The 192,310-nt window shown below is 68.7% G+C and carries 177 protein-coding genes, 1 tRNA gene and 1 pseudogene (1 of these 179 running past the window's edge); 82 read left to right on the top strand and 97 right to left on the bottom strand.

What is annotated here, in order from left to right; translation table 11 throughout:
• Positions 1-216 precede the first annotated feature (216 nt).
• Complete coding sequence (locus ACG0Z3_RS03570; protein WP_394395343.1) at positions 217-1,953, top strand: hypothetical protein; 1,737 nt, start codon at positions 217-219, stop codon at positions 1,951-1,953.
• Here ACG0Z3_RS03570 and ACG0Z3_RS03565 read toward each other — a convergent pair.
• Positions 1,950-2,777: a DNA ligase gene (locus ACG0Z3_RS03565; RefSeq protein WP_394395339.1), complete on the bottom strand. Its 828-nt coding sequence runs from the start codon at positions 2,775-2,777 to the stop codon at positions 1,950-1,952. The two genes, ACG0Z3_RS03570 and ACG0Z3_RS03565, sit on opposite strands and share 4 nt — an antisense overlap.
• Before the next feature lie 73 nt (positions 2,778-2,850).
• Complete coding sequence (gene murB / locus ACG0Z3_RS03560) at positions 2,851-3,936, bottom strand: UDP-N-acetylmuramate dehydrogenase (RefSeq protein ID WP_394395337.1); 1,086 nt, start codon at positions 3,934-3,936, stop codon at positions 2,851-2,853.
• 38 nt (positions 3,937-3,974) lie between these two features.
• Between murB and ACG0Z3_RS03555 the strand changes: the two genes are divergently transcribed.
• The 12 genes from ACG0Z3_RS03555 (at position 3,975) to ACG0Z3_RS03500 (ending at position 19,191) form a co-directional block, all read left to right on the top strand.
• On the top strand, positions 3,975-4,463 hold the full coding sequence (locus ACG0Z3_RS03555; RefSeq protein ID WP_394395335.1) for a YajQ family cyclic di-GMP-binding protein: 489 nt from the start codon (positions 3,975-3,977) through the stop codon (positions 4,461-4,463).
• Between the two features lie 10 nt (positions 4,464-4,473).
• Positions 4,474-5,118, top strand: coding sequence for a retropepsin-like aspartic protease family protein (locus ACG0Z3_RS03550; protein ID WP_394395333.1), 645 nt, complete (start codon positions 4,474-4,476; stop codon positions 5,116-5,118).
• 65 nt (positions 5,119-5,183) lie between these two features.
• Positions 5,184-7,988, top strand: a complete 2,805-nt coding sequence (gene prsT, locus ACG0Z3_RS03545; RefSeq protein WP_394395331.1) for an XrtA/PEP-CTERM system TPR-repeat protein PrsT — start codon at positions 5,184-5,186, stop codon at positions 7,986-7,988.
• Between the two features lie 174 nt (positions 7,989-8,162).
• Positions 8,163-9,086, top strand: coding sequence for a PEP-CTERM sorting domain-containing protein (locus ACG0Z3_RS03540; RefSeq protein WP_394395329.1), 924 nt, complete (start codon positions 8,163-8,165; stop codon positions 9,084-9,086).
• Between the two features lie 168 nt (positions 9,087-9,254).
• Complete coding sequence (locus tag ACG0Z3_RS03535) at positions 9,255-10,466, top strand: acyl-CoA dehydrogenase family protein (RefSeq protein WP_394395327.1); 1,212 nt, start codon at positions 9,255-9,257, stop codon at positions 10,464-10,466.
• A gap of 15 nt (positions 10,467-10,481) precedes the next feature.
• Complete coding sequence (locus ACG0Z3_RS03530; protein ID WP_394395326.1) at positions 10,482-11,591, top strand: acyl-CoA dehydrogenase family protein; 1,110 nt, start codon at positions 10,482-10,484, stop codon at positions 11,589-11,591.
• Positions 11,592-11,630: 39 nt separating this feature from the next.
• Positions 11,631-12,380 carry a pseudouridine synthase gene (locus tag ACG0Z3_RS03525; RefSeq protein WP_394395325.1) on the top strand — a complete coding sequence of 250 codons (750 nt, stop codon included), beginning with the start codon at positions 11,631-11,633 and terminating at the stop codon, positions 12,378-12,380.
• A 5-nt stretch (positions 12,381-12,385) separates the two neighbouring features.
• Complete coding sequence (locus ACG0Z3_RS03520) at positions 12,386-13,402, top strand: bifunctional riboflavin kinase/FAD synthetase (protein WP_394395323.1); 1,017 nt, start codon at positions 12,386-12,388, stop codon at positions 13,400-13,402.
• Positions 13,403-13,476: 74 nt separating this feature from the next.
• Complete coding sequence (ileS, locus tag ACG0Z3_RS03515; RefSeq protein WP_394395321.1) at positions 13,477-16,317, top strand: isoleucine--tRNA ligase; 2,841 nt, start codon at positions 13,477-13,479, stop codon at positions 16,315-16,317.
• Between the two features lies 1 nt (position 16,318).
• On the top strand, positions 16,319-16,804 hold the full coding sequence (gene lspA / locus ACG0Z3_RS03510; protein WP_394395318.1) for a signal peptidase II: 486 nt from the start codon (positions 16,319-16,321) through the stop codon (positions 16,802-16,804).
• Complete coding sequence (locus ACG0Z3_RS03505) at positions 16,788-17,609, top strand: DUF2189 domain-containing protein (protein WP_394395315.1); 822 nt, start codon at positions 16,788-16,790, stop codon at positions 17,607-17,609. The genes lspA and ACG0Z3_RS03505 overlap by 17 nt, the downstream gene beginning before the upstream one ends.
• A gap of 70 nt (positions 17,610-17,679) precedes the next feature.
• A complete protein-coding gene (locus ACG0Z3_RS03500; RefSeq protein WP_394395313.1) occupies positions 17,680-19,191 on the top strand; it encodes a hybrid sensor histidine kinase/response regulator in 1,512 nt (503 codons plus the stop codon).
• Positions 19,192-19,196: 5 nt separating this feature from the next.
• Here ACG0Z3_RS03500 and ACG0Z3_RS03495 read toward each other — a convergent pair whose 3' ends face one another.
• Positions 19,197-20,186: a quinone oxidoreductase family protein gene (locus ACG0Z3_RS03495; protein ID WP_394395311.1), complete on the bottom strand. Its 990-nt coding sequence runs from the start codon at positions 20,184-20,186 to the stop codon at positions 19,197-19,199.
• A 63-nt stretch (positions 20,187-20,249) separates the two neighbouring features.
• On the opposite strand from ACG0Z3_RS03495, the gene ACG0Z3_RS03490 reads away from it, so the two are divergent.
• From ACG0Z3_RS03490 to ACG0Z3_RS03470, 5 genes are all read left to right on the top strand, one after another.
• Positions 20,250-21,152, top strand: coding sequence for a DMT family transporter (locus ACG0Z3_RS03490; protein ID WP_394395308.1), 903 nt, complete (start codon positions 20,250-20,252; stop codon positions 21,150-21,152).
• Positions 21,152-21,742 (top strand): pseudouridine synthase, encoded by a 591-nt coding sequence (locus ACG0Z3_RS03485; protein WP_394395306.1) that lies wholly within the window; start codon positions 21,152-21,154, stop codon positions 21,740-21,742. The genes ACG0Z3_RS03490 and ACG0Z3_RS03485 overlap by 1 nt, the downstream gene beginning before the upstream one ends.
• The gene (locus ACG0Z3_RS03480) at positions 21,743-22,447 is read left to right on the top strand and encodes an SDR family NAD(P)-dependent oxidoreductase (protein ID WP_394395304.1); all 705 of its coding nucleotides are present in this window, start codon (positions 21,743-21,745) and stop codon (positions 22,445-22,447) included.
• Positions 22,448-22,504: 57 nt separating this feature from the next.
• Complete coding sequence (locus ACG0Z3_RS03475) at positions 22,505-23,404, top strand: Tim44 domain-containing protein (protein WP_394395302.1); 900 nt, start codon at positions 22,505-22,507, stop codon at positions 23,402-23,404.
• 85 nt (positions 23,405-23,489) lie between these two features.
• A complete protein-coding gene (locus tag ACG0Z3_RS03470; RefSeq protein WP_394395299.1) occupies positions 23,490-25,508 on the top strand; it encodes a S9 family peptidase in 2,019 nt (672 codons plus the stop codon).
• On the opposite strand, the gene ACG0Z3_RS03465 is transcribed toward ACG0Z3_RS03470, so the two are convergent.
• From ACG0Z3_RS03465 to rpsP, 9 genes are all read right to left on the bottom strand, one after another.
• Positions 25,480-26,013 carry a histidine phosphatase family protein gene (locus ACG0Z3_RS03465; protein ID WP_394395296.1) on the bottom strand — a complete coding sequence of 178 codons (534 nt, stop codon included), beginning with the start codon at positions 26,011-26,013 and terminating at the stop codon, positions 25,480-25,482. The two genes, ACG0Z3_RS03470 and ACG0Z3_RS03465, sit on opposite strands and share 29 nt — an antisense overlap.
• Complete coding sequence (cobS, locus tag ACG0Z3_RS03460) at positions 26,013-26,774, bottom strand: adenosylcobinamide-GDP ribazoletransferase (protein WP_394395295.1); 762 nt, start codon at positions 26,772-26,774, stop codon at positions 26,013-26,015. The genes ACG0Z3_RS03465 and cobS overlap by 1 nt, the downstream gene beginning before the upstream one ends.
• Before the next feature lie 2 nt (positions 26,775-26,776).
• The gene (gene cobT / locus ACG0Z3_RS03455) at positions 26,777-27,802 is read right to left on the bottom strand and encodes a nicotinate-nucleotide--dimethylbenzimidazole phosphoribosyltransferase (RefSeq protein WP_394395293.1); all 1,026 of its coding nucleotides are present in this window, start codon (positions 27,800-27,802) and stop codon (positions 26,777-26,779) included.
• Positions 27,803-27,861: 59 nt separating this feature from the next.
• Entirely contained in the window at positions 27,862-28,851 is a 990-nt protein-coding gene (locus ACG0Z3_RS03450) for a CobD/CbiB family protein (protein ID WP_394395291.1), read from the bottom strand.
• 32 nt (positions 28,852-28,883) lie between these two features.
• On the bottom strand, positions 28,884-29,567 hold the full coding sequence (locus ACG0Z3_RS03445) for a CoA pyrophosphatase (RefSeq protein WP_394395289.1): 684 nt from the start codon (positions 29,565-29,567) through the stop codon (positions 28,884-28,886).
• Positions 29,568-29,634: 67 nt separating this feature from the next.
• On the bottom strand, positions 29,635-29,988 hold the full coding sequence (gene rplS, locus ACG0Z3_RS03440; protein WP_133604921.1) for a 50S ribosomal protein L19: 354 nt from the start codon (positions 29,986-29,988) through the stop codon (positions 29,635-29,637).
• 127 nt (positions 29,989-30,115) lie between these two features.
• Positions 30,116-30,856 carry a tRNA (guanosine(37)-N1)-methyltransferase TrmD gene (gene trmD / locus ACG0Z3_RS03435; RefSeq protein WP_394395286.1) on the bottom strand — a complete coding sequence of 247 codons (741 nt, stop codon included), beginning with the start codon at positions 30,854-30,856 and terminating at the stop codon, positions 30,116-30,118.
• Positions 30,857-30,860: 4 nt separating this feature from the next.
• On the bottom strand, positions 30,861-31,460 hold the full coding sequence (gene rimM / locus ACG0Z3_RS03430) for a ribosome maturation factor RimM (RefSeq protein WP_394395284.1): 600 nt from the start codon (positions 31,458-31,460) through the stop codon (positions 30,861-30,863).
• A 6-nt stretch (positions 31,461-31,466) separates the two neighbouring features.
• Positions 31,467-31,727 carry a 30S ribosomal protein S16 gene (rpsP, locus tag ACG0Z3_RS03425; protein WP_394395282.1) on the bottom strand — a complete coding sequence of 87 codons (261 nt, stop codon included), beginning with the start codon at positions 31,725-31,727 and terminating at the stop codon, positions 31,467-31,469.
• Between the two features lie 181 nt (positions 31,728-31,908).
• Between rpsP and ACG0Z3_RS03420 the strand changes: the two genes are divergently transcribed.
• Positions 31,909-32,454: a GNAT family N-acetyltransferase gene (locus tag ACG0Z3_RS03420; protein ID WP_394395281.1), complete on the top strand. Its 546-nt coding sequence runs from the start codon at positions 31,909-31,911 to the stop codon at positions 32,452-32,454.
• Positions 32,451-32,879: an NINE protein gene (locus tag ACG0Z3_RS03415; protein WP_394395279.1), complete on the top strand. Its 429-nt coding sequence runs from the start codon at positions 32,451-32,453 to the stop codon at positions 32,877-32,879. Before ACG0Z3_RS03420 ends, ACG0Z3_RS03415 begins: the two co-directional genes overlap by 4 nt.
• Here ACG0Z3_RS03415 and ACG0Z3_RS03410 read toward each other — a convergent pair.
• Genes ACG0Z3_RS03410 through murJ form a run of 9 tightly spaced genes read right to left on the bottom strand, consistent with a single transcriptional unit; the run spans position 32,873 to position 40,817 of the window.
• Entirely contained in the window at positions 32,873-33,883 is a 1,011-nt protein-coding gene (locus ACG0Z3_RS03410; protein WP_394395277.1) for an inorganic phosphate transporter, read from the bottom strand. The genes ACG0Z3_RS03415 and ACG0Z3_RS03410 overlap by 7 nt on opposite strands.
• 12 nt (positions 33,884-33,895) lie before the next feature.
• Positions 33,896-34,543 carry a DUF47 domain-containing protein gene (locus ACG0Z3_RS03405; protein WP_394395275.1) on the bottom strand — a complete coding sequence of 216 codons (648 nt, stop codon included), beginning with the start codon at positions 34,541-34,543 and terminating at the stop codon, positions 33,896-33,898.
• A gap of 59 nt (positions 34,544-34,602) precedes the next feature.
• Positions 34,603-34,959, bottom strand: a complete 357-nt coding sequence (locus ACG0Z3_RS03400; protein ID WP_394395273.1) for a DMT family protein — start codon at positions 34,957-34,959, stop codon at positions 34,603-34,605.
• A 16-nt stretch (positions 34,960-34,975) separates the two neighbouring features.
• Positions 34,976-35,452 carry a 2-amino-4-hydroxy-6-hydroxymethyldihydropteridine diphosphokinase gene (gene folK, locus ACG0Z3_RS03395; RefSeq protein WP_394395272.1) on the bottom strand — a complete coding sequence of 159 codons (477 nt, stop codon included), beginning with the start codon at positions 35,450-35,452 and terminating at the stop codon, positions 34,976-34,978.
• Entirely contained in the window at positions 35,449-37,020 is a 1,572-nt protein-coding gene (gene pcnB / locus ACG0Z3_RS03390; protein WP_394395269.1) for a polynucleotide adenylyltransferase PcnB, read from the bottom strand. Before pcnB ends, folK begins: the two co-directional genes overlap by 4 nt.
• Positions 37,017-37,685 carry a histidinol-phosphatase gene (locus ACG0Z3_RS03385; protein ID WP_394395267.1) on the bottom strand — a complete coding sequence of 223 codons (669 nt, stop codon included), beginning with the start codon at positions 37,683-37,685 and terminating at the stop codon, positions 37,017-37,019. The genes pcnB and ACG0Z3_RS03385 overlap by 4 nt, the downstream gene beginning before the upstream one ends.
• Positions 37,682-38,368, bottom strand: coding sequence for a DnaA regulatory inactivator Hda (gene hda / locus ACG0Z3_RS03380; RefSeq protein ID WP_394395264.1), 687 nt, complete (start codon positions 38,366-38,368; stop codon positions 37,682-37,684). The genes ACG0Z3_RS03385 and hda overlap by 4 nt, the downstream gene beginning before the upstream one ends.
• Before the next feature lie 29 nt (positions 38,369-38,397).
• Positions 38,398-39,252, bottom strand: coding sequence for a SirB1 family protein (locus ACG0Z3_RS03375; protein ID WP_394395262.1), 855 nt, complete (start codon positions 39,250-39,252; stop codon positions 38,398-38,400).
• 2 nt (positions 39,253-39,254) lie between these two features.
• The gene (gene murJ / locus ACG0Z3_RS03370; RefSeq protein WP_394395259.1) at positions 39,255-40,817 is read right to left on the bottom strand and encodes a murein biosynthesis integral membrane protein MurJ; all 1,563 of its coding nucleotides are present in this window, start codon (positions 40,815-40,817) and stop codon (positions 39,255-39,257) included.
• A gap of 120 nt (positions 40,818-40,937) precedes the next feature.
• Here murJ and rpsT point away from each other — a divergent pair, with 120 nt between their 5' ends.
• Entirely contained in the window at positions 40,938-41,234 is a 297-nt protein-coding gene (gene rpsT / locus ACG0Z3_RS03365) for a 30S ribosomal protein S20 (RefSeq protein ID WP_268152380.1), read from the top strand.
• Between the two features lie 241 nt (positions 41,235-41,475).
• On the opposite strand, the gene ACG0Z3_RS03360 is transcribed toward rpsT, so the two are convergent.
• On the bottom strand, positions 41,476-42,258 hold the full coding sequence (locus ACG0Z3_RS03360) for an alpha/beta fold hydrolase (protein ID WP_394395256.1): 783 nt from the start codon (positions 42,256-42,258) through the stop codon (positions 41,476-41,478).
• Positions 42,259-42,423: 165 nt separating this feature from the next.
• The gene (locus ACG0Z3_RS03355) at positions 42,424-42,753 is read right to left on the bottom strand and encodes a DUF3579 domain-containing protein (RefSeq protein ID WP_268166119.1); all 330 of its coding nucleotides are present in this window, start codon (positions 42,751-42,753) and stop codon (positions 42,424-42,426) included.
• Positions 42,754-42,906: 153 nt separating this feature from the next.
• On the opposite strand from ACG0Z3_RS03355, the gene ACG0Z3_RS03350 reads away from it, so the two are divergent.
• From ACG0Z3_RS03350 to ACG0Z3_RS03335, 4 genes are all read left to right on the top strand, one after another.
• Positions 42,907-44,112 (top strand): aspartate aminotransferase family protein, encoded by a 1,206-nt coding sequence (locus ACG0Z3_RS03350; protein WP_394395254.1) that lies wholly within the window; start codon positions 42,907-42,909, stop codon positions 44,110-44,112.
• Entirely contained in the window at positions 44,109-45,071 is a 963-nt protein-coding gene (argF, locus tag ACG0Z3_RS03345; protein ID WP_394395252.1) for an ornithine carbamoyltransferase, read from the top strand. The genes ACG0Z3_RS03350 and argF overlap by 4 nt, the downstream gene beginning before the upstream one ends.
• Before the next feature lie 148 nt (positions 45,072-45,219).
• On the top strand, positions 45,220-45,996 hold the full coding sequence (locus tag ACG0Z3_RS03340; protein WP_394395250.1) for a metallophosphoesterase family protein: 777 nt from the start codon (positions 45,220-45,222) through the stop codon (positions 45,994-45,996).
• Entirely contained in the window at positions 45,993-47,450 is a 1,458-nt protein-coding gene (locus ACG0Z3_RS03335; RefSeq protein ID WP_394395248.1) for a protein kinase domain-containing protein, read from the top strand. Before ACG0Z3_RS03340 ends, ACG0Z3_RS03335 begins: the two co-directional genes overlap by 4 nt.
• Positions 47,451-47,472: 22 nt before the next feature.
• Here ACG0Z3_RS03335 and ACG0Z3_RS03330 read toward each other — a convergent pair whose 3' ends face one another.
• Positions 47,473-48,153, bottom strand: a complete 681-nt coding sequence (locus ACG0Z3_RS03330) for a cupredoxin domain-containing protein (RefSeq protein WP_394395246.1) — start codon at positions 48,151-48,153, stop codon at positions 47,473-47,475.
• Between the two features lie 56 nt (positions 48,154-48,209).
• Between ACG0Z3_RS03330 and ACG0Z3_RS03325 the strand changes: the two genes are divergently transcribed.
• Complete coding sequence (locus ACG0Z3_RS03325; protein ID WP_394395245.1) at positions 48,210-48,536, top strand: YkgJ family cysteine cluster protein; 327 nt, start codon at positions 48,210-48,212, stop codon at positions 48,534-48,536.
• 9 nt (positions 48,537-48,545) lie between these two features.
• Here ACG0Z3_RS03325 and ACG0Z3_RS03320 read toward each other — a convergent pair whose 3' ends face one another.
• The gene (locus ACG0Z3_RS03320) at positions 48,546-49,766 is read right to left on the bottom strand and encodes a tetratricopeptide repeat protein (protein WP_394395244.1); all 1,221 of its coding nucleotides are present in this window, start codon (positions 49,764-49,766) and stop codon (positions 48,546-48,548) included.
• Positions 49,767-49,855: 89 nt separating this feature from the next.
• Positions 49,856-53,383 carry an alpha-1,6-glucosidase domain-containing protein gene (locus tag ACG0Z3_RS03315; protein WP_394395242.1) on the bottom strand — a complete coding sequence of 1,176 codons (3,528 nt, stop codon included), beginning with the start codon at positions 53,381-53,383 and terminating at the stop codon, positions 49,856-49,858.
• Between the two features lie 217 nt (positions 53,384-53,600).
• Here ACG0Z3_RS03315 and ACG0Z3_RS03310 point away from each other — a divergent pair, with 217 nt between their 5' ends.
• Positions 53,601-57,176: an alpha-1,6-glucosidase domain-containing protein gene (locus ACG0Z3_RS03310; protein WP_394395241.1), complete on the top strand. Its 3,576-nt coding sequence runs from the start codon at positions 53,601-53,603 to the stop codon at positions 57,174-57,176.
• Between the two features lie 11 nt (positions 57,177-57,187).
• On the top strand, positions 57,188-57,742 hold the full coding sequence (locus tag ACG0Z3_RS03305) for a PEP-CTERM sorting domain-containing protein (protein WP_394395240.1): 555 nt from the start codon (positions 57,188-57,190) through the stop codon (positions 57,740-57,742).
• Positions 57,743-57,755: 13 nt separating this feature from the next.
• On the opposite strand, the gene truD is transcribed toward ACG0Z3_RS03305, so the two are convergent.
• A complete protein-coding gene (truD, locus tag ACG0Z3_RS03300; RefSeq protein WP_394395239.1) occupies positions 57,756-58,781 on the bottom strand; it encodes a tRNA pseudouridine(13) synthase TruD in 1,026 nt (341 codons plus the stop codon).
• A gap of 143 nt (positions 58,782-58,924) precedes the next feature.
• Here truD and modB point away from each other — a divergent pair, with 143 nt between their 5' ends.
• The 6 genes from modB (at position 58,925) to ACG0Z3_RS03270 (ending at position 63,449) form a co-directional block, all read left to right on the top strand.
• A complete protein-coding gene (gene modB / locus ACG0Z3_RS03295) occupies positions 58,925-59,611 on the top strand; it encodes a molybdate ABC transporter permease subunit (RefSeq protein ID WP_394395238.1) in 687 nt (228 codons plus the stop codon).
• Positions 59,611-60,345 carry a molybdate ABC transporter substrate-binding protein gene (modA, locus tag ACG0Z3_RS03290; RefSeq protein WP_394395237.1) on the top strand — a complete coding sequence of 245 codons (735 nt, stop codon included), beginning with the start codon at positions 59,611-59,613 and terminating at the stop codon, positions 60,343-60,345. The genes modB and modA overlap by 1 nt, the downstream gene beginning before the upstream one ends.
• Positions 60,342-61,052, top strand: a complete 711-nt coding sequence (locus ACG0Z3_RS03285; RefSeq protein ID WP_394395236.1) for an ABC transporter ATP-binding protein — start codon at positions 60,342-60,344, stop codon at positions 61,050-61,052. The genes modA and ACG0Z3_RS03285 overlap by 4 nt, the downstream gene beginning before the upstream one ends.
• On the top strand, positions 61,049-61,846 hold the full coding sequence (locus tag ACG0Z3_RS03280) for a TOBE domain-containing protein (protein ID WP_394395234.1): 798 nt from the start codon (positions 61,049-61,051) through the stop codon (positions 61,844-61,846). Before ACG0Z3_RS03285 ends, ACG0Z3_RS03280 begins: the two co-directional genes overlap by 4 nt.
• A gap of 103 nt (positions 61,847-61,949) precedes the next feature.
• Positions 61,950-62,399 carry a GNAT family N-acetyltransferase gene (locus ACG0Z3_RS03275; RefSeq protein WP_394395233.1) on the top strand — a complete coding sequence of 150 codons (450 nt, stop codon included), beginning with the start codon at positions 61,950-61,952 and terminating at the stop codon, positions 62,397-62,399.
• A gap of 60 nt (positions 62,400-62,459) precedes the next feature.
• Complete coding sequence (locus ACG0Z3_RS03270) at positions 62,460-63,449, top strand: LLM class flavin-dependent oxidoreductase (RefSeq protein WP_394395232.1); 990 nt, start codon at positions 62,460-62,462, stop codon at positions 63,447-63,449.
• 15 nt (positions 63,450-63,464) lie between these two features.
• On the opposite strand, the gene ACG0Z3_RS03265 is transcribed toward ACG0Z3_RS03270, so the two are convergent.
• The 7 genes from ACG0Z3_RS03265 to cyoA all read right to left on the bottom strand — a co-directional run bounded on the left by ACG0Z3_RS03265 (position 63,465) and on the right by cyoA (position 70,338).
• Complete coding sequence (locus tag ACG0Z3_RS03265) at positions 63,465-64,028, bottom strand: response regulator transcription factor (protein WP_394395231.1); 564 nt, start codon at positions 64,026-64,028, stop codon at positions 63,465-63,467.
• Positions 64,012-65,352 (bottom strand): ATP-binding protein, encoded by a 1,341-nt coding sequence (locus ACG0Z3_RS03260; RefSeq protein ID WP_394395230.1) that lies wholly within the window; start codon positions 65,350-65,352, stop codon positions 64,012-64,014. Before ACG0Z3_RS03260 ends, ACG0Z3_RS03265 begins: the two co-directional genes overlap by 17 nt.
• Positions 65,349-66,062 (bottom strand): SURF1 family protein, encoded by a 714-nt coding sequence (locus tag ACG0Z3_RS03255; protein ID WP_394395228.1) that lies wholly within the window; start codon positions 66,060-66,062, stop codon positions 65,349-65,351. The genes ACG0Z3_RS03260 and ACG0Z3_RS03255 overlap by 4 nt, the downstream gene beginning before the upstream one ends.
• Before the next feature lie 168 nt (positions 66,063-66,230).
• Positions 66,231-66,614 (bottom strand): cytochrome o ubiquinol oxidase subunit IV, encoded by a 384-nt coding sequence (cyoD, locus tag ACG0Z3_RS03250; protein ID WP_394395226.1) that lies wholly within the window; start codon positions 66,612-66,614, stop codon positions 66,231-66,233.
• Positions 66,614-67,234: a cytochrome o ubiquinol oxidase subunit III gene (gene cyoC / locus ACG0Z3_RS03245; RefSeq protein ID WP_394395224.1), complete on the bottom strand. Its 621-nt coding sequence runs from the start codon at positions 67,232-67,234 to the stop codon at positions 66,614-66,616. The genes cyoD and cyoC overlap by 1 nt, the downstream gene beginning before the upstream one ends.
• Before the next feature lie 16 nt (positions 67,235-67,250).
• On the bottom strand, positions 67,251-69,254 hold the full coding sequence (gene cyoB / locus ACG0Z3_RS03240; protein ID WP_394395222.1) for a cytochrome o ubiquinol oxidase subunit I: 2,004 nt from the start codon (positions 69,252-69,254) through the stop codon (positions 67,251-67,253).
• Positions 69,255-69,258: 4 nt separating this feature from the next.
• Positions 69,259-70,338 carry a ubiquinol oxidase subunit II gene (cyoA, locus tag ACG0Z3_RS03235; RefSeq protein WP_394395220.1) on the bottom strand — a complete coding sequence of 360 codons (1,080 nt, stop codon included), beginning with the start codon at positions 70,336-70,338 and terminating at the stop codon, positions 69,259-69,261.
• Positions 70,339-70,452: 114 nt separating this feature from the next.
• Here cyoA and ACG0Z3_RS03230 point away from each other — a divergent pair, with 114 nt between their 5' ends.
• Positions 70,453-71,784: an MFS transporter gene (locus tag ACG0Z3_RS03230; RefSeq protein WP_394395218.1), complete on the top strand. Its 1,332-nt coding sequence runs from the start codon at positions 70,453-70,455 to the stop codon at positions 71,782-71,784.
• 70 nt (positions 71,785-71,854) lie between these two features.
• Positions 71,855-72,544 carry a glutathione S-transferase family protein gene (locus tag ACG0Z3_RS03225; protein ID WP_394395215.1) on the top strand — a complete coding sequence of 230 codons (690 nt, stop codon included), beginning with the start codon at positions 71,855-71,857 and terminating at the stop codon, positions 72,542-72,544.
• Here ACG0Z3_RS03225 and purL read toward each other — a convergent pair.
• From purL to rhaS, 5 genes are all read right to left on the bottom strand, one after another.
• Positions 72,541-76,518, bottom strand: a complete 3,978-nt coding sequence (gene purL, locus ACG0Z3_RS03220; protein WP_394395212.1) for a phosphoribosylformylglycinamidine synthase — start codon at positions 76,516-76,518, stop codon at positions 72,541-72,543. The genes ACG0Z3_RS03225 and purL overlap by 4 nt on opposite strands.
• A 167-nt stretch (positions 76,519-76,685) precedes the next feature.
• Positions 76,686-77,636, bottom strand: coding sequence for an ABC transporter permease (locus tag ACG0Z3_RS03215; RefSeq protein ID WP_394395210.1), 951 nt, complete (start codon positions 77,634-77,636; stop codon positions 76,686-76,688).
• Entirely contained in the window at positions 77,633-78,601 is a 969-nt protein-coding gene (locus ACG0Z3_RS03210; RefSeq protein WP_394395207.1) for an ABC transporter permease, read from the bottom strand. The genes ACG0Z3_RS03215 and ACG0Z3_RS03210 overlap by 4 nt, the downstream gene beginning before the upstream one ends.
• Positions 78,595-80,136: a sugar ABC transporter ATP-binding protein gene (locus ACG0Z3_RS03205; RefSeq protein ID WP_394395206.1), complete on the bottom strand. Its 1,542-nt coding sequence runs from the start codon at positions 80,134-80,136 to the stop codon at positions 78,595-78,597. The genes ACG0Z3_RS03210 and ACG0Z3_RS03205 overlap by 7 nt, the downstream gene beginning before the upstream one ends.
• Before the next feature lie 129 nt (positions 80,137-80,265).
• Positions 80,266-81,255, bottom strand: a complete 990-nt coding sequence (gene rhaS / locus ACG0Z3_RS03200) for a rhamnose ABC transporter substrate-binding protein (protein ID WP_394395204.1) — start codon at positions 81,253-81,255, stop codon at positions 80,266-80,268.
• Positions 81,256-81,457: 202 nt separating this feature from the next.
• On the opposite strand from rhaS, the gene ACG0Z3_RS03195 reads away from it, so the two are divergent.
• Genes ACG0Z3_RS03195 through ACG0Z3_RS03185 form a run of 3 tightly spaced genes read left to right on the top strand, consistent with a single transcriptional unit; the run spans position 81,458 to position 85,648 of the window.
• On the top strand, positions 81,458-81,961 hold the full coding sequence (locus ACG0Z3_RS03195) for a gluconokinase (protein ID WP_394395203.1): 504 nt from the start codon (positions 81,458-81,460) through the stop codon (positions 81,959-81,961).
• Positions 81,958-83,313 carry an MFS transporter gene (locus ACG0Z3_RS03190; protein ID WP_394395201.1) on the top strand — a complete coding sequence of 452 codons (1,356 nt, stop codon included), beginning with the start codon at positions 81,958-81,960 and terminating at the stop codon, positions 83,311-83,313. Before ACG0Z3_RS03195 ends, ACG0Z3_RS03190 begins: the two co-directional genes overlap by 4 nt.
• A 4-nt stretch (positions 83,314-83,317) precedes the next feature.
• Positions 83,318-85,648: a GH36-type glycosyl hydrolase domain-containing protein gene (locus ACG0Z3_RS03185; protein ID WP_394395200.1), complete on the top strand. Its 2,331-nt coding sequence runs from the start codon at positions 83,318-83,320 to the stop codon at positions 85,646-85,648.
• Here ACG0Z3_RS03185 and gntR read toward each other — a convergent pair.
• The 10 genes from gntR to ACG0Z3_RS03135 all read right to left on the bottom strand — a co-directional run bounded on the left by gntR (position 85,640) and on the right by ACG0Z3_RS03135 (position 94,731).
• The gene (gene gntR / locus ACG0Z3_RS03180; RefSeq protein ID WP_394395198.1) at positions 85,640-86,656 is read right to left on the bottom strand and encodes an HTH-type transcriptional regulator GntR; all 1,017 of its coding nucleotides are present in this window, start codon (positions 86,654-86,656) and stop codon (positions 85,640-85,642) included. The genes ACG0Z3_RS03185 and gntR overlap by 9 nt on opposite strands.
• A gap of 19 nt (positions 86,657-86,675) precedes the next feature.
• Positions 86,676-87,986 (bottom strand): TRZ/ATZ family hydrolase, encoded by a 1,311-nt coding sequence (locus tag ACG0Z3_RS03175; RefSeq protein WP_394395197.1) that lies wholly within the window; start codon positions 87,984-87,986, stop codon positions 86,676-86,678.
• Positions 87,987-88,007: 21 nt separating this feature from the next.
• A complete protein-coding gene (locus tag ACG0Z3_RS03170; protein WP_394395194.1) occupies positions 88,008-88,925 on the bottom strand; it encodes a ribokinase in 918 nt (305 codons plus the stop codon).
• Positions 88,926-88,987: 62 nt separating this feature from the next.
• On the bottom strand, positions 88,988-90,298 hold the full coding sequence (gltA, locus tag ACG0Z3_RS03165) for a citrate synthase (RefSeq protein ID WP_394395192.1): 1,311 nt from the start codon (positions 90,296-90,298) through the stop codon (positions 88,988-88,990).
• 37 nt (positions 90,299-90,335) lie between these two features.
• Positions 90,336-90,605, bottom strand: a complete 270-nt coding sequence (locus tag ACG0Z3_RS03160) for an FAD assembly factor SdhE (RefSeq protein ID WP_394395373.1) — start codon at positions 90,603-90,605, stop codon at positions 90,336-90,338.
• Positions 90,606-90,610: 5 nt separating this feature from the next.
• Positions 90,611-91,312: a succinate dehydrogenase iron-sulfur subunit gene (locus ACG0Z3_RS03155; protein WP_394395191.1), complete on the bottom strand. Its 702-nt coding sequence runs from the start codon at positions 91,310-91,312 to the stop codon at positions 90,611-90,613.
• Positions 91,313-91,340: 28 nt separating this feature from the next.
• On the bottom strand, positions 91,341-93,110 hold the full coding sequence (gene sdhA, locus ACG0Z3_RS03150) for a succinate dehydrogenase flavoprotein subunit (RefSeq protein WP_394395189.1): 1,770 nt from the start codon (positions 93,108-93,110) through the stop codon (positions 91,341-91,343).
• Entirely contained in the window at positions 93,110-93,469 is a 360-nt protein-coding gene (gene sdhD, locus ACG0Z3_RS03145) for a succinate dehydrogenase, hydrophobic membrane anchor protein (RefSeq protein ID WP_394395187.1), read from the bottom strand. The genes sdhA and sdhD overlap by 1 nt, the downstream gene beginning before the upstream one ends.
• A 23-nt stretch (positions 93,470-93,492) precedes the next feature.
• A complete protein-coding gene (sdhC, locus tag ACG0Z3_RS03140) occupies positions 93,493-93,921 on the bottom strand; it encodes a succinate dehydrogenase, cytochrome b556 subunit (protein WP_394395185.1) in 429 nt (142 codons plus the stop codon).
• Positions 93,922-94,014: 93 nt separating this feature from the next.
• Positions 94,015-94,731 (bottom strand): GntR family transcriptional regulator, encoded by a 717-nt coding sequence (locus tag ACG0Z3_RS03135; RefSeq protein WP_394395184.1) that lies wholly within the window; start codon positions 94,729-94,731, stop codon positions 94,015-94,017.
• A gap of 108 nt (positions 94,732-94,839) precedes the next feature.
• On the opposite strand from ACG0Z3_RS03135, the gene ACG0Z3_RS03130 reads away from it, so the two are divergent.
• The 6 genes from ACG0Z3_RS03130 (at position 94,840) to acnB (ending at position 101,005) form a co-directional block, all read left to right on the top strand.
• A complete protein-coding gene (locus ACG0Z3_RS03130) occupies positions 94,840-95,826 on the top strand; it encodes a malate dehydrogenase (RefSeq protein ID WP_394395183.1) in 987 nt (328 codons plus the stop codon).
• A 71-nt stretch (positions 95,827-95,897) separates the two neighbouring features.
• Positions 95,898-96,899, top strand: a complete 1,002-nt coding sequence (locus tag ACG0Z3_RS03125; RefSeq protein WP_394395181.1) for an HpcH/HpaI aldolase/citrate lyase family protein — start codon at positions 95,898-95,900, stop codon at positions 96,897-96,899.
• Positions 96,900-97,016: 117 nt separating this feature from the next.
• A complete protein-coding gene (locus ACG0Z3_RS03120) occupies positions 97,017-97,604 on the top strand; it encodes a hypothetical protein (RefSeq protein WP_394395180.1) in 588 nt (195 codons plus the stop codon).
• Positions 97,605-97,712: 108 nt separating this feature from the next.
• On the top strand, positions 97,713-97,976 hold the full coding sequence (locus ACG0Z3_RS03115) for an AbrB/MazE/SpoVT family DNA-binding domain-containing protein (protein ID WP_394395177.1): 264 nt from the start codon (positions 97,713-97,715) through the stop codon (positions 97,974-97,976).
• Positions 97,973-98,383: a type II toxin-antitoxin system VapC family toxin gene (locus ACG0Z3_RS03110; protein ID WP_394395176.1), complete on the top strand. Its 411-nt coding sequence runs from the start codon at positions 97,973-97,975 to the stop codon at positions 98,381-98,383. The genes ACG0Z3_RS03115 and ACG0Z3_RS03110 overlap by 4 nt, the downstream gene beginning before the upstream one ends.
• A 24-nt stretch (positions 98,384-98,407) precedes the next feature.
• The gene (gene acnB / locus ACG0Z3_RS03105; RefSeq protein ID WP_394395175.1) at positions 98,408-101,005 is read left to right on the top strand and encodes a bifunctional aconitate hydratase 2/2-methylisocitrate dehydratase; all 2,598 of its coding nucleotides are present in this window, start codon (positions 98,408-98,410) and stop codon (positions 101,003-101,005) included.
• Positions 101,006-101,134: 129 nt separating this feature from the next.
• On the opposite strand, the gene ACG0Z3_RS03100 is transcribed toward acnB, so the two are convergent.
• From ACG0Z3_RS03100 to ACG0Z3_RS03085, 4 genes are all read right to left on the bottom strand, one after another.
• Positions 101,135-101,407, bottom strand: coding sequence for a flagellar basal body rod protein (locus tag ACG0Z3_RS03100; protein ID WP_394395173.1), 273 nt, complete (start codon positions 101,405-101,407; stop codon positions 101,135-101,137).
• 114 nt (positions 101,408-101,521) lie between these two features.
• A complete protein-coding gene (locus ACG0Z3_RS03095; RefSeq protein ID WP_394395172.1) occupies positions 101,522-102,454 on the bottom strand; it encodes a GGDEF domain-containing protein in 933 nt (310 codons plus the stop codon).
• 770 nt (positions 102,455-103,224) lie between these two features.
• The gene (gene sbcB / locus ACG0Z3_RS03090) at positions 103,225-104,661 is read right to left on the bottom strand and encodes an exodeoxyribonuclease I (RefSeq protein WP_394395171.1); all 1,437 of its coding nucleotides are present in this window, start codon (positions 104,659-104,661) and stop codon (positions 103,225-103,227) included.
• Between the two features lie 44 nt (positions 104,662-104,705).
• Complete coding sequence (locus ACG0Z3_RS03085; RefSeq protein WP_394395169.1) at positions 104,706-105,839, bottom strand: beta-ketoacyl-ACP synthase III; 1,134 nt, start codon at positions 105,837-105,839, stop codon at positions 104,706-104,708.
• A gap of 82 nt (positions 105,840-105,921) precedes the next feature.
• Here ACG0Z3_RS03085 and ACG0Z3_RS03080 point away from each other — a divergent pair, with 82 nt between their 5' ends.
• Both ACG0Z3_RS03080 and ACG0Z3_RS03075 read left to right on the top strand, forming a co-directional pair.
• On the top strand, positions 105,922-107,229 hold the full coding sequence (locus ACG0Z3_RS03080) for a DUF3422 family protein (RefSeq protein WP_394395168.1): 1,308 nt from the start codon (positions 105,922-105,924) through the stop codon (positions 107,227-107,229).
• Positions 107,230-107,380: 151 nt separating this feature from the next.
• Positions 107,381-108,358, top strand: a complete 978-nt coding sequence (locus ACG0Z3_RS03075) for a GMP reductase (RefSeq protein WP_394395167.1) — start codon at positions 107,381-107,383, stop codon at positions 108,356-108,358.
• 98 nt (positions 108,359-108,456) lie between these two features.
• On the opposite strand, the gene ACG0Z3_RS03070 is transcribed toward ACG0Z3_RS03075, so the two are convergent.
• The 4 genes from ACG0Z3_RS03070 to ACG0Z3_RS03055 are packed head-to-tail and all read right to left on the bottom strand — an operon-like array spanning position 108,457 to position 110,975.
• Positions 108,457-109,533 (bottom strand): ATP-binding protein, encoded by a 1,077-nt coding sequence (locus ACG0Z3_RS03070; RefSeq protein WP_394395165.1) that lies wholly within the window; start codon positions 109,531-109,533, stop codon positions 108,457-108,459.
• The gene (locus ACG0Z3_RS03065) at positions 109,530-110,261 is read right to left on the bottom strand and encodes a response regulator transcription factor (protein WP_394395163.1); all 732 of its coding nucleotides are present in this window, start codon (positions 110,259-110,261) and stop codon (positions 109,530-109,532) included. Before ACG0Z3_RS03065 ends, ACG0Z3_RS03070 begins: the two co-directional genes overlap by 4 nt.
• On the bottom strand, positions 110,239-110,562 hold the full coding sequence (locus ACG0Z3_RS03060) for a 4Fe-4S dicluster domain-containing protein (RefSeq protein WP_394395161.1): 324 nt from the start codon (positions 110,560-110,562) through the stop codon (positions 110,239-110,241). Before ACG0Z3_RS03060 ends, ACG0Z3_RS03065 begins: the two co-directional genes overlap by 23 nt.
• Entirely contained in the window at positions 110,559-110,975 is a 417-nt protein-coding gene (locus ACG0Z3_RS03055; protein WP_394395159.1) for a hypothetical protein, read from the bottom strand. Before ACG0Z3_RS03055 ends, ACG0Z3_RS03060 begins: the two co-directional genes overlap by 4 nt.
• 178 nt (positions 110,976-111,153) lie before the next feature.
• Between ACG0Z3_RS03055 and ACG0Z3_RS03050 the strand changes: the two genes are divergently transcribed.
• The gene (locus tag ACG0Z3_RS03050; RefSeq protein ID WP_394395157.1) at positions 111,154-113,967 is read left to right on the top strand and encodes a valine--tRNA ligase; all 2,814 of its coding nucleotides are present in this window, start codon (positions 111,154-111,156) and stop codon (positions 113,965-113,967) included.
• On the opposite strand, the gene ACG0Z3_RS03045 is transcribed toward ACG0Z3_RS03050, so the two are convergent.
• On the bottom strand, positions 113,964-114,917 hold the full coding sequence (locus tag ACG0Z3_RS03045) for an NAD(P)-dependent oxidoreductase (RefSeq protein ID WP_394395155.1): 954 nt from the start codon (positions 114,915-114,917) through the stop codon (positions 113,964-113,966). The two genes, ACG0Z3_RS03050 and ACG0Z3_RS03045, sit on opposite strands and share 4 nt — an antisense overlap.
• 85 nt (positions 114,918-115,002) lie before the next feature.
• Between ACG0Z3_RS03045 and galU the strand changes: the two genes are divergently transcribed.
• Positions 115,003-115,896: a UTP--glucose-1-phosphate uridylyltransferase GalU gene (galU, locus tag ACG0Z3_RS03040; protein ID WP_394395152.1), complete on the top strand. Its 894-nt coding sequence runs from the start codon at positions 115,003-115,005 to the stop codon at positions 115,894-115,896.
• A gap of 30 nt (positions 115,897-115,926) precedes the next feature.
• On the opposite strand, the gene ACG0Z3_RS03035 is transcribed toward galU, so the two are convergent.
• The 3 genes from ACG0Z3_RS03035 to cysM are packed head-to-tail and all read right to left on the bottom strand — an operon-like array spanning position 115,927 to position 117,592.
• Positions 115,927-116,154, bottom strand: a complete 228-nt coding sequence (locus ACG0Z3_RS03035) for a sulfurtransferase TusA family protein (RefSeq protein WP_394395151.1) — start codon at positions 116,152-116,154, stop codon at positions 115,927-115,929.
• A 5-nt stretch (positions 116,155-116,159) separates the two neighbouring features.
• Positions 116,160-116,699, bottom strand: a complete 540-nt coding sequence (locus ACG0Z3_RS03030) for an NUDIX domain-containing protein (RefSeq protein WP_394395149.1) — start codon at positions 116,697-116,699, stop codon at positions 116,160-116,162.
• Complete coding sequence (cysM, locus tag ACG0Z3_RS03025) at positions 116,696-117,592, bottom strand: cysteine synthase CysM (protein ID WP_394395147.1); 897 nt, start codon at positions 117,590-117,592, stop codon at positions 116,696-116,698. The genes ACG0Z3_RS03030 and cysM overlap by 4 nt, the downstream gene beginning before the upstream one ends.
• Positions 117,593-117,680: 88 nt before the next feature.
• Between cysM and ACG0Z3_RS03020 the strand changes: the two genes are divergently transcribed.
• Both ACG0Z3_RS03020 and ACG0Z3_RS03015 read left to right on the top strand, forming a co-directional pair.
• Positions 117,681-117,765 (top strand) — tRNA-Leu (locus tag ACG0Z3_RS03020).
• 90 nt (positions 117,766-117,855) lie between these two features.
• Complete coding sequence (locus tag ACG0Z3_RS03015; protein WP_394395146.1) at positions 117,856-118,434, top strand: rhomboid family intramembrane serine protease; 579 nt, start codon at positions 117,856-117,858, stop codon at positions 118,432-118,434.
• Here ACG0Z3_RS03015 and ACG0Z3_RS03010 read toward each other — a convergent pair.
• A complete protein-coding gene (locus ACG0Z3_RS03010; RefSeq protein WP_394395144.1) occupies positions 118,431-119,291 on the bottom strand; it encodes an SDR family oxidoreductase in 861 nt (286 codons plus the stop codon). The two genes, ACG0Z3_RS03015 and ACG0Z3_RS03010, sit on opposite strands and share 4 nt — an antisense overlap.
• A gap of 74 nt (positions 119,292-119,365) precedes the next feature.
• On the opposite strand from ACG0Z3_RS03010, the gene ACG0Z3_RS03005 reads away from it, so the two are divergent.
• From ACG0Z3_RS03005 to ACG0Z3_RS02990, 4 genes are all read left to right on the top strand, one after another.
• Entirely contained in the window at positions 119,366-120,394 is a 1,029-nt protein-coding gene (locus ACG0Z3_RS03005) for a CDP-6-deoxy-delta-3,4-glucoseen reductase (RefSeq protein WP_394395143.1), read from the top strand.
• A 79-nt stretch (positions 120,395-120,473) separates the two neighbouring features.
• Entirely contained in the window at positions 120,474-121,202 is a 729-nt protein-coding gene (locus ACG0Z3_RS03000) for a 2OG-Fe dioxygenase family protein (RefSeq protein WP_394395142.1), read from the top strand.
• A gap of 91 nt (positions 121,203-121,293) precedes the next feature.
• Positions 121,294-122,478, top strand: a complete 1,185-nt coding sequence (locus ACG0Z3_RS02995; protein ID WP_394395140.1) for a glycoside hydrolase family 88/105 protein — start codon at positions 121,294-121,296, stop codon at positions 122,476-122,478.
• Positions 122,479-122,629: 151 nt separating this feature from the next.
• Entirely contained in the window at positions 122,630-123,685 is a 1,056-nt protein-coding gene (locus ACG0Z3_RS02990) for a Leu/Phe/Val dehydrogenase (protein WP_394395138.1), read from the top strand.
• A gap of 49 nt (positions 123,686-123,734) precedes the next feature.
• Here the strand turns inward: ACG0Z3_RS02990 and ACG0Z3_RS02985 are convergent, their stop codons facing one another.
• The 4 genes from ACG0Z3_RS02985 to ACG0Z3_RS02970 are packed head-to-tail and all read right to left on the bottom strand — an operon-like array spanning position 123,735 to position 127,286.
• On the bottom strand, positions 123,735-124,457 hold the full coding sequence (locus ACG0Z3_RS02985; RefSeq protein WP_394395137.1) for an ABC transporter ATP-binding protein: 723 nt from the start codon (positions 124,455-124,457) through the stop codon (positions 123,735-123,737).
• Between the two features lie 8 nt (positions 124,458-124,465).
• Positions 124,466-125,251, bottom strand: coding sequence for an ABC transporter ATP-binding protein (locus ACG0Z3_RS02980; RefSeq protein ID WP_394395135.1), 786 nt, complete (start codon positions 125,249-125,251; stop codon positions 124,466-124,468).
• Positions 125,252-125,268: 17 nt separating this feature from the next.
• Positions 125,269-126,351: a branched-chain amino acid ABC transporter permease gene (locus ACG0Z3_RS02975; RefSeq protein ID WP_394395133.1), complete on the bottom strand. Its 1,083-nt coding sequence runs from the start codon at positions 126,349-126,351 to the stop codon at positions 125,269-125,271.
• 11 nt (positions 126,352-126,362) lie between these two features.
• Entirely contained in the window at positions 126,363-127,286 is a 924-nt protein-coding gene (locus ACG0Z3_RS02970; RefSeq protein WP_394395131.1) for a branched-chain amino acid ABC transporter permease, read from the bottom strand.
• A gap of 289 nt (positions 127,287-127,575) precedes the next feature.
• On the opposite strand from ACG0Z3_RS02970, the gene ACG0Z3_RS02965 reads away from it, so the two are divergent.
• Positions 127,576-129,405, top strand: coding sequence for a sensor histidine kinase (locus ACG0Z3_RS02965; RefSeq protein ID WP_394395128.1), 1,830 nt, complete (start codon positions 127,576-127,578; stop codon positions 129,403-129,405).
• Positions 129,398-130,738: a sigma-54-dependent transcriptional regulator gene (locus ACG0Z3_RS02960; RefSeq protein WP_394395127.1), complete on the top strand. Its 1,341-nt coding sequence runs from the start codon at positions 129,398-129,400 to the stop codon at positions 130,736-130,738. The genes ACG0Z3_RS02965 and ACG0Z3_RS02960 overlap by 8 nt, the downstream gene beginning before the upstream one ends.
• A gap of 211 nt (positions 130,739-130,949) precedes the next feature.
• Here ACG0Z3_RS02960 and ACG0Z3_RS02955 read toward each other — a convergent pair whose 3' ends face one another.
• The 5 genes from ACG0Z3_RS02955 to ACG0Z3_RS02935 all read right to left on the bottom strand — a co-directional run bounded on the left by ACG0Z3_RS02955 (position 130,950) and on the right by ACG0Z3_RS02935 (position 136,915).
• A complete protein-coding gene (locus ACG0Z3_RS02955; protein ID WP_394395125.1) occupies positions 130,950-131,876 on the bottom strand; it encodes an amino acid ABC transporter substrate-binding protein in 927 nt (308 codons plus the stop codon).
• Positions 131,873-133,150: a replication-associated recombination protein A gene (locus ACG0Z3_RS02950; protein WP_394395370.1), complete on the bottom strand. Its 1,278-nt coding sequence runs from the start codon at positions 133,148-133,150 to the stop codon at positions 131,873-131,875. The genes ACG0Z3_RS02955 and ACG0Z3_RS02950 overlap by 4 nt, the downstream gene beginning before the upstream one ends.
• Before the next feature lie 84 nt (positions 133,151-133,234).
• Positions 133,235-133,840: an outer membrane lipoprotein periplasmic chaperone LolA gene (lolA, locus tag ACG0Z3_RS02945; protein ID WP_394395123.1), complete on the bottom strand. Its 606-nt coding sequence runs from the start codon at positions 133,838-133,840 to the stop codon at positions 133,235-133,237.
• Entirely contained in the window at positions 133,837-136,230 is a 2,394-nt protein-coding gene (locus tag ACG0Z3_RS02940) for a DNA translocase FtsK (RefSeq protein ID WP_394395121.1), read from the bottom strand. The genes lolA and ACG0Z3_RS02940 overlap by 4 nt, the downstream gene beginning before the upstream one ends.
• A gap of 16 nt (positions 136,231-136,246) precedes the next feature.
• Positions 136,247-136,915, bottom strand: coding sequence for a Crp/Fnr family transcriptional regulator (locus ACG0Z3_RS02935; protein WP_268166209.1), 669 nt, complete (start codon positions 136,913-136,915; stop codon positions 136,247-136,249).
• 161 nt (positions 136,916-137,076) lie between these two features.
• On the opposite strand from ACG0Z3_RS02935, the gene trxB reads away from it, so the two are divergent.
• The 3 genes from trxB to rpmG all read left to right on the top strand — a co-directional run bounded on the left by trxB (position 137,077) and on the right by rpmG (position 138,841).
• Positions 137,077-138,036: a thioredoxin-disulfide reductase gene (gene trxB, locus ACG0Z3_RS02930; RefSeq protein WP_394395118.1), complete on the top strand. Its 960-nt coding sequence runs from the start codon at positions 137,077-137,079 to the stop codon at positions 138,034-138,036.
• Positions 138,037-138,399: 363 nt separating this feature from the next.
• On the top strand, positions 138,400-138,633 hold the full coding sequence (rpmB, locus tag ACG0Z3_RS02925; protein ID WP_268153841.1) for a 50S ribosomal protein L28: 234 nt from the start codon (positions 138,400-138,402) through the stop codon (positions 138,631-138,633).
• A gap of 37 nt (positions 138,634-138,670) precedes the next feature.
• The gene (rpmG, locus tag ACG0Z3_RS02920) at positions 138,671-138,841 is read left to right on the top strand and encodes a 50S ribosomal protein L33 (RefSeq protein ID WP_025564431.1); all 171 of its coding nucleotides are present in this window, start codon (positions 138,671-138,673) and stop codon (positions 138,839-138,841) included.
• A gap of 91 nt (positions 138,842-138,932) precedes the next feature.
• On the opposite strand, the gene ACG0Z3_RS02915 is transcribed toward rpmG, so the two are convergent.
• From ACG0Z3_RS02915 to purN, 4 genes are all read right to left on the bottom strand, one after another.
• The gene (locus ACG0Z3_RS02915; RefSeq protein ID WP_394395117.1) at positions 138,933-139,424 is read right to left on the bottom strand and encodes a DUF3016 domain-containing protein; all 492 of its coding nucleotides are present in this window, start codon (positions 139,422-139,424) and stop codon (positions 138,933-138,935) included.
• A gap of 100 nt (positions 139,425-139,524) precedes the next feature.
• Entirely contained in the window at positions 139,525-140,736 is a 1,212-nt protein-coding gene (locus ACG0Z3_RS02910) for a DesA family fatty acid desaturase (RefSeq protein WP_394395115.1), read from the bottom strand.
• Between the two features lie 130 nt (positions 140,737-140,866).
• Positions 140,867-142,129 carry an RsmB/NOP family class I SAM-dependent RNA methyltransferase gene (locus tag ACG0Z3_RS02905; protein ID WP_394395113.1) on the bottom strand — a complete coding sequence of 421 codons (1,263 nt, stop codon included), beginning with the start codon at positions 142,127-142,129 and terminating at the stop codon, positions 140,867-140,869.
• A 27-nt stretch (positions 142,130-142,156) separates the two neighbouring features.
• Entirely contained in the window at positions 142,157-142,789 is a 633-nt protein-coding gene (purN, locus tag ACG0Z3_RS02900) for a phosphoribosylglycinamide formyltransferase (RefSeq protein WP_394395112.1), read from the bottom strand.
• 86 nt (positions 142,790-142,875) lie between these two features.
• Here purN and trpS point away from each other — a divergent pair, with 86 nt between their 5' ends.
• Genes trpS through ACG0Z3_RS02885 form a run of 3 tightly spaced genes read left to right on the top strand, consistent with a single transcriptional unit; the run spans position 142,876 to position 145,636 of the window.
• Complete coding sequence (gene trpS, locus ACG0Z3_RS02895; protein ID WP_419964726.1) at positions 142,876-143,862, top strand: tryptophan--tRNA ligase; 987 nt, start codon at positions 142,876-142,878, stop codon at positions 143,860-143,862.
• Complete coding sequence (locus ACG0Z3_RS02890; RefSeq protein WP_394395109.1) at positions 143,859-144,269, top strand: DUF3717 domain-containing protein; 411 nt, start codon at positions 143,859-143,861, stop codon at positions 144,267-144,269. The genes trpS and ACG0Z3_RS02890 overlap by 4 nt, the downstream gene beginning before the upstream one ends.
• Before the next feature lie 23 nt (positions 144,270-144,292).
• A complete protein-coding gene (locus ACG0Z3_RS02885; RefSeq protein ID WP_394395105.1) occupies positions 144,293-145,636 on the top strand; it encodes an MATE family efflux transporter in 1,344 nt (447 codons plus the stop codon).
• Between the two features lie 54 nt (positions 145,637-145,690).
• On the opposite strand, the gene ACG0Z3_RS02880 is transcribed toward ACG0Z3_RS02885, so the two are convergent.
• From ACG0Z3_RS02880 to ettA, 4 genes are all read right to left on the bottom strand, one after another.
• Positions 145,691-147,070 carry a sensor histidine kinase gene (locus ACG0Z3_RS02880; RefSeq protein WP_394395104.1) on the bottom strand — a complete coding sequence of 460 codons (1,380 nt, stop codon included), beginning with the start codon at positions 147,068-147,070 and terminating at the stop codon, positions 145,691-145,693.
• A gap of 2 nt (positions 147,071-147,072) precedes the next feature.
• Positions 147,073-147,789: a response regulator gene (locus tag ACG0Z3_RS02875; protein WP_394395103.1), complete on the bottom strand. Its 717-nt coding sequence runs from the start codon at positions 147,787-147,789 to the stop codon at positions 147,073-147,075.
• A 92-nt stretch (positions 147,790-147,881) separates the two neighbouring features.
• Positions 147,882-148,382, bottom strand: a complete 501-nt coding sequence (locus tag ACG0Z3_RS02870) for a Spy/CpxP family protein refolding chaperone (RefSeq protein WP_394395102.1) — start codon at positions 148,380-148,382, stop codon at positions 147,882-147,884.
• 127 nt (positions 148,383-148,509) lie between these two features.
• Positions 148,510-150,174 (bottom strand): energy-dependent translational throttle protein EttA, encoded by a 1,665-nt coding sequence (gene ettA / locus ACG0Z3_RS02865; protein WP_394395100.1) that lies wholly within the window; start codon positions 150,172-150,174, stop codon positions 148,510-148,512.
• A gap of 157 nt (positions 150,175-150,331) precedes the next feature.
• Between ettA and ACG0Z3_RS02860 the strand changes: the two genes are divergently transcribed.
• The 4 genes from ACG0Z3_RS02860 to ACG0Z3_RS02845 all read left to right on the top strand — a co-directional run bounded on the left by ACG0Z3_RS02860 (position 150,332) and on the right by ACG0Z3_RS02845 (position 159,171).
• Positions 150,332-151,891, top strand: coding sequence for an ABC transporter substrate-binding protein (locus ACG0Z3_RS02860; RefSeq protein ID WP_394395098.1), 1,560 nt, complete (start codon positions 150,332-150,334; stop codon positions 151,889-151,891).
• Between the two features lie 194 nt (positions 151,892-152,085).
• Positions 152,086-153,582, top strand: coding sequence for a DEAD/DEAH box helicase (locus ACG0Z3_RS02855; RefSeq protein ID WP_394395097.1), 1,497 nt, complete (start codon positions 152,086-152,088; stop codon positions 153,580-153,582).
• 143 nt (positions 153,583-153,725) lie between these two features.
• Positions 153,726-157,949 (top strand): SNF2-related protein, encoded by a 4,224-nt coding sequence (locus tag ACG0Z3_RS02850; RefSeq protein WP_394395096.1) that lies wholly within the window; start codon positions 153,726-153,728, stop codon positions 157,947-157,949.
• A gap of 25 nt (positions 157,950-157,974) precedes the next feature.
• Positions 157,975-159,171: a hypothetical protein gene (locus ACG0Z3_RS02845; protein WP_394395095.1), complete on the top strand. Its 1,197-nt coding sequence runs from the start codon at positions 157,975-157,977 to the stop codon at positions 159,169-159,171.
• Between the two features lie 18 nt (positions 159,172-159,189).
• Here ACG0Z3_RS02845 and ACG0Z3_RS02840 read toward each other — a convergent pair whose 3' ends face one another.
• The gene (locus tag ACG0Z3_RS02840) at positions 159,190-159,744 is read right to left on the bottom strand and encodes a hypothetical protein (RefSeq protein ID WP_394395094.1); all 555 of its coding nucleotides are present in this window, start codon (positions 159,742-159,744) and stop codon (positions 159,190-159,192) included.
• A gap of 79 nt (positions 159,745-159,823) precedes the next feature.
• Between ACG0Z3_RS02840 and ACG0Z3_RS02835 the strand changes: the two genes are divergently transcribed.
• The 5 genes and pseudogenes from ACG0Z3_RS02835 to ACG0Z3_RS02815 all read left to right on the top strand — a co-directional run bounded on the left by ACG0Z3_RS02835 (position 159,824) and on the right by ACG0Z3_RS02815 (position 167,614).
• On the top strand, positions 159,824-161,116 hold the full coding sequence (locus ACG0Z3_RS02835) for an MBL fold metallo-hydrolase RNA specificity domain-containing protein (RefSeq protein WP_394395093.1): 1,293 nt from the start codon (positions 159,824-159,826) through the stop codon (positions 161,114-161,116).
• The gene (locus tag ACG0Z3_RS02830; RefSeq protein ID WP_394395092.1) at positions 161,116-162,399 is read left to right on the top strand and encodes an MgtC/SapB family protein; all 1,284 of its coding nucleotides are present in this window, start codon (positions 161,116-161,118) and stop codon (positions 162,397-162,399) included. The genes ACG0Z3_RS02835 and ACG0Z3_RS02830 overlap by 1 nt, the downstream gene beginning before the upstream one ends.
• Positions 162,396-164,285, top strand: a complete 1,890-nt coding sequence (gene mnmC / locus ACG0Z3_RS02825) for a bifunctional tRNA (5-methylaminomethyl-2-thiouridine)(34)-methyltransferase MnmC2/FAD-dependent 5-carboxymethylaminomethyl-2-thiouridine(34) oxidoreductase MnmC1 (RefSeq protein ID WP_394395089.1) — start codon at positions 162,396-162,398, stop codon at positions 164,283-164,285. Before ACG0Z3_RS02830 ends, mnmC begins: the two co-directional genes overlap by 4 nt.
• A gap of 332 nt (positions 164,286-164,617) precedes the next feature.
• Positions 164,618-165,736 (top strand): annotated as a pseudogene (locus ACG0Z3_RS02820) (methyl-accepting chemotaxis protein); the annotation flags it as partial.
• A gap of 114 nt (positions 165,737-165,850) precedes the next feature.
• Entirely contained in the window at positions 165,851-167,614 is a 1,764-nt protein-coding gene (locus ACG0Z3_RS02815; RefSeq protein WP_394395084.1) for a methyl-accepting chemotaxis protein, read from the top strand.
• Between the two features lie 13 nt (positions 167,615-167,627).
• On the opposite strand, the gene ACG0Z3_RS02810 is transcribed toward ACG0Z3_RS02815, so the two are convergent.
• The 7 genes from ACG0Z3_RS02810 to ACG0Z3_RS02780 form a co-directional block, all read right to left on the bottom strand.
• Complete coding sequence (locus tag ACG0Z3_RS02810; protein ID WP_394395082.1) at positions 167,628-168,218, bottom strand: hypothetical protein; 591 nt, start codon at positions 168,216-168,218, stop codon at positions 167,628-167,630.
• A 17-nt stretch (positions 168,219-168,235) separates the two neighbouring features.
• Positions 168,236-168,895: a ribose-5-phosphate isomerase RpiA gene (rpiA, locus tag ACG0Z3_RS02805; RefSeq protein ID WP_394395081.1), complete on the bottom strand. Its 660-nt coding sequence runs from the start codon at positions 168,893-168,895 to the stop codon at positions 168,236-168,238.
• A gap of 51 nt (positions 168,896-168,946) precedes the next feature.
• Positions 168,947-170,704, bottom strand: a complete 1,758-nt coding sequence (locus ACG0Z3_RS02800; RefSeq protein ID WP_394395078.1) for a glycoside hydrolase family 16 protein — start codon at positions 170,702-170,704, stop codon at positions 168,947-168,949.
• Positions 170,705-170,709: 5 nt separating this feature from the next.
• A complete protein-coding gene (locus ACG0Z3_RS02795; RefSeq protein WP_394395076.1) occupies positions 170,710-171,354 on the bottom strand; it encodes a PEP-CTERM sorting domain-containing protein in 645 nt (214 codons plus the stop codon).
• Between the two features lie 17 nt (positions 171,355-171,371).
• A complete protein-coding gene (locus ACG0Z3_RS02790; RefSeq protein WP_394395075.1) occupies positions 171,372-172,034 on the bottom strand; it encodes a PEP-CTERM sorting domain-containing protein in 663 nt (220 codons plus the stop codon).
• A gap of 229 nt (positions 172,035-172,263) precedes the next feature.
• Entirely contained in the window at positions 172,264-172,695 is a 432-nt protein-coding gene (locus tag ACG0Z3_RS02785) for a DUF2141 domain-containing protein (protein ID WP_394395072.1), read from the bottom strand.
• Between the two features lie 108 nt (positions 172,696-172,803).
• Positions 172,804-173,940, bottom strand: a complete 1,137-nt coding sequence (locus ACG0Z3_RS02780; RefSeq protein ID WP_394395071.1) for a 3-deoxy-7-phosphoheptulonate synthase — start codon at positions 173,938-173,940, stop codon at positions 172,804-172,806.
• An 87-nt stretch (positions 173,941-174,027) separates the two neighbouring features.
• Between ACG0Z3_RS02780 and ACG0Z3_RS02775 the strand changes: the two genes are divergently transcribed.
• Both ACG0Z3_RS02775 and ACG0Z3_RS02770 read left to right on the top strand, forming a co-directional pair.
• Complete coding sequence (locus ACG0Z3_RS02775; RefSeq protein ID WP_394395069.1) at positions 174,028-175,068, top strand: quinone-dependent dihydroorotate dehydrogenase; 1,041 nt, start codon at positions 174,028-174,030, stop codon at positions 175,066-175,068.
• A gap of 7 nt (positions 175,069-175,075) precedes the next feature.
• A complete protein-coding gene (locus tag ACG0Z3_RS02770; protein ID WP_394395067.1) occupies positions 175,076-175,564 on the top strand; it encodes an outer membrane protein assembly factor BamE in 489 nt (162 codons plus the stop codon).
• An 88-nt stretch (positions 175,565-175,652) separates the two neighbouring features.
• Here the strand turns inward: ACG0Z3_RS02770 and ACG0Z3_RS02765 are convergent, their stop codons facing one another.
• From ACG0Z3_RS02765 to ACG0Z3_RS02745, 5 genes are all read right to left on the bottom strand, one after another.
• Positions 175,653-176,126, bottom strand: coding sequence for an FxDxF family PEP-CTERM protein (locus ACG0Z3_RS02765; protein ID WP_394395066.1), 474 nt, complete (start codon positions 176,124-176,126; stop codon positions 175,653-175,655).
• A gap of 220 nt (positions 176,127-176,346) precedes the next feature.
• Complete coding sequence (gene parC, locus ACG0Z3_RS02760) at positions 176,347-178,704, bottom strand: DNA topoisomerase IV subunit A (RefSeq protein WP_394395065.1); 2,358 nt, start codon at positions 178,702-178,704, stop codon at positions 176,347-176,349.
• The gene (locus tag ACG0Z3_RS02755; RefSeq protein WP_394395063.1) at positions 178,701-179,357 is read right to left on the bottom strand and encodes a lytic transglycosylase domain-containing protein; all 657 of its coding nucleotides are present in this window, start codon (positions 179,355-179,357) and stop codon (positions 178,701-178,703) included. Before ACG0Z3_RS02755 ends, parC begins: the two co-directional genes overlap by 4 nt.
• Complete coding sequence (locus ACG0Z3_RS02750) at positions 179,354-179,959, bottom strand: GNAT family N-acetyltransferase (protein WP_394395062.1); 606 nt, start codon at positions 179,957-179,959, stop codon at positions 179,354-179,356. The genes ACG0Z3_RS02755 and ACG0Z3_RS02750 overlap by 4 nt, the downstream gene beginning before the upstream one ends.
• Positions 179,960-179,980: 21 nt before the next feature.
• The gene (locus tag ACG0Z3_RS02745; RefSeq protein ID WP_394395061.1) at positions 179,981-181,975 is read right to left on the bottom strand and encodes a DNA topoisomerase IV subunit B; all 1,995 of its coding nucleotides are present in this window, start codon (positions 181,973-181,975) and stop codon (positions 179,981-179,983) included.
• A 77-nt stretch (positions 181,976-182,052) separates the two neighbouring features.
• On the opposite strand from ACG0Z3_RS02745, the gene ACG0Z3_RS02740 reads away from it, so the two are divergent.
• From ACG0Z3_RS02740 to ACG0Z3_RS02710, 7 genes are all read left to right on the top strand, one after another.
• Positions 182,053-183,465, top strand: coding sequence for an amidohydrolase family protein (locus tag ACG0Z3_RS02740; protein ID WP_394395059.1), 1,413 nt, complete (start codon positions 182,053-182,055; stop codon positions 183,463-183,465).
• 14 nt (positions 183,466-183,479) lie between these two features.
• Positions 183,480-184,697, top strand: a complete 1,218-nt coding sequence (locus tag ACG0Z3_RS02735; protein WP_394395057.1) for an MFS transporter — start codon at positions 183,480-183,482, stop codon at positions 184,695-184,697.
• A complete protein-coding gene (locus ACG0Z3_RS02730) occupies positions 184,694-184,819 on the top strand; it encodes a hypothetical protein (RefSeq protein WP_394395056.1) in 126 nt (41 codons plus the stop codon). The genes ACG0Z3_RS02735 and ACG0Z3_RS02730 overlap by 4 nt, the downstream gene beginning before the upstream one ends.
• On the top strand, positions 184,816-185,316 hold the full coding sequence (locus ACG0Z3_RS02725) for a class I SAM-dependent methyltransferase (protein ID WP_394395054.1): 501 nt from the start codon (positions 184,816-184,818) through the stop codon (positions 185,314-185,316). The genes ACG0Z3_RS02730 and ACG0Z3_RS02725 overlap by 4 nt, the downstream gene beginning before the upstream one ends.
• A 31-nt stretch (positions 185,317-185,347) precedes the next feature.
• Positions 185,348-186,229: a 4-hydroxy-tetrahydrodipicolinate synthase gene (dapA, locus tag ACG0Z3_RS02720; RefSeq protein WP_394395051.1), complete on the top strand. Its 882-nt coding sequence runs from the start codon at positions 185,348-185,350 to the stop codon at positions 186,227-186,229.
• 66 nt (positions 186,230-186,295) lie between these two features.
• Positions 186,296-187,471, top strand: a complete 1,176-nt coding sequence (gene bamC / locus ACG0Z3_RS02715; RefSeq protein WP_394395049.1) for an outer membrane protein assembly factor BamC — start codon at positions 186,296-186,298, stop codon at positions 187,469-187,471.
• A 24-nt stretch (positions 187,472-187,495) separates the two neighbouring features.
• A complete protein-coding gene (locus tag ACG0Z3_RS02710) occupies positions 187,496-188,275 on the top strand; it encodes an MBL fold metallo-hydrolase (protein WP_394395047.1) in 780 nt (259 codons plus the stop codon).
• 123 nt (positions 188,276-188,398) lie between these two features.
• Here ACG0Z3_RS02710 and ACG0Z3_RS02705 read toward each other — a convergent pair whose 3' ends face one another.
• The 3 genes from ACG0Z3_RS02705 to ACG0Z3_RS02695 all read right to left on the bottom strand — a co-directional run bounded on the left by ACG0Z3_RS02705 (position 188,399) and on the right by ACG0Z3_RS02695 (position 190,372).
• Complete coding sequence (locus ACG0Z3_RS02705; protein ID WP_394395044.1) at positions 188,399-188,605, bottom strand: hypothetical protein; 207 nt, start codon at positions 188,603-188,605, stop codon at positions 188,399-188,401.
• Positions 188,606-188,765: 160 nt separating this feature from the next.
• A complete protein-coding gene (locus ACG0Z3_RS02700) occupies positions 188,766-189,260 on the bottom strand; it encodes a hypothetical protein (protein WP_394395042.1) in 495 nt (164 codons plus the stop codon).
• Positions 189,257-190,372, bottom strand: coding sequence for a JmjC domain-containing protein (locus ACG0Z3_RS02695; RefSeq protein ID WP_394395039.1), 1,116 nt, complete (start codon positions 190,370-190,372; stop codon positions 189,257-189,259). Before ACG0Z3_RS02695 ends, ACG0Z3_RS02700 begins: the two co-directional genes overlap by 4 nt.
• Before the next feature lie 41 nt (positions 190,373-190,413).
• Between ACG0Z3_RS02695 and ACG0Z3_RS02690 the strand changes: the two genes are divergently transcribed.
• A complete protein-coding gene (locus tag ACG0Z3_RS02690) occupies positions 190,414-190,932 on the top strand; it encodes an FKBP-type peptidyl-prolyl cis-trans isomerase (protein ID WP_394395037.1) in 519 nt (172 codons plus the stop codon).
• 54 nt (positions 190,933-190,986) lie between these two features.
• Here ACG0Z3_RS02690 and dut read toward each other — a convergent pair whose 3' ends face one another.
• Together dut and coaBC are read right to left on the bottom strand one after the other, a co-directional pair.
• The gene (gene dut / locus ACG0Z3_RS02685) at positions 190,987-191,436 is read right to left on the bottom strand and encodes a dUTP diphosphatase (protein ID WP_394395034.1); all 450 of its coding nucleotides are present in this window, start codon (positions 191,434-191,436) and stop codon (positions 190,987-190,989) included.
• Positions 191,436-192,310: the 3' portion of a bifunctional phosphopantothenoylcysteine decarboxylase/phosphopantothenate--cysteine ligase CoaBC gene (coaBC, locus tag ACG0Z3_RS02680; RefSeq protein WP_394395032.1), read on the bottom strand. 328 nt of this gene lie beyond the right edge of the window; the window shows 875 of its 1,203 coding nt (coding positions 329-1,203); its start codon lies beyond the right edge, outside the window; its stop codon occupies positions 191,436-191,438. The genes dut and coaBC overlap by 1 nt, the downstream gene beginning before the upstream one ends.

The following is a 192,310-nucleotide window of genomic DNA, read 5'->3' as shown; positions in this document are numbered from 1 at the left end:
CTGGCGCACAACCTGATGCGCATGGTCAAGATCGCGCCGCAGTTGATCGGTGTGGGCGCAGGTGCGTCCGCAATGACCCAGGCGGCTGCATAAGAGGCTCGAAGTGAGAAATCGTCCTGAATCCCCCCTCAACTGCGCGCCGAACAGTCGCTGGCAGCGATCAAATGCTTCTCAGGCTCTGAGGCCACAAGGCTCCGGCAGTCCTCAGCTTTGAGGGTGCCAGGGGCCATCGACCGCATCCTGCGGCGCAATCCGCACCACACTCTCTCTGTCGGCCCCGATGTCGGTCACCGCAGGGAGAGTTTCATGTCCAGTCCTCACGCCCCTTCGCTTTTCGGCCTCGCTCAACATGTCGTCCTGCTGACAGTTGCCCTCAGCCTGTCGGCCTGCGGCACCGTCGGGCCCGAGGCTTCGATGCGGTCCAAGGACAGGGTTACCACGTTCGGCGCCAATCCACAGTTCGACAACGAGCGCTACGAGATGGTGGATCTGGTCACGCTGCTGGACCCCGAGGGCAGGAGATTCAAGGCTCCCTACTCGAAGGAGCAGCCAACCGAGCTGTTCTCCGCATCGGCTTTTGACAGCACGAACTCCGTCGACGACGCGAAAGCAGATGCACAAGCAAACACGCAAGCAGACATCACGTCCCGTCGCGCGCTTGCGCTCGCCGAACACGCCTTCTACAGCTACGACGGCAGCACCTTTGCCGACCGCCGCAACCGCGTGCAGGACAGGCTCATCGGCGCCTCCAACCAACGGTGCAGCGCGTACAAGGTCTACCTGAACCGTTTCGATGCCTACCAGCAGACCGGCTTCGGCTGGGCCACCACCATCCTGGGCGGTGCGGCGGCCATCGTCGGCGGACTCAAGGACGCCCGCATCCTTGGCGGCCTCGCCGGCGTCAGCAGCGGCATGCAGGCCGAGATCTCGCAGGGCTTCCTCGGCAATCTGGCCAGCTATGTCATCGTGCCGGGCATAGAGCTGCGCCGCAGGGCCATCCACGAGGAAATGATGGCACGCCGCGCCAGCGAAACCGAGTACACACTGCAGGCAGCGCTGGCAGACGCCGCCCGTTACCACGGCGCCTGCACGCTGTCCGTCGGCCTGGAGCAGGCCAAGGAAGCCATCCAGACGGTCGAGAACCCCGGCATGCGCATGGTGGCCGTGACGCTGAACAACGTCATGCAGGCGCGAGCCATGCAACAGACCATCGCAAAGGCGGAGGCCGGCAAGGCCACGCCCGACGATTACGTCATCCGCAGCTTCCGAGTCGAGGGTGTGCCCATCGCGGCAGCCACGGGTCAGGCCGGCGTGCGCGCCAAGGCGGGCTTCGGCATCGTGCCGAAAATCGCCCCCGACGAGCACATCGACCAGGTCACCGGCACCGCCAAGGCCGCGCTGGAGGCGGTGCGCGCCCAGCGTGACGTGCTGGACGCGCTGATAAGCGGCTTGCAGCAGGAGATCGATACGCCCAGCAAGCCGGCGCTGACCGGCAAGCTCACGGCCCTCGTCAAGGAACTGGCCGGCAGCAAGACCGCGTTCAAGGAGACACTCGATGCTCTGCAGAAGAGCGCCACGGCGAACAGCACTGCCACCAGTGCGGCACTGGCCTGCACGAAGAAGCTACAGGACCGCCTCAACCTCGCCGACACCAGCCAGCGGAACACGGCCCTAGCGGACCTTGCCGTGGCGACCGTGATGGTCGGGACAGGCTACAAGCCCTGGCTCGAAGACAGGGGCAAGGCGCTGGAGATCTGGCGCCAGCCGGTCAAAGCGGCGCTCGCTGCAAACCAATTCGACGCACTCCAGGGCCTCGATGCCGCCACCATCGACCCGACCAAGCTGGCCAAAGCCGTCAAGGATGCGGTCACGCCTGGCGCCAAGCTATTGGATAGTCTGCCGGCGCTGGACTTCGCAGCCCGAAAGCTCGACTGCGCCGCTACCGGCGGCTAGAACTCGTCCGCCACCCGCACAAAGCTCGCGAAGCGCGGCTTCCCTGTTGGCGTCACATCCCGATAGCGATAAGTGACCGTCGTGCCGATGGCGGGCGGGTCACGCCGCTGGGCATCGCTAAAGCCGGTGCCCAGCTTGAAGCGCACGCCTTCGGGCGTCTGAAGCTCCAGCGCACCGAGCTGGCCGGCAAACCGCCCCTTGCCAGATTCATGGCCGACGACGACGGCTTCGGCGTCCGCCAGCGGCTTGAGCTTCAGCAGCAGGTCGCTGCGGCCCGACGCCACGGGCGCGTCGGCACGGTGCAGCATCAAGCCTTCACCGCCTGCATCAACCACCTGCTTCAGCTTCGCCCGCAGCTCGGCATTCGACGTGAAACGCTGCTGCTCGACCGGCACGACGATGTCGCTCGCCAATGTCTTGAGCTTGTCGGCCCGCTGCTCGAACGTGCCCTCGCCCGCCGGCAGCTCGAACACGTGAAATCGAATGAGGCGCCATTCTGCGTCCACCGGCTCGGCTCGCCGTACCGCGCCTGACAGCACATCGAAGCGGCGCCGCCCCATCCACAGCTCGCCGTCCAGCGGCGTCTTCGGCAGCGCGGCCAGGAACCAGGCCGGCACGGCCACCACGCGGCCGCTGCGAAAGCGCAGCATCGTGCCGTCCCACAGCGCGCGGACGCCGTCCAGCTTCTCGCTGACCAGGTAGGGTCTCGGGTCAATGCTCGTCGGTGCGCTCTTCGCCAGCAGCGGCTCCATTGCCAGCACCGGCGCGGCCCAAGTTCCCAGCCAGGCCATGCACACGCGCCGGCTCAACATCGTGCTGCTCATCGCCATCCTCCCGCAGGAACTGGAGGCGGCATGATCAACCCGGCCTGCCGCTCGCGGGCGGCAGGATTCACCTTCAGACGACGACCGGCTCCGGTTCCAGCCGGATGCCGAAGCGCCCGTAGACGCTCTCCTGGATGGCCCGCGCCAGCGTGACGACCTCGGCACCCCGCGCGTCCGCCTTGTTGACCAGCACCAGCGCCTGCTTGTCGTAGACCGCTGCGCCGCCCACCGTCTTTCCCTTCCAGCCGCAGGCGTCGATCATCCAGCCCGCCGCCAGCTTCACGCTGCCGTCGGGCATCGGGTAGTGCACGATGCCGGGATCGCGGCCGATGATGTCCTTGCACTGCTCGGCGGTGACGACCGGGTTCTTGAAGAAGCTGCCGGCATTGCCGATGACCGCCGGGTCCGGCAGCTTGGCGCGGCGCACGGCGACGATCCAGTCGTAGATCTGCCGTGGCGTGGGCGCGCTGATGCCCGTCTCGGCCATCTTGCGCTCGATCTCCAGGTAGCCCAGCACGGGCTGCCACGGCTTGGGCAGCCGGAAGCGCACGTGCGTGATGACGCTCTTGCCCGCCAGGCCGCCGAAGTCGCTGTGCTTGAACACGCTGTCCCGGTAGCCGAAGCGGCACACGTCCGCCGGTAGCAGCGCCGGCCGGCCGGTGATGAGGTCCATCACCTCCACGGCCTCCAGCCGGTCCTTCACCTCGATGCCGTAGGCGCCGACGTTCTGCACCGGCGCCGCACCGACCGTACCGGGGATCAGCGCCATGTTCTCCAGGCCGGAATAGCCGTGGTCCAGCGTCCAGGTGACGAGGTCGTGCCAGACGACGCCCGCGCCGGCCTCGACGATCCACGCGTCGTCGCGCTCCTCCAGCAGGCGGATGCCGGGGATCTCAACCTTCAGCACGACGGCATCCACGTCCCTGGTCAGCACCAGGTTGCTGCCGCCGCCCAGCACGAACTTGGGCGCCCGGCCCAGCTCGGGGTGATCGACGACGCGGCGCACATCGGCAGCCTCGCGGATGCGCACGAGGCGCTTGGCCACGGCCGGCAGCCCGAAGGTGTTGTAGGGCTTGAGATTGACGTCGGTTTCGACCTGAAGCGCAGGCAGCACGGCGTGCGGCACTCCGTTCGAGGGGGTCTGTGGGGGCGTGGACATGGGAAAATTTTCGCCGATTCCATTCACCGTTCCTGCAAATGCCCAGCTTCGACACCGTTCTCGAACCCGACCACGTCAAGATCCGCAATGGCGTGGACAACGCCATCAAGGAAATCGGCACCCGTTTCGACTTCAAGGGCACAGGCGCCAAGGTCGAACTGAAGGACAAGGAAATCCATTCGACGGGCGACAGCGAGTTCCAGCTGGAGCAGATCGAGGCCGTGCTCTACGCCAAGCTGACCAAGCAGGACGTCGTCATCAGCTTCCTGGACAAGCAGGAAAAGATCGAGAAGCTCGGCGGTGACAAGGTCCGCCAGGTCTACAAGATCAAGGAAGGCATCGAGGCCACGCTGGCCAAGAAGATCGTGGGCTCGCTGAAAGAGAGCAAGCTCAAGGTGCAGGCCAGTATCCAGGGCGACGCCGTGCGCGTGACTGGCAAGAACCGCGACGACCTGCAGGTGGCCATCGCCCACCTGAAGAAGAGCTTCAGCGACACGCCGCTGACCTACAACAACTTCCGCGACTGAGCCTGGCCAAATGCGCGCCTGCTGGCCGGCTATCCTGACCTTGTGCGCCGCGCTGGCCCTGCCCGCCCAGGCGGCACCCAAGGTCCAGCTCAACGGCATGCTGGGCGCGCGTGCCGCGCTGCTGCTCATCGACGGTGAGCCACGCACGTTGCAAGTGGGCGCCTCGGCGCTTGGCGTGACGCTGATCGCGCTGGAGGACGGTCGCGCGGTGGTGGAGCTCGAAGGCCGGCGCCAGACGCTGGCGCTGGGGGCCGCACCGGCACGCGTCGTGCGCGCCGCGTCGGCGCCACGGCAGATCGTCATGCCCGCCGGCCATGGCGGCCACTACACGACGGCCGGCACCATCAACGGCCACCTCACCCAGTTCCTGCTGGACACCGGCGCCACCAGCGTGGCCATCAGCCAGGTCGAGGCCGACCGGATGGGGCTGCGCTACCAGCAGGGCCGGCGCATCGTCACGCACACCGCCAACGGCGCCGTGCCGGCCTATGCGCTGGAGCTGTCCAGCGTGCGCATCGCCGACGTGGAAGTCCGCAACGTCGCAGCCATCGTCATCCCCAGCCAGATGCCCTACGTGCTGCTGGGCAACAGCTTTCTGGATCGCTTCCAGATGCGGCGTGAGAACGATGTCATGACGCTGGAGCTTCGCTACTGACGCGACGCCCGCACGCACGACGGGCTTCTGCAAGAATCCGGCGCCCTCCGCCGCCTACCCGCCCGATGACCGCTCCGCTTGCACCTGTCTCCCGCCTGCTGACCGCCTTGCTGATTGCTGCCGCGCCGCTGGCACAGGCACAGGACGCGGCCAAGGCCTCGCGCTTCTACGAAGACGCGCTGCAGCGTTACGAAAAGCGCGACATCGCCGGCACCATCGTGCAGTTGCGAAATGCGCTGCAGGCCGACAAGAACCAGCTGCCCGTGCACGTGCTGCTGGGCAAGGCCCTGCTCGCCGACAGCCAGCCCTCGGCCGCCGAGTTCCAGTTCAGCGAAGCCCTGCGGCTGGGCGTCAACCGCGCCGAGATCGCCGTGCCGCTGGCCATGGCGCTCAACGCCCAGGGCAAGCAACCGCAGATGCTGACCGACACCCGGCTGCAGCCTGCAGGCCTGCCCACCGGCATCCAGCAGGACCTGCTCATCGAGCGGGCGCTTGCGCAGTCCGACACCGGGGACACCAAGGCCGCGCTGGCCAGCGTGCAGCAGGCCCGGGCGCTGGACGCCACCAACCTCAACAGCTGGCTGGCCGAGGTGCCGCTGCGCGTGCGCAACCGCCAATTCGCTGAAGCCAACGCCGCCGCCGACCAGGCGCTGAAGCTCGCCCCCGACAACGCCGAGGCGCTGTACCAGAAGGCCTCCATCTTCCATGCCAACGGACAGATCGCCCAGGCGCTGGCCGGCTACGAGCGCGCCATCAAGGCGCAGCCCAAACACGCCGAGTCCCGGCTGGCCCGCACCGGGCTGCTCATCGACGTCAACCGCGATGCCGACGCGCTGGTGGAGCTCAACGAACTGCTGGCCCTCAAGCCCAACGACCCGCGTGGCACCTACTTGCGCGCGGTGCTGGCCGACCGTGCCGGCGACGCCGCCACGACGCGCGCCTCGCAGAAGAAGATCACCGAACTGCTGGACCCCGTGCCCATCGAGTTCATCCGCTACCGCACGCAATGGCTGATGCTCAACGGCCTGGCCCACTACAACCTCGGTGAGCTGGAAAAGGCCAAGCCCTACCTGGAGCTCGCGGCACGCCAGCAGCCCGGCAGCCCGCTGTACAAGCTGCTTGCGCAGATCGCGTTGACCGAGGGCAACGCCAACCAGGCCATCGAACTGCTGGACGGCTACGTCAAGCTGCGCCCCAGCGACGGCCAGGCCCTGCTGATGCTGGCCAACAGCCACATGCGCCAGGGCCGCCACGCCCGCGCCGTGCAGCTGATGCAGGACGCCCTCAAGGCCAAGGACTCCGCCGACTACCGCACGGCGCTGGGCCTGTCGCTGCTGCAGACCGGCCAGGCCAGCATGGCCGAGGAGCAACTCGCCCAAGCCTACAAGAGCGACCCCAAACAAACTTTCGCCGGCCTCGCGCTGGTGACCGTGCACCTGCGCAACCAACAGTTCCCCAAGGCGCTGGCCGTGGCGGACACCCTGGCCCGCGCCAACCCCAACAACGCCACCGTCACCATGGTGCAGGCCTATGCCAAGACGCAGGCCCGCGACTACACGGGCGGCCGCGCCGGCTACGAGAAGGCCCTCAAGCTGGATGCGAACCAGCTGGAGGCCAAGCTGGGCTTGGCCCGCATCGATGCCGTCACGGGCAACTACGACGCTGCCGAGAAGCGGCTGCGCGCAGCACTCAAGGAAGACGAACGCAACGTCAACCTGCTCTTCGAGCTGGCGCTGGTCAGCGAACTGCGGGGCAAGAACGAGGAGGCGCTGAAATGGCTGGACAGCGCCGTCTCGGCCAGCGGCGCCCGCGAGACGCGCGCCAACTTTGCGCTGGTGGCCTGGCACCTGCGCAAGGGCCAGGCACCACGCGCAATGGAGGCGGCCAAGGTGCTGCTGGCCAAGCTGCCGGAGGACATCGAGGCGCTGCAGGCCTACGCCGCAGCCCAACTCGCCAACGGTGATGCGGCCGGTGCGCGCAGTACCCTGGTCAATGCCTCGCGCCGCGCCGCGTTTGACACCCCACGGCTGATCGAAGTCGCGCGCCAGCAGGCTCAGGCCCAGGACTTCAAGGCCGCAGCCTACACGCTGGACAAGGCGCTCACTGGCACGCCCAACGACCCAGCCGCCGTCGCCATGCTGTCCAGCGTGGAGCTGGCGCAGGGCAACGTGGCGGGTGCCGAGCAGCGGGCGCGGCAGGTCATCGAGGCCAACCCCAAGTCGGCCCTGGGCTACAACCTGCTGGCCGAGGCGGCGCAGCGCAAGGGCCAGGGTGCGGCGGCGCTCGACGCACTGCGCAAGGCGCACGAGCTGGACAAGTCCGCCACCTCGCTGACCCGCCTCATGCGCGCCCAGGCGACACAGGGCGGCAAGCCGGCCAGTGACCTGGCTGACGCCTGGCTGCGCAAGAACCCGAACGACATTGCCGTGCGCAACACGCTGGCCGAGCAGTTGGTGCAGGCCGGTGACCTGCCCGGCGCGCGCCGCCAGTACGACGCCATCCTCAAGGCCGCACCGACGAACGCTGTGGCGCTGAACAACCTGGCCAATGTGCTGATCGAGCTCAAGGACCCCGGCGCCGTCGACATGGCCGAGCGCGCGCTGAAGAGCGACCCACGCAACGCCACACTGCTGGACACCGCCGGCTGGGCCAGCCACCGCACCGGCAAGGCCGAGCGCGCGCTGCAACTGCTGCGCGACGCCCGACTGCGCGCCCCGGACAACCCCGACATCCGCTACCACCTCGCCGCCGTGCTCGCCCAGGCCGGCCGCAAGGGCGAAGCGCGCGAGGAGCTGGATGCCGCTTTGCGCGGTGGCGCGACTTTTGGCACGCTCAACGAGGCGAAACAGCTGCGTGCGACCCTCAACTGAGGGGGCCGAGCCGGTCTTCAATCCTGTCGACCCTTCTTACAATTCGCTCCAAAGCTAGGGGGTAGCTTCTTGCAAGTCATTGAGTCAAAACAGTTTTTATTTTTGGCACGACGATTGCTTGAAACCCCGCGAACTCCCGACGTCACAAGCGTCTGAAACCAGAAAGATCACCCGATGACATTCCTGAATCTCCGCCTGAGTCTGCTGGCCCTCGGCACGGTTGCGGCCCTGGTTTCGACGAGCGCGCACGCCGCCTGGACGTTCGAGTCGAACACCACGTCTGGCGTGAAGAACTACGAGAAGTGCTCGCTGGGGACTGCCTACGCGTGCGACAACAAAGTCGGCACCACCACCACTTCCAGCACTGCCACCAACGAGTCTGGCGCACTGATCGACAGCACCACGGTGTCGCTGAGCGGATTCGCGGCCACCAACAGCACCACGACGGGTCTCGTGCAAGGGAACTGGACAACCTCGACGCTAGCGCACCAGGGCCAGACCATGGGTTGGGGCCTGACCTCCGACGGCAACACCGCTCCCAACCACGCCGTGGACAACGCCGGCAAGACCGAGAGCATTCTGTTGTCGTTCAGCGCTTCCACCGTGCTGTCCAGCATTGGCATTGGCTACACGAGTGATGGCACCAACTCCGGCGTTTCCGTCGACCTGTCGGTCTTCCGCTGGACGGGTGCGAGCGCTCCGACCTTGAACGGCGCCGCTGCCGCGTCGATGAGCGGCTGGGAGCTTGTGGGCAACTACGGCAGCGTGACGCCCGACACGTCGCTGGCCTACAGCAACGTCGTCAACACTGGCAACAAGACCTCCAGCTGGTGGTTGATCAGCGCCTACAACAGCGGCTTCACGAGCGCAGCCAGCTACACGACCGGCGCCAGCACGCTGAACAACGGTGACGACTACTTCAAGCTGTTTGCCGTGAATGGCACGACCTGCACGAAGACCGTGAGCGCCAATGGCACCTGCGGCGGCACCTCGGGCTCCAACACCGTGCCCGAACCCGCTTCGCTGGCCCTGACCAGCGTCGCCCTGCTGGGCGTGGCCGGCCTGCGTCGCCGCAGCAAGGCCAAGCTGGCGGCCTGATCCCGCAGACATCGCGCGCTGCGCGGCCACCTCAAAGGCGCTCCTCGGAGCGCCTTTTTGTTTGTCTGCACGCGACTTGTCCACTGTCCCTGGCCGGACAGCGCCGATGCGAACGACCGTGCTAAAACGCGCGACATTCCTATCACGACACGGCGAGGCGACAAGCACATGGACCTCAACTTCACCGACGCGGAACTGGCGTTCCGCGCCGAGGTGCGCGACTGGGTGCGCGCCCACCTGCCCGCAGACATCGCGCACAAGGTGCGCCATGACCTGCGGCTGAACAAGGACGACCTGCAGCGCTGGGCCAAGATCCTCGGTGCCAAGGGCTGGCATGGCTGGGCCTGGCCCACGCAGTTTGGCGGCCCGGGCTGGAACGCCATCCAGCGTCACCTGTTCGAAGAGGAATGCGCGCTGGCCGGCGCGCCGCGCATCGTGCCGTTCGGGCCGGTGATGGTGGCGCCCGTCATCATGGCCTTCGGCACGCCGGAACAGCAGCAGCGCTTCCTGCCCGGCATCATGAGTGGCGAGGTGTGGTGGAGCCAGGGCTACAGCGAACCGGGCTCCGGCTCTGACCTCGCCTCCTTGAAGTGCCGTGCCGAGCTGAAACGTGGCGTTAGGGGCAACAAGTACATCGTCAACGGTCAAAAGACCTGGACGACGCTCGGCCAGTACGGCGACTGGATCTTCTGCCTGGTGCGCACGTCGTCCGACGGCAAGCCCCAGACCGGCATCAGCTTCCTGCTGATCGACATGAAGGCGCCCGGCGTGACGGTCAAGCCCATCATCATGCTGGACGGCGAGCACGAGGTGAACGAGGTCTGGTTCGACAACGTCGAGGTGCCGGCAGAGAACCTCATCGGCGAGGAGAACAAGGGCTGGACCTACGCCAAGCACCTGCTCTCCCACGAGCGCACCAACATTGCCGACGTGAACCGCGCCAAGCGTGAGCTGGAGCGCCTCAAGCGCATTGCCGCCGCCGAGGGCCTGATGGACGACGCACGCTTTCGCGACCAGATCGCGCTGTGCGAAGTGGACGTCGTTGCCCTGGAGATGATGGTGCTGCGCGTGCTGTCCGGTGAACGCACGGGCAAGCAGCCGCTGGATGTCGCTGGCCTGCTGAAGATCCGCGGCAGCGAACTGCAGCAGCGCTACACCGAGCTGATGATGCTGGCCGGCGGCCCGCTGGCCCTGCCCCACATCCTTGATGCCATGGAAGCCGGCTGGCAGGGGGACCAATGGCTGGGTGGCGCCTGGCTGGGTGGCGCATCGCACGCCATTCCCGTGACCGGCACTTACCTGAACGTGCGCAAGACCACCATCTACGGTGGCTCGAACGAAGTGCAGCGCAACATCGTCGCGCAGACCGTGCTCGGCTGACCCGGAGACAAACAAATGGATTTCGATTTCAGCGAAGACCAGCAGGCCCTGCGCGACGCCGTGGCCCGCTTCGTGGAAAAGGACTACGGCTTCGAGCGCCGCACGCAGATCGCCCGCGCCGGCGGCTTCGACCGCAGCGCCTGGGAGGGCCTGGCGAGCCTGGGTCTGACCGCACTGGCCGTGCCCGAGGCCCATGGCGGGCTGGGCTTTGGCGCCGTCGAGGCCATGGTGGTGATGGAAGAGCTGGGCCGCGGCTTGGTGCTCGAGCCCATCGCCCAGGGCGCGCTGATCGCGCCGGCGCTGCTGAGTCACGCCCCCGCTGCCCTGCAGGAGGCCTGGCTGCCGCGCATCGCCGGCGGTGAGGCACTTGTGGTGCTGGCGCATCAGGAGGCCAAGTCACGCTACCGCCTCGACCGCGTGGACACCCGCGCCGTCGATGGCCGACTTACCGGCGTCAAGAGCCTGGTGCCTGCGGGCGACGTGGCCGATGCCTTCATCGTGCCCGCCCGCTTGGAGGACGGCATCGCGCTGTACCTCGTGGAGCGCTCGGCACCCGGCGTGAACACGCGCGCCTACTCTCTCTACGACGGCTCCCGGGCTGCCGAGGTGCACCTGGACAACACGCCCGCCCAGCTCATCGTTGGGGCCGACCAGGGCCTGACGCTGCTGGAGCTGGCGGCAGACATCGGCATCGCCGCGCAGGCTGCCGAGGCCGTGGGCGTGATGGAGACCTACCTCGCCATGACGGTGGACTACCTGAACACCCGCAAGCAGTTCGACGTGGCCATCAGCAGCTTCCAGGCGCTGAGGCACCGCACAGCCGACGTGAAGATGCAGTTGGAGCTGGCCCGCTCCATGAGCTACTACGCCACGCTGCGGCTGGGAGATGCACCAGCCGTGCGCCGCCGGGCGCTGTCACAGGCCAAGGTGCAGCTGGGGCAGTCCATGCGCTTCGTGGGCCAGCAGTGCACGCAGCTGCACGGCGGCATCGGCGTCACCGACGAGTACGCTGGCAGCCACTACTTCAAGCGCCTGACCGTCATGGAGATGCAGTGGGGTGACACGCTGCATCACCTCGGCGAGGTCAGCGCGCGCATGCAGGACACGGCCGGCGTATTCGCCTGAGGTGCGGCGAGCAGCGGGCCAGGCCCGACAATCCGGGCCATGTCCAAACCCCAGCGCCTCGACCAGATCCTGTTTTCACAAGGCTTCGGCACCCGCCGGCTGTGTGCCGGCCTCATCCACCACGGTGAGGTCAAGGTGGGCGGGGAGGTCGTGGATGACCCCTGGGCCGAGTTCGACACCGCCGGGCTGAGCTTCGAGATCGCCGGTCAGGTCTGGCCCTTTTTCGACAAAGCCCTCATCCTGCTGAACAAGCCTGCCGGCTACGAGTGCTCGCAGAAGCCCAAGCACCACCCCAGCGTCATGAGCCTGCTGCCCGCGCCGCTGCGCGAGCGCGGCGTGCAGCCCATCGGCCGGCTGGACGAAGACACCACCGGCCTGCTGCTGCTGACCGACGACGGCACGCTGATCCACAAGCTCACGTCGCCCAAGCACCATGTGCCCAAGGTCTACGAAGCACGCTGCAAACACCCGCTGACGCCAGCGATGGTCGAACAGTTGCTGGCCGGCGTCGAGCTGAAGGAGCCCGAAGACAAGCTGCGCCCGCCGGCCAAATTCCAGCGCCCGCCGGAGATGACGAAGGCCGACGGCGCCGAGATCGTCGACGAGACGCTGCTGCGCCTGACGCTGCTGGAGGGCAAGTACCACCAGGTCAAACGCATGGTGGCGGCCGTGGGCAACCGCGTGGAGGCGCTGCACCGGCCCCGGTTCGGGGCGCTGACGCTGCCGGCCGACCTCAAGCCCGGTGAATGGCGCTGGGTGAACAGCCCGGCCGAGGTCTGGGGACAATAAGCCCGATGCGAGTTTTTAGAGGCTTCCACCATCCCGGCATCGCGCCCGCATGCGCGCTGACCATCGGCAACTTCGACGGCGTGCACCGCGGCCACCAGGCCATGCTGGCGCTGCTGCAGTCCGAGGCGCGGCACCGCGGCCTGCCGACCTGCGTGATGACCTTCGAGCCGCATCCGCGCGACTTCTTCGCCGCCAAGCTGGGCAAGCCCGAGCTGGCGCCCGCTCGCATTGCCACGCTGCGCGACAAGCTGGCTGAGCTGGAGCGCTGCGGCATCGACCAGGTCGTCATCCTGCCGTTCGACGAGGGACTGTCGTCGCTGCCGCCGCAGGAGTTCATCCGCCAGGTGCTGCTGGACGGCCTGGGCGCGCGCTATGTGCTGGTTGGCGATGACTTCCGCTTCGGCGCCAAACGCCAGGGCGACTACGCCTCGCTGGACGCCGCCGGCCAAGCCCACGGTTTCGACGTGGCCCGCATGATGAGCTACGAGGTGCGCGGCCTTCGGGTCAGCAGCTCGGCCGTGCGCGAGGCGCTCGCGGCCGGCAACATGGCCCGCGCCGCGTCGCTGCTGGGGCGGCCGTATGCGATCTCCGGCCACATCACGCATGGCCGCAAGCTGGGCCGGCAGTTGGGCGAATCAGCGCCCGGCGCAGCCGATGGCTTTCGCACGCTGAACCTGCGCTTCTCGCACGACAAACCGGCCGCGCACGGCATCTTTGCCGTGCTCGTGCACGGCCTGACGCAGGAGCCGCTGCCGGGCGTCGCCAGCCTGGGCAACCGCCCCACGGTGGAGAACGCCGGCCGCGTGCTGCTGGAGGTCCATTGCCTGGAGTGGCCCCTGGGTGCTGAGGGGGGCTACGGTAAACTCGCCCGCGTGGAACTGCTGCACAAACTTCGCGACGAAGCCAAGTACGACGGGCTGGATGCGCTCACGGCTGCTATTCGCCACGATACCGACGCAGCGTGCGCCTTCCTGGCCACCCACGCCGCCCAGCGTCGCCAGACCACGCGCGACCGAATTTGAAGCGGCGCCCAGCCGCTCTTCGCCGTCGCCCTCCCCGCCTTTGAACTGCCAGGCCCGCCGCCTGGCCGCACGCCATGACCACCCCGGACGCACCCGACTACCGCTCTACGCTCAACCTGCCCGACACGCCTTTCCCGATGCGCGGCGACCTGCCCAAGCGCGAGCCGGGCTGGGTGAAGGCCTGGGACGAGCAAGGCCTGTACAAGCGCCTGCGCGACGCCAGCTGCGGCCGCCCGAAGTTCGTGCTGCATGACGGCCCGCCGTATGCCAACGGCCAGATCCACATCGGCCACGCGGCCAACAAGATCCTGAAGGACATGATCGTCAAGGCGCGCCAGTTGGCGGGCTTCGATGCGGCCTACATCCCCGGCTGGGACTGCCACGGCCTGCCCATCGAGAACCAGATCGAGAAGACCTTTGGCCGCGGCTTGCCGCGCGACGAGGTGCAGGCCAAGAGCCGCGCCTACGCCACCGAGCAGATCGACGGCCAGCGCGCCGACTTCAAACGTCTGGGCGTGCTGGGCGAGTGGAGCAACCCTTACAAGACGATGAACTTCGCCAACGAGGCCGGCGAGATCCGCGTGCTGAAGCGGCTGTTCGAGCGCGGTTTCGTCTACCGCGGTCTGAAGCCCGTCTACTGGTGCTTCGACTGCGGCTCGTCGCTGGCCGAGTTCGAGATCGAGTACGCGGACAAGCAGTCGCCCGCGGTCGACGTGGCGTTTCTCTGCGCCGAGCCCGAGAAGCTGGCTGCGGCCTTCGGCGTGGCACCGCTCGGCAAGGAAGCGTTCACCGTCATCTGGACGACGACGCCCTGGACCATCCCAGCCAACCAGGCGCTCAACCTGAACCCCGAGCTGCCCTACGCGCTGGTGGACACGCCAAAGGGCTTCTTCGTCGTCGCCGAGGCGCTGGTGGAGAAGTGCCTGGCGCGCTGGCAGCTGGAAGGCAGCGTCGTCGCTACGGTCCCCGGTCGCAAGCTCGAACTGCTGAAGTTCAAGCACCCGCTCGCCAATGTGCACCCGGGCTATGACCGCGAAAGCCCGGTCTACCTGGCCGACTACGCGACGGCCGACGATGGCACCGGCGTCGTCCACTCCGCGCCCGCCTATGGCCTGGATGACTTCCAGAGCTGTGTCGCCCACGGCCTGGCCTTCGACGACATCCTGAACCCCGTGCAGGGCAACGGCACCTACGCCGCCGACCTGCCGCTGTTCGGCGGCCAGCACATCTGGAAGGCCAACGCCGTCGTCGCGCAGACGCTGCTGGACAACGGCCGCCTGATGGCCCAGTCCAAGCTGACCCACAGCTACCCGCACTGCTGGCGCCATAAGACGCCCGTCATCTACCGCGCCGCGGCGCAGTGGTTCGTGCGCATGGACGACGGCGACGGTCTGTTCACGACCGACAAGGCGCCGGACAGCCTGCGCAAGACGGCGCTGGCCGCCATCGAGGCGACGAGCTTCTACCCCGAGAACGGCCGCGCCCGCCTGCACGACATGATCGCCGGCCGGCCCGACTGGTGCATCTCGCGCCAGCGCAGCTGGGGCGTGCCGCTGCCCATCTTCCTGCACAAGGACACCGGCGAGGCGCACCCGAACACGCTGGCGTTCATCGAGCGCGCCGCGCAGTTGGTGGAGGCCAACGGCATCGAGGCCTGGTCCAAACTGGACGCCGCCGAGTGGCTGGGCGCGCAAGCCGAGCACTACACCAAGGGCAACGACATCCTGGACGTCTGGTTCGACTCCGGCTCCACCTTCGAGCATGTGCTCAAGGGCAGCCACAAGGGCGCCGCACACGACAGCGGCCCCGAGGCCGACCTCTACCTCGAAGGCCACGACCAGCACCGCGGCTGGTTCCATTCGTCGCTGCTGATCGCCTGCGCGCTGTACGGCCGCGCACCGTACAAGGGCCTGCTGACGCACGGTTTCGTCGTCGACGGCCAGGGCCGCAAGATGAGCAAGTCGCAAGGCAACGTCGTCGCGCCGCAGGCCGTGTCGGACAAGTTCGGCGCCGAGATCCTGCGCCTGTGGACGGCCGCGACCGACTACTCTGGCGACCTGGGACTGGACGAGAAGATCCTCGCCCGCGTCGTCGACAGCTACCGCCGCATCCGCAACACGCTGCGCTTCCTGCTCGCCAATGTCAGCGATTTTGACCCGGCGACGGACGCGGTCGCGCCGGCCGAACTCCTGGAAGTGGACCGCTACGCCCTGGCACGTGCAGCCAAGTTGCAGGCGGACATCCTGGCCCACTTCGAACGATACGAGTTCCATCCCGTCGTCGCCAAGCTGCAGGTCTACTGCTCCGAGGACCTGGGCGCGTTCTACCTGGACGTGCTGAAGGACCGCCTCTACACGACGGCGCCCAAGAGCCTGGCGCGTCGCTCGGCGCAGACGGCGCTTTGGCAGATCACGAACGCGATGCTGCGCTGGATGGCGCCGTTCCTGAGCTTCACGGCCGAGGAAGCCTGGGCGGTCTTCGAGAGCAAGACATCGGGCGACAGCATCTTCACCGAGACCTACTGGAATTTCGGCGACACGGACGCGTCGCTGCTGGCCAAGTGGGATCGCATCCACGCGATCCGCGACGAGGTCAACAAGGCCATCGAGGCGGTGCGCACGACGGGCGCGGTCGGCGCGTCGCTGCAGGCCGAGCTGACACTGCACGTCAATGCCGAAGACGCCGTGCTGCTCGGCAGCCTGGGCGAGGACCTGCGCTTCGTGTTCATCACGTCAGCCGTGACGCTGGTGCCGGCCGCTGAGTTCAGCGTGCTCGTCACGCCCAGCGCCCACGCCAAGTGCGAGCGCTGCTGGCACTACCGCGCCGAGGTCGGCAGCATCGCCGCCCACCCGACGCTGTGCGGCCGCTGCGACAGCAACCTGCACGGCGCGGGCGAAACCCGCACGGTGGCCTGACATGGCTGGCAAGTCCTCGACGGGCCTGGCCCAGTGGCTGCTGATCGCCGCGCTCATCATCCTGGCTGACCAGTTCACCAAGATCCTCGTCATCGGCAGCTTCCAGCTGGGTGACGTGCGCCCGGTGACCGGCTTCTTCAACCTCGTGCGCGCCCACAACTACGGCGCCGCTTTCAGCTTCCTGCACGGTGCCTCGGGCTGGCAGCGCTGGTTCTTCCTGGGTCTGGGGGTGGTGGCCGCCGTCTTCATCACCTGGATGCTGCGCAAGCACGGCCAGCAGAAGCTCTTTGCCTGGGCGCTGACGCTCATCCTCGGCGGCGCCATCGGCAACGTCATCGACCGCGCCGTGCACGGCTACGTGGTCGACTTCATCCAGGTTCACGCAGGCGGCTGGTATTTCCCCGCCTTCAACGTCGCAGACAGTGCGATCACCATCGGCGCCATCCTGTTGATCCTGGATGAACTGCGCCGTGTCCGACGTACCTGAGCCCGCCCCGTCCAGCAACCCCACCTACGTTCCCTATGTGCCCGAGCCGCCCCGCGAGCTCGGGGTGCCGCTGCGGCGGCTGCCGCTGTTGGCGCCGCTGCAGTGGCTGCGGCTGGGATGGGCTGACCTGTGGCGCGCACCGGCCATCGCGGTCTTCTTCGGCGGCTGCTTCGCGCTGATGGGGCTGGCAGTGCTCATGGTGTTCCGCCATGCGCCCATCTACACGCTGGCGCTGTGTGCCGGCTTCCTGTTGCTAGGGCCGCTGCTGTGCCTGGGGCTGTACCAGGTGAGCCTGCGGCTGGAACGCGGCGAGACGCCGAGCATCGATGATGCCCTCGGCGCCTGGTTCGCCAACGTCAGGCAGATCGCCATCTTCGGCTTCGTGCTGCTGATCCTGGAGATGCTGTGGGGCCGCGCCGCGCTGGTGGTGTTTGCGGTCAGCTTCAACGGCATGCCCGACTTCGCCGGCGCCATCGGTAAGCTGCTGAGCGCCGAGCACCTCGGCTTCGTGGCGGCCTATCTCGCGGTCGGTGGCGTGTTCGCGGGCCTGATTTTCGCGATCAGCGTGATCGCCATGCCCATGCTGCTGGACCGCGACACCGACGCCGTGAGCGCCGGGCTCGCCAGCCTCAAGCTGTGCCTGACGCAGCCGCTGGTCATGTTGTTCTGGGGCGCCCTGCTCACGGCGCTGGTGGTGCTGGCGATGCTGCCGGGGTTCGCCGGCCTGGTGATCGTCGGGCCGTGGCTGGGCCACGCAAGCTGGCACGCCTACCGTGCGGCCCTGGCGCCACCCACGGACGCCTGACGCGCACTCGTTCACGCGCCGGGCCTCTCACACGAGGTGACAATTTCGGGCCTCTCGCTCCCTGTTACTGATGCTTCTCGATTTCGCCAGCCTCAGCCACTACGACTGGCTCGACGTTCCCCTGTGGGTCTTCGACCCCGACCAGCAGCGCAACCTCTGGGCCAATGCCGCCGCGCTGCGCTTTTGGCATGCGGACAGCGCCGAGGAGTTCCTGTCCCGTGACTTCGCCGAGCATGGCGACGAGGTGCAGGCGCGCCTGGCCGTCACGGCAGCCGATCACACCCAGGGTCGCATCGTGCGCGAACTCTGGACGCTCTACCCGCGCGGTGAGCCCACGACGGTGATGCTGGTGTCGCGCGGCATGCGCACGCCCGACCGACGCCAGGTCATGCTGTTCGCGGCCGACTCGCTGGGCGGCGGTGCTGATGCCAGCCTGCTGCGCGGCGTGGAAGCGCTGCAGCACACCTCGGTGCGCATCGCCATGTTCGGCCTACTGCAGGGCGAGCTGCTGATGCGCAACCCGGCTGCCGCGCTGACCTTCGGCGACACGCCCCCGCCGGCTGGCGGCAGCGAGTTCACACGGCTGTTCGCGCATGCGCACGACGCCGCCAGCATCCTGTCCCGCGTGCAGCGCGGCGAGGCCTGCCGCCAAGATGCCGAGTTGCAGACCCTCGCCGGCCCGCGCTGGCATGCGCTGGACGCACGCCCCATGCGCGACCCCGTCACTGGCGACACCGTCATGCTGCTGAACGCCCGCGACATCGCCGACCTCAAGGCCAGCCAGGCCGCGCTGGTGGCGGCCCGTGAGGCCGCCGAGGCTGCCAGCCAGGCAAAGAGCAGCTTCCTGGCCAACATGAGCCACGAGATCCGCACGCCCATGAACGGCGTGCTGGGCCTGACTGAGCTGGTGCTGCAGGCCGGCGATCTGACCGACCGCCAGCGCCGCTTCATCACGATGGCGCACGACTCCGCCAAGGGCCTGATGACCATCATCAACGACCTGCTGGACGTGGCGAAGATCGAAGCCGGCCGCACCGTCATCGACGAACACCCCTTCCAGCTGCACGACTGCCTGGCCGAATCGCTGCAGCCCCTGCTGCTGCAGGCCCACGCCAAGGGCATACGGCTGCAGGCCGCCGTGCAGCCCAGCGTGCCGCCGCGATTGGCCGGCGACGCGCTGCGCCTGCGCCAGGTGCTGATCAACCTGGTGGGCAACGCGCTGAAGTTCACGGAGCGCGGTGAAGTCCGCGTCGAGATCACCCACGTGCAGCCACGGCCGGGCGACACCACCGACCAGGTGCGCCTGCGCATCGCCGTAACCGACACCGGCATCGGCCTGACACGGGACCAGATCAGGCAGATCTTCGACCCCTTCACGCAAGCCGATGGCAGCATCACTCGCCGCTACGGCGGCACGGGCCTGGGCCTGACCATCGTGCAGCGGCTGGTTGGCCTCATGGGCGGCGAAGTGCAGGTGCAAAGCGAGCCGGGGCTGGGCTCCAGTTTCAGCTTCGAGATCGCGCTGGCCCGCGTCGCCGAGCCCACGGTGGACCAACCGCTGCCGGAGCAGGCCGCGGCCTGACGCCCTCAGGGCAGCAGCACGGCGCTGCCCAGCAATTGGCGCGCCTCCAAGTCACGGTGCGCCTGGGCCGCGTCGCCCAGCGCATAGCGCCCGGCGATGCGCACCTTGACTTGGCCGCTGCGCACGATGTCGAACAGCTCATCCCCCATGGCCTGCGCGCTTTCGCGCGTGGACAGGTGCGTGAACAGCGTCGGGCGCGTCACGTAGACCGAGCCCTTCGCCGCCAGCGTGCCGATGTTGATGGGAGGCACCGGGCCGGACGCGCCGCCGAAGCTGGCCAGCAACCCAAACGGCGCCAAGCTGTCCAGTGAGCCGGCCCAGGTGTCGGCGCCCACTGAGTCGTAAACCACCTTCACGCCGCGCCCGCCGGTAATGTCGCGCACCTGGGCCGCGAAGTCGGGCTGGCTGCGGTAGTTGATCGCGTGCGTCGCGCCATGCTCCAGTGCCAGCGCGCATTTCTCGTCGCTGCCGGCCGTGCCGATGAGTTGCAGACCCAGCGCGCGGGCCCACTGGCAGGCGATCAGGCCCACACCGCCTGCAGCCGCGTGAAAGAGCACGAAGTCGCCCGCCTGCAGCCCGCCCTGCGGCAACGTCTTGCGCAGCAGGTACTGCACCGTCAAGCCCTTGAGCATCATCGCGGCGGCGGTGTCGAAGGCGATGTCGTTGGGCAGCTTCAACACGGCCTTGGCTGGCATCACGCGCGCCGTCGCATAGGCGCCGGGCGGCTGGCTCGCGTAGGCGGCGCGGTCGCCCACCTGGAGGTGCGTCACGCCCTCGCCCACCGCCTCCACGACGCCCGCGCCCTCCATGCCCAACCGCGCAGGCAGCGGCAGCGGGTAGGTGCCGTTGCGGTGGTAGACGTCGATGTAGTTCAGCCCGCAAGCGACGTGGCGGATGCGGATCTCGCCCGGCCCGGGCGCACCGACCTCCACCTCCACAAGCTTCAGTTGCTCCGGCCCTCCGGGCTGCTCAATGAACACGGCTTTTTCACTCATGCGACGTCTCCTGTTGGCGAGGTCGGCTATCGTGCCAGCCCTTTGCACGCCGTGCCTTCGCCGATGACGCTGACCCCACGCCTTGCCCTGCTGCTGACGCTGCCGCCGCTGCTGTGGGCCGGCAACGCCGTGGTGGGCCGGCTGGTGCGCGACGACATCCCGCCGATGACGCTGAACGCGCTGCGCTGGGGGCTGGCTCTGCTGCTGCTGGCGCCGCTGGCCTGGCCGCTGCTGCGCCGCCCCGGCGAGGCCCTGAAACGCTGGCGCAGCCTGGCCTGGCTGGGCCTGCTGGGCATGGGTTGCTACAACGCGCTGCAATACCTGGCGCTGCACACCTCGTCGCCGCTGAACGTGACGCTCATCACCGCCAGCCTGCCGGTGTGGATGCTGGGCGTGGGCGCCGTGTTCTATGGCGTGCGGCCCACGCCGCGGCAACTGGCCGGCGCGGGGCTGTCGCTGCTTGGCGTGGCGCTCGTCATCGCCCGCGGCGAACCCGCCGCGCTGCTGGCCGTGCACTTCGTGCCGGGCGACCTGCTGATGCTGGTGGCCATCTTCAGCTGGGCCGTCTACTCATGGATGCTGGCCCGCCCCTCAGCGGGCCTGCGGCCGGGCGAGCGGCCCTCCTGGAACTGGGCCGAGTCGCTGATGGCGCAGCTGATGTTCGGCGTCGTGTTCTCTGCTGTCTCGGCCGGTGTGGAGCAGGCGGTGGCGCCTGCGGCCATCCACTGGAGCCCGACGCTTATCGCCGTGCTGGCCTACGTGGCCGTCGGCCCGTCGCTGATCGCCTACCGCTGCTGGGGCCTGGGCGTGGCCGAGGCAGGCCCCGCGCTGGCGGGCTTCTTCGTCAACCTGACGCCGCTGTTCGCCGCCGTCATCTCGGCCGCCGCGCTGGGGCAGTGGCCGGCCTGGTACCACGGCGTGGCGTTCCTGCTGATCGCCGCCGGCATCGTGGTCTCCTCGCGTTGATGCGCATCGTCCATGTCGACGACCGCCTGGTCGTCATCGACAAGCCCGCCGGCCTGCTCAGCGTGCCTGGTCGCACTGAGCCCGATTGCGCCAGCGCCCGCGTGCAGGCGCTCTACCCCGACGCGCTCATCGTGCACCGGCTGGATCAGGCCACGTCCGGCCTGCTGCTGTTCGCCCGCGGCACGCAGGCGCAGCGCGAGCTGAGCGCGGACTTCGCCCAGCGGCGCGCGGACAAGGTGTATGTCGCCATCGTTGCTGGCCAGCTTGACGGCGACGGCCTCATCGACCTGCCGCTGGCCGCAGACTGGCCCAACCGGCCACGCCAGCAGGTGGACCATGCGAGCGGCAAGCCGTCGCAGACGCGCTGGCGCGCGCTGGGCCACGACGCCTGCACGACGCGCGTACGGCTCGAACCCCTGACCGGCCGCAGCCACCAACTGCGCGTTCACATGGCCACGCTGGGCCACGCCATCCTGGGCGATGCGCTGTACGCCGCGCCCGACATCGCCGTTGCTGCGCCGCGACTGCTGCTGCATGCCAGCGAGCTGCGCATCGCCGGCCACCACTTCCTCTGCCCTCCGGAGTTCTGAATGCACCTCTACATCGTCACCGGAAGCTCGCGCGGTCTCGGCGCAGCGCTCGTGAACGCGCTGGCCGGGCGCGAGGCCACCGTCATCGGCATCGCCCGCCAGTGCACGACCGATCTGCCTGCTGAACAGTGGTCGCTGGATCTCGCCGACCCGCTGCCCGCGGCCCGGCGCCTGCAGGACTGGCTGGCAGCGCACACCGGCTGGGCCAGCGCCACGCTGATCAACAACGCGGCGCTGCTTAGCCCGCCCGGGCCGCTGGCCGCCACCGACCTGGACGAGCTGTGCGCCGCGCTACGCGTCGGCCTGGAGGCGCCGACGCTGCTGTGCCGCGCCTTCCTGGCCGGCACGGTCGGCGTGCCGCAACGACGCATCCTGAACATCTCATCCGGCCTGGGCAGGCGCGCCATGGCCGGCAGCGCGAGCTACTGCGCCGTCAAGGCCGGGCTGGACCACCTCAGCCGCGCACTGGCACTGGAGGAACCGGACGTCGGCGTCGTGTCACTGGCGCCGGGCGTCATCGACACCGACATGCAGGTGCAGCTACGCGGCGCCGACCCGGCCCGCTTCCCCGAGCAGCCACGCTTCCAGGGCCTGAAGGATGGCGGCCAACTGCAGACGGCTGCCGACACGGCCGCCGCTATCGTTCGCTTTCTCGTGCGGCCAGACTTCGGAAAAACTGTCGTATCCGACATCCGGGAAGCTTGAAAATCCGCACCTGCGCGCGCACCTTTTGTGCGTCCACATCACCTCTGGAGACCTGCCTTGAACCGCATCCTTGCCGTCAGCCTTGCCGCCGTGCTGACCGTTGCCCTGCCCGTCCAGGACGCTGAGGCCAAGCGCCTGAGCGGCGGCGGCATGAAGCGCAGCGTGCCCACGCAGACCACCCCCAACACGCCGCCGGCCCAGCAACCCGCCGCACCGCAGCAGGCCGCGCCGGCCAAGCAGGCGGCAGCCACGCCAGCCACACCTGCGGCTGCGCCCAAGCGCTCGTGGATGGGCCCGCTGGCCGGCCTGGCCGCCGGCCTGGGCCTGGCCGCGCTGGCCAGCCATTTCGGGTTCGGTGACGAGCTCGCCAGCCTGATGACCATGCTGTTGCTGGGCCTCGTGGCCGCCGTCGTCATCGGCTTCCTGGTTCGCCGTTTCGCCAAGCCCAAGGCGCAACTGGCAGGCGCTGGCGCCGGTGCCGGCATGCCGGGCGCGAACTTCCGCATGCAGCCCGAGATGCCTGCGCAGCCGCAGCCATCGGCCTGGCAGCCGCAAAGCGCCGCACAGGTGGGCGCAGCCAGCGCGAGCGCCGTGCCGGCCGACTTCGACGCTACTGGCTTCGAGAAGATCGCCAAGCAGGTGTTCATCCGCCTGCAGGCCGCCAACGATGCCGGTGACCAGGCCGACCTGCGCCGCTTCACCACGCCGCAGATGTACGCGAGCATCCAGCAGGAGCTGCTGGAGCGTGCCGGCCGCACGCAGCGCACGGACGTGATGCAGCTGGATGCCAGCGTCGTGGACGTCGCGACCGAGAATGGCCAGCAGATCGTGTCGGTGCGCTTCTGGGGCCTGATCCGCGAAGAGAGCGAGCAGGCGGCCGGCAACTTCGACGAGATCTGGCACTTGGTGCAGTCCGGCGAGGGCTGGCTGATCGCCGGCATCCAGCAGACGGAATGACGAAGCGCACAGCGGGTTAGTCACTAGCCCGCACCCCGCGAGAATGGGCGCCCCGAGCGCCCATTGCTCATTGCAAGCCTCTGCCATGACCCACCTCCGACTCCACCTGTGCGTGCTGGCCACCGCCCTGCTCGCCGCCTGCGCGTCCACCCCGACGCCTGCGCCCACGGCCGTCGTCACGCCGAACGCCAACCTCGTGGCGCAAGGCATCCCGCCCGTGCCCCAGAGCCTGGCCGACGCGGTCGGCCGCTACAACGACTTCCGCGGCCATGCCTTCGTCGACTGGCATCCCCAGCGCCTCGAGATGTTGGTGGCCCACCGCAAGGCGGGCGCCAACACGGCGCAGCTGTTCCGCCTCAACGGCCCCATGGCCACACCGCAGCAGCTGACCGACAGCGCCGAGCCGGTCACGCAGGCCACGTACGAGCCGCGCACCGGTGAGTACATCGTGTTCGAGCGCGCCAGCGGCGGCAACGAGGTGGGCCAGCTGTACCGCCTGAGCCTGACGCAGCCAGGCGCCCAGCCGCAACTGCTGACCAACCCCGACGAGCGCCACGCGATGAACGGCTGGCTGCGGCACAGCGGCCAACTCATCCATTCGTCCGTGCCCATCGACCGCACGGCCCAGGGCGGCACGCGCAGCAAGATCACCACCACCCTGTGGCTGCTGGACCCGCTGAAGCCCGAGGGCCGGCGCAAGCTGGCCGAGCTGGACGGCGGCGGCTGGTCCGCCAGCCGGCCGTCGCCGGATGAGCGCAGTGTGCTGGTGTCGCGCTATCTGTCGGCCAACGAGTCGCAGATCTGGCTGCTGGACATCGCCTCCGGCGCGCTGCGGCAGCTGCTGCCGGCCGTGGGCAGCCAGGAATCCAAGGCCACGTACGCGCCGGTAGGCTGGTCGGCCGACGGGGCCGCTCTGTGGATCGCCAGCGACCGCGCCGGCGAGTTCCGCGAGCTGATGAAGCTGGACATGGCGGGCGCCGCGCCGGGCCGCATCACCCGCGTCAGCGGCCACATTCCCTGGGATCTCAACGGCGTCAGCCTGACCGCCGACCGCAGCAAGCTGGCCGCACAGTTCAACGTGGACGGCCGCGACGAGCTGCGCTTCTTTGACGCCGCCACTGGCAAGGAGAGCGCCGCGCCCGCGACGCTGCCGGCCGGCAATATCGGCACGGCGTCCTACCACCGTGCACGCGCCGACCTGGCCTTCTCGGTCAGCAACGCCCAGGGGCCGGGCCAGATCTACTCGCTGGACGCTGAAGGCCGTGTGCAGCAGTGGACGAAGGCGTACGCGCCGGCCGGCGTGGACACGTCGACGTTCACCGAGCAGAAGATCGTGCGCTGGAAGAGCTTCGACGGCACGACCATCTCCGGCCTGCTGACGCCGCCGCCAAAGAAGTTCACAGGCAAGCGCCCGGTGCTGATCTCCATCCACGGCGGTCCCGAGTCGCAGGCGCAGATGGGCTTCATCGGCCGCAACGCCTACTTCACGCAGGAACTGGGCATTGCGCTGATCCAGCCCAATGTGCGCGGTTCCACCGGCTACGGCAAGAGCTTCCTGGCGATGGACAACGGCTTCAAACGCGAGGACTCGGTGAAGGACATCGGCGCGCTGCTGGACTGGATTGCCACGCAGCCGGACCTGGACGCATCGCGCGTGCTCGTCACCGGTGGCAGCTACGGCGGCTACATGACGCTGGCCGTGTCGACGAACTACGCCGACCGCATCGCTGGTGCGATCGACGTGGTGGGCATCTCGCACTTCGTGACCTTTCTGAACAACACGGAGAGCTACCGCCGCGACCTGCGCCGCGTCGAGTACGGCGACGAGCGCGACCCGGCGATGCGGGCCCACCTGGAGAAGATCTCGCCGCTGACCAACGCGGCCAGGATCAAAAAGCCGCTGTTCGTCATCCAGGGCAAGAACGACCCGCGCGTGCCCTACACCGAGGCCGAGCAGATCGTCGCCAAGGTGCGCGAAGGCGGCACGCCGGTTTGGTACCTGCGCGCGGAGAACGAAGGCCATGGTTTCCAGAAGAAGGAGAACCAGGACTTCCAGTTCTATGCCACGGTGCTGTTCATGCAGCAGACGGTGCTGAAGAAGTAGGCCGGCTGTAGCCGGGCGGTGGCGGCCAGCTCGACGGTGTCGGCGTCGCCCCGCCCCGCCAGTACCTGGCGGTGATCCAGCCACCATGGCCCACGGCCAGCGCGCAGCGTGGAGACCAGGCGGCCGTGCGGGCCAGCAGCGCCGTCAGCGACTCACCGCCGTCGAAATCGAAGCCGCAGAAGTCGTTCATCCAGCGGTCGAACTCGCCAGCTGCGAAGGCGTGCCAGGGCTGGCCGTCCCAGAGGCCGAAGTCCAACTCGGCCAGCGCGGAATCGACGTGCCAGACAAAGCCCCAGCGCTTCAGCCAGTGCCCCACATCGGCCGCACGGGCCAGCGGCGATGTGACGACCTCGCGCGGCAGCGCGTGCCGACGCGCATGAGCGCGGATGCGGTGCGCCAGCCGCTTGGCCTTGCGCGGGTCCACCGGCAGGTCGGTGCGCCGGCCGATGCAGCGCCCCTCGGCGCCGCGCGGCCGGGGGTGGCGCCAGATCGTGAAGGCCAGCATCAGAGCGAGGCCGTGAAGGCCAGCAGCACCGCCATCTCGGCCAGCTGCTCGGTTGCGCCCAAGCCGTCGCCGGTGTAGCCGCCCAGGCGGCGCTTGAGCCACTGGTGCATCAGCGCCGCCACGACGGCCGCAGCTGCCCCGGCCAGCAGCAGCCGTGACGCCGGCACGCCGGCCGCCGTCAGCCCGGCCAGCAACAGGCCGCACCAGGCCAGCGCGATGGCCACGCTGCGCGGCGCGACAGCCAGCGCGAGTGGCTTCGCCTTGGCATGGTCGGCGTCGCCGCCGTACGGCAGGCTGGCCATCACGCCCACCGCCGCCATGCGCGCCAGCGCGTGGCTGGCCAGCAGCGCGGCCACGGCGCCCAGCAGCGGCCGTGTCGCGAGCACCGCCAGCAGCGCGGCGCGCAGCAGCAGGCTCAGGCCCAACGCCAGCGCACCGTAGCTGCCGATGCGTGAGTCCTTCATGATGGCCAGTGCCTTGTCGCGGCTGACGACGCCGCCCAGCGCGTCCAAGGTGTCGGCCAGGCCGTCCTCGTGGAAGCCACCCGTCAGCGCGACGGTGGCTGCCAACGCCAGCACCGCGGCCACCCAGGCCGGCCAGAGCTGCGCAGCGCCCGCCAGCACGGCCGCACCGACCGCGCCCACCATCATGCCCACCAGCGGGAAATGCCGCACACAGTCGTTCAGCCAGGCCGGCTCGAAGCGATGCAGCCGCACCGGAAGCCGCGTCAGGAACTGCAGCGCAACGAGGAACAGCCGCACGCTCAGTCCTTGTTGCTGACGCCGGCACTGTCGAAGCTGGCCATGTCGGCCAGCAGCGCACAGGCCGCCGTCAGCAGCGGCCAGGCCAGCGCAGCGCCGCTGCCCTCGCCCAGGCGCAGGTCCAGATCCAGCAGAGCCTGCACGCCCAGTTGCTGCAGCCAGCGCGCATGCGGGCCTTCTGCCGAGCGGTGCGCGAACACACAGGCCGGGAGCACCCCGGGGCACAGCGCCTCGGCCACGGCCACAGCGGCCGTCGTGATGAAGCCGTCTACCAGGACGACGCGGCGCTGCGCGGCGGCGGCGATGACGCTGCCGGCCATCGTGACGATCTCGAACCCGCCCAGCGCCGCCGCGATCTCCAGCGGCGCCTGTGCACTCGCGTTGACGGTCAGAGCCTGCTGCAGCACCGCCCGCTTGCGCACCAGGCCAGCATCGTCCAAGCCCGTGCCCCGGCCCACGCAATCGGCCAGCGGCAGGCCGGTCAGCCGTTGCATCAGCAGGCTGGCCGACGAGGTGTTCCCGATGCCCATCTCGCCCAGCAGCAGTGCGTTGCCCGGCAGGCGCTCGACGAGGGCCAGGCCGTTGCGCAAGGCCTGCTGGGCCTGCGCGATAGACATGGCCGGGCCGGCACTGGCGTCGGCCGTACCGGCGGCGATACGCAGGTCCAGCGCGCCGTCGGCCCGCGGGGCGTCGACACCGCAGTCGGCGATCGTCAACGTCAGCCCCTGCTGACGCGCCAGCACCGACACGGCGGCACCACCGGCCAACATGTTGGCCACCATCTGCGGCGTGACCTCGCGCGGATAGGCCGACACATCGCGGCGCGACAGGCCGTGGTCGGCTGCGTAGACCACCAGCTGCGGCGTACGCAGCTGCGGTCGCTCAACACCCTGGATCAGCGCCAGCTGCAGGGCCAGCGACTCGATGCGGCCCAGCGCCCCCAGCGGCTTGGTCTTGTGGTCGATGGTGTGCTGCACGTGGGCAGACAGCCCGGCGTCTGCCAGCGCGGGCAGTTCAGGAAGGATCATGAGAGGCCTGCAATGAGATGTCGCGACGGCCGGCGCCGCGATGGGGGCGACGACGCGCCTCAACCGACGAGATTGGCCAGCGTCAACAAAGCCAGCAACAGCATCCACAGCACAACGGACCGCCACACCAGGCCGACCACGCTCTGCAGGTGGGCGAGCTGCGGCGGCATGCCGGCCGTGGAACCGGCGGCGCCGGTGGCCGAGGGCTCCGAGCCGGCATCGAAGGTGCGGCTGCGGTCCGGCGTGATGCCGGGTGCCGCCGCACCGCCCAGTTGCAAGCCCACGGCGCCCGCGGCGGACGCGAGGATGATGCCTTCGTTGGCATGCATCCACAGGCTGGCATCACGCCGCCACGCGTTCACCGCCTCCTCGAAGTTGCCCACGATGGCGAAGCCCGCTGCAGTCAGCCGCGCAGGCACGTGGTCGATGACCATGAAGGCCTGGCGCGACAGCGCCAGCAGGCGCGGGTTGGCGGGTGCGTCCAGCGTGCGGCTCTTGAAGGCCCAGTAGCGGCTGGCGAACTCCGCCATGCGGTAGATCAGCGCCCCTGCCGGCCCCAGGCCCAGCGTGGAAAAGACGATGAACCAGAAGAACACCCCGAACACGTGGCGATGAGCGGCCAGCAGCGAGTGCTCGATGACGTGGCGGATCAGCTCCGTGCGCGGCAGCTCGCTGGCATCCAGGTGGCGCCAGTCGGCAAGCAGTTGGCGGGCGGTCAGGTCGTCGCCACGCTCCAGCGCATCGCGGATGTCGGTGAAGTAGTGGCTGAACTGGCGGAAGCCCAGCGTCAGGTAGAGCACCAGCACGTTCAGCGCCAGCGCGAGCAGCAGGCTGAAGTGGCGCAGGCCCCAATACATCAGCGTCAGCAACAGGCCTGGCACCAGCACCGTGATGGTCCAGACGATCACGGCATGGTGTTCGCCACCCGCGTCGAAATTGCGGCCCGTCCAGCGCACCCAGCCGATGACGGACTGATGCACGCGGTTGCCATGCCTCAGGGGCTTGAGTTGCTCACAGAGCAGGGCCAACAGCACCGCGAAGAAATTCATGGGCCGGGATGATAGTGGCGCCGAGGGGCTCCTCAGGCCGTTGCGAGCAGTCGGTAGAGGTTGCGCAACATCGCGGCCGTCGCGCCCCAGATGAAGTACTCGCGCTCCGGGCCCTGCCAGGGCATGGACAGGAAGCGCCGCTCCACGCCGCCGAAATCGAAGCGGTGATGGCGATGGTGGGCCGGGTTCATCAGAAAGGCCAGCGGCACCTCGAAGGCCTCGGCCACCTCGAAGTCGTCCAGCGCCAGCGTGAAGCCGGGTTCGACCAGCGCCACGACGGGCGTGACCTGAAAGGCCGTCACCGTCGAGTACACCGGCAACTGGCCGATGACGCGGATGCGCTCGCGCGACAGACCGATCTCCTCCTCGGTCTCGCGCAACGCCGTGGCGATGGGGCCGTCGTCCTCGGGCTCGACGCGGCCGCCGGGGAAGCTGATCTGGCCGGCGTGGTCACGCAGGTGGTCGGTGCGGCGGGTCAGCAGCAGTGTGAGGCCCTCGTCGCGCTGCACCAGCGGCACCAGCACGGCCGCGCCAGCCGGCTCACGGTCGGCAAAGCGGCCGCCGTCGCCGGCGAACTCGGGCGTCCACGACACCTGCGCTGCCAGGCGGGCGCGCAGGGCGTCGGCGGTGAGCGCGTCAGGCGGCAAGACCGGCAGATGACTGTCGATGCTCGTGACCGGCACGAGCTGCGGCTGGGTGATGGTGGGTCGGGTCATGCAGCGGAAAAACAAAAGCCGCCGAGAGCGTAGCTCCAGGCGGCTTTGGCGGTGAGGAACCGGCGGATTAGGCCAGCTTTTCCTTGATACGCGCCGACTTGCCCGAACGCTGGCGGAGGTAGTACAGCTTGGCGCGGCGGACGTCACCGCGGCGCTTGACTTCGATCGACGCGATCAGCGGGCTGTACAGCTGGAACGTACGCTCCACGCCTTCGCCGCTGGAGATCTTGCGAACGATGAAGCTGCTGTTCAGGCCGCGGTTGCGCTTGGCAATCACGACGCCTTCGTAAGCCTGCACGCGCTTGCGGGTGCCTTCAACGACGTTCACGCTGACGATCACGGTGTCGCCGGGGGCGAAGGCCGGGATGGTCTTGTTCAGGCGAGCAATTTCTTCTTGCTCGAGGGTTTGGATCAGGTTCATCTGTACTCCTGGGATCTTGGCGGACCGCTATTTATCGGGATGTTTGCAGCACCGGCTTTCACCTGCACCACTCGACCCGCCAGAGGATCGGACAGCCTGCTAGTGTAGCGCGGCTTGCGGGTTTTGCCTAGAGCTTGGCCAGGAAGGCCTCGTCGGCCTTGCTGAGCCGACCGGCCGCACGAGCTGCGACGATCAGTTCGGGCCGCCGCGCCGCCGTCAGCGCCAGCGAGCGCTCGCGGCGCCAGCGCCGGATGTCGGCGTGGTGGCCGGACATCAGCACCGCCGGCACCTCGCGGCCGTCGGCCAGCACCTCGGGGCGGCTGTAGTGCGGGCAGTCCAGCAGGCCGTCGGAGAAGCTGTCCTGCTGGTGCGACTGCGCATCGCCCAGCACGCCGTCCTGCAGCCGCGCGACAGCATCCAGCAGCGCCAGCGCGGGCAGCTCGCCGCCGGACAGCACGAAGTCGCCCAGACTCAGTTCCAGCGTCACGTGGCGGTCCAGCACGCGCTGGTCGATGCCTTCGTAGCGCCCGCACAGCAGGATGGCGCCAGGGCCGGCGGCCAGCTCCTGCACGAGCGGTTGGTCGATGCGCCGGCCGGTGGGCGTGAAGTGGATGACAGCTGGCGCCGCCTCACCTCGGTCGGCCGTGGCGGCGGCCAATGCACGCTCCAGCGGCTCCACCAGCATGACCATGCCGGGGCCACCGCCATAAGGGCGGTCATCAACACGGCGGTAGTTGTCGTCGGCGAAGTCGCGCAGCGGCCAGAAGCGCACGTCGACCTGGCGGCTCTCGAAGGCCCGCCGCGTGACGCCATGCGTCAGGTGCGGCGCGAATAGCTCCGGAAAGATCGTCAGGACATCGAAGCGCATGAACTCAGAAATCCAGACCCCAGTCGACCGTGATGCGCTTGGCCTCCAGGCTCACGTCATCGATGAAGGCACCGACGAACGGGATCAGGCGCTCCTGGTCCGGCTTGGCCGGCTCTTCCACGCCGGGCGGGAGGATGCGCAGCACGGCATGCGGGCCGGTGTCGATGAGACCGATGACGCGGCCCAAAGCCTGCGACTCGCGATTGACGACGTCCAGCCCGATCAGGTCGATCCAGTAGTACTCGCCGTCCGGCGTACGCGGAAAGTCGCTGCGGGGAATGTAGATCTCATGGCCGCGCAGCGCCTCTGCGGCGTTGCGATCGTCCACGCTCTCCGCGGTCGCGACGATGCCCTCCCCCTGCTCGCGCACCGCGCGCACGGCCAGCTGCAGCTGCGCAGGCTTGGGGCCGGTTGACTTGAGGTACCAGCGCTTGGCGCTGAACAGCGCGTCGGCGTCGGTCGAGTAGGCCTGCACCTTCAGACCGCCCTTGATGCCCCAGGCATCCAGGATGCGGCCCACCGGCACGAGGTCGTCGGGCCAGGAGGCCGCAGAAGCAAAAAACGGCGCCGAGGCGCCGTCTTGCTGAGGCTTGTTGCCTGCCACGCCTGCTTAGGCGGCAGCGACGGCCGCCTTCTTGGCGTCGTCAACCAGGCGAGCCACGGTGGGCGACAGCTGGGCGCCGACACCGATCCAGTAGCTGACGCGGTCCTGCGCCACGCGCAGCTTTTCAGCGGCGCCAGCGGCGATGGGGTTGTAGAAGCCGACGCGCTCGATGAAGCGGCCGTCACGGCGCTGGGCGCTGTTGGCGACGACGATGTTGTAGAAGGGGCGCTTCTTGGAACCGCCGCGAGCCAGACGAATGACAACCATGATGTTTCCTAAAAATTGGGCGACTACCGCACGAGGAGACACTCAGGGCGAGCAAGTCGAAAAAGGCAGAAAACCCCTGCCAGGGGAGGCTCCGTAGATACGCCGCAATCCGTTTGATCGAGCTGCGACCGTCGCCAAAACCGCGCATTATAAACTCGATTGCATTCGTTCCCAAGCAGCCATGCCACAAGTCTCCTTCACCTCGCCCCTGACCCTGCGTCCCAGCACCGACGTCGACCTGCCCGCCATCCAGGCCATCTATGCCCAAGCCGTGCTGGAAGGCACCGGCACCTTCGAGACCGAGGTGCCGGCTGTCGAGGAGATGGGCCGGCGCCGCGCCGAGGTGCTGAGCCGCCAATTGCCCTGGCTGGTGGCCGAGCGCGATGGCGAGATCCTCGGCTACGCCTACGCCAACTACTTCCGCCCTCGCCTGGCCTATCGCTTCTGTGTCGAGGACTCCATCTACCTCGCCCCGGGCGCCCAGGGCCAGGGCGTGGGGCGGCTGCTGCTGGCGGAACTGATCGCCCGCTGCGAGGCTGCGGGCGCACGCCAGATGCTGGCCGTCATCGGCGATGCGGCCAATGCCGGCTCCATCGGCGTGCACACGGCCCTGGGCTTCCAGCACACCGGCGTACTGAAGAGCGCCGGCTGGAAGTTCGGCCGCTGGCTGGACGTCGTGCTGATGCAGCGCGCGCTGGGCGTGGGCGACGCCACGGCTGCCGAATGAGCGGCGGCGTCAAGCACAAGGCCGTCGCCACATGGCTGGCGCTGCTGGTGGGCGTGTTCGGCCTGCACCGCTTCTACCTGCACGGCCTGAAGGATCGCTGGGGCTGGCTGTTCCCGCTGCCCACCCTGCTGGGCCTGGCAGGCCTGCAGCGCATGAGCGCCTTCGGCCAGGACGACCGCACGGCCTGGCTGCTGATCCCGCTGCTGGGCGTCAGCCTCGTGGCCGCTCTGCTGGGCGGCATCGTCTACGGCCTCACCCCGGACGAGCGCTGGAACGCACGCTTCAACGAGGGCCAGCCAGCCAGCGCGGGAGGCTGGCCGGCCGTGATCGGCGTCGTGCTGTGCCTGTTCATCGGCGGCACGACACTGATGGCGACCATCGCCTTCAGCGCCCAGCGCTACTTCGAGGCCCAGGTCGATCAGTAGAGGAAGAAGCTGACCCAGTAGCAGATCGCCGCCATCAGCGCGGCGGCAGGGATCGTGAAGATCCATGCCCAGACGATGCTGCCAGCAACTCCCCAGCGCACGGACGACGCGCGCTGCACGGAGCCCACGCCAACGATGGCGCCAGTGATGGTGTGCGTGGTGGAGACCGGCACGCCCATGGCCGTGGCCAGGAACAAGGTGATCGCACCGCCGGTCTCGGCGCAGAAGCCGCCGACCGGCTTCAGCTTGGTGATGCGCTGGCCCATGGTCTTGACGATGCGCCAGCCGCCGAACATGGTGCCCATGCCGATGGCGATGTAGCAGGCCCAGATCACCCAGGCCGGCGGCGACTTGTCGCCCACCGCCACCATGCCGGCCGCGATCAGCAGCATCCAGATCAGGCCGATGGTCTTCTGCGCATCGTTGCCGCCGTGGCCCAGGCTGTACAGCCCGGCCGACACCAGCTGCAGGCGGCGAAACCAGGCGTCGATGCGCAGCGGTGACTTGCCCCGGCACACCCACGCAACAACGACCATCAGCAACGAGCCCAACAGGAAGCCCAGCGTCGGCGACACGATGATGAAGGCCACGGTCTTCCAGATGCCCGTGCCCACCAGTGCGTCCGGGCCGGCCTTGGCCACCACGGCGCCGACGATGCCGCCGATCAGCGCATGCGACGAGCTCGACGGGATGCCCCACCACCAGGTGATGGTATTCCAGGCGATGGCCCCGATCAGCGCGCCGAAGACGACATGGTGGTCCACGATGCCCGGCTCGACGATGCCCTTGCCGATGGTGGCCGCCACCTTGAGCTGGAAGAACGCAACGGCGATGACATTGAAGAAGGCGGCAAACAGCACGGCCTGCTGCGGCTTCAGCACGCCGGTGGAGACGACGGTGGCGATGGAGTTGGCCGCGTCGTGGAAGCCGTTCATGAAGTCGAACAGCAGCGCCAGCACGACGAGCAGGGCCACCACCCAGAAGGCGATCTCAGCGGATGCCATGCGAGGCCCCGATCAGGAGTTCTCGAGGACGATGCCCTCGATGAGGTTGGCGACGTCCTCGCAGCGGTCGGAGATGGACTCCAGCTGTTCGTAGATGGCCTTGAGCTTGATGAGCTCACGCACGTCTGGCTCCTCGCGGAACAGGCGCGACATCGCCTCACGCATGACGCGGTCGGCATCGGACTCGAGGCGGTCGATCTCCTCGCAGGTCTTGATGGCCGCCTCGGTCGTGGCGGGCTGGCTCAGGTGCGGCAGCAGTGTGACGGCATGCTGCACACGCTCGCAGCAACGCACCGACAGCGTGGCCAGCTGCAGCACCTGTTCCGGCACGGCCCGCACGTCGTACAGCGACAGCGTTTCCGACGAGTCCTGCAGCAGGTCCAGGATGTCGTCCATCGCATTGATCAGGCCATGGATCTGCTCACGGTCGATAGGCGTGATGAAGGTGCGGTGCAGCAGCCGGTTCACCTCGGCCGTGACGCGGTCAGCCGCATGTTCGGCCTTGTCCACCTCATCCGCGTACTGCTGGCGCAGCGCGGTGTCGGTGTAGTTCTCGATCATCTTCTGGAAGGCGCGCGCTCCCGCAGCGATGAACGCGCCATGCTCGTTGAAGAGTTCAAAAAAATTGCCCTCACGGGGCAGCAACTTGCCAAAGAACATGGCCAACCTCGAATTTTCGGAAGCCGCGCAGTCTAGCGGGCAACGTCATGAAACCGTCATCACGCCGATCGAAAAATGAAGTAGACCGCCCCTAGCAGGCACAGCCCAGCCCACAGAAAGTCCAGCTTCAGCGGCTCGCCCATGTAGTACACACTGAAGGGCACGAACACCGCCAGCGTGATCACTTCCTGCGTGATCTTGAGCTGCGCCAGCGAAAAACCGGCGCCGTGGCCGATGCGGTTGGCGGGTACCTGCAGCAGGTACTCGAACAGCGCAATGCCCCAGCTGATCAGCGCCGCGACGAACCACGGCTTGGTGGCCAGGCCCTTCAGGTGGCCATACCAGGCGAACGTCATGAAAACGTTGGACAGCAGCAGCAGGCCCACGGTCTGCCAGCCGGCAAGGGTCGAGAACATCAGCTGGAACTCCAGGTCAGAGGGACAGCGGCGCCAGCCGCTCGATGCGCTGGGCCTGCCAGCCGTCGCCCATCGCCAGCGTGGCCAGCTCGGGCGCAATCTCCAGCAATGGCCGCAGCACGAAGGCACGCTCGCCCAGCCGTGGATGAGGCAGGGTCAGCCGCGGCGTGTCTAGCACCTGCGCGTCGTAAAGCAGCAAGTCCAGGTCCAGCGTGCGCGGCGCGTTGCGGTAGGGCCTCTCGCGGCCATGGGCCAGCTCGATGGCCTGCAGCGCGTCCAGCAGCGGCAGCGGCGCGAGCTCGGTGTCCAACGCCGCAACGGCATTCAGGAAGTCGGGCCCGTGGGCCTCCACCGGCGCGCTGCGCCAGGCGCTGGACAGGGCCACCACCCGGGTGCCAGGCAGCACCGCCAGGCGCCGGGCCGCCTCAGCCAGCGTCTGCGCCAGGTCGGCACCCAGGTTGGCCCCCAGCCCGACGTAGGCGCGCGAGCTCACTCGGCGGCCGCGCCCTCGCCGCCCCCGGCGGGCTTGCGGCGGCGACGGCGGCGCTTCTTGGCGGGCGCATCGGACACCGACTCACCGGCATCCCCGGCATCGGCGTCGTCCGCAGCGTCGGCCGGGTCGGCCGCGTCGGCGGTCTCGGCGCGCGGCGCACGCACGGCGCGCGGTTGGCGTTGCTGCGATGCGCGGGCATCGGCCAGCAATGCCTGGCGGTCGTCATCGCTGCCCAGCGCGAAGTCTTCCCACCAGTCGGCCAGGGCAGGATCGATCTCGCCGGCATCAGCGCGCAGACGCAGGAAGTCAAAGCCGGCCCGGTAGCGCGGCTGCTCGACGAGGCCGAACACGCCCGAGCCGCTGCGGCGTTCGAAACGCGTCTGCATCATCCAGATCTCGCGCATGTCCGCCGCCAGCTTGCCGCGCCCGGAGATGTCTCCGATGCGGGCGTCGAACACGGCGTCAATGGCTTGAGCCAGCGCCGGCACGGGCGGCTCGCCGCCATTGCGAATCTTGGTCCAGCGGTCCAGCACCTCATGCCACAACATGCAGGCCAGCATGAAGCTGGGGCTGACGCCACGACCATCTTGCACGCGCCGGTCGGTGTCCTCGAAGGCCTGGCGGACGAACTTGCCCCGCACACCGTCGGGCAGATCGCCGCCGTCAGTGAGCATGGCATCCAGCACGGCAAACACGCCGCCCGCGCCCTGCCCCACGAGACCGAGCTTCTTGAGCTGCACCAGGCTGGCCAGCGAATGGCCGGTCTGCAGCAGCTTGATCATCTCGTCGAAGAGGCGCGATGCCGGCACGTTGCGCAGCAGGGCGATGGACTGCTTCACCGGCGCCAGCGTCTTGGGCTCCAGCGTGAAGCCCAGCTTGGCCGCAAAACGCACGGCGCGCACGATGCGCACGGGGTCCTCGCGGTAGCGGGCCTCGGGGTCGCCGATCATGCGCAGCAGCTTGGCACGGGCATCGGCCAGGCCGCCGTGGTAGTCCACGACGAGGCGGCGCTGCGGGTCGTAGTACATCGCGTTGACCGTGAAGTCGCGGCGGGCAGCATCTTCGACCTGCGGGCCCCAGACGTTGTCGCGCAGCACGCGGCCACTGGCGTCCACAGCGTGGGACTTGCCCTCGAGCTCGCGCTTGGACGTCTTCTCGTTGCCCTCGACGGCATCGGACTCGGTCGGCAGCGCGCGGAAGGTGGAGACTTCGATGACCTCATGCTCGCGCCCGCGGCCGTACACGACATGGACGATGCGAAAGCGCCGGCCGATGATGAAGGCGCGGCGGAACAGGCCCTTGACTTGCTCGGGCGTCGCATTGGTGGCGACGTCGAAGTCCTTGGGACGCACCCCCAGCAGCAGATCGCGCACGGCACCGCCGACGATGTAGGCCTCGAAGCCGGCATCCGTCAGCATCTTGACGACCTTGACCGCGCGCTCGTCGAGCAGCTCGGGGTCGATGCCATGGACGTCGGACGGGATTTCCACCCGCTTGCCCAGCGGGCTGGTCTTGCCGGCGGCCGCTGCGGGCTTGCCGAGCAGCTTGTCAATGAACTTCTTGATCATGCGAAGAGTTGCAGCTGGGGCCAGCCGCGCTCGCCGGCGATCCGGGCGAGCGTCGCACTGGGATTGGTCGCCACAGGGTGGCTGACACGTTCGAGCAGGGGAAGGTCGTTGGTCGAGTCGCTGTAGAAGGTCACGCGCTCGAAATCACGCCATTGTGCCCCCAGGCCCTGGAGCCAGCTCTGCACGCGCTCGATCTTGCCGTCTCGAAAGCTCGGCACGCCACGGATGGCGCCGGTGTAGCGGCCCTGCTCGTCGCGCTCGAGCTGCACGGCGATCAAGTGCTCGATGCCGAAAGCCCGGGCGAACGGCGCGGTGACAAACTCGTTGGTGGCGGTGACCAGTGCGATCAGATCGCCGGCCGCGCGGTGCTGCTCGACGAGCGCCCGCGCCTCGGGGCGAAGCGCCGGCTCACCGATCTCGGTCATGAAGCGCTCGCGCATCGCCAGCGCCTCTTCCAGGGGCCGATGGCGCCACGCCGACGTGGCGAACTCGACATAGGCCGGCAAGTCCAGCGTGCCGGCGTTGTACTGCGCGAAGAACTCGTCATTGCGCGCTCCCCAGGCCGCGCCGTCCGCCCACCCCACTTCGACCATGAAGGCGCCGAAGGAATGGTCGGAATCCACCGGGATCAGCGTCCCGTCGAGATCGAACAAGGTGAGATTCATAAAATGGGATCAGAGTCGATTTTTTCGTCGGCCAGCATGGCCTTGAGCAGCGGCACGGTCAGCGCGCGCTTGTTGGCCAGCGCGAACTCGTCCAGCCGCTCTAGCAGTGCCATCAAGCCCTTGAGGTTGCGCTCGAAGCGGGTCAGCAGGTAGCCCAGCACCTCGTCGCCGAGCAGCAACCCGCGGCGGTCGGCCTCGCGCCTGAGCACGGCGCGCATCTCGGCCTCGCCGAGCGGCGTCAGCTGGAAGCTGGGCCCCCAGCCGAGGCGGGTGCGCAGGTCTTCGCGCACAGCCAGGTCGACAGCCGGCGCGTCGGCCGTCGCGACGACGGTGTAGCCCTGCCCTGCCGACTGCACGAACAGCGCAAACGCCGCATGCTGCTGGCCGGCATCGAAGCGCTGGCAGTCGTCCAGCAACAGCAGGCTCTCGTGCGCGGGGAGCTCCCAGGGCAGCGGGGTATCAGCGTCATACCAGGCGACGCGCTGGCCCGCAGCCTGCCAGCGCTCGGCCAGCGCCTGCAGCAGGTGCGTCTTGCCGGAGCCGGCAGGCCCCCACAACAACACGGGCGGATCCGCCGGCAGCAGGCCCAGCAGGTAGGCCAGTGCCTCGGCATTGGCGCCGGTCAGGAAATTGTCGAAGCTGTGCGCAGGCGGCGCCAGCAGCGCGAGGGGCAGCTGTCTCATCAACGGTGCAAACTTGAGGGCGCGGATTGTCACTGAACCGGAGGCCGCCGCCCGGCTGCGCCGGCCAGTCGCGCGCGCAGGCTCGCAGCGTCGGGCGCGTTGGGGCAGTGCGCGAGGTAGAAATCCAGATCCTCTGCGGCGGACGCCTGCGCGCCCAGCGCCTCCAGCACCAGGCCGCGGTCACGCCGCTCCACGGCTTCGTCGGGCAGCAGCACGACCAGCCGCTGCTGAATAGCCAGCAGCCGCACCCAGTCCCCCGCCGCGCGATGCACCTCCTTCAGGTTGCGCAGCATGCGCGCAAGGATCTGCCTCGGTGACGCGGCACGCAAAAAGAACTCCAGCGGCACCGCGATGTCCTGCGGCAAGCCGCTGTCCTGGCGGTAGAGAGACAGCCGCTCCTCCAGGCGGGAGGGCGACAAGGTGTCGCCGGTGAAAGGGTCCAGCACCACCTCGCCCAGCCCGATGCGGCACTTGACGAGGAAATGCCCCGGGAAGGCCACGCCCGCCATGCGCAGGCCGGCCTGCTCGCCCAACTCCAGCAGCAGCACGGCCAGCGTGATGGGAATGCCGCGACGCGTCTGCAACACCCGGTGGATGAAGCTGTTGTCGGCGGCGTAGTAGTTGTTCAGGTTGCCGGCAAAGCCGAGCTCGCCGTGAAAGAAGCGCGTCAACTGGCGAAGGCGCTCGGGCGGCGAGGTCTGCGGCGTCAGGCGCTCACGCAGCCGGCGCGCCAGGGCATCCACCTCGGCCAGCACGGCCTGCACGTCCAGGGTCGGGTGCTCATCCTGCGCGAGGCTGACGGCAGCCTCCAGCAGGTTCAGGCTCTTGTCTTCCGCCACCAGCGCGGCGAAATAGTCCAGCGGGGTGGGCGCCGCGAACTTCATCTTCAGCTCGGCCGCCCCAGCGCACGGGGACGCAGACCTACCAACAGCAGCACGGCGAAGTAGACCGCAGCACTGGCAGAAAGGCAGCCCGCCATGACGGCCCCACGCTGGATCTCGCGCGCACCGAGGGCGATCCAGTCCAGCCGCGTCGCCAGTTGCCACTGCAGCAAGCCCATGGCCACACAGCCCAACACTACCCGCAGGCCGAAGCCCGCCCAGCCCGGTTCAGGTCGATAGCCGCCCAACTTCCTCAACCCCCACAACAGCCAGCCCGCATTGACCAGCGCGCCCAGGCCGATGGACAGCGCCAGGCCGGCGACGCCGATCCAGGGCACGAAAACCAAGTTGAAGAGTTGTGTCAGCACCAGCACGGCGATGGCGATCTTGGCCGGCGTGCCGGTGTCCTGCCGCGCATAGAAACCCGGCGCGAGCACCTTGACGGCGATGAGCCCCATCAGGCCGACGCCCCAGCCCATCACCGCCTGCGCAGTGTGGACGACATCCTCCGGACGGAAGGCCTTGCGGTGGTACAGCACGGCGGTCAGCGGTTCGGCGAAGACGATCAGCGCCACGGCGCAAGGCAGCGCCAGCAGCATGACCATGCGCAGCCCCCAGTCCAGCAGCCGGCTGTAGCGCTCACTAGCACCCGAGGCCTGCGCCGCAGACAGCTGCGGCGTCAGAACTGCGGCCAACGCGACGCCCAGCAGGCCGATGGGGAATTCCATTAGGCGGTCCGCATAGTTCAGCCACGAGGTCGCACCCTCGGCCAGGTGGCTGGAAATCTGCGTGTTGATCATCAGCGACAGCTGCGACACGCCCACGCCGAGCAACGCCGGCCCCATGCCACGGATGACGCGGCCCACACCCGGATTGGCGCGAGACTCCCTGAAGCCGGCCAAGCTCAGGCGCATGCGCGGCATCGCATCTGCGGCCCGCAACGCCGGCCACTGCACCAGCAGTTGCAGCACGCCGCCCAGCATGACGCCGAAGGCCATCGCATAGATGCCCGGATAGCCGGCCCGCTCCAATGGCCCGGCCAACGCCCAGCCCGTGGCGATGACACTGAGGTTTAGCAGCACCGGCGTGGCCGCAGGCACGACAAAGCGCCGCCAAGTGTTCAGGATGCCCGCCGACAGCGCCACCATCGACATGCAGGCGATGTAGGGAAACATGAAACGCGTCATGGTGACCGATGCGTCGAAAGCCGGCCCGGGCAATCCCGATCCCAACAGCCAGACCAGCACCGGCGCGGCGACGACGCCCACGACGGATGTGGCCACCAGCGCCCACAACAGCACGGTGGCGACGGCGTCGATCAGGCGGCGGGTGGCCGCCTCCCCCTCGGCCGCCTTGGTGGCCGCCAGCAGCGGCACGAAGGCCTGGGAGAACGCACCCTCGGCAAACAGCCGGCGCAGCAGGTTGGGAATCCGGAAGGCGACGAGGTAGGCATCCATCATCGCCGTGGCGCCAAAAAGGCCGGCCGCCATGGTTTCGCGAGCGAGGCCAGTAATGCGCGACGCCAGGGTCAGCAGGGAGATGGTTGACGCGGCGCGCAGCAGATTCATGGCGCGGGATTATCTGTGTCGCTGCCGCGAGAACTGACGAAACTGCGCGCCGACACTTGGCTTTAACAATGAAACCGCGCTATACTCGCTGTCTTTGCACCAACTGGGTATAGATACAGCATGGCAACCAGCTCCAAAGCCAAGAAGAAGACGGTTCGCCTGGCATCGGGCCGCAAGCGCGCCCGCCAGGACGTCAAGCTCAACGCCGCGAACACCGCGCTGCGTTCCAAATTCCGCACGGTCATCAAGAACGTGCAAAAGGCCGTGACGGCTGGCGACAAGTCCAAGGCCGCCGACCTGTTCAAGACCGCCCAAGCAGTCATCGACTCTGTCGCCGACAAGGGCATCTTCCACAAGAACAAGGCTGCTCGTCACAAGAGCCGCCTGTCCGCCAAGATCAAGGCGCTCGCCGCCTGATAACCAATCCAGCTCTGGTGCAATGCAGAAGGCCCGCGAAAGCGGGCTTTCTGCTTTGAGGCCCGCCCCGCGGGCCTTTTGCATTGGCTGTTGATCTAGCGGGCCGAGCGCCGGGCCACTCCCAAGCCGGCCCTCGGCCGATATGCGAGCGGCACCATGCCATGACCATCGCCGTTGCCCCTCAGGCGACCGCCCCGTCTCGCCACGCTCAGCCAGCGAGACGGGGCGAGAGGTCAACCACCTAGTGCCACTCGCCCGGGCCGACACCCTGGATGCTGCGATCACGCATCCAGTCGGCCACGGCGCGCGCGACCCACAGCGGATCGTCCAGCGGCAGGTCATGCCCCGCCCGGGTGTGCATGCGCAGCGGCGCACCCCAGGCCCGGCTGATTGCCTGCGAACAACGCCAATCCACCAGGCCGTCCGCCTTGCTGCACAACAACAGCATGGGCGCCGCCGGCCGTGTGCGGCTGGCGCGGTAGCGCGTACTGGCCAGCAACTGACGCACCGTATTGCGCACGCCCAGCGGATGCTGGCGCTGCAGCTCCAGCCAACGGTCGATGACCGTCTGCGGCGGCGTCAGACGCGTCGTCAGGCTGAGCACGCGCTCCTCCCGCATGCGCGCGCCGAAGCGACTCAACGACAGCAGCGCCAGCCCCAGGTAATTGAGCGGCCGCGATTTGCGGAACACCTCGCTGAACGGCCGCAAGCTAGGGTTGATCAACACCCCCGCATCCACCTCGGCCGGATAGCGATTGGCCCAGTCGCTCAGCACCGCAGCACCAAGCGACATTCCCAAAAGCGACACCGGCGCCCCGATACCGTGGCGCTGCAACTGAGCACGGCAGGCGTCGACGATGGCCGACACCTGGGTCGGGCTGGGTTGGCGCCGCAACGCGCCCGTGCCCGGCAGGTCCAGCGAGATCACGCGCACATCCTGTCGCAGCGCCTGCAACTCGTGTTGCAGGTGTTCGGGGAAGTCGCCCCAATGGCCACTTTCACGCGACATGCCGCGCAGCAGCACCCAGACGGTCGACGCGGCGGCAGCCCCTGCGCGCGGCAACGCGGCGGGCCCATCGGAGGCAGGGCTGGAAATCATCGGCATGAGGGAATCGGCACGCGGTGAGCTTAGCCCCAGCAACGGCTTGCGTCGCCTGGGGGAGTCGCTAAGCACCCACCGGTCAGGGGGTCAGGCCCCTGGCTTGCCGTCAGGCAGCAGACAGGCATCGGCCACTTGCAGGTTGTTGTCGCGGGCGAAGTTCATGACGAAGTCCCAGGCCATGGGCTCCAGGCGCCGCAGTTCTTCGTTGACGATGACGCACTTCACGCCATTGATGACGGTAGGCACGCAATACGGCGAGTAGCCGATGTGGGCACCGATGCCCATGCGGGCGCCGCCGGGGCGGAAACTGGACATCGCACCGGCCAGGCGCTCGGCCCAGTCGCTCGGGCGGAAGGTACGTCCATCCAGTGTCACACCCTGGATGAATACTTCGCGCGGCGGAGAGGCAACGGTCATGGAAAGTGGTCAGCTTCGCGGGTCAGCAGAGGGCCGCCGCCAAAGAACGCTATTGTGCCTCGGCTCGCGCCCTTCTATTGCGGCGCAGCAAAGGCCGCCGCATCGCGTCCTAGAATCAAAAGCTCAATTTTTCTCGACCCAATCGGAGACCCGATGAACGCTGTGCCCCTTCCGTCTGACGCCCACGTGATGCCGACCTATGGCCGTCTGCCCGTTGCGCTTTCGCACGGCCAGGGCAGCTGGGTCTGGGACACGGCCGGCCGACGATTGCTGGACGGGCTGGCCGGTATCGCCGTCAACACGTTGGGCCACAACCACCCGCGCCTGGTGGCAGCGCTGCAGGACCAGGTCGGCAAGCTGATCCACACCAGCAATTACTACCGCATCCCGCTGCAGGAACAGCTGGCCGACAAACTCGTCGAGCTGTCGGGCCTGGCCAATGTCTTCTTCTGCAACAGCGGGCTGGAGGCCAATGAGGCGGCACTGAAGATCGCCCGCAAGTTCGGCCATGACCGCGGCGTCGAGTCGCCCGAGGTCATCGTCTTCGAGGGCGCCTTCCACGGCCGCTCCATCGCGACGCTGTCGGCCACAGCGAACCCCAAGATCCAGGCCGGCTTCGGGCCGCTGGTGCCGGGTTTCGTGCGAGTGAAGCTGAACGACATCGCTGCCGTCGAGGCCGCCATCGCGGCACACCCCAACGTGACGGCCATCTTCCTGGAAACCATCCAGGGCGAAGGCGGCATCCAGCCCGCCCGCATCGAGTTCCTGCAGGCGCTGCGCCGGGTGTGCGACCGGCACGACCTGCTGCTGATGCTGGACGAGGTGCAGTGTGGCATCGGCCGCACCGGCAAGTGGTTCGCACATCAATGGGCGGACATCAAGCCTGATGTGATGCCGCTGGCCAAGGGCCTGGGCTCGGGCGTACCCATTGGCGCCGTCGTCTGCGGCCCGCGTGCGGCCGACGTGCTGAAGGCAGGCAACCACGGCACCACGTTTGGCGGAAACCCGCTGGCCATGCGTGCCGGCGTCGAGACGCTGAAGGTCATGGCAGAGGACGGCCTGCTGGCCAACGCCGAGGCCGTGGGCGCCACGCTGCGTAAAGGACTGGCCGAGGGCTTGGGCGGCGAGGCCGGCGTCGTCGACATCCGCGGCCAGGGTCTGATGCTGGGCGTCGAGCTGGACCGCCCCTGCGGCGTGCTGTTGACCCGCGCACTGGAAGCCGGTCTGCTCATCAGCGTGACGGCCGACCGTGTCGTGCGCCTGCTGCCGCCGCTGATCCTCACGCACGACGAGGCGCACCAGATCACCGCGATCCTCGTGCCACTGATCAAGGCCTTCCTGGCCGAACCCAAGCCATGAAGCCAGGAGACAGCCTGATGCGCCACTACCTCCAGTTCAAGGACCTGCGGGCCGAGGAATACGCCCACCTGTTCGACCGCGCCGGCATCATCAAGCGCCGCTTCAAAAACTACGAGAAGTACCAGCCGCTGCAGGACCGCACGCTGGCCATGATCTTCGAGAAGGCCAGCACGCGCACGCGCGTCAGCTTCGAGGCGGGCATGTACCAAATGGGTGGCTCGGTCGTGCACCTGACGACCGGCGACAGCCAGCTGGGCCGCGCTGAGCCGGTGGAAGATTCGGCACGCGTCATCAGCCGCATGGTCGACATCGTCATGATCCGCACCTTCGAGCAGAGCAAGATCGAACGCTTCGCGGCGCACTCGCGCGTGCCGGTCATCAACGGGCTGACCAACGAGTACCACCCCTGCCAGATCCTGGCCGACCTGTTCACGTTCATCGAGGCCCGCGGCATGGACCGCCGCGGCAGCATCGACATGGACTGCCTGAAGGGCCGCGTTGTAGCCTGGGTGGGCGACGGCAACAACATGGCCAACACGTGGCTGCAGGCGGCGGAGATCCTCGGCTTCACGGTGCACGTCAGCACACCCAGCGGCTACGAGATCGACCCGGCCGTGGCAGGCATCAAGGATGCCAGCTGCTACAAGGTCTTCAAGGACCCACGCGAGGCCTGCGTCGGCGCCGACCTCGTCACGACTGACGTCTGGACCAGCATGGGCTATGAAGCCGAGAACGAGGCCCGCAAGGCCGCGTTCGCCGACTGGTGCGTGGATCGCGACATGATGGCCCGCGCCAAGCCGGACGCACTGTTCATGCACTGCCTGCCGGCGCACCGCGGTGAGGAGGTCGCAGCCGACGTCATCGACGGGCCCCAGTCGGTCGTCTGGGACGAGGCGGAGAATCGCATGCACGTGCAGAAGGCACTCATGGAGTACCTGCTGCTGGGCCGCATCGGCTGACGCCGCCTGCCCCGCGCAACCCGCCGGCCCCGTGCCGGCTTTTTTGTGCCCATGCAGCAACGCCCTTGCAGCGTCGGCGAGCCAGCCTTCGCGGCTTGCGGGCCACGCGGCAGCTTGCCGTCAGCGCTTCATGGCAAGCTGGCGATCTATGCGCTGGGCTTTCATCACCGACATCCATGCCAACCGGCAGGCCTTCGAGGCCGTGCTGGCTGACGCCAGCGCCCAGGGCGCGACGCATTTCGCGCTGCTGGGCGACTTCGTAGGCTACGGCGCTGACCCGGCCTGGGTGGTCGAGCGGGTGATGGCCCTGGTGGCCGACGGCGCCATCGCCATCCAGGGCAACCACGACGAAGCCGTGGCCCACGGCAGCACGCCCGGCATGCACCCGGACGCCCGCGCCGTCATCGACTGGACGCGCGCGCAGCTCAACGAAGACCAACTTCGCTTCCTCGCCCGGCTGCCGCTGCAGGCGCAGGGCGATCCAGGCCACTGCCTGTTCGTGCACGCCAACGCCTTCCAGCCCGGCGGCTGGGAGTACGTGCAGGGCCGGGCCGAGGCCGTCAAGAGCCTGCACGCCAGCCCGGCGCGCATCCAGGCCTGCGGCCACATGCACGAGCCCATGCTGTACCACCTGTCGGGCACCGGCAAGGCGGGCGACTTCCGCCCGCTGGCCGGCGTGCCCATGCCGCTGCCCGGCCACCGGCAGTGGCTGGTCGTGCCGGGCGCCTGCGGCCAGCCGCGCGACGGCAACCCGGCCGCCTGCTACGCGCTGCTGGACCCGGCCGGCAGCGACCTGGCCGACGCCCGCATCACCTTCCAGCGCGTCGGCTACGACGTGGAGGCGGCCTGCAGCGCGCTGCGCGCCACCGACATGCCCACCGTCCTCGTCGAACGCCTGGCCCGACGGCTGACACTGGGCGAATGAGTACCACCGCACTCCCCTCCTCCCCGGCCTCCCCGCCCGCGCCCTTGGAGGCCGGCCAGGTACTGGACGGCTTCCGGCTCGAAGAGCGCCTGCACCAGGGCGGCATGGCCAACCTGTGGCGCGTGAGCCGCGTCGATGCCGGCACGGACGACGGCCACGAGTTGCTGATGAAGGTGCCGCGAATCAAGGGCGGCGAGGACCCGGCCACCATCGTCGGCTTCGAGGTCGAGCAGATGCTGATGCCGCAACTCAGCGGCCCGCATGTACCTCGCTTCATCGCCCGGGGCGACTGGACGCGCCAAGCCTTCATCGTCATGGAGCGCATTCCCGGCGAGACGCTGCGCCCGCGGCTGGACGACGCGCCGCTGCCGCCCGAGGAGGTGGCCGACATCGGCGCCCGCGTGGCCACGGCACTGGCCGCGCTGCACCGCCAGCATGTGGTGCACCTGGACATCAAGCCCAGCAACATCATGTTCCGGCCCGACGGCACGGCCGTGCTGGTGGACTTCGGTCTGAGCCGCCATGCGCAACTGCCCGACCTGCTGGAGGAGGAGTTCACGCTACCCATGGGCACGGGGCCCTACATGAGCCCGGAGCAGGTGCAGTTCGTGCGCAGCGACCCGCGCAGCGACCTGTTCGCGCTGGGTGTGATGCTCTACCACCTGGCCACCGGCGAGCGCCCTTTCGGCCAGCCCGACTCGGTGCGCGGCCTGCGCCGCCGGCTCTACGTGGAGCCGGTGCCGCCACGCGCCATCCGCCCCGAGCTGCCCCCATGGCTGCAGGAGGTCATCCTGCGCTGCCTGGAAGTGCGCGCCGAGCGCCGCTACCAGAGCGCGGCCCAGTTGGCGCTGGATCTGCGCGAGCCCCGCGGCGTGGTGCTGACGGCGCGCGCCGAGAAGCTGCACACCAGCGGCGTCATGCGCCGGCTCAAGCGCTGGTTCTTCGCGATGGGCTCCGAGCCCGCGCCGGTGGCCCAGCACGGCCAGCAGCTGGCCCGCAGCCCCATCGTCATGGCGGCGGTGGAGCTGGACCGCGGCACCCCCGAGCTGCGTGCCCAGCTTTGCGAGACGGTGCGCCGCATCGTGCAGACCGAGGCCGGCGCGCGGCTGGCCTGCGTGGCCGTCATGAAGATCAACCGCATCGGCATCGACGAACTCACCGACCAGCACGGCCAGAGCCTGCATGTGAAGCAGCTCATCGCGCTCAAGCACTGGGCCCGCCCCATCAGCAAGGCGCTGACCCTGGACGACGGCCGGCTGACCTTCCACGTGCTGGAGGCCCCGGACGTGGCCGAGGCACTGGTGGACTTTGCGCGCCGCAACGGCGTGGACCACATCGTCATGGGCGCGCGCGGCGCGTCGCCGGTGCGCCGCTACCTGGGCAGCGTGTCGGGCTATGTGGTCGCGGAGTCCGACCGCACGGTCACCGTCGTGCGCGAGCCCCGCACAGAGTGAACCAGAGGGCGGCCCGCCAGGCTCACAACCCCGGATAGAGCGGGTCCGGCGCCGGCGCGCTGCGCGCCTTGCGGGACGACGTGATCTGCGTCTGCACCGTCACCGCGTTGCCCGCAGCCGCCACCTGCACCGGCGTCGGCACACCGTCGACAAGCTGGTCGGGGTGCCAGATGCGCACGCGGGCCGGCCCCTCGGGCAGCCCCTGCAGCATGGCGCGGCCGTCCTCACCGGCCAGGCGCGCCCATGGCGTGTCGGCGACGTACACATGGCCGCGCATGGAGCCATGGATGTGGCAGCCCAGCAGGTAGGCGCCGGGCTGCGTGAGTTGCTTGCTGTCCACCGCCGGCGGCTTGCCACGCGCGCGGCCGGCAAGCCGGAACTGCGTGTTGTGCCCTGGGTCCAGGTAGACGCCGCCCGCCCCCATCAGGCCCAGGATGACGTGGTGATCCCAGCTGTCGAGGTTGCTGAAGCTGAGCTTGGCGCCCAAGCCCACCACGGTCACCGCGGGCACGAAGCGCAGCTTCTCCTGCGCGATGCTGGCCTCCAGCACTGGCGCAGGCCGCACGCCCTGCACGCTGCTGTCCACCAGCACGACGGCATCCGCCAGTGGCCGGCCGTTGCGGTCCAGCACGGTGACGGTGAGATCAGCGGCCTGGGCAAGCACCGAGGCCAAGCACAAGGAAGCAAGGAGGATGGCGCGCATGGTGAGACGTTGGAGCAGCAGGCGGCCAGTGTCCCACCGCTGCCTACACTGCCAGCATGAGTAGCAACCCCTGCCTGACCTGCGGCGCCTGCTGCGCCAGCTTCCGCGTGGACTTCGATTGCAGCGAGCTGGAGAGCGAGGGCGGCCGCGTGCCGGACGGGCTGGCTGTGCCGCTGACCGGACGCCTCGTGCGCATGCGCGGCACCGACCACGCGCAGCCGCGCTGCGCGGCGCTGAGCGGCAAGGTGGGCGAGCGCGCCAGCTGCGGCATCCACGAGTGGCGGCCCTCGCCCTGCCGCGAGTTCGGCGAGCGCGCGCCCATGGGCATTGGCGACGATGCCTGCGCCCGCGCCCGTGCGCGGCACGGGCTCGCGCCGATCTAACGGCGCCCGCTACGAGCCGGCGCGCGGCATCAGCGGCTCGCGCCGCCGCTGCTGGGCCAAGTCACGCTGCTCGTTCAACCAGGCCAGCTTGGCTCCGTACAGGTGGCGATCGTGCGTCGTGGCGCTGTGCTCCAGCGCCTTCGCCAGCTCGCCACGTGCGCCGTTGACGTCCCCCAGGCCATAGTGCGCCAGGCCCAACCAGAAGTGGAACTCCGGCACATAGGCCGCGCGCGCCACCTCCTTGCGGAACAGCGAGCGGGCAGCCGCGAACTCGCCGGCCTTCATGGCCACCACGCCCTCGTCGAAGAACTTGTACGGCGGCACGGGCTGCATCTGCGCCAGCTGGGCGGCATGGACCTGCGCCTCCTCGGGCCGGCCCAGGTCGCCCAGCACCAGCACGAGGTTAGACAGCGCCTGCACATTCAGCGGCTCGCGCGCCAGCACCAGGCGCAGCGCCTGCTCGGCCTGGGCATGCAGGCCCTTGCGCCGGTACAGCACGGCCAGCGTGTTGTAGGCTGCCAGCCAGCGGGAGTCGGTCAGGACAGCCGCGCGCGCCCACCAGTAGGCCTCGTCCAGCTGCCCCCGCAGCAGCGCCTCGGCGGCACGGTTGTTCTGGAACATCGCCAGGATGGTGGACTCGTCGACCACGCGCGAGCGGTGCCGGCCCAGCTGCTCCGGCGGCAAGAAGTCGATGGTGAGCAGCTCCGGGTCACCATAGACCGCCACACGGGCCGCCGCCGACAGCGGCCGCCCCAAGCTGATGTTGACGTGGCCGGCCACGAAGAAGATGCCGTTGTTGCGCGTCCAGTTCTCCTCGAGGTGGACGCTGTTGAAGCGGTACGGCAGGTGCAGGTGGCGCGCGAAGGCCGCGGTCATCATCACCAGCGACAGGCAGTTGCCGCGCCGCACGTCGAAGGCCTCGGCGGCGGTGCGGGTGATCTCGCTGTCGTAGTCCAGCTGCAGCCGGCCCTTGGTGTAGAGCGCATCGATGAGCCCGTCGCGCACGCCTTTGGCGCGGATCTGCTGGGCCATCTCGGTCTCGGCGAAGCGCTGCATGGCCGGGCTCAGGCGCAGAGGGTCGCCGGTGTCCAGCGGCGCAACCGGCGGCTTGAACGCCGCGTCGGCGAACACGTCGACGCGGGGCGGCTCGACAGCCTCGGTGGCACAGCCGGCCAGTGCGGCGGCGGCCAGCGCGATGGCCCAGGCAGCGATCAGGGGGCGGACGGACATGGCGGTCTCCTCGCAGGTCCGGGCCTGTCATGTGCAGACCTCTTCACCAGCTTAGTCCCGCGCCGCGCACCTGTCTGCAGTCACCCCGGTCAGGGCAGCACGAACACCACTGCCGATCGCCCCGGCAGCGTGAAGCGGCCGGTGGCACTGTCGAAGCCAGCGCCGATGGCCACACGCTGGTCAGCGGCGCCAGCCGCCTTGTGCACCGGGTGCAGTTGCAGCGCCTGGCCCACCTCGCCGGGCACAGTCAGCGTATGCGTGGCTTTGTCGACGTTGAACAGGTAGACGATGCGCTTGAAGCCTGCGCCCACGTAGCCGTTGCCGTCCAGCGTGGCGGCCAGCACAACCGGGTTCTGGCCCGAGCCGGTGTTCAGGAACTTCAGGCGCTCCTTGATGTCGTCGGCCGTGCGCAGGCGGAACAGCGTGGAGCTGGCGCGGATCTTCAGCACGTCGCGGAAGGCGTCGCGCATCCACGCGATGTCGCCCGGCGCCGGCTTGATGGCCGCGTTGGCAAGGAAGGGCTTGAGCATCGGCCAGTCCGCACTGTTGTCCGCCGCGCGCGGCGCGCCGGTGCCGAAGTAGTTGTCCTGATAGCTCCAGTCCAGCCGGTTAAACCAGTCGCCGCTGTCGTAGCTGTTCTTGTCCAGCGACTTGCTGCGCAGCACGTCAGTGCCGGCGTGGAAGTAGGCCACGCCCTGGCTGAACGCGTTGATCGCGTTGGCCAGCAGCTGCACGCGGGCGCGGTCTTCGCGGCTGGTCGTGGTGGGCAGGCGCAGCGCCAGCACGTCGAACAGCGTCAGGTTGTCGTGGTTCTCGACGTAGTTGACGACCTCGTCCGGCTGGGTGCTCCAGCCGATGCTGTTGCCCAGGCTCTCGGCGGTGACGGTGGCATCCCAGTGCGTCGTGAACGTGTAGCTGCGCAGGCTGCCGGCCAGGCTGGCCTTGAGCTGGTCGCCAAGCCACATCAGGTCGGTCTTGCTGCGCGTGCCGGCGGACGGGTTGGGGTCGTAGAACAGGCCGCTGACGAAGCCCTGGTTGCTGACGAGCGCGCTGCCGCTGTCACAGCAGCCGCCGCCGCGCACGGCATCGCGGATGATGGGATTGAAGCTGCCAATGCCCGAGCCGTTCAGGCTGTAGAGCGTTGCCTGCACGAAGCGGGCGCCGTCGGTCACCTCGCCGAAGTTCCAGCCCTCGCCGATCAGCTGGATGTCGCGACCCAGCACAGTCTTCAGGCGCGACTTCATCGCCTCCATGACGCTGCGCGGCTGGTGGCCCATGATGTCGAAGCGGAAGGAGTCGATCTTGTAGTCGCGCGCCCACTGCAGCACGGAGTCGCTCATGAGTTTGCCCATCATGAGGTGCTCGGTGGCGGTGTTGTCGCAGCAGGTGGAGGTCTCGACCTTGCCGGTCGTATTCAGCCGGTGGTAGTAGCCCGGCACGATGCGGTCCAGCACCGACTTCTCGTTTTGACCCGAGGCCGTGGTGTGGTTGTAGACCACGTCCATGCCCACGCGCAGGCCGGCGTTCTTCAGGCCCAGGACCATCTGGCGGAACTCGACGATGCGCTTGGCGCCGTCGGCCGCGTCGGACGCGTAGCTGCCCTCGGGGGCGTTGTAGTGGTACGGGTCGTAGCCCCAGTTGAAGCAGTCGCTGCCGGCCGTGGTGGACACGACGGCCTGCTGGGTCTCGGCATCGGCGGCGCCGGTCGGCGTGGGCGTGGTGCAGCCGCTCTCCGGTACCGAGGCCAGGTCGAACGTGGGCAGCAGGTGCACGTCGGTCAGGCCCGCGTCGGCCAGCGCCTTCAGATGCTTCATGCCGTTGGATCCTGCCTCCGTGAAGGCCAGGTACTTGCCGCGGTTGGCGGCAGTCACGGTGGCGTCGTTAGCCGAGAAGTCGCGCACGTGCAGCTCGTAAATGGACATGTCGGTCTGCGCGGCCACCTTGGTGGACGCGGCCAGCGCATCCCATCCCGCGGGCTTGAGGTTGGCGGCGCCCAGGTCGGCGATGTAGCTGCGCTTGGAGTCGGTCGTCAGGCTGACGGCATAGGGGTCGGTGACGAAGTTGCGCACCACGCCGGCGCCGCGCACGAACACCTCGACGGCGAAGCGGTAGTACTTGCCGGACAGGTCGCCCGGCTTGCTGACGCTCCACACGCCGGTGGCAGAGTCGAAGGCCAGCGCGTCGACGGTCCTGGCGTCGCCGCTGCCCGTGTCATAGGTGAAGACGGTGACCTTCTGCGCGGTCGGCGCCCACAGCTTGAACGTGGTCTGGCCCCCGGCGATCTTCACGCCCAGCTCGTTGACGTTGGCGGCCGCGGCGTACAGGTCATCCAGCGCGCCGGGGGTCTGGGCGCTGGTGGCGTTCTGCACGTTGCCGGCACTGTCTTCCTGCACCAGCAGCAGCTGCTTCTTGTGCAGTTCGCCGAGCTGGGCGAGGTCGGCATCCTTGACGGCCAGCACGACGCCGGCGCTAATGAACTTGAAGCGCGTGGCCACGGCCGTGGGCACGCTGCCGGTGAAGCGCTCCAGCGTCAGCGCACCGTCCGCGCCGGCGACTTTGCCGTCCTTGGTGGCCGTGATCTGCGCGGTGGCCGAGTGGTAGAGCTTGAAGCTGCCGCTGGCATCCACCTGCGGCCATTGCACGAGCTGCTTGGTCAGCCAGTAGGCACGGGCGTCGGTGGTGGAGACGCTGCGCGTGTCCGGCGCGGCCGGGTAGACCTGCGGGTCGCCCTGCACCAGCCACACCTCGGCGATCTGGTTCCTGATCGCGAACGAACCGAAATCCACGCGGATGTTGTCGACCCGGCCGTCCTTGTTGGCCTCGTTGGGCGACATGCCGTGGACGATGAACTCCAGCGCCTTGTGCGACGCGTCGCCCTTGGGGTTGAGCACAGGCAGGTCGAAGACGACCTCGCCCGCGTTGACCGCCGCGTAGTTGAGCATCTTGCTGAAGGCCGCGGGGTTGGGCCAGTCGCCGATGTTGACGCCAGCGGGCACGCGCGCCGTGTCCAGGCCGCTGCCGCCCCACAGGTGAAGGCCCCAGGCGGCGAAGCCGCCGTCGAAGCGCTTGTAGTGCACGCGCACGGTCGTCACGTCCGGCGCGCCGGTGGTCAGCGGGTTGGCGGTGTAGGTGGCGCCATCGCCCTCGATGCGCCAGATCTCGTTGACGCCGGCCTTGAGCACCCAGCTCTGGTCCGCGCCGCCGTGGTCCTTGGTGTCGCCCTTATGGAAGAGGTAGCCCACCGAACCCGTCTGTGCGGCTAGCGGCACGTGGTAGACCGCGCCGAAGGCGTCGGTGCTGTCGGCGTTGCGGCCGGCGTTCCAGTCCACACCCGCTGCCACGCCCCAGTGGTGCAGCTGCCAGCCGCTGTAGTCGCCGGCGGCGCGGCGGTAGTGGACAGTCAGCGTCGTTGGGGCGCCGCTGGTGGGGGTGCTGGCTGCCGGGCTGGCGGGCTGCACGTTCAGCACTTTCTGGAAGCTGGTCTCGTTGCCGATGTCCAAGCCCGCCGGCGGCGCGGGCGTGGGGCTTGGAGTGGGCGTGGCGCTGCCACCCCCACCGCAGGCCACCAGGGCCAGGGCGGTGAAGAAGGCGCAGAAGCGGTGTTTCAGAACATGCATGCGGGGTCTCCGGGGCTGCGCTCGCCGGCAATGTGCAGTGAGGCGCCGATGTTGTTGGAAAGAAGCAAAACTACATTCATTGCCTCAATCATGGCCATACCAGCCAGACGGCGCGCATTTCCGCACAGAAGAACGACAGAGCACACAGTAGTTCCACCAGCTTTTGTTTGTAGTTTTACTTCATTAGCATTCGCAAACTTCGAAGGAGACAACAAGCATGGAGACTTGGGCGGGTGGTGTCGCGCAACGAGCGCGCAAGCTGGCAGGCGCCTTGGCGCTGGGCCTGATGGGGTTGTTGAGCGCCTGCGGCGGCGGCATGGAGGCGGCGCCACAGGCGCCCACCAGCCGGGCCAGCACGGCGGTCAGCGAGGACGGCGTGGAGCTGCTGGCCGGCGTGCCCGCGCCTGAGACGGCTCGCGCACGGATCGCAGCGGTGGCCACACCGGCCGAGCCTGCCACCTCGCTACGCGTGCACTACCGCCGCGCCGATGGCAACCATGCCGGCTGGCAGCTCCACAGCTGGGGTGCGGCGCAAAGCCCGAACTGGAACGCCGGCTGGAACGCCGCCGGTAGCACCGACTTCGGCGTCTACTACGACGTGCCGCTCGCGGCCGGCACCGGCAACGTCGGCTTCCTGCTGCACCAGGGCGACACCAAGGACAACGGCGGCAACGACCAGAACTACGCGCTGCAGGCCGGTGCCAACGAGATCTGGCGCCTGGAGGGTGACAGCAACAGCTACACCAGCAACCCGCTGCTGCTGCCCGCGCCGGACATCAAGACCGTGCGCGTGCACTACAAGCGCTTCGACGGCAACTACAGCGCCTGGGGCCTGCACCTGTGGAACGGCAGCGGGCTAGACGCCGCGCGCCTGCCCGCCGGCGTCACCATCGACCGCTGGAACCAGCCGGTGGCGCTCAACGCCATGCCTGGCCACGCGGCCGGCGACGGTGAGGTGGTGTTCGACATCCCGGTGCTGAACCCACAGGGCGACGTCAACCGCAAGGGCCTGGAATTCATCATCCACGGCATGCCGGCCAACGAGAACGACAAGGACGGCCGCGACAACAACATCCGCGTCGAGTACACGGCGCTGAACATCCGCGATCAGATCGGCCATATCTGGCTGGTCGAGCGCGACCCGACCGTCTACACCGCCGCGCCCGACCTGCGCAGCGTCTCCAGCACCGACGCACGCGCCGTGTGGCTGAACAAGCGCCTGGTCAAGTGGCCGCGCTTGGCTAGCAACGGCAGCGTGCGCCTGTACCACTCTGCCTCCGGCCAGATCCGCGTGGGCCTGGACGCCCCGGTCAGCGGCGCCGACGGCTTCATCACGCTGGACGCATTCACCGGCAGCGTGCCTGCCGCCGACGCGCTGCGCTTCAAGTTTGTTGCCAGCGGCAGCGTCTTCAGCGTGCGCGACGCCGACATCGCCCGCCTGCCCGCGCTGCACCAGCAGCAACTGGTGCTGGTGCAGGAGAACGCCGCCGGCCTGGTGCAGAACGCCACAACGGCCCAGATCGCCGGCGCGCTGGACGATCTCTACGCCGCCGCTGCCGACGTGCCCGACCTGGGCGCTGTCGTCGCTCGCGGCGCCACCAGCTTCAAGCTCTGGGCGCCCACCGCCCAGGCCGTCTCGCTGGTGCTGACCGCGCCGCTGGGCAACTCGCCGCTGACCCGCACCACCACCGACGCCATGACCCGCGACGCCGCCACCGGCGTGTGGCGCCTGGCCAAGCCTGGCTCGCTGCAGGGCGCCACCTACCGCTACCAGGTGCAGGTGTTCGTGCGCGGCGTGGGCCTGGTGAAGAATCTGGTCACCGACCCCTACTCGCAAGGCCTGACCCTGGGCGGCCAGCAGAGCGTGGTGATGGACCTGAACGCCGGCGTCACCAAGCCGGCCGGCTGGGACCTGGGCGCACCGCCCGCCACCGTCAAGGCGCCGTCGGACCTCAGCATCTACGAGCTGCACGTGCGCGACTTCTCCATCAACGACGCCAGCGTGCCGGCCGCGCAGCGCGGCAAGTACCTCGCGTTCACGCAGCCGCAGTCCAACGGCATGAAGCACCTGAAGGCGCTGGCCGACGCAGGCCTGACCGACGTGCACCTGCTGCCCGTGTTCGACATCGCCAGCGTCAACGAAAAGAGCTGCACCACGCCCGCCCCCAGCGGCGCCGCCGACAGCGACGCCCAGCAGGCCGCCGTGGCCACCACCGCCGGCACCGACTGCTTCAACTGGGGCTACGACCCGCACCACTTCACGACGCCCGACGGCAGCTACGCCAGCAGCGCCGCCGACCCGCTGGCCCGTGTGTTGGAGTTCCGGCGCATGGTGCAGTCGCTGAACGCAGCCGGCCTGCGCGTGGGCATGGACATGGTCTACAACCACACGACCTCGTCCGGACAGAACGCCACCTCGGTGCTCGACAAGGCAGTGCCCGGCTACTACTTCCGCTACAACGCCACCGGCGGCATCGAGCGCTCGACCTGCTGCGAGAACACCGCCTCCGAGAATCTGATGATGGCCAAGCTGATGGTCGACTCGGCCGTCACCTGGGTGCGTGACTACCGCATCAGCTCACTGCGCTTTGACATCATGGGCCACCACCCGCGCGCGGTCATCGAGGCGTTGAAGGCCCGCGTCGAGGCCGCTGCAGGCCGCGCTGTGCAGATCGTCGGCGAGGGCTGGAACTTCGGCGAGGTCGCCAACGGCGCGCGCTTCGTTCAGGCCGAGATGCTGAGCCTGAACGGCTCGGGAATCGGCAGCTTCAACCCGCTGATGCGCGACGCGGTGCGCGGTGGCGGCTGCTGCGACAGCGGCAACGCCATCGTCGCCAACCAGGGCTATGTGAACGGCTTCTTCTACGACGCCAACGGAAGCAACGGCGCGCAAACACGCGGCGAGCTGATGTGGCTGGCCGACCGCATCAAGGCCTCGCTGGCGGGCTCCATTCGCAGTTTCCAGATGCAGACGAGCTGGGATGCCACGCTGCGCCTGGACCAGATCGACGTAGGCGGCATCCCCGCCGGCTGGACGCTGGAGCCGGGCGAGGTCGTCAACTACGTGGAGAACCACGACAACCTGACCCTGTTCGACAACAACGCCTTCCGCCTGCCTACCGGCACCAGCAAGGAAGACCGTGCCCGCGTGCAGATCCTGGCCAACGCGATCAATGCGTTCAGCCAGGGCGTGGCCTACTTCCACGCCGGCACGGACGTGCTGCGCAGCAAGTCGCTGGACAAGAACAGCTACGACAGCGGCGACTGGTTCAACCGGCTGGACTGGAGCTACCAGGACAACAACTTCGGCGTCGGCCTGCCGCCCGCGCGCGACAACGCCGACAACTGGGCGCTGGCCCGCCCACTGCTGGCCAACCCGCTCATCAAGCCGCATGCCAACGACATCGCTTGGACCCGCGACGCCTTCCGCGACCTGCTCAAGATCCGCAACAGCACCACGCTGCTGCGCCTGCGCACGGCCGAGGACATCAAGGCGCGCCTGAGCTTCCTGAATACCGGTTCGGCGCAGGAACCCACGGTGCTGGTGGGCCGGGTCGATGGCGTTGGCTACGCCGGAGCCAACTTCGACGAGCTGGTCTACCTGATCAACGTCGACAAGACCCCCAAGCAGCTGAGCTTCCCCGTGCTGGCCGGCCGCCCGCTGGTGCTGCACCCGGCGCACGGCGCTGACCAGCGCGCCCGCGCCGCCAGCTTCGACCGCGCAACCGGCAGCTTCAGCCTGCCGGCCCGCACCGCCGTCGTCTTCGTCGCGCCCCGCGCGGCGGCCAACTGAGAGATCTCGTCATGAGCAAGACATATCGCCACCTCGCCGCCACGGCCGCAGCCGCCACGCTGGGCCTGGCGGCCCTCACTGCGCAGGCAGCCGATGTCGTCGTCGATGTCGCTGGCACCTCCAGCGTCAACGGCTTCGGCGAGGACGGCAATACCGTGCTGCTGGTGGACGTGGGCGCTCAAAGCCGCCTCACCCGCTTCGACTGGAACGTCGTGCTGGAAGCCTTTGCGCCAAGCAGCCTGTCGGAGCTGCGCGTCAGCTTCGGCAACACCGGCGGCCTGATGCTGGACTGGGCGCCCGCCGCCGACGACACCTTCAGCGGCAGCGGCAGCTACAGCGGCACGCTGGACCTCGCCGGCCTGGATCTAGCCGTCGGCGCCGACGGCCAGCTGCGCATCGAGTTCAGCGAGAGCTTCAAGGACTTCGATCCCGGCGTGGCCGAGGGCCGCTGGGTCAGCGGTCAGCTCAGCTTCGGCGTCAGCCCCGTCCCTGAGCCCGCCAGCGCGGCGCTGCTGCTGGCCGGGCTGGGCCTGGTGGCCGGCGCGCGCCGCCTGCGCTGCGACTGAGCGCGCACCGCACTCACTCAGCGGGCGCCGGCGCAGCCTCCGCGTGCCGCTCGGGCTCGGTGGCGCACAGGATCTCGTCCAGCACCGACGTGGCGTAGTTTCCGGCGGGCAGCGAGAAGCTCAGCACCAGCTCGTCAGGCTGCGGCCAGTCCCAGGCCATGTCGGCCGGGAGGGCCACCAGCGCGCGGCGCTCCTGCTCGAGGCCGGCGTACTCCATGCCGTCGCACAGGCTGGCGTGGCGGGCGGCCACGCCCATCTCCAGCGCCTGCGCCTGCTCGCTCGTCGCCACGCGGCCACGGCCCCACAGCGGCCCGGTGGGCCGGCCCGCCTCGTCCATCACATCGCCCGGCAAGGCTTGGCCCCACAGGCCCTGCTGGATGCGTTGCGCCAGCACCTCGTTGAAGACAAAGGAGCGCACCGCCGACAGGTAGATTCCCTTCTTCTTCGGGTTGCGCACGCGGATCTCGCGCGCCAGCATGGCGCGGCCCTGCTCGACGTTGCCGCCGTCGAAGCCGAAGCGCTGGGCGCCGAAGTAATTGGGCACGCCCTGCGCAGCCACGGCGCGCAAGTTGGACTCCAGCGCATCACGGTCACCGGCCACGTCGCGAAGCACGAGGCGAAAGGCATTACCGCGCAGATCGCCCGGGCGCAGCTTCTTCACATGGCGGCTCTGGGACAGCACCTTGAACTCGGGATGCTGCAGCATGGTCAGGTCGGGCGTCTCGGCCTTGCCCTTGCCATAGGGCAGATAGATGCTGAACCACTGGCGGGTCACGGCGTAGCGGTCCTTGAGGCCGGCATAACCCACGTCGCGCTCGTCCACGCCGGCGGCCGCAGCCAGTTGCTGGGCGACGAAGGCGGTGTTGGCACCGTTCTTCTCCACGTCCAGCCAAAGGTGCTCGCCCTCGCCGGACGGCAGCTGCAGCGGCAGCTCGGTGACGATGAAGTCCTCGTTGTGGCGCTTCAGCGCGGCGCTGGCGCCGCTGACGGGATGGGCGCGGGGCCATAGCGGCAAGGTCGTGTAGTGGGCGTCGGTCATGAGGGAGGCGGGCAGCCGCAACGAAGGCGAGGCAGTCAAAACCGGATTTTCGTCCCGCGCACACGCGGCCAGGCGCGCGTTGCCCGCCCCATCATCATGCAGCCGTCGCCGGATTCGCGATGTAGTCAACTACATTACGCACCATGCCTACCGCGCTCTGGACCGAGTTCGACGCCGCGCCGCTGGCGCTGACGCTGCGCGTGGCCGGCCTGGCCACGGGGCTGGCGCTGGTGCTGGGCGTCGCATTGGGCTGGGTGTTCGCACGCACACGCCTTCCCGGGCGCGGCGTGCTGGAGGCCGTCTGCATGCTGCCGCTGGTGCTGCCGCCCACCGTCCTGGGCTATGGCCTACTGGTGCTGATGGGCCGCCACGGAGCTCTTGGCGGCTGGCTGCGCGAGCACTTCGACTACACGGTCATCTTCCACTGGCATGGCGCCGTCATCGCGTCCACGCTGGTGGCGCTGCCGCTGGTGCTCAAGGGCGCGAGCAGCTCATTCGCGCAGGTGGATCGCCAGCTGGAGGCCGCCGCGCGCACCCTGCGCCAGTCGGGCTGGAGCACCTTCGCGCGCGTGACGCTGCCGCTGGCCTGGCCCGGCATCCTGGCCGGCACGCTGCTGGCATTCGCCCGCGCGATGGGCGAGTTCGGCGCGTCGCTGATGGTGGCCGGCTCCATCCCCGGCCAGACGCAAACCGCCTCCATGGCCATCTACGACGCCGTTCAGGCCGGCCGCGACGACGTCGCGCTGCTCCTGGCGCTGATCGTGTCGGCCGTGTCCGTGGCCATCCTCGTGCTGTCCAACCGCTTCCTGCAACGCGCCCCCTCGCCGTGATGAAACGCCTGATTGCCGCCCTCGCCTGCTCCCTGCCGCTGCTGGCCGCCGCGCAGCAGCTGACCGTCTCCGCCGCCGCGAGCCTGACGGAGGCATTCAAGGAGATCGGCACCCGATTCGAGGCCATGAAGCCGGGCGCGACCGTGCGCTTCAACTTCGCCGCCTCCGGCGTGCTCGTGCAGCAGATCGTGCAGGGCGCACCAGTGGACGTGTTCGCCAGCGCCGACCAGGACAGCATGGACCGCGCCGTGGCGCACCACGCGATCGCGCCCGACACGCGCCGCAACTTCGCCGCCAACGCGCTGGTGCTGGTGACGCCGCCCGGCAGCGCCGTGCAGCGCCTGGCCGACTTGGCAGAACCGGACGTGAAGCGCATCGCCATCGGCAAAGTGGCCTCCGTGCCGGTGGGCCGCTACACGCAGCAGGCGCTGGGCAGCGCGCAGCTCTGGTCGGCGCTGGCACCCAAGCTCGTGTTTGCGGACAACGTGCGCCAGGTGCTGGACTACGTGGCCCGCGGTGAAGTGGAGGCCGGCGTCGTCTACCGCACTGACGCCGGCATCGCCGCGAGCAAGGTGCGCGTGGCGGCCACGGTGACCGGCCACGCGCCCATCAGCTATCCGGTGGCCGCCGTGGCGGACAGCCGGCAGCCCGTGCTTGCGCGGGACTTCATCGGCTTCCTCCACGGCGCCGAGGCGCAGGCCATCCTCGCCAGGTACGGTTTCGCGCGGCCGTGATCGACATCCGCCTCCAGCTCTCGGTCCAGGACGCACGCCGACGCTTCGACCTGAATATCGCCTTCGCGACCGACGCGCCGGTCGTCGCGCTGTACGGGCCGTCGGGCGCGGGCAAGTCGCTGACGCTGCAGGCCATCGCCGGCCTGCAGCCAGTGAGCGCCGGCCATGTGCGGCTGAACGGGCACACGCTGCTGGACACCGCCGCCGGCACCTGCCTGCCTCCCGAGGCGCGTGGCGTGGGCTATCTGTTCCAGCACTACGCCCTATTCCCCCACCTCAGCGTGCGCGACAACATCGCCTTCGGCTTGACCAGCTGGCGCCGCCGCCTGCGCGCCGGCGACGCCGCGCGCGTGGACGCGCTGATCGCGTCCTTCGGCCTCGAAGCGCTGGCGCACAGCCGGCCGTCCACGCTGTCCGGCGGCCAGCAGCAGCGCGTGGCATTGGCGCGGGCGTTGGCCTGCCAGCCGCAGGTGCTACTGCTGGACGAGCCTTTCGCCGCACTGCACACCACGCTGCGCCGCCAGCTGCGCGCCGAACTGCGCGAGCTGCGCCAGCGCCTGGCCATCCCCACCCTGCTCGTCAGCCACGACCCTGAGGACGTGGTGGCCCTGGCCGACGAGGTGCTGCTGATGGACGGTGGCGGCGTGCAGGCCCGGCTGCGCGCCGACGACCCGGGCCTGCGCGCGTCGTTGGAGGCAGCACCGTGAACGGGGGCGACCACCCGCTGCTGCAAGGCGAGCTGCGCCTGGCCGGCCGGCTGGACGGCCGCTTCTTCGATCTGCTGGCCGCACTGGCGCTGACCGGTTCGCTGCACAAGGCCGCCCGCGCCGCCGGCTACAGCTACAAGGGTGCCTGGCTGGTGCTGGACGCCGCCCAGGCCCTGACCCGCACGCCGCTGGCCGACAAGGCCGCCGGCGGCACGGGCGGCGGCGGCACGCGGCTGACCGCCGAGGGCCAGGCCTTGCTCGCTGCCTGGCGCGCGCTGCAGGCCAGGCACACCGCCTTCCTACACGAACAGGCCGCCTGGCTGGCCACCCAACCGGCGCTGGACGCGCTGCTGAAGAGGATGAGCATGAAGACCACCGCCCGTAACCAGTTCCTGGGCCGCATTGCCGACGTGACCCCTGGGCCGACAACGACCACGGTGCGCGTTGCACTGGACGGTGGCCAGGCGGTGACGGCGGCCATGACGACCGAAGCCGCCGCCGAGCTGGACGTGCAACCCGGCCAGCAGGCGCTGGCGCTGGTGAAGAGCAGCGAGGTCGTGCTGGTGACCGACTTCGGCGGCTACCGCCTCTCGGCGCGCAACCAGCTGGCCGGCACCGTGTCGCGCGTGGAGCGCGGTGCGGTGTCATCGCTGATCGGCCTGACGCTGCCCGGCGGAACGGTCGTGACGGCCAGCGTCACCAACGACGCCGTGGACGGCCTGGCGCTCGCGGCGGGCCAGCCAGCGACGGCCGTTTTTAAGGCCTATGCCGTCATGCTGGCCGTGCGCACGTAGGGCGGGTCGCGACCCGCCGTTTCCGAGAGCGGAGCCCCGTACCTCGCGCCCTCAATCCACCGGGACGGTGGGTGACGACCCAACCAAAGTGAAATCAACCCCCATGCCCATCAGCCTTGAAACCGCACGCCAGCCCGAGGTCATCGCGCTGATCGCCGACCTCGATGCCTACCAGGACAGCCTGTACCCCGCCGAGGCGCGCTACGCGCTCGACCTGGACGCGCTGTGCCAGCCCGAGGTGCTGTTTGCCGTGGCCCGAGACGCGCAGGCCGTGGCACGCGGCTGCGCGGCGGTGGTGCTGGGCGCCACGCATGGCGAACTCAAGCGCATGTATGTTCAGCCGGACGCGCGCGGCGCCGGCCTCGCGCGCCAGATCCTGCAAGTGCTAGAAGACGCAGCACGGGCGCGCGGCTGCCCACAGCTGCTGCTGGAGACCGGGCCGTATCAGCCAGAGGCCCTGGCCTTCTACGCGGGCCGGGGGTGCGTGCGGCGCGGCCCGTTCGGCGACTACCCCGAGCACCCGCTGAGCGTGTTCATGGGCAAGCGGCTGTAAGCACAGGCACCCAAGGCCCCACCCCGGCAAGGCCAAGCCGGCCTCACGAAGATGACGCCCATGCCTGCCCTGCCCCCACTGTCCATCCTCGACCTCGCACCCGTCGTGGAGGGTGCCAGCACGCGCGACGCGCTGCTCAACAGCCTGGACCTCGTCAAGCTCGCCGATGAGCTGGGTTACACGCGCTACTGGGTGGCCGAGCATCACAACATGGAAGGCGTGGCCAGTTCGGCCACGGCCGTGCTGATCGGCCAGTTGGCAGCGGCGTCACGGCGCATCCGCGTCGGCGCGGGCGGCATCATGCTGCCCAACCACGCGCCGCTGACCATCGCCGAGCAGTTCGGCACCCTAGCCGAGCTCTTCCCCGGCCGCATCGACCTCGGCCTGGGGCGCGCGCCCGGCACCGACCGGCCCACGATGCGCGCACTGCGCCGCAACCTGGAGAGCAGCGGCGAGGACGGCTTCCCGAACGATGTGCTGGAGCTGCAGGGCTATCTCGCACCGGCCACCCACGAAGCCGCCGTGCACGCCGTACCGGGCCAGGGCACCGAGGTGCCAATCTGGCTGCTGGGCTCCAGCCTGTACAGCGCGCAGCTGGCCGCCTACCTGGGCCTGCCGTTCGCATTCGCGTCGCACTTCGCGCCGGAGATGCTGATGCAGGCGCTGGATATCTACCGCAGCGCGTACCGGCCCAGCGCGCGCCATCCCAAGCCGCATGCGATGGTGGGCCTGAACGTGCTTGTCGCGCCGACCGATGGCGAGGCGCAGCAACTCTTCACGTCCATCCAGCAGCGCTTCCTCGGCATGGTGCGCGGCCGGCGCGGCAAGCTGCCGGCCCCGGTGGCCAGCATGGACGCGCTGTGGTCGCCGGCCGAGCGGCTGCAGGTGGAGCGCATGCTCAGCGAAGCGGTCGTGGGCTCGCCACAGACCGTGCGCGCGGGCCTGGCTGCCACGGCCGAACGCACCGGCGCCGACGAGTTCATCGCGGCCTGCGCCGTGCACGACCACGCCGCGCGGCGGCGCTCCTACGAGCTGCTGGCCGGGCTCTGAGCCCGCGCCCGGCCATCACTTCACGCGCTGCTTCTCCAGCTTGCGTGCCAGCGTGCGGCGGTGCATGCCCAGGCGCCGGGCGGTCTCGCTGATGTTGAAGCCGGTCTCGGCCAGCATCTCGTGGATGCGCTCCCACTCCAGCGTCTTGATGCTGGCGGTCTGGCGCTCGGTGACCTCGACCTCGGCATCGCCCTGGCGGCGCGCGAAAGCGGCCTCGATGTCGTCGGTGTTGGCGGGCTTGGCGAGGTAGTGGCAGGCGCCCAGCTTGATGGCTTCCACGGCGGTGGCGATGCTGGCGTAACCGGTCAGCACGACGATGAGAACCTCCGGGTCCCAGCCATGCAGCGCCTGCACACAGGCCAGGCCCGACGCACCACCCGCGAGCTTGAGGTCAACGACGGCATGGCCCAGCTCCTCGTCGTCGGGCAGGCCATCCAGCAGCAGCCGCATGTCGTCCAGGCCGGTGGCCCGCAGCACGCGCCAGCCGCGGCGCTCGAAGGAGCGGGTCAGCGTGCGGGCGAAGCTATCGTCGTCTTCGACGATGAGCAGCAGGCGGTCTTCTTCAGCGGCTTGCGGCATAGGTCCGTGATTGTTGCGGCAGCAGAGAAGCCAGCGGCAGTGTGAGGGTGACCGCCGCACCGCCTTCGTCACGGTTGCGCGCCTCCAGCCGGCCGCCCAGCGTGCGCGCGACGTTGACGGACAGAAACAGCCCCATGCCACGGCCGGGCTGGCCCTTGCTGCTCTGGTAGGGCTCGCCGAAATGGGCGAGCTGGCCGTCGTCGAAGCCGGGGCCTTCGTCGAGCACGCTCAGGCTGAGCGTGTGCTCGTCGGGGTGAGTGGCGACCAGGGCCAGAGGCCGGCCGGGCGCGGCCTCGGCGGCGTTGTCCAGGAGGTTGCCGATGACCTGGGCCAGAGCGCTGTCGGCAATGATGTCCAGCGCGGGCAGCTCGCGGTCGCACACCAGGCGCAGCTCGGCACCGGGATGGGCCTGGCGCCAGCGCTGGGCGAGCGTATCGATGAACGCGCGCAGCGCGGTGAGTTGCGGGGCCTCGCCGCGCACCTCGCCGGCAGACATCAGGATGCCCGTGACGATGGCCTTGCAACGCAGGATCTGGCGCTGCATCTCCTCGATCTCCTCGCGCAGCTCGGGCTCCGCCGCGAAGGGGGCCATGTGAGCCCAGTCGCCGAGGATGACGCTGAGCGTGGCCAGCGGCGTGCCGAGCTCGTGGGCGGCGCCGCTGGCCAGCAGGCCCATGCGCACGATGTGGGTTTGTTCGGCGGCACGCTGGCGCAGCTCGGCCAGCTCGGCGTCCCGCTGACGCAGGTTGCGGTTGATGCGCACGATGAACACCGCCAGCAGGCCCACGTTGAGCAGGAAGCACAGCAGCAGGCCACCCAGGTAGTTGGGCGACAGGGTGGTGGGCGACGTCGGGTCCAGCAGCAGCGGGCGGTGCCACTGCGTGAGCGCCACGAATCCACACACCGTGCTCAGCACGATGGCCCACAGGTAGGCGGGCCGCAACAGCACCGACGCCACGGCCACCTGCAGCAGGTAGAGGTAGATGAAGGGGTTGTCGCTGCCGCCGGCGAGGTAGAGCTGGCCGGTCAGTACGCCGACGTCCACCAGCAGCGCAACGCACAAGGCCATCTGCGAAACCGGCTGCTCCAGCCGGTTGCGCCACTGGCTGAACAGGTTGAACGCCGTCAGCACGCCCAGCAGGCTAAGCATTTCGATCCAGGGCAGCGTGATGCCCAGCACCTGATGCACGACCAGCACGGTGGCCAGTTGCCCGCCCACGGCCAGCCAGCGCAGCTCGATGAGCTGGCGCAGGTTGGCGCGGCCGGCCCGGCGTTCGGGGGTCACGGCTTCGGCGACGGACGGCAGCGGGCGGACGGTGTTCAAGACGGGAGGCGGCGGCGCTCTTCGCGAACCAGGTAGACCACCGCAGCGGCGGCCATCACGGCGAGCGCCAACCAAGTAGCGGCGTAGACGGCGTGATTGTTGGCGAACCGCACGACAGTCAGGCCCGGGCGCGGCCAGCGCTGAGGTTGGGCGGGGTCGGCCGCCTCGTCAACGAAGAAAGGCGCGACGGTACCGCCCAGGCCCAGCTGCGCGGCGATGCCGGCGACATCGCGCGAGTACCAGCGGCCCTCGGCCGGCGCATTGGCACGCAAGGGGCCGCCGCTGGGCTCGGTCAGGCGCAGCAGGCCAATCAGCTCGACAGGGCCGGCCGGTGCCGCGTCGGGCGCGGGCTGGCGCTGCTGGGGCAACACGAATCCACGGTTGACGAGCACGGCACTGCCGTCGGGCAAGCGCAGCGGCGCCATGACCCAGTGGCCGCCGCCGAGCGCCGTGGTGGCCTGCACCAGCACTGCACCCGGCTCGAACTGACCGCGCAGCCGCAGGCGGCGGTACTCGTCGGCCTTGCCGATGGCCGACCACACGGCCGGGGTCGGTGGGCTGACCGGCTCGGCTTGCAGCCGCTGCTCCACGCGGTCAATCAAGTCCAGCTTCCAGCCCAGCCGCTGCAGCTGCCAGGCCGACAGCGCCGCGAATCCGAAGCCTGCACCGGCCGTGGCGACGATCAGCGCAAGGCGCGCGGCACGGATCATGTCAATCGCCTGCGGCTGGTGGCTGCGGGTGCGTTGCAGGGTTGTCGTGCCCTGGCCGTGTTGCCGCCTGATGGCCCGCTCCATGCTGACACCGAATGACAGCGCCGTGGGCGACGGGAATCGATGCCATCTGTGCGGGTGCTGTCAGTAGGGCGACCTGGGCGACGACTACATGTTGCGCATCGCCGCGGGGTCGGGCGTGGGCATCATGTTGGTGTTCATGTGGTACATGACCCAGACGGAGCCGGCGAACATGATGACCACCAGAGCGACCGTGAACAGCAGCGCGAGCATGGACCAGCCCTGCTCGACCTTGGCGTTCATGTGCAGGAAGTACACCATGTGCACGACCATCTGCACGGCGCCGAAGCCGAGGATGACAAGCGCGGTCGTCTGCGGGCTGGGCAGCACCTTGCCCATGACCAGCCAGAACGGGATGGCGGTCAGCAGGACCGACAGGATGAAGCCGACCGCATAGCCCTTCACGCTGACGTGGAAGTCCTCCTCGCCGTCGACGTGGTCGTCGTGATCGTGGTGGTGATTGGCCGCCATCACATGACTCCCATCAGATAGACAAAGGTGAACACACCGATCCAGACCACGTCCAGGAAGTGCCAGAACATCGACAGGCACATCAGGCGGCGGCGATTCGCGGCGATGAGGCCGTGCTTGTGCACCTGCACCATCAGCACGACCAGCCAGATGCAGCCGAAGGTGACGTGCAGGCCGTGCGTGCCGACCAGCGTGAAGAAGCTGGACAGGAAGGCGCTGCGAGCCGGGCCGGCGCCCTGGTGGATGAGGTGGTAGAACTCGTAGAGCTCGATGGCCAGGAAGCCCAGGCCCAGCACGCCGGTCACCGCCAGCCAGCCCAGCACCTGGGCCTTCTTGCGCGCCTGCATGCCCACCATGGCCATACCGTAGGTGATGGACGAGAACAGCAGCAGCGCGGTGTTGATGGCCACCAGCTGCAGGTCGAACAGGTCGGCACCCGACGGGCCAGCCGCGTAGTTGCGGCCCAGCACGGCGTACACGGCGAACAGCACCGCGAAGATGAGGCAGTCGCTCATCAGGTAGAGCCAGAAGCCCAGCATCGTGCTGTTGGGCGGATGGTGATGGCCGTCGTCGTAGAAGACGACCGGTGCACCGGTCGAGGCGGTCATGCTTGCGCTCATGGGGTTGCTCTGTCGATCAGGCCGCGGCGTCGAGCGCGCGGCTGCGCTGGTCTTCGCAGCGGGTCACGGCATCGGCCTTGATGTAGTAGTCGCGGCTGTAGTTGAAGGTGTGCACGATGGACGCGGCCACAGTGGCCACCAGCAGGCCCAGGGCGATCCAGTACATGTGCCACACCAGGGCGAAGCCCATCGCGGTGGCCAGCATCGCGATGACGAAGCCGGCGCCGGTGTTCTTGGGCATGTGGATGTCCACGAAGCCGCTGCGCGGGCGCTGGGCGCCGCGCTGCTTCATGTCGTGCCAGGCGTCCATCTCGTGCACGACGGGCGTGAACGCGAAGTTGTAGTCCGGCGGCGGCGACGAGGTGGACCACTCCAGCGTGCGGCCCTCCCAAATGTCGCCCGTCACATCGCGCAGTTCCTTGCGGCGCCAGATGCTGACGGCGATCTGCACCAGGAAGGCAGCAATGCCCACGGCAATGATGCCTGCACCGCAAGCCGCGATGACGAACCAGATCTGCAGCGACGGGTCGTCGAAGTGGCTGACGCGACGCGTGATGCCCATCAGGCCCAGCACGTACAGCGGCGTGAACGCGACCCAGAAGCCGATGAACCAGCACCAGAAGCTGACCTTGCCCCAGAAGGCGTCCAGGCGGAAGCCGAAGGCCTTGGGGAACCAGAAGTTGATGCCGGCGAACACGCCGAACACCACGCCGCCGATGATGACGTTGTGGAAGTGCGCGATCAGGAACAGACTGTTGTGCAGCACGAAGTCCGCCGCCGGCACGGCCAGCAGCACGCCGGTCATGCCGCCGATGACGAAGGTGACCATGAAGCCCACGGTCCACAGCATGGGAACCTCGAACTTGATGCGGCCGCGGTACATCGTGAACAGCCAGTTGAAGATCTTCGCCCCCGTCGGGATGGAGATGATCATCGTCGTGATGCCGAAGAAGCTGTTCACGCTGGCCCCCGAGCCCATCGTGAAGAAGTGGTGCAGCCACACGAGGTAGGACAGGATGGTGATGACGACCGTCGCATACACCATGGACGCATAGCCGAACAGCTTCTTGCGGCTGAAGGTGGACACCACCTCCGAGAACACGCCGAAGATCGGCAGGATCAGGATGTAGACCTCAGGGTGGCCCCAGATCCAGATCAGGTTCACGTACAGCATGGCGTTGCCGCCGAGGTCCGTCGTGAAGAAGTTGGTGGCGAGGTAGCGGTCGGCGGTCAGCAGCGCCAGCGTGGCGGCCAGCACCGGGAAGGTCGCGACGATCAGCACGTTGGTGCACAGCGACGTCCACGTGAAGACGGGCATCTTCATCAGCGTCATGCCGGGCGCGCGCATCTTGACGATGGTGGCGATCAGGTTGATGCCCGACAGCGTCGTTCCCACGCCGGCCACCTGCAGTGACCAAAGGTAGTAGTCCACGCCGGGGTCGGGGCTGGCCAGGATGCCCGACAGCGGCGGGAAGGCCAGCCAGCCGGTCTTGGCGAACTCTCCGACGAACAGCGAGATCATCACCAGGATGGCGCCGCCCGCCGTCATCCAGAAGCTGAAGTTGTTCAGGAACGGGAAGGCCACGTCGCGCGCGCCGATCTGCAGCGGCACCAGGTAATTCATGAAGCCCGTCACGAACGGCATCGCGACGAAGAAGATCATGATGACGCCGTGCGCCGTGAAGATCTGGTCATAGTGATGCGGCGGCAGGAAGCCTGCGTTGTCACCAAAGGCCATGGCCTGGTGGGCGCGCATCATGATCGCGTCGGCAAAGCCGCGCAGCAGCATGACCAAGCCCAGCAACATGTACATGATGCCGATCTTCTTGTGGTCGATGCTGGTGATCCAGTCATGCCACAAGGTGCCCCAGAGGCGGTACTTGGTGATCATGGCCAGCACGAACAGGCCGCCCAGCACGACGGCAGCGAAGGTGCCGATCAGGATGGGTTCGTGCAGCGGGAGGGCATGCAGGCCCAGCCGGCCCAGGACCGGGTGGAGCTCTTCGGGGTAGGCAATCATCGGCTTAGTTCTGCGGCGCGAGGGAGGTGGACAGCGCGGTTGTCTCCAGCGCCAGGCCCAACGGATTGACAGGGGTGCACAGCGCGGCCACGACGGTACGCTCACGCTTGACGCCATCCAGCGTCAACCACGGGCTACGCATCGTGCTGGCCATGCCGCCCTTGCCGGCACCGCCGGCGGCGTCGATGGCCATCATCTGGCTGGCGCACATCTTCTTGCCATCCACGCAGCGGTCCAGGATGGCGCTCCACAGGCCCGGCTCCACGCTGGCGTAGCGGCGCACGGCCTCCTTGGCGCTGGGCTGTTCGAGCTTGAGGTAGTCATCGCGGGTCAGCGCGCTGCCGCTGGCCTTGCTGGCCTCGACCCAGCGGGCGAAGTCGGCATCCGACAGGCCGTGGAACTTGAAGCGCATGTCTGAGAAGCCCGCGCCGCTGTAGTGGGCAGACAGGCCGTCATAGGCGCCCGCCTTGTTGATGACAGCGTGCAGCTGTGTCTCCATGCCCGGCATCGTGTAGATCATGCCGGCCAGCGCCGGCACGTAGAAGGTGTTCATCACCGTCGTGGAAGTCAGCCGGAAATGGATAGGCCGATCCACCGGCGCGGCCATCTCGTTGATCGTCGCGATGCCCTGCTCGGGATAGATGAACAGCCACTTCCAGTCAAGCGAGACGGCATACACCTCCAGCGGCTTGACGCCAGGCGCCAGCGGCTTGTCTTCCGAGATGCGGTCCAGCGGGCGGTACGGGTCCAGCTTGTGCGTGGTGATCCAAGTGATTGCCCCCAGCGCGATGATGATCAGCAGCGGCGCGCCCCAGATCACCAGCTCCAGCCGCGTCGAGTGATCCCAGTCGGGCGCATAGGTCGCCTCGGTGTTGGACTGCCGGTAGCGGTAGGCAAAGAACAACGTCAGCGCGATCACCGGGACGATGATCAGCAGCATCAGCAGCGTGGAGGTGACGATGAGCTGCGCCTGCTGTTGCGCGATGTCGCCATGGGGCTTCATCACGATCCAGTCACAACCGCACAAGGCGACGCTGGCCAGAACGGCAAGCGTGCGGGAAAGTAGGGGTTTGGTGGGATACATCCGGGCTTACGCGCGAGGGTTAACGATCTTGCACGTGGGGAACGAATGTACGTTGATTGAGGTAAATCAACGATTGGACATTTTGTCCTAGTCACCGACGGAGACAAGCCCGCCATGGCCACCGCAAGCAGTACCTTCCCCACTCCCAAGTCCGGCCCGCTGGGCACCCGCAGCGATGAAGACCTGGCCCCCGGCGACATCGCCGTGGGCGTCATCATCGGCCGGGCGTCCGAGTACTTCGACTTCTTCGTGTTCGGCATCGCCTCGGTGCTGGTGTTCCCGCAGGTCTTCTTCCCCTTCGTGGACCGGCTGACCGGCACGCTATTCGCGTTCCTGATCTTTGCGCTGGCCTTCGTCGTGCGCCCGCTGGGCACGCTGATCGGCATGGAGATCCAGCGCCGCTTCGGCCGCTCCGCCAAGCTCACCGTTGCACTGCTGCTGCTGGGCAGCTCCACCGTCGCCATGGGCCTGCTGCCCGGCTACGACACGGCAGGCACCACGGCCGTCGCGCTGCTGGCGCTGTGCCGCGTGGGCCAGGGTCTGGCCATGGGTGGCTCCTGGGACGGCCTGCCCTCGCTGCTGGCGCTGAACGCACCGCCGCAGCGTCGCGGCTGGTACGCCATGCTGGGCCAATTGGGCGCGCCGCTGGGCTTCTTCGTCGCCTCGGGCGTGTTCCTGTACGTCTACAGCAGCCTGGACCTGCGCGACTTCCTGTCCTGGGGCTGGCGCTTCCCGTTCTTCGCCGCCTTCGCGATCAACGTGGTGGCCTTGTTCGCGCGCCTGCGCCTGGTCGTCACGCACGAGTACGAAAAGCGCATGGAAGAGCATGAGCTGGACCCGGCCCACCTGCACCAGCTGCTGCCGGCCCAAGGCCACCACATCGTCATCGGTGCCTTCGCCGCGCTGGCCAGCTACGCCCTTTTCCACCTGGTGACCGTGTTCCCGCTGTCCTGGGTGGCCTTGTCCGACCCCGCCGGCATCGACGACTTCATGAAGATGGAGCTGCTGGGCGCCGCCTTTGCGGCCGTCGCCATGCCCATGTCGGGCCTGATCGCCGACAAGGTGGGCCGCCGCAACTTCCTGGGCTCCCTGGCCGTCGCGATCGGCCTGTTCGCCTTCGCGGCGCCGCTGATGCTGGGTGGCGGCAAGCCCGGCCAGGCCGCCTTCCTGCTGATCGGCTTTGTGCTGCTGGGCCTGTCCTACGGCCAGTCGGCCGGCTCGGTGACGTCCAACTTCCTGCCGCACTTCCGCTACACCGGCGCGGCGCTGACGGCCGACATGGCCTGGCTGCTGGGCGCCGCCTTCGCGCCGGTCATCGCGCTGTACCTGTCGTCCCGCTTCGGGCTGGGCTCGCTGACGGTGTACCTGCTGTCGGGCGCCGTCTGCACGCTGCTGGCGCTGCGCGTCAACAAGAAGTTGCAGACCGCCGCCGTCGTGCAGGACTGACCTTCTTCCTGCTGCCGGCAAGGCGGGCTGCGGCCCGCCTTTCTCGTTCTCCCGACACACAAGCCCCGCCATGCCCCTGACGCTGCACTACCACCCGCTGTCCTCTTCCTGCTGGAAGGTGCTGATCGCGCTGTACGAGAACGGCGAGCCCTTCCAGGCGGAGCTCGTCAACCTCGGCGACCCGCCAGCGCGCGCCGCCTACGCCGCGCTGTGGCCCACGGCCAAGATCCCGTTACTGGTGGACGGTGAGCGCGTCGTGCCGGAAACCTCGCTGCAGATCGAGTACCTGGACCGCCACCACCCGGGCCGCATCCGCCTGCTGCCGGAGAGTGTCGACGCCCAGTTCCAGGTGCGGCTGTGGGACCGCCTGTTCGACCTCTACGTGATGGACCCGATGCAGCGCTACATCGCGCAGCTGCTGCGCCCCGAGGCCCAGCGCGACCCGCTCGCGATGCAGGCCAGCGTCGACGGGCTGGGCATGGCCTACGACATGATCGAAAGCCGCCGGGGCGAGCACGCCTGGGCCGCAGGCGACGATTTCAGCCTCGCCGACTGCGCTGCCGCGCCGGCGCTGTTCTACGCCGCCATCGTGCGGCCGTTCTCGCCCGGGCACGTGCGGCTGGCCGCCTACTTCGAGCGGCTGCTGGCCCGGCCCTCGGTCTGGCGCTGCATCGTCGAGGCGCGCCCGGTGTTCCAGTACTACCCGCTGAAGCACGCGCTGCCCGCGCGCTTCCTGAGCGGCAACGGGTCCAGCGCTTAACCCAGCGCCTTGCGCGCGTTCTGGAACATACGCAACCACGGGCTGTGCAGCGCCCGGTCGCCCGAGGTCCAGCTCATCTGCACGTTGCGGAACACACGCTCCGGGTGCGGCATCAGCGCGGTGAAGCGGCCGTCGGCCGTCGTCACCGAGGTCAGACCGCCCGGGCTGCCGTTCGGGTTGAACGGATAGGCCTCGGTGGCCGCGCCGTGGTTGTCGACGAAGCGCATGGCCGCGATGGCCTTGGCGGCATCACCCTGGCGAGCGAAGTTCGCGAAACCCTCGCCATGCGCGACGGCGATGGGCAGCCGGCTGCCGGCCATGCCCTGGAAGAACACGCTCGGTGAGGCCAGCACCTCCACCATGGACAGGCGCGCCTCAAACTGCTCGCTCTGATTGCGCGTGAAGCGCGGCCAGGCGTCCGCGCCCGGGATGATGGGCGCGAGCGCCGCCAGCATCTGACAGCCGTTGCACACGCCCAGCGCCAGCGTGTCGGAGCGCGAGAAGAAGGCGCGGAACTGCTCGGCCAGCACCGGGTTGAACATGATGGAGCGCGCCCAGCCTTCGCCGGCACCCAGCGTGTCGCCGTAGCTGAAGCCGCCACAGGCGACGAAGGCCGCGAAACCGTCAAGCTTGACCGCGCCGGACTGCAGGTCGCTCATGTGCACGTCGAAGCTGTCAAAGCCGCCCAGCGACATCGCATAGGCCATCTCGACATGCGAGTTGACGCCCTGCTCGCGCAGGATGGCGACCTTCGGTCTAGCGCCGGTGGACACGAACGGCGAAGGAATGGATTCAGGCGTAAACGTCAGGTGGACGTGCATGCCCGGGTCGTCGGCACGGCCGGCGGCGGCATGCTCGGCGTCGGCGCCGGCCGGGTTGTCGCGCAGTTGCGCGATGCGCCAGCTCACCTCGTCCCAGGTCTGCTGCAGCACTGTCAAGTCGGCGCCGAAGATCTTCTTCGCGTCGCGCCAGACTTCCATCTGCCGGCTCGCATTCGGCTTGGCCACCACGTGCGAATGCTTGGACAGGCCATGCGCGCGCAGCACCTGCATGACGGCATCGCGGTCAGCGGCACGCACCTGGATCAGCGCGCCCAGTTCCTCGTTGAACAGCGCGCGCAGTGTCAGCTCGTCGCGGCGGCCGCTGACCTGCGCGGCCCAGTTCTTGGAGTCGCCGGTGTCGGCGCGGCTGTCGCTGATGCCGTCGCCTTCGGTGACCAGCATGTCGATGTTCAGGCTCAGGCCGGTCTGGCCGGCGAAGGCCATCTCGCAGGCCGCCGCCCACAGGCCGCCGTCGGAGCGGTCGTGATAGGCCAGCAGCTTGCCCGCGGCACGCAGTTCGTTGACGGCGTCGACCAGCGACACCAGCAACTGCGGGTCGTCCAGGTCCGGCACATCGGCGCCGAATTGGTTCAGCGTCTGCGCCAGGATGGAGCCGGCCATGCGGTGCTGGCCCTGGCCGAGGTCGATCAGGATGGCGCAGGAGTCCTCGCGCTGCCACTCGGGCGTGAGTGTGCCGCGCACGTCGGCGATGCTGGCGAAGGCCGTGACGATCAGCGATACCGGTGCGGTGACCTGCTTGTCGTCCCACTTCGTGCGCATCGACAGCGAATCCTTGCCCACCGGGATGGAGATGCCCAGTGCCGGGCACAGCTCCATGCCGACGGTCTTGACGGTGTCGAACAGCGCGGCGTCCTCACCGGCTTCGCCGCAGGCGGCCATCCAGTTGGCGCTGAGCTTCACTCTCGGCAGCTCGAACGGCGCGGCCAGCAGGTTGGTGATGGCCTCGGCCACGGCCATGCGGCCGGAGGCCGGCGCGTTGACGGCGGCCAGCGGCGTGCGCTCGCCCATGCTCATCGCCTCGCCGGCAAAGCCCTGGAAGTCGGCCAGCGTGACGGCACAGTCCGCCACCGGCACCTGCCAGGGGCCCACCATTTGGTCGCGGTGGTTCAGGCCGCCCACAGTGCGGTCGCCGATGGTGACGAGGAAGCGCTTGTTAGCGACCGTCGGGTGGCGCAGCACGTCGAAGGCTGCCGTCTCCAGCTTCACGCCGGTCAGGTCCAGCGCGCCGCCGTCGCGGGCCACGCGGGTCACGTTGCGGTGGGTCTTGGGCGGCTTACCGAGCAGCACGTCCATCGGCATGTCGATGGGGTGGTCGTCGCCGGCCAGGTCGTCGACGAGCTTGAGTTCACGCTCCTCCGTCGTCACGCCGACGACGGCGAACGGGCAGCGCTCGCGCTCGCAGAAAGCCGTGAACTGCGCCAAGCTCTCCGGCGCAATGGCCAGCACGTAGCGCTCCTGGCTCTCGTTGCACCAGATTTCCTTAGGGGCCAGGCCCGACTCTTCCAGCGGCACCTTGCGCAGGTCGAAGCGCGCCCCGCGGCCGGCATCATTCACCAGCTCGGGGAAGGCGTTGGAGATGCCGCCCGCGCCGACGTCATGGATGGCCAGCACCGGATTGTCGGCGCCCAGGCCCCAGCAGTGATTGATGACTTCCTGGGCGCGACGCTCGATTTCGGGGTTGCCGCGCTGCACGGAGTCGAAGTCCAGATCGGCCGTGTTCGTGCCCGCCGCCATCGACGACGCGGCGCCGCCGCCCATGCCGATGCGCATGCCGGGGCCGCCGAGCTGGATCAGCAGCGTGCCAGCGGGAAACTCGATCTTCTTGGTCAGGTCCGCACGGATGGTGCCCAGGCCGCCGGCGATCATGATGGGCTTGTGATAGCCGCGGCGCACGCCGGCCACCGTCTGCTCGAACACGCGGAAATAGCCCGCCAGGTTCGGGCGGCCGAACTCGTTGTTGAACGCGGCACCGCCCAGCGGGCCGTCGATCATGATCTGCAGCGCGCTGGCGATGTGGGCCGGCTTGCCGACTGGGTTCTGCTCCCAGGGCTCGCTGAGGCCCGGCAGGTGCAGGTTGGACACCGAGAAGCCCGTCAGGCCCGCCTTGGGCTTGGAGCCACGGCCAGTGGCGCCCTCGTCACGGATCTCGCCACCCGCGCCGGTGGACGCGCCCGGGTGGGGCGAGATGGCCGTCGGGTGGTTGTGCGTCTCCACCTTCATCAGCACCTGGGCCTGCTCGGCGCGGGCCACGTAGGCCGCGCCGGCCGTGGGTGCCGGCATCCAACGCTGGATGGCATGGCCTTCCATGATGGCCGCGTTGTCCGAGTAAGCAACCACCGTGTGCTGCGGGTTCAGCTTCTCGGTGTTGCGGATCATGCCGAACAGGGACAGCGGCTGCGCCTCGCCGTCCACCGTGAAACTCGCGTTGAAGATCTTGTGCCGGCAGTGCTCGCTGTTGGCCTGCGCGAACATCATCAGCTCGACGTCGCTGGGGTTGCGGCCCAGCTTCTTGAAGTTGGTTTCCAGGTAATCGATCTCATCGCCCGACAGCGCCAGGCCGAACTCGACGTTGGCCTGCTCCAGCGCGGTGCGGCCGGCGCCCAGCACGTCCACATGGGCCCGCGGCTCGGCGGTGCGTTCGTCGAACAGGTGTTTCGTGTCCTCGCGGCTGAAACAGGCCGACTCGGTCATGCGGTCGTGCAGCAGCGCGGCGCAGGCGTTCAGTTCTTCAGCCGTCAGCGGCTTGGTGCCGCCCAGGCCCAGCAGGCCGCTCTTGGTGGCAATGCGGTACTCGACGACGCGCTCCACACGCTTGAGCACCAGGCCGCAGTTGCGGGCGATGTCGGTCGCCTTGGACGCCCAGGGGCTGACCGTGCCAAAGCGCGGCGTGACGACCACCAGGTCACCGGCGGCGTCGGCCACGGCCGGCTCGCCGTACGTGAGCAACGCGGCGAAGCGCTCGCGCGTGGCGGCGTCCAGTGGCGCCTCCGTCCAGACCCAATGCACCGCCCGCGCGCTGATGCCGGTGATGCGGGCACTGACCTGTTGCAGCGCGGCCAGCAAGGCCTGGGCGCGGAAGTCGGACAAGGCGTTGCCGCCCTCGAAATGGGTCAGTTGCGGGGTCTGGGCCATGGGATCCGGGGAGGCTGGGCGCGGGGGGCCGCGCGGTTCTCTGGAAGGCACGCGCCCTGGGGCAAGCGGCGGCGTGCGAAAGCACGGGATTCTACTGAGAGCAGCTCCCCCGTCGCACGCCGACAGCGTGCGGATGGGCACAAGCCGCGCTTGCCGGGGCGCACATGTCAGCGGCGCGGCCGCAGCCGCGGCAGCAGCATCGCGCCGATCAGTAGCACGCCCACCACCATGGCCATCACGATGCCCGGCACGTTCAGCATGCCCAACGCGAACGTGAACGCGCCCAGCAGCACCGCCGCCAGCATCACGCCCACCATGCTGCCGCGCCCGCCCTGGATGGCCACGCCGCCCAGCAGCGCAATGGTGATCGCGTCCAGCTCCCAGCCGGCCGCCAGGTTGGGCCGGGTGCTGCCGATACGGCCCGTCAGCAGTACGGCCGCCAGCGCGGCAGCGAGACCGGCGAAGACGAACAGCCAGAGGCGGTAGCGGTCCGCCGCGATGCCGCTGAAGCGCGCCGCCACCGGATTCGAGCCGATGGCGTAGACGCGCCGGCCATGAACCGTGCGGTGCATCCAAACCGCCACGCCCACCGCGAACAGCAGCGCGATGGCGAACTCGATGGGGACGAGCAGCCACTCGACGCCGATCAGCTCACCTAGCGTGCCATTGCCCAGCACACTCAGCGCCTCGGGATATCCGGTGATGGCCTGGTCGCCCAGAAGCACCAGCGCCAGGCCGCGGTACAGCGACAGCGTGCCGATAGTCACGACGATGGAAGGCAGGCCGCGCCGCGTGACCAGCCAGCCGTTCAGCGCTCCGCAAGAGGCGCCGGTGGCCAGGGCCGCCAGCACCATCACCGGCAGCGGCGCGCCGGTCTGCATCGCCAGGCCCATGGCCAACGAGGCCAGCGCCATGGTGGCGGCGATGGACAGGTCGATCTCCCCGGCCACGATGAGCAGGGCCATAGCCATCGCGATGATGAGCCGCTCGGACATGTTGACCGTGCTATCGGCCAGCGCGTAGGGCGATACAAAGCCCTCCAGCCCCAGGCCGAAGCCGGCGTACAGCAGCACCAGCAGTGCCGCCAGCACGCGCTCCCAGGCAGTGAAAGCTTTCATGGCTCGTCGCGCTCCAGGATGGGCAGGCTGCGGCGGCCCTGCACGTTGGCGTTGAAGGCCACCGACAGCAGGATGACCGCGCCCGCAATGGCCTGCTGCCAGAACGGCGAGACCTGGATGACGGGCAGCGCCGCGTTGACGACGCCGAGGAACAGCACGCCCAGCATCGCGCCGCCCATGTGACCGATGCCGCCCGCGATGCTGACGCCACCGATCACGCAGGCCGCGATCACCGTCAGCTCATAGCCCGCCGCGAGCTCGGTGAAAGCGATCGCGTAGCGCCCCACCCACAGCAGGCCCGCCAGCCCGGCCAGCGCGCCCGACAGCGCGTAGACCTGCAGCAGCCGGCGCCGTTGCGAGATGCCAACCAGCTGCGCCGCCTCAGGGTGATTGCCCAGCGCAATCACCTCGCGCCCCGCCGGCCGCCAGCGCAGCCAAGCCGCCACGGCCAGCACCACGAGCGTGGCGATGACGATGAGCAGCGGCACACCGGCGAGGTCGGCACGCGGCAGCGCCTTGATGGCCGGGTGGATGTCCTGCTCGGACACCCAAGCCCCGCCCGACGCCACAAACACGGCGCCGCGGTACAGCGACATCGTGCCCAGCGTCACGACGATGGGTGGCAGCCCGGCGTGCGCGATCAGCAGTCCGTTGACAGCGCCCAGCGCGCCGCCCACGACGACGGCCAGCCCCAGCAGCGCCACCACCGGCAGGCCGGGCCAGGCCTGTCCGGCCAGCGCGCAGGCCATCCCGGTCAGCGCCAGGTTGGACGCCACCGACAGGTCCACGCCGCGCGTCAGCAGCACCACCAGCTGGCCGGCCACGAGGAGAGCCAGCAGCGCCGACTCGTTGGCGATGTCCAACGCATTGCGCCCAGTCAGGAACACCGGCGCCCGCCAGCCGACGGCCAGCACCAGCATGGCGATAACAGCCAGCAGCAGACCCTCACGTCGGGCCGTCAGCATGGCTGTGCCTCCTGCACCATGCCCGAGGCCGCGGCTGCGATGGCCTCGGCCGGCGCACCGTGCGCAAACTCGGCCACCTGCCGGCCGCGGCGCATGACGATGACGCGGTCAGCCAGGTGCATGGCCTCCGGCAGTTCCGACGACACCAGGATGACGGCCAGCCCCTGCTGCACCATGTCCTCGATCAGCGCATAGACCGCCTGCTTGGCGCCCACGTCGATGCCCTTGGTTGGCTCGTCCAGGATGACCACCTGCGGCTGCAGGCCCAGCCACTTGGCGATGACCACCTTCTGCTGGTTGCCGCCGGACAGGCTGGCCACTGGCGCATCCTGCGACGCCGCCTTGATGCGCAGACGCTCCATCAGCGCCTGGGCGAAGCCGCGCTCGCGCACGGCCGACAGCCAGGGGCCGTGCGACAGCCTGCCCCGCCATGCATGGCGCGGGCCGGCCAGCGCGGCCAGCGTGAGGTTGGCGCCGACGGGCAGATCCAGCAGAGCGCCCTGCCCGCGGCGGTCTTCCGGCACATAGACCAGGCCGGCCGCGATGGCCTGCGCCGGGTCGTGCAGGTCCAGTGGCCGGCCGGCCAGTTCGACCCGCGCCGTCGCGTCGGGCTGGCGGCCGATCAGGGCCAGCATGGCCTCGCTGCGGCCGGCACCCACCAGCCCGTAGAAGCCCAGCACTTCGCCGCGCCGCACCTCGAAGCCGAGGTCAGCAAACTCGGTCGGGTGGCTCAGGCCCTGCACGCGCAGGGCCACATCACCGGGCGAGCGGCGGCGCGGCGGGTAGATGTCGTCCACCGCGCGGCCAACCATCAACTTCACCAGCTCGGCCTCCTGCGCCGTCGCCATCTCGCCACCGCCCACCGACGCACCGTCACGCAGCACGACGTAGCGGTCGCAGACCGCGAACAGCTCGTCGAACTTGTGGCTAATGAAAAGCACCGCCACGCCCTGAGCCTTGAGCTGGCGCACGAGGCGGCAGATGTCCTGGATCTCGGCGCGCGACAGGGCCGCCGTGGGCTCATCGAAGATGACCACCCGCGCCTGCAGGGACAGCGCCCGGGCGATCTCGATCTGGTGCCTCTGCGCGATGCCAAGCTCGCGCGTGGGCGTGTGCGCGGGGAACTGGGCGCCCGCCGCGCCCAGCCACTGCTGCGCCTCGCACCGCATGCGCGGCCAATCGATGACGCGCAACCCGGCCAGGCGCCGTAGTGGCGGCCGCCCGATGAAGATGTTCTCGGCGGCGGACAGCGCGTCGAACACCACCGTCTCCTGGTGCACCGCCGCGATGCCGGCGGCCTGTGCATCCTGCGTGCGCGCGAAGCGCACGGGGCGGCCGTCCAGCAGGATCTCGCCCGCGTCGGGCGCATGCACACCGGTCAGCGTCTTGACCAGCGTGCTCTTGCCCGCGCCGTTCTCGCCGATCAGCGCCAGCGCCTGGCCAGGCACGAGGTCCAGGTCCACGCCGCGCAGCGCCTGCGTTGGGCCAAAGCGTTTGGTGATGCCTCGCAGTTGGAGCAGGGGTTCAGTCGTCATTCACGCCTTCTTTCGGGCCGAGCGCCGGGCCGCCCCAAGCCGACCCGTCCGGCGATGTGCACGGGGCGCCATGCCGCGTGCATCGCCGCCCCACGGGGGACCGGCCAAGGGACACCTTGGACGAGGGGCTCAGTACACCTTCGAGAACTTCTCGACGTTGCTGGCGTTGAAGGTGTACGGCTCGGCCATGGCGGCTTCGAGGCCGGCGTCCAACGTCGTCTTGCCGATGCGGCCCAGCGACACCGTCTCACCGGCCACGCCCTTGACCGTGCCCTTCACCAGGCCGTTGGCCAGCTGGATAACGGCGTAGCCCAGGTCCACCGGGTTCCAGATCGCGAAGCTCTTGACAGCCCCGCCTCTTACATGGCCCAGCATCTCCGACGGCAGGCCCAGGCCGGTGACGAACACCTGGCCCACGCGCCGCTCGTCCTGCACCGCGCGAGCGGCGGCGGCGATGCCCACCGTCGTCGGCGCCACGATGACCTTGAGGTTTGGGTGGCTCTTCAGCAGGCCCTGCGCCTCGCGGTAGCTCTTGTCGGTCTGGTCGTCGCCGTAGACGACGCTAACCAGCTTGTGCTTGGCGTAGGGTGGCGTGGCCAGCGAGGACTTCAGCGCGGCGATCCACGCGTTCTGGTTGGTAGCTTGCGCGGTGGCGGACAGCACCGCCACCTCGCCGCCGCCAGGCGCCGCCTCCAGCGCCAGCGCCGCCAGCTTGGCGCCGATCAGCGGCGTGCTGGACGGCGCAAGGTGCAGCTGCCGGCCGTCCTGGCGCACCATGGCATCAAAGGACAGCACCTGTATGCCGCGCTGGCGCGCCTTCTTCAGCACCGGCACCAAGGCATCGGGATCGTTTGCCGAGATGGCAATGGCCTTCACGCGCTGGGCGATCAGCGCATTGACGATCTCCACCTGGCCCTCAGCGGTGGGCTTGGCCGGGCCGGCGTAGATGATCTCTAGGCCGCCGAGCTGCTTGGCGGCCTCCTGCGCGCCCTGGCGGGCGGCGTCGAAGAAGCCGTTGCCCAGGCTCTTGACCACCAGCGCGATCTTGTCGGCCGCCATGGCGGGCTGGGCCAGTGACAGCGCCGCGACGGCGGCCAGCGTGATTCGAATGCGTTGCATGGGTCTCCTGCGGATGAGGTCGTGGCGGCCACGCGGCGGGACATGAGCACGGGGCGGGGCGCACGGGCGCGCAGTAGGCCCCAGAAATCGCCGCGTTCAGCCCCACCACGGGCAACTACGGATCACAACACTCATGCCGACGATTAGGATAGCGCTATCCAATTTGCAGATCCCCGGCGTTGCACCTCCTCGTCACCGTTTGATGCCCTCTTCCACGCCTTGTTCTCTCGTCGTCATGGGCGTGGCCGGCAGCGGCAAGTCCACGCTGGCCAATGCCGTCGCCCGCCGCCTGCACCGCGTCTGCCTGGAGGGCGACGACTTCCACGGCGACACCAACCGCCGCAAGATGGCCGAGGGCCACCCCCTCACCGACGACGACCGCGCCAGTTGGCTCGCCCAGCTGTGCGAGCAGTTGCAGCAGCAACCCGCTGCCGTGCTGGCCTGCTCGGCGCTCAAGCGGAGCTACCGGCAGCAGCTGCGCGCCGCCAGCCCGGGCCTGCGCTTCGCCTACCTCGACATCGCACCGGCGCCAGCCCACCAGCGCGTCGACGCCCGCGGCGGCCACTTTTTCTCGGCCCGCCTGATGGCCAGCCAGTTCGACACGCTGGAGCCGCCCATCGACGAGCCCGGCGTGCTCCACCTGGACGCGCTGCGCCCGCTGGACGAGCTGGTGGCACAGGTTGCTGCCTGGGTGCCGCCGCCATGAGCGCCCCGCCACTGCGCCGCCGCGAGATCGCCGCCTATGGCCTGGGCGACATGGGCTTCAACTTTTACTGGACCAACATCTCGACCTTCCTGCTGATCTTCTACACCGACGTGTTCGGCATCACGGCGGCGGCGGCCGCCACCATGCTGTTCGTCGTGAAGATCTTCAACGCCGTCACCGACCCCTTGATCGGCGCCGCCGCCGACCGCACGCGCACGCGCTGGGGCAAGTTCCGGCCCTACCTCCTGTTCCTGCCCGTGCCGCTGGCGGCGGCCGCGGTGCTGACCTACACCACACCAGACCTAGGCCCCACCGGCAAGCTGGCCTGGGCGAGCGTGAGCTACCTGCTCCTGATGACGGTCTACACCGGCGTCAACCTGCCCTACAGCGCACTGTCCGCCGTCATCAGCGGTGACGCGCAGGCTCGTAACGCGATCAACGCGGCGCGCTTTGTGGCCGGCTTCGCGGGCGGCACGCTGGTGACGGCGGCCACGCCGCGCCTGGTCGAACTGCTGGGCGGGGGCGACGCCACGCGGGGCTGGCCGCTGACGATCGCGGTCTGGGGCGTCGCGGCCACCGCCATCCTGGCGCTGACCTTCCACGGCACGCACGAGCGCGTGCAGCCAGTGCAGACCCGGCCGTCCCCCGTGAGGCAGGACCTGGCCGACCTGCGCCGCAACGCGCCCTGGGTGCTGCTGTTTCTGCTGGCGCTGATCATCATGATCAGCATCACGCTGCGCATGACCAGCGCGGCCTACTACTTCAAGTACGTCGTCCACCGACCCGAGCTGCTGGCCAGCTTCGTGCCCGCCTACCTGCTGGCCGCGGCTGCCGGAACGGCGCTGACGCCACTGCTGGCCCGGTTCATCGACAAGCGCCGGCTGATGATCGTGCTGATGCTGCTGTCCTCGGTGCTATCGGCGGCCTTCCTGTTTGTGGACGCGCAGCAGATCTGGCTCATGTATGCGCTGCAGATCGCGCTGGGCCTGACGCTGGGGCCGAAGTCGCCGCTGAACTTCGCGATGCTGGCCGATGCCGTGGACTACAACGAATGGCGCCACGGCCGCCGCGCCACCGCGCTGACCTTTGCCGCCAGCTCGTTCGCCCAGAAGCTGGGCACGGCGGTGGCCGTGGGCGTGATCGGCGTACTGTTCACAGCGCTGGGCTATGTGCCCAACGCGGCCCAGTCCAGCGACTCGCAGGCCGGCATCGTCTGGCTGATGTCCGTCATCCCGGCAGGCTTCACGCTGCTGGCCGCCGGGCTGATGATGTTCTACACCCTGGACGACCCGACGATGGCACGCGTGCAGGCCGACCTCGCCGCCCGCCAGCCCATGGCCAACAAGACCTGACTCCATGATCCGCCACCACGACGACGGCGCCCGCTGCGAGCTGACCAGCCCCACCGCCCTGCCCCTGGCCGGCGGTTTCCTGTGGAACCGCCGCCTGATGATCCAGATGACCTGCCGCGGCTACGCCACCGCGCAGTTCATGCAGCCCGAACCGGCCAAGTACGCACACGCCCCCAACCTGGAGGCCAAGACCTTCATGCAGCCGGAGCAGGCCTACTACGCCCACCACCCCGGCCGCTTTGTCTACGTGAAGGACGAGGACACCGGCACGCTGTTCTCGGCGCCTTACGAGCCAGTGCGCGCGCCGCTGGACAGTTTCAGCTTCACCGCCGCCGCGCATGAGCTGGCCTGGACCGTGGAGCACCTGGGCCTGCGCGTGGAAATGCGCCTGGGCCTACCCACCGACGACGTGGTGGAGCTGTGGGAGCTGCGCGTGACCGACCTGAGCGGCCGCCCGCGCCGCGTCAGCGTCGTGCCCTACTTCCCCATAGGCTACATGTCGTGGATGAACCAGTCGGCCGAATGGCGCGCCGACCTCGGCGCCATCGTCGCAAGCAGCGTTACACCCTACCAGAAGGTTGCCGACCACTTCAAGAACCTGCACCTCAAGGACAAGACCTACTTCCTCTGCGAGCGCACGCCCGACGCCTGGGAGGCCAGCCAGGCCGCGTTCGAGGGCGAAGGCGGCCTGCACGACCCCAGCGCGCTGCGAGCCGACCGGCTGCCCGGCGGCGACGCGCGCTACGAGACGCCCGCCGCCTGCGTGCAGTACCGGCTGTCGCTGGCGCCGTACCAAAGCGAGGTCTATCGCTTCGCCTTCGGCCCCGCGCTGGACGATGCCGAGATCGCGCAGGTGCGCAGCACCTACCTCAGCGAGGCCGACTTCGCCCGCACCCGCGCGGCCTATGCCGACTACATGGCCAGCGGCAGTGGCGGCCTGCGCATCCGCACGCCGGACCCCGCCCTGGACCGCTTCGTGAACCACTGGCTACCGCGCCAGGTTTTCTATCACGGCGACGTCAACCGCCTCAGCACCGACCCGCAGACGCGCAACTACCTGCAGGACAACCTGGGCATGGCCTACATCGCACCGCCCGTTACGCGCGGCGCGCTGTTGCACGCACTGGGCCAGCAGCGCGACAACGGTGCCATGCCCGACGGCATCCTGCTGGTCGAGGGCGCCGAGCTGAAGTACATCAACCAGGTGCCGCACACCGACCACTGCGTGTGGCTGCCGGTCTGCCTGCAGGCCTACCTGGACGAGACGGCCGACTTCGCGCTGCTCGGCGAGGTCGTGAACGGCCAGACCGTCGCCCAGCGCCTGGATGCCGCCATGGCCTGGCTGCAGCAGGACCGCGACGCGCGTGGCCTGAGCTACATCGCCCAGGGTGACTGGTGCGACCCGATGAACATGGTAGGTTACCGGGGCCACGGTGTCTCAGGCTGGCTGACGGTGGCAGCCGCATACGCGATGACCCTGTGGGCCGGCCTGTGCGCCGACGCCGGCCGCACCGACGCGGCTACGCGCTGGCGCGCCGCCGCGCAAGAACTCAACGACGCGGCCAACACCCACCTGTGGGACGGCGACTGGTACGCGCGCGGCATCACCGACGACGACGTGCAGTTCGGCATCGCGGCCGACACGGAGGGCCGGATCTACCTGAACCCGCAGTCCTGGGCGCTGCTCAGCGGCGCAGCGAGCGACACGCAGCGCCAGCGCCTGTTGGCTGCCATCGACGCGCAACTGGAGACGCCGCACGGCGTGGCCATGTTCAACCCGCCCTACTCGCGCATGCGTGACGACGTGGGGCGCGTGACGCAGAAGCACCCCGGCTCGGCCGAGAACGGGGCCGTCTACAACCACGCGGCCGCGTTCTACGTGCACGCGCTGTACGCGGTCGGCGACGCCGATCGCGCCTTCCACGCGCTGCGCCGCATGATCCCGGGTCCCGACGAGGCCGATCTGCGCCAGCGCGGGCAGTTGCCGGTGTTCATCCCCAACTACTACCGCGGCGCCCATGCGCAGTACCCGCGCACTGCCGGCCGCTCCAGTCAGCTGTTCAACACCGGCACGGCGGCCTGGGCCTACCGCAGTGTCATCGAGGGCCTGTGCGGCCTGCGCGGCTGCACCGAGGGCCTGCAGGTGCGGCCGCAGCTGCCCTCGGGCTGGGACCGGCTGGACGCGACGCGCGAGTTCCGTGGCGCCCAGTTCGAGCTGCAGGTGCGCCGCACCGGGCGGACCAGCGTCCGCCTGGACGGCCAGCCGCTGCCCGGCGCCGTCGTGCACGCCATCGAGCCCGGACGCAGCTACCGGCTGGAGGTCGAGTTAGCTTGAGGCCCGCCGCAGCACCTGAAAACCCAGGTCCAGATGCGGCGTGTCCACCGGCTGGCCGCGCATCAACGCCATCAACATCTGTGCGGCACGCTGGCCGATCTGGCGGCGTGGCGTGGCCACGGTCGTCAGCGGCGGCACCATCTGGTCGCTGCCGGGCAGGTCGTTAAAGCCGGCCACGGCCAGCCGCCCAGGCACCCCAATGCCCTGGCGCAGCGCGGCCAGCAGCGCGCCCTGTGCGAGATCATCGTTGCAGAAGAAGACGGCATCGGCATCGGGCACCTCGCGCAGCACGCGGGCCAGCAGCTCGCCCCCCAGCGCCATGGACGAGGGCTGGGCCACCAGCAGCTTGTGCGCATGAGCCGCCAGGCCGGCCTCGGCCAGCGCGGCCTCGTAGCCCTCGCCGCGCTGCAGCGTGCGCGGGTCCAACTGCGCGGCCACGTAGACGATGCGGCGGCGCCCGGCGTCCAGCAGCTGGCGCGTGATGGCCCGCCCGGCCTCGCGCTGCGAGAAGCCGACGCTGTAGCCGCCAACGTCGTCGCCCACCTCCATCAGGCGTACACAAGGCAGGCCGCTGCCCCGGATCAACGCCGCTGCGGCGGGGCTGCGGTCGCTGCCGGTAACGATGAGCCCGGCCGGCCGGTGGGCCAGGAAGCTTCGCAGCTGCGCCTCTTCCTCGACGCCGTCGTAATGCGTGACACCGATCAGCGTCTGGTAGCCCGCCGGCAGAAGCGCGGCCTGCAAGGCATCCAGCAGCTCGACGAACACGGTGTTGCTGAGCTTGGGGATGAGTACGGCCACATGCGAGCTACGTGCCGAGGCGAGCGCCCGGGCAGCCGGGTCGGGCACATAGCCCAGCTCGGTTGCGGCGGCCTGAACACGCGCCACCAGCTCCGCCGCCACCGCACGCTCGCCGCGCAGCGCGCGTGACACGGTGATCGGGCTAACGCCCGCCGCCGCGGCCACATCCGCCAAGGTCACCCGCCCCGTGGCGCGGGTGCGCCGTCCCATCGCGCCCGGCATGCTGTGGTCAGCCCGCCTTCATGCGGCCCACGACATCGCGCACCTCGGCCAGCAGGCCGGGCACGTCGATGGTGGTGGGCTGGCGGTCCTTCAGCACCTGGCGGCCACCCACCCAGACGTTGCTGACATGCTCGCGGCCCGCCACGTAGACCAGTTGCGCAGCGGCGTTGTAGACCGGCTGGCATTCCAGGCTGTCCAGCGACACAGCCACGACGTCGGCCAGCTTTCCCACTTCCAGCGAGCCCAGGTCGTCGGCGCGACCCATCGCCTTGGCGGCACGGATGGTGGCCATCTCCAGCGCCGTACGCGCCGACGCCACCGTCGGATCGCCGGTGATGCCCTTGGCCAGCAACGCGGCCGAGCGGATCTCGCCGAACATGTCCAGGCGGTTGTTGGACGCGGCGCCATCGGTGCCAAGGATGGTGTTGACGCCGGCGGCTTCCAGCGCCTTCAGCGGCATCACGCCCGAAGCCAGCTTCAGATTGGAGTTGGGGTTGTGCACCAGGTGCACGCCCTTCCCGGCCATCAGCTCGATCTCAGCCTCGTTCAGGTGGACCATGTGCACGGCGATCATCCGCTCGCTGAACAGGCCCAGCTTGTCCAGACGCTCGATGGGGCGCACGCCGTGTGCCTTGATGCCGTCGGACACCTCGCCCGCCGTCTCGTGGATGTGACAGTGCATCTGGATGTCCAGCTTCTCGGCCAGGTCGCGCAGCTTGATGAAGGTCTCGTCCGACACCGTGTACGGCGCGTGCGGCGCGCTGGTCCAGTCCAGCAGCTTCTCACCCTTGTACTGTTCGTAGGCCGCCACACCCTTGGCGATGTAGTCGTCCGGCCCCGACGCATAGCCAGTCGGGAAGTCGATGACGTTCATCGACACCGCCGCCCGCACGCCCGAATCAACGGCGGCGCGGGCCATCGCTGTCGGGAAGAAGTACATGTCGTTGATGTAGGTCGTGCCGCTGCGCAGGCCTTCGGCGGCCGCGAGCTTGGAGCCGAGATAAGTCCACGCTTCGCTAACCCACTTCTTCTCCAATGGCCAGATGTGGTTCTGCAGCCAGTCCATCAACGGCACGTCGTCGGCCACGCCACGCAGCAGCGTCATGGCGGAATGCGCGTGAGCGTTGATGAGACCGGGGATGAGGATCTGCTCGGGCAGGTCCACACGCGTGGCCTGCGGGTACTTCGCCAGCAGCTCGGCGTGCGTGCCGATGGCGGCAATACGCTCGCCGTCAATCAGCAGGCCATGGTGTTCCAGCGTGTCTTCGCCGGGCTTCATCGACAGCAGCCAGCGGGGCAGCAGCAAGGTCTGGGACATCTCTTGTTCTCCTTGTGGGATTCAGTTTTTGAGCAGTTGCTCTACTTCGGCTCGATGCGGCATCGCATCCTGCACGCCGGGGCGCGACACGGCAATGGCGGCCGCGGCCTGGGCGAAGGTCAGCGCGTCATCGACCGATTGGCCCTCCGCCAGCGCGGTCACGAGGCTGCCCACCAGGGTGTCGCCAGCGCCGACGGTATCCACCGCCTTCACGATGCGCGCCGGCACGCGGCGCACGCCCTGGGCATCGACCCAGCATAGACCCTCGGCCCCCAGCGACACCAGCACCGCGGCAGGCCCCTTATCGTGCAGCGCCTGCGCCAGCGCCTCGGGCCCGGCCACGCCGCCACCCAGCGTCGTGACCAGCGCCTGCGCTTCCAGCGCATTGACGACCAGCAGATCCACCAGCGGCAGCAGCGTCTCGCAGCCGGGCCGGTAAGGTGCGGCGTTCAGCAGCGTCTTCACGCCGGCCGCACGGGCACGCTCGAACGCGCGGGCCACGCTCTCAAGCGGGAGTTCCTGCTGCGCGATGAGCCAGCGCAGGCCGGCCAGCTCCAGTGCCTCGACCTGTGCCAGCGGCAGCGTGCCGTTGGAGCCGGCAACGGTGACGATCTGGTTCTCGGCATCCTCGGCGCCGACGACGATCAGCGCCACGCCAGGCACCTCGTCGACCGGCTGGGCAATGGCGCGCGTGTCGACGCCTTCCGCCTTCAGCTGCTCCACCATCGCCGCCCCGTTTTCCCGCAGGCCGACCCGCGCCGCCAGCGCGACCTTGCCCCCAAGCCGCGCCACGGCCACCGCCTGATTGGCGCCCTTGCCGCCCAGGCACGAGCCGAAGCGCTGGCCACGCAGCGTCTCGCCCGGCAGCGGCAATCGCGGCGCGTGCACGATGAGGTCGCGGTTGACGCTGCCAAGGACGAGGATCTCGGGAACGGTCATCAAGTCTCCAAATGAAAAACCCCTCGGGGTTGCCGAGGGGTTCGCGTGTGGCGAGAGGCCGATCAGCGCTGGGCGATGGGCTTCACGTCGCGCGGTGCGGCGCCGACGAACAGCTGGCGCGGGCGGCCGATCTTGTACTCGGGGTCGCCGATCATCTCATTGAGCTGGGCGATCCAACCGACCGTGCGGGCCAGCGCGAAGATGGCGGTGAACAGCGGCACGGGGATGCCGATGGCGCGCTGCACGATACCCGAGTAGAAGTCCACGTTCGGGTAGAGCTTGCGGGCGACGAAGTACTCATCTTCCAGCGCGATCTTTTCCAGCTTCATGGCCAGCTCGAACAGTGGGTCGTTCTGCAGGCCCAGCTCGTTCAGGACTTCGTGGCAGGTCTCGCGCATCAGCTTGGCACGCGGGTCGTAGTTCTTGTAGACGCGGTGGCCGAAGCCCATCAGCTTGACGCCGGAGTTCTTGTCTTTGACCTTGCCGATGAAGTCGCCGATGCGGGCCACACCACCGTTCTTCTGGATGTCGCCCAGCATGTTCAGGCACGCCTCGTTGGCACCACCGTGTGCGGGGCCCCACAAGCAGGCCACGCCGGCCGCGATGGCCGCGAACGGGTTGGTGCCCGACGAACCGCACAAACGCACGGTCGACGTCGACGCGTTCTGCTCGTGGTCAGCATGCAGCGTGAAGATGCGGTCCATCGCACGCACCAGCACGTCGTTGGGCTTGTAGTCCTCGCACGGCGTGGCAAACATCATCCGCATGAAGTTGCCGGCGTAGCTCAGGTCGTTCTTCGGGTAGATGTAGGGCTGGCCGATCGTGTACTTGTAGGCCATGGCCACGAGCGTGGGCATCTTGGCGATCAGGCGGATCGCCGCGATCTCGCGGTGCTCGGGATTATTGATGTCGGTGCTGTCGTGATAGAACGCCGACATCGCGCCCACCAGGCCGGTCATGACGGCCATCGGGTGGGCGTCACGGCGGAAGCCGCGCAGGAAGAACTGCATCTGCTCGTTGACCATCGTGTGATGCATCACGCGGTCTTCGAAGCCGGCCTTTTGCTCGGCGTTCGGCAGCTCTCCGTACAGCAGCAGGTAGCAGGTCTCGAGGTAGTCGCAGTTCACCGCGAGCTGCTCGATGGGGTAGCCGCGGTACAGCAGCTCGCCCTTGTCACCGTCGATGTACGTGATCGTGGAGTTGCAGGACGCCGTCGACAGGAAGCCGGGGTCGTAGGTGAACTTGCCGGTCTGGCCGTAGAGCTTGCGGATGTCGATGACATCCGGGCCGATGCTGCCCCTGTAGAGCGGCAGGTCCATCGAGGGGCTGCCGTCGGAGAACGACAGGGTGGCTTTGACGTCGGACGGGGTCATGTTGCAGTCCTTAGGGTTTTGAAAGCAATTCGGTCGGTCAGGTGCGCAGTTCGTTCAGAACCTCGCGCACGGCAGCGGTGTCGATTTCACCACTGGGTTCCTTGCGGCGCAGCAGCAGGTCGAGGAGGTCGTTGTCCGGCAGATCCATCAGCGTGGTGAGGCCTTCGGCCTCGATCACGCTGACCTGCTCGCCCTTGCGGGCGAAGAAGCGATCGATGAAGAGGTCGTTCTCCAGCAGGCCCCGACGGCAGCGCCAGCGCAGCTTGGACAGCGCGCGTTCGTCGATCAGGGCCACCGCTGCGGTCATCTGCATCAGACGGCGCGACGCACCATCAGTTCCTTGATCTTGCCAATGGCCTTCGTGGGGTTCAGGCCCTTGGGGCAGACGTCCACGCAGTTCATGATGGTGTGGCAGCGGAACAGGCGGTACGGATCCTCGAGGTTGTCCAGGCGCTCGTTGGTGGCTTCGTCGCGGCTGTCGGCGATGAAGCGGTAGGCCTGCAGCAGGCCAGCCGGGCCGACGAACTTGTCGGGGTTCCACCAGAAGCTCGGGCAGCTCGTGGAGCAGCTCGCGCACAGGATGCACTCGTACAGGCCGTCCAGCTCCTCGCGCTCGACAGGCGACTGCAGCCGCTCCTTCTCGGGCGGGATGTTGTCGTTGACGAGGTAGGGCTTGATGGAGTGGTACTGCTTGAAGAACTGCGTCATGTCGACGATGAGGTCGCGCACGACGGGCAGGCCCGGCAGCGGCTTGAGCACCACGGTGCCCGGCAGCGTGCGCATGTTCGTCAGGCAGGCCAGGCCGTTCTTGCCGTTGATGTTCATCGCGTCGGAGCCACAGACGCCTTCGCGGCAGGAGCGGCGGAACGACAGCGTCGGGTCCACGGCCTTCAGCTTGACCAGGGCGTCCAGCAGCATGCGTTCGTTCCCGTCGAGTTCGATCTCGAGGGTCTGCATGTAGGGCTTGACGTCCTTGTCGGGGTCGTAGCGGTAGATCTGGAAGGTGCGCTTCATGATGTCTTGATCCTTGCTCGGCGCTGCGTCAGAAGGTGCGAACCTTCGGGGGCACCGATTCAACCGTCAGCGGCTGGAGATTGACCGGCTTGTAGTCCAGGCGGTTGCCTTCGGAGTACCACAGCGTGTGCTTCATCCAGTTCGCGTCGTCGCGGTTCGGGTAGTCGTCGTGCGCGTGGGCGCCACGGCTCTCGGGGCGGGCCGCAGCCGAGATCATCGTGGCCTGGGCGGCTTCGATGAGGTTCTCGACTTCCAGCGCCTCGACACGCTCGGTGTTGAAGACCTTGGACTTGTCCTTCAGGCCGATGCCACCCACGCGGGCGGCAACTTCCTTGATCTTGCGCACACCCTCGTCCATCGATGCCTGCGTGCGGAACACGCCGGCATGCTGCTGCATGGTCGAGCGGATGTCGTTGGCGATGTTCTGTGCGTACTCGCCGTTGGTAGCCGACTCCAGGCGGGCCAGGCGGGCCAAGGTCTTGTCGGCGGCGTCCTTGGGCAGGTCCTTGTGCGACTTCGTCTTCAGGTTGAAGTCGACGATGTGGTTGCCTGCGGCGCGGCCGAACACGATCAGGTCCAGCAGCGAGTTGGTGCCCAGGCGGTTGGCGCCGTGCACCGACACACACGAGCACTCGCCCACGGCGTACAGGCCGTTGATGATGTCGTTGTGCTTGCCGTTCTTCGGGATGACGACCTGGCCGTGCACGTTCGTCGGAATGCCACCCATCTGGTAGTGGATGGTCGGCACGACGGGGATGGGCTCCTTCGTGATGTCGACGTTCGCGAAGTTGTGGCCGATCTCCAGCACCGACGGCAGGCGCTTGGCGATGGTCTCGGCGCCCAGGTGGGTCATATCCAGCAGCACGTAGTCCTTGTTGGGACCGCAGCCGCGACCTTCCTTGATTTCCTGGTCCATCGAGCGGGACACGAAGTCACGCGGCGCCAGGTCCTTCAGCGTCGGCGCGTAGCGCTCCATAAAGCGCTCGCCGTTGGCGTTGCGCAGGATGGCGCCTTCGCCGCGGCAGCCTTCGGTCAGCAGCACGCCCGCGCCGGCCACGCCGGTGGGGTGGAACTGCCAGAACTCCATGTCTTCCAGCGGGATGCCGGCGCGCGCCGCCATGCCCAGGCCGTCACCGGTGTTGATGAAGGCGTTGGTGGAGGCCGCGAAGATGCGGCCCGCACCGCCGGTAGCCAGCAGCACGGTCTTGGCGTGCAGGATGTGGACCTCGCCGGTCTCCATCTCCAACGCGGTCACGCCGACGGCATCGCCTTCGGCGTCGCGGATGATGTCCAGCGCCATCCACTCGACGAAGAACTGCGTGCGGGCCTTGACGTTTTGCTGGTACAGCGTGTGCAGCAGCGCGTGGCCGGTGCGGTCGGCTGCGGCGCAGGCGCGCTGCACAGGCTTCTCGCCATAGTTGGCGGTATGGCCGCCGAACGGGCGCTGGTAGATCGTGCCATCGGCATTGCGGTCGAACGGCATGCCGAAGTGCTCAAGCTCGTAGACGACCTTGGGCGCCTCCCGGCACATGAACTCAATGGCGTCCTGGTCACCCAGCCAGTCCGACCCCTTCACGGTGTCGAAGAAGTGGTAGTGCCAGTTGTCCTCGGACATGTTGCCCAGGGACGCGCCGATGCCGCCTTGCGCGGCGACGGTGTGCGAGCGGGTCGGGAAGACCTTGGACAGCACGGCCACATTGAGGCCGGCGCGAGCCAGCTGCAGCGAGGCGCGCATGCCGGAGCCGCCGGCCCCGACGATGACCACGTCGAACTTGCGGGTCGAAATCTTTGCCGTCATCACAGTCTCCACAGCACCTGGATTGCCCAGCCGGCACAGCCAAGCAGCCACACGATCGAAAACACTTGCAGGCCCAGCCGGATGCCGACGGGCTTCACGTAATCCATCCAGATGTCGCGCACGCCCACCCACACGTGGTAGGTCAGCGCCAGGATGGTGACGAAGGTCAGCACCTTCATCCACTGCGGCGCGAACACGCCGTACCAGTGGTCATAACCCAGTTCGCCGGGTGCCAGGAAGCGGGCCAGCACGGCGACGGTAAACAGAGCCATCAACACGGCCGTGACGCGCTGGGCAAGCCAGTCACGCAGGCCGTAATGCGCGCCCACGACGAGGCGCTTGGAGCCAAAAGTGCTCATTGCGATGTCCTAAGGGGAGGTTGTCAGTACAGGCCGAACAACTTGGCGCCCAGCACGAGCGTCAAACCAATGCTCAGCACCAGCGTGATCACCGCAGAGTTGTGACCCTGGGCCTTGCTCACGCTGTGCGTCGCGTCCATCCACAGGTGGCGGACGCCGGCGATGAAGTGGTGCAGGTAGCCCCACAGCAGCCCGAGCACGACCAGTTTCAGGAACCATGCCGGCAAGCCAGCGACACCGGCGACGAACACGTTGGTGAACGCGTCGTACGAGATCTCGGAGCTCAAGCTCGCGTCCAGCATCCACACCACGAAGGGCAGGAGCAGGAACATGAGCACGCCGCTGACGCGATGCAGGATGGAAACGATGCCCGCCGGAGGGAGGCGGTAACCGACGATCTGCGTGACGTGAATATTTGTGTAAACGGGTCTTGTCTTTGTGCTGTCCGCCATGGTCAAGCCTGCGTAATCGGGGTGAAACCAAACGATTCTAGAGCCAAGCGTCATTCCCCTGAGCGTTGATGCTGCACTGCGCCAATGTCAACTTCAGTTCAGTTCATTGCGGTAGTGATCGGAACTGGTGTAGTAAAGACCGCGACGCAATTCGACCGGTCGATCGCCGTAAGTGAAGGCCAGGCGCTCCACACTCAACAGCGGCTCGCCCGGCGCGACCTGCAACAGCGCGGCAGCCTCAGCCGTCGCCGCCACAGCACGCAGCTTCTCCTCGGCCCGCACCATGTGAACGCCGAAACGGGCCTCGAACAACGCGTACAACGTGCCGGCATGGGCCGTGATCACATCAGCGCTGAGCCCCTCGAAATGCCGCTCGGGGAGCCACATCTCCTCCAGCACGACCGGGCGCCCCCGGCGGTGCAGCATGCGCCTCACCTCGATGACGGGTTCCGACGTCCTGATGTCCAGGGCTCGCGCCACCGCCGCAATCGCGCGCAGGCGCCGGCACCCCAGCAGTTCACGGGTGAAACCGCCCGCATCATCGTCCGCCACCAGGCGCAGGAACCGGAACTGCTGCCGCGGCGCCGAATGCGTGGACACGAAAGTGCCGCTGCCCTGCCGGCGCTCCACGAGATGTTCCGCCGCCAGTTCGTCCAGCGCCCGACGGACCGTCCCCGGGCTGGCGCCGAAGCGCTGCGCGAGCGCCGCCTCGCTGGGCAGCGCATCACCCGGGCGCCACTCGCCGGCCGCGAGGGCGGCAACGATGAGCTGGCGGATCTGCTCGTACAAGGGCGCTGCGGTCTTGGGCATGGCCGCATTGCAGCACAGGGCATGCTCGTACACTTGACGGGTTCAGGGCCCCGCGCGCCGGTCAAGCCCTCGTCAACGCTTTTTCAACTGCCCCTTCGGAGACTTTCCATGAGCAAGAAACCCGTTCGCGTCGCCGTCACCGGCGCAGCCGGCCAGATCGGCTATGCCCTGCTGTTCCGCATCGCCTCCGGCGAAATGCTGGGCAAGGACCAGCCTGTCATCCTGCAACTGTTGGAAATCCCCGACGAGAAGGCTCAGAACGCGCTGAAGGGCGTGATCATGGAATTGGAAGACTGCGCCTTCCCGCTGCTGGCCGGCGTCGAAGCGCACAGCGACCCGATGACCGCCTTCAAGGACACCGACTACGCGCTACTCGTCGGCTCGCGTCCGCGCGGCCCGGGCATGGAGCGTGCCGAACTGCTGGCCGTCAACGGCGCCATCTTCACGACACAGGGCAAGGCACTCAACGCCGTCGCCTCGCGCAACGTCAAGGTGCTGGTCGTCGGCAACCCGGCCAACACAAACGCCTACATCGCAATGAAGTCGGCCCCGGATCTGCCGGCCAAGAACTTCACCGCCATGCTGCGCCTGGACCACAACCGCGCCGCCTCGCAACTGGCCGCCAAGACTGGCAAGGCCGTCGCGTCCATCGAAAAGCTGGCCGTGTGGGGCAACCACTCGCCGACGATGTACGCCGACTACCGCAACGCCACCATCGACGGCGCCTCGGTCAAGGACTTGATCAACGACGAGACCTGGAACCGCGAAACCTTCCTGCCGACCGTCGGCAAGCGCGGCGCGGCCATCATCGCCGCCCGCGGCCTGTCATCGGCCGCCTCGGCCGCCAATGCCGCCATCGACCACATGCGCGACTGGGCCCTGGGCACCAACGGCAAGTGGGTCACGATGGGCATCCCTTCGAACGGCGAGTACGGCATCCCCAAGGAAGTGATGTTCGGCTACCCCGTCACCTGCGAAGGCGGCGAGTACAAGATCGTGCAAGGCATCGAGATCGACGCCTTCTCGCAGGAATGCATCAACAAGACGCTGAAGGAACTGACCGACGAGCAGGACGGCGTCAAGCACCTGCTGTAATCCGGGGTTCTTGCCCCACGCCAGAAGGGCCGGCTTGCCGGCCCTTTTTCTTTGCCACAGCTCGTTTGCCGATGACAACCGCCCCGCACCCTCGCGCCGCCCTGTTCGGCCATGACGCACCGCCCAGCACGCTGCCGGTGGTTGACCACTACTGCGGCGTCGAGTCCCGCATGCGCAAGAGCCTGGCGCTGCAGGCCGAACTCGGCCCGGTGTTCGACATCACGCTTGACGCCGAGGACGGCGCACCCGTCGGCGGCGAGGCCGAGCATGCGCTGCTCATTTGCGAGCTAGCGACCGGCGCCGCCAACCGTTTCGGCCGTGTCGGCGCCCGCGTGCACCCATGGGGCCATGCGGCGTTCGAGGCGGAGGTGGACACACTCATCGCCAAGGCTGGCCATCGCCTGGCCTACCTGATGATTCCCAAGCCACAGGACGCCGACGAACTGGCGTCGGCAGTGACGACCATCGATGCCGCCTGCGACCGGCATGGCCAGCCCCGCCTGCCGCTACACACCCTCATCGAGACCCACGGCGCGCTGCGCGACGTGTTCCGCATCGCAGCCCACCCGCGCATCGAGTCCCTGTCCTTCGGGCTGATGGACTTCGTGTCAGCGCACCGCGGCGCCATCCCGAAATCTGCCATGGAGTTGCCCGGCCAGTTCGAGCATCCGCTGGTGGTGCGCGCCAAGCTCGAGATCAGCGCGGCGGCACATGCCTTCGGCAAGACGCCTTCGCATGGCGTCGTCACCGAGTTCCGCGAAACCGAACGCCTCGCCGCAGCGGCCCGCCGGGCGGCGCAGGAGTTCGGCTACACACGCATGTGGAGCATCCATCCCGATCAGATCCGCACCATCGTCGACGCCTTCGCACCCGCTGCCGATGAGATCGACGAGGCGGCCACCCTGCTGCTGCAGGCCCAGGCAGCGCGCTGGGCGCCCATCTCGTTCGATGGCCGCCTGCATGACCGTGCCAGCTTCCGCTACTTCTGGACCGTGCTCGAACAAGCCGCCCGCACCGGCCGCCCGCTGCCCGATGCGGCCCGGCAAGCCTTCTTCCCTGCAACCATCGGGTGAATCACGCAGCGCCGGGCGCGAGCGCGAGTCGGACAATGCCTACATCTGCTCACCGCACGCTCATCCGTTCCGGCCGATGATGCGCGGCTGAATCTCCACCCCACTTCTCCCCTCCCGATGCTTGCCCTCTCACTCCGCAGCGCGGCCGCCGCCCTCATCCTGGGCGCCGTCCTTCCCGCCCTGGCACAGCCGGCCGCCACCAAGCCCACGCCGTCCAAGCCTGCGGCCGCCAAGCCGGTCAACGCGAAAGCAGCCGCCAAGGCCCCGGCCAAGAAGACCCCTCCCCCACCGCCCGAGCCCGTGCTGACGGATGCCGACGACGTGCAGCTCGCCGCGGCCGAGCGCACCCATCTGGGCGACTACGCCTGCGAGTTCAAGGAGTCGGTCCACATCCAGAAGCACCCCAAGGTGGCGGGCTACGTGGACGTCGTCTGGAAGAAGAACACCTTCACGATGAAGCCGGTGCTGTCCTCCACCGGCGCGCTGCGCCTGGAAGACGTGACCGGCCGTACGCTGATGATCCAGATCGCCAACAAGTCCATGCTGCTGGACACCAAGATCGGCCAGCGCCTGCTGGACGAATGCGTGCACCCTGAACAGGAACGACTGATGGCCGCCGCCAAGGCGGCACGCATGCAGGACCCCGAAGCTGAAGCCGCCGCCGCGCGCAACAGCCTGGGCATCACGCCCGCCGCCGGCAAGTGAGCCGCGCACCCTGCGCTTGAAACGGCGCGCCGGGTATGTAGAATGAATACATACTTTTCAATGCATACCTGAGCGACGCGTAAGGGCCGCTCAGCTGCTGGAGGCGCCATGGAAGCCACCGTTGCCGAGCGCGGGCAGATCACCCTGCCCAAGGCCGTCCGAGATGCCCTGGGCCTGACCAAGGGCACGACCCTGAAAGTCGAGCTCGACGGCGGCCGCATCATCCTGCGCAAGAACGTCGATGACGCGCTAGCCAAGCTGCGCGGGCGCTTCAAGCTGGCCGAGGGCTTCACCAGCACCGACGACGCGCTGCGCGCACTGCGCGGCCGTGCCCCCGGCGACCCCTACCCCACCCCGAGCGGCGAAGAATGATCGCCGTCGACTCCTCGGTGCTGGTGGATGTGCTGACGGGCGACGCCCGTTACGGCGACACCTCGGCCGAAGCCCTGGCACTGGCCCTGAGTCAGGGCGAGGTGGTGCTGTGCGACGCCGTCGCCGCCGAGGTGCAGACCCTGCTGGACACCCGCGAGACCGTGATGGACTCGCTGAAGGAGTTTGGCCTGCGCTTCGACCCCATCCAGGAAGCCGCCGCCGTGCGCGCCGGCCACATGCAACGCCGCTACCGAGACCGGGCTGGCGCGCGCCAGCGCGTCGTTGCAGACTTCCTCATCGGCGCGCATGCGCTGCTGCAATGCCAGGCCCTCATTACCCGCGATGACGGCTTCTTTCGAGACTATTTCAAAGGCCTGAGGCTGATCGTGCCCCAGGCTGCTCGCTGACCTGCCCCCCCACGGAGAACCACCATGCTGTCCGCCTATCGTCAACACACCGCCGAGCGCGCCGCCCTCGGCATCCCGCCCCTCGCCCTGGACGCCAAGCAGGTGGCCGAGCTGATCGAGCTGATCAAGAACCCGCCGGCCGGTGAGGACGCATTCCTGCTGGACCTGCTGACGCACCGCGTGCCCCCGGGCGTGGACGACGCCGCCAAGGTCAAGGCCAGCTTCCTGGCTGCTGTGGCGCACGGCGACGTGAAGGTCGGCCTGATCTCCAAGGCCAAGGCCACCGAACTGCTGGGCACCATGGTGGGCGGCTACAACGTGCATCCGCTGATCGAGCTGCTGGACGACGCCGAAGTCGCCGGCGTCGCCGCCGAGGGCCTGAAGAAGACCCTGCTGATGTTCGACTACTTCAACGACGTCGCCACCAAGGCCAAGGCCGGCAATGCCAAGGCCAAGGAAGTGATGCAGTCGTGGGCTGACGCCGAGTGGTTCACGAGCCGCCCCGAAGTCGAGAAGAAGATCACCGTCACCGTCTTCAAGGTGCCCGGCGAGACCAACACCGACGACCTGTCGCCCGCACCCGACGCGTGGAGCCGCCCGGACATCCCGCTGCACTACCTGGCCATGCTGAAGAACACGCGCCCCGACGCGGCCTTCAAGCCCGAGGAAGACGGCAAGCGCGGCCCAATGCAGTTCATCGAGGACCTCAAGAAGAAGGGCCACCTCGTGGCCTACGTCGGCGACGTGGTCGGCACCGGCTCCTCGCGCAAGTCCGCCACCAACTCCGTCATCTGGGCCACGGGCCAGGACATCCCCTTCGTGCCGAACAAGCGCTTCGGCGGCGTCACGCTCGGCGGCAAGATCGCGCCGATCTTCTTCAACACGCAAGAAGACTCCGGCTCGCTGCCGATCGAAGTCGACGTGTCCAAGCTGGAAATGGGCGACGTCATCGACGTGCTGCCCTACGACGGCAAGCTGGTGAAGAACGGCGAGACCGTCGCCGAGTTCAAGCTCAAGAGCGACGTGCTGTTCGACGAAGTGCGCGCCGGCGGCCGCATCAACCTCATCATCGGCCGCTCGCTGACCGCCAAGGCGCGCGAGTTCCTGGGCCTGCCCGCCTCCACGCTGTTCCGCCTGCCGCAAGCGCCGGCTGAAACCAAGGCCGGCTTCACGCTGGCGCAGAAGATGGTCGGCCGCGCCGTCGGCCTGCCGGAAGGCCAGGGCGTGCGCCCGGGCACCTACTGCGAACCCAAGATGACCACGGTCGGCTCGCAGGACACGACCGGCCCGATGACCCGCGACGAGCTGAAGGACCTGGCCTGCCTGGGCTTCTCGGCCGACCTGGTCATGCAATCGTTCTGCCACACGGCCGCCTACCCCAAGCCCGTGGACGTGAAGACCCACCGCGAGCTGCCGGCCTTCATCAGCAACCGCGGCGGCGTGGCCCTGCGCCCGGGTGACGGCGTCATCCACAGCTGGCTGAACCGCCTGCTGCTGCCCGACACCGTCGGCACCGGCGGCGACTCGCACACCCGCTTCCCGATCGGCATCTCGTTCCCGGCCGGCTCCGGCCTGGTCGCCTTCGGCGCCGCCACGGGCGTCATGCCGCTGGACATGCCCGAATCGGTGCTCGTCCGCTTCAAGGGCGAGATGCAGCCGGGCGTGACGCTGCGCGACCTCGTGCACGCCATCCCGCTGTACGCCATCAAGGCCGGCCTGCTGACCGTCGCCAAGGCCGGCAAGAAGAACGCCTTCTCGGGCCGCATCCTGGAAATCGAAGGCCTGCCGGACCTGAAGGTCGAGCAAGCCTTCGAGCTGTCCGACGCGTCCGCCGAGCGCTCCGCCGCCGGCTGCACGATCAAGCTGAACCCCGAGCCGATCAAGGAATACCTCACCAGCAACATCGTGTTGATGAAGAACATGATCGCCGACGGTTATGCCGACGCGAAGACGCTGGAGCGCCGCATCGAGAAGGTCGAAGCCTGGCTGGCCAACCCCGAACTGCTGGAAGCCGACAAGGACGCCGAGTACGCCCACGTCATCGAGATCGACCTGGCCGACATCAAGGAACCCATCGTCTGCTGCCCGAACGACCCGGACGACGCCAAGTTTCTGTCCGAAGTCGCCGGCACCAAGATCGACGAAGCCTTCATCGGCTCGTGCATGACCAACATCGGTCACTTCCGCGCTGCGGCCAAGCTGCTGGGTGGCCAGCGCGACATCCCGGTCAAGCTGTGGGTCGCACCGCCGACCAAGATGGACCAGAGCGAGCTGATCAAGGAAGGCCACTACGCCGCCTTCGGCACCGCCGGTGCCCGCACGGAAATGCCGGGCTGCAGCCTGTGCATGGGCAACCAGGCCCAGGTGCGTGAAGGCGCCACCGTCATCTCCACGTCGACCCGCAACTTCCCGAACCGCCTGGGCAAGAACACCAACGTGTTCCTGGGCTCGGCGGAGCTGGCCGCCATCGCGTCCCGCCTGGGCCGCCTGCCGACCAAGGAGGAATACCTGAAGGAGATGGGCGTCATCGACGCTGACAAGGCCAGCGTCTACCGCTACATGAACTTCGACCAGATCGAGGAATACGCGGAAGCCGCCAAGGCCACGGCGCCGACCTGCTGACGCTGAGCCAGCCTCGCTGGCCCCAAGCCCGCCGCGCGCAAGCCGGCGGGCTTTTTTCATACCGGCGTCGCGGTGAGGGCAAAGAAAAAGCGGCCAGAGGCCGCTTGCTCGTCAAGATGGCGGGGTTCGTCAGGCCTTGATGTCCAGCAAGGCACCAGTGGTGTTGAGCTGCGTCTGCAGCACCTTCAGGTTGGCGACGAAGGCGTAGGCCGCCGACTGCTGCTCCACGACCTCGTTGGCCGGGTTGATCTCGCGTTCGGGCGCCTTGTCCACGTTGGTGGGCTCGACGCCCGGCCGCGACTGGTTGCTGCTCGCCAGGTTGGCGATGTTGGCCGCCGACGCACGCAGCCGCTCATTGGCGGAGGAGATGCCGGACAAGGCAGTGGACAGCGGGACGTTCATGGCGATCAAGTCTTGGTGCGCTTGTGCCGTACATCGGCAGCGCTGACGCGAACTTTAGAACAGATGGCGAAAAAGCTGTCGTTTTCGCCCTTTGTTCGACTGGGCCGCGTGAATTCAGCCCGCCAGTTCCTCGAAACCGCCGGCCGACACGAAGACACGCACGCTGTCGCCGCCGGCCGCCTTGGCTTCGGTGCAGGCCAGCGAGGCGGCGCCCAGCACGGCATCCACCGTGCCCAGCGTGGCATGGATCTGCACAACGCCCAGCGACGCCTTCACACGGGTGCGATGCAGGCCCCAGTGCAGCCGGTACGAGGCCACGGCCGCGCGAATCTTCTCCGCGATGATCTGGGCGTAGTGCTGGTCGCAGTCAGGCAACAGGATGGCGAAGTGATCTTCCTCCAGTCGCGCCACCAGGTCGGACGCCCGCACCTTGCCGGTCAGCATCTGGCCCAGGCCGTAGAGGAAATGGTCGCCCACCTCGGCGCTCATGCCGTTCAGCACCTGGGCGAAGTGATCCACATCCAGCCACAGCACCGACACCGGCTCGTTGCGGCGGCTGCCGACATGCTCGGACAGCCGGCGCTCGAACTCGCGGCGGTTGGCGAGTTCGGTGACGGTGTCGTGCTTGGCCGTCCAGGTGGGCTGCAGGCGCTGGGCGCGCGCCAGGCTCACGTCCTCGACGATCCACAGCGCCTCGCCCGACGGTGCCTGCCAGTTCAGCGGAGACGCCTGCAGGCGGCCCCAGAAGCGGTGGCCGTCACGCTTCACATACTCGATCTCCTCGTCCAGCGGCTGGCCGGACGCGAAGGCTGCCGCAGCCCGCTCGTGCACGCCGGTATGCGCCAACTCGGTGGTGTGCACGGTACGCGTACCCTGGCCGGCGAGGTCACTGTCATCCCCGAACCCGAACAGGTGGTTGAACTCGTCGCTGACGACCTCGAAGCGCTGGCCCGACACGAAGGCCACTGCAGTGGGCGCCCTCCCGAGCAGCGCACGCAGGCGGGCGGCGGTGGAATCCTCGACGGGGGCTGGGGCGGCGCTGCTCATGGGGTCTCCAAAAGGAATCTTCTAGGCCCGACTATGGCAGGACTGCCGGATTTCGACCATGACGCACATCACGCCGCCAGAGTCTGCCGCTTCGCCGTATCACGGCGCCACGACGCCGGGTGAGCCCGTGTTGGCGCCCCCCCCCCTGCTGGCTTGCCTTGGCGGTAGACCCGGGCACGGCAGCTCAGTGAAACTCCTCAAGGCCGGCGCGACGCCCCTCCGCTGGCATCGCCGACCGGCGAGAAACCGGTGCTGGAGCCGGGCCACACCATCGACAACGGCACGCTGGTGATGCGCGACGGCGTTACCGACCGAGGGGCAGCGCTGGACCAACCTGCACTGCAGCGCCCTGGCTGGACGCGATGAACCGCGACCGCCACAGCTACTTCGGTGGCGACGCCTGGCATGTGGAAACCACGGACGGGTATTGACATGAAGTCACCCCTTGCCTTGCCTTGCCTTGCCGCGCTGACCATCACCTGGGCCTCGCTCACCGTTCACGCGATGCCGAACACGCAGCAGCAGCACGAGCCCCGGCTGCTGCGCCATGCGACGCTGCATCCGTTGAGCGGCCCCGCCATCCCTGACGGCAGCCTGCTCATTGAGGGCGGCTGCATCCGCACATCGGCGGCGTCGACGCCTGGCGCGTGGCCGACACGCTGCGCGAGCGGCAGGTGCGGTGGTCATCATGGCAGGCCTGCTGCTGCGCCTGCCCATGCGCCGCGACGACCCGCCGGACGCGGTCTTAAGCCTGCCGGGCCGGTCCCGCGCTAGGGCGCGATCTGCTCAGCGTAGTCGTACAGCGCACCAAGGATGGCCTGGCTGCGCTCGTCCTCGGCCGTCTCGCCGAGCTGGTCGATGCGCTCCATGAAGGCCGCCAGCGTCTGCGCGCCGCCCTGGCCCTCATGCAGCCTCGCCGCGCAGTGGGCCTGCCAGCGCTCGGCCTCCTCGGTCGACAGGCTGGCCGGAAAGTTGCGAGCCCGCCAGCGGAAGACGAGCTCGTCCAGCCGAGCATCCTGGAATGCCAGCTTGCCCTGGGCGGCGCGTTCGGCCAGCTGCTCCGGCGGCGTCGAGCGCACGCGGTTCAGCGCACGTCGGTCCTCGTTGCCGATGAAGCCGCCGTACAGATCTTCGTCAACATCCGCCGCTTCGAAGGGCTCGCGCTGGTACACGTCGGCCCACAGGCCATCCAGCAGCCGGCCCTGCTCGGCCAGCAGTTGCGCGTTAGCCAGCTGTGCCGGCACATCCAGGCCCCAGCGCTCGGCCATCGCCGGGCTCAGCGTCTTCAGGTTGCCGATGACGATGGGGCTCTTGTTCACGTGGATGGTCTTGATAGGCAGGCGCGTGACGCCTTCGGGCAGAGCGTCCTGCTTGGTGAACAGGCGCGTGCGGATGGCTTCGGCCCCCAGCGTCAGCAACTCAGCGGGCGACTGCACGCAGTCCCACACGATGAGCTCGTTCTTGTTGGTCGGGTGCGGCGCCAGCGGCCACACCAGCGCGATGCAGCCGCGGTCCGGGCCGTACATGCCGGACACATGAAGGAAGGGCTTGCCCACGCCGATCTCGTCCCACACGGCCTGCTTGCTGCGCAGCTTCACGCAGAAGTCCCACAGCTTGGGCTGGGCCTGGCGAAGCTTGCGCGCCAGCGCCACGGTGGCGCGCACGTCGGACAGCGCATCGTGTGCGGCCTCGTGGGCCACGCCGTTGGCCACCGTCAGGTGCTCCAGCTTGAAGCTGGGTCGGCCGTCCTCATGCTGGGGCCACTCCATGCCGTCGGGCCGCAACGCGTAGGCGCAGCGCACGACGTCCAGCAGGTCCCAGCGGCCGCAGCCGTTCTGCCATTCGCGGGCATAGGGGTCGATGAGGTTGCGCCAGAACAGGTGGCGCGTCACCTCGTCGTCGAAGCGGATGGAGTTGTAGCCCACGCCCACCGTGCCCGGGAGCGCCAGCACCGTCTCGATGGCGGCGGCGAACTCATGCTCCGGCACGCCGCGCTCCAGGCAGTGCTGGGGCAGGATGCCGGTCAGCAGGCAGGACTCGGGGTCGGGCAGCGCATCCGGGGCAGGCTGGCAATACAGCATCAGCGGCTCGCCGACCTCGTTGAGTTCGGCGTCCGTGCGCAGGCCCGCGAACTGGGCCGGGCGGTCACGTCGCGGCACCCGGCCAAAGGTTTCGTAGTCGTGCCAGAAGAAGGTCAGGTCGCTCATGCCGGCACGATAGCGCAGCCCGGCCCGCACCCCGCCGCCGCAGATCAGCGCCTCTTCACGACGACGCTGCCGATGGAGTAGCCGGCGCCGAAGGAGCAGATCACGCCGACATCACCGGTCTGCAGCTCGGCGCGGTGGTGATGGAAGGCGATGATGGAGCCGGCCGACGCGGTGTTGGCGTATTCGTCCAGGATCAGCGGCGCGATCTCGCTGCCGGCATCAGCGCCCACCAGCTTCTTGATGACCAGCTGGTTCATTCCCTGGTTGGCCTGGTGCAGCCAGTAGCGACGCACCTGGGACGGGGCCAATTCCAACTTGCCCAGGTGGGTCTCGATGTGGGCGGCCGCCATGGGCACCACTTCCTTGAAGACCTTGCGACCCTCTTGGTAGAAGGTGAGGTCACGCGCGTCGGGGTCGCGGTCCTCAGCGCGGTTCATGAAGCCGAAGTTGTTGCGAATGTTGCTGCTGAACTGCGTGGCCAATTGGGTTCCGAGGATCTCCCACTGATCCGGACCGGTGGCGGTGTCGGCCCGCTCGACGATGAGCGCGGTGCAGACGTCGCCGAAGATGAAGTGGCAGTCACGGTCGCGCCATTCCAGGTGGGCCGAAGTGATCTCGGGGCTCACCACCAGCACGCATTTGGCGGAGCCGGTGCGCACGGCGTTGAAGGCCTGCTCCAGCGCGAAGGTGGCCGACGAGCAAGCCACGTTCATGTCGAAACCGTAGCCGCCCGCGCCCAGCGCCTGCTGGATCTCGACGGCCATGGCCGGGTAAGCGCGCTGCATGTTGGCGCTCGAACACAGCACGGCGTCGATGTCGGCACCGGCCTTGCCCGCCTGGGTCAGGGCTTGCTTCGCTGCGTCGACGGCGATCTCGGCCATCAGCGAGATCTCGCCGACGCCGCGCGGCGCGAAGCGGGGGTACATGCGGGCCGGGTCCAGCACGCCGTCCTTCTCGATGACGTAGCGCTGCTTGATGCCCGAGGCCTTCTCGATGAATTCGACGCTGGAGTGCGTCATGGCCGGCCGCGTGCCGGCCGCGATGGCGTCGGCGTGCAGCGCGTTCTGGCGGTCGGCGTAGGCATTGAAGGCCTCGACCAGCTCGGCATTGGTGATGACGTGCGGCGGGCGGTACAGGCCGGTGCCGGAGATGACGACCGGCGGGAATGATGCTTGCATGAGGAGGACGCCCTGCTGATGTACGAAGCCTGAAATTTTATCGAGCCAAAGTGGGGCGTTCTCTACGCACTAGCCTGGGGCCATGAACGAAGACCGCCTGCTTCCTCCCGACGACGCGCTGCGCCTGATGCTGCACAACGAAGTCCACGCCCGGCCACCGGCGCGCATCCGGCTGCCGGCCGTCATCGTCCATGTCGCCGTGCTCAACGCCGGCATCAGCCGTGCCGACGAGCATGCCCACCTGTGCCGCCTGCCCGGTCAGCAGACCCTGCCGGAGGAGGCGCTGGCCGCCAACTTCCTGCGCCTACGCTGCGGCGACTTCTCGCTGAAGTGGGAGCGCCACGCGGAGTTCACGCGCTACGCCGTCGTTCAGCCCCTGCCGGCCGACGCCGAGCCCGGCGCGCAGACCCTAGACGCCCTGCCCCTTCGCGTGGCGCCCGAGTGGCTGGCTCGCATCCCGGGCCGCACCTTCGCGGCCATCAAGCTGGTGATGATCGAGCGGGCGCTGACCTTCGCGCCCAGCGCACTGGCCGAGGCGCAGGCCTGGTTCGGTGCGCACGCGGTCGTCGCATCCACCATGGGCGGGCATTCGCTAGTGGTGACCGACTTCCAGCTGCGCGGCACCGGCTTCGAGCACCTCGTGGTGCTGGCCGAGCCCGGCACGCCCGAGACGCGGGCCGGCCGCATCTGCCAGCGCCTTCTGGAGCTGGAGACCTACCGGCTGATGGCGCTGCGCGGCCTGCCGGCAGCCAAGTCACTGGGCGGCACTCTGGCCGAGGTGGAGGCCACGCTGGCCGCCATCACCGCGCGGCTGCAGGCGCACGGCGCGTCCGAGGCCGAACTGCTGGACGACCTAATCTCCACTGCCGCGCGCGTGGAACACGCGACCGCCGAGCACCAATACCGCTTCAGCGCCACACAGGCCTACCACGCCATCGTCGAGACGCGCCTGGCCGAGCTGCACGAGGGCAAGGTGGCGGGCACGCAGACGCTGGGCGAGTTCATGCAGCGCCGGCTGTCACCCGCCATCGCCACGGTCAGCGCCACGGCGCAACGGCTGGCCAACCTGTCGCAGCGCATCTCGCGGGCGAGCGCGCTGCTGCGCACGCGGGTGGACATCGCGACCGAGGCGCAGAACCAGCAGCTGCTGGCCCAGCTGGGCGATGGCCAGCGCACCCAGCTGCGCATGCAGGCCACGGTGGAGGGGCTCTCGCTCGCGGCCATCACCTACTACGTCGTCAGCCTGCTGCTGTACTTCTTCAAGGCACTGAAGGCTGAGGGCTGGCTCACGGTGGCGCCGGAGCTGGCGGCGGGCGCGGCTATCCCGGTCGTGCTGGCGGGCGTCTGGTGGACAACGCGGCGCATCCACCGCCGCTTCTTCAGCCACTGAGACTGCGTAGAATCAATCACCGGGCCCAAATTTTGGCGTCCGGTTTTTTATTGCCCGCGTCTGCCCGGGCGATGGCCGGATTTGCCAGGTCAAGCTGCTCGCAGCCCAGGTCGTGCACTGCCTCAACGCACGCCGCTTTGCGATCTTGAACATGGAAATCTTCGACTACGACAACATCCTGCTGCTGCCTCGCAAGTGCCGCGTGGACAGCCGTGCCGACTGCGACACCTCGGTGCAGTTCGGCCCGCACCGCTTCAAGCTGCCGGTCGTGCCGGCCAACATGAAGACGGTGGTGGACGAGTCCATCACGGAGCTGCTGGCCCGCAGCGGCCACTTCTACGTGATGCACCGCTTTGACCTGGACAGCCTGGCCTACGCACGCGACATGCGCGGCAAGGGTCTGATCGTGTCCCTGAGCGTGGGCGTGAAGCCGGCCGACTATGCGCTGGTGGACCAGCTTGCCGCTGAAGGCGTGGGCGCCGACTACCTGACCATCGACATCGCCCACGGCCATGCCGAGAGCGTGCAGCGCATGATTGCCCACATCAAGCAGCGCCTGCCCGACACCTTCGTCATCGCCGGCAACGTCGGCACGCCGGAGGGCGTCATCGACCTGGAGAACTGGGGTGCCGACGCCACCAAGGTCGGCGTGGGCCCGGGCAAGGTCTGCATCACGCGGCTGAAGACCGGCTTCGGCACGGGCGGCTGGCAGCTGTCGGCGCTGAAGTGGTGCGCCCGCGTCGCCACCAAGCCCATCGTTGCCGATGGCGGCATCCGCCATCACGGTGACATCGCCAAGAGCGTACGTTTCGGCGCCAGCATGGTGATGGTCGGCTCGCTGTTCGCCGGCCACGAGGAGTCCCCGGGCCAGACGGTCGAGGTCGACGGCAAGCGGTACAAGGAGTACTACGGCTCGGCCAGCGACTTCAACAAGGGCGAGTACCGGCATGTGGAAGGCAAGCGCATCCTGGAGCCGGTCAAGGGCCGCTTCACCGACACGCTGCGCGAGATGCAGGAAGACCTGCAGAGCTCTATCTCCTATGCCGGCGGCACGCAGTTAGCCGACCTGAAAAAGGTGAACTACGTGATCCTGGGCGGGGAAAATGCGGGAGAACATTTGTTCATGTGACCCGCAGGGGCACCGAGCGCGTAGCGCGATGCCCGCGTTTCGACGCAGCCAAAACGCGGGCGAACATTTGTTCATGTGACCGCCGCAGGCGCGCACCATCAGCGCAACGTCAAGGACACCTCGAAACCGGGCTCGACGTTGCGCAACTCCAGCCGGCTGCCATGGGCCTCGGCCACCAGCCGGCATAGGCATAGCCCCAGCCCCACGCCGCCGCCATGGCGGGTGCGGGCCTCGTCCGGCCGATAGAAGGGCTGGCCCAGCTGCGTCAGCGACTCCGGCGGCACGCCCGGCCCGAAATCACGCACCGTCAGGCGCACGCCGTCGCCCGCGCGGGCCAGCGTCAGCTGCACCTCGCCCTGCGCGGCATCATTGTGGCGCAGCGCGTTCTGCACGAGGTTGCGCAGGCACAGCTGCACGCGCAGACTGTCCAGCTTCAGCCGCGGCAGGCCAGCCTCGATGTGCAGGGCCACGCTCGGCTGGGCCTGCTCGCGCGCCAGCGCCGCCAGGTCGCAGTCCGCCAGCGACAGCGCGCGGTGCCCCACGCCCAGCCGCTCGCTCTCCAGCAGCGCGCTGATGAGGTCGCGCATTTGCGCCAGCTCGTCCAGCAAAGCGTCCCGCGAGCTGCCCTCATCCACCATCTCGGCATGCAGCCGGGCCCGCGTCAGCGGGCTGCGCAGCTCGTGGCTCAGCGCAAGCAGCAGCGCCCGCTTGCCGTCCAGCATGGCCTGGATATCGGCGGCCATCTGGTTGAAGCGCCGCGCCAGGTCGCCGATCTCGTCACCATGGATGACGGGCACGCGGTGCGAGAACTCGCCGCGCCGGAAGGCCTCTGCCCCCAAGGCCAGCGCATGCAGCGGCTGCACCATGTGTCGGATGGCGCCGAAGGCAAGGCCCGTGACCAACAGCAGCGCCGGCACGGCCCAGAGCAGGCCGGCCGCACTGTCCTCCGACCACCACAGGATGGCGCTGCTAGCGCAGGCCAGCACGATGAACACGGCGATCAAACGTGCGCCCAGGGAATGGTTGAAGCGCCTGTGCTGGTGGTGCCAGCGCTGGTGCCACCGGTGCCGCACGCGCCAGCGGTACTCCCAGTCGCGGTTCATGCGCCGCGCGCGCTTGGCCTTCATGCGGTCGCAGCGCTCGCGCCAGCGGTGGTCGTAGGGGTGCGGCTTCACGTCATCGCTCCTGCGCCCGTGGCGCGCACCGGCAATGCAAAACAGTAGCCGGCATTGCGCAGCGTCTTCAGCGCCGCCAGCGGCTCCAGCTTGCGGCGCAGCCGGCTGACGAGGATGTCCACGGCCCGCGTGTAGAGCTCCGCCTCCTGGCCGCGCAGGCGGTTCAGGATGTCGTCGCGCGAGAACACGCGGCCGGGCTCGCGGGCCAGCATCAGCAGCAGTTCGTACTCGGTACCGGTCAGCTCGACGAGGCCGCTCGCGCCGCGCACCTCGCGGCGCGTCGTGTCGATCTCCAGGCCGTCGAAGCACAGCTTGCTGGCCGATGCCGGTTGGGCTGGCGCCACCGGCGCCGCCAAGCGCGTACGGCGCAGGATGGTCTGCAGCCGCGCCGCCAGCTCGCGCGGCTCGAAGGGCTTGGGTAGGTAGTCGTCGGCGCCCAGCTCCAGGCCGACGACGCGGTCCGTCAGGTCGCCGCGGGCGGTAAGCATCAGGATGGGGATGTCGCGCCAAGTGTCGGCGCCGCCGCGCAACCGCTTGCAAAACTCGAAGCCGTCCATCTCGGGCAGCATGCCGTCCAGGATGAGCGCATCGAAGCGCTCGTCGGCCAGCCGGGCATGTGCGGCGCTGGGCCGCGTCACGGCCTCCAGCTGGAAGTCGAAGCGGGCCAGGTACTGCCGCAGCGGCCCGGCCAGCGCCTCATCGTCGTCAATAAGCAGCAATCGATGCATGGGCCGGATTATTCGTGTCGGCCGCCACCAGCGTGACCGCGCGCTCGGGGCAGACGGCCACGCAGCGGCCACAGGCATGGCAGTCCTGCGGCTGGACGGCGAAGGCCTGGCGCCAGTCGTGCGCCCAACCGCGCAGCTGGCCGCTCAGGCTGAGCGCGCGGCGCTCGAACAGGCCCAGCGTGCCCAGCGCCAGCACGCCCTGCGGACAGGCCACGACGCAATCACCCACGCCCTCGCAGCGGTTGCGGTCGATGTGCGGCACCCAGCGCTGCGGCGCCGCCATGGCGATCGTGCCGCTCATGCGTGGGCGCTCCCCGCCTGCCCCAGCGTGCTGCGCAGCGCCTGGCGCTGCGCGCCGTTGAGCGATTCGAAGAACTCCGCGAACGCGTTGACCAGGCCCGGCCCGGCCGCGCCCAGTGCCGCCAGCCGCGCATCAACCAGCTGCGCCGCCGCCTCGCGCGGGAACTGCTCATGGACTAGAAAGCCGGCCAGCTCGGGGCCTTGCACCAGCTGACGGAACGCATCGCGCTGCTGCTGCAGCTGCGCCAGCCAGGCGCCCAGCCGGCGTGCCTGCTCCTCGTCCAGCGCGAGACGCGCTCCCAGGCGGGCCATCAGCAGGTGGGCGAAGCCGTCGCCGTGGCGGCCCATGCGGTGCCCCTGCCCGAAGTGATGGCGGAACTCATGCTGGGCCTGCCAGCGACGGAGGAAGTTCATGGCAATGCACGGGAGGGTGGGAGTGGTCGTCATGATTCCGTTCGGGCCCGCGAGACACATCTCGCCGGGGTATCGCCGGGTTTCGTTTTGTATCGGGGGCGACCCTTAAAATCGCCGGCTACCCTCCCCTGAGACATGCACCGCGCAAGCCGCGCGGCGCGCCAGCCGAGACCTGCCCGTGACCGAACTCGCCAAGTCCTTCGAACCCGCCGCCCTGGAAGCCCATTGGGGCCCAAAGTGGGAATCTGCCGGCCTGTACGCGCCGACCCTGGACCCGGCCAAGCACTCGTTCAGCATCCAGCTGCCGCCGCCCAACGTGACGGGCACGCTGCACATGGGCCACGCGTTCAACCAGACGGTGATGGACTCGCTGACGCGCTACCACCGCATGAAGGGCGACAACACGCTGTGGGTACCGGGCACCGACCACGCCGGCATCGCCACGCAGATCGTCGTCGAGCGCCAACTGCAAGCCGCCGGCCAGAGCCGGCACGACCTCGGCCGTAAGAACTTCGTCGCCCGCGTTTGGGACTGGAAGCAGGAGTCCGGCAACACCATCACCAGCCAGATGCGCCGCCTGGGCGACTCGGTGAGCTGGGGCCACGAATACTTCACGATGGACGAGAAGCTCTCGACCGTCGTCGTCGAGACGTTCGTGCGCCTGTTCGAGGAAGGCCTGATCTACCGCGGCAAGCGCCTGGTCAGCTGGGACCCCATCCTGCAGTCCGCCGTGTCGGACCTGGAAGTGGCGTCCGAAGAGGAAGACGGTTCGCTGTGGCACATCCGCTATCCGCTGGCGGACGGCTCGGGTTCGCTGGTCGTCGCGACGACCCGCCCGGAAACGATGCTGGGTGACGTGGCCGTCATGGTCCACCCCGAAGACGAACGCTACGCCGCGCTGATCGGCAAGCTCGTCAAGCTGCCGCTGACGGACCGCGAGATCCCGGTCATCGCCGACGATTACGTGGACCGCGAGTTCGGCACGGGCGTCGTCAAGGTCACGCCGGCGCACGACACCAACGACTATGCCGTCGGCCAGCGCCACAAGCTGCCGATGATCTCGGTGCTGGACCTGCAGGCCCGGATCAACGACAACGCCCCCGAGGCCTACCGCGGGCTGGACCGTTTCGTCGCCCGCAAGAAGATCGTCGCCGACCTGGAGCGCTTAAGCCTGATGGTCGAGATCAAGAAGCACAAGCTGCAGGTGCCGCGCTGCGAGCGCACCGGTCAGGTCATCGAGCCGATGCTGACCGACCAGTGGTTCGTCGCCGTCACCAAGCCGGGTGCGGACGGCAAGAGCATCGCCGACAAGGCCATCGCGGCCGTGGACACCGGTGCGGTCAAGTTCCATCCCGAACAGTGGGTCAACACCTACAACCACTGGATGGGTAACCTGCAGGACTGGTGCATCTCGCGCCAGCTGTGGTGGGGCCACCAGATCCCGGCCTGGTACGGCACGGGCGGCGAGCTGTTCGTCGCGCGCAGCGAAGACGAGGCCCGCGCCAAGGCCACGGCCGCCGGCTACACCGGCGAGCTGAGCCGCGACCCGGACGTGCTGGACACCTGGTACTCGTCCGCGCTGGTGCCGTTCTCCACGCTGGGCTGGCCAGAGAAGACGCTGGAGCAGGAGCTCTTCCTGCCTTCCTCCGTGCTCGTGACCGGCTACGACATCATCTTCTTCTGGGTCGCCCGGATGATCATGATGACGACGCACTTCACCGGCAAGGTGCCGTTCAAGGACGTCTATATCCACGGCCTGGTGCGCGACTCGCAGGGCCAGAAGATGAGCAAGTCCGAAGGCAACGTGCTGGATCCGGTCGACCTCATCCAGGGCGTCGACCTCGACACGCTGATCCAGAAGTCCACCCAGGGCCTGCGCAAGCCCGAAACGGCGCCCAAGGTGGCCGCCCGTGTGAAGAAGGAGTTCCCCGAAGGCATGCCGGCCTACGGCGCCGACGCGCTGCGCTTCACGATGGCCAGCTACGCGTCCCTCGGTCGCAACATCAACTTCGACACCAAGCGCTGCGAGGGCTACCGCAACTTCTGCAACAAGCTCTGGAACGCAACGCGCTTCGTGCTGATGAACACCGAGGGCCAGGACTGCGGCCTCGCGCACGAGCAAGGCGCCTGCCCGCCCGGCTACAACAATTTCTCGCAGGCCGACCGCTGGATCACCAACGAGCTGCAGCGCGTCGAAGCGGCAGTGGCCCAGGGCTTTGCCGAGTACCGCCTCGACAATGTCGCCAACGCCGTCTACAGCTTCGTCTGGGACGAGTACTGCGACTGGTATCTTGAAATCGCCAAGGTGCAGATCCAGACCGGCAACGAGAGCCAGCAGCGTGCCACGCGCCGCACGCTGATCCGCGTGCTGGAGACCACGTTGCGCCTGCTGCACCCCATCGCGCCCTTCATCACCGAGGAGCTGTGGCAGACGGTCGCCCCGGTCGCACAGCGCAAAACGGTGGACTACCTCGGCCAGGCACCCTACCCCGTCGCCCAGCCCGAGCGCATCGATGCGGCAGCCGACGCCTGGATGGCTCAGCTGAAGGACGTCGTCGGCACGACGCGCAGCCTGCGCAGCGAGATGGCGCTGAGCCCGGCCGAGCGCGTGCCGCTGTTGGTGGGCGGCGACCTGTCTTTCCTGTCCGAGGCCGCCGCAGTGCTGAAGGTGCTGGCCAAGCTCAGCGCCGTCGAGCTGATCGCCGACGACGCCGAGTTCAGCAAGCAGAGCGCCACGTCGCCGGTGCTGCTGCACGGCGCGGCCAAGCTGGCGCTGAAGGTCGAGATCGACGTCGAGGCCGAGCGCGCTCGCCTGACCAAGGAGGTCACGCGCCTGGAAGGCGAGATCGGCAAGGCCGAGGCCAAGCTGGGCAACGAGAGCTTCGTCGCCCGTGCGCCGGCCGCCGTTGTGGAGCAGGAACGCGCTCGCGTGGCCGGCTTCAAGGAGACCGTGGCCCGCCTGCGCGAGCAGCTGGCCAGGCTGCCAGCCTAAGCGCGGTAGTAGTCCACCGCCGGCGGCGGTGCGGCTGCCGTGCGGCTGCGCGGTGGCATCAGCAGCTCGTCGATGGCCCGGGCCACAGCCCAGGCGGCACGCACGCGCGACTCGCGCGTCGTGCCGGCCACGCGCGGCGTGACCTGCAGATTGGCCAGGCCATCCAGCGAGCGGCCGCCTTCCAGCCAGCCCGGCTCCAGGCTGTCGAACCACGCGGCCCGCAGTCGCCCGCTGCGCAGCGCCTGCATCAGCGCCACCTCGTTGACGAGGCTGGACTGGCTCACGCCCACCAGCACCTGCTCGGGCTTGGCGATCTCCAGCTGCCGCTCGCCCACCAGGCCACGGAAACGCTCGAAGTAAGGCAGCAGCAGTACCAGGCCGTCGCTCTGCTCCATCAACTCGCTGAGGCTGACCGCCTCGATGCCCCAGCGCAGCCAAGTCGAATCACTGGGATGAGCCGCCGGGTCGTAGCCGATCACCCGCGTGCCGAAGGCCTGCAGCAGCTGCGTCAACACCTGGGCCGTCGGTGTCAGGCCCAGCAGGCCCACCGTGGCGCAGCCCAGCTCGCGCCCGACCCGCAGGCCGTCGCTGCCTTCCACCGGCAGGCGCCTGAGCAGGCTGAGCAGCGCACCGATCGCGAACTCCGCCTCCGCACTGGCCGTGGAGGCCTGCGAGCGCACCACCTCCACGCCCGCCTTGCGGCAGGCCTCCATGTCGATGTTCTCGGCGCCACCGCTGGCGCGGCCGATGGCGCGCAGGACGCGCGCACCGTGCAGCAGTTCGGCATCGACGCGCACGCCCGGCGGCGCCACCAGCGCCCGCGCGTCTCGCAGCGCACCGGCCAGCGCCTCGTGGTCACCCACTAGCTCAGGCGCGAAACGCGCGTCGTGCCGCTCGGCCAGCCATTGCACGACATCGGCCTCCAGCGGCTCCAGGATCAGGACGGTCATTGCTCTTTGTGCCCAACTCAAGGGTCAGAACCGTCACATGTCGCATGACAGAATCTCGGCGCCCTTGTCTGAAACCAGTGTACCCATGGCCTCTTTGCCCCGTTCGCCGATCACCAAAGCCATCTTTCCCGTCGCAGGCCTCGGCACGCGCTTTTTGCCGGCCACCAAGGCTCAGCCCAAGGAGATGCTGCCGGTCGTCGACAAGCCGCTGATCCAGTACGCGGTCGAGGAAGCCTACGAGGCCGGCGTGCGCGAGATGATCTTCGTCACCGGCCGCCACAAGCGCCCTATCGAGGATCATTTCGACATGACCTTCGAGCTGGAGGTGGCGCTGGAGAACGCCGGCAAGCAGGAGCTGCTGGACGTGGTGCGCAGCGTCAAGCCCAACGACATGGAGTGCATCTACGTGCGCCAGGCGCAGGCGCTGGGCCTGGGCCACGCCGTGCTGTGCGGCCAGCGCCTGGTGGGCAACGAGCCCTTCGCTGTGCTGCTGGCCGACGACCTGATGGTGGGCCAGCAGCCCGGTCGCGGCATCCTGAAGCAGATGGTGGAGCAGTTCGCAGACTGGCGCGCCTCCATCCTGGCCGTGCAGGAAGTGCCGGCCGAGCACACGCGCCGCTACGGCATCGTGGCCGGCACGCAGGTCAACGACAACCTGATGGACGTGAACCGCATCGTCGAGAAGCCCGCGCCGGAAGACGCCCCGTCGCGCCTGGGCGTGGCCGGCCGCTACATCCTGACGCCCGGCGTCTTCCACGAGATCGCCAACCAGCCACGCGGCGTCGGCGGCGAGATCCAGCTGACCGATGGCATCGCCGGCCTGCTGCGCCGCGAGAAGGTGTTCGCCTACCGATACGACGGCAAGCGCTACGACTGCGGCAGCAAAGAAGGCTTCCTGCAGGCCAACGTCGAACTCGCGCTGGCCCACGCCCAACTGGGCCCCGGCTTCAAGGAGTTCCTGCAGGGCCTCGCACTCTGAGCACCCCGGCCCGCGCCAGCGGGCGGTGCTTCAGCGTCGGCGCAGCACGTGAATGAACTCGGTGCCAGCGGTTTCCTGCTGGACGAGTTCATTGCCCGTCTGACGCGCGAACGCCTGGAAGTCGCGCAAGGAGCCCGGGTCGGTCGCGATGACCTTCAGCAACTCGCCGCTGTGCATCTCAGCCAGCGCCTTCTTGGCCTTCAGGATGGGCAGCGGGCAGTTCAGCCCCCGGGTGTCGATCTCGCGTTGGACGTCCATGGTGTTCATTCTCGCTTGAGGTCCATCCACTGCGGCTCGATGCCGCGCGAGCGCAGCCAGGTGGCCAGCGCCTGGCCCGTTCCCTGCGGCCAGCACAACACCTGCTCCGGCGCGATCAGCTTGTACTCCGCCAGCTCAGGCGACAGCCGGATCTCGCCGCGGGCCGCCGCGTGGTAGGCAATGATGACCTGGTTCATGCGCTGGAAGTCCCAGACGCCCAGTAGTTGCAGGCTGTCGACCTGCAGCGACGTCTCCTCCGCGATCTCGCGGCGGATGCCATCTTCCGGCGTCTCACCCGCCTCCATGAAACCGGTGATGAGGCCGAAGAAGCGCCCCGGCCAGGCTGCGTTGCGGGCCAGCAAGACCTGGCCCTCGCGGTCCGTGCATTCGATGACGGCTGCCAGCACCGGCGTCGGATTGTTCCAGTGCGTCCAACCGCAGGCCGGACAGCGCAGCCGCGTCTTGTCACCGCCGTCCTCTGCCAGCGTGACCGCCGCCAGCGGCGTCGCGCAGTCGGCGCAAAAGCGCGGCGCCTGAATGCTCACGCTGGAAACACGCCGGTGGAGAGATAGCGGTCGCCGCGGTCGCAGACGATGAACGCGATAGTCGCGTTCTCGACCTGCTTGGCGATCTGCAGCGCCACCCAGCAGGCGCCCGCCGCCGAGATGCCGGCGAACAGGCCTTCCTCGCGGGCCAGGCGCCGCGCCATGTCCTCGGCGTCGGCCTGACTCACGAGCACCAGTTCGTCCACACCCGTCGGGTCGTAGATCTTGGGCAGGTAGGCCTCGGGCCACTTGCGGATACCGGGGATGCGCGAGCCCTCGGCCGGCTGTGCGCCGATGATGCGCACGGCCGCGCTCTTCTCCTTCAGGAAGCGCGACGTGCCGGTGATCGTGCCGGTCGTACCCATCGCGCTGACGAAGTGCGTGATGCGGCCACCCGTGTCGGCCCACAGCTCGGGGCCGGTGGTCTCGTAATGCACGCGCGGGTTGTCGGCGTTGGCGAACTGGTCCAGCACGCGGCCCCTACCTTCGCGGGCCATCTGTTCGGCCAGGTCGCGGGCGTACTCCATGCCGCCGGTCTTGGGCGTCAGGATGAGTTCGGCACCAAACGCCTTCATCGTCTGCGCGCGTTCGATGGACAGGTCCTCCGGCATGATCAGCACCATGCGGTAGCCGCGGATGGCCGCGGCCATGGCCAGCGCGATGCCGGTGTTGCCAGACGTGGCCTCGATCAGCGTGTCGCCCGGCTTGATCTCGCCGCGCTCCTCGGCGCGCTTGATCATGCTGATGGCCGGGCGGTCCTTCACGGAGCCGGCCGGGTTGTTGCCCTCCAGCTTGGCCAGGATCACGTTGCCACGCGTGTCGGCGCCGGGCAGGCGCTGCAGGCGCACGAGCGGCGTCTTGCCGATGACGTCTTCGAGGGTCGGATAACTCATGGCGGCGATTGTGGCAGCGCGTCCGAGACCCAGCCTAGACGAGTGCATAATGCGACCCTCGCTGCAACGGCGAGATGCGAGTCCGATGGCCCGGGTGGCGAAATCGGTAGACGCAGGGGACTCAAAATCCCCCGCCGCAAGGTGTGCCGGTTCGAGTCCGGCCCCGGGCACCAAAGGACGCGCAACCCCTGGCATACACTCAAACGGTAAGCATCGGCCTTCCCGATGTAGGCGTCCTCCCCGGGACGCACAGTACGCTACCCATGCCCCCGCTGCCTCAGGTCACCAAAGCCTTCATCCTGGCTTGCGTCGGTGTCTTCTGCTTCTTCGTTCTGTTCCCGTCGCTGGCCTTCTGGTTCGAGCTGTGGCCGCTGCAATCCGGCGCCTTCCTGCCCTGGCAGCCGTTGAGCTATGCCTTCCTGCATGGCGACTTCATGCACCTGCTGTTCAACATGCTGGGCCTGTGGATGTTCGGCGGTGAGCTGGAACGCGTCTGGGGCGCACGCCGCTACACGCAAATCCTGCTGGCCAGCACGCTGAGCGCCGCCGCCGTGCAGCTTGCGTTCACCTGGGCCATCGGCACCAATGCGCCCACCGTGGGTGCCTCGGGTGCGATCTTCGGGCTGCTGCTGTCCTTCGGCATGCTGTTCCCCAACCGCATCATCGTGCCGCTGATCCCGCCCATCCCGATGAAGGCCAAGTACTTCGTCGCGATTTTCGGCGGGCTGGAACTGGTGTTGGGCTTCAGCCGCGCCAGCGGTATCGCCCACTTCGCCCACCTGGGCGGCATGCTGGGCGCGTGGCTGCTGATCCGCCACTGGCGCTCGTCGCGCCGCCGTTAAAGCCCGTCGGCCGGCGTCGGGTAGCGCAGCGCCAGCCGCAGCTCGCGCTTGAGCCGCTGGTTGGCAATGCGGCGTGACTCGCTCCAGAAGCTCAGCGCCATCGCGCCCAGGCGCTCGGCCGCTTCGGCGCGCGTGATGCGCGCGGGGCGCGGCAGGCCGGCCAGATCGGCGGCCAAGTCGAAGTAGTCGCCCATCAGCAACTGGCTGTCGTCACAGACATTGACGGCGCGCTGAGCCTGGCCGCGCAGCAGCGCCAGCACGCATGCACGGGCCAGGTCGTCGGCATGGATGTGGTTGGTGAACACGTCGTCTTCGCGCCGCAGCACCGGCGTGCCGCGCGTCAGCCGCTCCCGCGGATGACCGCCTTCGCGGTCGGTGGCGTAGATGCCGGGAATGCGCAGCAGACTCACGCGCGTGCCGTGGCGGCGACCGAAGGCGCGCAGTTGCGCCTCGGCATCGACGCGACGGGCGGCCCGATCCGTCATCGGGTTCAGCGCCCGCGTCTCGTCGATGAGCGCGCCGCCACAGTCGCCATAGACGCCCGTTGTGCTGCCGTACACCAGCACCCGCGGCGGGCGGCGCGCCAGCGCGGCCAGCAGATGTCGCGTGCGTTCATCGGTACTGCCGTCACGGGCCGGCGGCGCCAGGTGCAGCACCAGGTCGGCTAACCCGGCCAGCCGGCCCAGCGTGGCGGGTTCGTCCAGGTTGCCGAGCAGCGGCACGACGCCCGCCGCCCACAACCCTCCTGCACGGGCTGGCGTGGACGTCAGCGCGGCCACACGCCAGCGACCGGCCAACTGTTTGACGACGCGCAAACCCACGTCGCCGCAGCCAATGATGAGTAGTCGGGGGAGCATGTGACGGTCGGGCAAAATGGCGGGCAGTCTACGGCCCCGGACTTGTGCGCGGGGCCGCTTGCTTTCTCGAGCCCATGCCCCATCAGATCACCATACAGCCCGCCGGCCGCGTCTACACCACCGACGGCGACGACACCCTGCTCGCCGCCGCCATCCGCAACGGCGTGGGCCTGCCCTACGGCTGCAAGGACGGCGCCTGCGGTTCGTGTAAGAGCAAGCTGCTCGAAGGCAGCGTCGTGCACGGCAGCCACCAGACCAAGGCGCTGTCGGCAGAAGAAGAAGCCGCCGGTTTCGTACTGACCTGCTGCGCTCGCCCGCAAACCGACTGCACGCTCGAAGCACGCACGGTGCCCGGCGCCGGCGAGTTCCCGGTGCTGAAGCTGCCCACGCGCGTGGCCACAATGACGCGCCCCGCGCCCGATGTCGCCGTGCTGACCATGCAGTTGGCCGCCAACCAGAACTTCCAGTTCCGCGCTGGCCAGTACGTCGAGTTCATACTGCGCGACGGCGCCCGCCGCAGCTATTCGATGGCCAACGCGCCGCACTCGCTGCAGGGCCAGATCGAGCTGCACATCCGCCACATGCCCGGCGGCAAGTTCACCGACCACGTGTTCGGCGCGCTCAAGGAGAAGGACATCCTGCGCATGGAAGGCCCGTTCGGCAGCTTCTTCCTGCGTGAGGATGCGACCAAGCCCATCGTGCTGCTGGCCAGCGGCACCGGCTTCGCGCCCATCAAGGCGATCATCGAGCGCACCCGCCACATCGGGTCCACACGTCCCATGGTGCTGTACTGGGGCGCCCGCAAGCAGGCCGACCTGTACCTGAGCGACTGGGTGGCCCAGCAAGCCGCCGAGTGGCCCACGCTGAGCTACGTGCCGGTGCTGTCGGAGCCCGACGAAGGCTGGGCGGGCCGCACCGGCTTCGTCCACCAGGCCGTCATGCAGGATCTGCCGGACCTGTCCGGCCACCAGGTCTACGCCTGCGGCACGCCCATCATGGTGAACTCTGCGCACAAGGATTTCGTCGCGCAATGCCAGCTGCCGGACGGCGAGTTCTACGCCGACGCCTTCACCTCTGAAGCAGACAAACATGGCGGCGCCTAGCGCCGGCATGTTTGCAGTGAAGGCTCATATTCGCCGCAAGGTGACTGTGAGCCGCAACTACAAGCACCTGACTCAATAAATGTTCGAACCGCCATGGACCGACCCTGCCGACCTCGTCGGCGCCTTGAAACGTGAGGGCGAGGTCGTGCTCGCGCCGGGAGCGCTCGGTGCCCTGGGCGTGTCAGCGGCGGACCTCGACACCCTCAAGCCCTGTTGGGACGACCTGCCGCCCGATGGCTACCTGAAGGACGGCGGCCGCTACCGCTTCCGCCGCCACGGCTGCTTCGTCGCCGACGGCGACACGCTGACACTGCAGCCCCACCGCGCCCACTGGCAGCCGCTGGACTACAACGCGCTGCACGGCGGCATCCAGCGCTGGTACGTGCCGCTGGCGCAGGAGATGGTGGCCTCGCCGGCCTGGACAGCGCTGCTGCTGGGCCTGGCGCGCACGGCGTCGGCGCTGAAGGGCGAGCAACCCTGGTTCATCGAGGCCCACCCGTTCCGCATCGACACCAGCGACGGCATCGGCCGCCCCACACCCGAAGGCGCGCACCGCGACGGGGTGGATCTGGTGGCCGTTCTGCTGGTGGGTCGGCACGAGATCAAGGGCGGCGAGTCGCGCGTGTTTCAGGCCGCCGGCCCGGCCGGCCAGCGCTTCACGCTGACGCAGCCGTGGACGCTGCTGCTTCTGGACGACGAGCGCGTCATCCACGAGACCACGCCCATCCAACCGGTGACGCCGGGCGAGCGCGGCTGGCGCGACACGCTGGTGCTGACGCTGCGCCGCGGCGGTTTCCAGGGGCCCTGACCTCGCCACGCCCGGCAGGGCCATTTCAGTCGTCAACATGACCGCCGCGAGCCAGTGGGACGCATAGCATGCGCCGGCCCGGAGGCATGACATGTCACGACTTCAGAAAATCCTGTGCTCGGCTGCGCTGCTCACGGCCACGCAGCTCGCTTGCGCCCAAGAACTTGCCGACGATGCTGCGACGGCCGCACCAGTCGCACGACGAGCCGATGTGCTCGCGTTGATGGAGAGGGTGGCCGACTACCAGATCACGGCCATGGCCGCCGGCCTCAACCCCGTCAAGAGCGGCGAGGCCTACCCCAACCCACGCGGCTGGGTGCAGGGCGCGCTGTTCGTCGGACTGACCGAGCTGGCCGAGCGCAGTGCCAATCCGCGCTACACGCAGCTCATCCTGCAGCGTGGGCAGGCCAACCAATGGAAGCTGGGCACACGCAAGTACTTCGCCGACGACCAGGTCATCGGTCAGTCCTACCTATGGGCCGCGCGGCATGGCGCAGGTGCCGCCGCACAGGCCGAGGTCCGGGCCGAGCTGGACGCCATCCTCGCCAGGCCCTCCGGCGTCGCGCTGATATTCACCGAGCATGGCGAAACCCCGGGCTCGCTGGGCTGCCAGGCACGCTGGTGCTGGGCCGACGCCCTATTCATGGCGCCCGCGCTGTGGCTGGAACTGAGCCGCCAGACCGGCGATGCGCGCTATGCGAGCTTCGCCAAGCAGGAGTTCTGGGCCACGACCGACTACCTGTTCGACCCCACCGAGGGGCTGTACTTCCGGGACTCGCGCTTCTTCGAGCGCCGCGACGCGCAGGGCCGAAAGGTGTTCTGGAGCCGAGGCGTGGGCTGGGCCTTCGCAGGCCTGGCGCGCATGATCGACCGACTGCCCGCCGACGACCCCGACCGCCCCCGCATGGTGGACATCTTCAAGCGCATGGCCATGACGCTGAAGGCGCTGCAGAAGCCCGATGGCACCTGGGCGCCGTCCCTGCTGGCCAACGGGCCGGACACGCCGCCCGAGTCCAGCGGCACGGCCTTCCACACCTACGGGCTGGCCTGGGGCATGCAGCGCGGCATCCTCGACAAGGCCGGTTATGCGCCGGCGGTGCGCAAGGGCTGGTCGGCGCTGACACGGGCCGTGCATGCCGACGGCAGGCTGGGGTACGTGCAGTCCGTCAGCGACCGGCCGGACCTCGTCGGCGCTGACGACACACAGCTCTACGGCGTGGGCGCCCTGCTGCTGGCCGGCTCCGCCATCATGGACCTGGAAAGCAGGCGCCCCTGAACCGATGCCACGACGGCCATCGCCTGCCGGCGAGCCGCTGACCGTCACCCCGCCTGCGACTGGCGTTCTGAGGGATTCATAGAATGGCAGCGGCCACGCCAAAAGCGTGGCCATTCTTCTTTCACTGCCGCGCCAAAAGCGCCTGATCGTCATGACCCCCTCTTCCCTCTTCGGCCTGCCCGACCAGGCCGCCCACGAGCGCGTGCTGCTCGCCACGGACCCGGCCACCGGCCTCAAGGCCATCCTGGCCGTGCACAGCACTGCGCGCGGCCCCGCCTTCGGCGGCTGCCGCCTGTGGCACTACGACTCCGAAGCCGCCGCGCTCAACGACGCGCTGCGCCTGTCGCAAGGCATGAGCCTGAAGAACGCGCTGACCGACCTGCCCTTCGGCGGCGGCAAGGCCGTCATCCTGAAGCCGCAGGGCGACTTCGACCGCCCCGCCCTCTTCGCCGCCTTCGGCCGCGCCGTGCAGTCGCTGAACGGTGCCTACATCACCGCCGAGGACGTCGGCACGACAACCGCCGACATGCGCGGCCTGCAGGCAGTCACGCCCTTCGTCAGCGGCATCCCGCGCGACGGCGCATTCGGCGGCGACCCCAGCCCCAAGACGGCATGGGGCGTGTTCGTGTCCATCCGGGCCGGCGTGCGGCTGGTGCTGGGCCGCAGCTCATTGGACGGCGTGCGCGTCGCGCTGCAGGGCCTGGGCGCCGTGGGCTGGCACCTGGCCGAGTTCCTGCACCAGGCCGGCGCCCGGCTGATCGTGGCCGATGTGGATGCGGCCAAGGTGCAGCGCGCCGCAGAACGCTTCGGCGCGACGGCCGTGCACGTGGGCGAGATCCTAGCCGCCGACGTCGACGTGCTGGCACCCTGCGCGCTGGGCGCCTCGCTGAACACGCAGACTGTGCCCGCCGTGCGCGCCAAGCTGATTGCAGGCGCCGCCAACAACCAGCTAGCCACCACCGCCGACGGCGACGCGCTGCAGGCCCGCGGCATCTGCTACCTGCCCGACTACCTGGTGAACGCCGGCGGCATCATCAGCGTGGCGCGCGAGTACCGTGGCGAAGGCGAAGAGACGGCCGTGATGGCCGAGGTCAGCAAAATCGCCGAGCGCGTGGAAGAGCTGCTGCAGCGCGTGCAGAAGGCCGACTCGACACCGGCCCGCGTGGCCGACGACTGGGCGCGCAGCAAGCTGGTCAAGCCGGCCTGATGCAACAACGCCCGGCATCGCCGGGCGTTGTTCATTGGGCGCAACGGGCCTATTCGCCCAGGTAGGCAGCGCGCACTTTCGGGTCATTGAGCAGCGCCTTGCCGTCGCCTTCCATCGTGACCTCGCCGGACTCCATCACGTAGCCGCGGTTGGCCAACTCCAGCGCGCGGCTGGCGTTCTGCTCGACCAGCAGCACCGTGACACCCTGTTGGTGGATGTCGTTCACGACCTCGAAGATCTTGTCCACCATGATGGGCGACAGGCCCATGGACGGCTCGTCCAGCAGCAGCACCTTGGGGCGGGCCATCAGCGCACGGCCCATGGCCAGCATCTGCTGCTCGCCGCCGGACATCGTGCCGGCCAGCTGCTTGGCGCGTTCCTTCAGACGCGGGAACAGCGTGAAGACCTTGTCCATGTCGGACTCGATCTCGCCGTCGTTGCGGTTGTAGGCACCCATCTGCAGGTTCTCGACGATGGTCATGCGCGTGAAGGTGCCGCGGCCCTCGGGCACCATCACCAGACCCTGCTTGGCCAGGTCCCAGGCGCCCTTGCCTTTGATGGACTGACCGAGGTAGGTCACGTCGCCGGCCGCCACAGGCTGCAGGCCGGTCACAGCCTTCAGCGTCGTCGTCTTGCCGGCGCCGTTGGCGCCGATCAGCGACACCAGTTCGCCCTCGCGCACCTCGAAGTTGACGCCCTTGACGGCCTGGATGCCGCCGTAGGCCACCTTCAGGCCGCTGACCTTGAGCAGGGTTTGCTTTGCTTCTGCCATGTGCGTGCTCAGTGTGTTTTATGGCCGGCGCCGAGGTAAGCCTCGATCACCTTCTCGTTGCTCTGCACCTCGGCCGGCGTACCTTCGGCGATCTGCTTGCCATAGTCCAGCACGGTCACGCGGTCGCACAGGCCCATGACCAGCTTCACGTCGTGCTCGATGAGCAGGATGGTGCGGCCGTCCTTGCGGATGCGGTCGATCAGCTCGCGCAGCACGACCTTCTCGGTCGCGTTCATGCCGGCGGCGGGCTCGTCTAGCGCGATCAGTTGCGGGTCGGTCGCCAGCGCGCGGGCGATCTCCAGGCGGCGCTGGTCGCCGTAGCTCAGCGTGCGGGCCTTGAACTCAGCGTACTGACCGATGCCGACGTAATTCAGCAGCTCCTGCGCGCGCGCCTTGATGGCGGCCTCCTCAGCCTTGAAGGCCGGCGTGCGCAGCACTGCGCCCAGCAGGCCGGACTTGGTACGCACATGGCGGCCCACCATGACGTTCTCGAGCGCCGTCATGTCGGCGAAAAGCCGGATGTTCTGGAAAGTGCGCGCGATGCCGGCGCGAGCCACCTGGTGCACGGCCTGCGGCTTGTAGGGCGTTCCACCCAGCGAGAAGCTGCCACCATCGGGTGTGTACAGGCCGGTGATGACGTTGAAGAAGGTGGTCTTGCCGGCGCCGTTGGGGCCGATGAGGCCGTAGACCTGGCCGCGCTGGATCTGGATGCCGACGTCGGACAGGGCTTGCACGCCGCCGAAGCGCTTGGACGCGCCGCTGACGTTGAGGACGATGTTGTCTTGGGTGCTCATGGTGCTTGCGGCCCTTCTCACTTCACGGGGGTGGGCGCGGCCTTGCCGTGCTCCGGCGCCGGCCACAGGCCACGCGGGCGCACCAGCATGATGATGATCATGGCCAGCGCCACCAGCAGCTGGCGCAGGATGGCGGCGTCGATGCGGCCGTCGGTCATGGCCTGGATGTCGCCGGCCACGTAGCGCAGCACTTCGGGCAGCGCCGCCAGCATCAGTGCGCCGAGGATGACGCCAGGGATGTGGCCGATGCCACCCAGCACCACCATCGCGACGATCATCACCGACTCCTGGAGGCTGAAGGACTCGGGCGACACGAAGCCCTGGAAGCTCGCGAACATCGCACCCGCCACGCCGCCAAAGGTGGCACCCATTCCGAAGGCCAGCAGCTTCATGTTGCGGGTGTTGATACCCATGGCCTTGGCGGCGATCTCGTCCTCACGGATGGCCATCCACGCGCGGCCGATGCGCGATTGCTCCAGGCGGTAGCAGATGATGACGCTGATGACCACCAGCGCCAGGAACAGGTAGTAGTACAGCGTCACCGACGGCAGCGTGTAGCCGGCCACCTCCAGCGGCTTGCCCAGGTCCACGCCAAACAGCTGGAAGGAGTCGATCTGGCCGATGCCGCGCGGACCGTTGGTCACGTTGACCGGGTGCTCCAGGTTGTTCAGGAACACGCGGATGATTTCGCCGAAGCCCAGTGTGACGATGGCAAGGTAGTCGCCGCGCAGCTTCAGCGTCGGTGCACCGAGCAGCACACCGAACAGCGCCGCGACGCCGGCCGCCAGCGGGATGACGATCCACAGCGGCGAGTGCAGCCCGTTGGGAAACGCAGCCTGGAAGGCCTCAAAGTTCTCGCTGAGATGCGGGCTGGCCATCAGCGCGAACATGTAGGAGCCGACCGCATAGAAGGCCACATAGCCCAGGTCCAACAGGCCGGCGTAGCCGACGACGATGTTCAGGCCCAGCGCCAGCAGCACGTACAGCAGGGCCAGGTCGATGATGCGCACTGGGCCGTTGCCCAGCTGCTGCGCGAACAGCGGCACGACCAGCAGGCCGATAGCGGCAGCGAGAAAGGTGACGAGTTTCTTGGTTTGCATGCTGTGTCTCCTCAAGCCCGGTCGGCCACGCGCTCGCCCAGCAGGCCGGAGGGGCGCAGCGTCAGCACGAGGATGAGGGCCACGAAGGCGAAGATGTCGGCGTAGTGGCTGCCCAGCACGCCGCCAGTCAGGTCACCCAGGTAGCCCGCGCCGATGGACTCGATCAGGCCCAGCACCACGCCGCCGACCACTGCCCCGGCGAGGTTGCCGATGCCGCCCAGCACGGCCGCCGTGAAGGCCTTCAGGCCGGGCATGAAGCCCATGGTGTGCTGCACCGTGCCGTAGTTGGCCGCCCACATCAGGCCGGCCACGGCCGCGAGCGCGGCGCCGATGACGAAGGTGGTGGAGATGATGAAGTCCGGCTTCACGCCCATCAGACCGGCCACGCGCGGGTTCTCGGCGGTGGCACGCATCGCGCGGCCCAGCTTGGTGTAATTCACCAGGTACATCAGCGCCGCCAGGATGCAGACCGTCAGCCCCAGGATCAGGCATTGCGTGACGGTGATCACCGGGCCGCCCAAGTCGAAGGGCTCGGTGGGCAGCAGCAGCGGGAAGGGCTTGGGGTTGGGCTTCCAGATGATCATGGCCAGCACCTGCAGCAGCAGCGACATGCCCATGGCCGTGATCAGCGGCGCCAGGCGCGGCGCGTTACGCAGCGGCCGGTAGGCGATCTTCTCGACCGCGTAGTTCAGCACCGCGCAGACGACCGTGGCCACCGCCAGGCCGATGAGCATCAGCGCCCAGCCCGGCAGGCCGGAGTCGGCCAGCACGGTGACGACAGTCCACGCGATCATGGCGCCGACCATCAGGATCTCGCCGTGCGCGAAGTTGATGAGATTGATGATGCCGTAGACCATCGTGTAGCCGAGCGCGACAAGGGCATACATGCTCCCGAGCACCAGGCCGTTGATGATCTGTTGAATCAGAGTCTCCATGAGGGCTCCCGAAATTTGTTGGGCGCAGCATGCGCCACGCGACACAGGGTGGATCGCAACCCCCGTGCCAATCGACGGATTTCAAGGGTATTCACCGACGATCTACCCGGGCTGGCCGTTTGATCCATCCCACCTGCAGCGTCAAGGTCGAATGTCACGAGTGTCGACCCGAGGTCGCGTGGGCGGAAATCCGCACAAACCGCCAAGGCGCCCGAGCGGCTTTCCGCCAGGCCACAAAAAACCGTGCCGCACGCCGCGAGACGGGCCGCAGCGTGGGCACACTAGCGGCGTGTCTGACGTCTCTCGCCTACCGCGGCTGCTGAGCCGGCCGGGCTTCCACCTCTTCCTGACCTGCGCGCTGATGGTGCTGGGCTTCGCGCTGGCGCACCGCATCAGCGAGCGCAGCGGCCGGGAGCAGCTGTCCGCCCTCAGTACGGAACGGCTGGAGCTCTACGCCACCAACCTGTCCGCCGAACTGGGCCGGCAGGCGTCTCTGCCCAGCCTGCTGGCCATCGCGCCCACGCTGCAAGCACTGATGAAGGCGCCCGGCGATGCCGAGGCTCGCCTCGCCGCCAGCCAGATGCTGGCCCGCGTGAACGTGCGTGCCGGCACGCACCAGCTCTTCGTTGCCGATGCTGAGGGCCAGGTCTTGTCTGCCAGCGAGCCGCTGACGCCGCCAGCCCGCCTGAAGGAGGCGCTGGCGCAGGGCCGCACCAACTTCTTCTCCGCCGACCCGACCACGGGCAGCAGCGACTTCTACCTGCTGCACCCGCTGCGCCAGCCGCAGCAGGCGGCGGCTGGCGTCATCGTCGTGCGCTTCAACCTCGCGCCGCTGGAGGCAACCTGGGTGGACCTGGGCCTGCGCTCGCAGAACGAACGCATCCTTGTCGCCGACGACCAGGACGTCGTCATCATGAGCTCGGTGCAGGCCTGGAAGTACACCGTGCTGGGCCACGCCGACCCCTCGCGCCGCCGCGCGCTGCAGGCCAGCGCCCGCTACCCGCAGGCCATCGGCACCGACCTGGATTTACCTGCCTCGCTTGAGGTTCACCAGGGTCAGCAGGTGAAGCTGCCGGGCGCCAAGCCCATGCTCGCGCAGCAGCGCCAGCTCGTGCCGTTGGGCTTGCGGCTGGTGGCGTTGTCCGACCTGACCGAGGTGCGCCAGCGTGCCCAGCTGGCCGCCTGGGGCGGCGCGGCCTTCGGCGCCAGCATCGGCCTGCTGCTGCTGTACCTGTCGTCGCGCCGCCGCGCACTGCGCCAGCTGACGCAGGCCCAGACCCAGCTGCAGCAGGCCCACGGTCAGCTGGAGCAGTTGGTGGACAGCCGTACGGCCGAGCTGCGCCAGGCCAACGAGGCGTTGAAATCGCAGATCGCGCAGCGCCTGCAGACCGAGGGCGAGCTGCTGCAGGCCAGCAAGCTGGCCGTGCTGGGGCAGATGTCGGCGGGGCTGTCACACGAGGTCAACCAGCCGCTGACGGCGCTGCGCGCGCTGGCGCGCAATTCCATCCGGCTGCTGGAGAACGGCAGGCGGGACGCCGTGGCCACCAACCTGCAGCTGATGGACGACATGGTGGAGCGCATGAGCCAGATCACGCGCCAGCTCAAGAGCTTTGCGCGCAAGGCCGACGAGCCGGCCGGCGGCAGCACGCCGCTGCTGGACAGCGTGCGCGCCGCGCTGCTGCTGCTGGAGCACCGCAGCCGTGCGCTCGGCGTGCAGATCGACGTCGACCTGACGGCCGGCCAGCGCGTGCGCGCAGAGGCCAACCGGCTGGAGCAGGTGCTTGTCAACTTGATGGGCAACGCGCTGGACGCGATGCAGCACGAGCCGCTGCGCCGCCTGCGCGTGCGGGCCCGGCCGCTGGACGACGGTCGGCGCGTGCTAATCCAGGTGCAGGACAGCGGCACCGGCGTCAGCGAGACCGCCCTGCCCCACCTGTTCGAGCCCTTCTTCACGACCAAGCCGGCCGGCGAAGGGCTGGGGCTTGGCCTGGTCATCTCGGCCAAGATCGTGCACGAGTTCGGCGGCACGCTGCGCGCGGTGCGGCTGGAGCGCGGCATGAGCTTCGAGTTCGACCTGGCCGTCGACACCCCCAGTACCACGGAGACAGCAGATGTTTGAGGGCTACAAGGTCGTGTTCGTCGAGGACGACCTGCCGGTGCGGGTCAGCCTGACGCAGACGCTGGAACTGGAAGGCCTGGCCGTGCAGCCCTGCCGCAGCGCCGAGGAGGCCCTGCCCCACCTGCAGCCCGGCGCGCCGGTCATCCTCATCACTGACGTGCGCCTGCCCGGCATGGACGGCCGCGCGCTGCTAGCGCATGTGCAGGCGACCGACGCCAGCATCCCAGTGATCCTCATCACCGCGCACGGCGACGTCAGCATGGCCGTGCAGGCCATGCGGGCCGGCGCCTACGACTTCATCGAAAAGCCCTTCGCCCCCGAACGGCTGGTGGACGTCGCCCGCCGCGCGCTGGACCTGCGCACGCTGCGCCACTCGGCCGACGAGCTGCGCGAGCAGCTGCAGCGGGCCAACGGCATCCAGGCGGCACTGCTGGGCCAGTCGCCCGCCATGCAGCAGCTGCGCCGGCAGGTCATGAACCTGGCCGGTACATCGGCCGACGTGCTCATCGTCGGCGAGACCGGCACCGGCAAGGAGCTGGTGGCGCGCTGCCTGCACGACCAGAGCCCGCGCCGCGACCGCCACTTCGTCGCCATCAACTGCGGAGGCCTGCCCGAGGCGCTGTTCGAAAGCGAGCTGTTCGGCCACGAACCCGGCTCCTTCACGAGCGCGGCCAAGCGGCGCATCGGCAAGATCGAGCATGCCAACGGCGGTACGCTGCTGCTCGACGAGATCGAGACCATGCCCATCGCGCTGCAGATCAAGCTGCTGCGCGTGCTGCAGGAGCGCCGCATCGAACGCCTGGGCTCCAACGACGAGGTGCCGGTCAATGTGCGCTTCGTCGCCGCCAGCAAGGGCGACCTGCGCGAGCACGCGCAGCGTGGCGAGTTCCGCAACGACCTCTACTACCGCCTCAACATCGCGACACTGAACCTGCCGCCGCTGCGCGAGCGCCGCGAGGACATCCCGCTGCTGTTCGAGCACTTCGTGGCCCAAGCCTGCGCCCGCTACGAGCGCGGCTCGCCCGAGCTGACACCCGAGAAGCTGCGTGAGCTGATGGCGCACGACTGGCCCGGCAATGTGCGTGAGATCCGCAACGCGGCCGACCGCTTCGTGCTGGCCCTGGACGACCTGGACCCGCAGGCCGCGCTACAGGCCGTGCCGTCCCTGAACCTGGCGCGACAGATGGATCTCGTCGAGAAAACGCTGATCGAGCAGGCGCTGCGCCGCTGCGGCGGCAAAGTGCCTGCCGCGATGGAGCTGCTGGGCACGCCGCGCAAGACGCTCTACGACAAGCTGAACCGGCACGGGATCGTGCTGGATGACTTTCGCTAGAGTCAGTCCATGAAGTTTCGGCCTGAGAATCGACGCAATCCGTTCGACAACTGGCTGCTCAACCTGTGTGCTCACGCCGCCGCACAGGGTGGCATGTGCCTCGCCATCTACTGGTCCGTGATGGAAGGTTCATAGATGCCGTTGGCCGTCGCCTTCGCCGTATTGATCGGCGTCGAAGGCCCGTGGCTCTACTACCTACTCCGCTGCAGACTCAGCGGTAGCGCTCCGGGTCCGGCGAGTCCGTCAGGTTCGCGATGACGCGGCGGAAAGCCGCACTCATGGGCAGCTTGAGGTTCAGGCCCTGAGACGGCAGCGGCTGCTCGAACCAGCGGCGGTAGATGGCATGGATCTCGCCGCTGCGATACAGCCCCGCCAGCACCTCGTCCACCAGCGCCTTGAACTGCGGATCGCCGCGGCGCAGACCGATGGCATAGGGCTCCACCGTCAAGGCGGTGTCGGAGATGCGGTAGTCGTCCGCGCCCGGCCCCTGCTGCGCCAGCAGTGCGCGCAGCAGCACGTCGTCCATCAGGAACGCGGCCGCGCGCCCGCTGCGCAGCAGCTGGAAGCCCTCGGGATCGTCCAGACCGCCGAGGATGCGGATGCCCAAGGCCTGCTGTTCGTTGACCTTGGCCAGGTGCTGGATGCTGGTCGTCCCCACCGTGGACGCGACCGCCTGGCCGCGCAGGTCGGCCAGGCCTTGCACGCGCCCGGCGGCGCGCGTCATCAGCCGCGTCTCGGCGACGAAGATGGTCAGCGAGAAGGCCTGCTGGCGCGCGCGCTCGGCCGTGTGCGTCGTGATGCCGCATTCCAGGTCCAGCGTGCCGTTGATGACCAGCGGCATGCGCGTGGCCGACGCCACTTCCACGCGGCGCACCTCTAGGTCGGGCAGCTGCAGCTTCTGGCGCACGGCGGCCACGATGCGCTCGCACAGCTCCACCGTGTAGCCGGTGGGGCGCAGTTGCGCGTCGAGATAGGAGAACGGCAGCGAGGCCGGCCGGTAGCCGATGACGAGCACGCCGGTGTCGCGCACCCGGCTCAGCGTGGGACCGTCACCCGCCGGGGCAGCCTGGGCCGTCGCGGCCATCAGCATCAGCGCCGCACCGGCCAGGCGCCGCAGAGCGCGCGCCCAGCCCGTCATGGCGTGCCGCCGGCTTCGTCGTCGAGGCGGCGCAGAAAGGCCAGTTTCTCGGCGATCTTGACCTCCAGCCCACGCGGCACGGGCTGGTACCAGTCGGGCTCGGCCATGCCGTCGGGCAGGTAGGTCTCGCCGGCCGCGTAGGCATGGGGCTCGTCGTGCGCGTAGCGGTAGGCGTGGCCGTAGCCCAGCTCCTTCATCAGCCGCGTCGGCGCGTTGCGCAGGTGCACCGGCACCTCGCGGCTGCCGTCCTGCTTCACGAAGGCCCGGGCCGCGTTGTAGGCGTTGTAGCCGGCGTTGCTCTTGGGCGCACAGGCCAGGTACAGCACCGCCTGCGCCAGCGCCAGCTCGCCCTCGGGGCTGCCCAGGCGTTCGAAGGTGGCCGCTGCGTCGTTGGCGATCTGCAGCGCGCGCGGGTCGGCCAGGCCGATGTCCTCCCACGCCATGCGCACAATGCGGCGCGACAGGTAGCGCGCGTCAGCGCCGCCGTCCAGCATGCGGCACAGCCAGTACAGCGCGCCATCGGGGCTGGAGCCGCGCACAGACTTGTGCAGCGCGGAGATCTGGTCGTAGAAGTTGTCGCCGCCCTTGTCGAAGCGACGCACGTTCAGGCTCAGCGAGCGCGTGATGAAAGCCGCGTCCACGGCAGCGATGCCGGCGGCGAGCGCCGCCGTGTGGCATTGCTCCAGCAGGTGCAGCAACCGGCGCGCATCGCCATCGGCATAGCCGACCAGCGTGGTGAGCGCGGCCTCGTCCAGCGTCATCGGCTGCAGCGCCTCACCGAGCGCGCGCGCGGCCAGCTGGCGCAGCTCGTCCTCGCTGAGACTCTTCAGCACGTAGACCTGAGCCCGCGACAGCAGCGCCGAGTTCACCTCGAACGACGGGTTCTCCGTGGTCGCACCGATGAAGGTGAACAGGCCCGACTCCACATGCGGCAGCAGCGCGTCCTGCTGCGCCTTGTTGAAGCGGTGGATCTCGTCGACGAACAGGATGGTGCGCTTGCGTTGCCCGGCGTATTGCTGCGCGCGCTCGACCGCCTCGCGAATGTCCTTCACGCCGGACAGCACGGCCGACAGCGCGATGAACTCGCAGCCGAAGGCGCTGGCAGTCAGTCGAGCCAGCGTCGTCTTGCCGACGCCGGGCGGACCCCAGAAGATCATGGAGTGCGGCTTGCCGGACTTGAACGCCAGCTGCAGCGGCTTGCCGTCGCCCAGCAGGTGGCTCTGGCCGATGACCTGACCCAGCTCGCGCGGCCGCAACAGCTCGGGCAGCGGCATGACCGGCGGCGACGCGCCACCGGCGGCGGCAGGTGACGGGGGCGACGCTTCGTCGTCGTCGAACAGCGAGCCGCTCACAGTTGCTTATTGCTCGATCAGGTCGGCACCAGCCGGCAGTTTGAACTGGAAGCGCTCGGCCGCGATGGACACATTGGCCTGCACGGCGCTGAAGTCCAGCCGCGAACGCTGACCGAAGCCGTCGACGATTTCCATCGCCGCCAGTTCCTTGCCCTTGAAGCCCAGCTTCAGCGACTGGATGGTGGACTCGGCCTGCTTCGGGCTGGCCTGCACCCAGTCCAGCCCGCCCTCGGACGGCGCAGCCTTCAGCGCGAAGTCGCGCTCGACGTTGCTGCCGGCCAGCAGCGCCGCGGGCGTGGCGCCCAGCGCGTCGGCCAGCTTGCGGGAGCTGGCCTGGTTGAGGTCAGCATCGAAGATCCAGACTTTCTGGCCGTCGGCCACGATGACCTGCTCGAAGGGCTTGGCGTAGGCAAAGCGGAACTGGTTGGGGCGCTGGAACTCGAAGCTGCCGGACGACAGCTTCTTGCGCTTGCCGTCCGGCGACGTGACCGTCTGCGTGAAGTTGGCCTTGCCGCTCTTCACATCACGGGCGAAATCGCGCAGCGCGTCGACGGCGTCGGCATGGGCGACGCCGCTCACCAGCAGCGTCAGGGCGATGAGGGACTGCTTCATTCGTCTCGCTTCGGAACAATCAATTCACGGCTGCCGTTGGACGCCAGCGCGCCGACGAGGCCGGAGTTCTCCATCTGCTCCAGCAGCCGCGCGGCGCGGTTGTAGCCTATGCGCAGATGGCGCTGCACCAGCGAAATGGACGCCTTGCGATGCTGTAGGACGATGGCGACGGCCTGGTCGTACATGGGGTCTTGCTCACCGCTGGACTCGCCCGGCGCGGGCGCCTCGCCGTCGACGCCGTCGAGCACGCCGCCTTCGAGGATGCCTTCGATGTAGTTAGGCTCACCTTGCGACTTGATGTACTCCACAACGCGGTGGACCTCGTCGTCGCTGACAAAGGCGCCATGTACGCGGATGGGCAGGCCGGTGCCCGAGGGCATGTAGAGCATGTCGCCCATGCCCAGCAGCGCCTCGGCGCCCATCTGGTCAAGGATGGTGCGGCTGTCGATCTTGGAGCTGACCTGGAAGGACAGGCGCGTCGGGATGTTGGCCTTGATGAGGCCGGTGATGACGTCCACCGACGGCCGCTGCGTGGCCAGGATCAGGTGGATGCCGGCCGCGCGCGCCTTCTGCGCCAGGCGGGCGATCAGCTCCTCGATCTTCTTGCCGACGACCATCATCAGATCGGCCAGTTCGTCGATGACGACGACGATGAACGGCAGGCGCTCCAGCGGCTCGGGGTCGTCGTTGTTCAGCGCGAACGGGTTGGGGATGCTGATGCCGTTGGCCTTGGCCTCGTCGATCTTCTTGTTGTAGCCGGCCAGGTTGCGCACGCCCATTTTGGACATGAGCTTGTAGCGCCGCTCCATCTCGCCGACACACCAGTTCAGCGCGTTGCCGGCCTGCTTCATGTCAGTCACGACGGGCGCCAGCAGGTGCGGGATGCCCTCGTAGACGCTCATCTCCAGCATCTTGGGGTCGATCAGGATCAGCCGCACATCGCGGGCCTCCGCCTTGTAGAGCAGGCTGAGGATCATCGCGTTGATGCCCACCGACTTGCCCGAGCCCGTAGTGCCCGCCACGAGGCAATGCGGCATCTTGGCGAGGTCGGCAACGACCGGCAGGCCGATGATGTCCTTGCCCAGGCCCATGGTCAGCTGCGAGGCGGCGTCAGCATAGACCTGCGAGCCGAGGATCTCGGACAGGCGGATGGTCTGGCGCCTCGCGTTGGGCAGCTCCAGCGCCATGTAGTTCTTGCCCGGAATCGTCTCGACAACGCGGATGGACACCAGGCTCAAGGAGCGGGCCAGGTCCTTGGCGAGATTGACGACCTGCGAGCCCTTAACGCCCGTGGCCGGCTCGATCTCGTAGCGCGTGATGACCGGGCCGGGCGACGCGGCAACGACGTGCACCTCGACGCCGAAGTCGCGCAGCTTTTTCTCGATGAGGCGGCTGGTCATCTCCAGAGACTCGGGCGTCACCGTCTCCTGGCGGCCCGGCGCAGCGTCCAGCAGATCGACCTGCGGCAGCTTGGCATCGCCCACGTCGGAGAACAGCGTCTGCTGACGCTCCTTGGCGACGCGGGTGGACTGCGGCACCTCGACGATGGGCGTCTCGATCAGCAGGGGCACGTCAGGCTCGATGCCGAGGTCGCGCTCCAGCTGGCGCTCAGCCTCGCGCTCGACCTCGACCTCCTGCTCACGCTCCTTGACGGCCTGTTCGCCCGCGCGCTGATCAGCCTTGATCTCGCGCTTCTCGATGTGCTGTTCGCGCAACTGTTCAAGGCGCTCGCCGATGCGCTCGGCCAGGTGGCCCCACGAGAACCGGAAGGCCCAGGCCATGCCGCTCAGCAGCAGCACGATCCAGACGACACCCGAGCCGGCGAAGCCCAGCAGCTTCATGCCCAGCGGCCCCAACGCGTAGCCGATCAGGCCACCGGCGTGCCCAGGCAGCCGGGACTCCACGGCGTAAAGCCGGCTCCACTCCAGCGCGCAGCTGGCTCCCACCAGCAGCAGCACACCGACCCACCAGCCCAGGCGTTCACGCCAGTGCGGCGGCGGCGGGGCGTCGTGCCGCAGCAAACCGGCCAAGCTGCGCAACCAGCCACGCGCTGCCAGCACCGGCAACCACCAGGCCGAGAAACCGAAGACGAACAGCAGCCCGTCCGACAGCCAGGCACCCAGGCTGCCCATCCGATTGGCAGCCACGGCCTGTTGGCCGCTGGTACTGAAAGCCGGGTCGCGCAGGTCGTGCGTGGCCAGCGCCAGCACCAGCAGCGCCAGCACCAGCGCGGTCAGCGCCAGCCACACCGGCGTGCGTAGCAGGCGCTGCGCGGCCGAGGGCTGCGCGGGCGCCGGCCGAGCGGGCTGGCGGCGGGTCGGTTTGGCGGGCGCAGCGGGTTCGCTGGTGGCAGCGTCGCCACCCAGCAGGGAACCGAGGGGAAAGCTCATGCCGCCATTGTCACGCTCAATCGTGGGTCAGTCGTTCCTTGATGACCACCGAACCGTTCTCAAGCGTTTCGATGACGCCGCGCTCCTCCAGGTCCTTCATGACGCGGCTGACCATCTCACGCGACGCGCCGACGACCTTGGCCATGTCCTGGCGCGAGACCTTGCCGCGGATGATCTTGATGCCCTTCTCGTCCTCGGCCATGTCCAGCAGCGTACGCGCGACGCGGCCGTACACATCCAACAGCGCCAGCGACTCGATCTGCCGGTCGGCATTGCGCAGACGCGCGACGAGCCCGCGCAGGATGCCGTAGGACAGGCTGCTGCTTTCCGGCAGGCAGCGCGCGAACTCCATGCGGCCGAGCACCAGCATGTCGGTCTGCACCTCGGCGCGCACAGTGGCCGAGTGAGGCTCGTTGTCGATGAGGCTCATCTCGCCGACGTAGTCGCCCGACTGCAGCACGGCCAGGATGACCTCGCGGCCACGCTGGTCAGCCGTCAGCACGCGCGCCCGGCCATTCAGCAGGATGAACAGCGCATTCGACTTTGTGCCCTGCTCAACGATCAGTTCGCCGCGCTTGAAGCGGCGCTTGACGACGCTGTCAGCGATCGACTGGGCCTGGTCGGTCGTCAGCATCGAGAACAGTGGGACCCGACGGATCAGGTCCAGGTTGGAAATCATCGCCATATGCAATCTCCAGGTTTGAGGCCCAGGCGCGCGCCACAAATGACGCCTGCCTAAAATGGCGTGCATTGTGCACACGCGGCAGGCTTCGCCGCTCCGGGTTAGGCCGGGGTTAGCCCCCAGAAGCCCTTGACAGACGCCTCGCCACCCTCACTTCCCCTGACATGACCGCCACCACCCAACACCACGGCCTGCTCATCCTCGGCTCCGGCCCCGCCGGCTACACGGCCGCAATCTACGCCGCGCGCGCCAACCTCAAGCCCACGCTGCTGACCGGCATGGCTCAGGGCGGTCAACTCATGACCACCACTGAGGTCGACAACTGGCCTGCCGACGTGATGGGAGTGCAGGGGCCTGAGCTGATGCAGCGCTTCCAGGAGCACGCCGAGCGCTTCAACACGCAGATCGTGTTCGACCACATCAACAAGGTCGACTTCTCCAAGCGCCCGTTCACGCTGTTCGGCGACAGCGGCACCTACACCTGCGACGCGCTCATCATCGCCACTGGCGCCTCGGCCAAGTACCTGGGTCTGGAATCGGAGTCCGCCTTCATGGGCCGCGGCGTCAGCGCCTGTGCGACCTGCGACGGCTTCTTTTACCGCGGGCAGGAAGTCTGCGTCGTCGGCGGCGGCAACACGGCCGTCGAGGAGGCGCTGTACCTGTCCAACATCGCCAATGTCGTGCACCTGATCCACCGCCGCGACAAGTTCCGCGCCGAGCCCATCCTGGTCGACAAGCTGATGGAGAAGGCCGCCGCCGGCAAGATCGTGCTGCACCTGCACCAGCAGCTGGACGAAGTGCTGGGCGACGCCTCCGGCGTGACCGGCGTGCGCACGCTCAACGTGAAGGACGGCGCCAAGGTCGACATTCCCGTGCATGGCTGCTTCATCGCCATCGGCCACCAGCCCAACACCGAGATCTTCCAGGGCCAGTTGGAGATGAAGGACGGCTACATCGTCACGAAGAGCGGCCTGAACGGCTTCGCGACGATGACCAGCGTGCCCGGCGTGTTTGCCGCCGGTGACGTGCAGGACCACATCTACCGCCAAGCCATCACCAGCGCCGGCACGGGCTGCATGGCCGCGCTGGACGCGCAGCGTTTCCTGGAACAGGAACAGGGCTGAGAGGTTGAGAGGTTGAGAGGTTGAGAGGCTGAGAGGTTGAGAGGCTGAGAGGTTGAGAGGTTGAGAGGTTGAGAGGTTGAGAGGTTGAGAGGTTGAGAGGTTGAGAGTCTTTCACCCATGCCCGCCTTGCGCGCCAAAGCGCCTTTCTGGCATGGCCGAAAAACTCTCAACCTCTAAGCCACCCGCCCGGCAAAAACCTTCCAGGCTCGCGGGTTTTCCGCTATACTCGCGGGCTTGCCTGCTGGATGGATCGCGTTCGAGCCTTGAAGCACTTCAAGGTTTGGATTTAGCAGGCATTTGCGGTCAAAGGGTTGCTGAGGATGTTCCTCGGCGACTGGTCAAACGTCAGAGTGGAGAAGCGTCATGGCACGCGTCTGTCAAGTCACGGGCAAGAAGCCCATGGTCGGGAACAATGTTTCCCATGCCAACAACAAAACCAAGCGCCGGTTCCTGCCGAACCTGCAGTACCGCCGTTTCTTCGTGGAATCGGAAAACCGCTGGGTGCGCCTGCGCATTTCGAACGCCGCTCTGCGTCTGATCGACAAGGTCGGTATCGACCAGGTCGTCGCCGACCTGCGTGCCAAGGGCGAGCTGTAAAGCGCGCCGTTCACTGACCTACTGAAGGAACACGACCATGGCATCCAAAGGCGGCCGCGAAAAGATCAAGCTGGAGTCCACTGCGGGCACCGGCCACTTTTACACGACGAACAAGAACAAGAAGACCACGCCCGAAAAGCTCGAATTCATGAAGTTCGACCCCAAGGCGCGCAAGCACGTCCTGTACAAGGAAATCAAGCTGAAGTGATGCAACGGGCGGCTTGACCGCCCTGCATTCCCGGCAAGAAAAACCCGCCAAGCGGCAACGCTGGCGGGTTTTTTCATTGAGGGCGGCGGTTTCAGCGTGCGGCGGCCACCGACTTCGCAGCGCCAAACTCCGCCTCGAACCAACGATCCATCATGCGCTTCTCGTGGCGCAGTCGGTCACTGCTGAAGTAACCATTGAAGCCATCCTGGTAGTTCATGTCGCGCAGCAATGCCTTGCCCTGCCTGACCACCTTGCCCTCCTCGCGCACCTCGTAGCTCAGCGAGATCGACGGCAAGGTCACCGTGCGCATCACGCGCACCCAGTTGGACACGCGAGGGAACGGCTCGACATGGCCAGCAAGGTCCACGTCCGTCACGTCGAAGCGGACATCACGCCCGGGCAGATACTTCTGCGCCTGCGCCAGCAGATGCTTCTCGATGTCCTTGAGCACATCCTCGTCCCGGAAACCGTTGTTGTCCTTGATGTCGACAAAGGTCTCCGGCTTGACGAAGCTGACCTGCACATCCGCCTGCGCAGCAGCGCCGCAGGCCAGCAGGCCCATGGCAATCCAGCGGTACTTCATGCAATGCCTCCAGAAAATTGACGCCATGGTGCGAGTCTAGGCCAGACCAACAAAAAGGGCGCCTCATCGAGGCGCCCTTTTACGCAAGCGAAAACCTGTATCAGGCGTGGGCGGCACGCAGGCGCATCGAGAAGGCCTGCAGTTCCGCGATGCCGCTTTCCTCGGCGCGACGGCACCATGCCTGCAAATCGGCCACCAACTGCTCGGCAGAGACATTGGTCCGAGTCCACAGCTGGCGCAACTCCTCACGCATCGTGACCAGCTTGTCGATCACCGGGCTGGCCGCACGGGCATCAGCCAGTTGGCCATGCACGCCCGCAGGAATGCGCTCGACATCGCGATGCAGCCAACGCTTGGCCAGCTTGAACTGGGCAAAGCGCTCGGAGTGCTTGCCGCCGTCGGCCTTGATCTTGTCCAGTTCGGCGGCGCACACCGCCTTCAGATCGCGCGCATAGCTCGCCATCACCTCGTAGCGGTTGGCAATCAGCGCCTCCAGCGTGCGGGCATCGGCCGGCTTGACCTCACCCAGGCTCAGCTTGGGCGCCGTCTTGCGCACCTTGGCCCAACCAATCATTTCCATCGCACGGATGTAACCCCAACCGATGTCGAATTCGTACTTCTTGACCGAGAACTTGGCCGACGTCGGGTACGTGTGATGGTTGTTGTGCAGTTCCTCGCCGCCGATCAAGATGCCCCAGGGAGACACATTGGTCGAGGCGTCCGGCGCCTCGAAGTTGCGATAGCCCCAATAGTGCCCGATGCCATTGATGACACCCGTTGCCCAGACCGGGATCCAGGCCATCTGGATGGCCCAGACGGTGGCGCCAATGGCACCGAACATCAGCAGGTCGAGAATCAACATCAGCGCAACGCCCTGCCAGGAGAAGCGGGTGTACAGGTTGCGTTCGATCCAGTCATCGGGCGTCCCGGTGCCGTACTTGCGCATCGTCTCCATATTCTTGGATTCCGCGCGATACAACTCGACGCCGGTCAACAGCAGGGCCTTGAGGCCGCGGGTCTGCGGGCTGTGCGGGTCCTCTTCGGTCTCGCACTTGGCGTGGTGCTTGCGATGGATGGCAACAAACTCCTTCGTCACCATGCCCGTGGTCATCCACAACCAGAAACGGAAGAAGTGCGACGGGATCGGCCCCAGCTCCAGCGCGCGGTGCGACTGTGCACGATGCAGGAAGATCGTGACCGAACAGATGGTGATGTGCGTCACTACCAGCGTAAAGACGACGATCTGCCAGGCGCTGGCATTGAGCAGACCATCGCTCAACCAGTTCACCATGACGTTCAGGATTTCGTTCATGCGTCCGAGACCTCACCCTAACAGGGCATTCAAAAGAGTGGCAATTGTAGAGGAGTGCCTCCAAAAACAGGGGGAGGCAGGCACCGTATTCGAGCGTAGCCGTGCAGTGCCGTGCGGTCTTTGACAGGGATCAAGCCGTCCGCTCCCAAGCGGCAGCAAAAAAGCCGTCGGTGGCGTTGCGGTGCGGCCAGAGCCTCAGCGCCCCGTTTTCGACAAACTCACCCGACCGCTCAACCTGCGCCTTGCTCAGTGCTTCGGCCGCATCCAACGGCACGAAATCGGGGGACGCAGCGGCGAACTCTGCGGCGATGACCTCGTTCTCCGCGTCCAACAGGCTGCAGGTCGCATAGACCAAGCGGCCGCCCGGCTTCACCAGGCGCGCGGCGCTAGCCAGGATGGCGCGCTGTTTGGCCTGCAGCTCGGTCACGGCCTGCGGCGACTGGCGCCACTTCAGGTCGGGGTTGCGGCGCAGCGTGCCCAGGCCCGAGCACGGCGCGTCCACCAGCACGCGGTCGATCTTGCCAGCCAGGCGCTTGATGCGGTCATCGCGCTCGTGGGCGATCTGCGCCGGGTAGACGTTGGACAGTCCGCTGCGCGCCAGCCGGGGCTTGAGCGCGTCCAGCCGATGGCCGGAGACGTCGAAAGCGTACAGCCGGCCGGTGTTGCGCATCGCCGCGCCGAGGGCCAGTGTCTTGCCGCCGGCGCCGGCGCAGAAGTCCACCACCATCTCTCCGCGCTTGGGCGCCAGCAGCAGCGCCAACAACTGGCTGCCCTCGTCCTGCACCTCGACGCCGCCGCTGGTGAACAGCGCCAGCTTGTTGATAGCCGGCTTGCCGTCGATGCGCAGACCGAGCGGCGAGTAAGGCGTGGGCACCGCGTCGATGCCGGCGGCCGCAAGCTCGGCCTGGGCGTCCTCGCGCTTGAGCTTGAGCGTGTTGACGCGCAAGTCCAGCGGCGCTGGCTCGTTCAGGGCGGCCGCGAGCCGCCAGAACTCTTCCTCGCCGAGGCGCTCGCGCAACGGCTCGGCCAGCCAGTCCGGCAGGTTGTGGCGCAGGCGCGGTGCCAGGCTCTCCACCGAGATGGCCTGGACCTGCGTCAGCCACTGCTGCTCCATCGGGCTGAGCGCTGCACGCAAAAAGCTGTCGCTGCCGCGCCAGGCCAGCATGGCCAGCCGGCGCGGCATGGGCCCGCTCCCGCTCTGGGCCAGGTTCTGGAACTTGACCCGCTCGCGCAGCAGCGCGTAGACGGTCTCGGCAAGGCTGGCACGCTCGCGCTGGCCGAGGTTCTTATGTTGTCTGAAGAAGGCCGAGACCGTGGAGTCGGCGGGCGCGTCGAGCTTGTTGACGACGGCGATCAGCTCGGCGCAGAGCTCGAGCAAGGCGTTGGGATGCATCGCGGCATTATCCCAAGCCTGCGCTGGCTACCCCAACAGCAGGTGCTGCCTGGCGCCGTCGCGGTGGTGAACGCGCTCGCCGTCCCACACCAGCGCACCCTCCACGAACCATCGCACCGACTGCGGGTAGATGAGGTGCTCGGCCGTCAGCACCCGGGCCGACAGCGCCTTGGCGTCGTCACCCGGCAGCACCGGTACGGCGGCCTGCATGACGATGGCGCCGTGGTCCAGCTCGGCGGTGACGAAATGCACCGTAACGCCGGCGATCTTGCAGCCCATCTCGATGGCGCGCTCGTGCGTGTGCAGCCCCGTGAAGGCCGGCAGCAGCGACGGGTGGATGTTGAGCATGCGGCGCGCGTAGCAGGCCGTGAAGCCCGGCGTCAGGATGCGCATGAAGCCGGCCAGCACGACGAGGTCGGGCGAGAAGCCGTCGATGACGCGGGCCAGCTCGGCGTCGAAATCCTCGCGGCTGGCGTAGGACTTGTGGTCCACCACCGCTGTGGCGATGCCGTGCGCGGCCGCGAACTGCAGGCCGCCGGCGTCGGGCCGGTTGCTGATGACGGCGGCCACCTCGGCCGGCCAGCCTTCGGCCGCGCAGGCCTTCACGATGGCCTCCATGTTGGAGCCCCGTCCCGAAATCAGAATCACCAATCGCTTCATGGAACAGAAGTGTAGGTGGCGCACCCCTGCCGTTCGGCAGGGCAACCCGGGTGAACGACAATCCGCAGTCCATGTCGACACCCGTCATCACCCGCCCGCGCGTCCTGTCGGGCATGCGCCCAACCGGCGCACTCCATCTCGGCCATTTCCACGGCGCACTCAAGAACTGGGTGCAGCTGCAGGACACACACGACTGCTTCTTCTTTGTCGCCGATTGGCATGCGCTGACTACACAGCGCCCCAGCGGCGAGACGCTGGCCCGCCATGCCTACGACATGGTCACCGACTGGCTGGCCGCAGGCATCGACCCCGAGCGCTGCACGCTGTTCCTGCAAAGCCGCATGCCGGAGCACGCCGAGCTGTTCACGCTGCTGGCCATGTGCACGCCGTCCAGTTGGCTGGCACGCATGCCCAGCTACAAAGACCAAGTGGCCGCCAACCCTGAGCTCGCAACTTACGGCTTCCTCGGCTACCCACTGCTGCAGGCAGCCGACATCCTGCTCTACAAGCCGGCCGGCGTGCCGGTGGGCGAGGATCAGGCGGCACACGTCGAAGTGACCCGCGAGGTCGCGCGGCGCTTCAACCGGCTCTATGCCGAGGGCGCGCCGGTGTTTGCCGAGCCGCAGGCGCTGCTGACCGAGACCGCCCGCGTGCCGGGGCTGGACGGCCAGAAGATGAGCAAGAGCCTGGACAACGCGATCGCGATGCGCGATGAGCCCGAGGTCACGGCGAACAAGATCCGCACCATGCCCACCGACCCGCAACGCGTACGCCGCTCCGATGCCGGCGACCCGGCTCGCTGCCCCGTCTGGTCGCTGCACCAGATCTACACCGACGACACCACGCGCGCCGCCTGTGAAGCCGGCTGCCGCACGGCGACACAGGGCTGCCTGGACTGCAAGCAGCCGCTGATCGAGGCCATCCAGCGCGAGCAGGCGCCCTGGCGCGAGCGCGCCGCAGCGCTGGACCCACAGCAGGTCAAGTGGACGCTGGAGCTGGGCACCGAGCGCGCCCGCGCCGTGGCGCGCAAGACGCTGCGCGAGGTGCGTGGCGTGATGGGGCTGGTCACTTGAACACCGAGAAAGTGCATGTCACCGACCTCGAGGCCGCCATCAACTGGTGGCGCGAGCAATCGCCCTCCATCGACGGCATCAGCGCCGCCCCCGAGGTGTGCGCGCTCGCCGAGGCCTACGCTCTGCTGGCCTGGATGCGCACGACCGAGATCGACGTCGACGCGCTAAGCGACCAGGCGTTGGGCGCCTGGCTTGGCTGGTACGAAACCACGCCCGACTCGCCCTGCATCGCTATCTGCTCCACCGCCCAGGGCGACCCGCTCTGCAAGGGCTGCGGCCGCACCTTTGACGAGGTACAGCACTGGCCGGCGCTGGGGCCGTTCGAGAAGCGCCTGGTCTGGCAGCGCATCACGCAGGAAGGCACGGCCTGGCGCTTCAACCGCTATGCCGAACGGGTGCTGAAGTGACGCAGGCCGAGCGCCTGGCCGGCATGAGCAGAATCCGGTTCGTCGACTCCGTCCAGCGCCTCGTCCCACAGGCCTGGCCCGTGCTTGTGGGTCAGCTCGCCGTGATGATGTTCAGCACGGTGGACACGCTGATGATGGGCCGCGTGGGCCCGCAGGATCTGGCCGCGCTGGCCGTGGGCTCGGCGGCCTACGTGACCATCTTCGTGGGCCTGATGGGCATCGTGCTTGCCGTCGGGCCCATCGCCGGCCGGCAGTACGGCGGTGACGACCTGCCCGGCGCTGGCCAGAGCTTCGTGCAGTCGCAGTGGCTGGCCGTGCTGCTTTGCGTGCCCGGCTGCCTGCTGCTGTGGTTCCCCGACCCCTTCATCGCGCTGGCCCATCTGGACGCCACCCAGGCCGACAAGGTACGCGCCTACACCCGCCCCGAGGCCTTTGCGCTGCCGGCGGGCCTGCTGTTCACGGCCTTTCGCGGCTTCTCCACGGCAATCAGCCGGCCCAAGGCCGTCATGGCCATGCAGCTCACAGGGCTAGCGGCCAAGGTGCCGCTGAACGCTGTGCTGGTGTTCGGCTGGGGCCCCATCCCGGCGATGGGCGTGGGCGGCTGCGGCTGGGCCACGGCCATTGCGATGACGGCGCAGGCGCTGGTGGCGCTGGTGCTGCTGCGCCGCGACGCCTTCTACCGCCCTTTCCGCGTGCCCATGCTGTGGCACACGCGGCCCGACTGGCAGGCCCTGACGGGGCTGGTGCGGCTGGGCCTGCCCATGGGCGGATCCATCCTCGTGGAGGTGACCGGCTTCACCTTCATGGCCTTCTTCATCGCCCGCCTGGGCGCCACGCCGGTGGCCGGGCACCAGATCGCCGTCAACCTCGTCGCCATGATGTTCATGACGGCGCTGGCCCTGGCCACGGCCGCTGGCACGCTGGTAGCCCAGCACCTGGGCGCCGGCCAGAAGCGCGAGGCCCGCATCGTCGGCAGGCACGCAATGGCGCTGGCCGCGCTGGTGGCGGCCGGCCTGGGTGCCGTCATTGCGCTGGCGCGCGCTCCCATCGTCGCGCTCTACACCGACAACCCCGAGGCAGCCGCCGCCGCGCTGCCGCTGCTGGTGTGGGTGTGGTTTTTCCACCTGGGCGACGCACTGCAGACCGTGGCCGCCTACGTGCTGCGCGCCTATCAGGTGGCCACGCTGCCCATGGTCATCTACGTCATCGCGCTGTGGGGCCTGGGCATTGGCGGCGGCTATGTCGTCGCGTTCGGCGCGGACGGTAACGGCGCGGTGGGCTTTTGGCAGGCGGCCACTGCAGGCCTGCTCGCGGCGGCGCTGCTGCTCAGCCTGCTACTCAAGCGCGTCTTCAACGAGAACCGCTGACGATGTGAGCCTCTCGCACGGGGGGCGGCGATGCCTGATGGCGATTGAGCCGGGTCAGTGCTTCGTGGCCGGCAGGAAGATGACGAAGCGGCTGCCGCCGCCGTCGCGCGCCAGGCAGCGCGCGCTGCCGCCATGCCGCTCGGCGATCTGCTTGACCAGGCTCAGCCCCAGGCCCACGCCGCCCGCCATTTCGGCATGGCCGGGCAGGCGGTAGAAGGGCTCGAAGATGCGCTCGCGCAGTTCCGCCGGCACGCCGGGGCCGCGGTCGGCGACGACGATCTCGTAGCCGCCGGCCACCGGCCGCAGGCCGAGCTGCACGTCAGGGCCGCCATAGCGGCGCGCGTTCTCCAACAGGTTGCGCAGCGCGCGGCGCAGCAGGCGCTCCTGGCCGTCCACGCGCGCCGCATCCGTCTCGGGCTCGAAGGCCACCTCGGTGCGCGCAGCCTCCTCAGCCGCCAGTGCCAGCAGATCCACCGGCTGGCTGTCGCCGAGGGCGCTGCCAGCCTCCAGCCGGCTGGCCAGCAGCACTTCCTCGACGAGCGCATCCAACTCGGCGATGTTGACGTCGATCTCCTGCGCCAGTCGCTGCCGCTGGGCGGGCGCCGCGTCGTCCAGCATCGCGAACGCCATCTTCAGCCGCGCAAGCGGCGAGCGCAGCTCATGGCTGGCGTTGGCCAGCAGGGTCTGGTGGGAGCGCAGCAGCGTCTCGATGCGTGCGGCCGCCTGGTTGAAGCTAGCGGCCAGGGCGGCCACCTCATCGCGGCCACTGTCGTCCACGCGGTGATGCAGCTGGCCGGCGCCGAACTGCTCGACGCCGCCCTTGAGCGCCTCCAGCCGGCGTGTCAGGCGGCGCACCACCGGGTAGGCCCCCGCCGCCACGCCGATGAAGAGCAGCAGCAGCACCACGGCCAGGGTCGACAGCTGCGTGCTGCCGGGCGCCCCGGCGCGCGCCGTCCAGGGCGCATTCCACAGACCTTCGTCCGGCCGTGCCCCGCGCCCGCCCGCCCCGGGCCCGGGGCCACCCGGCCCGCCTGGACCGCCCGACGCCACGGGCGGTCGCACGGTGCGCACCATGTCCAGCGTACGGCCGTCACCGAGGCTGGCGCGGATGATGACCGCGCCGGGGTCGTCCACGCGGCGATGAAACGCGCCGGTGGCCGCAATGCGGCCGCGCTCGTCCTCCAGAGCCAACGGCATGCGCAGGCGCCCGGACCATTCCATGAACGCCGCCGCCTGCTCTCGGCGCGCTGCCGTGGCCGGCGGCAAAGCCAGGCGCAGCAACTCGGCGATCGCATTCAGCCGCTCGCTGGCCGCTATTTCGACATTGCCGCGCTCCTGCTCGATGTGGCGCTGGAACAGCCAGGCCGAACCGAACGCGAACGCCAGCAGCAGCGCCACCAGCGTCAAGTAGATGCGGAGGTAGAGGGACTTCAAGATCAGGCGGCGTCGCCGTCAGCGTCCTGCTTGCGCGCGAACACATAACCCGCACCGCGCACGGTCAGTACGCGGCGCGGCGTCTTGGGGTCGTCCTCGATGACGGCGCGGATGCGCGAGATGTGCACGTCGATGGAGCGGTCGAAGGCCTCCAGCGGATGGCCCTTGAGCGCGTCCATGATCTGGTCGCGGCTCAGCACGCGCCCCGGGCTTTGCGCCAGCACGACCAGCAGGTCGAACTGGTGGCTGGTAAGGTCGCAGATCTTGCCGTCCAGTCGCGCCACGCGGGCCGCGAGGTCGATGTCCAGACGGCCGAACCGCAGCACCTCGTCGCCGTCCAGCTTGGGCTCCAGCCGGCGCAGCAAGGCCTTGATGCGGGCCTGCAGTTCGCGCGGCTCGAAGGGCTTGGCGAGGTAGTCGTCGGCGCCCAGCTCCAGGCCCAGGATGCGGTCCATGGGTTCGCCACGTGCCGACAGCATTAGTACCGGCTGGTGGCGCCAGCGCGCGTCGCCGCGCAGCCAGCGGCAGAAGTCCAGGCCGTCGCCGTCGGGCAGCATGATGTCCAGCACCAGCAGGTCGAAGCGGCTTTGCGTCAGCGACTCACGCGCCTGGGCCAGATTGCCCGCGGTGCCGACCTCGAAGCCGGCCGCACGGAGGTAGTCGCCCACCATGCCGGTCAGGCGGGCGTCGTCATCGATCAGCAGCAGTCGGGCAGTCATCGGCAGGTTCTGCGAGGGAATGAAAGGCCGGCGCGGCACGGCACCGGTGATCCTGGGCTCAAGCATCGCAGAACTCCTGGCAATGCGTGGGCTCAGCGGCGGTGCTCGGCGCGCTCGGCCATGCGGGCCTGGCGCTTCTTGGCGACCTCGGCGATCTTGGCGCGCTGCTCCGGCGTCAGCACGCGGGCCGCCTCGATGCTGGCCTGGCTCATGCGCTTGGAGGCAGCCTCGTGTTGGGCGCTCATCTGCTGGCGCAGCGACTCGATCGCGGCGGCATCGATGTTGGGCGCGGCGTAGAGCGCGGCCAGTTGCTGGTGCAGCTTGGCACCGGCCTCGCGCTGGCCCGACAAGTCCTTCCGGGCGGCCTGGAAGATGTTCTTGATCTGGCTGCGCTGGGCGTCCGTGGCATTCACGAGTTCCAGCATGTGGCCACCAAAACCACCGAAGGGGCCACTGGCCGCCATGGCACCAGGGCCGCCGCCGTGCCGGCCGTGCCCGCCACCCGGCATGGCCTGGGCCGCCATGCCACTCAAGGCCAGGGCCGCAGCCACGGTGCCGATGCGCAAAAGATTCTGGAATTGGAAGGCTTTCATCACGGGTCTCCTGAAGGAAGAAGGTGTGATGGGGATCTTCCAAGCGCGCTGTTGGCGGTGTTTGGGGCTGAGGTAAAGAACTGTGAAACACGGCCAAGACGCGTGTCGCGCCCTGGCCGGCCAGGCCTTACTTGATGGGCTTGAAGCGCATGCGCTTCGGGCGCGCGCCTTCCTCGCCCAGGCGCTTGCGCTTGTCGGCCTCGTACTCGTGGAAGTTGCCGTCGAAGAAGAACCACTGCGAATCGCCCTCGCAGGCGAGGATGTGGGTGCAGATGCGGTCCAGGAACCAGCGGTCATGACTGATGACCATGGCCGAGCCGGCGAACTCCAGCAGCGCCTCTTCCAGCGCGCGCAGCGTTTCGACGTCCAGGTCGTTGGACGGCTCGTCCAGCATCAGCACGTTGCCGCCCTGGGCCAGCGTCTTGGCCAGGTGCAGGCGGCCGCGCTCGCCGCCCGACAGCGAGCCGACAAGCTTCTGCTGGTCGTTGCCCTTGAAGTTGAAGCGGCCCAGGTAGGCGCGGCTGGGCATGATGAACTTGCCAACGATGATGTTGTCCAGGCCGCCAGAAACGTCCTGCCACACGGTGTTGTCGGCGGCCAGGCTGGCGCGGCTCTGATCCACGAAGGCCAGCTTGGCGGTCTTGCCGATCTTGACCGTACCCGAGTCAGGCTGCTCCACGCCCTGAATCATGCGGAACAGCGTCGACTTGCCGGCGCCGTTGGGGCCGATGATGCCGACGATGGCGCCGGCAGGCACCTTGAACGACAGGTTGTCGATCAGCACGCGGTCGCCGAAGCTCTTGGAGACGTTTTCGAACTCGATGACCTCATTGCCCAGGCGCTCGGCCACGGGGATGAAGATCTCGTTGGTCTCGTTGCGCTTCTGGTATTCAACGTCGCTCAGTTCCTCGAAACGGGCCAGGCGCGCCTTGCTCTTGGCCTGGCGGCCCTTGGCGTTGGAGCGCACCCACTTCAGTTCTTCCTTCATTGCCTTGGCGCGGGCATCCTCGGACTTCTGCTCCTGCTCCAGGCGGCGCTCCTTCTGGTCCAGCCAGTCGGAGTAGTTGCCCTTCCACGGAATGCCGTGGCCGCGGTCGAGTTCAAGAATCCACTCGGCGGCGTTGTCCAGGAAGTAGCGATCGTGGGTGATGGCCACGACGGTGCCGGGGAAGCGCTGCAGGAACTGCTCCAGCCACTCGACCGATTCGGCGTCCAAGTGGTTGGTGGGTTCGTCCAGCAGCAGCATGTCGGGCTTGGAGAGCAGCAGGCGGCACAGCGCCACGCGGCGCTTCTCGCCGCCCGACAGCACGCCGATCTGCGCGTCCCACGGCGGCAGGTTCAGCGCGTCGGCGGCCAGTTCCAGCTGCAGGTCGGTGTTCTCGCTGCCGGCGGCGGCGATGATGGCTTCCAGCTCGCCCTGCTCGGCGGCCAGAGCGTCGAAGTCGGCGTCCGGCTCTGCATAGGCGGCGTACACCTCATCCAGGCGCTTCTTGGCCGCCAGCACGCCGCCGATGCCCTCTTCCACGGCCTCGCGCACGGTCTGCTCGGGGTTGAGCTTGGGCTCCTGCTCCAGGTAGCCGATCTTGATGCCGGGCATCGGGATGGCTTCGCCTTCGATCTCCTTGTCGACGCCGGCCATGATCTTCAACAGCGTGGACTTGCCCGAGCCGTTCAGGCCCAGCACGCCGATCTTGGCGCCGGGGAAGAACGACAGCGAGATGTCCTTGAGGATGTGGCGCTTGGGGGGAACCGTCTTGTTGACGCGGTTCATCGAGAACACGTACTGGGCCATGGGCAAATCCTGTGTGGCTGAAATGGCGGCAGGCCCCGAGAGGGCCTGCGATGCCCGCTATTGTCGCCGACGCGGCGCGGGCGATCTCGGGGTTTGCACGCGGGCACACAGCCGGCCAGGCCAGGAAACTCAGGCCAACACCATCGCGGGAGAGGTCATGCGCCGTCTGCTTGTGCTGCCACTTGTCCTGTTGGCGTGCGTCGCCCAGGCCCAGACCCTGCGCTGGGCCGCCCAGGGCGACCTGCAGTCCACCGACCCGCATGCCGCCAACGAGGTCCAGACCAACTCGCTGAACGGCCAGGTTTACGAGCCGCTGATACAGCGCCTGCCCGACCAGACCCTGGCGCCGGCGCTGGCCGTCGAGTGGACGCAGGCCACGTCACTGCTGTGGCGCGTGAAGCTGCGTCCGGGCGTCAAGTTCCACGACGGCACGCCATTCACGGCCGACGATGTCGTGTTCTCCCTGCAGCGCCTGCGCGACCCCGTGTCGCCCTACCGCGTCTACGCCAGCGCCGTGGGCGTGCCCAAGGCGGTGGACCCGCTGACGCTGGTGTTCGCGCTGGCCAAGCCCAACCCGATCTTTGCCGAGCACCTGGTCAGCCTGAGGATCATGAGCAAGCGCTGGGCCGAGACCAATCGCGTCACGCGGCCACTGGACCTGAAGGCGAAGGAGGAGTCCTACGCCAGCCAGAACGCCAATGGCACCGGCCCCTTCATCCTCGTCAGCCGCCAGCCCGGCGTGAAGACCGTGTTCAAGCGCAATGCCGCCCACTGGGGTCGCAGCCTGCCGGGCCAGGGCACTGTGCAGGAGCTGGTGTTCATGCCCATCAGCATCGACGCCACGCGCACGGCGGCGCTGATCTCGGGCGAGGTGGACTTCGTGCTGGACCCGCCGCCCCGGGACATCGAACGCCTGCGCGCCACCCCGGGCCTCACGGTGCTGGACGGCGTGGACAACCGCATCCTCTTCATCGGCATGGACCAGGCACGCGACAAGCTGCTCTACGGCCAGGTGCCCGGCGACAGGAACCCGTTCAAGGACCTGCGTGTGCGCCGGGCGCTCTACCAGGCCATCGACATCGAGGCCATCAAGACCAAGATCATGGCCGGTTTCTCGGTGCCCACCGGCGGGCTGACGCCGTCGCCGCTGGGGGCCTACAGCGACGCCAGCCTGGAAACCCGCCTGCCCTACGACGTGGCCGCCGCCCGCCGACTGATGGCCGAAGCCGGCTATGCCGACGGCTTCGAGGTCACGCTGGACTGCCCCAACAACCGCTACGTCAACGACGAGAAGATCTGCCTAGCGCTGGCCAGCCTGTGGGCGCAGCTCAAGGTCAGGGTGAAGGTGAATGCACTGCCCCGCGTGCTGTACTTTCCCAAGATTGACAAGTACGACACCAGCCTTTACTTGCACGGCTGGGGCGGCGGCAGCACCGATGCCGAGACCATGCTGACCCCCATCCTGCGCAACCGCGGCGAGCAGGGCGTGGGAATCTCCAACAACGGCGGCTGGGTGAACGACAAGGCCGACGCGCTGGCCGGCGCCTCCACCGTCGAGACCGACCCGAAAAAGCGCGAGCAACTCATTAAAGGCGCACTGGCCGAGTACCGGCAGCAGGTCAACATCATCCCGCTGCACCGGCAGATGATTCCGTGGGCCATGCGTGCCAACGTGCGCGTGCTGCACTCGGCCAACAACTGGCTCAGCGTCGAATGAGTCACTGTTTCCAAATAAGCCCCACGGCACCAGCCGTTAGAATGGCCGCCAACGCCGCGCTCTCAGTCTTGCGCGGCGTTTCATTTTTTTGAGCCCCCGCACGCGGCCTGGCTTGCCCGAAGACTGGTGTCGCCTCCCCGGCGTCACGGCAAGCCCCGGTGATTGTTGGCGTGCCCTCCCCTTCTTAGGATTCGATGAGTTTCGACACCCTGGGCCTTGCAGCGCCGCTGCTCAAGGCCATCGCCGACGCCGGCTACACCTCCCCCACCCCCATCCAGGCCCAGGCCATTCCCGCCGTGTTGAACGGTGGTGACCTGATGGCCGGTGCGCAGACCGGCACCGGCAAGACCGCCGGCTTCACGCTGCCCATGCTGCACCGCCTGTCCACCGGCGAGAAGCTGCTGAACAAGCGCGGCAAGATCGCCATCCGCGCCCTGGTGCTGACGCCCACCCGCGAACTGGCCGCCCAGGTCGAGGAAAGCGTGCAGACCTACGGCAAGTACCTGCCGTTGAAGAGCATGGTCATGTTTGGCGGCGTCGGCATGCAGCCGCAGATCAACAAGCTGCGTGACGGCGTCGACATCCTCGTCGCCACGCCCGGCCGCCTGCTCGACCACGCGCAGCAAGGCACACTGGACCTGTCGCAGGTGCAGATCCTCGTGCTCGACGAAGCCGACCGCATGCTGGACATGGGCTTCGTGCACGACATCAAGAAGGTGCTGGCGCTGCTGCCCGCCAAGAAGCAGTCGCTGCTGTTCAGCGCCACCTTTAGCGACGAGATCAAGAACCTCGCCGACCGCCTGCTGAACCAGCCGGCCCTCATCGAGGTGGCCCGCCGCAACCAGACCAACGACGCGATTGCGCAGAAGGTGCATCCGGTCGGCCGCGAGCGCAAGAAGGAACTGCTGGTCCACCTCATCAAGAGCGGTGACTGGCACCAGGTGCTGGTCTTCGCCCGCATGAAGCACGGCGCCAACCGCCTGACCGACTACCTGAACGATCAGGGCATCAGCGCCATGGCCATCCACGGCAACAAGAGCCAGAGCGCGCGCACCAAGGCGCTGGCCGACTTCAAGTCGGGCGACCTGACCTGCCTCGTCGCCACCGACATCGCCGCGCGCGGCATCGACATCGACCAGTTGCCCCACGTCGTCAACTTCGAGCTGCCCAACGTGGCCGAAGACTACGTGCACCGCATCGGCCGCACCGGCCGTGCCGGCGCCCAGGGCGAAGCGGTCAGCCTCGTCTGTGTCGACGAGAACGGCTTCCTAAAGGACATCGAGCGCCTCATCAAGCGCGAGATCCCCAAGGAAATCGTGCCCGGCTTCGCACCCGACCCCAACGAAAAGGCCGAGCCCATCGTGCTGGGCCGCACCGTGCTGAATCCCAACGGCAGCCGGGGCCGCAACCCCAACCCGCCGCAGCACGCCGGCCGTGGCGGCCGCCCGGGTGGCGGTGGCGGTGGCGGTGGCGGTGGCCGTAGCGGCGACAATCGCGGCGGCTCGCGCGACGGCGGCCGCCCGGCCGGCGGCGGTGGCAAGCCCCAGGCCCACACGGGCCACGGCGGCGCCCGCACCGCCCCCAAGCCGCAAGGCCAGCAGGCGCCGCGCACCGCAGGCGGCCAGCCCGGCCGTGACGGCGGCGCCCCGCGCCACAACAACGGCCCGCGCCTGACCCAGCCCAAGCGCTGAGGCAGGGCGTCGCAGAGCACCTGCGTGCTCTGCGACGCCTGCCGAAGGCCCGGCCGCATGCAGGCGGCCGGGCATGAGCCACATGCACACGGCCTCCCCATCACGGGGCAGGCCGTTTTTCTTGGCTGATCTAATGCTCCGTCATGGCACGCCACCCGAAAAACTCGCTCCAGTTCAAGCTACCTGATGGCAGCATCGTCACCGGAGAAGAAATGCTGCGCCGCGCCCGCGAGGCCACCGGCGAACAGAGCCAGCCAGCGCAGACCGCGCTTCAAGAAGCCGACCTGCAGGCGTTGATCGACGCCGCGCTGCTGCTGGGCGGCACCGTCAACACCAGCATCACGTTGCAGTGGCTGAAGCTGACAGCGCAGCTGCGCGCCGATGGCCACGCGTTCGACCTGGCATCCGTGCGCGACGGCCTGCAGACACTGGTAGCCAAGGGACGGGCGGAATCGCTACTGGGCAAGGGCACGCGCATCTCGCTGGCCGACCACGTCGACCGGCTGCAAGCCCTGCTGCTCACGCCACAGGCCGAGCACTACTGGCGGCAGTTCCTGTGGCTGCAGAGCCCAGGCCGCGGAGACTGGCGCGAGCCCGTCGGCTGGGTCAACTTCCGGCACGAAGCCGACATGCGCACCGCGCTGCGGCTGATGGTGTTCTCCGGCATGCCGGCGGCCGAGTTCGATGCGCTGCTCAGCACGCGGCTGACCGAGCTGCAGGACCCCATGCTGGCCGTGCAGGCCCTGACCGAGCCCTGGTGCCCCAGGCTGCTCGGCCAACTGGATCCAGGGGTGCGCGACCGGCTGTTGGGCTTGCTGCTGGACGTGCTGTTGCCGCAGTACCCTGTGCGCACCGAACTGCGCGCTTGGCTGAACGCGCATCCCGGCCCGCTGGCCCTCCCCATGCGCGCGCGGCTGGCCGAGGCCCACCTCCAGGCGCTGGCACTGGACGACGCCGAGCGCCAGCTCGACGGCCTGGCCGGCCCCGGCGTCACGCTGCTGGCCGCCGCCCGAGCGCTGACCGCCGGCCGCTGGGCCGAGGCCGCCACAGAGTTCGAAGCCGCCATCAAGGCCATCCACACCGCCAGCCGCAGCCGCCGTGGCGCGCTGCAGCTGGACACCGCGCGCCTGTACCTGCTGGCGCTGCTGGCCCAGGACGATCCCAAGGCCTGGGCGAAAGCGCGCAAATACGCCATCGCCGAGTCCGGCACGCGCAGCCCCACGGCCTACGAGGCCTGGGGCCTGTGGGCGCATGGCATCGGCGTGCGGCTGGGCGAGGACAGCTTTCTGGAGGCTGCGTTCGAGCCCCATGCGCCCGGCGATGCCGCGCCCGAGGACCGCCTTCTGCTGTGCGCCTGGCTGGGCAAGCCGGCGCCGGGCTGGGCCGCCGCACAGGCCGCGCGGCTGCTGGACGCCCTGCAGCCCGAGCAGGCCCTGCTGGCGCAATACCTGTCCGATGCACTGCAGCGACTGCAGCTGGGTGGCGCCACACCGACGCGCGTGGTGCCCATGCTCAGCGCGCCACGCCCGGCCTGGCGGGATGCGCTCGCCGCCATCGCCAGCCTCAGCGACGACGGCAAGCCCGGCGACGCCGCCAACAAGGTCGAGCTGGCCTGGCAGCTGACGCTGGACGCCGCCGGCCGCGTGCACACGCTGGAGCCGCTGGAGATGAGCACCGGCGCCCGGGGCGGTCGCAAGTTCAAGGCGGTCACACTGGCCAAGCTGAAAAAGCAGGGCGCGCAGCGCAGTCGCGACAACCTCGTGCTGCGCCACATCGAGCGCGACGCCTGGGCCGGCGTGCACGATCTGCGGCTGGACGTCAGCGCCGCGCTGGTGGCGCTGCTGGGCCACCCGCACCTGATGTTTGCTGACGCGCCGGGCCAGTGGGTGGAGCTCAGCGAAGGGTTGCCCGAGCTAGAGGTGCGCCGCGTGGCGCATGAGGGCGGCGAGGCCTTCGAGTTCCACCTGCAGCCGCCGCTGATCGCCACCGACGCGCCGCACGTGGGCGCGCTGTTCGGCGCCCAGGCCGAGGCCGAGCGCGAGCGCCGCAACACTCAGCGCGTGCTGCGCGAGGGGCCGGGCCGCGCGCGGCTGATCCGTATCACGCCCACGCAGCGCCGCGTGGCCGAGCTGGTGGCGCAGGGCTGGCGCGTGCCGGCCGACGCCACCACCGAGCTGAGCGCCGCGCTGCAGGTGCTGACCGGCCACTTCCAGCTGCACTCCGACGCCGAAGCCGGCCAGCGCGTGGCCGGCGACAGCCGGCTGCATGCCCGGCTCACGCCGCAGGGCGAGGGTCTGCAGCTGCTGCTGGTGGCTCAGCCCTTCGGCGACTTCGGCCCCGCCGTCACGCCCGGCCAGGGCCGCGAGCGGCTGATGTGCCTGCACGAGGGCGTCAGCCTGGCCACCGAGCGCGACCTCGCCGCCGAGGCCGCCCACCGCCAGGCCGTGCTGGACGCCCTGCCCTTCCTGGACCCCGAGCAGCCGCCCGACCAACCCTGGCTGCTCGCAGACGCAGAAGAAGCCCTGGCGGCCGTCGAGCGCCTGCCCGGCCTGCCGGCCATCGCCGCACTGGCCTGGCCCAAGGGCAAGCCGGTGCGCGTGCTGCCGGTGGACGGCCAGGCGGTGCAGATCAGCGTCAGCAGCGGGCGCGACTGGCTGGGCGTGAGCGGCGAGGTGCAGGTCGAGCCCGGCCGCGTGCTGGCGCTGCAGGAGCTGCTGTCGCTGAGCCGGGCCAGCAAGAGCCGCTTCGTGCGGCTGGCCGAGGGCCACTACCTCGCACTGTCCGAGCAGTTGCGCCAGCAGCTGCGCGACCTGGACGCGCTGGGCCAGGTCAAGAAGGGCGAGCTGCAGCTGCCGCAGGCAGGCGCAGCCTGGCTGGAGCAAGGTCTGGCCGGTGTGCAGCTGGGCGGGGACAAAACCTGGCACGCCCGCCTCGCCCAGCTGAGCGCCGCCGCCGCACTGCAGCCGCAGCCGCCGAAGGCGCTGCGCGCGCAGCTGCGTGCCTACCAGGCCGAGGGCTTTGCGTGGATGAGCCGCCTGGCGGCGGCCGGCTTCGGCGCCTGCCTGGCCGACGACATGGGCCTGGGCAAGACCGTGCAGACGCTGGCGCTGCTGATCGAGCGCAGCCCGGCCGGCCCGGCCCTGGTGCTGGCGCCCACCTCGGTGTGCGGCAACTGGGCGGCCGAATGTGCCAGCTTCGCGCCCGGCCTGAACGTGCAGGTCTACGCCGAAGCCGCCGACCGCACGGCGCTGCTGCGCGCCGCCGGCCCGGGCGACGTCATCGTGGCCAGCTACGCGCTGGCGCAGATCGACGCTGAGGGCTTCGCCAGCCGCCGCTGGGCCAGCCTGGTGCTGGACGAGGCGCAGGCATTGAAGAACGCCGCCACCAAACGCGCCCGGTCCGTCGCCGAGTTCGACGCCGACTTCCGGCTCGCGCTGTCGGGCACGCCGGTGGAGAACCGGCTGGCCGACCTGTGGTCCATCATGAACCTCGTCAACCCCGGCCTGCTGGGAACGGCGCCGCAGTTCAACGAGCGTTTTGCCGGCCCCATCGAGCGCCAGCAGGACGCCGCCACCCGCGCGCGGCTGCGCCGCCTCGTCGCGCCCTTCCTGCTGCGCCGCACCAAGGCCCAGGTGCTGCAAGACCTGCCCCCGCGCACCGAGATCGTCCACCGCGTGGAGCCCAGCGAGGCCGAGCGCCACTTCCTGGAAGCGCTGCGCCGCGACGCCCGCGACGCCGTCGCCCAGGCCGCCGCCGACCCCGAGCGCGGCGCGCCCATGCAGGTGCTGGCCGAGCTGATGCGGCTGCGCCGCGCGGCCTGCGACCCGCGCCTCGTGTCGCCCGAGCTGGGCCTGGTGGGCAGCAAGATGGCCGAGTTCGAACATCTGGTGCGCGAGCTGGTGGCCGGCGGGCACAAGGCGCTGGTGTTCAGCCAGTTCACCGACTTTCTCGACCTGCTGGCCGAACGCCTCGTGCAGATGGGTGTGGCCCACCAGCGCCTGGACGGCAGCACGCCACAGGCCGAGCGCACCCGGCGCGCGACGGCCTTCCAGGCCGGCGAGGGGGACGTGTTCCTGATCAGCCTGAAGGCCGGCGGCTTCGGCCTGAACCTGACGGCGGCCGACTATGTGCTCATCGTCGACCCCTGGTGGAACCCGGCCGCAGAGGACCAGGCCAGCGGCCGCGCCCACCGCATGGGCCAGCAGCGGCCGGTCACCGTCTACCGGCTCGTCACCGCCGGCTCGGTGGAAGAGCGCATCGTCGAACTGCACCGAGACAAACGTGGCCTGGCCGAGGGCATGCTGGAGGGCGATGGCCAGGCGGCGCCACTGGACACCGCGGCGCTGCTAGCCTTGCTGGCCTCGTGACTTGACCCGCCGGAGTATCCGAAGGATGACTGCCACCCTTGCGTTGCCCGTTCGCCGCCCGCTGGCCGGCGCGTGGCTGGCACTGCTGCTCGCCGCCAGCGCTGCACAGGCCCAGTTGCGCGAGGCGCCCTGGGGGCCCAACCAGTACAACGCCCACGACCTGGACGTGCGGCGCGACGCACTGCCCGACACCCTGCCCACCGAGGACATCGAGGTCGTCGTGGAAGCCAGCGACGAGTACTGCAAGCCCCGCAGCAAGAAGCTGCTGGGCCTGAGCCTGCCGGTGCCGGTGGCGCCCGGTGTGGAGTTCTTCTGCGGGCAGCTGGCCACCTATGCGGACAGCCACGCAGGCGCACTGCCGCTGCGCCTGTCACGCCAGACCTGGCAGCTGCGCGACCTGGCCGCGCATGTGGCACAACTGGATGTGCCGGCGCAGCGCCGCCATGTGCTGCTGAGCCGCTGGCGCATCTACGACACCGAGACCAATGCCTACGGGCTGGTACCGCGCATGCGCTGGACGGTCGAGGAAGCGCTGTGGGACCGCACCGGGCAGCGGCTGCTGTGGCATGCGCTGCGCACCATCTACACGGACGACGTGTACGAGCGGGGCCGCATCTGGGGTCTGCAGCTGCACCTCCAACGCTACTTCGCCCACACACTGCCTGCCATGCTGGGCCAACGCGGCCAGACCCGCGCGCACGCCCCGGTGCCGGGCTCGCAATGGGTGGCGCCCGCAGACATCGCCTCGTGGCGCTCCGACACACAGGGCGCCATTGCCTTCGTGAACAGCTACTTCACCTCCGGGCGGCGGAACTTCCCGCGCAGCAAGGTCTTCCTGCTGCGGCCAGCCGACCAACCGGCCGAGACTCTGGCCAAGGTGGACTGGGCCTCCGAGGCTTGGATGAAGGACGAGCACCCGCCCAAGGCCGGCCGCACGCCGCCCATGGACAGCAACACCCATGCACTGCTGGCCGTGCCGCCGGGACGCTATGTCATCGACCCCTACGACCGCGAGCGCGGCAAGCCGCTTGAGCTGGAGGTACAGCCCGGCGCGATGGTGGTGGTGGAGTTCAAGCGTGCGCTGGTCGGCGCTGATGGCCCGGTGCTCGCCGATGACAAGAGCTGGCAGCAGGCCCTGGCCCAGGGGCCGCATGGCTTCTTGGCCGACAGCCGCCCGCTGCCCCCGAACCGCCGCACCGAGGCCTGGTTCACCAGCCCCTGACCTGCCGCGCGCGCCGGATCAGGGCGCCGCCGCCGCGGGCGTTCGAGGGTCGAACAGGCGTCGGGCCAGGTCTTCCAGCACCGGCGTGTGCACATGCTCCGGCGTCAGGTTCAGGCGCCCTGCGGTACTGTCGGCAAAGAACTCCTGGCAGGCCTGAGCGCGGTCCGACGCGGCCTTCAGCCAAGCGGCTGCTTCTTTCTCGCCTTGCGCGGAGGCGGCTTCGATGCGCTCGCGCGCCGACAGGTAGCTCTTCAGGCCGTCATTGAACGCCTGACGCTTCCCGATGTAGCGCGACACCGCCGCGCTGTAGCGGTAATGGTGCTGATCCCAGGCGTTGGCCTCGGGCTGCCCCCAGCTCGGGGCCGGCATGCGCAGCAACTTGCGGCAGCTAGCGCCCATGTGGTGCAGCGTCGCGCTGCGCTCGTTCATGTACTTGGCCGCCGCGTCGCGCTCGGGCGTCACCTCCACGGTGGTCGCCGCCAGTTCCTCGCGGGTGAGTTGGGGCGGCTGGGCCAACAACGGGGCGGCGGCTGTCAGACTGGCTGCCAGCAGCAAAACAGGTCGAAAGATCATCAACAAAATTTTAGGGGCGCCGCCTGTAGCAAGATGCGGCGCGCCGCCCGTATTTGCCCGCACTCACCCCACGCTCGCGATGTCCTCAGCCCTCTCTGCGCCACCCGCCCTTGTCCCTCACACCAGCCCGGCGGCCCGCGAAGGCGCGCCTGCCCAGCAGCTCGACGCGGTGCTGCTTTCACACGCCCACCTGGACCACTGCGGCTACCTGCCGGCGCTGCGCCGCCAGGGCTTCAAGGGCCCCATCTACGCCACGTCGGCAACCAGCGACCTCTGCGAGGTGCTGCTGCGCGACAGCGCCCACCTGCAGGAGGAAGACGCGCGTCGCGCCAATCGCGACGGCACCAGCCGCCATGACAAGGCCCAGCCGCTGTACAGCGTGCGCGAGGCCGAGGCCACGCTCAAGCAGTTTGCGCCGCTGCCGCGCGACGGCCGGCTACGCCTGGGCCAGACGGACGTGCGCTTCACGCCGGCCGGCCACCTGCTGGGCGCCAGCAGCATCCACGTCAGCCATAGCGGACGCAGCTTGCTGTTCTCGGGCGACGTCGGCCGCGTGGGGGACCTGCTGATGCCCACGCCGCAGGTACCGCCGGCGGCGGACGTGGTGATGATCGAGTCCACCTACGGCAACCGGCTGCATGCGCCGGAAGATGCGCAGGCCCGGCTGGCGCAGATTCTGCGCAACACCCTCAAGCGCGGCGGCTCGGTGCTGCTGCCCAGCTTCGCGGTGGGCCGCGCGCAGGCGCTGCTGCTGGTGCTGCAGCGTCTGCGCAATGCTGGCGAGCTGCCGCTGGACGTGCCCATCTGGCTGGACAGCCCCATGGCTGAGCAGGCCACCGAGCTGACGATCAAGCACGCCAAGCTGCTGCGCATCAGCGCCAGCGAGGCACGCAGTCTGACCGACCGCGTGCACTACGTCACCAAGCAGGCCCAGAGCCTCAAGCTCGCCGCCAGCCTGGCCGCGCCGCGAGCGAAGCCGGCCGTCGTCATCTCGGCCAGCGGCATGGCCACAGGCGGCCGCGTGCTGAACTACCTGGAGACGCTGGCGCCGCAGCCGCAGCACCACATCGCCTTCCCCGGCTTCCAGGCAGGCGGCACGCGCGGCGCACGCATCGTGGCGGGCGAGCGCGAGGTCAAGATACGCGGCCGCTGGGTGCCGGTGAATGCCGAGATCAGCCACCTCGACGGCTTCTCCGGCCATGCCGATGCCGACGGTCTGCTGCAGTGGCTGCGCGCGCTGCCCCGGCCACCCGAGCAGGTCTATGTCGTGCACGGCGAGCCGGCCGCTGCCGACGCGCTGCGCAGCCGCATCCAGGACGAACTGGGCTGGGCCGTGCGCGTGCCCCAGCACGGCGAGACCGTCACGTGGTGATGGACGCACTGGCCTTTGGCGTCTCCAGCGAGCTCCTCACCGGCCTGGCCGCCGCGCTGGGCAGCGGCCTGCTGATCGGGCTGGAGCGCGAGCGCCACAAGCCGCGCGGCGGCCGGCGCGAGGCTGCGGGGCTGCGAACCTACACACTAGCCTCCGTGGCCGGCGGCCTGGCCCAGGCCATGGCCCTGCCCGGCCTGCTGGTGGCCACCACGCTGGCCGTGACGACGCTCGCCGCCATCTCTCTCGCGCGCGGCCGCGACTCCGGCCTCACCCGCGCGCTGGCGCTGCTGGTGACCTGCCTGATCGGTGCGCTGTGCGTGCAGGCCCCGCTGCTGGGCGCGCCGGCGGCGGTCGTGCTGACGGCGTTGCTGGCCGCGCGCACGCGGCTGCACCGCTTCGCGACCGAGATGCTGCGCGAGGAAGAGCTGCACGACGGCCTGCTGCTGGGCGCGCTGGCGCTAGTGGTGCTGCCGCTGATGCCGCAGCAACCGCTGCCCTGGCTGGCCGGTATGAAGGCGCATTCGCTGATGGGGCTGATGCTGCTGCTGCTGGCGCTGCAGGCGGTGGGCCATGTCGCGCTGCGGCTGGCAGGGCCGCAGGCGGGGCTGGCGCTGTCCGGGCTGCTGTCGGGCCTGGTGTCCAGCACGGCCACCATCGCCGCGATGGGTGCCAAGGCGCGCCACCAGCCGGCGCTGCGCCTGGCCTGCGCATCGGGCGCGGTGATGTCCACCTGCGCCACCTGGCTGCAGGCGCAGGCCATGCTGTTCGCGATGGCGCCGCAGCTCGGGCTGGCAGTGCTGCCCATCGCGCTGCAGGGAATCGCGGTCTGTGGCGGGCTAGGCTGGCTGCTGGCGCGGCGCTCGCGCGAGGCCGAGGCGCATGCCGACATCGCCAGCGACCCCGCCAGCCGGCGCGGCCCGCTGCGGCTGCGCGAGGCGGTGCTGCTGTCGCTGATGCTCAGTGGCGTGGCCGTGGCCGTCAGCTGGGCCCAGGGCCAGTTCGGCGCCACTGGCCTGTACGGCGCCGTGGCGCTGGCCGCCTTCGCCGACGTGCATGCACCCATCGCATCGCTGGCGGGCCTGCAGTCAGGCGGCGGCATCAGCCAGCACCAGGCCCTCGTGGGCCTGCTGTTGGCCTTCGGCTGCAACAGCCTAACGCGCAGCATCACCGCCGTGGCCGCTGGCGGCTGGGGCTTTGCCCGCGAGGTCATGCCCGCGCTGGCGCTGCCGCTGCTGCTGAGCGCCGCGCTGGCCACCTTGCTGCAGGCCGGGGGCGGCGCATGACGGCGCTTGCGCCCTGGGCGCTGACGCCGGCCCAGGTGAACTTCAGCCCAGACGGACCGCCCGAGGCCCCCGAGTACGGCGACCTGTACCACGCCCGCGCCGGCGCGTTGGCCCAGGCCCGCCATGTGTTCCTGGGCGGCAACGGCCTGCCCGGCCGCTGGCAGGGGCGCGAGCGCTTCGTCGTGCTGGAGACCGGCTTCGGCCTAGGCAACAACTTCCTCGCCACCTGGGACGCCTGGCAGCAAGACCCGGCCCGCTGCGCGCGGCTGGTTTTCGTCAGCACCGAGAAGCACCCACTGAGCCGCGACGACCTGCAGCGCGCTCATGCGGCTAGCGAACTGCCCGCGCTGGCCGCGCAACTCGTCGACCGCTGGCCGCCGCTGACGGCCGGGTTGCACACGCTGAGCTTAGAGGCCGGCCGCGTCGAGCTGCTGCTGGGCCTGGGCGATGCGCGCGAGCTGCTGCGCGAGCTGGTGCTGGATGCGGATGCGATCTACCTCGACGGCTTCTCGCCCAAGCTCAACCCCGCGCTGTGGGACGACTGGTTGCTGAAGAGCCTGGCCCGCCATGCGCGGCCGGGCACGACGGCGGCGACCTGGAGCATCCACCGCCCCATGCGCCGCGCGCTGGCGTCGCTGGGCTTCGAGGTCGGGCTGGCGCCCGGCTTTGCCAGCAAGCCCGAGATGACGGTCGCCCGCTTCGCGCCGCGCCACACGCCGCAGCGCCCCGCCGGGCGCGAGCCACTGGCGCCGCAGGCGCGGCGCGCCGTCATCATCGGTGCGGGCCTGGCGGGCGCGGCCTGCGCGCTGGCGCTGCAGCGCGCGGGCGTCGCCTGCACCGTGCTCGATGCGCTGCCCGGCCCGGCCCAGGCCAGCTCGGGCAACCCGGCCGGGCTGTTCCACGGCACGGTCAACCCTGACGACGGCCCGCATGCCCGCCTGAACCGCGCCGCAGCGCTGGCCACGCAGTCCCTGCTGGCAGAGCTGGGCCTGCCGCATCAGGCCGGGCTGCTGCGCCTGGAAACGCGTCTGGCCGTTGCGCAGATGGCCGCGGTGCCGGGCTACGTCCAAGCACTGGCGGCCGACGCCACCGCAGCCCTTGCAGGTGCCTCGCTGCGCCAGCCCGCCTGGTTCTACCCGGGCGGCGGCGCGCTGGACCCGGCGGCCTACACCCGCGCCCTGCTGGCCGCCAGCGGCACGGCGACGCGCATGGACACCCCTGTCGCGGCGCTGCGTGAGACGGCGCATGGCTGGCAGCTGCTGGCTGGCGACGGCGCGGTGATCGAGGAGGCGCACCTCGTCGTGCTGGCCGGCGGGCACGGCCAATTGCCGCTGCTGGGTGCGCTGGCGGACGAAGTGACCGGGGGGCTGGTCGTGCAGCGCGGCCAGCTCACGCACCTGGCCCGTACGCCCTGGCAGCCGGCCGTGCCGGTGGCGGGCGGCGGCTACACCATCGCCGACAGCCAGGGTGGCGCGTGGTGCGGCGCCACCGCGCAGGACGGCGACCTCGATCCCAGCCTGCGCGAAGCCGATCAGGCCGAGAACGTCGCGCGGCATGCGGCCCTGGGTGGTCTGGGCGCGTCCGCCGGCACAGCGCCGCTGGCCGGCCGCGTCGGCTGGCGGCTGGTCACGCCCGACCGCCTGCCGCTGATCGGTGGGCTGGCCGCGCCCGGCGCCCCCGCCACCCAGCTGCGCCTGCAGCCGCGCCGCGCTGGCCTGGTCGTGTGCACGGGCTTCGGTTCGCGCGGCATCACGTGGGCGGCGCTGGCCGGCCGCGTCGTGGCGGCCCTGGCGCTGGGCGGCCCGCGCCCACTGGAAGCCGACCTGCTGGACGCCGTGGACCCGCTGCGCTTCGCCTTGCGCCGCCAACGCCGGCCCGGTCGCTGAGGCCCTCGTTCGCGCAACTATTGCCGTTTTGGGCCGCTGATCACGCGCCCACCCCGACAGGGTCGGTACGACACTGCGCGCTGTTGCCGGCCCGCCCGGCTTTCCTTGACTCATGGAGACGACGCATGTTCGGTTCTGGCAACGGTTCGCAACGACTGAAAATGGCGCTTGGCGTGGTGCTGGGCGTGGTGACCGTGGGCGTCGGCGTGGCGCTCTCCGGTCTGGGCGACAACGCCGGCTCGGCCAAGAGCTGGCTCTGGGCCAGCCTGGTGCTGACCTGGGTGGTCGGCGCGTTCGGGTTGGCCACGGCCGGCGGCGGAAAGGGCTCCAGCCTGCACGCGGCCACCGAGGCGGCCGAGGCGCTGGCGCGCTTTGACCTGACACACCCGATTCCCGGCGGCGGCTCGGATGACATCGGCCGCCTGCTGACGGCACTGTCCGGCACGCAGGCCTCGCTGCAGAAGCTCATCGGCGAGGTGCGCGGCGCGGCCGACAGCATCGGCACGGCCAGCGCCGAGATCGCCACCGGCAACCTGGACCTCAGCCAGCGCACCGAGCAGACCGCCAGCAACCTGCAGAACGCTGCCTCCTCGATGTCCGAGCTCACCGGCACCGTCAAACAGACGGCCGACGCCGCCATGACCGCCAACCAGCTCGCCAGCTCCGCCGCCTCCGTCGCCCAGCGCGGCGGCGAAGCGGTGTCGCAAGTCGTCGCCACGATGGAGCAGATCAGCCACAGCTCGCGCAAGATCAACGACATCATCGGCACCATCGACGGCATCGCCTTCCAGACCAACATCCTGGCGCTGAACGCCGCCGTCGAAGCCGCTCGCGCCGGTGAACAGGGCCGCGGCTTCGCCGTCGTCGCCGGCGAGGTGCGCACACTGGCCCAGCGCAGCGCCGAGGCCGCCAAGGAAATCAAGAGTCTGATCAGCGCCAGCGTCGAGCGCGTGGACTCCGGCACCCAGCAGGTCGAGGCCGCCGGCGCCACGATGACCGAGATCGTCGCCAGCGTGCAGCGCGTCACCGACATCATTGGCGAGATCAGCGCCGCCGCCCGCGAGCAGAGCGAGGGCATCGCCTCCGTCAACTCGTCCGTCGTGCAGCTGGACCAGATGACCCAGCAGAACGCCGCCCTCGTCGAGGAATCCGCCGCCGCCGCCGAAAGCCTGCGCGAGCAGTCCGGCCGCATGGCCGAGGTCATCAGCGTGTTCCGCCTCAGCGGCGCCGGCCATCAGCGTTCGGCCGTTCCGGCCAAGGCGCCAGCGCCCCGGTCGGCTGCGGCCCACAAGCCCGCAGCCAAGCTTGCGGCCGCCAGGCCGTCGACGGTCAGCAAGCCTGCCACCAAGCCGCTGCCCAGGGCGGCATCGACCACCACGGCGCCCGCCACCTCGCCGCGTGCAGCACCGGCGCCCGCCCCGGCCGCTGATGGCGACTGGGAAACCTTCTGAGCCCACCCCGCAACCCGTCACCGCACATCCGACAGGGCGCCGAACGGCGCCTTTTTTGGCTGTGCGCATGAACAAAGCGCCGCCCCACCAGGAGACCCAAGCATGTTCTCGGCAATGTTCTCTCGACGCTCCATCGGCCAGCGACTTGGCGGAGGGCTGTGCGTGGTGTTGCTGTTGGCGCTGGTGAGTTCGGGGCTGGGCTACTGGGGCCTGCGCAAAGTGGCCAGCGAGACCGACGAGCTCTACCAGAGCGCGCTCGTCACCGAACGCGTGGCGGCGGACTGGTATCGCAATGTGTTCAACGGCACCACGCGCACCACGGCCATCGCGGTCAGCGCCGACCCCGGCCTGGCCTCGTTCTTTTCGGCCCAGGCCGCCGAGGCCACGCGCATCTCGACGGACCTGCAGCAGAAGCTCGACAAGCTGCTCACGCTGCCACCAGAGCGTGCGCTGTTCGACCGCATCGCCGAGCTGCGCAAGTCCTACATCACCGCCCGCGACACACTGACGGCCGCCAAGAAGGCCGACGAGGCCGACCGGGCCAAGGCCATCTTCGACAAAGAGTTCCTGCCCGCCTCCAACGCCTACCTGGACGGCATCAAGAACGTGGCTCAGCAGCAGCGCGACCAGCTGGACGCGGCCGTGCAGCGGCTGCAGGCCGCCAACGACCGGGCACGCCTGGGCCTGCTGACGTTTACGCTGGTGAGCCTGGCTGCCGGCGGCGTGCTGGCCTGGTGGTTGACGCGATCCATCACCGGTCCGCTGCACGAGGCCGCCCGCGTGGCCGATGCCATCGCCCGATTCGACCTCACACACCAAATCGACGTGCGCAGCCAGGACGAGACGGGCCGACTGATGCAGTCGCTGCACAGCATGCAGTCGGCACTGCTGCGGCTGATCGGCGAGGTGCGCGGCTCCACCGACAGTATCAACACGGCCAGCGCCGAGATCGCCACCGGCAACCTGGACTTGAGCCAGCGCACCGAGCAGACCGCCAGCAACCTGCAGAACGCCGCCTCCTCCATGTCCGAGCTGACCGGCACCGTCAAGCAAACGGCCGATGCCGCCATGACCGCCAACCAGCTCGCCAGCTCCGCCGCCTCCGTGGCCCAGCGTGGCGGTGAGGCCGTCTCGCAGGTCGTCGCGACGATGGATCAGATCAGCCAGAGCTCGCGCAAGATCAACGACATCATCGGCACCATCGACGGCATCGCCTTCCAGACCAACATCCTGGCGCTGAACGCCGCTGTCGAAGCGGCCCGCGCCGGCGAACAAGGCCGCGGCTTCGCCGTCGTTGCCGGCGAGGTGCGCACACTGGCCCAGCGCAGCGCCGAGGCCGCCAAGGAGATCAAGAGCCTCATCAGCGCCAGCGTCGAGCGCGTGGACTCCGGCACCCAGCAGGTGGAGGCTGCCGGCGCCACGATGACCGAGATCGTCGCCAGCGTGCAGCGCGTCACCGACATCATTGGCGAGATCAGCGCCGCCGCCCGCGAACAGAGCGAGGGCATCGCGTCGGTCAACGCGTCCGTCGTGCAGCTGGACCAGATGACGCAGCAGAACGCCGCGCTCGTCGAGGAATCGGCCGCCGCGGCCGAGAGCCTGCGCGAGCAGTCCGGCCGCATGGCCGAGGTCATCAGCGTGTTCCGCCTCAGCAGCGCCGGCTCGCGCAGCGTCGCGACCAAGGCCCCGGTGCCTCACAAGCCGGCCGCTGCCAAGCCGCTGGCCAAGCCGGCGGCCGCACCCGTCGCGAAGCCCGCCACCGCCAAGCCGCAGCCAAAGGCCGGCGCCACGTCACCCGCACCGGCGGCTGCCGCCCACCGCCCTGCCCCGGCGCCCGCTCCCAAGCCCGCCGACGACGGCGACTGGGAAACGTTCTGAGCCTCGCCGGGCGTCAGGCATCCTCAGGGGCGCCCATTGGCGCCCCTTGTTGCTGGTAGCCAGCCTTGCGGCCCCGCGCCGGGTACCAGACCTCGCGCTCCAGCCACTGCCGCAGCCGCCCGGCGCGGTCGCTGCGCTGCGCGGCCAGCCACGCCAGCGCCACCTCGTCGAGCACGTAGACGCCGTCGCGGCGATCGGTCAACCCCTGCGGCCAGCGGCGGCGCAGCGCGGCCGCCGGCAGCGGCGCGCCCAGGGCCGTGGCCAGGTCGTCCAGCGCTAGCCAGCGCTGGCGCAGCAGCTCATCATCCGCTACGCGGATGCGGTGACCCTTGAACTGGTAGAAGCGTCCCTGCACCGGCCGAAAGGCCAGGCCGCGCAGGCTTCGCCACAAGGTGGCGCCCAGCGCCACCAGATCCGGCGCCAGCGCCTGCCCCAGCGCGCGCAGCACGACGAGCAAGCCCACCAGCAAGCCGGCCGCACCGCCCACCCACCACCACAGCAGCGCCGCGATGCCGCCGCCCAGGGACAGCTTGAGCAGCAGGCTGCGCCACCAGTGGTGGCGTTCATGGGACGCGGCGTCGAAACCGAACGGGCGGCGCGCCACGGGGCTCAGCCGCGGGCTCAGAAGCTCAGCGTGCGGACGCCATCGGCGCCACCCAGCAGACAGACCTGGGCCTTGTTGCGCGCGAACACGCCCACCGTGACGACGCCGGGCCACAGCGTGACCTCGGCCTCGAAGGCCAGCGGGTCAGTGATGGCCAGGCCAGTCACGTCCAGGATGTGGCAGCTGTTGTCGGTGACGACACCGGCCCGCAGCGTGGCCGTGCCACCCAGCGCGGCGAAGCGGCGCGCGAGTTGCGCGGCCGCCATCGGGATGACTTCCACCGGCAAAGGGAACTTGCCCAGTGTCTGCACGAGCTTGGAGGCGTCGGCGATGCAGACGAACTTGTCGGCGAGATCGGCGACGATCTTCTCGCGCGTCAGCGCAGCGCCGCCGCCCTTGACCATGTAGCCGTTGCTGTCGATCTCGTCGGCGCCGTCGATGTAGACCGTCAGGCCGCTGACCTCGGCGGCGTCCAGCACCGGGATGCCGTGCTGGCGCAGCCGCTGCGTGGAACGCTCCGAGCTGGAGACGGCGCCGGCCACGGCGATGCCGCTGCCGGCCAGCGCGTCGATGAAGCAGTCCACTGTGGAGCCAGTGCCGACGCCGATGATCTGGCCGGGGGTGACATAGTCGAGCGCGGCGCGGCCGACGAGTTGTTTAAGCTGGTCTTGGTTCATGCCTCGATTTTGCCGGGATGGGCGGCTCCCGCCACCCATCCCGACACGCGCTCACTTCATGATGACGCTCCGGGCGGCCGAGTCGGTCGCCAGTTGGCGCTGCGTATCCCACGCCGTGAAGCGGTACTCGACCACATCACCGGGCCGCAGGCCACCGGCCGTGTAGCGGCTGCGGCTGCCATCCTGGCGCATGCGCACCGTGCGAGCCTCGCCGCCGTTGACCGTGTAGTGCACGTCGACCCAGCCCGATGCGGTGGCGCTGAAGTCCAACGTCGTCGCGCCGCTCTGCGCGGCGCTGCCGCTGGCGACCGGTGCCGTGGCCGTGCCGGCTGCCGCCACCTTCACCGGCGCCACACCGGCGACGCCGGAGTCCCACACGATGTCGTCAAAGGCAATCTGGAACGGCGCGTTCGGCACGGCGCCGTCCACGCTGAGGAACTCGAACAGCGAGTTCATGGACTGCAGCGCGACGAGCTGCCCCGCCATCTCGGCCACGGGGATGGTCGCCGTGCCCCATTCGCCGTTACGCACCAGGCCGTAGGCCGTCTGGTTGGCGGGGAAGGTCACCCAGTTGTGGTTGGTGTAGGTATCCAGTACGCCGATGCGGAAGGCGACGTTGGCCGGAGCCTTGATCTTCAGCTTGATGTGGCCGCCACGGAAACCGCTCATGTCATGCGCCTGCCGCGACGCGATCGCGCCGCCGAACCACTGGCCGGGGGCGAAGTAGTCCAGTGCGATCACGTTGGCGCCCTCATACGCCGGGATGTTGCCGCCGCGCATGGCACTGTTGTTCCAGATGAAGAAGTCCGCCGAGGCGCCGAGCTCCTGCTTGTTCTCGACCGGCGTGGTGTCGGTAAAAACGCCGAACTTGCCGACCTCGGGCGTGATGCCCACGCCCAGCTTCACCTCGCCCTTGCCGTCCAGCTCGTAGACGCGCACGTAGTCCACATAGGTAGTGGCGGGCAGCGGCGCGGTAACCTGTGCCGGCGTGGCCGCCGGCGTGAAGTTGCCGCCGACGGCCATGTTCAGCAGCAGGTAGAAAGGCGCCTGCAGCGCGGGTGAGGCGATGGTGATGGGCGCCTTGTACATGTCGTACTCGCGGCCGTTGTCCAGCACCGTGAAGCGCATCTGCGTGTCTGTCCAGTAGAGCCGGTAGGTCACGAAGCGGTTGGCGAGCGAGCGGCTGGGCGTGTACCAGTTCTTTGTCTGCCAGGCGGTGGACGCGGCGCAGGTCTCGTTGCCGGGTACGCAGGCGTCCTGGTGGAAGAAGATGACGTTGGCGCCGACGAACTGATCCGGCGAGATCGCCGGCAGGCCAGCCGGCTGGCGGCCGCCCATTTCCATGATGTCGATCTCGCCCTTGCGGGGCCAGGCCTGCGGGCTGGTGCCCAGCATCCATGCAGCCGGCCACAGGCCCACACCGACCTTGGGCGTCGCCATGCGCACCTCGATGAGGCCGTACTTCACCTGCACCTTGCCGGCGGTGTCCACCTTGCCGGACGTGAACTGGTTGCTGCCCACCGTCTCGCGCCGGGCCGTGATGGCCAGCGCGCGCGTGGCGGGCTCGAAGGGCACGTTGACGATGCTCAGGTTGCCGGGCGTGTAGGTCTGCAGTTCCTGGTTGCCGTAGCCGCACAGGCCGATCTGGCAGCCGTTGCCGCTGCTGGCGGCCCAGAGGGCGGCGTCCAGGCCAGCGCCGTTGAATTCCTCGGACCAGAGCAGCTTGCCGATGACGGGGCTGGTGACGCTGGCTGACGCCAGGCTACCGGCGGCCAGCAGCAGGCCGCCCAGGAGGTGTTGGAGCTTCATGGGGTTCATCCTTGTTGGCGACGGGCGTTGCGGCGCGCGGCCGCGGCGACGAGCAGGCCACCGGCCAGCATCAGGCCGTAGGTGGAGGGCTCGGGCACAGCGCTGGTGACGGTGATGCGAGCGCCGGGCATGCCGGTGAACTCGCTGTCCACCGTCTTCCACACGCCGGTCGAGGTGCTCACGGCATACGGCGCCGGCCCGGCATCTGTGGCGCTCTGCCACTGGCCGTCGAAACCGGCATCCGCAACGGCGACCAGCCAGTAGCTGCCGGCATTCAGGGCCCAGCCGGTGGGCGACACCAGCGTGTTGTGCACGAAAGCATCCACAGATGTGGGCTCGACGTGGGTGCTATGCAACCAGTTCAGGCTGCCTGGCAATGCGCCGTCGCGGGCGATGACGCCCAGCGTGACGCCGCCACTGTCGCCAACGCGCACGATGGAGGTCAGGATGGACTGGATGGACGCGGCGCTGTCGAGTTCGAACGCGACGGCGACGTCTTCGCCGAAGCGCAGTGGGTTGGGCCAGCCGGTCAGGTAGCTGGTGTCTGCGTCGAAGGTGTTGAGCACGACGGTCTGCGCGACGGTCTGGGCGGCCAGGCCGCCCAGCAGCAATGCGGCAGCGGCGATCTTGGAAAGTGCGTTGAGTTGCATGAGGGTTCTCCTTGGCGTCAGGCGCGACGACGGCGGGCGACGGCGGCGACGACACCCAGGCCGGCGATGAGCAGCGCGTAGGTCTCGGGCTCGGGCACCGGGGCGGTGGTCAGCGTGAGCTGCACGTCGTCGATGTAGACCGCGTTGACGCGGCCATCCTGCAGCGGCCCGACGGCCGTGTTGAGCAGCAGATAGACCGCCTTGGCACCGGTGGGGATGGCGGCAGCCTGGAAGCTGATCTGCTTCCAGGTCGTGCCGCTCAGGTCACTGTGGAAATACTGCAGCCCGCTGTCGTACAGCACGCCGTTGTCGCCGAGATAGCTGAGCCCGAACTTGGCGTTGCCGGTGGGGCTGACATCACCCTTGGCCCAGAAGCTCAGCACCGGCGTGTCGCCGACGTTGGCGACCGTCAGCGCGGCCAGACCGCCGTGCGCGATGGAGTCCTGCAGCAAGCCGGAGCCGCCGAAGCCGCCCGGCACGCTGAGCAGCATGGCGTGAGCGCCCGAGTGGGCGTCGTTGGACAGCACGGGTGCGGACGAGTCCGCACCGACCCAGCCGACCGGCTGGTTGCCGTTGACAACCTCGAAGCCTCCGTTGGCGATGCCGTTGGTGGTGGCCGCACCGGCCGCACCGGCCAGGAACAGGGTGGCGATGGCCGCATGGGCCTTCAGATTCAGCATGTCTCGTCTCCAGTTTTCTGCGTGGGAAAAGCCCCGACGTGGCGACGACGAACTGCTTGCCGGTCACCCGTCAGCTCATCTGAAAACGCTTTCTGAAAGCGCTTTCAATGGCGACGGCGACCATAGGTGTGGGTCTGACGGCTGTCAATGCGGCCAGCCCTGACGGACCATCAAAGGCCCATGTTCAGGGGACAGGGTCAGGCCGGATGGCGCGGGCCGACAGGCGCGCTCAATTCATGCTGACCTTGAGCACCTGGCCGTCCCCGGGCGTCAGCAGTGCCTGCTCGAAGCGGGGCGGCCCGAAGCGGCCACTGGCGTTGTTGGAGAAGCCGTAGCGCTCCGTCGGGATGCCGAGCACGCTCATGTCCAGCCGCCCGTTGCCGTTGGCGTCCTGGAACAGGCTGAGGGCGAGGGGCCCGGCAGGCAGGTTCTTCAGCATCACGCGGAATCGTCCTCCGGCCGCCAACGAGGGCGTGAGCTCGAAGCGGTGGCCGGCCTGCGGCTGGCGCAACCAGCCCGAGGCGTCGGTAAACACGGCCACCATCAGCGTGCTGCCCTGCAAGCGCTCGGCGTCCAGTCCATCCACCTCCAGCGTCACATCGGCCGCCAGACAGCGCAGAGGCGCCACGACAAGGCAGGCAGCAGCCAGGGCATGTTTCATCACGGTCTCCAGAACAAGGGATGGCCGGATGATGAAAACGACGCTCGCCGCCAGCCAGCAGCTTGCGACGGGTGAGCGCCCTGCAGCGCCAGTGGCGGCCGGGCGGCGTCAGCCGCGGCGCTTTTGCACCGCGACGGCGAGTTCGCGCAGCAGCGGCTCGGTCTGCGCCCAGCCCAGACAGGCGTCCGTGATGGACACGCCAGGCTTGAGGTCGGCCCGCGTCTGGCCGTCGGCCAGGTCCTGACGGCCCGGCTGCAGATGACTTTCGATCATGACGCCCGTGATGCGAGCGTCGCCGCCAGCGATCTGGCCGGCCACGTCGCGACCCACGTCTACCTGGCGCTCGTACTTCTTGCTGGAGTTGGCATGCGAGAAGTCGATCATCACCTGCTCGCGCAGGCCCGAGGCCTTCAGTGCCTCGCAGGCCGCGTTCACCGACGGTGCGTCATAGTTGGGCGCCTTGCCGCCACGCAGGATGACGTGGCAGTCCGAGTTGCCGCGCGTCTCGAAGATGGCTGCGGTGCCCATCTTGGTCATGCCCATGAAGGCATGCGCGCTGCTGGCGGCCAGCACGGCATCGCTAGCGACCTTGATGCCGCCGTCCGTGCCATTCTTGAAACCGACCGGGCAGGAGAGGCCCGACGCGAGCTGGCGGTGGCTCTGGCTCTCGGTCGTGCGCGCGCCGATGGCCCCCCAGGCGATGAGGTCGGAGATGTACTGCGGCGACAGCAGATCGAGAAACTCGGTACCGGCCGGCAGGCCCAACGCCGCGACGTCCAGCAGCAGTTGGCGCGCCAGGCGCAGGCCCTCGTTCATGTGGAAGCTGCCGTCCAGGCGCGGGTCGTTGATGTAGCCCTTCCAGCCCACCGTCGTGCGCGGCTTCTCGAAGTAGACGCGCATGACGATGAGCAGGTCCCGCTTGAGCTCATCCCGGGCCACCTTCAGCAGCCGGGCGTAGTCCATCGCCTGGTCGTGGTCATGGATGGAGCACGGCCCGACGATGACCAGCAGGCGGTCATCACGGCCATGCAGCACGTCGCTGATCTCCTGGCGCGCCCGCGCGACCAGCTCCAGCGTCTCGTCGGGGATGGGCAGCTCTTCAAGCAGCAGCGCCGGGCTGATCAGCGCGCGCACGGCGCCGATGCGGGTGTCGTCGGTGCGGGTGGTGTCGCGCGTCTTGTCGCGGGCGCCGCCTTCGTCTTCGAAGGCACGGCGATCGTGCTGCGCGTTGTCCAGAGTCGTCATGGCCGGGCTCCCAATAGAGCCCGCCATTGTCACCGCTCGGCCGCCGCCACGCGCGCATGCCGCCGGTCTTGGCGACAATCACGGGCTATGCCGCTGATTCCCTACGCCCTCGCCCGCCCCTTCCTGTTCGGCCTCGACGCCGAACACGCGCACGAACTGACCCTCAACAGCATTGCCCGGCTGCAAAACACGCCCGCGCAGGCGCTATGGTGCGGCGAGCGCATCAGCGACCCGGTGACCATCGCCGGGCTTCGCTTCCCCAACCGCATCGGCCTGGCCGCCGGCCTGGACAAGAACGGCCGCTGCATCGACGGCCTGGGCGCGATGGGCTTCGGCTTCATCGAGGTAGGCACCGTGACGCCCAAGGGCCAGCCCGGCAACGACAAGCCGCGCATGTTCCGCCTGCCGCAGGCCAACGCGCTCATCAACCGCCTGGGCTTCAACAACGAGGGACTGGCCAGCTTCATCGCCAACGTGAAGCGCGCCCACAGCTTCCGCAAGGCCGGCGGCATCCTGGGCCTGAACATCGGCAAGAACGCCGCCACGCCCATCGAGAACGCGGCCGATGACTACCTGATCGGCCTGGAAGGCGTGTTCCCGCACGCGGACTACATCACCGTCAACATCTCCAGCCCCAACACCAAGAACCTGCGTGCGCTGCAAAGCGACGAGGCGCTGGACGCGCTGCTGTCCACGCTGCAGCAGCGCAAGCTGCAACTGGAAAGCCAGAGCGGCCGCAAGGTGCCGATGTTCGTCAAGATCGCGCCCGACCTGGAGGAAGACCAGGTCGCCGTCATCGCACAGACGCTGAAGGCCAACGGCATCGATGGTGTCGTCGCAACCAACACCACCATCGCCCGCGACAAAGTGCAGGGTCTGGCGCACGCAAACGAGACGGGCGGCCTGTCCGGCGCGCCGGTCTTCGAGGCCAGCAACCGCGTCATCCGGCTGCTGCGCGCCGCACTGCCGGCCGGCTACCCCATCATCGGCGTGGGCGGCGTGCTCAGTGGCGAGGATGCCCGCGCCAAGATCGCCGCCGGCGCCGACCTCGTGCAGCTCTACACCGGCTTGATCTACAAGGGCCCGGCGCTGGTCAGCGACTGCGCCAGGGCGCTGGCACGGCGCTGAGCCGCGCATGCGGGCAGTTGCCCTCATCCTCTGCAGCCTGCTGCTGGCCGGCTGCATCACCGCGCCGCGCCTGCAACCAAGCCTGAGCCGCAGCGAGGACGTCGTCGCGGCCTACGGCCAGCCCCGGCGAATCTGGCCCGAAGCAGACGGCGGCCGCACGCTGGAGTTTTCCAGCCAGCCCGTGGGCCGGCGCTGCGTCATGGTGCGACTGGACGCTGACGGTCGGCTGGTTCGCATTGACGACGGCCTGTCGGCGGCCAGTCGTGCCCGCATCCAGCCGGGCATGACGCACGAGCAAGTCAGTCGCATCCTCGGCACTGAGCGCAGCCGCGTGTATTTCCAGCTGAGCGGCGAAGACGTCTGGGACTGGAACGTCGAACCTGATCAGGGCGGCTACGGCCTGCGCTTCAACGTGCACTTCAGGGCGGGGCGCGTCGTGCGCACGAGCCAGAGCATGGTCTTGGCCCATCGCCGCTTTCCCGGCGTAGCCGACTGAAGCACCATGAAAAACGCCTCGGCGCTTGCAGCGCCGAGGCGTTCAGGGAGACATTCTGTCGCGGGACGCGCAGCGCCCCGCACGGGCGTCAGTCGTTGCGACGACGGCGCGAAGCCACGAAGCCGACGATGCCCAGACCAGCAGCCAGCAGGGCATAGGTTTCGGGTTCCGGCACAGCGGCCACCGTGGAGGTCAGCGTGTAGGAGCCAACGGCCGTACCCGTGCCGGAAACACCATAAAAGTAGCTGCCGGCAGCCAGCGTCCAGGAGTCGGACCCGCTGAATTGCGTGCCGCCCACAGCGAAGCTGTCCACCGGGGTGCCGCCAGCCTTGTACAGACCCACGGCACCGAGCACGTTGAAGGATGCAAATGTCACTTGCACGTTGGACGTGCTGCCCAGCGTGAAAGCGTAGGTTTCGAAAAACGGGGCTGCGATGCCAGCTTCGGTCACAGTCTCGAACGAATCATGCGCACCACCAAAGGTGTCGACAAGCGTCACGGCTTGCGCAGCCGTCGCGCTCAGGGCCACCAGCGACGCAGCGGCGAGCAACTTCAATTTCATATTCAACTCCTTGATCAAGCGGTCAAGGGATGCAACCGCCATGAAGTCATTGTGCACCGCAACCAAAATTTGAGAACTTGTGCACAGCCCCAAGCCCTAGGGGGAGCACCCCGCAAATGAGTGCCAGATTGTAAATAGCAGGAACCCTTGGTCACTTCGGCACTGGTCTGACACAGTTTCGCCAAGTTGGTGCATTCACATCACCAGGTCGGGGTCGCGCTCACGCAACAGCCAAACGGAGCACCTTCAGCAGGCCTTCCACCATCTTGCCCTTGCGCCCCCGCTTGCCGGCGTAGCCCGCCAGCGACTGGTTCTTCAGCACCTCTTCGCGGGGTTTGCCGCCGCGTCCGCTGCCTTCCACGCGCAATTGCTGTGTGAAGCAGGCCAGCGACAGCACCGTGTCCTTGTCTTCCAGGTCCATCAGCATCAGGCCCTTGCCGCCCTTGGGCTGGTGCTTCAGCTCGTCCAGCGGGAAGGTGAGCAACCGCCCCTGCGCGCTCAGCACGCCCAGCTGCAGCGCGACAGCGTCGCTCGGCACAGTGGCCAGCAGCGGGGCCTCGCCGTCATCCAGCGCCAGGAAGGTCTTGCCTGCCTTCTGGCGGCCGACGAGGTCGCCAAGCTGGGCGATCAGGCCGTAGCCGGTCGAACCGGCAAAGACCAGACGCTGCGTCGGCGCACCGGCGACGTAGTGCGCGATCTGGCTGCCAGTCTCCAGCTCGATCATGGTCGTGATGGGCTGGCCGTCGCCACGGCCGCCGGGCAGCACCGACACGGCCACCGAATAGACGCGCCCGTTGCTGCCCACGACGATCAGCGGATCGACGCTGCGGCAGCGGAACGCGCCCCACAGGCCGTCACCGGCCTTGAAGGTCTGGGCCGCCACGTCGACCTCGTGGCCCTTTAGCGCCCGCACCCAGCCCTTCTGGCTGACGATGACGGTGACGGGCTCGTCGACGATCTTCACCTCGGCGACGACACGCTTCTCGGCCTGGATCAGCGTGCGGCGGTCATCGCCATACTGCTTGGCGTCGGCCTCGATCTCCTTGATGACCGTGCGGCGCAGCGCGCTGGTGCTGCCGAGGATGTCCTGCAGCTTGGCCTGCTCGTCGCGCAGCTTGGACAGTTCCTGCTCGATCTTGATCGCTTCCAGCCGGGCCAGCTGGCGCAGGCGGATTTCGAGGATGTCCTCGGCTTGGGCGGAGCTGAGGTTGAAGCGGGCGATCAGCGCCGCCTTGGGCTCGTCCGACTCGCGGATGATGCGGATCACCTCGTCGATGTTCAGCAGCACCAGTTGCCGACCTTCAAGCACATGGATGCGCTCGTTGACCTTGGCCAGGCGGTGCTCGGTGCGGCGGCGCAACGTCGTCTGGCGAAAGCCCACCCACTCGGTCAGGATCTGGCGCACGCTCTTCTGCGTGGGCCGGCCGTCGGCGCCAATCATGGTGAGGTTGACCGGCGCACTGCTCTCCAGGCTGGTGTGGGCGAGCAGCGCATTGATGAGGTCCTGCTGCTCGACGGTGCGGCTCTTGGGCTCGAAGACGATGCGCACAGCCGCGTCCTTGCTGGACTCGTCGCGCACGCCGTCCAGCACGGCCAGCAGGCTGGCCTTGAGCTGTAGCTGCTCGGGCGTCAGCGTCTTTTTGCCGGCCTTGACCTTGGGGTTGGACAGCTCTTCGATCTCTTCCAGCACCTTCTGCGCGCTGGTCCCGTGCGGCAGCTCGGTGACGACCAGCTGCCACTGGCCGCGAGCCAGATCCTCGATCTTCCAGCGCGCCCGCACCTTGAGGCTGCCACGGCCGGACGTGTAAGCCGCGCGAATTTCCTCCGGTGCGCTGATGAGCTGGCCGCCGCCAGGAAAGTCCGGGCCGGGGATCAGCTCGAACAGCGCGTCGTCGGTCAGGTGCTCGTCCCGCAGCAGCGCGACGGCTGCGGCGGCCACCTCGCGCAGGTTGTGGCTGGGGATCTCGGTCGCCAGGCCCACGGCGATGCCGCTGGCGCCGTTCAGCAGCGCAAACGGCAGGCGCGCCGGCAGCTCGACGGGCTCCTGCGTCGTGCCGTCGTAGTTGGGGCGGAAATCCACCGTGCCTTCGTCGATCTCATCCAGCACGAGACGGGCGATCGGGGCGAGCCGCGCTTCCGTGTAACGCATCGCGGCGGCGCCATCGCCATCACGGCTGCCGAAGTTGCCATGGCCATCGATGAGCGGGTAGCGCAGCGAGAAGTCCTGCGCCATGCGCACCAGCGCGTCGTAGACCGACTGATCGCCATGCGGGTGGAAGCTGCCCAGCACGTCACCGACGACCTTGGCGCCCTTGACCGGCTTGGCACCGGACGCGCCGCTCCAGCCCAACCCCAGGCGGTGCATGGAATACAGGATGCGGCGCTGCACGGGCTTTTGGCCGTCGGCATAGGACGGCAGCGCGCGCCCCTTGACCACGCTGAGCGCGTACTCGAGATAGGCCTGCTGCGCGTAGGCGGCCAGCGTCAGCGCGCTGGGATCGTCCTCGCCGTTGCCGTTGCCAGGGGGGGCGCCGTCGTTGGGGCCGTTGAAGTCGATGGTGGTCTGTTCGGAGCTCATGGATGCAAGGTCACACGCTGCGCTCGGGCCGGCTGGCTCTGCTGCAGCAAGGCCCAGTACAGCTCGAGGACGAGGTGCACGTGGGCCTGGGTTTCTTCGATGTCGGGCACACGGTTGCCGGCGCGACGCACGGCGCCCTCACCGGCATTCCAGGCGGCCAGCGCGGCGTCGATGCGGCCGAAACGGCGCAGCAGGTCAGCCAGCATGCGGGCGCCGGTGTGGATGTTGATGCGCGGCTCAATGAGGCGCGCGGCGTCGGCCGGAGTCGCGTAGCGGCTGGCCGTCTCGGGGGTGATCTGCATGAGGCCGGTCGCACCGCGAGGCGACACGGCATTGCGCTGGTAGCCGGATTCGACCGCGATGACGGCCTTCAGCAGGTCTGCGTCCACGCCGTGTTTCTCGGCGGCTTCACGCACCCACGGCTGCACGGCCTTGACCTCGGGCGCAATGTCCAGCCAGTTCAGCAGCGCCAGGCCCGCGTCGGTCTTGCCGGGCACGCGCTGCATGCCCACGCTGCCCAGCACGGGTTTGTAGCGCGCGTCCAGTTGGCGCGACGCAAAGTGCGCCACACCGCTGCCGTCGACGAAGCCCCACAGCTCCGCATGCGCCGGCAGCGCAAGGGCGAGCAGCAGCGAGACCAGCCAGCGCCTCATGCAGCCTCCAGCCCCAGCGCCACGCGGGCCTGGTACTCGCGATCCAGCAGCGACATGACGATCAGCGAGTCGTAGCCATCAGCGCCGTCGATGGTCACGCGTACGCTCTCGCGCAGCCGGCCCTCCTCGACGAAGCCTTCGCTCTGGTAGAGCGTCAGCGCTCGGGCGTTGAGGGCTTTCACGTCCAGCCAGAAGCGGTGCGCATGCAGCTGCGTGAACGCCATGGCCTTGAGCTGGCGCACGGCCACTCGCCCCAAGCCACGGCCCTTGGGCTGCAGCACCAGGCGCTTGAGCTCCACCGAGCCGTTCGGGTTGCGGCAGCCCTGCAGGATGACGAAACCAATGCGCTGAAGCGCGTCGCCGCGGCCGCCCGCCGGGCCGCTCCCAAGGGCGGCCGCATCCCCGTGGGGGATCGCCGGCACACCTGCCGGCGAGGGGCTCCATCCTTCGACGATGAAGTGGCGCGAGTCGGGGAAGCGGATGGCGCCCTCGTGCTGCGTGCGCTCCCAGGGCGTGATGAACGGCAGGTTCGCGCCGTCGCGCTCGACCGAGGCCACCCAGTCGAGGTCCGACAGCATGGTGGGACGCAGGCGCAGGCTCATGTCGCGTCGATCCGCTGGCGATCAGATGTCGATCTCGACGGCGTCGCCATGCAACTCCATCAACTCGCGCCGTGACGCGGCCTCGCCCTTGCCCATCAGCTTGTTGAAGGCGTCCACCGTGGCGGCAAAGTCGAACTGGCCGTAGGCCACGCGCGACAGGCGGCGGGTCTCGGGGTTCAGCGTCGTGTCCCATAGCTGCTCGGCATTCATCTCGCCCAGGCCCTTGAAGCGGCTGATGCTCCACGAGCCCTCTCGTGCGCCTTCCTTGCGCAGCTTGTCCAGCGTGGCGGTCAGCTCGCCGTCGTCCAGCGCGTAGAGCTTGGCCGCGGGCTTCTTGCCGCGGGCCGGCGCGTCCACGCGGTACAGCGGCGGCCGGGCGACGAACACGTGGCCGGCCTCGACGAGCTTGGGGAAGTGGCGGAAGAAGAGGGTGAGCAGCAGCACCTGGATGTGCGAGCCGTCAACGTCGGCGTCCGAGAGGATGCAGACCTTGCCGTAGCGCAGGCCGCTCAGGTCGGGTGAATCGTTGGGGCCATGCGGGTCCACGCCCAGCGCGACCGAGATGTCATGGATTTCGTTGTTCTTGAACAACAGGTCGCGCTCGACCTCCCACGCGTTCAGCACCTTGCCGCGCAGCGGCAGGATGGCCTGGGTCTCCTTGTCGCGGCCCATCTTGGCGCTACCGCCGGCGGAGTCGCCTTCCACCAGGAAGACCTCGTTCAACGACAGGTCTCGGCTTTCGCAGTCGGTCAGCTTGCCGGGCAGCACGGCGACGCCCGAGCCCTTGCGCTTCTCGACCTTCTGGCCGGCGCGCTGGCGCGTCTGCGCCTGCTTGATGACCAGCTCGGCCAGCTTCTTGCCGTGCTCGACATGCTGGTTCAGCCACAGCTCCAGCGCCGGCTTCACATAGGCCGACACCAGCCGCAGCGCGTCGCGCGAGTTCAGCCGTTCCTTGGTCTGGCCCTGGAACTGCGGGTCCAGCACCTTGGCGCTCAGCACGAAGCTGGCGCGCGAGAACACGTCGTCCGGCATCAGCTTCACGCCCTTGGGCAGCAGCGAGTGCATCTCGATGAAGCCCTTGACGGCGCCGAACAGGCCGTCCTTCAGGCCGGACTCGTGCGTGCCGCCGGCCACCGTCGGGATCAGGTTCACATAGCTCTCGCGCAGCGGCGCGCCGTCTTCCGTGAACGCCACACACCAGGAAGCGCCCTCGCCTTCGGCGAAGTTCTCGCTCTCGCCGGCGCCGGCAAAGCCCTCGCCCTCGAACAGCGGGATCAGTGGGTCGCTGTTCATCGCCTGCGCCAGGTAGTCGCGCAGACCGGCCTTGTACTGCCAAGTCGTGACCTCGCCCGTCTTCTCGATCTTCAGCGTGACGATGACGCCCGGCATCAGCACGGCCTTCGACCGCAGCAGGTGAACCAGCTCGTGCCTGGGCAGCTCGGCGCTCTCGAAATACTTGGGGTCGGGCCAGACACGCACCGTCGTGCCCTGCTTGCGGTCGCCGCTGACGGCCGGGCGCGCGGCCACCGGCTGCACGACATCGCCATGCTCGAACGCGATGCCGGCCACCTGCTTGTCGCGCCACACGGCCACTTCCAGCCGCTTGGCCAGCGCATTCGTCACGGACACGCCCACGCCGTGCAGGCCGCCCGAGAAGCTGTAGGCGCCGCCCGAGCCCTTGTCGAACTTGCCGCCGGCATGCAGCCGCGTGTAGACGATCTCGATGACCGGCACGCCTTCTTCCGGGTGCAGGCCGAACGGAATGCCGCGGCCGTCGTCGGCGACCGACACAGAGCCGTCGGTATGCAGCGTCAGGTCGATGCGCTTGCCGTGGCCGGCCAGCGCCTCGTCGGCGGCGTTGTCGATGACTTCCTGGATGCAATGCAGCGGGTTGTCAGTGCGGGTGTACATGCCCGGCCGCTGCTTGACGGGTTCCAGGCCTTTCAGAACACGGATGGAGGATTCGCCGTAGGCGGCAGCGGCGTTGGCGGAAGTGGACGGGGGACGGCTGGACATAGGGGCGGGATTCTATGAAGTGGCTCGGGCTAGGATTCGCGGCTCCCTGAAGACTGAACTCCACCGAGTCCTGCCGCTTGAGACTGCTGATCGCTTCGCTATTGTTGTCGACCTGTATTTTTTCACAGGCTCAGACATCCCCCGCTCCCCAGCAGCCCTACCAGGCCAGCGCGCCGCTGTCCTGGGAGCTGAAGAACGCCCGCTGGTTCGACGGCCACAAGATCCAGAAGGGCAACCTCTACGTCGAGAACGGCGTGTTCACCGCGAAGAAGCCGCCCAAGGTCAACCGCAAGATGGACATGCGCGGCCAGGTGCTGATCCACCCGCTGGCCGAGGCGCACAACCACAACCTGCAGACGGCCTGGGGCTGGGGCCAGTTCGCCGACACCTACATCGACCAAGGCGTGTTCTACGCCGCCATGCTGTGCGGCGACCCGGCCGGGGTAGCCGAAGTGAAGCCACTCACCGCCGACCCGGCAGCGCCGGAGGTCAGCTTCGTCACCGCCTGCATCACGTCCAGCGACGGCTACCCGCTCGCTGCCGTGCTGCCCGAACCCACGAGCGAGGCCGCGGCGGCTCAGCAGCAGATCGTCCTCGTCGACAGCCCCGAACAGGCCCGCCAGCAGTGGCCGGCCATCAAGGCCCGCGGCGGCCAGTGGCTGCGCCTCGTGCTGGCCCACAGCGAGCGCCCCGAGCTGCGCCAGCGGACCGAACACTTCGGCCGCCTGGGCCTGACGCCCGACACCGCCGCCGCACTGACCCAGCTGGCTCACGCCGACGGCCGCCGCGTCGTCGCTCACGTGGAAACGGCGGCCGACTTCGACGCCGCGCTGGCAGCCGGCGTGGACGCCATCGCCCACTTGCCCGGCTACGCCAACATGCTGGACGAGGCGCCCGAGCAGTTCGCCATCAGCGACGCGGCGGCTGCCCGCGCCGCGCACCAGCGCACCGCCGTCATCACGACGACTGCCGCCACGGCCCTCTTCAAGCTCGACGGCGCCCCGCTGGCCGCGTTGCGCGACGTACAGCGCGCCAACCTCGCGAAGCTGCAGGCAGCCGGCGTGCAGTTGCTGGTGGGGTCGGACGTCTTCATCGGCACCGCCCGCGCCGAGCTGCATGCGCTGGACGCGCTGGGCATGGACCGTGCCACGCTGCTGCGCCTGGCCACGCAGGACACGCCGCGCGCCCTCTTCCCCGGCCGCAAGCTGGGCTGCTTCGAGCCCGGCTGCGAGGCCAGCTTCCTGGTGCTGGGCGGCGACCCCATCGCCGACCTGACCCAGGTCGACATGCCGATGCTGCGCGTCAAGCAGGGCCGGCTGCTGACGCGCCTGGCTGACGTGGCCGCGTCCAGCTCGCAGGCCAGCGCGTCGACCGCCGACGCGCCGAGGAAGGGCGCCGCCAAGAAAAAAGCCAGCAAGGCCAAGACGGGCGGCAAGAAGGCGGTGGCCAAGACACAATCCAAGGCGACCAGCAAGGCCAAGCGGCGCTGAGTACAGTGCGGCAGATGAATGCCGCCCGCCCCGCCGCCCCTGGCCTGTCCGTCCACCAGGTGCTGCTGTGCGGCGCGCTGATCGTCACACTTTCCATGGGCATACGCCATGGATTCGGCTTCTGGCTGCAGCCCATCATCACCGAGCGGGGCTGGACGCGCGAGACCTTCTCCTTCGCGCTGGCCATCCAGAACATCGCCTGGGGCGTCGCCGGCCCCATCGCCGGCATGCTGGCCGACCGCTTCGGCGCCTGGAAGGTGCTCATCGTCGGCGGCATCGCCTACGCGCTGGGCCTGCTGGCCATGGCGCTGGCCAGTGATCCGCTCGGCTTCACGCTGGGTGCCGGCGTGCTGATCGGCCTGGCGCAGTCGGGCTCCACCTACGCTGTCATCTACGGCGTACTGGGCCGCACCGTCTCGCCTGAGAAGCGATCCTGGGCCTTTGGCGTCGCCGCGGCGGCCGGCTCGTTCGGCCAGTTCGTCATGATCCCCATCGAGACCTGGCTCATCAGCCACCTCGGCTGGCAGACGGCGCTGTTCCTGCTGGCCGGCACGGCGCTGCTGATCGCGCCGCTGGCGCTGGGCATCCGGGAACGCCAGACCGTGGGCGCGTCGGCCGGCCACCAAAGCATCGGCCAGGCCCTGAAGGAGGCCTTCGGCTACCGCAGCTTCCAACTGCTGATGCTGGGCTATTTCGTCTGCGGCTTCCAGGTCGTCTTCATCGGCGTGCACCTGCCCAGCTACCTGAAGGATCACGACCTCGGCATCGAGGTGTCCACCGGCGCGCTGATGCTGATCGGACTGTTCAACATCTTTGGCACCTACACCGCCGGCATGCTGGGCCAGCGCTTCCCCAAGCGCTACCTGCTGTCGGCCATTTACGGCCTGCGGGCGGTGGCCATCGCCATCTTCATCGCCGTGCCGCTGACGCCGCTGAGCGTCTACGTCTTCGCTGCCGTCATTGGCTTCCTGTGGCTGTCCACGGTGCCGCCGACGAATGCCGTCGTCGCGCAGATCTTCGGCTCGCAGCACCTGTCCATGCTGGGCGGCTTCGTGTTTTTCAGCCACCAGATCGGCAGCTTCCTGGGCGTCTGGCTGGGCGGCAAGCTCTACGACGCCACAGGCAGCTACGACGTCGTCTGGTGGCTGGCCATCGCGCTGGGCGTCATGGCCATGCTGGCGAACCTACCGGTGCGCGAAGCGCCCATCCCACGGGGCGCGCAACCCGCATGAAGCCGCGCCGCTGGATCGCGCCCACCTTGGTCGCCGCTGCGCTGGCAGCGACTGTGCTCGCCTACCGCCACCCGGCGGTCATGATCCAGCTCAGCGAGCAGATCTGGACGTGCTTCGGATGACGCCGTCCGCCTGGCTGCAGCGCTTCGCTCCGTCCACGCCCGGCACCGCGCTGGACGTCGCCTGCGGCTCCGGACGCAACCTGCGCTGGCTGGCAGCGGCCGGCTGGCAGGTCACCGGCGTCGACCGTGACACAGCCGCCACAGCGCCACTGCAAAGCCTTGCAAAGATCGTCGACGCCGACATCGAGAAGGGCCCCTGGCCCGTCGACGGCCACCAGTTCGATCTGGTCGTCGTTTGCAACTACCTGTGGCGGCCGCTGTTCGACAAGATCAAGTCCGCCGTGAAGCCGGGCGGCTGCCTCGTCTGGGAAACCTTTGCCGACGGCCAGCAGACCATCGGCCGGCCGTCGCGCCCGGATTTCCTGCTGCAGCGGGGCGAACTGCTGCGCGTCTGCCATGACTGGCACATCGTGGCTTACGAAGACCTGTTCGAAGCCGGCGTCAACCCGCGCTACGTCCAGCGCGTTGCGGCCATCCGGCCGTCGCCGACGGCCTAAAATCGCCCGAATTCCTCAAGACATTTCCACCATGAAGCCCATCCTCGGCAGCATCGTCGCCCTCGTCACGCCCATGAACGAGGACGGCAGCATCGACTACCCCGCCCTGCGCCGCCTGATCGACTGGCATGTCGAGTCCGGCACTGCCTGCGTCGGCGTCGTCGGCACCACCGGCGAGTCGCCGACGGTCAGCATGGAGGAGAACCGCGAAATCATCCGTGTCGCGGTCGAGCACGCCAAGGGCCGCATCCCCATCCTGGCCGGCACCGGCGCGAATTCCACCGCCGAGGCCATTGAACTGAGCCGCTACGCCAAGGAAGTCGGCGCGGACTGCACTCTGTCCGTCGTGCCGTACTACAACAAGCCGTCCCAGGAAGGCATCTACCAGCACTTCAAGGCGATCGCCGAGGCGGTGGACATCCCCATGATGCTCTACAACGTGCCCGGCCGCACCGTCGCGGACATGCTGCCCGAGACCACGCTGCGCTGCGCCGAACTGCCCGGCGTGTTCGGCACCAAGGAAGCCACTGGCAACATCGAGCGCGCCGCCTTCCTCATCAAGCACGCGCCCGAGGGCTTTCACGTGTACTCGGGCGACGACGGCACCGCTGTGGCACTGATGCTGCTGGGCGGCCATGGCAACGTCAGCGTGACAGCCAACGTCGCGCCCGCCCAGATGGCCGAGATGTGCCGCTTGGCCATCGCCGGCAATGCCATCGAGGCGCGCAAGATCCACCTGCAGCTACTGGGCCTGCACAAGCAGCTGTTCTGCGAACCCAGCCCCGGCCCGGCCAAGTGGGCCCTGTCCCGCCTGGGCCGCTGCGGCGACACGCTGCGCCTGCCCATCACGCCGCTGACCGCGGCTGGCCAGGCCGTCGTCGGTCAGGCCATGGTCGAAGCCGGATTGCTCTGACGCCTCTGGTCTAATGCGCCGCTGCCCGCCAGACGCGGGCAACCAGTTCCCTCGGAGATCTCCAGCGTGACGTCCCTTTCCTCGATTTGCTCGCATCGCCCCACGGCGACCCGTCTGGCCTGCACGGCCCTCGTCCTGTCGCTCGCCGGCTGCAGCACCATCGACAGCATGTTCTCGTCGGACAAGGTCGACTACAAGACCTCCGCCCGCCAGACCCAGGGCCTGGACGTTCCGCCGGACCTGACCCAGCTCGCCAAGGACAGCCGCGCCCAGGTGCAGGGCGGCTCCATCACCGCCTCGGCGCTGACCGCCAACCGCCCCGCCGCCGCAGTGGTCGCAGGCACGCCCATGGCCGCCAACAGCGTGGCACCCAACAGCGCCGGCGACATCCGCCTGGAGCGCAGCGGCACCGAGCGCTGGCTGCACACCACAGCCACGCCGGAACAGATCTGGCCGCAGCTGCGCGCCTTCTGGCAGGAGCGCGGCCTGGAGCTCACCAAGGAACAGCCGGAAGTCGGTGTCATGGAGACCAACTGGGCCGAAAACCGCGCCAAGCTCCCGCAGGACTTCATCCGCGCCACCATCGGCAAGGTCTTCGAAGGCCTGTACTCCACCGGCGAGCGCGACATGTACCGCACCCGCGTAGAGCGTGGTGCCAACGGCACGGACATCTTCATCAGCCACCGCGGCATGCAGGAGGTCTACACCAACTCCTCGCGAGACAACACGGCATGGCAGCCGCGCGCCAGCGACCCCTCGCTGGAAGCCGAGATGCTGTCGCGCCTGATGCTCAAGCTTGGCGGCCAGGAAGCCGCCGCCAAGGCCGTCGTCGCGGCAACCCCGGCGGCGCCGACCGCGCCGCCCACCGCCGGTGATGCGATGCGCCCGCGCCGCCCGCTGTCCGAAGTGCCGGATAGCCTGACCGTCAACGACGGCTTCGATCGCGCCTGGCGCCGCGTCGGCCTGTCGCTGGACCGTCACGGCTTCACCATCGAAGACCGCGACCGCGCCGCCGGCCTGTTCTACCTGCGCTATGCCGACCCCGAGAAGGCTGGCCAGGACGAACCCAACTTCTTCCAGCGCCTGTTCGGTGCCAAGGCCCTCACGCCCACACGCTACCGCGTGTCGGTCAAGGCCGACGGCGTGAAGAGCACGGTGCGCATGCTCGACGAGCGCAGCCAGCCCATCACCGACGACAACGCCAAGCGCATCCTGTCGCTGCTGATGGACGACCTCAAGTAAGGTCACCTCGGCAGAACGGCTGCCATGCGGTTTCGCAACCTAGGCAGCGGCAGCGGCGGCAACTCGACGCTGGTCGAGGCCAGCCAGGGCATCACGACCACCCGCATCCTCGTCGACGCGGGCTTTAGCGAGCGTGAGCTGACGCGCCGCCTGGGACTGGCGGGCTGCACAGCCGCCGACATCGACGCCATCTTCATCACGCACGAGCATGGCGACCATGTCGGCCGCTCGGTGGCGTTCGCGCGCCGGCACCGCATCCCGCTGATCACCAGCCGCGGCACCTGGCGCGCCATCGGCTGTGACGATTTCGACGCTAGCCTGCTCTGCCTGGCGCGGCACGACGAAGCCATCGTGCTCGGCGACCTGCAACTGCAGCCCTTCACCGTGCCGCACGACGCGCAGGAGCCGCTGCAACTGTGCCTGAGCGACGGGGCCCAGCGGCTGGGCATCGTGACCGACCTCGGCTGCGCACCTGACAGCGTCGTGAAACAACTGGCCGGCTGCCACGCGCTGCTGCTGGAGTGCAATCACGACGAAGCCCTGCTTCGCGCGGGCCCCTACCCGGCCTCACTGCAGCGGCGCATCCTGGGTACCCACGGCCACCTGTCGAACAGCGCCGCCGCCGAGTTGCTGGCCCGCTGCCGGCACCCTGCACTCGGCGCCGTCGTCGCCGCGCACCTCAGCGAGAAGAACAACGCGCCCGCACTTGTGCGCCAGGTCCTGGCAGCCGCACTGGACTGCAGGCAGGACGAGGTGCGGATCGCCGACCCAGCACTGGGATTCGATTGGGTCGCCCTCGGCTGACGAGGGGCGCAAAGTTTTGTAATTCAGCCAGTAACTACCGGACTGGCGCCACATCGCCAGCCAGAAAAGAAAAGAGCCGTCGCTGCTTGCGCAGCGACGGCTCTTTCCGAGCGGACGAAGTGATTACTTCGAAGCGGCGGACGCAGCAGCGTCGGCAGCAGCCGAAGCGCCAGCATCGACGGCGCTGGCGGCAGCCGAAGCGGCTTCCGAGGCGGCGGGAGCCGGGGCGGTCACGGCGGGGGCTTCAACCTTCGGCTCTTCAGCCTTCTTGCTGCAAGCGGTCAGGGCAGCAACGGCAACCAGGGAAGCCAGCAGGATCGACTTATTCATTACTTGTCCTCAAACGTTTAAACGACGGTGCACACCATAATTTTGGGGCCGTGCGTCAGTGTTTCATCACCAACTGCCGACCCCGCAGAACAAGACGCGGAAAACCTCGAGCGCTTCCCTCGCCTAGCCCGCGATTATAGGGGCTCCTTGCACCAAGCTTTCATAACCCCAAAGTTGTTGGCGCAAATGATTCGCAGGAACGTTGTGCGGCGGCATCAAACCAGTCCAGCCAGCGGCGGCGCTGGCCGACCTCCAGACTCAGCTCACCACGCCATAGGTGCCGGTCAAGCAGGCGCAGGCTGAACGCGGCATCGGGCGACGCTGCCAGCAGCAGACTCTCCGGCGCGCCTTCCAGCTTCAAGTCGGGCTCCACCATGCGCGCGGTCACGCAGTGTGCGAAGTCCCGCCGCCAACGCACGAACCGCGGATGCTGGCGCACGATGTCGTCGTACTGCCAGGCCAGCAGGTGCAGTTGCCGCCCTTGCCGTGCCCAGGCTGTCAGCGCGGCCAGCACGTTCGCGTCCGACCACGGCCAGTCGACAAAGCTGGCATCCCAGGCATGCAGCGCCTGGCAGCCCTGGCCGGCCGCCCAGACCAGCCCCTCGGCGCTCAGCTGGCTGAAGGCCGCCCGACCGGTGAACGTCTGCGGCGTCACGCCGGCAGCGGCTGAACCCAGCCGTCCTCCGTCCACTGATCCAGCAGTTCCCTCGCCTCGGGCGACAGGCGCTGGACTTCAGCCGCCGTCAGCTGGCGCACATCCGCGAGACGCCGCATGAGTGCGGCGTCTCGCCCACCAGCCCGAAAGCTCTCGCCGTTGATGAACACCTGGCTGGTGTCATAGAGCATGCGGCTGCGGCGGTCCAGCACTGCGCCCAGCCCCGGCGGCAGCACATCGCCCGGCTCGAACCAGACATTTGCCTTGGGCTCCGTGAGCGCCTCGCCAAGCGCGCGCTCCAGCGCCAGCGGTTTGTTCAGCGCCAGCTCCGCCGCGCGGCGAGCGAAGTCCAGCAGGGCCGTGGGCACGCGAGCGGGTTCGGTGGTGGCCTCCTGGCGCGGGTCGGCATAGAGCTTGCCGGCGCCGTCGATGTCATCCAGCAGCCGGGGCAGCAGTTCGGCCGCCAGCCCCTCGGCCGTCGAAGCGCGAAAGCCCACGGACCCGGTCATGCAGCCCGGGCCCACCGCCACGCCATCGTGGGCCCAGCCCGGCGGCAGGTAGAGCATGTCACCGGGCTCCAGCACGAAGTCCTGCTCCGGCGCGAAGTTGGCGATGATCTTCAGCGGCACGTCGTCGCGCAGCACGGCGTCCTTCTGCGCCGCGATGCGCCATCGGCGCCGGCCTGCAAGCTGGATAAGGAACACGTCGTAGGAGTCGAAGTGAGGCCCAACGCCGCCGCCATCGCTGGCGACAGACACCATCAGATCGTCCAGCCTCGCATCCGGCGCGAAGCGGAACTGTTCCAGCAGCGCACGCGCCGCGTCCAGATGCTGATCCAGCCCCTGCACGAGCAGTGTCCAGCCGGGTTTGCTCATGGCCGGCAGCCGCGCGATGGGGCCGTGCTTGAGCTTCCAGTCGCCGTCAAAGGCCGTGACGAGCCGGGACTCGACATCGTCGCGTGCCGCCAGTGCGGCCAGGTCCTTAAGGGCCGCCAGAGGGCGGGCGTCGGCGAAGGCCTGTCGCACCAGCAACGGCTTCTTCTGCCAATGCTTGCGCATGAACTGGGCCGGGCTCAGGCCGGCGAGCATGGGGGTGGGGAGATCGATCTGCATGCGGACATTGTGCCGAGAGGGGCTGTGGGAAAATTGACCTTATGCAAGTGACCCGCCCCTGTGTTGTCTCCCTGCGTTGGAGACTCGAAGATGCCCAGGGCCAGCTCATCGACGAGCTGGCCGAACCGATGGAGTTCCTGGTGGGAGGTGACGACCTCTTCGCCAAGGTGGAGACGGCCCTCGAAGGCCAGCAGGCCGGCTTTGAGACCGACCTCGCGCTGCAGCCCGAGGAAGCCTTCGGCGACTATGACTCCGAGCTCGTGTGCTTTGAGGCGCGTGGCCTGTTCCCCGAGGATGTGCAGCCCGGCATGCAGTTCGAAGGCCTGCCCGACGGCGCCGCGACGGAAGGCATGCCCGAGGCCATCTACACGGTGACCGAGGTCTACCCCGAGCATGTCGTGCTGGACGGCAACCACCCGCTAGCAGGCATCGGCCTGCGCATGCACCTGGCGCTGCTGGACGTGCGCGAGGCCACAGAACAGGAAGTGACGGCCGGCTCCGTCGGCGAACCCATCTTCATGGTGCAGACCAGTGCGCCGCCGGAAGAACCGCTGCACTGAGGCTCGACACCAGCCAGAAGCAGCAAGGGCGCCTGAAGGCGCCCTTTTTTGTCGTCAGGCCTTGCCGGTAGAACCGAAGCCGCCGGCGCCCCGGGCCGTGGCGTCGAAGCTGTCGACACGCCGAAAGGCCGCCTGCACCACCGGCACAATGACCAACTGAGCGATGCGCTCGAAAGGCTGGATGGTGAATTCGGTCTGTCCGCGGTTCCAGCAGCTCACCATCAGTTGGCCCTGGTAGTCGCTGTCGATCAGGCCGACGAGGTTGCCCAGCACGATGCCGTGTTTGTGGCCCAAACCCGAGCGCGGCAGGATGATGGCGGCCAAGCCCGGATCGGCGATGTGGATGGCCAGGCCCGTGGGGATCAACGTCGTCTGGCCCGGGGCCAGCGTGATGGCGGCATCCAGGCAGGCGCGCAGGTCCAGGCCGGCGCTGCCAGGCGTAGCGTAAGCGGGAATCTGCTCGGCCATGCGGGCGTCGAGCACTTGCAGGTCAATCGCGTGCATCAGAGTCTTTGGGAGAGTTCGGTGATCAGCTCGCGGGCGAGGCTGAGCTTGTCGTTGCGCGGCAGCTCGCGCTGGCCCTGCTCGTCGATGAGCAGCAGCGCGTTGTCATCGCGGCCGAAGGTGGCGGGGCCGAGATTGGCCACGATGAGCGGGATGCCCTTGCGGCGGCGCTTGGCGTCGGCATGCTCGGCCAGCTTCTCGCTCTCGGCGGCAAAGCCGACGCAGTAAGGCGCCTGGGGCAGTCTGGCGACGGCGGCCAGGATGTCCGGGTTCTCGGTCATCGCGATGGTGGGCGCCGTCGCGCCACCCTCGGTCTTCTTCATCTTGTGCTCGTGCGTCAGCGCCGGGCGCCAGTCGGCCACCGCCGCGCTCGCGATGAAGGCGTGCTGCTGTGCAGCCAGAGGCAGCACGGCGTCAAACATCTGCTGCGCCGACTGCACGTTGATGCGCTGCACGCCGCGCGGCGTCGGCAGGTGCACAGGACCGCTCACCAGCGTGACCTCGGCACCGGCCTCAGCTGCAGCGCGCGCGATGGCAAAGCCCATCTTGCCGCTGCTGTGGTTGGTGATACCGCGAACCGGATCGATGGGCTCAAAGGTCGGGCCGGCAGTGATGAGCAGCTTTTTGCCGCGCAGGTATTTCGGCGCGAGGAAGGCCTCGACATCATCGAAGATCTCCTGAGCCTCCAGCATGCGGCCGTCACCGATCTCGCCGCAGGCCTGGTCGCCATTGGCCGGGCCGATGACGGTGGCGCCGTCATCGGTGATCTGCGCCACGTTGCGCTGCGTGGCCGGGTGGGCCCACATTTCGCGGTTCATGGCCGGCACGACGAGCAGCGGACATTCATGGATGCGGCGGGCCAGCGCCGTCAGGC

It is taken from the genome of Pelomonas margarita (assembly GCF_043555875.1).
GTDB classification, from domain to species: domain Bacteria; phylum Pseudomonadota; class Gammaproteobacteria; order Burkholderiales; family Burkholderiaceae_C; genus Pelomonas; species Pelomonas margarita.
This window is presented reverse-complemented; position numbering and strand designations above follow the sequence as displayed.

Coding starts and splice junctions, on each gene's coding strand:
- ACG0Z3_RS03565 (WP_394395339.1), bottom strand. CDS start 2,777: ATGAGCAGCACGATGTTGAGCCGGCGCGTGTGCATGGCCTGGCTGGGA.
- murB (WP_394395337.1), bottom strand. CDS start 3,936: ATGTCCACGCCCCCACAGACCCCCTCGAACGGAGTGCCGCACGCCGTG.
- ACG0Z3_RS03555 (WP_394395335.1), top strand. CDS start 3,975: ATGCCCAGCTTCGACACCGTTCTCGAACCCGACCACGTCAAGATCCGC.
- ACG0Z3_RS03550 (WP_394395333.1), top strand. CDS start 4,474: ATGCGCGCCTGCTGGCCGGCTATCCTGACCTTGTGCGCCGCGCTGGCC.
- prsT (WP_394395331.1), top strand. CDS start 5,184: ATGACCGCTCCGCTTGCACCTGTCTCCCGCCTGCTGACCGCCTTGCTG.
- ACG0Z3_RS03540 (WP_394395329.1), top strand. CDS start 8,163: ATGACATTCCTGAATCTCCGCCTGAGTCTGCTGGCCCTCGGCACGGTT.
- ACG0Z3_RS03535 (WP_394395327.1), top strand. CDS start 9,255: ATGGACCTCAACTTCACCGACGCGGAACTGGCGTTCCGCGCCGAGGTG.
- ACG0Z3_RS03530 (WP_394395326.1), top strand. CDS start 10,482: ATGGATTTCGATTTCAGCGAAGACCAGCAGGCCCTGCGCGACGCCGTG.
- ACG0Z3_RS03525 (WP_394395325.1), top strand. CDS start 11,631: ATGTCCAAACCCCAGCGCCTCGACCAGATCCTGTTTTCACAAGGCTTC.
- ACG0Z3_RS03520 (WP_394395323.1), top strand. CDS start 12,386: ATGCGAGTTTTTAGAGGCTTCCACCATCCCGGCATCGCGCCCGCATGC.
- ileS (WP_394395321.1), top strand. CDS start 13,477: ATGACCACCCCGGACGCACCCGACTACCGCTCTACGCTCAACCTGCCC.
- lspA (WP_394395318.1), top strand. CDS start 16,319: ATGGCTGGCAAGTCCTCGACGGGCCTGGCCCAGTGGCTGCTGATCGCC.
- ACG0Z3_RS03500 (WP_394395313.1), top strand. CDS start 17,680: ATGCTTCTCGATTTCGCCAGCCTCAGCCACTACGACTGGCTCGACGTT.
- ACG0Z3_RS03495 (WP_394395311.1), bottom strand. CDS start 20,186: ATGAGTGAAAAAGCCGTGTTCATTGAGCAGCCCGGAGGGCCGGAGCAA.
- ACG0Z3_RS03490 (WP_394395308.1), top strand. CDS start 20,250: ATGACGCTGACCCCACGCCTTGCCCTGCTGCTGACGCTGCCGCCGCTG.
- ACG0Z3_RS03485 (WP_394395306.1), top strand. CDS start 21,152: ATGCGCATCGTCCATGTCGACGACCGCCTGGTCGTCATCGACAAGCCC.
- ACG0Z3_RS03480 (WP_394395304.1), top strand. CDS start 21,743: ATGCACCTCTACATCGTCACCGGAAGCTCGCGCGGTCTCGGCGCAGCG.
- ACG0Z3_RS03470 (WP_394395299.1), top strand. CDS start 23,490: ATGACCCACCTCCGACTCCACCTGTGCGTGCTGGCCACCGCCCTGCTC.
- ACG0Z3_RS03465 (WP_394395296.1), bottom strand. CDS start 26,013: ATGCTGGCCTTCACGATCTGGCGCCACCCCCGGCCGCGCGGCGCCGAG.
- cobT (WP_394395293.1), bottom strand. CDS start 27,802: ATGATCCTTCCTGAACTGCCCGCGCTGGCAGACGCCGGGCTGTCTGCC.
- ACG0Z3_RS03450 (WP_394395291.1), bottom strand. CDS start 28,851: ATGAATTTCTTCGCGGTGCTGTTGGCCCTGCTCTGTGAGCAACTCAAG.
- ACG0Z3_RS03445 (WP_394395289.1), bottom strand. CDS start 29,567: ATGACCCGACCCACCATCACCCAGCCGCAGCTCGTGCCGGTCACGAGC.
- rplS (WP_133604921.1), bottom strand. CDS start 29,988: ATGAACCTGATCCAAACCCTCGAGCAAGAAGAAATTGCTCGCCTGAAC.
- trmD (WP_394395286.1), bottom strand. CDS start 30,856: ATGCGCTTCGATGTCCTGACGATCTTTCCGGAGCTATTCGCGCCGCAC.
- rpsP (WP_394395282.1), bottom strand. CDS start 31,727: ATGGTTGTCATTCGTCTGGCTCGCGGCGGTTCCAAGAAGCGCCCCTTC.
- ACG0Z3_RS03420 (WP_394395281.1), top strand. CDS start 31,909: ATGCCACAAGTCTCCTTCACCTCGCCCCTGACCCTGCGTCCCAGCACC.
- ACG0Z3_RS03415 (WP_394395279.1), top strand. CDS start 32,451: ATGAGCGGCGGCGTCAAGCACAAGGCCGTCGCCACATGGCTGGCGCTG.
- ACG0Z3_RS03410 (WP_394395277.1), bottom strand. CDS start 33,883: ATGGCATCCGCTGAGATCGCCTTCTGGGTGGTGGCCCTGCTCGTCGTG.
- ACG0Z3_RS03405 (WP_394395275.1), bottom strand. CDS start 34,543: ATGTTCTTTGGCAAGTTGCTGCCCCGTGAGGGCAATTTTTTTGAACTC.
- ACG0Z3_RS03400 (WP_394395273.1), bottom strand. CDS start 34,959: ATGTTCTCGACCCTTGCCGGCTGGCAGACCGTGGGCCTGCTGCTGCTG.
- pcnB (WP_394395269.1), bottom strand. CDS start 37,020: ATGATCAAGAAGTTCATTGACAAGCTGCTCGGCAAGCCCGCAGCGGCC.
- ACG0Z3_RS03385 (WP_394395267.1), bottom strand. CDS start 37,685: ATGAATCTCACCTTGTTCGATCTCGACGGGACGCTGATCCCGGTGGAT.
- hda (WP_394395264.1), bottom strand. CDS start 38,368: ATGAGACAGCTGCCCCTCGCGCTGCTGGCGCCGCCTGCGCACAGCTTC.
- ACG0Z3_RS03375 (WP_394395262.1), bottom strand. CDS start 39,252: ATGAAGTTCGCGGCGCCCACCCCGCTGGACTATTTCGCCGCGCTGGTG.
- murJ (WP_394395259.1), bottom strand. CDS start 40,817: ATGAATCTGCTGCGCGCCGCGTCAACCATCTCCCTGCTGACCCTGGCG.
- rpsT (WP_268152380.1), top strand. CDS start 40,938: ATGGCAACCAGCTCCAAAGCCAAGAAGAAGACGGTTCGCCTGGCATCG.
- ACG0Z3_RS03355 (WP_268166119.1), bottom strand. CDS start 42,753: ATGACCGTTGCCTCTCCGCCGCGCGAAGTATTCATCCAGGGTGTGACA.
- ACG0Z3_RS03350 (WP_394395254.1), top strand. CDS start 42,907: ATGAACGCTGTGCCCCTTCCGTCTGACGCCCACGTGATGCCGACCTAT.
- argF (WP_394395252.1), top strand. CDS start 44,109: ATGAAGCCAGGAGACAGCCTGATGCGCCACTACCTCCAGTTCAAGGAC.
- ACG0Z3_RS03340 (WP_394395250.1), top strand. CDS start 45,220: ATGCGCTGGGCTTTCATCACCGACATCCATGCCAACCGGCAGGCCTTC.
- ACG0Z3_RS03335 (WP_394395248.1), top strand. CDS start 45,993: ATGAGTACCACCGCACTCCCCTCCTCCCCGGCCTCCCCGCCCGCGCCC.
- ACG0Z3_RS03330 (WP_394395246.1), bottom strand. CDS start 48,153: ATGCGCGCCATCCTCCTTGCTTCCTTGTGCTTGGCCTCGGTGCTTGCC.
- ACG0Z3_RS03325 (WP_394395245.1), top strand. CDS start 48,210: ATGAGTAGCAACCCCTGCCTGACCTGCGGCGCCTGCTGCGCCAGCTTC.
- ACG0Z3_RS03320 (WP_394395244.1), bottom strand. CDS start 49,766: ATGTCCGTCCGCCCCCTGATCGCTGCCTGGGCCATCGCGCTGGCCGCC.
- ACG0Z3_RS03315 (WP_394395242.1), bottom strand. CDS start 53,383: ATGCATGTTCTGAAACACCGCTTCTGCGCCTTCTTCACCGCCCTGGCC.
- ACG0Z3_RS03310 (WP_394395241.1), top strand. CDS start 53,601: ATGGAGACTTGGGCGGGTGGTGTCGCGCAACGAGCGCGCAAGCTGGCA.
- ACG0Z3_RS03305 (WP_394395240.1), top strand. CDS start 57,188: ATGAGCAAGACATATCGCCACCTCGCCGCCACGGCCGCAGCCGCCACG.
- truD (WP_394395239.1), bottom strand. CDS start 58,781: ATGACCGACGCCCACTACACGACCTTGCCGCTATGGCCCCGCGCCCAT.
- modB (WP_394395238.1), top strand. CDS start 58,925: ATGCCTACCGCGCTCTGGACCGAGTTCGACGCCGCGCCGCTGGCGCTG.
- modA (WP_394395237.1), top strand. CDS start 59,611: ATGAAACGCCTGATTGCCGCCCTCGCCTGCTCCCTGCCGCTGCTGGCC.
- ACG0Z3_RS03275 (WP_394395233.1), top strand. CDS start 61,950: ATGCCCATCAGCCTTGAAACCGCACGCCAGCCCGAGGTCATCGCGCTG.
- ACG0Z3_RS03270 (WP_394395232.1), top strand. CDS start 62,460: ATGCCTGCCCTGCCCCCACTGTCCATCCTCGACCTCGCACCCGTCGTG.
- ACG0Z3_RS03265 (WP_394395231.1), bottom strand. CDS start 64,028: ATGCCGCAAGCCGCTGAAGAAGACCGCCTGCTGCTCATCGTCGAAGAC.
- ACG0Z3_RS03255 (WP_394395228.1), bottom strand. CDS start 66,062: ATGATCCGTGCCGCGCGCCTTGCGCTGATCGTCGCCACGGCCGGTGCA.
- cyoD (WP_394395226.1), bottom strand. CDS start 66,614: ATGGCGGCCAATCACCACCACGATCACGACGACCACGTCGACGGCGAG.
- cyoC (WP_394395224.1), bottom strand. CDS start 67,234: ATGAGCGCAAGCATGACCGCCTCGACCGGTGCACCGGTCGTCTTCTAC.
- cyoB (WP_394395222.1), bottom strand. CDS start 69,254: ATGATTGCCTACCCCGAAGAGCTCCACCCGGTCCTGGGCCGGCTGGGC.
- cyoA (WP_394395220.1), bottom strand. CDS start 70,338: ATGTATCCCACCAAACCCCTACTTTCCCGCACGCTTGCCGTTCTGGCC.
- ACG0Z3_RS03230 (WP_394395218.1), top strand. CDS start 70,453: ATGGCCACCGCAAGCAGTACCTTCCCCACTCCCAAGTCCGGCCCGCTG.
- ACG0Z3_RS03225 (WP_394395215.1), top strand. CDS start 71,855: ATGCCCCTGACGCTGCACTACCACCCGCTGTCCTCTTCCTGCTGGAAG.
- purL (WP_394395212.1), bottom strand. CDS start 76,518: ATGGCCCAGACCCCGCAACTGACCCATTTCGAGGGCGGCAACGCCTTG.
- ACG0Z3_RS03215 (WP_394395210.1), bottom strand. CDS start 77,636: ATGAAAGCTTTCACTGCCTGGGAGCGCGTGCTGGCGGCACTGCTGGTG.
- ACG0Z3_RS03210 (WP_394395207.1), bottom strand. CDS start 78,601: ATGCTGACGGCCCGACGTGAGGGTCTGCTGCTGGCTGTTATCGCCATG.
- ACG0Z3_RS03205 (WP_394395206.1), bottom strand. CDS start 80,136: ATGACGACTGAACCCCTGCTCCAACTGCGAGGCATCACCAAACGCTTT.
- rhaS (WP_394395204.1), bottom strand. CDS start 81,255: ATGCAACGCATTCGAATCACGCTGGCCGCCGTCGCGGCGCTGTCACTG.
- ACG0Z3_RS03195 (WP_394395203.1), top strand. CDS start 81,458: ATGCCCTCTTCCACGCCTTGTTCTCTCGTCGTCATGGGCGTGGCCGGC.
- ACG0Z3_RS03190 (WP_394395201.1), top strand. CDS start 81,958: ATGAGCGCCCCGCCACTGCGCCGCCGCGAGATCGCCGCCTATGGCCTG.
- ACG0Z3_RS03185 (WP_394395200.1), top strand. CDS start 83,318: ATGATCCGCCACCACGACGACGGCGCCCGCTGCGAGCTGACCAGCCCC.
- gntR (WP_394395198.1), bottom strand. CDS start 86,656: ATGGGACGGCGCACCCGCGCCACGGGGCGGGTGACCTTGGCGGATGTG.
- ACG0Z3_RS03175 (WP_394395197.1), bottom strand. CDS start 87,986: ATGTCCCAGACCTTGCTGCTGCCCCGCTGGCTGCTGTCGATGAAGCCC.
- ACG0Z3_RS03170 (WP_394395194.1), bottom strand. CDS start 88,925: ATGACCGTTCCCGAGATCCTCGTCCTTGGCAGCGTCAACCGCGACCTC.
- gltA (WP_394395192.1), bottom strand. CDS start 90,298: ATGACCCCGTCCGACGTCAAAGCCACCCTGTCGTTCTCCGACGGCAGC.
- ACG0Z3_RS03160 (WP_394395373.1), bottom strand. CDS start 90,605: ATGACCGCAGCGGTGGCCCTGATCGACGAACGCGCGCTGTCCAAGCTG.
- ACG0Z3_RS03155 (WP_394395191.1), bottom strand. CDS start 91,312: ATGAAGCGCACCTTCCAGATCTACCGCTACGACCCCGACAAGGACGTC.
- sdhA (WP_394395189.1), bottom strand. CDS start 93,110: ATGACGGCAAAGATTTCGACCCGCAAGTTCGACGTGGTCATCGTCGGG.
- sdhD (WP_394395187.1), bottom strand. CDS start 93,469: ATGAGCACTTTTGGCTCCAAGCGCCTCGTCGTGGGCGCGCATTACGGC.
- sdhC (WP_394395185.1), bottom strand. CDS start 93,921: ATGGCGGACAGCACAAAGACAAGACCCGTTTACACAAATATTCACGTC.
- ACG0Z3_RS03135 (WP_394395184.1), bottom strand. CDS start 94,731: ATGCCCAAGACCGCAGCGCCCTTGTACGAGCAGATCCGCCAGCTCATC.
- ACG0Z3_RS03130 (WP_394395183.1), top strand. CDS start 94,840: ATGAGCAAGAAACCCGTTCGCGTCGCCGTCACCGGCGCAGCCGGCCAG.
- ACG0Z3_RS03125 (WP_394395181.1), top strand. CDS start 95,898: ATGACAACCGCCCCGCACCCTCGCGCCGCCCTGTTCGGCCATGACGCA.
- ACG0Z3_RS03120 (WP_394395180.1), top strand. CDS start 97,017: ATGCTTGCCCTCTCACTCCGCAGCGCGGCCGCCGCCCTCATCCTGGGC.
- ACG0Z3_RS03115 (WP_394395177.1), top strand. CDS start 97,713: ATGGAAGCCACCGTTGCCGAGCGCGGGCAGATCACCCTGCCCAAGGCC.
- ACG0Z3_RS03110 (WP_394395176.1), top strand. CDS start 97,973: ATGATCGCCGTCGACTCCTCGGTGCTGGTGGATGTGCTGACGGGCGAC.
- acnB (WP_394395175.1), top strand. CDS start 98,408: ATGCTGTCCGCCTATCGTCAACACACCGCCGAGCGCGCCGCCCTCGGC.
- ACG0Z3_RS03100 (WP_394395173.1), bottom strand. CDS start 101,407: ATGAACGTCCCGCTGTCCACTGCCTTGTCCGGCATCTCCTCCGCCAAT.
- ACG0Z3_RS03095 (WP_394395172.1), bottom strand. CDS start 102,454: ATGAGCAGCGCCGCCCCAGCCCCCGTCGAGGATTCCACCGCCGCCCGC.
- sbcB (WP_394395171.1), bottom strand. CDS start 104,661: ATGAGCGACCTGACCTTCTTCTGGCACGACTACGAAACCTTTGGCCGG.
- ACG0Z3_RS03085 (WP_394395169.1), bottom strand. CDS start 105,839: ATGCAAGCATCATTCCCGCCGGTCGTCATCTCCGGCACCGGCCTGTAC.
- ACG0Z3_RS03080 (WP_394395168.1), top strand. CDS start 105,922: ATGAACGAAGACCGCCTGCTTCCTCCCGACGACGCGCTGCGCCTGATG.
- ACG0Z3_RS03075 (WP_394395167.1), top strand. CDS start 107,381: ATGGAAATCTTCGACTACGACAACATCCTGCTGCTGCCTCGCAAGTGC.
- ACG0Z3_RS03065 (WP_394395163.1), bottom strand. CDS start 110,261: ATGCATCGATTGCTGCTTATTGACGACGATGAGGCGCTGGCCGGGCCG.
- ACG0Z3_RS03060 (WP_394395161.1), bottom strand. CDS start 110,562: ATGAGCGGCACGATCGCCATGGCGGCGCCGCAGCGCTGGGTGCCGCAC.
- ACG0Z3_RS03055 (WP_394395159.1), bottom strand. CDS start 110,975: ATGAACTTCCTCCGTCGCTGGCAGGCCCAGCATGAGTTCCGCCATCAC.
- ACG0Z3_RS03045 (WP_394395155.1), bottom strand. CDS start 114,917: ATGACCGTCCTGATCCTGGAGCCGCTGGAGGCCGATGTCGTGCAATGG.
- galU (WP_394395152.1), top strand. CDS start 115,003: ATGGCCTCTTTGCCCCGTTCGCCGATCACCAAAGCCATCTTTCCCGTC.
- ACG0Z3_RS03035 (WP_394395151.1), bottom strand. CDS start 116,154: ATGGACGTCCAACGCGAGATCGACACCCGGGGGCTGAACTGCCCGCTG.
- cysM (WP_394395147.1), bottom strand. CDS start 117,592: ATGAGTTATCCGACCCTCGAAGACGTCATCGGCAAGACGCCGCTCGTG.
- ACG0Z3_RS03015 (WP_394395146.1), top strand. CDS start 117,856: ATGCCCCCGCTGCCTCAGGTCACCAAAGCCTTCATCCTGGCTTGCGTC.
- ACG0Z3_RS03010 (WP_394395144.1), bottom strand. CDS start 119,291: ATGCTCCCCCGACTACTCATCATTGGCTGCGGCGACGTGGGTTTGCGC.
- ACG0Z3_RS03005 (WP_394395143.1), top strand. CDS start 119,366: ATGCCCCATCAGATCACCATACAGCCCGCCGGCCGCGTCTACACCACC.
- ACG0Z3_RS03000 (WP_394395142.1), top strand. CDS start 120,474: ATGTTCGAACCGCCATGGACCGACCCTGCCGACCTCGTCGGCGCCTTG.
- ACG0Z3_RS02995 (WP_394395140.1), top strand. CDS start 121,294: ATGTCACGACTTCAGAAAATCCTGTGCTCGGCTGCGCTGCTCACGGCC.
- ACG0Z3_RS02990 (WP_394395138.1), top strand. CDS start 122,630: ATGACCCCCTCTTCCCTCTTCGGCCTGCCCGACCAGGCCGCCCACGAG.
- ACG0Z3_RS02985 (WP_394395137.1), bottom strand. CDS start 124,457: ATGGCAGAAGCAAAGCAAACCCTGCTCAAGGTCAGCGGCCTGAAGGTG.
- ACG0Z3_RS02980 (WP_394395135.1), bottom strand. CDS start 125,251: ATGAGCACCCAAGACAACATCGTCCTCAACGTCAGCGGCGCGTCCAAG.
- ACG0Z3_RS02975 (WP_394395133.1), bottom strand. CDS start 126,351: ATGCAAACCAAGAAACTCGTCACCTTTCTCGCTGCCGCTATCGGCCTG.
- ACG0Z3_RS02970 (WP_394395131.1), bottom strand. CDS start 127,286: ATGGAGACTCTGATTCAACAGATCATCAACGGCCTGGTGCTCGGGAGC.
- ACG0Z3_RS02960 (WP_394395127.1), top strand. CDS start 129,398: ATGTTTGAGGGCTACAAGGTCGTGTTCGTCGAGGACGACCTGCCGGTG.
- ACG0Z3_RS02955 (WP_394395125.1), bottom strand. CDS start 131,876: ATGACGGGCTGGGCGCGCGCTCTGCGGCGCCTGGCCGGTGCGGCGCTG.
- ACG0Z3_RS02950 (WP_394395370.1), bottom strand. CDS start 133,150: ATGCCGCTGCCCGAGCTGTTGCGGCCGCGCGAGCTGGGTCAGGTCATC.
- lolA (WP_394395123.1), bottom strand. CDS start 133,840: ATGAAGCAGTCCCTCATCGCCCTGACGCTGCTGGTGAGCGGCGTCGCC.
- ACG0Z3_RS02940 (WP_394395121.1), bottom strand. CDS start 136,230: ATGAGCTTTCCCCTCGGTTCCCTGCTGGGTGGCGACGCTGCCACCAGC.
- ACG0Z3_RS02935 (WP_268166209.1), bottom strand. CDS start 136,915: ATGGCGATGATTTCCAACCTGGACCTGATCCGTCGGGTCCCACTGTTC.
- trxB (WP_394395118.1), top strand. CDS start 137,077: ATGACCGCCACCACCCAACACCACGGCCTGCTCATCCTCGGCTCCGGC.
- rpmB (WP_268153841.1), top strand. CDS start 138,400: ATGGCACGCGTCTGTCAAGTCACGGGCAAGAAGCCCATGGTCGGGAAC.
- rpmG (WP_025564431.1), top strand. CDS start 138,671: ATGGCATCCAAAGGCGGCCGCGAAAAGATCAAGCTGGAGTCCACTGCG.
- ACG0Z3_RS02915 (WP_394395117.1), bottom strand. CDS start 139,424: ATGAAGTACCGCTGGATTGCCATGGGCCTGCTGGCCTGCGGCGCTGCT.
- ACG0Z3_RS02910 (WP_394395115.1), bottom strand. CDS start 140,736: ATGAACGAAATCCTGAACGTCATGGTGAACTGGTTGAGCGATGGTCTG.
- ACG0Z3_RS02905 (WP_394395113.1), bottom strand. CDS start 142,129: ATGCATCCCAACGCCTTGCTCGAGCTCTGCGCCGAGCTGATCGCCGTC.
- purN (WP_394395112.1), bottom strand. CDS start 142,789: ATGAAGCGATTGGTGATTCTGATTTCGGGACGGGGCTCCAACATGGAG.
- ACG0Z3_RS02885 (WP_394395105.1), top strand. CDS start 144,293: ATGAGCAGAATCCGGTTCGTCGACTCCGTCCAGCGCCTCGTCCCACAG.
- ACG0Z3_RS02875 (WP_394395103.1), bottom strand. CDS start 147,789: ATGACTGCCCGACTGCTGCTGATCGATGACGACGCCCGCCTGACCGGC.
- ACG0Z3_RS02870 (WP_394395102.1), bottom strand. CDS start 148,382: ATGAAAGCCTTCCAATTCCAGAATCTTTTGCGCATCGGCACCGTGGCT.
- ettA (WP_394395100.1), bottom strand. CDS start 150,174: ATGGCCCAGTACGTGTTCTCGATGAACCGCGTCAACAAGACGGTTCCC.
- ACG0Z3_RS02860 (WP_394395098.1), top strand. CDS start 150,332: ATGCGCCGTCTGCTTGTGCTGCCACTTGTCCTGTTGGCGTGCGTCGCC.
- ACG0Z3_RS02855 (WP_394395097.1), top strand. CDS start 152,086: ATGAGTTTCGACACCCTGGGCCTTGCAGCGCCGCTGCTCAAGGCCATC.
- ACG0Z3_RS02850 (WP_394395096.1), top strand. CDS start 153,726: ATGGCACGCCACCCGAAAAACTCGCTCCAGTTCAAGCTACCTGATGGC.
- ACG0Z3_RS02845 (WP_394395095.1), top strand. CDS start 157,975: ATGACTGCCACCCTTGCGTTGCCCGTTCGCCGCCCGCTGGCCGGCGCG.
- ACG0Z3_RS02840 (WP_394395094.1), bottom strand. CDS start 159,744: ATGATCTTTCGACCTGTTTTGCTGCTGGCAGCCAGTCTGACAGCCGCC.
- ACG0Z3_RS02835 (WP_394395093.1), top strand. CDS start 159,824: ATGTCCTCAGCCCTCTCTGCGCCACCCGCCCTTGTCCCTCACACCAGC.
- ACG0Z3_RS02830 (WP_394395092.1), top strand. CDS start 161,116: ATGGACGCACTGGCCTTTGGCGTCTCCAGCGAGCTCCTCACCGGCCTG.
- mnmC (WP_394395089.1), top strand. CDS start 162,396: ATGACGGCGCTTGCGCCCTGGGCGCTGACGCCGGCCCAGGTGAACTTC.
- ACG0Z3_RS02815 (WP_394395084.1), top strand. CDS start 165,851: ATGTTCTCTCGACGCTCCATCGGCCAGCGACTTGGCGGAGGGCTGTGC.
- rpiA (WP_394395081.1), bottom strand. CDS start 168,895: ATGAACCAAGACCAGCTTAAACAACTCGTCGGCCGCGCCGCGCTCGAC.
- ACG0Z3_RS02800 (WP_394395078.1), bottom strand. CDS start 170,704: ATGAAGCTCCAACACCTCCTGGGCGGCCTGCTGCTGGCCGCCGGTAGC.
- ACG0Z3_RS02795 (WP_394395076.1), bottom strand. CDS start 171,354: ATGCAACTCAACGCACTTTCCAAGATCGCCGCTGCCGCATTGCTGCTG.
- ACG0Z3_RS02790 (WP_394395075.1), bottom strand. CDS start 172,034: ATGCTGAATCTGAAGGCCCATGCGGCCATCGCCACCCTGTTCCTGGCC.
- ACG0Z3_RS02785 (WP_394395072.1), bottom strand. CDS start 172,695: ATGAAACATGCCCTGGCTGCTGCCTGCCTTGTCGTGGCGCCTCTGCGC.
- ACG0Z3_RS02780 (WP_394395071.1), bottom strand. CDS start 173,940: ATGACGACTCTGGACAACGCGCAGCACGATCGCCGTGCCTTCGAAGAC.
- ACG0Z3_RS02775 (WP_394395069.1), top strand. CDS start 174,028: ATGCCGCTGATTCCCTACGCCCTCGCCCGCCCCTTCCTGTTCGGCCTC.
- ACG0Z3_RS02770 (WP_394395067.1), top strand. CDS start 175,076: ATGCGGGCAGTTGCCCTCATCCTCTGCAGCCTGCTGCTGGCCGGCTGC.
- ACG0Z3_RS02765 (WP_394395066.1), bottom strand. CDS start 176,126: ATGAAATTGAAGTTGCTCGCCGCTGCGTCGCTGGTGGCCCTGAGCGCG.
- parC (WP_394395065.1), bottom strand. CDS start 178,704: ATGAGCTCCGAACAGACCACCATCGACTTCAACGGCCCCAACGACGGC.
- ACG0Z3_RS02755 (WP_394395063.1), bottom strand. CDS start 179,357: ATGAGGCGCTGGCTGGTCTCGCTGCTGCTCGCCCTTGCGCTGCCGGCG.
- ACG0Z3_RS02750 (WP_394395062.1), bottom strand. CDS start 179,959: ATGAGCCTGCGCCTGCGTCCCACCATGCTGTCGGACCTCGACTGGGTG.
- ACG0Z3_RS02745 (WP_394395061.1), bottom strand. CDS start 181,975: ATGTCCAGCCGTCCCCCGTCCACTTCCGCCAACGCCGCTGCCGCCTAC.
- ACG0Z3_RS02735 (WP_394395057.1), top strand. CDS start 183,480: ATGAATGCCGCCCGCCCCGCCGCCCCTGGCCTGTCCGTCCACCAGGTG.
- ACG0Z3_RS02730 (WP_394395056.1), top strand. CDS start 184,694: ATGAAGCCGCGCCGCTGGATCGCGCCCACCTTGGTCGCCGCTGCGCTG.
- ACG0Z3_RS02725 (WP_394395054.1), top strand. CDS start 184,816: ATGACGCCGTCCGCCTGGCTGCAGCGCTTCGCTCCGTCCACGCCCGGC.
- dapA (WP_394395051.1), top strand. CDS start 185,348: ATGAAGCCCATCCTCGGCAGCATCGTCGCCCTCGTCACGCCCATGAAC.
- ACG0Z3_RS02710 (WP_394395047.1), top strand. CDS start 187,496: ATGCGGTTTCGCAACCTAGGCAGCGGCAGCGGCGGCAACTCGACGCTG.
- ACG0Z3_RS02705 (WP_394395044.1), bottom strand. CDS start 188,605: ATGAATAAGTCGATCCTGCTGGCTTCCCTGGTTGCCGTTGCTGCCCTG.
- ACG0Z3_RS02695 (WP_394395039.1), bottom strand. CDS start 190,372: ATGCAGATCGATCTCCCCACCCCCATGCTCGCCGGCCTGAGCCCGGCC.
- ACG0Z3_RS02690 (WP_394395037.1), top strand. CDS start 190,414: ATGCAAGTGACCCGCCCCTGTGTTGTCTCCCTGCGTTGGAGACTCGAA.
- dut (WP_394395034.1), bottom strand. CDS start 191,436: ATGCACGCGATTGACCTGCAAGTGCTCGACGCCCGCATGGCCGAGCAG.